The organism is Paenibacillus taiwanensis DSM 18679 (assembly GCF_000425125.1).
Classification (GTDB): domain Bacteria; phylum Bacillota; class Bacilli; order Paenibacillales; family Paenibacillaceae; genus Paenibacillus_B; species Paenibacillus_B taiwanensis.
Genome location: NZ_KE384306.1, coordinates 318,390 through 549,075, shown reverse-complemented (window position 1 = coordinate 549,075; position 230,686 = coordinate 318,390). Strand labels below are relative to the sequence as shown.

Here is a 230,686-nt window from a genome sequence, read left to right as displayed (position 1 = left end):
AGACCGGAAGGATGCCATTTAAACTAGTCATAATCGTTGCTTCACCTGCTCTAATACGGCTTTGATCGTGTCATCCAGCGGATCGGTCAGCGTGCAGCCTGCTGCTCTTACGTGCCCACCGCCGCCAAACGTTTGCGCAACCTCAGCTACGTTAACCTTTCCTGCTGAGCGCATGCTCACTTTGATACGGCCATTCGTATTCACTTTAAACAACAAACCTACTTCAACACCCTCTACATTTCGCGGGTAATTGACTAGCCCTTCAAGATCCTCATTCAGAGCGCCCGTCTCTACCATGTCTTCTGGTGTTATATATAACCAGGCAATCCGGTGATCATCTGAAAAAGCAAGTCGAGCCAAGCCTTTTTGAATGAGGCTCATTTGGGCAAAAGACATTTTCTCTAGCAAGCGATCGGCTATATCGTTGCCGTCGACCCCAATCGCGAGCAGGGCAGAAGCAATTGCCATTACATGAGGCGTAGTGTTGCTATAGCGGAACCCGCCTGTATCCGTCAACAATCCCGTGTACAGCATCGTAGAGACATCAAGGTCCAAATTGACCTTTCCTTGTGCAAACATATCAAACAAAATCTCAGCCGTTGCGGCAGCATTATCGCGAATACATGCAACACTACCATACCGATTGTTAGTTGGGTGATGATCAATGTTTAGCAGCGGAACGTCTGATGTAATCCATTCCTTGATGCTGCCAATTCGATCATAATCTGCACAATCTACACATATAACGGCTTTAAAAGCAGGCGCATTCGCCTGCTCCAGCGCTTCATGTATGATGACGTTGTCTGTATTAGCCATAAATTGCAAACGACCTGGTATTTGATTCTCGTTCACCATCGTAAACGATTTGCCCCATAAGGTCAGCAGCCAGCCGATAGCCAGCGTAGAACTTATAGCATCGCCATCAGGATTGACATGGGCCACAACCAGAAACTGATCATGCTCCTGAATAAACCGCAACGCACGATCAAGATCGTGCGCATATGTAGGGTGGAACAACCCATCTGCAGAAGATGATATACTCACTGCAGATGTTGTTATCCCCATATTTAGTTGATGGTTAGCATTAAACTCATTTGTCATGGGACTCGTTCCCATCACGAACATCGTTTAACAACCGTTCAATGCGGCTGCCGTACTCAATGGACGTATCCAACTTGAATACAAGCTCTGGCGTGTGACGAAAACGAATACGTTTGCCTAGCTCCGAACGAAGATATCCGTTCGCTTTATCCAGTGCTTTTAAAGAATTCTCACGAGCTTCTTCATCTCCCAGAACACTTAAATACACTTTAGCCAAAGACAGATCATTCGTTACATCTACACCTGTGACGGTGAGAAAGCCGATACGAGGGTCTTTAAGTTCTGTCTGGATAAGCAAACTTAACTCTTTCTTAATCTGCTCACCGACGCGACCTGTACGAATCTTAGCCATAAAAATCACCTCTTATTCTCTATAGCGACTACTTGCGTTCTACGGTTTCCATTGCGAACGCTTCGATGATGTCGCCTTCCTTCAGATCATTATATTTCTCAAGCATAATACCGCACTCATAGCCTTGGGCTACTTCTTTGGCATCATCTTTGAAACGTTTTAAGGAATCGATCTTGCCTTCGAAGACTACAATACCCTCGCGGATAACACGTGTCTCTGCGTTACGCACAATTTTACCGGATGTTACCATACAACCTGCGATTGTACCGACTTTACCGATCTTAAACGTGTTACGCACTTCAGCATGACCAAGTACTACTTCTTTGTATTCAGGATCAAGCATACCTTTCATCGCTTGTTCGATCTCTTCAACGATCTTGTAGATGACACGGTGCAAGCGAACGTCAACTTTCTCTTGATCTGCCGTCAACTTAGCTTGTGCATCAGGTCGAACGTTAAAGCCGATTACGATAGCATTGGATGCTGTTGCCAAAATAATATCAGACTCTGTAATCGCACCCGCGCCGGAAAGAATAATCTTCACACGCACGCCTTCTACTTCAATTTTCTGTAGTGAGCCTTTGAGGGCTTCAACAGAACCTTGAACGTCCGCTTTGATGATAACGTTCAGTTCTTTCATTTCGCCATCTTTAATGTGCTTGAACAGATCATCCAATGTAACGCGTGTATTGGCACCTAACTGGCTTTGACGAAGTGTCGTTGTACGCTTTTCGGAAATGGAACGTGCTTTACGCTCATCTTCGAATACGATAAACGGATCGCCTGCCAGTGGAACCTCAGTCAAACCGGTAATCTCAATTGGTGTAGACGGACCCGCTTCTTTTAAGCGGCGGCCGCGGTCATTTACCATTGCGCGCACACGTCCGAAGGATGTACCTGCGATCAATGGGTCACCGACTTTAAGCGTACCTTGTTGAACTAGAATACGTGCAACTGGTCCACGACCTTTGTCAAGCTCCGCCTCGATAACTGTACCACGAGCAAGCTTGTTAGGATTCGCTTTGAATTCATTCACCTCAGAAACGAGGAGAATCATTTCCAGCAGCTCTTCTAAGCCTGTGCGCTGCTTAGCAGACACATTTACAAAGATAGTGTCTCCGCCCCACTCTTCTGGAACGAGTTCATAATTTGTTAATTCTTGCTTAACACGGTCTGGATCAGCACTAGGCTTATCAATTTTGTTGACAGCTACGATAATAGGAACACCAGCTGCCTTAGCATGACTGATTGCTTCTACCGTTTGTGGCATAACACCATCATCCGCTGCTACAACGATAATAGTGATGTCTGTTACTTGTGCACCACGAGCACGCATCAATGTAAATGCTTCGTGACCTGGTGTATCCAAGAACGTGATTTTTTTATTGTTAATCTCGACTTGGTACGCACCGATATGTTGCGTAATGCCGCCTGCTTCCGCACTTGTTACGTTTGTTTTACGAATTGAGTCAAGTAGTGTTGTCTTCCCGTGGTCAACGTGACCCATGATTGTAACAACTGGAGGCCGTACAACTAAGTTATCTGCCTCTTCTACTTCTTCTTCTTCTTCAAACGGATCTTCTTGTACTGGCAGCTTCACTTCTACCTCGACCTTATAGTCGTCGGCAATCAGTTGAATCGTATCCAGATCGATCTCTTGGTTAATGGTAGCCATAAGTCCCATCATAAAGAGCTTTTTGATAACTTCGGAAGCGTCTTTATGAAGCAGTTTTGCCAAATCACCAACCGTCATATCTCCACGCACGATAATTTTCTTAGGTGTGTTATCCACCTTTTCGCGCACTTCGCCATGACGTTGATTTTTGCCTCTGCCTTTGCCTCTGCCACCACGCATATTACGGCTGTCGTCAAAACGTTTATTATCCGTTCTGCCGCCTTTGCCACCGCCTCTTACGCCTGGCTTGTTACGATCCCCTGCACCTTTGTCATCATACTTCGTAGGACGGGTACCTTGGTTCAAACGAGCCGGTTGAGGCTTCTCTCCAACTGGACGAGCTGCTGCTGGAGCAGCAGGTTTCTGGAAGGAGCCACGATTAGCACCAGGTGCGCCACCACTTTGTGGACGACGATCCTGACCGCCTCTGTTGTCACGGTTACCTTGTCCTTGCCCTTGGCCACCTTGCCCTTGCGGACGGCCTTGGCTGTTATATGGACGGGACGGACGATCTCCTTGCCCTTGGCCACCTTGTCCTTGTGGACGGCCTTGGCTGTTGTACGGACGGGACGGACGATCTCCTTGTCCTTGGCCACCTTGTCCTTGTGGACGGCCTTGGCTGTTATGTGGACGGGACGGACGATCTCCTTGTCCTTGCGGACGGCTTTGGCTGTTGTACGGACGGGACGGACGATCTCCTTGTCCTTGACGATTGCCATCACGACGCTGACCGTCACGATTGCCACCGGATTGACCATTCCGTTCACGACCGTCTTGAGATGGACGACTGTCTCGGTCTCCTGTGCGTTGTCCTTCTGCACGTTCTGTACGTGCAGGCTGATCCGAGCGCTTAGGCGCCTCGGCCGATGGATTTACTTGGCTGACTTGCGCTTCTTGCTTCGAAGGTGAACCTTCACGCTTCGCTTGCGCATTTGCTTTGACGTCTTTAAAAAACTGTTCTACTTTACCCACAGCATCATTCTCCATTACACTCATATGATTGTTTACAGGATAATCAAGTCGCTTTAGAATCGTAATAATTTCTTTACTGCTCATATTCAACTGCTTAGCATACTCATAAACTCTTAGTTTATCCTTATTTTCCTTCTCTTGTTTACTCAATATACTCCACCTCCGACAAAGTAATAAGCCCGTTCTTCATCATGCTCGCGAAGCCGCTGTCTGTTACACCCACAATTACTCGGTCCAGCTTCCCTAAGCTCTCCCCTAGCTCATCGCGTGTGAATCCAATGACAAGCGGTACGTTATAGGTCCGGCATTTGTCACGAAACTTCTTCTGAGTATTCTCTGAAGCATCGCTTGCCACAAACACTAAACGAGCTTGATTGCTGCGTATTGCTTTAAACACAATGTCGTCTCCGGTTACTAACTTCCCGGCGCGCTGTGCAAGTCCTAGCTGAGACAGCACTTTATTCCTCATCATCATGATCCCGCTCCTTGCTCGCGAGAAACTCATCTTCGACGCGAATAAAATCTTGCGCTAACTGTTCATATATATTGGCGTGCACTGAATGTTTCAGTGCACGGTCAAGAGCTTTAGATTTGTGAGCCAATTTGAAACACGATAACTTGCCGCACAGATAAGCACCTCTTCCTGACTTCTTGCCCGTCAAGTCGATCAGCACTTCATCCTCCGGAGTCTTCACCACACGGATAAGCTCCTTCTTTGGCATCATTTGTTGACACGCCACACATTTGCGCAGCGGAATTTTTCTTGGTTTCATGACGATCCCCCTCCTTACGATCCGATCTTTTCTTCAAGACTGAAGTTTCACCTCAGCCTCAGCTGAAAGCGACCGAGTCATACGGTATTGGTTCACCTTCAACAATTAATGCATCGATCTCATATCAAGCTCGTCGCTCCATGTGATGCCGCTAGAGTTCGACTCTGGCTGCTCAACCTGGGATTCGCTCTTAATATCGATCTTCCAACTCGTTAACTTGGCAGCAAGACGAGCATTTTGGCCCTTAATGCCAATCGCCAATGACAATTGATAGTCAGGTACGATAACTCGTGCCATCTTCTCTTCTTCATGCACATCAACTTCGACTACTTTGGATGGACTGAGTGCGTTGGCTACGTACTCTTCCACATCCTCAGACCAGCGAACAATGTCGATTTTCTCACCGCGCAGCTCATTTACAATCGTTTGGACACGCAAGCCCTTAGGCCCTACGCATGATCCAACAGGATCTACTTCCGGGTTGCGGGAATATACCGCAATCTTGGAACGTTGACCTGCTTCACGAGCAACGGATTTGATTTCTACGACACCCTCGAATATTTCAGGCACTTCCAGTTCAAACAAACGCTTCAACAAACCTGGATGTGTACGCGATAAAATAATTTGCGGGCCCTTAGTCGTATTCTCCACTTTCGTAATGTATGCCTTAACACGATCCCCGTGCTTAAACTTCTCATTTGGCATCATTTCGTTTAAAGGAAGCACAGCCTCGACTTTACCCAAATCAATGTAAACGTTGCGTGTATCTTGACGTTGCACGATGCCTGTAACGATATCGTCCGCCTTGTCGATAAAAGCGTTATAGATAAGGCCACGCTCCGCTTCACGAATACGCTGTGTTACGACTTGTTTTGCCGTTTGTGCGGCGATACGGCCAAATTCTCGTGGTGTAACTTCAATGTCACATACATCGTTAACCATGTAATTTGGATTGTACTCGCGTGATGCGTGAACGGATATTTCATGACGCGGATCCATCACTTCATCAACTACCGTCTTGCGGGCAAATACTTTAATAACACCTGTTGAACGGTTAATATCCACACGGACATTTTGTGCAGCATTAAAGTTACGTTTGTAACTGGAAATTAAGGCCGCTTCAATCGCCTCGATCAAAATTTCCTTGCTAATCCCTTTGTCTCTCTCTATCTCGGTTAGTGCCTCGATAAAATCAATACTCATGTGATTGGTTCCCCCTTTCAGCCAATAACTGGCTCATTCGCGTTCTTTAAATATGAATTAAAAATGTGGTGTGTACAGAGCACTAAAAATCATACCAATTAGAAAATTATCGCCAATCGAGCGCTCGCTACCTTATCATAAGGCAGCTCATGCTCTTTCTTGCCGACTCGAACGACTACTGTTGCTTCATCAAATGAAACCAGTGTTCCTTCGAATTCCTTATTGCCGTCAATAGGCTCATATGTAGTCACGTACACATGTTTACCGATAGACTTCATGAAATCTTTAGCTTTCTTGAGTGGACGCTCTGCTCCTGGAGAGGATACCTCCAAAAAATAAGCATCAGTAATTGGATCATTCTCATCCAGCTTCTGACTCAAATATTCACTGACGCGGCCGCAATCTTCGATATCGATTCCGCCATCCTTGTCCACATACACTCTTAAAAACCAACTGCTGCCTTCCTTGACGTACTCAACGTCCACCAATTCAAACTGATGTTCTTCCAAGTACGGATTGACCATGTCTTCAACGACCGATCTGATGTTCGGTATGCTCAAGCTGGGTACCTCCCAAATGACGAATAAGGTGTCACTCACTAATATGTTGAAACCCGCTGCGGTGCACCAAGCCCGAATAAGTCGGTATCAAATATGAAAGAGTGGGTTTCCCCACTCTTTACGCAACGGATGTATCCACATGATTACCAAAAAAATTATATCATAGCCAGTTGACAAATGGCAAGGGTATGACCTTAACAACCCCTTGGCCAGTCGCCTCCTGATTGATACGCAAACGAGTTTCATTTAAAACAAAGAAAGCTGATTACTCTCAGGCAAACCGCGGAAGCAGCCCATTTGTGTCAACAACTCCACAATCGTCTTTGTTGCTTTCGACCGCTGCTGGAAATCTTCAATCGACAAATATTCAGCCCCTTCGCGGGAAGCGGCAATATTTTTGGCCGCGTTCTCCCCTATTCCTTGCACAGCAGAGAATGGCGGCACTAACGAATTACCGTCAACCTGGAACTTGGACGCATCTGAGCGATATAAGTCAATCGGTTTAAATGAGAAGCCACGAGCGGTCATCTCAAGCGCCATTTCCAATATGGCGATCATACTTTTTTCTTTTGTTGTTGCCTGGAAACCTTTTGCCTCAATTTCATCTATTTTACGTCCGATCGCTTCATACCCTTGACAGCACAATTCGATATCAAAATCTTCCGCACGCACTGTAAAATAGGTAGCGTAAAACTCAATCGGATGATACAGCTTAAAATAGGCCGTTCGCACAGCTGAAATAACGTATGCAGCAGCATGGGCCTTCGGGAACATGTACTGGATTTTCAAACAGGAGTCAATGTACCACTGCGGCACGTTGCACTTTTTCATCTCGTCAATCCATTCCTGTGACAGCCCTTTGCCTTTACGGACATTTTCCGTAATCTTAAAGGCAAGACCTGCGTCCATCCCCGCCTTGTAAATCAAAAACAACATAATCTCATCACGACAACCGATAACGGTCTTAATCGTACATATACCGCTTTTGATTAACTCCTGCGCGTTGCCAAGCCATACTCCTGTACCATGCGACAGCCCTGATATTTGAAGTAAGTCTGCAAAAGTAGACGGCTGTGCTTCAACTAACATCTGACGCACAAACCGTGTCCCCATCTCAGGCACCCCATAAGTAGCGACTGGGGTACGAATCCGATCTGGTGTTACACCAAGCGCTTCGACAGAGTTAAACATACTCATGACCTTCGGATCATTCATCGGAATCGTTGTCGGATCTACTCCTGTCAAGTCTTGCAGCATCCGCATCATAGTCGGATCATCGTGACCGAGAATATCAAGCTTTAACAAGTTAGCATCAAAGGCGTGATAATCAAAATGTGTAGTCTTCCACTCCGCATTCGTATCATCAGCCGGATACTGAACAGGTGTAATATCTTCAACATCCATATAATCAGGTACGACGACAATACCGCCTGGATGCTGTCCTGTGCTTCGCTTAACACCTGTACACCCTGACGCAAGCCGGTTCAACTCCGCTCCACGCCATTTTTTATGGTAGCTTTCCTCATACTTCTTCGCGAATCCGAATGCGGTCTTCTCCGCTACCGTACCAATGGTACCCGCACGAAACACACATTTCTCACCAAACAAAACTTTTGTATAGTTGTGAGCAATGGGCTGATATTCACCGGAGAAGTTTAAGTCGATATCAGGAACCTTGTCCCCTTTAAAGCCAAGGAACGTTTCAAACGGAATGTCTTGTCCGTCACCTTTCATCGTCTTGCCACAGTTTGGGCACGCTTTATCCGGTAAATCGAATCCGCTAGGAATGCTGCCGTCTGTGAACCACTCACTGTGCTTGCAGCTTTCATTGCGGCATACATAGTGTGGCGGCAGCGGATTAACTTCGGAAATACCAAGGAACATCGCGACGACAGAAGAACCGACGGAGCCTCGGGAACCAACCAAATACCCGTCTTGATTCGACTTTTTCACCAACCGCTCCGAAATCAAATAGTTAGCTGAAAAACCGTACTTGATAATCGGCTCCAACTCTTTTTCCAGACGGGCGACTACAATTTCTGGTACAGCATCTCCGTATATACGTTTCGCCGTGTCGTAACATGTATTACGCATCTCTTCGTCAGCGCCATCAATAATAGGTGTAAACAATTTGTCAGGGAACAGGTTGATCGTTTCGAACCGATCTGCCAATTCATTTGTATTAGTAACAACGACTTGATATGCACGTTCTTTACCAAGAAATTCGAATTCTTGCAGCATCTCCGTTGTTGTACGGAAATGGGCATCCGGCTTCTTGATGTCTTTTAGCGGACTGAATCCGGTAATACCATGAATCGTAATGTCACGAAACAGCTTGTCTCGTGGATTTAAATAATGAGCATTCCCTGTCGCCACGACCGGCTTGCCCTGCTTCGCCCCGATATCACACACTTTGCGTAATGCGTCCTCTATTTGTGCAGGTGAGCCAACAAACCCTTTTTCCACTAGGTGCATGTACATCGTCACAGGTTGAATTTCAAGTATGTCATAAAATTCCGCAACAACTTCCGCTTCCTCCTGCGACTTGTTCAGCACAGTTTCAAAAAACTCGCCCTTCTCACAGCCGGACATCAGCAGCAAACCTTCTCGCATCTCAACAAGTTTGCTCTTCGGAATGCAAGCAACTCTATGGAAATATTGCGTATGTGACAAAGAAACGAGCTTATACAAATTCTTTTTGCCAACGTCGTTAAGCGCATAAATGTTACAGTGGAATGGACGGCTGTTAAATAAATTCTGACCTACATAGTCATTCAATCGATCCAGCATCTCAATCCCTTTAATCTGATACGCATCGTTTAACAACCCTTGAAGAATACCGCTTAGTGCAATGGTATCATCTATTGCACGGTGATGATTATCAAGGGAAACTTTATATTTATCCGCCAATGTGTTCAAACGGTGATTTTTAAGAGTAGGGAAAATTAAACGTGCCAGTTCCAACGTATCCAATACGGGATTTGTCATTTCAGGCAGACCTATTTTTTTGAGATTGTGTTGGATAAATCCCATATCAAAACGTGCGTTATGCGCTACTAAAATAGCGTCACCCGTAAACTCAACAAAACCTTTTAGCACTTCATCTACTTCCGGTGCACCCGCAACCATCTCATCTGTAATATTAGTCAGCTGTTGAATGTTGTATGGAATACGCTCATGTGGATCTACAAACGAACTGTAGCGCCCTAATTCTTTGCCATCCTGCACCTTTATAGCCGCTAGCTCGATAATCTTATTGTTTGATACAGACAGACCTGTTGTCTCTATATCATATACAACATAAACCGCTTCTTTAATGTTGCGCGGCTCTGCATTTAATACCACTTCTGTGCCGTCGTTAACTATATTGGCCTCAAGTCCGTAGATCACCTTAACGCCGTGTTTTTTGCCTGCCTTAGCAGCATCAGGATAACATTGAACGTTAGCATGATCCGTAATGGCGATTGCTTTGTGTCCCCACTTTGCAGCCTGTTTTACATAAGCATCAACAGAGGCTACAGCATCCATCGCACTCATCGTCGTATGAAGATGGAATTCGACCCGCTTCTCCTGGGCTGTGTCTTTACGTTCCGGTGGAGCCGTAACTTCATGAATATCGGATGCAATCATCACAAGCTCAGGTGTCATCATAAAGCGATCATATTCAACACGCCCGCGCACCTTCACCCATTTACCATTAGTAATAAGGTTCAGCTTTAATATATCTTCTTTGTTTTTGCCAAACATCTTTACTAACATGGAATCGGAGAAGTCCGTCACGTTAAACGTATAGAGTGTGCTGCCGTTCCGTAACTCCTTCACTTCTAAGCCAAATACTGTCCCCTGAAGTGTTACACGCTTTTCTTCATCCTGTACATCCATAATGGAAACCGGTGCATCTTTGATGTCATAGCCGTACTGCAACTTATCTGGGATTTCTCCAACCTCACTCGCTGCCTGATCCGCAGCTTCTCGTTCTGCATCTTCCATCAATTGTTGAATAGCCTTACGCTCTTCTTGCATCAGCTTCTCTTGGAACGCTTCCACTGCTTCTTGATCTTGATTGCCTACCTTCATCTGCACCCGCAGCGAACGGGAAAAATAAGTTTCAAAAAACGTTTTGATGTAGGTGTCGATTTGTTTTTTCTTTGCCATTTCCAACGTCATCGTATCGGTTAACAGCAGGTGTACCAGATCACCTTCTACTTCGAATTGCGCCCGATGCAACCAACCATTAACAGAGGCAACTTCACGTTTGACCCATTCGACAAATAAGTGCCAATACGCTGCTACCACTTCTTGATGCGGTACCATATCCTCATAATGAAAAATGATACGTATCTTTGCAATATGCGACATCTTATCCTGTACACTCAAACAGAACGTACGATAAGCGTCAGCAGGCAGGATGGATTGTTTGCCGATATGAATTGTCCACTCCCGATTGGAGCGGCTTGTCTCCACCTGTTGAATCCAGCTATCATGAAAATAGGTAGTCACCAGTTCAAAAGGCAAATCAACCTGCTTCATTAACAGTTCCAATCGTTGTCTTTTATCATCCATAGTTGCTTCATCCCCCCTGTGCAAAAAAACAGAAAAGGCCCCCTTCTGTCGAGTCATCGTCCGGTGTTCCGTTGGATGTTCCCGCATAGGAAGCCATTTCATCCATTCCAATACATCTATCTTGCTTAATAAGCGCGGGCAAATACTACCGTATGTTTTGATTCCTCTCCACAAACAAGACATTTTGTCTTCTTCTCTTGAGGCTCAAAAGGAATATTACGGCTAGTCGCGCCTGTCTCGTCTTTAACATGCTTCTCACAAGCAGTAGAACCGCACCAGCCAGCGATCGTAAAGCCGCGTTTTTCGTCCATAAGCAGCTTCATCTCGTCAATCGTTTCCACGGAATAGTAATGCTCATCACGGAACTCAAGTGCACGGTTAAACATTTCATCGTGAACGTCCGCCAGCATTTTCTTCACTTCAGCAGCCAAATTCGCCTGCTCTACGACCCGTTTCTCACCAGATACTCGAGATACGAGTACACATACGCCATTTTCCATATCACGTGGTCCTATTTCCAAACGGACAGGAACGCCACGCATTTCGTATTCGTTAAATTTCCAGCCTGGGCTCATATCTGCTCTGTCATCCATGCCAACACGAATGCCAGCGGATTTTAATTCTGCGAACAATTCATTTGCACGGCTAACGACTTGTTCACGCATCTTCGCAGGACCGATAGGAATCATGATCACTTGCGTTGGCGCCACCTTTGGAGGAAGTACCAAGCCACGATCATCTCCATGCACCATAATAAGTGAACCAATAAGACGTGTACTTACACCCCATGAAGTTGTATGCACGTATTCCTGCGTATTTTCACGGCCCAAAAACTGAATGTCAAAGGCAACCGCAAAGTTAGTTCCCAAATAGTGCGAAGTGCCCGCTTGGACTGCACGGCCGTCTTTCATCATCGCCTCGATGGAGTATGTGTCTACAGCTCCTGCAAACTTCTCAGAAGGAGTTTTCTGACCTACGATTACCGGAATTGCCAAGTAGTTCTCCACAAAATCACGGTAAATGTCGAGCATTTGCATCGTTTCTTGACGAGCCTCATCTTCTGTCTCATGAGCAGTGTGCCCTTCTTGCCACAAAAATTCACTCGTGCGCAGGAACGGAAGCGTTCGCTTCTCCCAACGAACGACGTTAGCCCATTGGTTAATGAGTACTGGCAGGTCTCGGTATGATTGAATCCATTTGGAGTACATGTGTCCAATCATCGTCTCCGAGGTTGGACGTATCGCCAATCGTTCTTCAAGCTTCTCCCCACCAGCTTCCGTTACCCAAGGAAGTTCTGGATTAAATCCTTCGACATGCTCCTTTTCCTTCTGGAAAAAGCTCTCTGGAATAAACATCGGGAAGTAAGCATTTCGATGCCCGGTTTCCTTAAAGCGACGGTCCAATTCTTCACGAATATGTTCCCAAATCTCAAAGCCGTCAGGACGGAATACGATACACCCGCGTACAGGTGAATAATCCATCAAATCAGCTTTCTTTATCACATCAATGTACCAGCGCGAGAAGTCCTCTTGCTGTGGTGTAATTTCAGTAACGAACTGCTTCTCCTTCGACATAACGGATATGATCCTCCCGTAATTAGGCACACCTCAGATCGCATGAAGCTAAATCCTACATGTGCCTTAAACATTATTAACCTTTAACTAATCGTAATATATCGTTGTAGGTAACCGCAAGCATAAGCAGCATCAGCATCGCAAAACCAATAAAATGCACCATACTTTCGCGGTTTGGATCTATTGGCTTGCCACGCACACTCTCGATACCTAAAAATACGAGCCTGCTTCCGTCCAATGCAGGTATCGGCAGCAGATTAAAGATACCCAAATATAGACTGAGAATTGCAGTCCACAACGTGAGCTGATCAATCCCTTGCTTAGCAAATTGCCCTGTTACTTCAAATGTACGCACTGGACCACCCAAGTCATCCAGCTTGAACTGACCAAAAATAAGTTGTCTGAAACCTTCGAAAATATTTTTGGTCATCGTTACCATAGCGTTGCCGGCATAATGAATCGTCTCACCAAAGGACGCCGTTCGTGTTGGCAAAATCGGCGCAATACCTACTTTGCCACCTTTCTGCCCCGCCATGCTAACCGGTGTCAGCGTAACGTTTAATGGATTACCATCACGTAAAATGCTCCAATTCATCGGTTTTCCCTCTGAATTTTCGATCATCTTAATTAATCGCTCTCGATCACCGCCAATGGCAATACCATTTACATTATTGATGACGTCACCTTTGACCAATCCAGCTTTCGCTGCTGGCATCTTGTCTGTAACTTCGCCAATCTTGACATAACTCGGGTTCTCTACTGGCATACCTGCCAGTTGTATGTACACCCCGAACAAAATAAACGCCAAAATAAAATTCATCAGCGGGCCCGCAAAAATCGCCATCGCACGCTTGCCAACGGACTTACTCCCAAATTGACGATTGTAAGGGGCAATCTGAATATCTTGCCCTTTAACGACCATCATCGCTTGTGGATGAATCGAGTATGTGGTCAGTTCCCCTTCCACATCAAGTGTAACACTTAACTCATGCTCGATATCAATGGACTCTACTTCCCCACGAATAACCTGCTTACGCAGATCAAGCTGATCGAGATACAACTTTGTCACTTGATTGTCTTTTAGCCGAACGGCTATCGTCTGGCCGGGCTGTATATCAACCACTTCCGGGTCTTCGCCTGCCATACGCACGAACCCGCCGACTGGCAGCAACCTTAAGGTATACCGTGTCTCTCCATGCGTATGAGAGAACACCTTCGGCCCAAACCCGATTGCAAATTCACGTACGAGAATACCTGCACGTTTCGCAAAGATGAAATGTCCCCATTCATGTATCGTGACGATTACGAAAAACACGAGTATAGATAAAAATACGACTTGAACCATTTGCACAGCGTTGCATCCTCCTTTACGTTTTCGGGTCGCCGTATGTCTTATAGATTAACATTATTCTCTGATCTCGCACAAGAGAATCCCCTTTTGTCCACTTATGGATGCAATGCGCCAATTTACCCCGTATTTTATTTATATGATAGCTTGATCTGCTTCCTGACGTGTCCTGCGATCTGTCTCCTCAATCACTTCCAACGTCGGTTCTGCAACCACGTGATGACGTTCCAATGCCAGCTCGACAATACGCTCAATATCCAAAAATGAAATTTCTCTACGCAGAAATCGTGCAACGGCTACTTCGTTGGCCGCATTAAATACGGTCGTAGCTGTACCACCTAATTTGCCACTTTCATAAGCATAACGAACCATCGGATATCTTTCCATGTCCAATTCACGGAAATGAAGAGTGCCTACCTGCGCCAGGTTCAGCCTTGGAGACGGATTGTCTAACCGCTCTGGATAAGTGAGCGCATACTGAATTGGCACCCGCATATCCGGTGTACCCAATTGAGCAATTACAGCGCCATCTACATACTCGACGTAAGAATGAATAATACTCTCCGGATGCAGCATTACATGAATGTCATCATAAGGCAGTCCAAATAGCCAATGCGCCTCAATTACTTCTAATCCTTTGTTCGCCATCGTTGCAGAGTCAATCGTAATCTTGGCTCCCATAGACCAGTTGGGATGCTGCAAAGCTTGCTCCACCGATACACCTTCAAGCTCCGCCCGTGAAACGTCACGGAAACTACCACCAGAAGCTGTCAGAGTAATACTTTGCACTGCTCGCCTTGGCTCCCCATTTAGACATTGAAAAATAGCGGAATGTTCACTGTCTATAGGCATAAGCTTGACGTTATTTCGTGCAGCCGCCGCAGTCACCAAGTGTCCTGCTGTGACAAGTGTCTCTTTATTTGCAAGGCCGATCCATTTCCCCATGTTTATTGCAGCTAAAGTTGACTTCAGCCCAACACTGCCCATTACAGCAGTTACAACTGTATCCGTAGTAGGATGAGCTGCAACTTCTATTAAACCTTCTTCTCCATAAACAAGCCTTGTCCCTTGAGGCAGTTCGGATCGTATTAGGTCAGCAGTAGCTTTATCCTGAACGGACACCAGTTTGGGACGAAATTGCTTAATTTGCTCTAAAAATAAGGCAGCATTTCTACCTGCTGCCATTGCTTCAATCTGAAAATGTTCGGGATGATTTGCAACAACATCTAAGGTCTGAGTACCTATAGATCCTGTCGAACCAAGTATGGATATCCGCTTCATCCTAACACCTCTTTATCTATAAGATTGTTGGCTATAGCGTAATTAAGCCAATCAGATGTATAAATGGGAATACAATAAGCCAGCTGTCACAACGATCAAGCACACCACCATGACCTGGCAGTAAAGTACCTGAATCCTTGACACCTCGAATACGTTTGTAGGCCGATTGAATCAAATCACCCATCTGTCCAACGATTGATGCAGCAATGCCAATTCCTAACGCTTGTGGCACGCCAAGCACATCAGGGCGTACGAAGAGTGCAAGCACACATACAACCATTGCGGATATAATACCGCCTATTGCTCCCTCAATTGTCTTATTGGGACTAATTGCAGGCCACAGTTTATGTCTGCCAATAGCACGTCCAGTAAAATACGCCCCGATATCAGAGGCCCAAATAGCCGCAAACATAAGGATCGTCCAGAACAAACCCTCATCTAACATAGTACGAGTAAGTATCATATATTTAAAGCCGATACCGATGTAAAATGCGCCAAGCCACAACTGGGACGCGGTCTGAATCGGCACCCTATTCTTGGTCACAACCGTTACACACAAAAAGGCAAACATAACGAGCCACATCGTTGATTCCATAGACCACTGGAAGCTAACTCCCCACTTGGCCCAAGGGACAGCCAGTATTAATACAAGCGCATAACCGACAATTGATGCCAGATCAAATGCCTTTTCATGATGCATACGAGCGAATTCGAAATAACCGATGAGTGCTAAAGCAATCAACAGCAATTCATAAGGGATGCTACCGATATACACGAACCCTGCAAATATCGCTCCTCCAATAACCCCCGTGATGATGCGCTGTTTCATAGCGATTAATCCTCCAACCTATTGTAATCCACCGTATCGACGGGAACGGCGTTGATACTCAGCCACAGCTTCCTTCAAATGCCGCTCATTAAATTCTGGCCAATACACATCTGTGAACCAAAGCTCACTGTATGCGATCTGCCATAACATAAAGTTGCTTAAACGCAATTCACCGCTCGTTCGAATCAACAAATCGGGATTGGGTAGTTCGCTGGACATCAAATGCTCTTGTACTACAGCCTCTTCGATATCCTCGATCTTTAGCTTACCGGCTTGAACATGTTGTGCAATCGAGCGTACACTTTCTACTATTTCCCGCTGCCCGCCATAGTTTAATGCGAAGTTTAAAATAAGTCCTGTATTATGCTTAGTCTTATCAATTGCTTCTTCAAGCGCTTGAATCGTATGACTTGGCAAGTCATCACGTAATCCCATCATCCGTACTTGAACATTATTAGCGATTAATTCATCTAATTCAATTGCCAGAAACTGCTGGGGCAGCTTCATCAAGAAATCGACTTCTTCCTTCGGGCGTTTCCAATTCTCTGTTGAAAAAGCATACATGGTAAGCACTTTGACGCCTAAGTCGTTGGCCGCGATCGTCACACGCTTAACCGCCTTCATCCCACTATGATGACCAGCAATTCGGGGCAGACCGCGTTTTTTAGCCCAACGCCCGTTGCCATCCATAATGATGGCGACATGCTTCGGGATATTGTCAGACGAAAGCTCCAGTGGCGCATGGTCTGTTCCCTTTTGCTTAAACCACGCTTGGATTCGCTTAATCATTCGGTCTCCTCCAACCACGGTAATGAGTTAACTTAACTTTAAAGCCATCTATTATCCGATGGCTGTAATCATAAGTTAGTTAACGGATAAGAAGATGTTCTCATGAAGTCTTCTAACAAAAAGACAACAAACCCCACCGTTCGGAGGGGCATAAATTGTGAAAGTTGTCTTTTCCTTATACTTCCATAATTTCTTTTTCTTTTGTAACCAACACTTTGTCGACTTCTGCAATAAACTTGTCTGTAGATTTCTGAATATCTTCTTGATGGCGACGAGATTCATCTTCTGAAATATCTGTCTTCTCCATCTTCTTGATATCATCATTCGCATCACGACGAATATTACGAATTGCAACTTTAGCTTCTTCTCCGTATTTCTTCGTTTGCTTCACCAGCTCTGCACGACGCTCTTCTGTCAACGCAGGAATCGTGATCCGGATCATCGAACCGTCATTTGCAGGTGTCAAGCCGAGATCCGATTTCATAATCGCTTTCTCTATGGCACCAATTGATGTTTTGTCCCACGGTTGAATCATCAATGTGCGCGGATCAGGTGTATTAATATTGGCTAACTGGTTTACAGGAGTCATTGCACCGTAGTATTCCACTTGCACGCGGTCAAGCAATGCTGGGGTAGCACGACCTGCGCGAAGTGTCGCTAATTCACGTCTAAGAGCTGCAATGGCTTTCTCCATACGATCTTCGGCATGCTTCTTCACGGTTTGTGGCATTAGTCTACACTCCCTTTTACAATTGTTCCGATCTTCTCACCGAGTACGACTCGTTTAATGTTACCTTGTTCGCTAATGGAGAATACAAGCAAATTAATGTTGTTATCCATGCAAAGTGAAGTTGCTGTCGAGTCCATAACACCAAGGTTGCGGTTTAACACTTCCAAGTACGTTAATTGATCGAACTTCTCAGCGGTGTCATCCTTAAACGGATCAGCGGAATATACACCATCCACTTTGTTTTTCGCCATCAAAATAACATCTGCTTCAATCTCAGCAGCACGCAGCGCTGCAGTCGTATCCGTCGAGAAGAACGGGTTACCTGTGCCCGCTGCAAAAATAACGACACGGCCCTTTTCTAAATGGCGAATGGCGCGACGTCTAATATATGGCTCAGCGATTTGCTGCATAGCAATCGAAGTTTGGACACGTGTCGGTACGCCGATTTGTTCCAGCGCATCTTGCAAGGCTAGCGAGTTCATCACCGTAGCAAGCATTCCCATGTAGTCAGCCGTTCCACGGTCAATTCCTTTTTCGCTGCCTGCAATGCCGCGCCAAATGTTGCCGCCGCCGCATACAATGGCGACTTCCACGCCAAGTTCAACGACTTCCTTCACTTGTTCCGCAATTGAATTGATCATATCAGATTCAATGCCGTATCCAGCTTGACCTGCTAACGACTCTCCGCTAACTTTTAATACGATGCGTTTATAAACCGGTTGTTCCAATGTATACCCTCCACTTTTTCCGAACGACTGCTAAAAAAGAAGGAACACAATGTGTTCCAACTTTTCCAGAGCGTTTGTTGATCGCCTATTGGCTTACCTGTAAAATGCAATCCAACTGGATTACATTTTCGCTTGTGCCATAACCTCTTCAACAAAGTTATCTTGTTTTTTCTCCAAGCCTTCACCAAGTTCATAACGAACGAAGCGACGGATTGAAATATTTTCACCAATTGCTGCGATCTTCTCATTCAGCAAGTTGTCTATTGTTTTGTCTGGGTCTTTAATGAAGGATTGCTCCATCAAGCAGAACTCTTCATAGTATTTACCGATGCGGCCTTCAACCATTTTTTCAACGATTTTCTCAGGCTTGCCTTCGTTAAGTGCTTGAGCTTTCAAAATTTCTTTTTCTTTCTCAAGATCTTCAGTAGGCACTTCGTCACGACGAACATACTTCGGTGCAGATGCCGCGATATGCATTGCGATGTCGCGAGCAAATTCTTGGAATTGGTCTGTTTTAGCTACGAAGTCTGTTTCGCAGTTGATCTCAACCAATACGCCGATACGTCCACCAGCATGGATGTAAGATTGAACCACACCTTCTGTTGCAATGCGGCCTGCTTTACTTGCTGCTGCTGCCAAGCCTTTTTCACGAAGAATCTCACCAGCTTTAGTGATATCGCCGTTAGCTTCTTCCAAAGCTTTTTTGCAATCCAACATACCTGCGCCTGTTTTCTCGCGAAGCTCTTTTACTGCACTAGCATTAACTGCCATGTCGTTTACCTCCAACCGTTTATTATGCCGCCATCTCCTTGATGGAAACTAAGCTGGCATTACTTTACGACTCAAAAAAAGGGTGGAGATAGGTGTATCACCTGCCTGCCACCCTTTTGTTCATCTCATTCGTATGAATTAAGCTGTTGTTTCTTCGCCTTGGTTACCTTCCATAATGGCTTCAGCCATTTTGGATGTCAACAACTTAACCGCGCGGATTGCATCGTCGTTACCAGGGATAACGTAGTCGATTTCGTCCGGATCACAGTTCGTGTCAACGATACCTACAATTGGGATACCCAATTTGCGAGCTTCTGCAACAGCAATACGCTCTTTACGAGGATCGATTACGAACAATGCACTTGGCAAGTCTCTCATGTTCTTGATACCACCCAAGAATTTCTCAAGACGATCTTTCTCCTTGCGGAGCAAGATAACTTCTTTCTTAGGCAATACTTCGAATGTTCCATCTTCTTCCATAGCTTCAAGACGTTTCAGACGGTCTACACGCTTTTGGATTGTTTGGAAGTTTGTTAATGTACCACCCAACCAACGTTGGTTGATGAAGTACATACCACAACGCTCAGCTTCTTCCTTAACGGAATCTTGAGCTTGTTTCTTAGTACCAACAAACAGCATAGTGCCGCCGTCAGCTGCAAGGGATTTTACGAAATTGTAAGCTTCCTCGACTTTTTTCACTGTCTTTTGCAAGTCAATGATGTAAATACCGTTACGTTCTGTGAAGATATATCTGTCCATCTTTGGGTTCCAGCGACGAGTCTGGTGACCAAAATGTACACCAGCTTCAAGAAGCTGTTTCATGGAGATAACTGCCATCTTCACTACACCTCCTACATATGGTTATTTTTCCGCCGCCGATATCATCTTTTGACAAGACTTGCCCCACGGTTACCCACGACAGCAAGCACCCTTGACAAAATTAATCAGCGTGTGTTCTTAACACCGTCAATTAATATACCATAATGAACTACTAGATGCAACCATTTTCAGAACTAGGCGTTCGGATGTGAAGTTAATATTGCTAGCGCCTGCTCATACGAGGTTGACACCTCAAATTTAAACGTTCCTGCACGGAGTTTGGTTTGCTTCTTTTGTTTCTTAATATATGCTTCGAATGACGCTGCATCGTCCACGATTTTAGCATCAGCAAGCTGCTTCGATACAGAGCTTGCGTTTGAATTTGGAATGATACGAATACTTTTTGATTGTTTTTCCTTAGGTTTGGAACTCGCCTTCTGTGAACTGTCTTTCTTCACATTAGCAGGGTGTGAAGCCCCTTCTTCTTTAACTGCTTGTTTAGCTGCTTGCTTAGTTGGTGTACTTGCCGGCTGATGCTTATTCGCACTGCTGTCAGCGGCCGCATTCACACTTGCCTTATCTACTTGAGTAGCTGGATCGAGAGCAGATGTGTGAACAGTGTCCTTGTTAGGATTTGCTTCCGTCGAAGATGAGCGCTCTGGCAGCACAGCGCTTCGTTTTTGCACCAGCTCAAATCCTTGACGCTCCGCCTCACGGATTAATTGCTGTTCTGTGAGTTGTGGCACAGATTTCTGCCCAATTAACATGATTTGGAGTAATAATACGCCTATAATAATACCTGTCCCTAATCCGATCAGAAAATAACGATTTCTAAACACGTTGATCCTCCTGCAGACTGAGTTGTAATATAAGCTGCACTTCACCTAATGGCATGTTTAAACGTGCGGCGATCTGTTCCGGCTTTAGCCCCTTCGTATGTAACGCAAACAAATCGGCGTAGCGATCTCGTATAGTTGGCGGAGAAGCTTCTACGACTTCTTCGATTTCTATGTTTTCTACAGCTTCAATTCCACTTTTTGAGTCTACTGCTGTCGTTCCTTCGAATGTGTGCTGCTCTGTCTCTTTCTTATTTGGCTCATTCTGAGCGATTTGTGGTCTATTCACTAACGAAGCCAAAGTCTCGATCTGAGATACTTGCTGACGCTGCTGCTCACCCGCATGCTGCACAGATGCCTCTAGCATGTCCATTCTGCGCCGCATCGCTTCATCACGAAGATCCGCTTCCTTCTTTAGCCGCTCAACTGCTAACAACAGCTTCTCATTTTCTTCACTAATTTCTTGTACATAATGCTCTAACGTTTCTTCAATGTTCTGCTTCAAGCTGGCTTGATTGTCCTGTGACGTTGGGCGGACCAGACCAACTACAGCAATTACGCCGCCAAGCAGCGCTAAATAAATCCACGGTTCGTTCATGTTGCGCCCCCTTTACCTCTGCTCTGACTCCGCTAATTTGCGGATACTCGTCGTAATATTTATCGATGTACGTTTCCCTATATCTCCTCCAACCATGCTAACCACACAAACGCCGTGTTCCAGTTTCCCGGAACAACGGCGTCTCTTTAGACTGAAAAGTCTATGTGTTTGCCTTTATAGGGATGTTCTGCCGGCACTGCGGCATTCTTCTTCTCCGGGTCATCTGGTTGTTTATCTGGCGTGGAAGAATCGTGGTGGGAAGCGTGCTCTTCATCGTCGCGGATTCGCCCTTCTGAAGACGCATCTACTTTCTCGTTACGTTGTCTTAGCGACTCTGTAAGTTTAGCTGCTTGTTCATTCAGCATCGATTGTTCTAACGTGGGGCGTTGTTGCATCTGCTGATGAATGGATGATACTTCTTGTGTACGAGGAATTGCAACTTGCAGTTCAACGGACTTCATATTCATCTCATCACCTCATTTATGAAAAAGTCTAGCTGAATGATGTCTTACAATGAACTCATATTCACTTCACCATCTATAAGCCGGAATGTAGCACGTTTACATACATCCTTGACGAAACGAGTATAACGCCCAATTACGATCTTCGTTCCTCCATAGATCGTTTGATTTACATCAACACGTGCAACAACGGTGTCCTCCAGCATTTTCTCGATATCAAAAATGCGCTCTCGCATGTCCGCCTGTTCAGCCAACACACTTTTTTTCGTTTTATTTAGCTTATGTCTCATTTCCATCTTATCCGCTGTCAATTGTCCAGTAGACGCAAATTGATCCAAAATACGGAGAGCCTTTTCGGTCTTCTCCAAATTGTCCATACTATTTTTGTATTGTACACGCAATTCTTGAAGCTCGTTTCTTGTCTCCGGCACAACACCAACCTCAATAACTGTGACAGTTGACATACCGTTACCCACTGTACGCGCTTCCACACGTTCTCCAGCTTGGATAGTGCCTCCCACAATTAGTCCCTTAGTCCCGTTACAAATCACTTGTCGGCCGGCGCGAACCTGAGAGTGCATAATACTTTGTGACACAATTACGTCTGTACCTGCTGTAATTCTAGCTTCCTGCACAAATGAACATTTTACTTGTTGCCTAGCATGTATGTATCCTTTATTACCGGCAATAATACCACCAATCACTTCGATAGAACCTAGTGCTTCAAGTTGCGCGCCTTCAACTCCACCGTAAATGCGTATGTCTCCGGAGGCTTTAATTTTGAAGCCTGTTAACACATTACCTCTAATTACTACTGTCCCTACAAAATCAATATTTCCGGTTCGATAATCAACATCGCCGTTAACCTCATAGACAGGGAATACATTAAGTCTATCCCCTTCTGTACGAACGACTAGACCGTCTATAGCGGCGTATAATGCCACTTCTGCATCGTCCGAAACGACATTTTTCCCAACTTTAAATCGTGCTTCCTTACCGTCTTTACCGGCAACGAGCTCACCAAGCACGTTCATACCAGGAACCCCATTGCTAGCAGGGAATCGTTCAGCGATACGTTGGCCTCGCTTCACATTGTTTAGTTGGTTAATTTCTTTAAGATCAACAGAACCATCCTCTTGCTCTTGTGGCCGAACCGCTTCATCTGCAGCCAGCAATACTTTGATGTAACCATCTTTGCCGTTTGTTGATCTTTTGCCACTGGCTATCATAGTAGGACCCTTCGTAAACAATTGCGGTTGATGGGCGATTTCCCGCAAAACCTCATGGTTGACACCAAATTTTATTTGGTTGCTGAGCAAGAACCCTTCTATTTCGTCCTTGCTACATTGAAACGTATCATCGAATTTCAAAAAATGCATGTAAGCTTCCATTTTGTCATCGGACAATGTTATATCCAAATAATCCTCCAACAAGATCGTTGTACTCATGGCCGCTCCCCCTTTCATCTAGTCTATCTACTTATTAAGTAACAGCGTTTACGCTTCCAGAAGCATCGATTTATTCTTCTCTAGTACGGAGCGCAAACGCATGATTGCTTTCGAATGTAATTGCGAGATACGTGAAGGGGATAAAGTCATCACTTCAGCAATCTCACTTAACGATAAATCTTCGTAGTAAAACAACGATACGACTGTTCGTTCTTTCTCCGTTAGCTTGTGTATTCCTTCAATCAAAGTTTGCTTCAAGTAATGCTCATTTACTTTATATTCTGGATTTTTGGCTTTTTCATCAACCATAACTGAAATGCGCATTTCCGATTCTTCTTCGCGAATCGGATCTTCCAATGAACATAACGACATTATCGCTACATCTTGAAGCATACCATGAAACTCTTGTTCACTGACATCCAAATATGCACTCATTTCTGCGTCAGTGACAGAACGCAAATAATGCTGCTCCAAGTGTTGGTATGCTTCTTCTATCTTCTTTGCCTTTTCTCTTGCTGAACGAGGCACCCAATCACCTGAACGCAGGCCATCAAGTATTGACCCGCGAACTCGCCATGATGCATACGTTTCAAATTGTAGCCCCCGCCGGTAATCAAACTTTTCAATCGCATCAATTAGCCCCATCACGCCATTGCTGGATAAATCATCCTTGGAAACACTGCGCGGCAATCCCGCAGCCATTCGGTTAGACACAAAGTCGACAATCGGTAAATAGAGTTCTATTAGCTGTTTCTTTGCTTCTAAGTTGTCATGTTCTTTCCATTGTACCCACAGCTCATAATTAGAACATTTGGTAGTCTTCTGCACGCTCATGAACTCTTAACCTCCTTACTTGTCTTTCATGTAACGAACGGCTTCTGCCAATTGTTCGTCCTTCAAAGGCGTTTTGCTAACTAATTTAGGTGGTGCCAACGGCTCAAAGCCCGTTTGACGATCTTTTTCCTCTGTCTTGCTTGCTTCATCCGATACAGGTGTTTCTTTTAACAAATTGTGCAGCGATTCAGTCTCGTCTGGCGTAGTTATATCCACGTTAGATCCCCGTTCGGATTCGATCCCTTCGAATCGAGCTTGCTCCCCGTTAGCATGGCGATTAGGTTGAGTTAGTTCCCCTGCTACCCAACGTATCACAAAAGCTAGTCCAAACCAGATTACAAATGCAATTGCACCTCTCACAACACTTGTCATCAGCAGATTAGAACTTAAAGAAGCCAAAAACGTAATAAAAAAGCCTAACACGCCAAGCCCAAAATTCCAACGTATTGATCCTCTCATCAGATATCCCTTATCCCCATTTGCACACTGCGAATATTTAAAAGACCGTCTTCACACCGCAGCTCGATCGTACGGCCGTAATTTCCCCCTGTATCCTCTGCCAAAAGAGGGATATTGTGAATTTGGAGCATCTGCTTGCAAGATTCTACATTACGAGGCCCGATTCGCATCATATCGTTTCCTGATGAAAATGCAAACATCTGGGCACCTCCTGCCATCTTGGCAATTAGCCTGGACAGCCGTGCTCCCTCCAGCTCCATACGCCGAATGAGCTCCGGAATCGCAGTATCGGCGTACTTCGCAATATTCAGCGTACCTTCTCTTGCGATGTCGGAGGAAGGAAGCATGACGTGGGCCATCCCTCCGATCTTGCTCATCGGATCAAACAAGGTTAGTCCGACACAAGAGCCAAGCCCAGTCGTACGGATTGATCCAACTTTTGTAATATTAAGGTCGGCCATGCCGACTTTTACAACTGTAGACTCTTCAATCATTCAGATGGCACTCCCAATGCTGCAAATATTTTAGAGAATGAGTCCGGGTCTGGAATGAGAAAGAACGTCCCTTGTATTTCTTCGCACCCTTCCAAGAACTTCGTGTCTATCAAAAGGGCACTATCACCCATTTCACCATATTGAATGAGCCCATAATTCAGAACAGCTCCCGCCATATCTATCGCAAGCTGTGGAACAGTTGGTGACATTGCTAGATGGGTAAAGTCAGCTAAAGAAGATAAGTACGACCCGGCCAATATATTTCCAATTTCGGACAAAGCTGATATTTCCATATCAGAGAATGAGTATTCTTCTTCCGTGCTCATTTTTAGCAAATAGGATAACAGTTTCTTAGCAGGCTCGATCTCAAAAATGAAGAACAAGTGCCCTGGTGCCTCACCCTCAACTCGAAAATAAATGGCGATAACAACCTGCTCTGCACCTCCAACTTCATCCGCTACACATTCAAACGGAAGCAGTCGTACTTTAGGTACTGCCATATCGATTGGACGGTTCAAGAGTCTGGAAAGTGCTGTTGCGGCGTTGCCAGCACCAATATTCCCGATCTCCTTCAGTACGTCAAGTTTAAATTCGCCTAAAATCTCATGAAGTTGCATGACGTTAAACCTCTAACTGTTCCAATTGAATAATCTCGCTACGATTGAGCACCTCAGCCAAATTTAACATGATGAGCAAACGACTATCTCCAATTTTGGCTACGCCGCGCAAGTATTTCGCTTTAATTCCGCCTACCATTTCAGGTGCTTCCTCAATGCTCTCTTCGTTCATGTCGATAACATCGCTAGCCGAATCAACGATAAATCCAACTTCCATCTCATGCGCATTTACAATAATGATACGTGTTTGGTCTGTCGTCTCTGTTTCCGGAAGTCCAAAGCGACCATTCAAATCCATCACGGGAACAACAATACCACGTAAATTAATAACACCTTTAATGAAGGAATACGTTTTGGGAACACGTGTAATCGGCATCATTCGTTCAATCGTCTGTACTTTATCTACTTCAATTCCGTATTCTTCATCTGCTAGCTTAAAGACAACAACTTTTAAATCCTCCGCCATGATAGTTCCTCCCCAATGATTACTTTAATAGTGCATTCGGATCAACAATCAGTGCGACCTGACCGTCTCCCAGAATGGTCGCTCCAGATACGCCAGGAACTGATTTTAAATAGTTACCTAACGGTTTTAGCACAATCTCATTTTGACCGATGAAGTCGTCTACAGCTAACGCTGCAATACGATCTCCTTTACGGATAATAATGATCTCAACCTCTTCCTCGTCAAAATCAGAGTAGCTAGGACATTCAAATAGAGCACTAAGTGATAGCAAAGGAATAACACTATCCCGATAATCTATCATTCGGATACCGCCATGAACACGACGAATGTTCTCTCGCTGTACCAAGCCCGTCTCTACGATCGAAGTTAAAGGAATCGCATATTTCTCATCTCCAAGACGGAACAGCATAGCAGAAAGGATCGACAATGTTAATGGAAGCTGCACAACAAATGTAGTCCCCTGTCCCAGTTTGGAATTAACGACTACATGTCCACCAAGTGCAGAAATCTTTGATTTAACAACGTCAAGACCTACACCACGTCCAGAAATATCCGAAACCACTTCAGCTGTACTAAAACCAGAAGCGAATAATAGCTGATAAACTTGCTCATCTGTCATCGTTGCAGCTTTTTCTGGTGTGACTACGTTATTTTTGATCGCTTTATTTAGGACGATATCACGGTTAATTCCTTTGCCGTCATCCTCAATTTCAATAAAGACATGATTTCCGCTTTGATAAGCTCGCAGTTGCACAGTACCTGTCTCAGGCTTGCCTGTAGCTCTGCGTTCTGCAATAGATTCTACACCGTGGTCAAGTGAATTCCGCAGCAAGTGCACCAACGGATCTCCGATTTCATCAATAACCGTTCGATCAAGCTCTGTATCAGCTCCTGAAATAACAAAGTCGACTTTTTTGTCCAATGTTTTAGCCAGGTCGCGAACCATCCTTGGGAATCGGTTAAACACAACATCGATTGGCACCATCCGCAATTTGAGCACGATACTTTGCAAATCACCGCTTACACGTACTAAATGCTCAACGGTTTCTGTCAGTTCTGATTTTTTGACTTCGGATGCAATCTCTTCCAGACGAACCCGGTCAATTAGCATTTCGCTTATCAGATTCATCAGGACATCCAATCGCTCAATATCAACACGAATCGTTCGGTTTTGAGACGGCTTGGCTTGAGCTGCAGCCCCTGCGTTTTTGGCGGCTTGTCCATCTGTAGCTTTTGCAGCCTGCTTCGCAGTTGCATCAGTTCCTTCGGCAGTTGCAGTTCCAGCCGTTGCAGCTGTAGCGGCAACCTCAGACTTGCCAGCTTGTACTTCTTCAATCCGAGCATTCCAATCCTTAAGCACTTCTAACGTTAGCACTTGCAGTTCCACTTGCTCTACTTCGGAGACGTTAGCAACCGCTTTACGAACTTGCTCTTCACTTTCTGTAGTTACATAGAAAATAGAGAAACCCTTGTCAAACTTCTCTTGCTCGATATCGTGTGCTGGTGGAGATGTTTTGACGACTTCACCCATTTCGCCGAGCGCTTGAAATACCATATAAGCTCGCGCAGCTTTGAGCACACAATCTTCGCGCAGTGTAATATTTATGTATGCAGCAGTCATTCCCGCTTCAACAGACTGCTCTATGATGCTGCGCTGGAATTCATCCAAACGTTCGTCAGTATTTTGCTCTGTCACAACCTCTGCCTCGATAGCTGCAACTTGCTCTTGCTTCTTGTGATCACCGCTAACAATAGATTGAAGTGACTTCACGATAGCGGAAACATCCGCCTTGCCATCTCCACCGTTTGCGATATCAGAAACCATACCTTCCAACGCATCCAAGCTCTTAAACAAAGTATCAAATATAAAACCGTCCATCGCTAACTGATTGTTGCGGACCAGATCAAGCACATTCTCCATCTCATGTGTAAGAGATGCAAGATCTTCGAAGCCCATCGTTGCAGACATCCCTTTTAACGTATGTGCAGAGCGGAAAATAACTTGAACGATACTTACGTCTTCCGGCTGATTCTCCAGCTCCATCATGTGCTCATTCAAAGCTTGTAGATGGTCGTTTGCTTCATCGAGAAACATGGACAAATACTGATTCAAATCCATGCTCGAACACCCCCTTAAACAGTATCCTCGTCGGCTGTAGCCGCTAGTTGATTGCTCTGACTATTTCTTGAGCCATATCTTGAATCGGTACGATACGTGAGACGCAGCCTAATTCAATAGCGGCTCTTGGCATTCCGAATACGACGCATGAATCTTCACTTTCGGCAAAGGTTGAACGAACCCCTTCCTCGTACAACTTGCTCATCGACCGTGCACCATCACTCCCCATTCCCGTCAGCAGTACGATATGTCGCTGCAACTGCTTAAAAGGAAGTAAGGACTCGAACATCATGTCTACCGATGGCCGATGGCCGCTGCGCGGCTCTTGGCGGTTCAGTGACACTGCATAACTGCCGTCTGCTTGCATAACGACAGTCATGTGCTGACCCCCAGGAGCAAGGTAGGCCACTCCCGCCTGAAGCACATCGCCGTGCTGTGCTTCTCTTACTTCAAGTTCACTATAAGAATGAAGCCGTTGAGACAAAGACTTCGTAAAATTCGGTGGCATATGCTGCACGATAAGTACAGGTGCCTTAAGTGTGCCTGGTAGCTGAGACAGCAGTTCCTTTAAAGCTCTTGGTCCTCCGGTTGACGTTCCTACAGCTACGATATGTTTGAATTGAGAGCTTTTCGCAGTCGAACTGCTAGAGACTTTCTTTCCTCCCGTATCCGTTGCCACAGTTTGCTTAACTTCCTTGCCAGTGGCAGGCTGCTCCGTCTTCCGTGCTGGCCGTTTCTCAAAAGAGTCCACTCCACCTAATTCACGTGGTGCTAACTTCTTTTCCTCACCAAGCTTTGTGCGCTCAACAGGTTCTTGCTGCTGCGTGGCTGCTTGGTTTGGCAAAGACTTACTTGCCATAGGTAAGACGGACTTAGGCAGCGTCTGCTGCTTTACGCTCGTCGAGCTGTCATTTGGCACATACTTGGGTACTCTGTTAACTGTATCTTTGGAAACGCGAGTTTCATGATGACTTGTCGACTGCTTCGTTTCCAGCGTCTTAGATTTGCTAACCTGATGACGTGCTTCGTTTTCACGGGCATACGACTTCGATAACTCTTCGCGCATTCTCTTTAGTAGTTGGCGCCGTTCGTGAGAAAGAATTGCAGCATGCAACTTCTCATGCAGCATCTCCCCAACTTTGTGGATATCCTGACTTCCGCTCGTAGGACTCGGCTTGCATACAAAGTCAAATGCACCCAGTTCAAGCGCAGATAACGTCTCTTGACGCCCTTCTTCCGTTAGACTGGACAGCATGATGACAGGTGTTGGGCATTCAGCCATAATTCCTTGCAACGCCTGCAATCCATTGCGTATTGGCATTTCCACATCCATCGTCACCGCATCTGGAGCAAGAAGCTTAACTTGCTCCAGTGCCTCTACCCCATTTCGAGCAGTTCCAACAATGTTAAAGCCGGTATCCAGCGCAATCAAATCTGAAATAATCGTGCGCATGAAAGGCGAGTCGTCCACGACAAGAATCTTCTTTGTTGTCATTATCTACCACACACTCCTTAGTGATGGAATACGTATGGATGAATCGTGGGATGGCTGCTTAGCTATATCTCCATCTTACATGTTACGAGCCATTTCGACTACAACAATCATGTCCAACGTTTTAACCACTTGCTAATAAAGTTCTTCATTCCGCCATCGTTCTTTGGCTGTGCTCCATTGCTCATATAAGCTCTGGCGAGCTGTCTCACCTGTTCCGTTACCCGAATATTCGGATACAGCAGGGAGAACGGCGTTTGTTTCTTAACGGCCTGCATCACATGCGGATCGTCAAACATGTAACCAAGTACCGGAATTTCGAGCTGTAAAAACCTTCTGGCGACGGACGTCACACGCTCAGCCGTTTGCTGCCCCTCTGCCCAATCCGATATTCGATTGACGACTAGACGAAAATTAGTGTCAGGGAACATCCCATACACAACTTTAATTAAGGCGTACGCATCTGCAATGGCTGTCGGTTCAGGCGTTGTAATAACGAACGTTTCATCGGCTGCCATCACAAATCGGATCGTTTCCTTGCTTAGTCCTGCACCTGTATCAAAAAGGATAACATCATAACGTTCAGCCCAATTCTCAAGCTCAGACAGAAAAGATTCCAGCGACTCTTCCGGCATGTTCAACAAATCTTGGAAACCGGAACCGCCTGGGACGTAGTGAATTCCTTTCGGTCCGATCTGAACGATATCTTCGAGACGCTTCATGCCGCTAAGCACATGATACAAATTGACAGAAGCAGGAGAACCAATTAACACGTCAATATTAGCCATGCCAATATCCGCATCAAATATTAAGGTCCTGTACCCCGCCTCCTGCAGCATCATGGCAAAGTTTAACGTAAAGTTAGACTTGCCTACTCCGCCTTTACCACTAGTTACGGTAATTACCCTCGTGCGATGCTGGCGTGTTGCTGGATCGCCACCGGATGAGGCGGATGAATTTGACCGTGCAACTAATCTGCGCAGTGCTTGCGCTTGGTCCATCATGTTGTCAATCCCCTAACAGCAAACGAATGATTTCCTTTGGCTCAAACGGTTTAATATCATCGGGCACATTTTGACCGCAAGTCACGTAGCTAAATGGAATATCCGTCTTCTCAGTCAAATTAACGATAGAACCACAAGTGTCGGTTTCATCCGCTTTCGTAAAAATAATGCGATCTATCGTATGCTTCGCAAACCGGTTAATAATCGCCATCATGTCTTCGGTCTTCGACGTCAAACTTAACACCAGAAACGTTTCGGAACCTTCAACAGGCTTCAACATCGAATTAATCTCGTTGACATGCATATCGTTGCGATAGTTCCGTCCAGCAGTGTCCATCAAAATGAGATCACACTCCTGCAAAGATACCAATGCACGCTGCAAATCATTAGGCGAAGTAACCACTTCAATTGGCGCATTTAGTATGGACGCATAGGTTCGTAGCTGTTCAACAGCTGCTATCCGGTACGTATCAGAAGTAATAAATCCGACCTTGCGTTGATGATGGAACATCTGATCCGCTGCCAACTTGGCAATCGTTGTAGTCTTGCCCACCCCTGTAGCACCGACAAAATAGACCACTTTTGTGCTGCGAGACAGTCCTGATTTGCATTGTCGCGACAGTGTTTCTTCCAACACGCTTTCAACACGACTGTGAAGCAGCGTTGGCGCCGGTTGTGCGGAACCTTCCGTACGACAGCTTGACATCGCACGATCAATAATGCTGTAGCTAAGCTCAGAAGTAATGCCCTGCTCCGACAATCGCGTTTCTAGTTGCTTCGCGTAAGCGGTCCAGTTCTCATGCTCTGATTTGCGCAGCATGGACTTGACCATCTCTTTTACTTCACGTATTTCATCCCGCCAAGGCTCCTGCTGTGTAACAGGAGCCTTAACGGAATTGGTTATAGTAGCTGGTGCTGTCTGTACGGGCGCAGCAGGCTTTGCTTCGCCACCGCCACGCAAATCTTGCAGCAAATCCTTAAACAGTGCTTCATCCAACGGATCAGCAGCAGGTGTGGCAGACTCATTCCGTTGTGTGACAGCTGGTGACTGCGGCTGCGGTGAATGAGGTGGCTTGCCAGCATAGGCATTACGAGCTATTGCGGCTGGAACTGCCGGTCTTGCTGCTGGCCTAGGCTGTGGAGCCTGCTTAGCCGGCGAATCATCGACGGCTGCTGTGACTTCAATCATCTTTTTAGCAAACATGCCTAGAATCCCGCCACTTTTAACCTCTTTAGTGCTGACAATGACGGCGTCCTTTCCTAACTCTTGACGAATTTGGCTCATAGCCTCCGGCATCGTCTCGACCAGGTATTTTTTCACCCTCATACATTCACCACTCCAACGCTTTGAATTTCAACATTTGGCTCTAATTCGTTATATGACAATACCGGAATATCCTGCATGGCACGTTCCATAAGCTGACGAAGATACATCCGTATCGTCGGAGATGCCAACACAATAGGCTGATAACCGGATTGAATAATCCGACCAATCTGCTCTTGAAACCGTTGGAACACTTGTTGTGTCGTGCCTGGGTCCATTGCCAAATAAGAACCATGCTCATTTTGCTGCACGCTGTCTGCGATCTTCTTCTCCAGCGTTGGCCCAACTGTGATGACACGAAGTGTTTCACCTGGTACAGCAAACTGCTGTGTAATTTGACGTGCTAACGCTTGTCTGACATACTCCGTTAATACGTCGGGATCTTTGGTGTAAGATCCATAATCCGCCAATGTTTCGAAAATAGATACGAGATCCCGAATTGATATTTTCTCTCGCAACAACTTGGCAAGTACTTTCTGTACATCACCGATAGACAAAATATTCGGTATCAACTCATCCACGATCGCAGGGTATTGCTCTTTAACTGTATCAACCAATGCCCTTGTTTCTTGACGGCCTATTAATTCATGCGCGTGCTTCTTAACCATTTCCGTCAAATGTGTAGCTACAACAGATGGCGGGTCAACGACCGTATAGCCAGACATTTCTGCTCGTTCCTTCATCGTTTCGTCTACCCATAATGCGGGCAACCCAAATGCAGGTTCTACGGTTTCAATGCCTGTAACCGTCTCATCATCATACCCTGGACTCATGGCCAAGTAGTGATTAAGCAGCAATTCCCCGCGAGCTACAACATTACCCTTAATTTTGATAACATACTCGTTAGGTTTAAGTTGAATGTTGTCACGGATACGAATAACTGGAACGACCAATCCGAGCTCAAGTGCACATTGGCGACGAATCATGATGATACGATCTAGCAAATCCCCGCCCTGCTGAACATCAGCAAGAGGTATCAGGCCATAGCCGAATTCGAATTCGATCGGGTCCACCTGCAATAAGTTAATGACGCTTTCAGGGCTGCGAACTTCTTCAATTTGCTGCTCTTCTTCAAGCTGCTCCTCAGATATCGTATTTCGATCCAGCGTCTGCTGCATTCGATAACCCGCATAACCAAGCAATCCTGCAAATGGTAACGTAGCAAGCGGTCCGATTGGTGTAAATAAGCCCAGCATAGCAATTGTAGCGGATACAATATACAACAATTTAGGATAAGCAAGTACTTGTGAGCTCAAATCCTCTGCCAGATTGCCTGTCGAAGCGGATCGTGTAACGATTAAGCCCGCAGCAGTGGAAATAAGTAGCGCTGGAATTTGGCTGACAAGTCCATCACCAATGGACAGAATCGAATAAGTCTGCGCTGCTGTGCCGAAGTCCATGCCATGCATGGCCATTCCTATAATAAATCCGCCCAACAGATTAATAATAAGAATGATAATACTTGCAATGGCATCACCTTTAACAAATTTACTGGCACCGTCCATCGCCCCGAAGAAGTCTGCTTCGCGTTCAATTTTTTGACGTCGTTCTTTCGCTTGCATCTCGTTAATTAGACCTGCGTTCAGATCCGCATCAATCGCCATCTGCTTACCTGGCATCGCATCCAAAGTAAAACGGGCAGCCACCTCTGCGACACGCTCAGATCCTTTCGTAATAACGATAAACTGAACGATAACTAGAATGAGAAAGACGACCATACCTACAGCAATGTTTCCTTGTGTAATCCACTCACCAAACGTGTGAACGACGTCTCCTGCTTCCCCTTCACTTAAAATCAGCTTCGTGGTCGAAATGTTCAGAGACAACCGGAATAACGTTGTGATCAACAGCAAAGCTGGGAAGATGGAAAATTGCAACGCTTCTCGCGTATTCATCGCAATAAGCAAAATCATAAGTGCTATTGAAATGTTAATGATTAGTAAAATATCCAATAATACTTTGGGTATCGGCAAAACCATCATTAACACGATGCCGATGACGCCTACCAAGACGAATATGTCTCTCGCTTTCGCTTTCACGGAATTGTCCTCCATCCCTGTCCGCTCATTTTGCTTTGCCTTTTAATTTGTATACATATGCCAGTACTTCTGCGACCGCTTGGAACAAATCGGCCGGAATGGAATCGCCGATTTCAGTTCGCTCGTATAACGCTCGCGCGAGTGGCCTATTCTCCATAGTCATGACGCCGTTCTCCTGTGCGATTGCTTTGATCTTCAGAGCGACATAATCTTGTCCTTTCGCAATCACTTTAGGAGCCTCCATCGAATTACCTTCATAACGCAAGGCAATGGCGAAGTGCGTCGGGTTCGTGATGACAACGTCCGCATTTGGAACTTCCTGCATCATTCTCATAAGAGCCATTCGACGCTGGCGTTCCTTGATTTTTCCTTTAATTAGCGGATCGCCTTCCATCTTCTTATATTCATCTTTAATATCTTGCTTTGACATCCTGATGCTCTTCTCGAATTCATACTTCTGATACATATAGTCGAATACGGCCAAAATCGTTAAGGCTGCTCCGGTCTTAATACCTAGTATGACGGTAAGTTCTGCGGTGTAAGATAATATGCCACCAAGCGGTACATGACTAAGCTCAATGATTCGATCACGTTCCCCCCATAGGGATATGTACGCAATCACTCCAATTACAGTCAGCTTAATAATCGATTTAAGAAATTCGACCACTGAACGCATGGAAAAAATGTTTTTAAACCCTTTGATCGGATCAATTTTGCTGAATTGCATTTTGAGCGGCTCGCCTGTAAATAGAAAACCAATCTGCATGTAATTCACTAACAATCCCATCACAACCGCAACAATAAAGATTGGAGCGAGCAAAATTAGAAATTGGACCAATAAGTGGCCAAAATAGTCCACAATATTGTTAACTGACAATTGCATGTTAAGCCGATGCTGTAAAGGATCACTGAACATCGATATTAGACGTTCCTTAAAAAAACCGCCTAACATAAACAGACTCATAAAGGAGATTAATAAAATGAACGACCCCGAAAGGTCCATACTTTTGGCAACTTGCCCCTTTTTCCGTGAATCATCGCGTTTCTTAGGTGTTGCCTTTTCTGTCTTCTCCTGTGAAAAGAGCTGCAAATCTAACGAGAGCCGATATTTAGGTTGTACATGTTCCATTAATTTAGGCCCCCGTTCCCGGCAGCACACGCAGAAGTTCGCCCATCGCTTTAAACAACGTTTCAAATATTTGCTGCATCACATATACAAATCCCGGTACAATTAGTAGCAACATAGCCAAACCAATAATAATCTTGAATGGAATCCCAATGACAAACACGTTAAACTGCGGAGCAGTTCGAGCCAGGAATCCAAGCGCTATATCCGCTAAAAACAATGCAACTATTAAAGGTGCAGCTACTTGAAACGCAATCATAAACGCTTGAGCAAACGACTTCAGTACAAACTGATGAACAGTGCCGTTGCTGATCTGCTGAAAAAAAGTATCGTTGCTAACGGGAAGCCAGTTAAAGCTCTGCATCACACCGTCAATAAAGTAGTGATGACCATTCATACCAAGAAAGAGCAACACTACGAATATATACTTAAAATTACCAATGACCGGTGCAGAAGCTCCAGTGAGCGGATCGATAACGTTGGCGATCCCGAAGCCAATTTGCATGTCGATAAAGGAACCCGCAATCTGCACAATCGTAAAAAACAACTGCGCAATAAATCCAATGAGCAACCCTATCAATATCTCACGGACAACAATAATTATGTACGTGCCATCCGTAGGGACACTATGCCCCAGGCCAAACAATAAATAGGCGATGATGCTGATAAAAAAAGCGAGTCCAATCTTAAACATATTCGGCACGCCTCGCGAAGAAAAGACAGGTGCTGCGACAAAGAACGCGCTAATTCGACACAACATAAGCAAAAAAACAGGGAACGCCTGAGTTACGATTTCCATGGTTCCACAGCCTAACCGATATATTGATGCAAATTGTTAAGAATATTAAACGCAAAATCTATCATTGTGGTTAATATCCACGGTCCAAAAATTAAAATAATAATAAACACGGCGACAATCTTTGGAACAAACGCAAGCGTCTGTTCTTGAATCTGGGTTGTCGCTTGAAATATACTAATTAACAAGCCGACTACCAAAGCTACAATGAGCATTGGAGCACTGATCTTTAATACAGCAAATACTGCTTGGCCGGCCAATCCGATAATAAACTCTGCACTCATCGACTGATCCCTTCCCTGCACTCACTAATGATATTCACGCGTGAATCACTGCCGAATTGTCAAGCAGCATCTTCAGGTATTAAAGCTCATCAAGAGCGACTTCACAACGAGATACCAGCCATCTACCATAACGAAGAGCAGTATTTTGAAAGGTAATGAAATCATAACCGGAGGCAGCATCATCATCCCCATCGACATCAAGGTACTTGCTACTACCATATCAACGACCAAAAACGGTATAAAGATCATAAACCCCATTTGGAAAGCCGTCTTTAGTTCACTGATCGCATATGCAGGAACTAATACGGTAATCGGGATATCTTCATATGACTTTGGCTTCTCTGTCTTCGTATATTTCATAAACAAAAGTAAATCTTTCTCTCTCGTATGAGAGAACATAAATTTCTTCATTGGCACTGCGGCTTTCTCTAAAGCAGCAGTCTGGGTAATTTCACCCTTCAAATAAGGCTGTAGCGCTACTTCGTTAACTTGACCTAATGTTGGGGACATCACAAACAATGTCATAAAGAGCGCCAAGCCGATTAACACCTGATTGGGCGGCATCTGCTGGGTACCTAAAGAAGTACGAACAAAGCCCAGAACAATCACAATTCGAGTGAACGAAGTCATGAGGATGAGAATAGCCGGAGCCAGACTCAATACCGTAATTAACAGCACTAATGACATTGACGTTACGCCCGACTGTGCTCCGCCATCTCCGATCTTAATATCGATCCCGGGAATGACAGGAGCTGCTCCCGCCCAATTGGCTGCAAAGCAAGAAAATAGGGTCATTGCAGTCAGAGCAACTAAGCATTTCTTCTTCATGAATCCATCTACCGATCTTCTTTGGTATTGTCATTCAACAATCGTTCCACGCGAGCGCTGCGATCAGGCTGTTTCTCCAGCTTCACATGAAGCATCTCGTGAAAGGATACAGATGATGAGTCCGTCTCTTCTTGATGAGGCGCAGCATTATCCGTGTGGGAGCGTCTCTTATTACGTAATTGGTTGATCCATGTCGAGACAGAGACAGGCAGAGCGCCTTGTGCCACCTGTACTCGTTCAAATGTAGATAAAAGATGTGCAACCTGCTCAGGATCGCTTACTTTGTCGATCAAGGTGATATCATCACCAACACCGAGCAAGTATACAACATCTCCTACTTCGACCACCTGCAGCGACTTGTTTTGTCCTAGTCCGGTTCCGCCTAACGTACGAATACTCTGGTTCATCTGCCACATTTTATTTTTCCGGCTTAACAACTTGATAAATAGCACGATGAGAATAATAATGACAGCCAGTGATAACAGTACGGTAATCAAGCTACCCATGTAATCGAAACCGGACGTTTGCTGTAGTTGTGTGTCTGGAACCATACCTTATCCTAACGTTTTCTTAATCGCTTCAATAACACGATCTGCCTGGAACGGTTTGACGATAAAGTCTTTTGCTCCTGCTTGAATCGCATCGATAACCATTGCTTGTTGTCCCATTGCAGAACACATAATTACTTTTGCGCTTGGGTCAGTCTTACGAATTTCCTTTAAAGCTGTAATGCCGTCCATCTCAGGCATTGTAATGTCCATTGTAATAAGGTCTGGTTTGTGCTCTTTATACTTTTCAATCGCTTGAGCACCATCCGCTGCTTCACCTACGACTTCGTAACCATTTTTAGTTAAAATGTCACGAATCATCATGCGCATGAATGCTGCATCATCTACGATTAAAATACGGTTTGCCATCGCTGAGAATCCTCCCTAAATCTTTTATTGTAGTTTTTGAATGCGATCCCACTGGTTAATGATATCTGTAACGCGTACACCGAAGTTCTCATCAATAACGACGACTTCACCCTTGGCAATCAGCTTGTTGTTGACCAGAATGTCCACAGGTTCGCCTGCCAGCTTGTCCAATTCAATGATAGAACCTTGTGATAGTTCCAAAATATCTTTAATCTGTTTGTGTGTCCTACCTAATTCTACTGTGACTCTTAGCGGGATGTCCAACAATAAATTTATATTTGAATCATCAGCTGGCACATATGTCGAAGTTTGTAAATTTGCGAATTGAACAGGCTGTACATTCACTGGACGTGAAGGTGCTGTTCCCATTGAAGCTGCCGCATAGTGTCCATGCATTGAACCTTGATGTGCATTCATGGAAGCATGCATATTCGCCTGTTGCTGCGGAGCATTCGGATACGATTCATGATTCACCGGATATCCTCCTCCAACATGTTCCTCGTAATGGTTTGGCATTGCAGTTGGCTGCGCCTGTGTATTCGGGACCTGTCCGGAAGAAACCGGTTGCTCAACAGCAACTGCTGTTGCCGCCTCTGTTTCCATCTTGGCCATAGCTTCCGCTGCACCCATCAAGCGGTTCACCATGTCTTTGGCAAACGGAATGGTCAATAACTGCATAATGGTAGAATCAATAAGATCACCAATCGTTAAGCGGAATGATATTTTGATCAGCACATCATCTTCCGGCAGCATCTCATTCCCTTCCCCTTTTTCAGCATTTAAAATGCCAATGCCTGGAGGGGAAATATTAACCAACTGATTGAAAATAGTTGACATCGAAGTAGCAGATGAACCCATCATTTGATTCATCGCTTCTTGTACCGCACTAATATGAATTTCATTTAATTCGCCAGCAACGTTACGTCCGTCTCCACCTAACATCAAGTCTGCAATAATCTGGGCATCTGATGTCTTAATGACAAGCGAATTTACCCCCTGGAATCCATCCACATAGTGAACATGAACAGCTACGTGCGGATGCGGGAATTCGCTTTCCAGATTTTTCTTGTCTAACAATTTGATGATTGGAGTTGTAATGTCAACTTTACGACCAAGCAAAGTAGATAACGCAGTAGCGGCGCTACCAAACGTAATGTTGCCAATTTCACCAAGCGCATCAATCTCTAAAGGTGTTAGAAACTGTTCAACTGAAGGAGTTGGCGTTGCTTCTACGGAATCTTCTCCTGACTTTCTCAACAATGCATCGATCTCTTCCTGAGACAAGTACTCTTTACTCGTCATGCTCTTCCACTCCTTCCTCTACCACTTGCTCGATTTGTACAGCTAACCGGTCTTTAACGTTCCCTGGCGTTCCAATATATTTGGCACGATCCCCGACACGGATCGTCAGTCCCTCTTCTACTTTTTTGCGTAGTGGGATGACGTCCCCAATTGAAAGCTGCATCAGCTCATGCACTGTAATTTGTGAATTACCTAATTCAGCAACTATAGGCAGCTCTGCTCGCGACACACGTTCGCGCAGCTTTTCAATTTCTATCGGTTCACTTGTTTTTTTCTCAGATACAAACCAGTGATGTACCGACAGCTTCGGCATGATAGGCTCGATGACGACATGAGGAATACATATATTAATCATGCCTGTCGTATCCCCGATTTTTGTGCTTAAAGATATAAGGGCAATCGTTTCATTGGGAGACACAATCTGCATAAATTGCGGATTCGTTTCCAGACTTTCAAGACGTGGACGAATATCCAACACTGTCTTCCACGCTTCTTGCAAGCTATCAAATGCTCTGCTAAAAATACGCTCCATAACTGTCGTTTCAATCTCGGTCAAACCTTGAATCTTGGAAGGTGCGAGCCCTGCGCCTCCAAGTAAACGATCAAGCATGGCTAGAGCTACGTTCGGATTAACTTCAAGCACCATGCGGCCCTTTAAAGGCTCTGCTTCAAAAATGTTCAAAATGGTCATCTTCGGTATAGAACGAATAAACTCATCATAAGGCAACTGTTCGACTTGAACGACATTAATTTGAACAAATGTGCGCAATTGCGCTGAGAAGTAGGTCGTTAAATATCTCGCGAAATTTTCATGGATGCGTGTTAATGTACGAATATGATCTTTCGAAAAACGAACGGCTCGCTTGAAATCGTAGGAACGGATTTTACGCTGTGTTTCTTCCTTTTTCAGTTCCTCCGCATCCATTTCCCCAGAAGACAGCGCTGCTAACAAAGCATCTATCTCGTTCTGCGACAAAACGTCAACCAATCGTTTCACCCCCTTACAGGTATCAGCTGCATCAACTACGTAAGATGCTAGATGCGAGTCATAATAAAATCAGTAATATCGACTTGAATCACTTTACCTTCAGGCAATGTCTTGTTAATCAGATCCAGCAGCTTCGCGCATAACTGATCCTGACCTTTAGTGCCTTGTAAATCTTCCGGCTTCATATCTGCCAACGTCTTTAGGATAACAGCCTTGACCTTTAGATCCTTGATTTTCTCAAATTGTTCCTTGGTCTTCTTGCTGTCCAACTGAAATGCAAATCCAGTCAGTACCACATAATCGTTAGTTGCCAGATTCGTTTTTACATCCGAAATCGTAGCTGTCATTTCTACAATTTCATCTGCGCTAAGCCGTTTGATCTGCATTTCCTGCGCGCTGTCCGTGCCCTTTGTCGGCGAACTGTTCGTCGAATTCATCAGCATAATAAAAACAAGCGCGATTAACGTGATGGCCAACAGCATGGTTACCAACCATGGCAGCATTCGTTTCATGATTGTCCCTCCGTTGATTGCAACTTGATGGTACCTCCAACCGCACCGACTTTTTGTATGTACTCAGTAATAAGGCGGATGATCTCAGGGGCCTTTTCTAAGACGATTAGTTTTTTGCCGTTAAAAAGTGTGATGTACGTGTCAGGCGTTTCCTCAACTGCCTCTACTAGCAGCGCGTTCACCCATACAGAAGAGCCGTTTAATCTCGTCACTTGAATCATGGTCCCTCTACCCCCTCATACCGCGCCATTTCCTAAGCCGCACTAGAGCGGCTTAGGATTATCAGGCATGGCGTTGCAATCTTAATGTTATCGTTTCAGATTAACAACTTCTTGCAGCACTTCATCAGACGTCGTAATAATACGTGAGTTCGCCTGGAATCCACGTTGTGCGACGATCATCTCAGTAAACTCGTTAGTCAAATCTACGTTGGACATTTCAAGTTGACCAGAAATGATAGCACCCGTTCCAAGAGTAGGATCGTTAGCAGCTACCACTTCGATTTCACCATCTGGGTTCGCATTTGGTGTCGTACGGTACAAGTTGCCCCCGAGTTTCTCCAAACCTTCTGGGTTAACTACTTTAACTACCCCAATTTGGAGATCCGTTGCTTCTGTTGTACCATCCGAACGTTTTGCAATGATTTGTCCTGTTTGGGAGATCGTAAATGCAGTAACGTCTTCATCCAATTGAATTGGACCACCGTCTGCACCACACACCAACAAACCGTCTGATGTGACTAATTGACGCGTTGCATCCAGATGAAAATCCCCTGCACGAGTCAAAAACGGTACCTCTTGATCACCGTTTAGCTTAACTGCAAAAAATCCATCTCCGTCAATACGCAAATCGAGAGGTTTGTTTGTTGTCATCGCACTACCGCCTGTGTGGACTGTGTCGATGGAACCTACTTGAACTCCAAGGCCTACTTGCATAGCATTTACACCGCCACGCTCGCCTTCCTCAGGTGCCGTAACGCCTGACATCGTCTGGCTCATAATATCCTTAAACATGACACGACCCGCTTTAAAGCCAGTCGTATTCACGTTAGCGATATTGTTACCGATTACGTCCAGCTTTGTTTGGAAACCGCGCATACCCGAAACACCTGAATACATCGAACGAATCATCCAATTGTTCCTCCTTTTATAAATCGATCACATTCTGCTCACTTCAATCGTTCCATGAGCACAGGCCTCCAGAATGGTCCAGCCTGCCTTGCTTTTGTTATTCAATACATACCGCACTGTCAATTGCCGTGAATACATGCCCTTGCTTAAAAGGGTCATCAAGCGCTGTAATAACAGTACGTGTTGGAACATTTACGATATAAGCTGCATTTTGAATGAGCAGCAGTGATTGCTTGGAGCCCTTGGCTGCGGCTTGCTCAATCGCATCAGACATTTTACCGACTAGCTCCGGTGTCATCTTTAAGCCACGCTCCTGAATACGTTGTGAAGCATGTTGGCTGAAATTCAGTTTGTCTGAACGAATTAATTCCTGATTCAGCAATTGCTTAAACGACACGTCTTGGCCGTTATGTAACGCTTGATTGTTGTCTTTGCGATAAGACTGCTGTATCGGTTGAACTGGTGCGTTAGTACCAATTCTACCTATCGGGAACTTTAAGTTCACTGCTTATCACCCGCCCCGACAGCGGCCCCTGCATCGGCATTAGCGCCATTGCCACCACTTCCAGCATGCGGCCCTTTAATCTCTGTAATATCTTTCAGCTCAATTTCAGCGGCCCCAACCTTTGCATATGGAACATTCGCTCGCACAACGATCGAATCCACGACGCCAGATGACACTACGGTCTCACCCGTACCGTCCCCTGTCGATTGGTCTTTAGCAATCCAGGAAATCTCTTTGCCAATCAAGTTAGATGACATTCCAAGCGATTGCTGTAAGAAATTCAATTGCGAAGAAATGTTCGTCAACTGTTCAACAGACGAAAATTGTGCCATTTGAGCAATAAAGTCTTTATCTTGCAGTGGTTGAGTTGGATCTTGATTTGACAGCTGTGTGATCAGGATTTTAAGGAAGTCATCCTTACCCAACTGCTTCATTTCACCTGTCGGTTTGAGCCGATCCAAGTTTTCTTTGCTGTAGTTCGGCCACAACAAGTTGTTAACCACACCTGCGTTCGCAGTCATAATGTGTACACCTCCTTATGACTCGATTAAATAAAACCTGTTACACACTCGCAGTGAAAGATGATCCTGTAAGGGACTGAACAGCGCGAGCCGTTTCCGCGTCCACTCCATTTATCAGCTCACCGTTGTTATCCTTATCCGTTCCATCTCCCGCAAAACGGCGTGAAGAACGCTGTTCTTGGTTCGCATTAGGTTGTCTGTCTCCTTGGAACATGGAGAAGGACATGGAAGCCTCCGAAGCAGCAGAAGTCTGCTGACTTACCTCAAGCTTCTCAACCTGAATGCCTTGTGACTGAAGTGCACCACGAAGCACGGACATTTGCTGATCCAGCATATCTTTAGCTGCAGCATGCTCTGTCATAAACTGAGCTACCAATTGTCCATTTTGCATCGTCAATCGCACATTTACTTGTCCCAGATTTTCTGGATACAACGTAATCTTCGCTTCAGACACACCATTACGTGATGTAATCAGCATTTGTTTTACCATAAAACCAGACATTTCTTGAGCAAAATGCTGGGCGCGAATAACAGGAACTTGCTTCGTCGCATTTAGGCCTTCAGCTTTCATGGCGAATTGGCCTGCTGTCATGACTTGATTGTTAAGATCCAACCCATCATCTGTAGCAGTTGTTGACTCCTGTCCTCCCATTAAGCTGGCGAAGGATTGACCTTGCCCCGCTGCTTGTGAATTGACACTTGTCCCTTTAGCTACAGCAGCTGTATGACCAACTTCCGTCTGTGCTTGGGCTGGTAGTGCAGCTTGCAATGATCCAGCGTCCGTCTGTACAGCAGGACGATTCAGAATGTGTCCTAATTGCTGTAGCAGCTTGCCTGCCTGCTCGTTTAACGCTGCATTTCCAGCAGCGCCTGCGTTTGTTTGTTTTAGCAACTGTTGAATTTGCTCCAGTTGATCTCGCACAACAAACGCAACCGTCTGAGGCTGCTTCGCGAGCAAATCGATGGATGCTTGTTGCTCTGGTGTTACAGCTGCTTGCAGCGGTGTAAGCAACGCTTGCGCTTGACCTATCCATTGCTGGAGGTATTCAAGCAGTGCTGGATCAGATTCAAGCTGTGCTTCGTTGTTTTGTAAAGCGGCCAGCAAGGATTGAATAAGCTCATCTAGCGAACCAAGCGCTTCATCCGTTAGCGATCCTGTTTCGGCAAAAGCAACCAGCGGCATAAGAGAAGCCATTGATTCCTGCCCAGTTGATCCCGTATTCATACATTGTGATAAAGTCGCGAAAAATACCCCGGCATCAGTTGCTCCTCCTTTTGTGGAGACGCCACTTGCTCCGGATACCGCATTAGCTGTTGGTACTGAAGAAACTGACATTGACATATATATCACCTCCTTTCAAACACAGCAGTCCGCTACTTTATTTGTTCGGGAACAACTTGGACACTAGCTTTGCAGTTGCTGTCTTGTCCGCTTCCGTCATCGCATCAATCAATTTGGAGCGAGTCGCGTCATCCACTGCATTTAATACTGCCAATACTTTCCCAGGATTAATTCTTGATGTTTCCAACAAGATGCTAGCACCACTCTTTGGTGACATACTCGAGAACGTCTTGCTAAGCTGCGCTTTGTCCAAACCTGTCGTTGCAGGTACTGTCGTTTCATTTTTCTTAAGACGAGCTTGCAAGGCAGCAATTTTCAGATTATCAGATGTCTGTACATCCTTTAATTGAATAGATGCTTCCGCAGCCGTTTTGGGATTCATTTTTTCTAGTATTTTGACGCGTTCTTCCTGCTTCATTGCGTGCAGTACAAGAACTATTTCTTCCTTCGTCAAATTTTCTAGTATAGGCGCAGCCTTGCTTGGCATCATTTTGGCGTACATGCCAGCGAGATCTTTCACCTGCTTATCATACTGCTCAGCATTCACACGCTGCTGTTCTTGCTTTTGCGCCGATTGATTAACTTGCTGCGATAATTTGTTGACTTCGTCTTCTAATGTTTTACGTTTCTCGGCCAACACACGAAGATCGTTATCTTTGGAAGCCAGAAGCTTTTTCAAGTCGGCAATCTGCTCCGCTTCGGTGGGAACTGCTTCCTTCGGTTTCTTGTCCTTGCTGTCTTTGTCTGCTTCCTTCTCATCTGGAGCGGGAAGAACTTTATTTATAACAGGAACATCCTGCGCCCAGTTCAAAATATTATTTCGCCAATCGACGTTAAATAACGTTAGCAGGACTACTAGCAGCACAATCGTAAACAAGATAGGTGTTGCAAAAAACAAAAATCGTTCAAAACCTGAATACTGACTTCCGTTATCTTCGAGAACTTCCTTAGCCACTGCCATCCCTCCTGCTTCAGCGGCGGTTAACCTTTTCCGTCACAATTCTATCGAGTTGCCATATGGAAACGTACGGTCGCCATTTCGTCCATTTCATTTTGTTCGATAAGTGCAAGTTGCTGTTTAAAGTGGTCTTCCGCCTTCTCACGTGCTTTCTTCCACAACTTCTCATCTGTCATGCAATCTTTCAGATTGTCTTGTCTGACTCTAACACGCCCTTCAGCGGCCAGCACCCTTTCATGGGCTGCAAATATCTGTGAATCCATATGGGCGATATAATGCTGCCAAAGCTGCAATTCATGAGCCGGGGCGCTGGAGTCAATCATACGCTGTAGAGTGTCGGCAGCTTCTTTACGTTCATTTTTCACTCGCAGCAATTGATCCTCTTCCGTCTGCAAATGTCCAATGGCCTCTGAAAGCATCCACTCAGATTGTTTTTTCGTGTTTGTCTTCAGATCCAATACTTTCTGAAAAGAGTATTGAAAAGCGCGCATCCGCTACTCATCTCCCTTGAAATTGCATGGTCAACCGTTCAATCGTTTCTTCATATGACATCGATTCATTGATACGCTGCTTAGTAAAACCATAAATATCATCAATCGCTTCTATCGCTTCGTCGATCGCTGCATTCGAGCCTCGTTGGTATGCGCCAATGTTAATGAGATCTTCTGATTCTCTGTACACGGCCAACAAACGTTTTAATTGCTCTGCTGCAAGCTGATGCTCTTCAGGTACAATATCTTTCATGACTCGACTTACACTCGCCAATATGTCAATCGCCGGAAAATGGCCTTTTTGCGCGATATTACGATTAAGTACAATATGACCATCTAATATCCCGCGCACCGCATCAGCAATCGGTTCGTTCATGTCATCCCCGTCAACAAGCACCGTGTAAAATGCGGTGATCGAGCCATTCGGTCCCGTACCACTGCGCTCTAGCAGCTTCGGTAAGCTTGCAAAAACGGAAGGCGTATAACCACGGGTTGCTGGTGGCTCTCCGATGGCAAGCCCTACTTCCCGCATGGCCATTGCATAACGTGTGACAGAATCCATCATCAGCATGACATTCATGCCACGATCACGAAAATATTCAGCAATCGTCGTTGCAATTACTGCACCCTTAATACGAACAAGTGCTGGTTGATCAGATGTTGCTACCACAACAACCGATCGTGCCAAGCCTTCTGGCCCTAGGTCCCGCTCGATAAACTCGAGCACCTCTCGCCCCCGCTCTCCTACAAGAGCGATGACGTTCACATCGGCAGCGGTATTTCGTGCAATCATGCCAAGCAGCGTACTTTTACCGACACCAGAACCTGCAAATATCCCAACACGCTGTCCATTTCCAATCGTTAGCAGTCCATCAATGGCTCGTACACCAACCCCAATGGGGTCTTGAACACGTGGTCTCTTCAGCGGATTCGATGGAATGTTCGACGTAGAACATTTGGCCATCCTTGTTGGCAGGAAGGAACCATCCAGGGGCTGACCTAGTCCGTTCAGCACTTTCCCCAGAAGTTCCGAGCCTACTTGCACGGTCAATGGTTTGCCTGTTCCAACAACATCACAGCCTGGTCCAATATCGTTAAGCTCACCTAACGGCATTAACAGCACTTTATTGTCGCGGAAGCCAACCACCTCAGCCATTAATGGGACGTTACCTTTATTCGGATGAATAAAACAAACCTCACCGATGCTGGCATCCGGCCCTTCTGATTCTACTGTCAATCCAATAACTTGAGTTACTTTCCCATTCACGCGAACAGGATCTACGTGTTTGAGAAACTCTGTATATTTATCTACATTCCAAACGTGCTCTGCATTAGATTTCATCGTTGACCTGCTCCCCGTGATGAACGGCTACTTGAATCAGCGCCTTCTTTAATTCTTCTAGCTGTGTATCCACTCTCGCATCAATGCTTCCCAATGACGAGCGAATAACACAACCATGATCCTGAACACTTGCATCTGGAATAATTTGAAGCTCTGCTTGTGAATCAATCGCAATGCTTAACTCTTCGCGCGCCGCATGGATAAACATAAATTGCGCAGGAGATACACAGAGCGTTATGATTCCACTTTCTCGCTTACGCGCTAGCTGCTTCTTCACCATTTCCAAAATAAGCTCAGGCTGAATGGTTAGTTGCTGATCAATAATCTTCTCTGCAATAGAGCAACTCAAGGCTACGACAAAAGGCTCGGCTTCCTGAATCAGCTGTTCTTTTGCCGTATACGCCTGCTTCAGCAATTCCCCTGCCTCACTGACTTTTAACTCATAAGCCTCTTTAATCGCTTGTTCGGCTTGTGATACGCCAGCCTCGTACCCTTCGGTCTGAGCTTGTTGTTGAATTTCACTGCGAAGCTCTTCATCCTGTGTTCTGCGTTCATCCCACCAGGCTTCAATCTCTGCACGTGCATCCTCCAACATTCGTTCCGATTGTTCTGAAGCCACTCGGACTTGGTCTTCTGCAAATGCTTGAGCATCTGCAAGAATATCTTGCCGCAAAGCAGCCAATTGCGTGTCTTTGGCCAGCAAAATATCACCCGTTAGTTCTTCCTCGTCCGCCTGCTCTTGTTGCTCTAACAGTCGTTCCTGGTGCCGTCGAACGGCCTCTAGCATTCTCATTTGTTCAACGGGAATGTAGTGGGAAGATTTAATCACGTTAGACAATGATATCGTCTCCTCCGCCACGCGCTATAATGATCTCGCCAGATTCCTCTAAGCGACGAATTGTAGCAACGATGCGCGTCTGCGCTTCCTCCACGTCACGCAACCGCACAGGTCCCATAAATTCCATTTCTTCTTTGAACGTATCCGCCATCCGTTTCGACATATTGCGGAAAATAACACCACGTACATCTTCGCTTGCCACTTTGAGCGCAAGCTGCAAGTCCGAGTTGTCGATGTCCCGAATAATACGCTGAATCGAACGATTGTCGATGTTGACAATATCCTCGAACACAAACATCCGCTTCTTGATTTCTTCGGCCAATTCAGGGTCTTGAATTTCAAGAGAATCCAAAATGGTACGTTCTGTACCGCGATCGACGCCATTTAAAATATTTACAATCGATTCGATTCCGCCTGCACTTGTATAATCTTGTGTCACTGTAGCAGACAACTTCTGCTCAAGCACACTTTCCACCTGACTGACTACCTCAGGAGAAGTGCTGTCCATCAACGCAATTCTGCGTGCAACGTCTGCTTGCTTCTCCGGGCTTAACGAGGACAAAATTTGAGATGACTGCTCGGTTTGCAAATAGGATAGAACGAGCGCAATGGTTTGTGCGCTCTCGTTCTGAATAAAGTTCAAAATTTGCAAAGCATCCGCCTTGCGAGCAAAGTCAAACGGACGAACTTGCAAAGTAGCTGTCAGACGGTTAATAATGTCCACCGCTTTAGAAGCACCAAGCGCTTTTTCCAATATTTCTTTGGCGTACGTAATACCACCTTGTGAAATATATTCTTGTGCCAAGCAAATTTGATGAAATTCGCTTAACACCGTTTCTTTATCAACAGAATCAACTTTTCTTACATTTGCGATCTCAAGCGTTAATTGCTCGATCTCTTCATCTCGCAAATGTTTAAATATTTGCGCCGATACTTCAGGTCCTAATGAAATGAGCAAGATCGCCGCTTTTTGTCTGCCTGTTAAACCTTGATTGTTTCTAGCCATCTATGCTCACCTCGATTCGTCAACTAGCCAAGTCCGCAGCAAATTGACGAATTCTTCTGGTTTCTTCTTCGCCAACGATTCCAATTGCTTGCGCACCTGATTCTCGTTTGTTGCATATTCCAAATCAATCGAAGGAAGTTCAACATGCGTTGGAATATAACCCATTCCATCTTCATCGATAAATTCTTCTTCACGCTTTTTACGCTTGCGAGCAACTGCAAATGCAATTCCTCCACCAATGAGCAATAGAGCAAGTGCTCCAGCCCCATACCATACCCAAGTCGGGATTGAAGTCGTACTTAGAACTCCGCCATTAGTCCCATTTTGTGAAATGACAGAAACTTTTCCTTCTAATTCAGCGTCAGTTATAGTAGAGCCTGATTCTTTTAGTTGAGCTGCTACGATAGAACGCAGCACTTTCTCAACGGATTTAAGCTTCTCATCCGTAAGATCAGAGGACCCAACTGCTGCATGAATCGTTAGATCTTTCACAGCATACGGGCTGGATTGAATCAAGTTTTTGATTCGGTTTACTTCATAGTTTACAGTCTTCTGAGACTTTTCTGATGAAGTATCGCCGTTTCCTGTCGCACCAGGGTAATTGGTAACATCTTCATTACCTGTACCTGCTACACCTTGCTGTGCACTTTTACCAGTGAATGTCTCCTGCATCTCTTGAACGCTGATTTCAATCCCTTTCATGTTCTCAGCATCAACAGGAGTTACCATGTTTTCTTCTTTGTTCACTTTATCAAAGTTAAGATTAGCAGATACTAAGACATTTGCGTTATCGGGACCGACAACACCCGCCAAGAAGCTGCGCACTTTGTCGCCCAAGTCGCGTTCATAGCGGCGTTGGATGACCAGTTGCTCTTCAACTTCGCTTGCAATTCCGGATTTACCTGAACCAGGTGAACCAGAAGCATACATAGGACCTTCATCGCTTGATAACGTAATGTTTTCAGCTGTAAGGTTAGGTACTGCCGATTTAACCAAGTTAAAGTATCCGTCTACAACTTCTTGTTTCGGGCTGTAGCCTGGTTTGAACTTTAATAATACAGATGCAGATGCTTGTTGTTCTTCATTGGTTGCAAAAACGCTTTCTTTAGGCAAATTAACTAGCACTTGTGCGTCATTAATTCCTTGCATGTTGCGGAGGAGACGTTCTATTTCGCCGTTCAAGGCATCCTTATATCGAACATCAAATACGTTATCCGTCATGCCGCCCATAAGACCGTCGGCACCAAATGAATCAAAACCAATAGAGCCGTTTTTCACGATCCCTTGCGCACCGATGTCTACTTTCACTTTAGAAGCAGACGCCTCGGGGACAGAGATTGAACTGCCGTCAGCACTTAACTCGTAAGGGATCTTATTGCTATTCAGGTATTCGATAATACCAGCTGCGTCATTCGAGTTCAGATCTCGGAATGCTAACGCATATTCTGTCTTAGAGAGCTGATAGGTTATTAAGCTAATCGCAACAACTAGCAGCACCAAGGTGGATATTAATATCCATTTCGTTCTTTTACCAAATTGACTCCAGTACTGAGAAGCTCGTTCCCTATACTGGCCTATTTTCTCTTTCAATTCTCGTCACCCCACCAAAACTGTGTAAGACAAGACGTCTTTACATTTGCATGCGCATGACTTCTTGATAAGCTTCGACTACTTTATTTCGTACTTGTGTCGTCAACTGTAAGCTTAGAAGCGCGCGTTCTGAGGCGATCATGAGCTGGTCTACGTTAACTTCACCGATCATAAATTGCTTGTTCATGCTTTGGACTTGATGCTCTTGTGCATCAACTTGCTGAAGTGAATCTGCTAGAAACTCCCCAAATGATTTGGTCATTTCTGCTGGTGTTGCTGGAGTTGATGATGGAATGTTACTAACTGTGGCATTCACTTGAGACGTTTGCATCGGCAACGTCATCGTGTTTGTGATCATCCTGTACCCTCATTTCCCATTAGTTCAATGCGCTGTTATGCTCTGCCAATTTCCAATGCCTTAGTTATCATGGACTTTGAAGCATTTAGCGCTGTGACATTCGCTTCATAAGATCGAGTAGCTGATATCATGTCAACCATTTCTCTAGCCATATCTACATTCGGCATAGATACATAACCGTTCGCATCCGCATCTGGATGAGTTGGTTGATACACAAGCTTAAAAGGCGAAGCATCATCTTGAATTCGACTCACTCTTACGCCACTTGTTGATTGGGTTCCTTGCATTGCGGAGTTCAATGTTTGTTGAAAGGATGGTTGCGTTTGCGACATCACAACTACTTTACGACGATAAGGCACGACTTGGCCGTTAACTACCTGCGCACGAGTTGTCTCTCCATTCGCAATATTTGAAGAGATCACATCCATCCGCAACCGTTGTGCCGTTAATCCTGAAGAACTGATCTGAAAGCTGTTACTAATGTTCATTCCTCATCTTACCTCCTGACATCCATACCGGTGCGCATCATGTTAATGTGATGATTGACTTGCTGTACGTATGTAAAATAACGCAATTGGTTCTCCGCCTGCAACGCCATTTCCCGATCCATATCAACGTTATTCGCATTGTTACCCATAACAGTTGATTCGTCCTTGACGGTTTTGAACTCTGGCACCCCTTGTGACGGTCCAATATAGAAATGCTTTTCATTTGTCCGCCGACCAGTTAACGACCCTCCACTCATTTGATCGCGAAGGATTGATTCGAACTGAACATCAGATCGCTTGTAATAGGGTGTATCTACATTGGCGATATTGTTGGCAGTTGCATTCTGCCTTGCGGCAGCTGCCTGAATGGCACCTTCAAGTTGTCTAAATTGTAAGCCATTCAATAAATCCACATGGTCTCCCCCGCTTTCTCCACAAATGAATCTTTATTTCATGATTCCACATTAAACTGCTTTTTCCTGCTTTCAATCGACAAAATTCGATTAAAAATTACAAATTACTACTAACAGGCGTGAGCATTCGTAAATCCATTACCATAACTTGCATAAAATGCGACTCGACACTTCAAAATTAAACATTTTGTCTGAAATTGCGCACTTTTATCATCTTAAACTTTACAAGAGAAAACAATATGAAAAAAGCCCTATCTTTCGCTTGAAAGACAGGGCAAATAGTGGAAAACATTTTAATTAACATATATATACTGCGTTAAAAGTCGGTCTTATATATGACTATATGTTCATGTTTTTATAAAATATACTGACTAAGATCACGGTTTTGTGAAATATCGACTAACTTTTCCCGTACATACTCTGGCGTAATAACAAACTGTCCTAAATTCAGTTCAGGCGCTTCAAAAGAGAGGTCCTCCAACAGCTTTTCCATAATGGTGTGCAAGCGTCTCGCCCCAATGTTTTCCATGTTTTGATTCACACTTTGAGCTATTCGTGCAATCTCTTCAATGGCATCATACGAAAACTCCAGCTCCAAATGTTCCGTTTTTAGCAACTCTACATACTGTTTCGTTAATGCATTTTCTGGCTCAGTCAAAATGGATACGAAATCCTCCATAGACAAACTCGTTAATTCTACACGGATCGGAAAACGACCTTGAAGCTCTGGAATCAAATCAGATGGCTTTGCAATATGGAACGCACCAGCTGCCATAAACAAAATATAATCGGTCTTCACAGCACCGTACTTTGTCATGATCGTAGAGCCCTCTACGATGGGCAAAATATCGCGCTGTACCCCTTCTCGAGATACGTCTGGACCTGATCCACGCGTAGCCGAAGCAATTTTATCGATTTCATCGATAAAAATAATACCCGACTGTTCTGCACGATGAATCGATTCCTGGATGACATCGTCCATATCAATTAACTTGCTTGCTTCTTCTTGTGTCAGCACTTTACGTGCTTCCTTAATGGACAGCTTGCGCTTCTTCGTCCGCTTAGGCATAAGGCTTCCGAGCATTTCCTGCATATTCATCCCCATCTGCTCATTACCTTGTCCCGCAAACATATCAAACATATTGGGAGTAGCTTCTTCCACGTCAATTTCGACAGTATCCTGCTCCAATTTGCCAGATAACAAGTCAAACTTCACTTTACGTCGCTTCTCTTGTAAGCCTGCATCCGGTTCCGGTTCAGATTTGGTCACCTGTTGATTGTTATTTTGTCCAAACAACATTTCAAATGGATTACGCTGATTTTTTTGAGGATCTGAAGAAGGAACAAGTAGCTCAACCAATCGATCATTCGCCATTTCCTCAGCCTTATCCTTCACTTTCTCCGTTCGCTCCAGCTTGACCATACGAATAGAAGTTTCAATAAGATCGCGCACCATAGACTCCACATCACGGCCCACATATCCCACTTCTGTAAATTTAGTCGCTTCTACTTTCACAAATGGAGCCTTAACCAGCTTCGCCAGCCGGCGAGCAATCTCTGTTTTGCCCACACCAGTTGGACCAATCATCAAAATATTTTTAGGTACAATTTCGTCTCGAATCGACTCATCCAATAAACTACGGCGATATCGATTGCGTAGTGCAATCGCAACGGATCGCTTCGCTTTTTTCTGACCTACGATGTATTTATCCAATTCGGCAACGATTTGCCGCGGTGTCCATGCATGCTCGCTCATTGTAATCCCTCCACTCTTTATGTTGCGTTTACAATTGTTCTACAACGATATTGTCATTTGTATATACACAAATTTCACTTGCAATCCGAAGCGATGCTTCTACCATTTCCTTCGCGGTCATGTCGGCCGCGTGCCGCTTCAACGCACGAGCTGCTGATAAGGCAAATGAACCACCTGAGCCAATCGCTAAGACATGGTCATCTGGTTCAATGATTTCACCATTACCGGATATAAGCAGCATATGTTGGGCATCCATCACAATCATTAAGGCTTCTAGCTTGCGCAGCACACGGTCCTGACGCCAATCCTTGGCCAGTTCCACTGCGGCACGCTGCAAATTGCCGTGGTGCTCTTCAAGCTTCCCTTCAAACTTTTCAAACAACGTTATGGCATCCGCAACGGAACCAGCAAAGCCAGCCAACACTTGACCGCGATACAATCGTCTAACTTTGCGGGCATGCTGCTTCATGACCATGTTTTGCCCAAAAGTAACCTGCCCGTCTCCGGCAATAGCGCCCTGGCCATTATGTCTGACCGCGCAGATCGTTGTTGCATGAAATTGCATCTCCATCTGTATCCACACCCTTCATTCAAAATGGAAAAGAAACAGCTAGTATTCTGGCTGCTTCTTTATACGTGCTTTACTGTTGTTTCGTTCCAATCTGCTCTTTAAAGCTGCGCAGCACATCCAATGCACGCTGTGCTAACGCATCGTTCTTATCCTTCTTATTGCGAATACGCGTCTCTAGCGCTGGGAACAACCCAAAGTTAGCATTCATGGGTTGAAAATGCTTCGCGTCTGCTGTAGTAATATAATTCGCCATGCTGCCAAGCGTCGTTTCATGCGGGAACGTAATACACGCTTCTTCAGCGGCACAGCGTGCTGCGTTAATTCCTGCAATTAAGCCTGATGCTGCCGATTCAACGTACCCTTCTACACCTGTCATTTGACCAGCAAAAAACAAATTTGGACGCTCTTTAAACTGATAGGTCGGCTCCAGAAGTTTGGGTGAATTAATAAATGTATTCCGATGCATAACACCGTAACGCACAAATTCCGCCTGCTCCAATCCCGGAATCATCTGGAACACGCGTTTTTGTTCGCCCCATTTTAAATGGGTTTGGAAACCAACAATATTATATAACGTACCTGCTGCATTGTCCTGACGAAGCTGAATAACTGCAAATGGCGTCTTCCCTGTACGTGGATCAGGAAGCCCTACTGGCTTCATCGGCCCAAATAATGCGGTTTGTCTGCCGCGTTTCATCATGACTTCAATAGGCATACAGCCTTCAAAATAAATCTCTTTTTCAAACTCTTTCAGTTCTGCCGTCTCTGCTGTTGTTAACGCCTCATAAAAGGCGTTAAACTCTTCTTCTGTCATCGGGCAGTTCAAGTAAGCTGCTTCACCCTTATCATAGCGCGAAGCCAAGTATACTTTCTCCATGTCGATAGAGTCTTTATCAACAATCGGAGCTGCCGCATCATAGAAGTAGAAGTACTCTTCACCCATTAATTGTTTGATCTGGGCTGACAAAGAAGGTGACGTTAACGGACCTGTCGCAATGACGGTAAGTCCATCCACAGGGATCGACTCCATTTCTTCATGACGAACTTCCACTAACGGGTGGTTCTTCAGTTGCTGCGTCACTTCTGCTGAGAATCCTTCACGGTCCACTGCAAGCGCACCGCCTGCTGGAACAGCGTGTTTGTCCGCAGCGTACATAATTAACGAATTCATCATTCGCATTTCTTCTTTAAGCACGCCAACTGCGTTTGTAAGACCGTTTGCCCGCAAACTGTTACTACATACCAATTCTGCAAATTGATCCGTGTGGTGGGCAGGTGTCTTGACTACAGGACGCATCTCATACAAGGTCACGGGTACTCCTTGCTGCGCAATCTGCCAAGCAGCCTCACTACCTGCGAGCCCCGCTCCAATTACTGTCACTTTCGACTTACTCATCTATATGCTCCCCCTCATTGCTGCTTAAACGAAATGGCCGCAGAACGCTCCAGCGGCCATTCCTCTAAATTCTATTCCTCGTCATCTGAATCTTGTACTTGCTCTGTATGTTCACACTGTGTACATTGCAGCTTTGTGCCTTGTTTGGATCGCTTCTCAATCATCAAGCTGCTGCATGAAGGACATGGCTTCGCAGATGGTTTATCCCACATCACATAATCACAAGTCGGATATTGGTCGCATCCATAGAAGATACGTCCTTTCTTGCTTCTTCTTTCCACTAACTTGCCGTCCTTACACTTAGGGCAGCCTACCCCTGTATCTTTAACAATAGGTCTAGTGTTACGACAGTCTGGGAAGCCCGAACATGCAAGAAACTTGCCAAACCGCCCCATTTTATATACAAAATGCTTTCCACATTTCTCACAAATCTCATCGGAAACTTCGTCTACGATTTCGATTTCCTTCATTTCTTCTTCTGCTACTTCTAATCGTTTCTCAAAGGACTCATAGAAGTTGGCAAGCACTTTATCCCAATCCTGTTGGCCTTCCTCGACATGGTCCAAATCTTCTTCCATATGCGCCGTAAATTCAGCATCCAGAATTTCCGGGAAAAACTGCTCCATCTGCTGAATGACAAGTTCTCCAAGCTCTGTCGGCATAAACTTCTTCTCTTCAATAGCTACGTAACCACGCTTCTGAATTGTCTCCAACGTTGGGGCATACGTACTTGGACGCCCTATTCCGAGCTCTTCTAGCGTCTTAACCAGACGGGCTTCGGTGTATCTTGGCGGAGGCTGTGTGAAGTGCTGCTTCGGCTCTAATGTTTGCTGCTTCAGCTTATCGCCTACAGACAACGGTGGCAGCAGCTTATCTGTCTCCACAGTGCCGTCATCATTTCCTTCTACATATACCTTCATGAAACCCGCGAATCGCACTTTAGAACCGTTAGCACGGAAACCTGCTTCACCTGACGTAATTTCAATGGTCATCGTATCCATAATAGCAGAAGTCATCTGGCTTGCGACGAATCGCTCCCACACAAGCTTGTAGAGACGGAACTGATCCCTACTCAAAAATGGCTTCATTGACTCTGGATCACGAAGCACAGAAGTGGGACGTATCGCTTCATGCGCATCTTGTGCATTAGCAGATTTCTTTACGTATTGCCGCGGTGTTTCTGGCCAATATTCTGCGCCGTACTTGTCAACGATGTATCCGTTGGCTTCTTCCTGTGCCGTTGGCGACACCCGTGTTGAATCCGTACGCATATATGTAATTAGACCGACGGTTCCTTCTTTGCCTAAATCTACACCTTCATACAACTGCTGTGCAACTGACATCGTCTTGGATGCACGGAAGTTCAGCTTGCGGGCTGCTTCCTGCTGCATGGAGCTTGTTGTAAATGGTGGAGATGGATTCCGCAGACGCTCTTTCTCCTTCACCTCTGCAACGGAAAAATTGCCATCCTCGATCGCTTGCAGCACTAACTGTACATCCTGCTCCGATCCAAGTTCCCGCTTTGCGCCATTCAAGCTATGAAACTTCGCTTCAACGACTGCTTTGCCCGTCTCTAGCATTGCGGTAATCGTCCAATATTCCTCTGGAATAAAAGCATCAATCTCATTCTCACGATCAATGATCAGCTTAACGGACACGGATTGAACACGTCCTGCCGATAAACCCTTTTTAACCTTTTTCCATAACAGCGGGCTAATCTTATAACCGACCAAACGGTCAAGGATACGTCGCGCTTGCTGGGCATGAACGAGGTCCATATTAATTTGACGCGGTGTTTTAAACGCATCCTTCACCGCTTGCTTCGTTATTTCATTAAATACAACTCGACATGCCTGACTTTCATCTATATCAAGCACGTGCGCCAAGTGCCACGCAATAGCTTCCCCTTCGCGATCCGGGTCAGCTGCGAGATATATTTTTTTGACTTTCTTACTTGCATCTTTTAGTTCTTTAAGAACGGAGCCCTTGCCACGAATCGTAATATACTTGGGATTAAAATTGTTTTCTACCTCTACCCCGATCTGACTCTTCGGCAAGTCCCGCACATGACCCATAGATGCTTTAACAATATATTTGCTGCCTAGATACTTGCCAATAGTCTTGGCTTTCGCAGGCGACTCTACAATTACTAGTGAATCCGCCATAGGCGCATCCTCCTCTCCAACGACCTTTCACGTCCATATCGAACCATATACAGCGCCTGGGCGCTCATGAATTCGCTTTTTCAACTGTAAGGATAACAAAATGTGATGCAGTTCCGCAAATGACAGTTCACTATCACGCAGCAATTCGTCCATAGTAGATGGTTTATCTTCAATTCTGTCCAGTATTGCCTGTTCTGACGCAGTCAATGCCACTTCATCGAAACAATTCATGACCGTTCCATTATTGTCTGTCTCAGGGAGTGTTGTCAACCGACATCGAAGATCCACTATAATATCGGTTGCCGAATCAATCGCTTTAGCACTTGAATCTTTCAGTAATTGCAAGGTTCCAGCGGACTTCGGTGACGTTATCGGTCCTGGGATCACATATACTTCACGTGATGATTCCATTGCCGAATAAGCCGTAATTAAGGCGCCGCTCCTTTTCGCAGCTTCAACAACAACTGTCCCCAATGTCAACCCTGCAATAATCCGATTACGTCTTGGAAAAAGGCCTGGATGAGGCGCTGTTCCTATCGGGTATTCTGAAATAACGACTCCCGCTAAACATATACGCCTCGCCAGATCTGAATGTTCAGGAGGATAGGTGACTTGACAGGGAGTCCCCAAGACAGCAATCGTCTCACCTTTTGTGAGAGCGCCTTCATGACTTGCGGCGTCGATCCCTCTGGCCAAGCCGCTAACTACAATTAACTTGCGCTCTGCTAGCTCAGCCGCTAGCTTGTGGGCAACTTTCTTGCCATATACAGTTGGCTGTCGTGTACCCACCATAGCAATTGCATGCCTGTTCAAAAGTGACATTTCTCCCCGGCCAAACAACACCCAAGGAGGTTCATGTATATGCTTGAGCAGTTCAGGATATGGCTCATCAATAAGCGTAATCCATTGCGTCCCTGATTTATACGTCAATTCTAATTGTTGATCTAAATTGGCCGCATTAAAACCGGCTGTTAAACGCTTGGCTACTGCTGGCTTCACGCCTAGCTCATGCCAATCCTTTTCACTACGACCCAGCCACGCCTCTAAACCGTTCAGACCAACAGTATGAGCGCATAACTGAATCGTATGCCAACCCACACCGGAAATACAATGTAACCCAAACAATAGCTGCTGCTCAGACCATGTCCCCATCGTTCTAACCCTCCACTCTTATAATGAAGGAAAGCGTTAGACCACTTTCCTTATTGTGCTTGAGTCCGTTCAATATTGCAAGTATGAATACGCTGTATTCACGGATGTTCATCTGTTCTTCCATGTCGGTCATAAAAAAACAACCTCCCAACGCAATGGCGTCGGAAGGTTGCTTACCTTCATCTTATTAAGCGTGCTGATGTGTCGTACACTTGTCAAGCAATCCTTGTTCTTCGAGCACTTTAACAAGTGTAGATCCCATTTCAGAAGGGGTAGGTGCTACTTGAACACCACATGCTTCAAGTACAGCGATCTTTTCAGCTGCTGTGCCCTTGCCACCCGAAATAATCGCGCCTGCATGGCCCATGCGCTTACCTGGAGGTGCTGTCGCACCACCAATAAAGCCTACAACTGGCTTCTTCATGTTAGCTTTGATCCACTCCGCAGCTTCTTCCTCCGCTGTGCCGCCAATCTCTCCGATCATAATGACAGCATAAGTGTTAGGATCATCATTAAAGCGACTTAATACATCAATAAATTCAAATCCTTTAACAGGGTCTCCACCAATACCTACAGCAGTAGACTGTCCGATTCCACGCGTCGTTAATTGATGAACTGCCTCGTAGGTCAAAGTTCCACTACGTGACACAACGCCTACATGACCAGGTGTATGGATGTAACCAGGCATAATTCCGATTTTGCACTCGCCAGGCGTGATGACACCTGGACAGTTTGGCCCAATCAACACGGTACGTTTGCCTTCCATAAAGCGGGACACCTTAACCATATCCAGAACCGGAATACCTTCCGTAATACAGATGACGATATCCAAGTCTGCGTCAACTGCTTCCATGATGGCGTCTGCAGCAAAAGCTGGAGCAACATAGATGACACTTGCGGTAGCGCCTGTCGCTTGCTTAGCTTCAACAACTGTATTATAAATCGGCAGTTGCACAAGCGTTCCATTATCCAGCGTAATGTCGGCAGTAAGGCCACCTTTACCTGGAGTTACGCCACCCACCATCTGTGTCCCATACTCCAAAGCACCTTTTGCATGGAACAAAGCAGTCTTGCCCGTAATGCCTTGTGTAATTACTTTTGTATCTTTATTAATTAAGATGCTCATCGACAATCCATCCTTTCGTCTGCAGATTATTAAACCAGTGCGACAATCTTTTGCGCGCCGTCAGCCATGGAATCCGCAGACACGATGTTCAATCCGGATTCTTCCAAAATACGTTTGCCAAGTTCTACATTAGTGCCTTCCAAGCGGACGACGAGCGGACGGTCAAGTCCAATTTGCTTCGCAGCTTCGACAACACCATTTGCAATCACGTCACACTGCATAATACCGCCAAATATATTAACGAAGATCCCTTTTACATTTTTGTCGGACAAAATAATTTTAAACGCTTCTGTCACTTTCTCTGTTGTGGCACCGCCCCCTACATCAAGGAAGTTAGCCGGTTCGCCACCATAATATTTAATAATGTCCATTGTCGCCATAGCCAAGCCTGCACCGTTCACCATACAACCGATGTTGCCGTCTAGGGCAATATAGCTTAGGTCATATTTGGATGCTTCGATTTCTTTCTCATCTTCTTCATCCAGATCCCGCAGTTCCAATATATCTTTGTGGCGGAACAACGCATTCGAGTCAAAGTTCAACTTCGCATCGAGTGCCATAACTTGTCCGTCGCCAGTCACTACGAGCGGGTTAATTTCTGCGATTGAACAATCTTTGTCAACGAAAGCCTGATATAAAGACAGCATAAACTGTGCTGCTTTATTCACTAACTCCGCTGGGATATGAATAGCGTACGCCAAACGACGCGCCTGGAATGTTTGCAAACCGATCGCCGGGTCTACAATCTCCTTAATGATCTTCTCAGGAGAATGTGCAGCCACTTCCTCAATCTCCATGCCGCCTTCTTCAGATGCCATCATTACGACACGGCCTGTTGAACGATCAACAACTACACCTACATAATACTCTTTCTTAATGTCGCAGCCTTGCTCGATAAGCAGCCGCTTCACTTCTTTGCCTTCTGGGCCAGTCTGATGTGTTACAAGTACCTTGCCGATCAGTTCCTGCGCATATTCACGCACTTCATCCAAACTTTTCGCAATCTTGACGCCACCTGCTTTACCACGTCCACCTGCGTGAATTTGAGCCTTTACGACAACTACCGGTGTACCCAACTCCTGAGCTGCTGCGACTGCTTCATCTGCTGTGAAAGCAACCTTGCCATTTGGTACGGCAACGCCGTATTGTTTCAATACCTGCTTGCCTTGATATTCATGGATATTCATTGTAATCCCCCTATCCGATCGTTTGCCTGTAAAGTAAATACTGACGCGAGCTAGTGAAATGCTGATACTACGCATAGGTAGAATCTTGTAAAACGACCCCGTCAACGCGTGCATAACATCTCCCGCCGCTCTGACAAGAACGCGAAAAAAGTAAACGCTTCCGTCTGCTTCGACACGGTCGGCATCGACGGTAATATAAACCAATCCGAACACATTGTATCATGATTCAATTGCCGTGACTGCCCCTAAATTGTCAAGAATGTACATTTATTTGATATCAATTCAATCGCATTTTGATATAGATGGTAAATTGTTAACAGGTTATCTCGTTTCTATTCCTAATCTCCCATTGACCAGCACATGAAAACGCTTCTATAATGATTGTAAAGATAAGCGTAAAGGTAGAGGAAGCACCTTTCTTTGCGCATTTCGCAGTATGGCAAACATACCCGAAATGTAAAAGGAGAGGTGTTTTTGATGTATGGAAAAGGATGGAGCGCATCCGTTTACGGCGTAGAAGGCAAGCTGATTGAAATTGAAATCGACATCGCACATGGTCTGCCCCAGGTCCACGTTGTCGGACTTCCAGATGCCGCGGTGCGCGAATCTATCGATCGCGTCCGAAGTGCCATTCGAAACTGTGGCTGGCGCTTCCCGCTAGAGCGAATAACGATTAATTTAGCCCCGGCCGACTTGCGCAAAGAAGGGACTGCATTTGACTTGGCGGTTGCCATCGCCCTGTTATTTTCGAGCGGACAAATTAATGAGGCACCATTTGATTCGATGCTAATTATTGGCGAACTAGCACTTGATGGCACTACACGTGTCATCCCAGGGGTGCTGACGTTAGTAGACGAAGCTAAGCGCAAAGGCATATCTAGCGTCTTACTGCCAGAGGGAAATGCAACAGAAGCCGCGCTAGTTGAAGGGATACGTGTATACGGTCTGCGCAGCTTATCCCAGCTTCGTGAGTGCACTTCAACTGAAGGCGTTATTCAGCTTGCTCCGCTGCAATGGCTGGCACATAACGGGTCTCCCTCTATTCACGATAGGCCCCCTCTATATAATGATAATATAGAAGACTATGCAGACGTACGAGGACAAGCAACTGCCAAACGAGCCTTAACTATTACTGCCGCAGGCATGCACAACGTCTTGCTTAGTGGTCCCCCAGGCACTGGAAAGACGATGCTGATCCGTCGTCTACCCTCCATTTTGCCCGACTTGTCTGATGCAGAAGCATTGGAAGTATCAAAGCTATACAGCGTATCTGGCAAGTGGGACCGCACTTCACATGGACTTATCCGCAGCAGACCTTTTCGTGCACCTCACCATTCCATTTCAGCGGCCGGGCTCATCGGCGGAGGCTCCATTCCGAAGCCAGGGGAAGTTAGCCTTGCACATCGCGGTGTGCTCTTTCTGGACGAACTTCCCGAGTTTCCAAGACAAGCGCTAGAGGTTCTACGCCAACCGCTAGAGGATAAACACGTCACCATCAGCAGAGCTCGCGCAGTGTTCCGTTTTCCGGCTCACTTTATGCTCGCTTCTTCGATGAACCCGTGTCCTTGCGGGTTTAAATCAGGTTCTGCTTCGAACACTTGCACCTGTTCTCCTGCTCGGTTGGGACAATACCGCTCCAGACTTTCCGGTCCATTGCTTGATCGTATCGACATCCAGCTTGAGGTACCGCGTGCACCGCTTGCAGAATGGACGGGCCCCGTCATCTCCTCAGCCGACATGAAGTTACAAGTGATAGCAGCTCAGGAACGGCAGGCTTCGCGCTACAAGCAGCTTCCACTGCAATTTAACAGCGAGCTGCGCGGCAGCCTGTTGCAGCGTTTCTGCCCGCTCTCTTCTTCTGCCGCTCTGATGCTGCGGGATGTATATGAGCAGTTGGGGCTGAGTATAAGGGCACATGATCGAATATTAAAGGTCGCACGCACGATCGCAGATGTTGATGATTGTGATCAAATAGATGTAGCTCATGTCGCAGAGGCCGTGCTCTATCGAAATATGGATAAGTTAAAATAAGCCATCAGGAGCTAGCGAACAGTTTAAGTTACGCTTGTACACATCTGTCATTTACAATTGATTGTTGCAAGGCTTTGACGTTGCTGCTGTTATTATTCATGCAGCTTGTTGAGGCGAGGCAGTCGGGGCGTCTGGAAACATCATACAGCTATATCCTGTTAAGTCATTTGATACAGTCTTGTGCGAAGGCGCTCCAGCGGTGTTATTACGATTTAAATCATTGAGATTATACATTTCAGCGTCACGTTGTTGGACAACCATAAACATGCCAAGCCTCTCTTTCTTCTAATCAGTCGGACTGTATCAACTACGCGCTAGAACTTCCATATATCTAATCAATTATATGCATTTATCCTATTTTAGATCCCGTTTAATAACGGTTATATTTTCATTTTTAGCTAAAACGGTTACTCGTGGTGATGAGAGGATTTTATTTTTATTATTTTTCAAATACTCAGCTGTTAGGAACTCAATCCGTTCAATAACAACTATCCACTTATCACCCTTTTTAATGACAGGAAATGCATACGCAGGTGCTTCCCCGACATCTTTAAACGTTTGGCTAACTACTGCGTGGTATTCCGTTTGACTAATGGGGGTATACTTCTGAAGTGGCTTTCCCTTGATTACTATTTTCCGGTGAACAAGCAGCCAGAAATACTACCAACATTAAACACGACATGATGAGGCGTGAGCCTACTAGAACTCTTCTCTGCATTCTTTACCTCCTTCGTTATGCCTTCCCTAGGCATGTAGTTTTCCTCATGCTCCACCAGTGTAGTAGTCGGTTTATGCGATTAACGTATTTGGATACAGCTAGTTTCTTGCATCGTGTTGGAAATGTAAATGCGGAAGGATAATATTGCCCTATCATTAAAACAGGGGAGGTCGTGGATTTCTTTTGTTACTTGGCTAGCCATCTGAATCAATATAATTAAATAACTGCGGCTATGTAAACAACAGACATATTTTGTATTTATATGTGTGACAATAGTTCTACTTCAGCATTTAGAAAGCGGATTGAATATGCTCCAATATCGGTTCCTGTCCATCGTCACGATAGGTTATCACCACCGCGTCACAGCGCATCTTGTTGCCTTCCAGCTGTTTGCGAGCTATGTATATTTCAGCAATTGATCTAACCTTCATTTGTTTCCGTACATCAAGCGCTTCTCTTGCCGTGCCAAAAGACGCAGCTGCCATGTTGCGGCTCCGCACCTCAATAAATACGATGCAATCTCCATCTCTCGCAATGAGATCTAGTTCACCTGATCGACATCGCCAGTTACGGGCTTCAATCAGCCAGCCCAATGATTCAATATACGCAGCTGCAAGCTGCTCTGCTTGAGCCCCGCGTGCTCGGCGGTCATCTCTATAATTCGAAGAACTTGCGTTACTATTTATATGATTGAAAGAGGACGAATCACGTTTCATGATTCATCCTCCCTTTTGCAGCGCGTTGATCCGAGCGGTAAATAAACGTTAGTACCTCAGCTACCAACTGATACAACTCCGCTGGAATTTGTTGATCGATGTCCAGCTTGGAGAGCACCTCTACAAGTGAAGCATCCTCTTGAATGGGCACTCCGTTTTCCTTCGCTTTGGACAAAATCTGCTCAGCAATTAGCCCTTGTCCTTTTGCGACGACGACAGGGGCCTCACTTTGACCTGGCTGATATGTCAGGGCAACTGCCTTTGCTCGTTTATTGGCGGGCTGCTTGCTCGCGTTTTGCTTCTTATGAACAGACTCCGAGCTCATATACGAAGATCCACTCCTTTGTAATTTTTGGGGGCGTAATCCTCAAATGTTCGCTCCGGCGTCTGTAATTCTGCCTCCCGTTCAGGCAGCGGCAAGGTTCTAAATGCTGACAATTGATAGCCTATTTTAGATATGGCCGCATCGATTTCAGGTCGTAACGGTTGCAACATTTCCTGTACTTGTTCGTCATTATGATGAACATTAAGTGCGACTAGCTTATCAACGACATTAACGTCCACCAATGTACGGCCCATCGCTTTCAGGTTCAAATCAAACCAAAGACGGCAGTTTGATGCGTCAAGCTCCCCTTTCCCGCCTTGGCGCGATTGGATATGAACAGCAGCAGTTTGTGTCCCATCTGGCGTAACGAGCGGGACAAACAACGTCACATGTGAAAACGGCAAAGAGCGATCACTTGTCAGCAGCAACTGCTGCCCTGTAATGTGCTGCACAATTTGTTGGGCCGCCTCCCTCATCTGAGGCGGCAAGCCATCGCTTTGCAGGAGCTGAAGCAATGTGCTCTTCAGCGACTCAGATGCAGCAGCTGTGCCTGCTGCATGTTGTTGCGGCATAGCAGCAGGCAAAGCCGCGTCTATGCCCGTGCGCGTCAGTGCCGCATGCGTGGCACGCGACGCATCCTGGGTGGCGTCCGGCGTCGTGGACGCCAGAGCCGCTTGTGCATTCGGCGCCGAGTTTGGCACCGGGGCCGCAGCTTGCGTAGATGCGGTCGCATTTGACGAAGCAGAAAGTTGCGGCAGCATAGCCCGCTGCACTTCACGTTCATGAGATACGCCTAGCAGCGACAACATGCGGCCTATCACATTGGCTGCCCCTTCAGGTGAGGCATTTCCGGCACCAGCAGCCACCTGATTTGTTCCTGCCTGCTGCCCTGTTAGGGCTCCTGTTGTTGATGAAACCACACTTCCCGATGGCGCAGCTGCTTGTGGTGATGCAGCGTTGTTCGCTTGTGCTGCAGTTGCATTTATGCCTCCTGGTCCTTGGGGCTGTCCTGATCCAACGGCATTAGCGGATGAACTGGCAGCAGAGGCCCCCGCAGCATTACTCGTCGCAGCTTGCATATTGGTTGCACTAGCGGCTGTTCCTTGGGTGTTTCCAGCTCCCGTCGCTGCGCCATTCGCCACCATGCCCGTCCCGTTCGCAGCCATTGTTCCCGCTGTGCCAGAGTGAGATGGTTGAGCAAAGCTACCCACTTGGTTAGCCCCTGTACTATTCCCTGTATTTCCCGATCCACTCCCCTGTTGGAGCGTTCCTCCCGCTGACGCACCAAGCGTTGACGTCGGCGCAGCTGACAGACTGCCTGATTGAGAAAGCTGCCCTTGCGTTTGCGGCATCCCAGCTACTAAAGCACGCACAAGCGCTTGTGCTTCCTTCAGTGGTGCAGCCCAAGCTGCTTGTCCTGAACCAATGTTCGCTTGCATATCCCCTGCGCGCGTAAAGGATGCAAGCAGATCATGCAACGGCTTGCCAAACATAGCCTGCTGCAAGCCGCGTAAACTATCCGCAGTCAATGGAAGTTGACGTTTCATCGCGACTGCCGCCGCCTGCATCCATTGTTCTGTTGAAACACCTGACGGCTTCATCACCATCGCTTGCGCCAACTTATCTACAAGTTCCTTTGTAAGTGGCATACCGCTTTTTTGCAACTCACTCAGCAATTGTCTTGCCCAAGGCTCATTTGGCAATCCAGACTGCTTCAAAGCCTCAGCAATGGATGGCAATGGCTTGGAGTTAGGCCCTTCAGACGGCTTCAAAATAACCATGCCATCCTCTTGCTGACCCTGAACTTGCAGCCATGTCGCCTGACCAGGCTGCATGGGTGTGTCCAATACAGCACGTACAGACACACCATTGATCTGCACAACTGCTTCACGCCCATTTTCAGACGTACTCATAATGACGCCTCTGACCTGTTGACCTGTCTTTAATTCTAACGCGCGTGTTTCGCCAGGCTTTGCATCGCCCATCATACCGCGCACCATATTTGTTATATTCAATGCGATCCCCCGCCTATTACAACTTCCTTTGATATACTTTTTATCGGCACTTTATCCAATATATTTAATCGACATTTTAATGGTGGACTTTACGGAAAGTGTTAAACCATTGTCTGCGTGTTACTACCAGCGCTTCAAGTCTGAAATCTGAAGAAGGAAAGCATAGCTGTAAAACCACTTGTTATACTAAAATAAGTTACATGATATGAATTTTGCATCAACTCAAGCAACCATACGTTAACATAGGGAATATTCCATGATAGATGTGGTAAAATGACAATCAACAAACAAGGAAGACTGACCCCTAGCAGCAACATCTTCTGTACCGGTTTTCTTCTTTTTACTCCACCTAATAATGCCAAATATGAACCTGACCAAAATGCAACCACCACTTTTGCCATCACTCTATACGTATCTACATCTTCCTTCCTAGACCACATACTTCCATAGTCTAGCACCTTATTATTCAGCCATACTAGCGCAATTGCACCAATCAGCCAAATTAGCTTAGACATCATATTTGGCATAAAGCGCTCCCCCTCAAATGAGATCCGAACAAATGTGATAATTTCAACCTTGATGTTAACATATCACATTTATCCACCCTTTGCGGCAGTTAAATTCATGTTTGACTTCATAATAGACCTTACGCACCAATTCCTTTTCCGCTGCACTTTCTCAGGATGAGGTCATAACAAAGACGCCGCTCAATTAGCGGCGCCATAACTTCAAAACAACGGGTTTTATCCCTGCACAGGAACACGCTTCTCCTGATGCCGCAGATGCTCTTTCTGCTTGCTTTTGTTTTTCACATAATGCACAATTTGAGCGATCGCTCCATCTCCTGTCACATTTGCCGCCGTGCCAAAGCTATCCTGCGCCACATACAACGCTATAGCTAAGCTGATCATAGCTGCATCAAATCCTAACATGGACTGGAACAAGCCAAGCGCTGCCATTACACCGCCGCCAGGAACGCTCGGTGCAGCAATCATAGTGACACCTAGCATCAAAATAAATGGGAACATTTGCTCCAGCGTTATCATATGACCGTTCAACATTAAAATAGCTGCCGCTACTGATGTAATCGTAATTGTTGAGCCTGTAATATGAATCGTTGCACACAAGGGAACAACAAAATCAGCTACTTCCTCATCCGTTCCCAGTTTCTTAGTCTGCTGTAGCGTAACAGGGATTGTAACAGCAGAGGACTGTGTACCAAGTGCAGTTAAGTATGCAGGCAGCATCGTGCGCAGCATTTTTAATGGATTACGCTTGTTTAAAGCACCTGCGATAGTGTATTGCAGCAGCAAACTGATAATATGCAGCCCTAATATTACAGCAAAAACTTTAATAAACACCTGAAGTATCGTCGCAACCGTCCCTGCTTGAGTCATATTCATAAAGATGCCTGCAATATGAAACGGAAGCAATGGAACAATCATAGTGGAGATCACTTTGCTTATGATACCTTTTAACTCAACAGAGGCGCTCATTAACGTTTTGGCTTGTACAGTCGTTATCCCGATTCCGAGCATAAACGCTAAAATAAGGGCTGTCATAATATCAAACAATGGCGGCATCTCTAATAAAAAGTAACCTTTCAAAAGCTTCTCGGCCGGATTGCCCGAGTTTACAAGAGAAGCACCTGACAACAACGAATCAAACGTTAATTGGGCTGTACCGTAAGCTAGCATGCCAGCTCCTATCGTCGACACATATACGATAATAGCAGTTAGCCCAACCATTTTGCCGGCCCCCCGCCCAAGCTCGCCAATACCAGGCACGATAAAACCGACAATAATTAACGGAATGCAGAAGCTCAAGAAACTTTCAAATACCCCATTAAATGTAGCAAATATTCGAATAAACCAATCCGGCGTTATCATCCCCAGACCGATTCCTAATACGATCGCAATGATAATGCGGCTTAGCAGGCCCACTTTTTTCATATGATGTTCCCCTCTCTAGCTGTTTTACGGACAAAGCCTATGTATTGTCCCCTATCAGTGGACATATGTACACTTCAAAAGCACGAATATCATAACATATCATTTCGTTTGGATATACCGGCAATATTATGCAGCTCAGGCAAACAAAAAAGACACTCCCGCGGGAATGCCTTCATCTAACCTATTATGTGTTCACTAAAAGAGCGTCAGTTGTTCATCCAATATTTTTGTTAAAAAGGATTTACGATGCATAGGTGTAGGTCCCAGTTCCAGCAGCTTCTCGCGATGGAGTTTCGTGCCATATCCTTTATGTACACCAATTCCGTATGCAGGGTACATTTGATCCCATTCACCTGCGCACAAGCGATCACGTGTTACTTTGGCAACAATAGATGCTGCTGCTATGGATTGACTGGACGCGTCCCCTTTAATGATTGCTTCTTGTGGTAAATTACAATCTATCCGTTCCGCATCTATTAATAAAACATCAGGACGTATTTGTAGTTGAGTAACTGCCTCTTTCATCGCCAAACGTGTAGCTTGTTTGATATTTACTTCGTCGATCATCGCTGCATCCATTGTGGCTACTGCCCAAGCAGCAGCTTGACTCACAATTTGATCGTACAACAACTCTCTTTTCTTCTCTGTTAGTTTCTTCGAGTCATTAATGCCCTCAATGGTAATTCCTTTAGGTAAAATTACAGCAGCGGCTACTACGTCTCCGAACAGACAGCCGCGTCCTACTTCATCGATGCCCGCGATCCATTCAAACCCCTGCTCCCAGTATCGATTCTCCCATAATAGGAGATCCACATCTGAAGGCTCTTGTTTTGTATGCGCCATTCCGATCCCCCTCTCCGCTTCATCCGTATATTGTATATCTAGTTGTCTAGTAACGGCAATACAACTAGAAACATTTACATCTACTATGTTCATGTTCATCCAGTTATCAGTTAATAGAGCAGCCTCAGTCAACCACCTTAACAACGCTTAAAAGCCGTCAGCACACTATGTGTTGACGGCTTACTTTATGATGACTGTTGTGGCTCGTACGTTAGCTACGTCTGCGAGCATCCGGCACTTCGAAAGTTAGCCTTCCCATCTTGCCTGCACGCAGCTCACGTAAAATGATGCCTGACGCCTTCTCCAAATCAACACGTCCACCGCTAACGAGACAACCGCGCTTACGCCCAATTTGTTCCATAATCGCAACAATCTCATTCGGATCATCATTGTCAAGATCAGGCAACACTTCTAATTCGAAGCGCTCTTGCAATCGCTCACTGTAATGCGTAGCTAAATATTTTATCGCATAAAATGCAACATCTTCCACATTTAGGATCTGATCCTTAATTGCACCCGTTGCAGCAAGACGGTAACCAACCATCTGATCCTCGAACTTCGGCCACAAAATCCCCGGTGTATCGAGCAACTCCATTTCATTGCCAACCCGAATCCACTGCTGCCCTTTCGTGACGCCAGGGCGATCGCCAGTGGCTGCTACTTGCCGACCTGCCAGCTTATTAATTAAGGTTGACTTGCCGACGTTCGGAATTCCGACGATTAAAGCTCTTACAGGTCGTGGCTTCATTCCTTTTGCCACTTGGCGCGCAAATTTCTCTTCCAGCAACTTACGAGCCTCTACCTGAATGATCTGTATATTCGTTCCAGTTGAAGCATCCACCGTAATAGCAGTGTGGCCTTCTTTACGAAACACGTCTACCCATCGAGCTGTTAATTCAGGATCCGCCAAATCCGACTTGTTAAGCAGAATCAGTCTTGGCTTATCCCCGAGTATCTCGTGAATCATCGGGTTGCGGCTAGACAGCGGCAACCGTGCATCAAGCAATTCTATAACCACATCGATCAGTTTAAGCTTTTCTTGTATTTGTCTCCGTGCCCTTGTCATATGTCCTGGGAACCATTGAATCGACATCGCTATCCACCCCCTATCTGTTCTCTTGATGTTTTGTGTTAGTGATGTTTAATCATTTGGATATCCTTCAAAGGCCAGAAGATGACGTCTGCTCTACCTATAACATCCTTTAATGGTATAAAACCAAGCATGCGGCTATCTGTACTATTATTACGATGGTCGCCCATCACAAAAATGTACCCTTCCGGCACTTTATTATCTTTTAGCATCTCATTCGGGAAATCCCGGTTGTTATAAAGTCCGCCATCTTGATGCGCTTTATCCAGCGCTTCTTGTATGTAAGGCTCTTCTACTTTTTTGCCATTGATGAATAAATCGTCACCCTTGTACTCAATTGTATCCCCGGCTACGCCGATCACACGCTTAATGAGATCTCGTCCCTCAGCAGGAACTTTAAAGACAACTACTTCTCCCGGCTTTGGATCACGGAAATCATACAATACTTTGTTAACGATAAGCCGCTCTCCCGTCCAAAAATTAGGCTCCATCGATGGACCATCCACTATAAACGGGGCGAATAATAACCATCTGACTACAACAACCAACACGACAGCAACTGCGATCGCTTTAATCCATTCAACAAGTTCATTTTTGCTTCGTGCTTGCACACCGGATGATTGATCCACTGTATTCGTTTCGTTTAATTGCTTTTCTTGCTCCACAAGCTTGCCCCGCTTTCTTCTTAGGATGCGTATAGATTGTCTATATCATGCTATAAGCGTAAACCATTTCGCAATAGATAGCAAAAGGGGCTTGCGCTATGTGCAAGCCCCCGGTTGTTCCAATTAACGAATTTCTTTAATTCTCGCTGCTTTACCGCGAAGATTACGAAGATAGTACAGCTTCGCACGACGCACTTTACCACGGCGAGCCACTTCGATTTTATCGATTTTTGGCGAGTGAATTGGGAATGTACGCTCAACACCTACACCGTAGGAAATTTTGCGAACAGTGAATGTTTCACTGATTCCACCACCACGACGCTTAATTACAACACCTTCGAACAGCTGAACGCGCTCACGAGTTCCCTCGATAACTTTAACAAATACTTTCAAAGTATCACCAGGGCGGAAGCTTGGTACATCTTTACGAAGTTGTTCTTGTGTAATTGCTTGTACGATATTCATCTATGACTCCCTCCTTCCACACAGACGTTCTTACATCTCAGAGCAGCATCAGTGGCTTACTCGTCACAGTACGTAGAGGACCGCCGTATTCAACACAACAGATGTATTATAGCATAGCCAAAAACAGAATACAACAACTATATGAAGAGGCAAACTTCAGGTTGCGGATCAGTACGCTACGATTGTCCAATGACGTAACAACAACCGATAAACACACCTACTAGCAACCCCCCTACCCATAAGTATTCCTTCTCAGATCGTGTTTCTTCCTGCATTTTCTAGATTCCTCCACTTTAAGAAAATAGTCTTTTGTACCTATTTTAGTGAAGGAAACTGAACAATTCATGAAAAGCAAGAACGTTATCCAAAAAATAATACCTATTACATTAGCTCTTCATAATCAGGTTGGTTGTTACCATTTGAACCGTTGCCATTCGGCTTTTCTTCTGGTACTGTCGGTTGATCAGCAGAATCATAGCCATTCACTTCAAATGTAATGATTTTATCGTAGAACACATAGTCTTTACGATTTTTGAATGGACCTTTATTATTGTTGTGCTTGTCAATTGCAAACATAACAGATCCTTTCCCAGCTGCACGGCCTTCGTACCAGGCAATAAAAGCATTTACTTCTTTCATAGACAAATCAAATTCTTTTTCAATGCCGTTGTTTAAAATGAGACGCAGCAATGCGCGGTTACCAGACTGACCATCATCTGTTATCGGGGGGATAACAACATCCCCACCTTTTGGTGTCGCTGATGCTTCATTTGAGTTTCCGCTCTCACTAATCGCATCAACAGCTGTGACTACATAATAGTATGTTGTGCCATTAATAACTGTAGTGTCTGTGTAGCTATATGTGTTTCCAGTAACAGTAGTAACGGTAGCATACGGACCACCTGCTTTTGTGCTACGCTTTACGTTATATGCAGTTGCATTGTTAACCTTACTCCAGTTCAAAACAACTGATTTATCTCCAGCTGTAGCAGTCAGGTTTAGCGGTGCTGGTACAGGTTGATGTTCATTTTTACCGAACACGTTCCATTCGTGACCATACGCATATCCAGGTATCTGTGCCTTCAAAGCTACAAGTGACACATTTTTTAATGGAGTTGGCAATGTTTCAACTTCATCATTTTTTGTTGGTTTAAAAGAAAGTAACAAATTGTTGTCATTATCATAGAATTCGATAACAACTGCGCCATTACTTTTAGCAATAACAGAAGATATTTCTTTTGTGCTGTTAAAAGAGTACCATGCAAAACTATTCACATCTATATATGTTCTTGTCGCACCATTATTGTCTGTCAAATCTTTAACAGTACCAGTAGGACTTGTAATTTTTGACCCTATAGAGATCGGCAAACTATCTAGCAATCCCCCTGTATACTTTGTTGCTTCTGGCTTTATATTTTTTTCTGGTGATGGTGCGCTTTCGCCTGCCTCATTCACAGCTGTAATGACATAATAATAAGTTGTTCCATTCACAACTTTAAGATCAGTATACTCTCTACCTGTAATATTAGTAGCAATTGTAGAGTACGGTCCACCCGATGAAGTTGAACGCTTTACATTATAAGATTTAGCTCCAGTAATGTTCCATTCAAGTTTTACAACCTTGTCGCCACCATATATCCAGCTAATTGAGGTAGCAAGTGGTGGTGTTGATGGTGTACTAAAAGCATTCCACTCATGGATATAAGCGTAACCTGATGAAGCCGGCTTAAGAATTACTGCCGTAACTTTGCTTACAACGTTTGGCAATGTTTGAATACCATCATTTTGTAAGGGCTTATATTCTAGCAGCAAATTATGTTGATCATCGTAAAACTCCATTTTAGTTTCGCCGTTTGTCTTTGCAACAATGGAATTTATAGTTTGTGGAGTAGTAAATGTATACCACACGAATTTATTAGCATCAATGTACACTCGAGTTGCAACATTGTTATCAGTTGCCTCTTTCACTTTTTCCATTGGGCTACTAATATTAGCCCCTAAATTAATGAGCACTCCATCCAAAAGTCCACCTGTATACTGAGTGGCTTCAGGTTTTATTCCACGTTCAGGTGAATTGGCACTCTCTCCTGCTTCATTCACAGACGAAATAACATAATAATAAATAATTCCATTATTTACAGTTTTATCAGTAAAGGTTGTTGTAGTTACATTTGAAGCAATCACAACATAAGGGCCACCTGATGAGGTTGATCGTTTCACGTTATATGATTTGGCCGCAGAGGATTTCCAATCAAGTGACACTGTCTTATCCCCAGCTTGAATCCAACTGATTGTTGTAGCAGTAGGTGGAGTTGAAGGTGTTTCAAAGACGTTCCATTCATGAATATATGAATAGGTAGTAGGCTTAAGAACAACTGTGGAAACGTTAGATACTGCTGTAGGTAGGGTTTGAACGCCATCTATAACTAGAGGGTTGTACTGAAGCAGCAAATTATTTTTGTTGTCATAGAACTCAATTTTTGTTTCTCCATTACTTTTTAATACAATGGAAGTAATGTCTTTCGGAGAAGAAAATGTAAACCAAGCTAATTTATTATTTTCTATAATTACTCTATTGTTTGCATTACCATCTGTCATCTCAGATACAGTAGTACCTTGCCCAATTGCTGAACCTACTTGTATTGGCACCCCATCTAATAATCCTCCCGTATATTGACTGGATGCTGCGAATACTGGACTAACAGTTAGCAGTAATACAAATGAAAATAAAATAGATAATGAAACTCTGAGTCTTTTCAACTCGAACGCCCCCATATTTTTATAGTTTTTTATGTTTATCCAACTGTATTAAAACTAAAACCTTATGAGTTTTATAGAAATTGTAAACTTTTAAACGACAGGTCGGATAAACAATTACTTTAATATATTATCATATGTTCATATTTTTGTCTAATTATATTATTAAGTTCATGTAAATTTATAATCCCTACTATTATAATAAATCAAAAAAAGATCCTTCATGTAAAATTGGGCACTTACAGAATAGTGTACTTGCCCATATATTTAAAGAAGAACCTCTCTAGGTTAAATTTAATTGTGTATTTGTGTACAACCTGTAGTCGACCTTACAAACCCCATTTTTGAGCGCCTACATATGATTCGAACTACCCTTTTACTCATACAAGGCATCTCTTAACTTACTTGACATCTTATTTTTTTGTTGTGCCACTAATTGTTTAAGTAATTGTTCATTTTGCTTTTCCAACAAACGAATTTCATTAATCATTTCACTCATGACCGTTCTAATTTCTTCGTTAGAGGGGTCTAGTGTGTTCACAATCTTTTCTGCTTTAATAACGAGTCTGTTTGCATCTGAATGGTTCATATTTCGCCCCTGTACATTAAATTTATGTAGATAATGACGAATAGTATAAAGTATATCATTACGTTTTGCAATTGCACTGGACTCTTTGAAATAATAATGTTATACTAAAAACGTTGCATGTGAGATCCATCCTCACATTATGTTCCTCAAGTAAGAATAGCTAACTCCTCATATGAAAGTCTAATTCCCAACTAACCCTAAAGAATTGACGATTCAATTGGTAATACTGATTCACACTGGCGCGGTCAAGGAACCGCAAGGACGGAAGAGAGGTAGGGCTTTTGTCGTTTTAGCTAAACCAAATATGATCACCGCAGTATTCTCAAGTAGGAACTAAGGCGGCCGTTTCATGGAGCACCCACTAACCTCTGAAGCGGCCTTTTTTATATGTGTTAAGCTGCAAATGTATTGGATAAGCATACTAAGAAGTCATCCATTTCCGTGGAATGACTTCTTTACTAATAGCCTTTGCATCGTTCTTACTCTGTAGCTTGCCCTTTCAGTTCCTGTAGCCACTTTCGTTCCTTCTCGCTCAACTCCACCTTATCCAACAAATCGGGTCTGCGCTCCCATGTTCGTCGAAGTGATTGCTCACGACGCCACTTGTCCACATTGGCATGATGTCCCGATATAAGCACATCCGGTACTTGCCAGCCTCTGTATTCGACTGGGCGCGTGTAATGGGGATACTCAAGCAATCCCGTGCTGAATGAATCCGTGACCGCAGACGATTCGTTGCCGAGCACACCTGGCAGCAGACGTACTACCGCGTCAGCAATAACCATTGCAGGCAGCTCGCCACCAGTTAATACATAATCACCAATCGACAATTCATCCGTGACAAGATGCTCACGAATGCGCTCATCATACCCTTCATAATGGCCACAAATAAATATGAGGTGCTCTTCCTGAGCTAGTTCTTCCGCTTTGGCTTGCGTGAACGTTTCACCTTGAGGACACATCAAAATGATTCTGGGCGAGGCAGTCTTGTTTGAAGTGGAATGTCCCTGATCTCCATACAAAGCATCGTCACTCTTTGCTTCTTGTGATTGTTTATCTTCATCCCTGAATGTTTCTTGCTCAGGTTGTTTGGTAGTTGCAATGGCTTGTACATCTGATAATAGCGTACTTTCCTGTTCAGACTGCATCGTTGTTAATGCCATCAGATGTTCCACCGCAGCAAAGATTGGCTCTGGCTTTAATACCATACCACCTCCACCACCATACGGATAATCATCTACGGTCGAGTGCTTATTTGTCGAGAATTGACGGAAGTTTGTTGCTTGGAGCTGTACCAATCCTTTATCCCGCGCCCTCCCCATAATGCTGGTGCTGAACACACCTTCACACATCTCCGGGAACAGCGTCAGCACGTCAATTCGCATTACATTAATCCCTCCAGCACATGGACGGTGATCAGCTTGTCCTCAACATTAACGTTTAGCACGACATCATCAATAACGGGGAGTAACAATTCCTTGCCTTTAGGCTGCTTAACTACCCATACATGGTTGGCACCTGGGGCTAATATTTCGCTAATTGTACCTAGCTCAATGCCTTCGTCTGACACTACTTTACAACCAATAATGTCACTGTAGTAATATTCGTCTTCTTCCAGCTCGGAACGATGCTCGTCTGATACTTTTAACAGCCAGCCTTTATATTTTTCAACTTCATTAATGTTCGAATATTCCTTCAGCTTCATAATAAATAAGTTCTTATGTAAGCGCGAGGTCTCAACTGTGACATCTACTGTTTGCCGAGACTCTTCGTTAAATAATACAAGATTACTTTTAGGCGCGAATCGTTCCTCTGGAAAATCGGTATGGGAGACAACTTTGATCTCACCTCGGATGCCATGTGTATTAACAACCTTGCCCACCGTAAATAATTGTTCAGCCATCTTTATCCTCCTGCATCGGGATTATCTACCTAGTTGCTTTATTATTGCCTAGATGAAGCCTATCAGTACATGTGTGGAAAGTCAACTTCTGTGCCTGCCAAACACCAAGCTACACTGCAATTATGACGCTCTATTCATACGAAAAAGAGTTAGGATTTCTCCTAACCCTCATCGACCTATTAAGAAATAATGTCCACAGCAACCCGTTTAGGAACCTTAACGGCTGCCGATGTGACGACCGTGCGAAGCGCCTTGGCAATGCGGCCTTGCTTTCCAATCACTTTTCCAACATCGTCGGGGTGAACGTAAAGCTCATATATGACAACATGCTCCTTCTCGACTACCTCAACACGGACCTCATCCGGATGATCGACCAAAGCCCGTGCAATTACAGACACTAACTCTATCATTCGCGACCCTCCGAACGATTTATTTATTTCTGCAATTTAGATTCATGAAACTTCTTCATCACGCCAGCTTGACTAAGCAAGTTGCGAACCGTGTCAGAAGCCTGAGCACCTGTTTGCAGCCATTTCAACGCTTTTTCTTCGTCGATGTTGACTACTGCAGGTTGTGCTACCGGATTGTAGTAACCGATTTCCTCGATAAAACGACCGTCACGCGGGGAACGGGAATCAGAAACAACTACACGGTAGAAAGGCGCTTTATGAGCACCGATGCGTTTCAAACGAATACGTACTGCCACGAAATTCACCTCCTTAACGGAATTATCTAACTATTGGCATTAACGGAACGGGAATTTCATCCCTTTACCGGCTTTGCTTTTGAGATTCTTCATCATTTTCGGGCCTTTAGGTCCCATCATATCTGAAAACTGCTTCATCACACGGCGCATCTCATCAAACTGCTTAATGAGTCGATTCACATCGGCCAGCGTCGTTCCGCTGCCCGTCGCAATACGCTTGCGGCGACTGTGGTTAATCAGATCAGGGTCTTGACGTTCTGCATGTGTCATTGAACGTACAATTGCCTCGATGCGTCCCATCTGACGCTCATCAACCTTCAAATTCTGTGTCTGCTTCACCTTATTCATGCCAGGTATCATATCCAGAATCTGATCGATCGGACCAAGCTGCTTCACTTGCTGCATCTGCTCCAGGAAATCGTCGAAGGTAAATGATGCGTTACGCATCTTCATCTCCATTTCCTTCGCTTTATCTGCATCAATGCCTGCCTGCGCCTTCTCAATGAGCGACAGCATGTCCCCCATGCCGAGAATACGAGAAGCCATACGTTCCGGATGGAACGGCTCTAATGCGTCAATCTTCTCTCCGAGCGCTGCAAACTTGATCGGACAACCCGTTACAGCTTTAACGGAAAGTGCTGCACCACCACGTGTATCTCCATCAAGCTTCGTTAACACAACACCTGTCAACGAAAGCTGCTGGTTAAAGCTTTCTGCAACGTTAACGGCATCTTGACCTGTCATGGCATCAACCACGAGCAGCACTTCAGACGGGTTCACTGTAGCATGAATTTGCTTTAGTTCATCCATTAATGCCTCATCGATATGCAGTCGACCCGCCGTATCGATAATGACATAATCCAGATGATTCTCACGTGCATGATCAAGCGCCTGCTTCGCGATATCCACCGGATTTGCTTGATCTCCCAAAGCAAACACCGGCACATTAATCTGGCTACCCAACACTTGGAGCTGCTTAATTGCAGCCGGACGATACACGTCCGCAGCCACGAGAAGTGGCTTGTGGTTCTGCTTCTGAAGCAGCTTAGCCAACTTACCAGAAGTTGTTGTCTTACCCGCCCCTTGTAAACCGGCCATCATAATGACGGTAGGAGGCTTGGTTGCTTTCTCCAACTTGGCAGCTGTACCACCCATTAGCTCCGTTAATTCCTTATTAACGATGTCAATAATAACCATCCCAGGCGTGAAGCTCTTCATCACTTCTTGGCCTATGGCTTTTTCTTTAACTTTAGCAATAAAATCTTTAACGACTTTGAAGTTAACGTCCGCCTCAAGAAGTGCAAGCCGCACTTCGCGCATTGCTTCGTTTACATCTTCCTCGTTAACTTTGCCTTTGCCGCGCAACTTGCTAAATACGTTCTGCAATCGGCTTGATAATCCTTCAAATGCCATAACCTTCACCCCGTTCCCTTATTCCAACGCCTGCAGTTCACGGACAATCATCTGCAGTTCCGCGCGCTGCGGGTCGGGTATGTACCTTATATCCGAAAGGGCGTTCTGCAGTTGGACATGCAGCTTCGTGCGAGCCTCAAACTTCACAAGCAATTGAAGCTTGCTCTCGTAAGTCTCCAACGTCTGTTCCGCCCGCTTAATATGCTCATACACGGCCTGCCTGCTAATACCAAACTCTGCAGCAATTTCGCCTAAGGAGAAATCATCTTGAAAGTAACACTTCAGAAAAGTCTGTTGCTTCTCGGTTAGCAATTGATCGTAAAAGTCGAACAGCATATTAATGCGATTCGTCTTGGCTAACAACTGTTCATCGTTCATACGGGCCACTCCTTTCGTCAAGGAAAAACACTTTACAGCCCATCGACGTTCCTTATCATATCGAATTCCAAAGCAGATGTCAAGGGGTTTACCTTAACATAAAACCAACTTCCAAAAAAATAGTTCCCGAAGCTATTTGCCCCGGGAACTGGTTTAAGTAAAATTACTTAAATATTCACTTTTAGAAAGGCTGCATACCGAGTGTATTCAGCTTCTCTCCTTGCACATTTACACCTGATCGTCCTGTAATATCAAGATAGTGGCCAATTCGGCGGCCGACTCGGACATCGCTTTCGTCTTTGTTGCCTTCGAACGCGCCGTTGATAACCATGATGGTCGCTCCAAACCCCGGGACGAGCCCCTTCGCAATCTGAGCCGCTGTTGGTACATAGTTGCCAACCATAATGTCATGGCTCGATGGTTTTGGATCTTGTGGTGTCATCCAGAACAGCATTGCTGTCATAAAGCCGAGCTTGCCGTCTTGTGTTATCTTCTCAGGATTTTGAAGCAGAACATTTTTGTCCCCGAATATAATCGAGCCGATGAGTCCATAATTATAATTCCAGCTTAATTGAATTGGGCCACGACCATGGTATGATTTTCCAGCAACTGCCGGATAGTCACTATTGGATTGCACATATCCAACGCCCTGTGAATTAATGTAAGATACTTCTTCATTAAAGAACAAGCCCCAGCGTAATGTGCCACCTGGCGCAGTTGCCCATCCACCGCCTGTTTCGTGGGCGATATTTGCCAGGAACGCAGCAAGCTCACGTTTCTTGTTCGTTTCTGTGCCCTCTTTAAGGAAGGTGCCAAAGTCGACAATTCGTGATGTTGTCGGTTTATTTAGATTCCATTCCGCATTAAACTCTGGCTCTTGGTATAACAACGTTTCCGTTTTGGCCGTTTTGTCCAAGCGCCAAATTTGCTTCGTCCACGTGCTGCCGCCACGGTATACTTCTTTGTACTTAATATTTGCAGCATCACGTACAGCAGCAATCAAGTTGTCATATGAATAATAATCAACTTGACCTGGTTTATAATATGGCTTGCCTACCGCAACCGTGTGCCATTCAGCAGATCCAATACGAAGTGGAAATAAAGCTTCATAATCCGCTTGAGGAAGCGCTGCCGTCACAGATGCTGCTGCTTGAGAAGGTGCATACTGGGGATCAATGCCTCCCCATGTCGCTTGTATTTGTACATCTGTTATCACGCGGCTTTGCCCAACTTGTAGGAATGGTCCACCCGTACCGTTGTCAACTGCTGTTTTAATGGATAACGCTGTACTTACTGTTGAAGCGTTTCCAGCAGCGTCCAATGCGATGACCGTATAGTTATAAGTTGTGTTTGCTTGTAAGCCGTTATCAGTGAATGAAGTCGCCGCGGAGAAGCCCACCTTCACATTGTTGCGATAAATATCATACTGTGTCACACCTACATTGTCAGTAGCTGCGCTCCAAGCAAGCGTTATCGAAGTGGAAGTCTGTGCTGTAGAAGAAAGTCCCAGTGGAGTGCTTGGAGGTGTTGTATCTGTTCCTCCGCCTGTGTCAGATCCAATATGGCTCCAAGGCGAATCTGAACTGCTAAGTGCTGCATTTGGATTATCACCTTGTGTCCACCACTTGGCTTTAAAGAGCTTGCCTTCATGAGATACGATATCTCCACCAACGTAAACTTTGGCAGCCTGCCATGCAGGTGCAGTCGATTGGATTGTAGCCTCCTGCACGCTCGGTGCTGGCTCTCCTGCCGCCATCGCGATCGGATTGCTGGACAATAATAACGTCACCCCAAGCACTGCACTTAAACTGCGAAGTATAAAGGCGCGCGAAAATGGATATTTTGAGTACATAATAAGCCTCCTAAATTAGTATGATTCAGGGCGAAATGCTCCCTGTCGTATGAATGCTGGTACGATTAAGTCAACTTGTACGAATGTACGAATATACCCCCTTCAAAAATTAGAACGGCTGCATGCCGAGCGTATTCAATTTCTCGCCTTCAATGTTAGCACCACTTCGTGTAGTTAGATCACGATAATGACCTACACGGCGCTTAATACGGACATCCGACTCGTCCAAGTTGCCTTCTTGACCACCATTGATTACCATGATGGTAGCACCAAACCCTGGGACAAGTCCTTTCGCCAATTGCTCAGCCGTAGGCACATAATTTCCTACCATAATGTCATGGTTGGATGGCTTCGGATCTTGCGGAATCATCCAGAATAAGAGAGCTGTCATAAACCCGAGCTTGCCGTCTTGCGCAACAGCGTCAGGGTTCTGAAGCAGCACGTTCTGATCTCCATAAATGATGGCGCCAATCAAGCCGTAGTTATAGTTCCAGCTTAATTGAATAGGACCGCGACCGTGGTATGACTTGCCTGGAACAGGCGGATAGTCAGGATGGTCCGCGTCTACGTAGCCAATTCCCCCCGTGCCATTCACGTAGTTTAATTCTTCGTTAAAGAACAGGGCCCATCGCAGTTCGCCACCTGGTGCAGTCGCCCAGCCACCGCCAGTCTCATGCGCAATATTAGCGAGGAAAGCAGCCAATTCACGCTTGCGGTTGTTCTCTGTCCCTTCTTTTACAAACGTACCAAAATCGACGATCCGATTAATTAGCGGCTTGTTCACATTTTTGGGATCATTAAAGTCAGCAGATTGATAAACTAGCGTCTCTTTCTTGGATGCTTTATCTAGGCGATAAATTTGCTTGGCAAAGACATCACCTTCACGATATACATCTTTGTACTTGACATTAGCTACCTCTCGGACAGCAGCAATCAAATTATCGTAGGAATAATAATCTGTAAGTCCTTCTTTGTAGTAGTACTTTCCTTTGGCAATTGCGTGCCACTCTGGTGTCCCTGCGCGCAATGGGAATAAGTCTTCGTACTGCGCTTTAGGAAGCGCGGCATTAATGGCTGCCTCTGCTTTGTCGGGACTATATTGTGAATCAATCCCGTTCCATAAAGAAATAATTTGAGAATCTGTTAGTAGACGACTTTCGCCTACCGATAGTTCCGGTGCTCCTGCAATCGTTTTCACAGATATGGATGAGCTATTTGTCTGGTTGCCTGCCGCATCAAGGGCTTTGACCACATATTGATAAGTAGTGTCTGGTTGTAATTCATAATCGGTGAAAAGCTTGGAGACCGTAAATCCCACTTTGATGTCATTACGGTAGATGTCGTATCCGATAACACCTACGTTGTCAGTAGAAGCAATCCAAGATAACGTGATCGATGAGGCCGTTTGTGAGGTCGAAACAAGGTTGGTAGGAGCTGTTGGCGGCGTTGTGTCCACGCTGCTCAGCAGTTCCCAGGAAGAATCGGCATTCAGATCAGGTCTGCTGTTAAAAGACCACCACTTTGCCTTATAGAGCTTTCCACTATAAGACACAATGTCACCGGCAACATATGCCGTGTTCGCCTGCCATGCTTTAACGGCTGCTTGTGAGACTACACCCGTTGGTGTCGCTTGAGCGTTGGCCGTTAACGTAAGGGTACCGGATGCTAGCATCGTAACCCCGAGCAAAGCGCTTAAACTTCGCAACATAAAGCTGCGTGAGTACGGAAATTTCAAATTCATCAATTCGCCTCCCGTTGGATTATATTGGCACTTCCAAATCTATTATAATATCAAAATGATAGCGTTGTCACTATGAGATTCACAAGCAAATCATATTATTATCATTCATACCTAGAAACAAGGAAGAGACAGTAACCGATTGATGAAATAATACTTGACTCTCTCGTTACGTCATCCTTTATGCTAGTATCACGAAAGGAGATGACTCATGGCCTACACCGTTCAAGAGGTATCGGAACTATCTGGCGTAAGTATTCGTACACTTCGTTATTATGATCAGATCGGCTTGCTAAACCCCGCTTACTACGGAGATAACGGCTATCGCTATTATGAGCAAGCCCAGCTCGTTCAGCTTCAACACATCCTTTTTTTTCGCGAACTAGACATGCCATTGTCAACAATTCAAGAACTGATCTTTCAAGATTCATTCGACCAGCTAGAAGCATTAAGCCATCATCGTGAACTGCTATTAAAGAAAGCAGAACGTCTCCAGACCCTTATCCAAACCGTCGATCGTACTATTGCACACTTGAACGGGGATTACGTGCTTGAACAGCATCAGTTATTTAACGGATTTGACACTAGAAAACAAAGTCATTATGTGAAAGAACTGAGACAGTATTATGGAAATAACAACGGATGGTCTAGTAATAACGAACAACCTACAGGCTAATCGCCCGCTACAATACCCCTTTCATGGATAAGATGAGACCAGGGGTATTTGGGTGTTACTTCATGTGAATACATACTTCCACATACACACATAATGGCAAGCTGCGCCAATAACAATTAGAACGTGCCAGATCGCATGATGATAGACCAACGCCCTCCATAGAAAGAAGATGATACCAATTGTATAGGCTATTCCGCCACTCAGGAGCCACCTAACTCCCTCAATGGACAAGGCAACTGCTAAATGATCCCAAATAAATACAACAGACCATCCCATGACGAGATAAATAAGCGTAGATAATAATATAAATCTGCCGGTATAATATCTTTTCCACACCACACCTGCAATGGTAACGATCCATATCGCTATTAACAGTGCAGCACTTGCAAAAGTACCTATTTTTAATAGCAGAAATGGTGTATACGTGCCAGCGATACATATGTAGATAGCCATATGATCATACATAATGTATCGTTCCTTCTTTGTCCCCTCTGGCAATCGATGCATAAGGCATGAAGTTGTAAACATTAACATTAATGAAAATGTGTAAGCAAATGCACCTACTAACTGCCCTGCGGTACCACTCGATCCGACCTTTATAAACAGTGCTATGCTAGCAACGATACTAAGGACGAGTCCCCATCCATGTGTCCAAGTATTTGCCCATTCTTCCCGCTGTGCTCGATTACTTGTCATTACATCTTCCCCTCCGCACCTGACTATTCCCTTTTGGATTAACAATATATGCAGCTGCACTGCAATTGGATAATTGCAGCGCAGCTCCGTATAGACAGATGATGGAAAACGATGATACACTTATAAAACATTTTTGTTTACTAAGTGATAAGGGATCGTGAACATGATGAATCGATTGTTCTACATGCTTTGGACAAGCCGATCACTGTCCAGTCTAGCAAGCTCTATTTGGTTAATGACATGGATAGCAATTATATACGGAACAACAAAGTCCGCTTTACTGGCTGGGACCGTTACTTTTGTACGCTCCCTAGCTGTGTTATTAAGTGGTTTATCGTTACCTTTTTGGTATCAAAAGTACCCCTTGCACATAGTCGCCCACCGTTTTCAACTGTTACAGTTCATGCTTGGTATGTTGTTTGCCTTTGCTCTGCTGCCCTTTCAGAACAACTTCTCGAATAACCTTCTTATGGTGACGGCTCTTGTCTGCGCAGCATGTATCGGATATTCGGAAGGTGCTGCATCTGCCGCTTCATCTGCTATATTTCCACGAGTTGTACGGCAAGATCAGTGGGTGAAATCCAACAGCCTAGTCTCAACCGGCATGCAAATGATATCCTTATTTGGCTGGACCGTTGGAGGTATCATTATACATACATTTGGAGAAATTCCCGTGCTCCAGCTAAGTGCTCTTCTATTAGGACTAAGCAGCTTAATTTTGTTCTGTGTACGTCTGCAGGAAAGTCACGGATCGACAACTTCTAAGACTTCTTTATGGTCTGGTTGGAGCATTCTCTTTACGCTGCCCCATGTCAGGATGATCACCATTATGGATATCATCGAAGGCATAGCCAGCGGCATATGGATTGGTGCGGTTACACTTGTGTTTGTCCAACAAATTCTTGGCCAGACAGAGGCTTGGTGGGGGTATATTAATGCAGCCTATTATGCAGGGACTCTACTTGGGGGATTATTAATTGTCAAGTTAGCAAATAAGGTGGAGCATCACCTGGTACGATCTATCATCATCGGTTCGTTCAGCTTCAGTTTGCTAGTATTGTGCTATGCTTGGAATAGCACTCCCTACGTTGCCCTGTTGTTGGTTCTTATTATGGGTCCATGCTATCAGCTGCGTGATGTGGCTCAGCGCACCTATATTCAGCGCATCATTCCGTTGGAGGAACAGCCGATACTTTTTGCGGCCCAACAATCGTTATCCACTATCCTGTTTGGTTTATCGATCGTGTTCTGCGGTTTGATTGCCGACACTTTTGGAGCGAGAGCTGTATATTTGACAGGTGGTCTAATGTTCTTTGTCTCCTCCATAATTGGTATTTGGTTACGTCGTCATACAAAATCTGCTTGTGTGGACCATTCACTGTTTACATAGAGTAATAAAGTGTCTCTGCATTCCGCACAGTAGACGGGTTGGAGTATAGCGCATCATCATTGACTTCATCAGAATTCATCCTATGAAGGGTCGTCTCTTTAGTCATGCAAAAGAACTAAACTAAAGGACGCCCCTTGCGTATCCCCGTGTTTTAAATAAACTGAGTCCCCTATCTACTGAACACTACAAATAAAAAGGGACCGTCCAACCGTAGGTTAGACAGTCCTGTTCTATGCAGCCTATTGTGCTTCAGACTGTTCTTTCTGTTCCTGCTCTTGAATCAAGCCTGCAAATAAGGCATGCACAAATTGTTCCGAATCAAACTGCTGCAAATCATCCATCTTCTCGCCTAGACCAACAAACTTCACGGGCAAGTTGAGTTCCTGACGAATCGCAATAACAATACCACCTTTAGCTGTCCCATCAAGCTTAGTTAATACTAATCCTGTAACTCCGCTTTTTTCTCCGAACAACTTCGCTTGTGATAGCGCATTTTGTCCGGTCGTAGCGTCCAGTACCATTAATACCTCATGCGGCGCGTCAGGAACTTCGCGCTGAATAACTCGGAATATTTTGTTCAGCTCTTCCATCAGATTAGACTTGTTTTGCAAACGACCAGCTGTATCACAGAGCAGTACATCAACATTTCGCTGCTTGGCAGCCTGAACCGCATCATACATGACCGCTGCTGGATCTGAGCCAGACTGGTGCTTCACAACATCGACACCAACTCGTTGTCCCCACACTTCCAATTGCTCGATCGCCCCTGCACGGAACGTATCTCCAGCTGCCAAAAGTACACTTTTGCCTTGTTGTTTAAAGCGGTGTGCTAGCTTGCCGATTGTTGTTGTCTTCCCTACTCCGTTCACACCTACAAATAGAATGACCGTTAATCCGTCAGATTTCATGTGCAAATCGTTGGCCTCATCACCACGCAGCAGTTCAATCAGCTTCTCCGAAAGAATCGGTTGCAAGTCCTTCGCTTCCTCAATTTTGCGCTTCTTCACTTCAGCACGCAAATCATCGATTAAATTCATTACTGTCGTAACGCCAACATCCGCACCAATTAAAATTTCTTCTAATTCTTCATAAAATTCTTCATCAATTTTTTTGCGACGTGTGATCAGATCTGTCACTTTTTCCACAAACCCTTTACGGGTTTTTTCCAGACCATCTTTAAAGATAGATGTTACAGCTTCCGTTTTTGCCGCTATACTGTCTTTTAGCTTCTTAAAAAAGCTCATTGTCTTCCTCCGCTCTATGCAATGATTGCTTCTTCATCTTCCAGTCTAACCGATACAAGCTTCGATACGCCGCCTTCTTCCATCGTGACACCGTATAAGACGTCCGCTTCTTCCATCGTACCTTTGCGGTGAGTTACCACAATAAACTGGGTTTGTTCCGAAAACTCACGTAAATATTGCGCAAATCGTGTCACGTTTGCCTCATCCAATGCTGCTTCTACTTCGTCCAATACACAGAACGGAACCGGCTTCACATGTAAAATGGCAAACAATAGTGCCATAGCCGTCAACGCACGTTCTCCACCAGAAAGCAGTTGCAAATTTTGCAGCTTTTTGCCCGGAGGCTGGGCTACAATGTCAATGCCTGTATCCAATATACGATCCGGCTCAATTAGGACAAGATCAGCACGTCCTCCACCAAACAACTTCGAAAATACGACGACAAATTGCTTGCGAATCGCGTCAAAAGTATGTTTGAATCTTTTGGACATTTCGTCATCCATCTCTTTAATAACTTGATAAAGTGTTGTTTTGGCTTCGATTAGATCGTTTTTCTGTTCACTCAAAAATTGGTAGCGTTCATGAACACGCTCATATTCTTCAATTGCGCCAAGATTCACTTCGCCAAGTTGGGAAATTTGCCGTTTTAAATCTTTAACCTCTAGCTGTGCCGCTTGTATATCCTCAGGCATCGGATAACGATGCTTCGCCAGTTCATAGCTTATCTCATATTCTTCACTTAGCTTACGCAGCAAGTTGTCCAGCTCGACGTCCAGACGATTCGCCTGAATCTCCGTATGCCGCATCGCTTCTTCTACTTGCTTTAATTCCGTACGCTGTTCACGTGTATCACTTTCAGCCAGATCCAGCTTTTGAACGGATACTGCCCGATCTGCACGCTTAAATTCGATGCTCGTCATCGCTTCTTGCTTTTTCACACCAAAATGATTTAAGTCTTCCGTCTGCTTCATCGTCTCGCGTTCAACTGTCTCCAAATCAATCTGAACCTGAATTAACGTCTGCGTCTGATGCGAATATTCCCGCTCATACGTCTTAGATTCCTGTTCAGCTCGCCCTGCTTGCTCACTTAATGAGAATATCTCCTGATCCAATTTACCTTGACGGACCTTTAAATCAGTCAGTTGTGATTGCAATTCTTCCTTCTCGGATTCACTGGCCCGTCTTGCCGATTCTGCTGTTTGAATCATCACATGCATGCGGTCCTCGTCCACTTTCAGTTCAGCGAGACGCTGTTCTGCCGTAAGACGTCCCGCCTCTAGCGTTCTCATCTCGTCGCTTGCAAGAGCAAGCTCCTGTTGCTCCGCTTCTACTTGTGTATGCAGCTGTCGTTCTTCTTTTTCAATTTGTTGAAGCTCGCTTGCCAGATGCTGTTCGCTAATTCGTTTGGCTTCTCCTTGCTCACGTAAGTCATCCAAACGCTTCACACCAGTAGTTGTACGCTGCTTCAGCTCGGCTATGGAATCTGTCAGCTTCTTGAGCTGAGCTAACGTTTCCGTAATCTCCTTGCCAAGCTGTTCGAGCTGCCGTTGACGGCCAAGCAGATTTGCAGATTTCTTATTCAGACTTCCCCCCGTCATGGAGCCGCCAGCATTAACGACGTCACCTTCCAAGGTAACTACACGATAACGATAATTAAGCTTTGCCGCAATCCGGTTTGCATCTTCAAGTGTGTTCGCAATTACGACATTACCAAGCAAGCTGCCGACCACTTGTGTATAAGCGCTTTGTGTCTGTACGAGATCGGCGGCAATGCCGACAAAGCCCTCCATACCGTCAACAACACGACGATCCGAATCATGCATGGAGCGTGCTCGAATAACGTCTAATGGAAGAAACGTTGCTCGACCAAGTTGACGTTGCTTTAAAAATGAAATCGCTTGTCGGGACACAGATTCATTTTCCATTACAACATGCTGTAGTGCCGCTCCCAAGGCTGTCTCCATAGCCGTTTCTAATTGCTCCGGAACTCTTATAAGCTCTGCTACTGCCCCATGAACACCCGCTAGACCATTAGGGCGTCGGGCAGCTTTCAGCACTTCGCGCACACCAAGCATAAAGCCGTCGAGATCATCCTGAAGCTCCTGCATCGTATCACGACGCGACACAATTGAATCATACTTCTGCTGCCACTTGCGCACCGCCTGCTGTCCTTCTTCGAGCAGTTGTTCATCCTGCTTTAACTGCTCGCTCTCCTGCATGTAACGATTCCGTATATAAACCAGATCATTAGCCATTGATTCCATACGGCGTCTGGTATCATTCATTTTCTTTTGCAGTTCTTTCTGTTCAGCTTCACGCTTATTACGGCCCGCAGACATCTTATCAAGTCGCTTCTGAAGCGCTTCTTTTTGCTGATCATAATACCGAATGTCATTGCGCTGCTGGGCCATCTGATTCATAATTTCTAGCAATTGCCCTTTAAGCGACTCCTCAGCATCAGAGCTAGCTCCACCAGCAACACCAACTAGCCGTTCTTGCTCTGCTTGTATGAGGTGATTCACTTCTTGAATCTCAATCTCAACATCGCGGAGCTTGTCTCGCACAGTTTGTAGCTCAATCTGCTTAGCCTGCATCCGTTCGGAGGTCAATGCGATAGACTGCTGTAGCTGCTGCTCATTCGCAACTAGATTGCGCTTACGCTCACGCAGCACCTCTCCTTGCCCTTCACATTTCTCAAATTCTTCGCTGTAATGAAGCAGCGTAGCTTGGTATTTCTCCAGCTCTTCTTCCAACTTACGAAGTTCGATCCGATGAACCTCCAGCTTGGCATCATGCTCGCTTACAACGGTAGAAAGCGATAGTTCTCTCTCTTTCAAACGGGCCAGCTTGTCATTTGCTTCCTGCCAATTGTGGTGAAGCTGCTCAATCTGGTGTACGTATACCGCAATTTCTTTTGTTTTCAGCCATTCTCGAAGCTGCTTGAAGTGGCGTGCCTTCTCCGACTGTTCTCGTAGTGGTCCAATTTGATCTTCCAACTCAGTCACGAGGTCATGGATTCGCAGTAAATTCTGTTCCGTCTCATCGAGCTTTCTCGTTGCATCTTTTTTTCTCGACTTGTACTTCACAATACCTGACGCCTCTTCAAATATGCCACGCCGATCTTCCGATCGTGTGCTCAAAATTTCCTCTATACGGCCTTGCCCAATTATCGAATAGGCTTCTTTCCCGATGCCGGTATCCATAAATAGCTCGGTAATATCACGCAGCCGACACGACTGCTTGTTAATAAAGTACTCACTGTCTCCACTGCGATGAACGCGTCGTGTGACGGTCACTTCGTTATAATCAAGCGGCAGCGCCTCGTCGCTGTTATCCAGCGTCAAGGACACTTCCCCATAGTTCACTGCTTTACGAGCATCACTGCCCGCAAAAATAATATCTTCCATCTTGCCCCCACGCAGTGACTTTGCGCTCTGCTCGCCAAGCACCCAGCGGATGGAGTCCGAAATGTTACTTTTACCGCTGCCGTTCGGACCTACGACACCCGTAATCCCTTGCACAAACTCCAACTCGGTTCGATCTGCGAACGACTTGAAGCCTGCCAGTTCCAACCGCTTTAAGAACATCCTTCTTTATTCACCTCAACGTCTCTCTTATACTCGAATCGCTTATCCGACTGCGGTTATGCGCCCATATACTAAGCTCAGTTGTCCCATTCGGAAAAGAAAGAGCAAAAACCAGCCACTAACGGTATGGCTTCTGCCCCGTCTCGCACGCTGTTCTTTGCTCTTTCTGCGAAACGAGCCGGCGGCAATCGCGCCGGCCCTCAGTACGTTATGATTTCGGTATGACTACATGTTCAAGAGCTTGTGCTGCTGCTTGCTGCTCCGCTTCCTTCTTGGAGCGGCCTGCTCCGCGACCCAAACATTGTTCTCCCATATACACCTCGGATACGAACTCGCGCTCATGCGCCGGTCCACGCTCCTCGACAATGCGATATTCCAGCACGCCTAAATTGTGATGCTGCGTTAGCTCCTGGAGCTGCGTCTTGTAATCATTCGTCTGCAACTTACCATCGAGCGAAATGTGTGGAAAGACGAAGCGCCGCAAGAAATCACGGACAGGATCCAGTCCTTGATCCAAATACAGCGCGCCAATAAACGACTCAAACACATCAGCCAACAAAGCAGGCCGTGTACGGCCCCCTGTCAGCTCTTCGCCTTTGCCTAGCAAGACGTACTGTCCAAATTCGAGATGATTCGCAAATTTGACGAGAGAAGGTTCACATACGATTGATGCACGCATCTTCGTTAGCTCACCTTCCGGCCGTGTCGGACATTGGTCAAACAAAAATTCAGAGACCGTTAACTCCAACACGGCATCACCAAGGAATTCCAAACGCTCATTATCTTGGTGGTGTCCGAAGCGGTGTTCGTTCACGTAGGATGCATGAGTGAATGCCATTTTCAACAGCTGCCGATTCCGAAATGAAATGTTCAGTTTCTGTTGTAATTGCTTCATATCTGCACTCAACTGCCTGACCCCTTATGCTTCGTATTTCTTTAATACTAGCGTTGCATTGTGTCCGCCAAAGCCAAACGAGTTAGACATCGCTACGTTGACATCAACATGACGCGCAACATTTGGTACATAATCCAGATCACATAGTGGGTCTGGATTCTCGAGGTTAATCGTAGGAGGTATACAACCCTTCTCCAATACAAGACCACATATAACTGCTTCCACACCACCGGCTGCACCAAGCAGATGCCCTGTCATGGACTTTGTGGAACTGATCGCTACGTTGTAAGCATAATCACCAAACGTATGCTTGATCGCAGTTGTTTCTGACTTGTCCCCTACCGGAGTCGATGTACCGTGAGCATTGATATAATCAATGTCCTCTGGATTCAAACCTGCATCCTTCAGCGCACGTCTCATGCAATGAGCAGGTCCTGTCGGATCTGGCTCTGTCATGTGATGTGCATCGGCACTCATACCGTAGCCAATGATCTCGGCATAAATATGGGCTCCACGTGCTACCGCATGTTCGAGCGACTCAATAACCAGTACGCCGGAACCTTCGCCCATAATAAAGCCGTCTCGTTCGGTGTCGAACGGGCGGCTAGCACGTGCTGGCTCCTCGATGCGTGTCGACATCGCACGCATCGAGCAGAAACCCGCCATACCAAGTGGGCGAATCGTTGCTTCGGCACCGCCGCATATCATCACGTCAGCATCACCACGTTGAATGATCTTAAATGCATCACCAATGGAATGCGTGCCTGTGGCGCAAGCCGATACTGCCGCCGTGTTAGGCCCCTTAGCTCCAACGGTCATGGACACTTGTCCCGAAGCCATGTTGGCAATCATCATTGGAATAAAGAATGGACTCACACGCTTAGGGCCTTTCTCCATCAGGGCCGTATGCTGATCTTCCCATGTCCCTAAACCACCGATGCCCGAACCGACGATAACGCCGACACGTTCTGGGTCTGTCTGCTCTCTTACGTTCAACTTTGCATCTTCCAGTGCCATAACACTAGCTGCAACAGCGAACTGAACGAAGCGGTCCATACGACGCGCTTCCTTCTTATCCATGTATGCTTCCGGATTAAAGTCCTTGACGGACGCTGCAATCTTGGTCGGATAATCCGACACATCAAATGCCTCGATTAAGGATATTCCCGACTTGCCTTCTACTAGATTATTCCAAAACGTGGCAAGGTCCGAACCGAGGGCAGTTACAACACCCATACCGGTCACTACAACCCTGTTTTGCTTCAATCGAAATCACCTCAGCCTATTTCAGTTCCCGAATATATTTCAACGCATGGTATCATTTGTAGCGTAATACCATGACTACTTATTCCATTCCATTAATGAGGAGAAGTCCCGTTACGTTACGTACGAACGGGACTCATTTTCAACAATCTTACGTATGAGATTGTATGTAGTTGACTACTTCACCAACTGATGTAATCTTCTCTGCATCTTCATCAGAGATTTCCATATCAAACTCATCTTCTAATTCCATTACCAATTCCACCACATCGAGGGAATCAGCGCCAAGATCATCCTTAAAAGATGCTTCGAGAGTAACTTCAGCTTCGTCAACGCCAAGACGCTCAATGACGATACGCTTTACACGCTCAAATACTTCAGCAGACATCCGGTTCACCTCCTCTTTGGTATTATACGAGAAAACTTTTTAAATTGCCATACAACATAGCTAACAAAAAATGCTCAAAGTCTATGAAACATAGACTGGTAAGCCTTACATATACATACCGCCATCAACATGAAGTGTCTGGCCAGTCATGTACTGTGCATCTTCGGATGCAAGGAACAACACGGCTTTGGCGATGTCCTCAGGTTGGCCGAGTCTAGCTAGTGGAATACCCGCCAACAGTTGTGCCTTCATGTCATCTGACAACACATCGGTCATTTCCGTTTCAATGAAGCCTGGGGCTACACAGTTCACAGTAATGCCTCGCGAAGCCAGTTCACGTGCCGAAGCCTTCGTTAAGCCGATGACTCCTGCTTTGGCTGCTACATAGTTGGCTTGCCCTGCATTTCCGAGCACTCCGACTACGGAAGAAATATTAATAATGCGGCCCGAGCGTTGCTTCATCATCGGTCTTGTAACAGCCTTCAGGCAATTAAATACGCCTTTCAGATTCGTTTCAATGACTTGATCGAATTCTTCCTCTTTCATCCGCATAATTAAATTATCTCTTGTAATGCCGGCATTATTCACAAGAATGTCAACGCGTCCAAATTGCTCCAACGTCGTCTTCACCAGTTGCTCTGCCTCTTCAGCCTTCCCAACATTCGCTTGCACCGCAATGGCGCGGCGTCCCATCGCTTCAATAGACGCGACAGTTTCGGATGCAGCGGCAGTGCTGCCAGCATAGTTCACCACAACATCGGCTCCGGCAGCCGCCAACGATATGGCGATTGCGCGTCCGATTCCACGGGATGCGCCGGTGACAAGTGCCACTTTACCTTCCACATTGGACATCCTTTACCCTCCTTGACCCATTTACGGGCATACTCCGCAGCGGGGTATGCCCGCATAGTTTAGTTGTCATGCAGCTATTAAATTACGTCGTAATCGCTTCATGATCAAAAGCTTGCCAGCCTATTTCTGAAAGATTACTCTGTCACCCTTCAAAAGCTTGAATAGCTTCCAAGCTATTAATCGACACAACTTTAACAGAACGATCAATTTTCTTGATCAGCCCTGCAAGCACCGTACCTGACCCAATTTCAATAAAAGTGTCTACGCCTTGCTCAATCATATACTGCACGCTATCCTCCCATAATACCGGAGAACATACCTGCTCTATAAGTAATTCGCGAATACGTTCAGCTGACTGCTCAGGGCGTGCGGATACGTTCGAGACTACCTGTATGTCGGTGTCACGAAGGTCTAGTTCACTCAAAGCAGCTTCCAAACGCTCAGCTGCCGGCTTCATCAAGGTTGAATGAAATGGGCCGCTTACTTCAAGTGGAATAACACGCTTTGCGCCGATTTCCTTGCCGCGTTCCACGACTGCTTGTACACCTGCCGTAGACCCAGAGATGACAATTTGCCCTGGGCAATTTACATTTGCCATTTCAACAGGTGCTGTATATGCCGTAATGTCATCACACAATGCACCCAAATTAACACGGTCAGCACCAAGCACAGCCGCCATCGCGCCTTCTCCATTTGGAACTGCCTCTTCCATGAATTGTCCACGCTTGCGTACAACTGCTACCGCCTCTTCGAATTTCATGACTCCCGCCACTACAAGCGCACTGTACTCCCCAAGGCTATGACCTGCAACAAAATCCGGTCGAATGCCCTTTTCTTCAAAGGCTTTATACAGTGCATAACTTGTCGTAAGCAGCGCAGGCTGCGTATTGGCCGTTTGCTTGAGCAGATTTTCCGGACCATTAAAGATCAGATCGGATAGCGAGTATTCAAGCACCCGGTTAGCGATGTCAAACACTTCCCGCGACGCCGCAACATTTTCATAAACGTCATGTCCCATCCCTACAGCCTGTGCGCCTTGACCGGGAAACACAAATGCTACTTTACCCAACATGTCCACTCCTTCTACCTTGACGATATCTTAATGATGAGGTGCTGAAAATACGGCCCTCGTTAATGCAAGCTACCACGTAATAACAGAAGCGCCCCACGTTAGCCCGCCACCAAAGCCGACTAATACGACAGTATCACCTTCCGATAGTCGTCCTTCCTCAGCAGCCTCCGCCAAAGCAATCGGAATCGATGCAGCGGAAGTGTTCGCATAGCGCGGTAAATTGATCACACACTTCTCCACTGGTACATGCAATCGTTCAATAGCCGATTGAATGATACGCATATTGGCTTGATGCGGAATGAACAAATCGATATCTTCTTTGGTCTTACCTGCCTTAGCCAGTGCTTCCTCAGCAGCACTGCCCATTATACGTACCGCAAACTTAAATACTTCCCGTCCATTCATATAAATATAATGGCGCTTGTCTTCCAACGTCTCAACGGAAGCCGGAAGTCGTGATCCGCCACCTTCGATTTTTAACAGTTCTTGTCCCGTACCGTCCGCGCCAAGCTCAAAGGATTGGAAGCCTCGTCCATCTGCTACAGGACCAAGCACCGCTGCACCTGCACCGTCTCCAAACAATACACACGTATTGCGATCCGTGTAATCGGTAATTCGGGACAAACACTCTGCACCGATTACCAATGTATAATTATAAATGCCCGTTTTGACAAAATTAGAGGCAGTTGCCAACCCGTATATAAATCCTGCGCAAGCAGCCGATAGATCAAATGCAGCAGCTTTCTTAGCACCAAGCTTCTCTTGGACCAGGCACGCCGTTGACGGGAACGCCATATCAGGCGTAACCGTACATACAACGATCAAGTCTAACTGTTCAGCCGTTATGCCAGACGATTCAAGAGCCCGCACGGCAGCCTTGTAAGCCAAATCTGATGTTGCCTCATGCTCTGCCGCAATACGTCTCTCCTTCATCCCTGTACGGCTGACGATCCACTCATCGTTTGTATCTACTAATTGCGCCAGATCTTCGTTTGTTAAGATACGCTCAGGCACATACTTCCCTGTTCCAATGATCCCCACTGATCGCATGTTCACTGTCTATCACTCACTTCCCGCTAGTATTCCCGTTAATCTCAGCAGAGATTGTACCAATCAAATCATGCTGCAAGGCTGTACGGGCTTGTCTAATTGCATTCAGCATCGCCCTGCTGTCTGATGAGCCATGCGCCTTGATTACAAGTCCGTTCAATCCTAATAACGGCGCACCGCCATGTTCTTTGTAATCCATCGTCTTCTTTAGTCGTTTCAAGGCAGGCATCAGCACCGCTGCTGCGAGCTTGGTCATCCAATTACGTGTAAACTCACGCTTTAATACCCCAAACAAGGAACCAGCCGTTCCTTCCAACGATTTCAACATAATATTACCAACAAATCCATCACACACCAGCACATCACAATTGCTTTCTAACACATCTCTTGCTTCTACATTTCCAACAAAATGTATAGATGCCTTTTCCAGCATCGGATACACTTCTTTGGTCAAATCATTCCCTTTTCTTGCTTCTGTGCCAACGTTAAGCAGCCCGATTCGAGGTCTCTCAATACCATGCACCTTTGCGCGATAAATACTGCCCATCAGCGCGTATTGCAACAAATGCTCCGGCTTTGCATCCATATTGGCCCCTAGATCAAGTGCCAGGACGCCTCTGCCATCCATCGTTGGAATCATTGGCGCCAACGCAGGGCGCTCCACTCCATCCATCCGGCCTACAACGAGCAACCCTGTTGTCATGAGTGCCCCCGTATTACCGGCTGATATCATGCAATCGGCTTCGCCCTCTTTTACCATCCGGCCTGCCATAACCATAGATGCGCCTTTCTTACGGCGCACCGCCTTAACCGGCTCATCATCCGGCTCAATCCGTTCTTCTGTATGCACAACCGTTATGTTAGCTGGCGCTTGCTGCATAAACGGTTTCATTTGCGCCTCATCACCGACAAGCACAATCTCAATATCTTTCCAGTTGCGCGCAGCTTCACACGCGCCCTCCACATTACTTTGCGGGGCGTTGTCTCCACCCATTGCATCAATGACGATCTTCATGACTGTATCCTCCTTCGACGCTAACTATCTCTGTTGTCGAGCGAAAAATGATAAAGTGCCCCTGGAAAACAAGTTCTTCCCCCACATAACTAAACACTTCCACTTTAGCCTTGCTGCGCTCGCCCGAGATGGAGCGAACATATGCCTTCGCAATACATTTCTCTCCCAGCTTAACTGAGCGCACAAATCGTATGTCAGCTGACGCAGTCAGAGCAATCTCATCATTAATAACCGCCACAGCCAAGGAATTTGCTTGTGCAAACAAATGGTGTCCCCTTGCAATTTGCGTACGGGAAAACACATGTTCTTCACTTATTTCAAAGATGGAAATACCGCTCTTATCCAGCTGTAAGTCGATAATATCACCAATCACCTCATGCAGAGGCAAGGATCGTACTTGATCGTAAGTACGCTCTGCCATCAACTTGAGACGTTCCCTCAACTCAGGAATACCAAGCTCCATGCGATCCAGTCGAATCGTTTGTATGCTGACTCGAAGCATGCGGGTCAATTCCTGATCTGTAATAAATGGATTATCCTCAATGATATGAACAAGCTGCTGCTGCCGTTGTCGTTTCGGTAACCGTTCGATGTCCCGCACCACCTTTACCTCGCTCCAAGGCTCTATATTGGTTAAGTTATACTTTATTATCGTATGCTATGTAACGTAAGCCCTTAAAGCTGTTATTTCTCACAGCGTTAAAGGTACATCTTAGAACCTGGTACTAAACCAGTATATATAAAAATCAGCCCGATGAAAAGCGCCAGTTTTTGTTCTATATCAAAACTTAACTAATTCCCCCTACAAATGGAGCATAACTCCTTCTAGCAGCTAGGACCTTCCCTGTATTTTTTGGACCTTTTGGAAGTATCCTCTGTACATATACAGACGTCCTAACACAAAAAAAGTAGTACCTCATCCAAAGTGAGATACTACTTTCCCCGTTCTGGAGGTATGCAACTTTACAGCAGCTAACTCCATAAGTATGAGATTATTGTTTGATAATCTCTCTTGCTTTGTATGTTCCGCAAACTTTACATACGTGATGCGCCAACTTCAACTCACCACATTGTTCGCACTTGACCATACCTGGAACCTCTAATTTAAAATGAGTACGACGCTTGTCGCGGCGTGTTTTGGACGTTCTTCTTTGAGGTACTGCCATGTTCCCACCTCCTTACCAAAATTACGTACTACAACTTTGTTGGTTGTTATTTCTTAAAGAAATCTTTCAACCCTGCAAGTCTCGGATCAATTCGTTCATTCGAGCAACCGCAAGGATTGTCGTTGCGGTTCGAACCGCAAGTCGGGCACAAGCCCTGACAGTCCTCTCTGCATAGAGGCGCGTACGGCAAATGAACGAACACCGCTTCCTCCACATATGGTGTCAGATCAACGCGATCATCCGTCAATGTAATGACGTCATCCTCGTCATCTGTTGGAAGATCAGTAGAATCCGTCAGCTTAAATTGCTCGTGAAACGGAATGACAACCGTCTCGGTATGCGGTGTCAAGCAACGTGAGCATATAATACCCAAATCCGCTTTCAACTGGCCGCTAACACCAATTCTGTCGTCGCTTTCCGATACAGCAGTTAAGTCGACGTCAACCGGTTCAATATGGCGAATATCGCTACGTCCCTTGATGACTTCATCAGCACGGAATGTGTCGTGGATATGCACTTTATGACCTTTAATGGTATCCCGAAAAGAAAAGTTCATGTTATCACTCCAAACAAACAAAATTAATTATAGCGATTATTCTCATGCTTTGTCAACCAAATTCGTTTGACAGTTTGTAAGGACCATAGCAGCCGCCTATTTGTGCGGACGCGATTGCTTCATGATATGATAGTTTCATCAAAAAAACAATAGCCTCCTTATGTCTGACGATGTGGAATAAGAAGGAATTTGTTCATTAAATAGGAGGTCAGCATGCGTACAGTCGGCGTCATTGTCGAATATAATCCGATGCACAACGGTCATGTATATCATCTCCAACAATCAAAGATCGTAGCCGGAGCAGATGCGTCGGTTGCTGTCATGAGCGGCCATTTTCTACAGCGTGGCGAGCCTGCTCTGGTTGACAAGTGGGCGCGCACAGATATGGCGCTGGCGCAAGGCGTGGATCTTGTGCTGGAATTGCCTGTTGCTTATGCCGTTCAGCCTGCTGAATGGTTTGCTTTTGGTGCAGTTGCCACTCTGCATGCAACAGGCGTCGTCGATGCGCTCTGCTTCGGCAGCGAAATCGGCAATATTACTACCATAAGCGATGCCGCACGTCAATTGACTAGCGAGACAACCGCATTCTCACAGCGGCTGCAAGCCGCTCTAAAGAAAGGATTCAGTTATCCTTCTGCTTATGCGTTTGCTGCACAGGACAGCCAGCAGGCAGCTGTCATCCCTTCTGAGCAGCAGGAGCATGAGTCCAGCTTACCACCACTTCCACACGCTGTTCATGAGGGTGATTCCACCTTGGCTGCTTCGGCAGAAAGTTGGTTGGATAAGCCTAACAATTCGTTAGGCTTGCATTATATGATGGCGCTGCATCGATTAGACAGCAGGATCAAAGCTTATACGATTACGAGACAAGAAGCAGGCTATCATGACGTGGAGGTGAACAACAGTCCCATTGCAAGCGCGACGGCTATTCGACGTCTCTTGTTTGGCCATAATGAGGATGCTTGGACTGGAGTCACGAAGCAGAGCATGCCTATCTCACGATACGTCCCCGCCTCCACTGTACGTATTTTGCAACAGGAGGAGTCACATGAGAGACTGCCCGTGAATTGGGAGTCATTCGCACGTTTGTTATTTTACAAGCTGTCCGTCGATTCACGCGAGCAATTAACGAATATATTGGAGGTAACGGAGGGACTTGAATATCGTTTAATACAAAAATTGTCCACCCTGGAGGCTCCATCTGTACATTTGCTTCTTCAAGCACTCAAAACAAAACGGTACACCAGAACGAAACTACAGCGTATGCTGACCCATATTATGCTTGGACATACGAAAGACGCTTTTGGCCCGCAAGCCTTGGCAGCAGGGCCTGCATATATTCGAGTGCTCGGCTTCACCCCAAAGGGGCAAGCACTATTAAAGCGCATGAAGAAGACCGCTACCCTCCCTGTCATCCATCAGATGACTAGAGAGAACAGCGGTCTTGGCGGCCCCTGCGGACTCACCGCCGATGCCCAGGCTACGGCGGTATATGCGGCCGCACACCCGCACTGGAGCGGGCGCGCAGCGCGGCGTGACTATTATGAGCCGCCGCACCGCACCCTTTAACAAGGCGCTGATGGGCAAGCCGTCGGCTTATTTGCCCGCAGCGTCAAGCTCGTCTAGCGCACGCAATGCATCATCTAGCGTGCGCACAGACACCAGCTTCATCTTGGTGTCCATCGTATCCACCTTCGCCTTCGCTTCAGCATAGTTGCCCTCAGGTGCAAGGAACATAACAGCACCTTCACGGTCCGCAGCAACTACTTTGTGCTGAATGCCTCCGATAATGCCTACCTGACCATCAGGCGTAATCTCACCTGTACCTGCTATTTTATAGCCATGTGTCAAATCTCCTGGTGTTAGACGATTAATCAGTTCCAACGTAAACATCAGCCCTGCGGAAGGTCCACCGATGTCACTGTCTTTAAATGATATTTTTTTACCACTGTCATCAGGAACAATTTCTTTTTTCTCCCCGTACTGAATACCAAATCCTATCCTCTTTTTGTCAGGACTTTGAGAAGATACAAATTCGGCCAGCGTTGCTTTTACATCGATCAATTTACCTTCTCGCTCCACCTTCACCGTCAAGGTTTCTCCTGCTTTACGATTGAGCAGCGCATTTTGTATATCCTCATAGCCATTTGTTTTAATGCCTTCAATTGTATCAATACGGTCGTTGGTCACAAACTCATTGTGTGCAATTTTCGGATCGTTGTATATGACAAAAATGCCATGCTTAACAATCTCATAAGGCACGCCTACTTTGTTATAAGCAGCAAGAACCGCATTACTTTGTGAACCGCTCATCATAAAGGTAAGCGCTGTTGAGTATTCTGCCTCCGAACGCCCCTGAAGCGCATCCTCCTTCTTTGCGATCTGGGTGTTCTTATCCAGTGAACTCCAAGCTAGTAGCGCCATGTTGGCATACGTACGCCTAACAGTAGTCAACATAAAAGTACCCTTCTCCACATCGTCCCCCGCTGCTACCTCGACCATCGGTTTAACGGCTTCTGCACTGCCTGGCTCATATATGACATAGGGTGTAGGCATAAACACCAAAAAATAAATAAGTAGTAATCCGGCAACAAACCATTTCCAAGCAGACCAAGAACTTTTTACAGGATTGTTAGATGGCAAGTGCTCATCCGTCATAAAGTTGTACCTCCTCTAGCAGTTACAGGTCTAAAGACCTTTTTTGATACGTAAACATAAGGTAGATGTGTTTATTCATTAATCGGACAAGCCCCCACTCTATAAAGAGGTGAATTTGATGCAATTATCCCGCTTTCTTCGTTCTAATCGATCGCAGCATCCTTTATATACAGCTATTGCGGGTTCCATCGCCCTTATTCTAGTTATTTGTATTGTGTCTTACCCTGATGCCGCTTTTAAAGCATCTTTGCAAGGGCTAAAAGTATGGTGGAACATTATTTTCCCTGCCCTTTTACCCTTTCTGATCTTATCTGAAATGCTTGTGGCATATGGGTGGGTACACGGCCTTGGCGTGCTCCTCAATCCCGTGATGCGCTGGCTGCTGCAACTTCCTGGGGTAGGAGGATGGGCGTGGGCAGTTGGTTGGACAGCCGGGTATCCTGCTGGTGCAGAGGCAGTCGTTAAGCTGCGTCGTCAACAACTACTCAACAGGCAAGAGGGCGAGAGATTGCTTGGATTGTCTCATGCCAGCAATCCTGTATTTATCATTGCTGTTGTAGGCGTTGGATTTATGCAGCAAGCCGACACAGGGCTAATTATCGCTATTGTGCACTGGGTTGCTGCACTCTTATCCATGCTGCTTCTCAGGCTGTTTGACCTTGTAAAATATAACTTTATTTCTAATAGCACGAGCACATCTCATTCCACAAGCTTCCAAACATCAACTCAACCATTCACGTCAGACACGATCTCTTCGGACAGGTCTCCTACCGAAGCAAAGACGTCCACTGCCGCACTCAGCACCGGCCTGATGACGGCTATGGAGACAGCACACCGTCTCGATAGTCGTCCATTAGGCAAGCTCCTTGGAGATTCTGTCACAAGCGCTGTACAAACATTGATGATGATCGGCGGATACATGATGATCTTTTCTGTCATTGTGCAGGTGTTAAAAATTGCAATCCCCCAGCAATTCGGCAGCTTTATGCTCAACGGGCTGCTTGAAATTAATTTAGGGACGTTTGCGGTCGGCACCGCTGCATTTGACTCCCCTGTATTTCAAGCTGCACTAATGGGTGCCGTCATCGGCTGGAGCGGAGCCAGCGCCCATTTGCAAGTTCACAGCTTAATAAAAGGAACCGATTTGCGTTATTCACGCTTTCTTCGGTTCCGTTTGCTTCATGCCGCTGTAGCATTTGGCCTCACTTATGTAATTTGGGGTCCCATGCAAATCTGGCTGCGAGGTTCAGCGCAAGCCGCACCTGTGTTTGAAACAAACCCAGCTATTTACGGGAACAGTCCAATCCAATGGGGGGCAGACTCCCACAGCCTGATGCATCTTATTCCTTATATTACGCAATTGGATGGTTGGCAGCAGCCACTCGTATTACTTATGGCTTGCACCCTTTTTATAAGTGTGCTTCTCTGTATAAGTATGATTTGTTATTTCGCTTTCCGCTCGTCACGCTGAGAAGTAATAGCCTAGCAGCTCTATTCTGTCATTTCAGAATATTTGCTGCGCATGGCTGCATCTACCTCTGGCGTAACCAGATCCACGACAGAGCCCCTAAAGCGAGCAATCTCTTTTACCATGCTGGAGCTTAGGTAGGAGTATTTCGGATTGGTCATCATAAAAATCGTCTCAATACGCGGATTCAGCTTCTGATTTGTGCTGGCCATCTGCAATTCATACTCAAAATCCGTAACGGTACGAATACCACGCACGATAACATGGGCTTGTTTCTGATCCATATAGTTCACAAGCAAATCGCGGAAACTGTCTATTTCTACGTTAGGCAAATGAGCCGTCGTTTCCTTCATTAATTCCTTACGTTCCTCTACCGTAAATAATGGCTTTTTGCTCAAATTATTTAACACGGCAACAATAACACGATCAAATTGCTTGGCCGCACGCTCTATAATATCAAGATGTCCTAATGTTACCGGGTCAAAGCTGCCCGGATAGACGGCAATGCGCGGTTGATGCGTGAGTGGTGCTGTCATTCCTTTTCGACTCCTTTACGTATCGGAATCAGCATGTTCCGTCATTGGGCGCTGCTGATACATCGTTAATGTCGTTTCTCCATAATTGGCCTTTTTCCATATTACAAAAGGACCGATCTGTTCCGGATACTCATGACCTGCATCATGTTCCATAACAATTGTTGCATCCTTAGCAAGGATGTCACTTTCCATCATATCAGTTAGTAACGCATCAGCATCTGTTAACCGATAAGGAGGATCCATAAACACTAGATCAAAAGTTGTACCTCGCTTTGCCAATGCTTTAAGCGCACGTCTAGCATCATTGCGATATATTTCAGTGCGCATACCTACGCCAGCAGCTTGTACGTTATGCCGGATTATTTCTATAGCCTTCGGGTCCATATCAATGAAGATCGCTTTGTCCATGCCTCGACTGAGCGCCTCAATTCCAAGACCTCCTGTACCTGCAAACAAATCCAGCACTAGCCCGCCCTCGAAATACGGCCCGATCATGCTAAACATCGCTTCTTTTACTTTATCTGTCGTTGGGCGTGTCCCTTTGCCAGGCACCGCTTTAAGTTGACGGCCCTTGGCTGTTCCCGATATCACTCGCACGATAGCTCACCACATTTCATTCTTCGTTGTTCAATTGACACGTCAATTTCGTTTCGTTGTTTCGACGTATATCGTAACACATTTTATATCGATTGTTGAGTCAATCCTGTCATAAGGCCACCACACAGGCAAGAAATTGCTCATATGAATACATAGACGTTTTACTAATTAAATATGTCCAAACTTCAGTGCTTATCTCATTAAATAAAGCTCCTTCCTATAGTTATAGAAAGGAGCTTTACCACCAAGTTGCATTAAGATTCTAGTTTACGAAGCGTTGTTTTCACCTCATCTAACATTTTTTTACGTTCTGCATCATCAACGGTTGTGACGGAAGTAAAATAACGATGCTCCAATACTTCGATCCCTACAAAATCAAAAATCCCCTTATCCACTGTATTGGCCAGTGAATCAAACATCCCGGTTTCCTCATAATGCGTTTCTGTATTTCCCATCGTGGTAAACAAAATTGCCTTCTTCCCAACAAGCAGTTTATTAAGCCCATTGTTATCCATTGAATACGCGAACCCATAGGAGAACACACGATCAATGTAACCTTTCAGCATTGCTGGAAGCGAAGCCCACCATAGTGGATAAATGACAACCAGAACGTCCGCCCAACGAATTAAATCCTGCTCCGCCTTAATATCGTCAGGAAGTTGACCCGATTTCGATCCTGCAAAGTCCTCCACTGACAATATGGGGTTAAAGTTCAGCGTGTACAAGTCGCGCAGCTGTACTTCATGTCCCGCTTCCTGTAGCGCCGATACCGCAGTCTCTTGTATCGCGTAGTTAAAGCTTTCGTTGTTTGGATGTGTGTTAATAACGACATATTTCATTACAAAGCATCCTCCTCCAAAATGGTAATGGCGACCCACTTGTTCACCGTCAAAGTCATCCTCCATAACATGCGTCTTTCCATGAGCTGCAATACCTTGTCGCTCGTTTGTATGACCTTCCATTTCATGCTTGCGTAATTTTTTTATAGGGAGCAGGTATATTTCACCCCGTACGGGCAATCCTTTAATTATCGACATCATCGAATGTCGTAGACAACCGCGGAGAAGACTTACGTTTCCCCATAAGCTCTTCGTCCGGTTTCTCCTCTCCCATGAGAGCGCCCTAGCAATAGGGCGCTCAATTAATGTTTGATAAAGCCATATGTATCAAGGGTTTGATGATATATCATTATTTTTATACATTCATATTTTTTGAATATTGGGTACCATTGGTGACGTGTTATTATTTCAAAACTTTCCTATGCTGATGCTTATTATTAATGTACAACTAAAACTAAGTCCATCTCTTTTCCACTACGCACTAATTTCCTACCGAGCCACCAATCAAGATATAAAGCCTTTTAGATTCACAACACGCAACAAAAAAAGCCGCAGTTAAACGACTTTTAAGCATATATATTCTTGTTAAACGACATCTGCCGCTGGGTTGGCCAACTGTGAAGTAACCTTCTACAAAGGCTTCCACCCACGAAGTTTGACTGCTGGCAGTACAAAGAGGATAACGGATATAACTAGCGCTTCACAACCTCTTGCGATTACTCTCCACGCTGTCATTATCCTGTATATTTAATTTTAACAACAGTGCCTACTGTCCCTATGACGGTCCAACCCGCAGGTATTGGAAAACCTGGAAGCACATCAACGATCATTCCAACGCTGGCGCCGTTCAGATTTTTAATCCACACGGTACTGTCGGTTTTGTTAATGACCGCCCAACCAGATGGAAGTGGAGAGATCGGCAAGATCGTAGTAGTCTCTCCGAAGCTTGCTCCTATAACGTACTTAATGGTCATCGTAGATCCGATTGTATTGACAATCACCCAGCCACTTGGTAATGGCGTGCCAATCAAAACGGTGACCTGAGCCCCATTGGGTGCTCCATTAAGGTTTTTGATCCACACCGTACTGTCCGTTCTGTTTATCATTGCCCAACCAGCAGGCAGCGGCGAGATCGGGACGACCGTGTAAGTTTCACCATAACTGGCTCCGTTTGCATTTTTAAGGGTAACATACGTGCTTGTTTGATTGATGACCACCCATCCGCTCGGTATCGCAGAACCAAGCATAGCAACGGCCGTCACACCTGTCGCACCACCGAGTAAGCACTTGGCAGTAAACGTGTCGCCGTTTTTCAGCGAAATGATCCAGCCAGCAGGCAGCGTTGTGCCGATCGGCACAATGGTGGTCACACCATAACTGGTGCAGTTAAACGTCGCACTACTTGAGGCAGCTTCTGCGTTAGAAGAAAATACTCCTGCGTTTGTCCCTAACGAAAAGCTAAACAGTAACAAAAGTATAATCACCCTTGATATGCCTTTCTTGATCATCACGCACCATTCCCTTCTTTTATTTGTCAAGGCGATTGAATACCATTAATGTATTACAATGATTTCCACCCGTCAATCAAACAGTAAAAAAGGAGGGCTGCTTATTTCTTTCATCCCTTATACAAATTCACCAAAATCATTAGTGTCATCCTCATGCCATAGTAGTCCTTCTAATTTAGGCGTGATGTAGTGAAGACGCCTCCAAGCAATTTTACATTCATTGGTCAGTGTCCCAAGCCTAACATCTCCATACTGGATTCGAAGCTTGTATTCACCGCTTCTGTATGTTTTGTTCGATTTAATTTCCATTAAGGCTTGTGAGAATGTGAACTTTTCTTGGTTTCCTTGAGTCCGTAATTTTTTTAATACCTTATAGTATTGTTCTATTTGAGTATCTGAGATACCACATGTTGATTCATAACTCCACCGAAAATTAAGATGTGGACCTTTTATATTATATTTGTCTAACAGTTCAATGAAGCGATCTGTCACAAAGGGTCTTGATGTAACCGTTTCAGGGATTTTAAAAATATATTCATCCGCCTTAATTCTATCTTTAACAAAATAGACATTATCAAAATATTCCATACTCCCACAAGGCAACACTCTTATTGCTGTTTTTTCATAGTCTAAAGCGTCAATTACATTCACTATATTCATAACATACATCTCTTCTTCGGGATGTCTCAACGGTAAAAACTCTACTACTTCTTTCAAATGTGGTTCCAAACATTCAAATGTCTTCTTACTTACTACAGGTAGACCACCAAAATAGTTAATAAAGTCCCTATGTTTCCCTTCTTGGTAGGTATACACATCGAAAGGAACCCAGTTATCTCGTATCCTTACCCCTTTGTACATTTCAGAATGTTCATACGGTGAACTATTATCATCTGATGTGGTAATACAATCATTATTGGGGTCAAAAGCCGTCTCCCAAATGTTCATTTCTATCACTCCCAAAATTAAAAAAGTACCCTTCACTATTCGTATTTTACAGACTCTATTACATTTATTACAGGTAGCAGAATACCATTATGCTGAGTTCCCCTCAATCTTTATTGATTCGGTTTTATATCTATACCATTCACAAGTTATTCAATTTATATGGAGGGATTCAACAAAGCAGCTGATATTTTCGATATCGATATTCCCCCCTGTCAAGTAAACAAAAGAGACGCCTGTATGCTGCGGCCGTTTCCCGATACTCTACTGGGGAACGGTCGTTTAATTTCTTCTGTAAGCATTCAAGGTTGTAGACGGCAGCCTATTGCTGAATATCAAGCTCTAAGTCAGATGTCATTCACCAAGCTACTTATACTTACTGCAAAGTTAATTTATGTTTATCTTGACCTCCGGTTTATTTTAGTCCGAATAACAAATGAACCAATCCACATATAAACAACGGTCAATCTTGATATACCAAAACACACATAGATGTGCTTAGTATTCACTCTTTATAGATCCGCTCTCTTACAAAATATTAAAAAAACATTAAAAAGTACAGGAAAACTATTGAAATCCAATATGATCTTTAATAAGATGTCAATATACATTTTTGTCCAAATTATTAACCTATTAAGAATTTTTGTTGAACGTTAATGGTGCGAAAATGTAATCACGATTCAAAAGGAGTGATGATGTTATTTGGTTAACCGCGATTACGGCAGTATACCCATTTCATAGAGGAGGAATTAATGAAAAATGAAAAACAAAAGAATACTTTCCCTTGTTCTATCGCTTGCTATGGCGCTCAGCCTGATGCCCTCAGCAGTCGGGGCATACGAGAAATCTGAGATGAGCGGATCTTCTGAGAGACTACTCCATCTGAGGACAGGCAGTGTCAATCTGCAAGAGGGAACATGGAACGACGATCTTCTGCAGGAAGATGGCAACACGGAGCGTAAATTGTACGTTGTTCAATTTAAAGACGTCATAACGGAGGCATCCAAGCAGTTGCTGCTTCAGACTGGAGCGGAGATTGGAGACTATCTTCCCGACTACGCTTATCTCGTACGTATGAATCCACAACAAGCCGGCATCCTCGCCGCAAACGAGCTCATTTACAACGTCACTCCATTTCAAGCCCAGTGGAAGGACGGCACCACCCTATCTTCAGCGCACAGCCAATCTAACCATTACGTCATCTCCATATTTAAAGGCAGCGAATCTCAAGTAGCCGTTTCGTTGCAGCAACAAGCAATAACAATTACCGATGTGCAGCAAGGCTTCATCGAAGCCAAACTTCGCGACGAACAAATTCCTCTAGTCCTTCAACATCCAGATGTAACCTTCGTTGAACAAAAGCCACAATACGGAATATCCAATGACTTTATTACGAATCAAATAAACGCCTCTACACCAACGGGTGTGTGGAGCAAAGGCTGGACAGGCAACGGCCAAGTGGTTAGCGTGGCTGACAGCGGTCTGGATTCAGGAAGTTTAAGCACACTGCACAAGGATTTCGAGGGACAGCTTCATGCCACACCAGCTCCGAATCCATCAACCGGAACCTGGTCGGACACGAACGGTCACGGTACCCACGTAGCAGGCACGGTACTTGGCAACGGAGCCATGTCTAACGGTAAGTACAAAGGTGTCGCTCCTGGCGCCAAGCTGTTGTTTCAAGCGATTGGCTGCGGCGGAGATTCCATCTGCCCTGGCGATGTGCGCGATTTGTTCGGCACTGCGAAGCAGCAAGGAGCAGCCATCCATACTAACTCCTGGGGAGCCCGTTTGAATTACTCGTATAACGCCAATTCTTCACGGGTTGATGAGTTTACGTTTAACAACAAGGACTTCACGGTTCTGTTCGCAGCTGGAAATGACGGCAGCGCAAATAACACCATCTCAACTCCTGGCAATGCTAAAAACACGATCACGGTTGGTAATTTACAAAAGTCCAACCCAAATCTAATCGCTTCAACTTCCAGCAGAGGTTATGCTGTGGATGGAAGAATTAAGCCAGATCTTGTTGTAACCGGTTCCAACATTATATCCGCACGCTCTTCCGCTTCAACCCGCACGCCTAACCCTAACAATTATTACACCAGCTTATCTGGCACTTCTATGGCCACTCCAGCCGTTGCTGGTTCGGCTGCTATCGTACGGCAATTTTATATTCAAAATAAGCAAGTAATACCATCATCAGCACTTATTAAAGCTACACTCATTAACGGAGCAGAAGATGTAGGTTATGGCTGGATGAGCAGAGAGACTGGCTGGGGCCGTGTAAATTTAGTGAACTCGCTTACCCCGACCGATGGAAGACAAAATGGCTTTATTGACAGCCAAGCCGGATTAAATACAAACGGCTCCGTATCCTACCGTGTGAAATCTACAGCAGGCAAACCCTTAAAAATCTCTCTCGTTTGGAGCGATTACCAAGGGGCTGTCCAAGCAAGCAAGCAATTAGTAAACGACCTCGATCTCGAAGTAAAAGCTCCAAATCAAGAAATACTAAAAGGCAACTGCTTCGTGCAGAACACAGCAAGTTCTACGTGTGCCAGTGCCGACCATATTAACAACGTTGAAAACGTTTATGTGAACACACCATCAACTGGCGATTACATTGTGACCGTTAAAGGGTACAACGTACCGCAAGGCGGCACGCAACCATTCGCATTAGTGGTGTCAGGCCTTAATGCCGAAATCGTCCCAGGCGGTATAGAGCCTGTCGTATTGAAAGCACCTGAGCAACTAACAGTGACTGGTGTCACATACGATACAGCCAGTCTAACATGGATGGATCCAAACGGTGCTGCGGCTAGTCTACAGTACGAATTATTTAATCAAGGGAACCTTATCGCCACTATTCCAGCCACCAATTACACGGTAACCGGACTCACACCAGGTCAAACCTATACGTTTACAGTCAGGGCTAAAGATGCGCAGGGGAACGTGTCCCCGCACAGCTCACCAGTGTCGACAAAACTGCCTGACAAAGATACTGGAACTAATCCGTGGCGGGCAGGCACTGCTTACAAAGCAGGTGATCTTGTATCCTATGGGGGATTCGTATACAAATGTATACAGCCACATACTGCTTTGACAGGTTGGGAGCCGTCCATCGTACCTGCCCTATGGTCACGCGTGCAATGATCATGAGTACGGTATAACGATAATAGGAGCACAGCAGGCAAATTAAATCTACGCAAGGCACTTCCTGCAGCAATTCAATAGGACACAGCAAAGCGGCTCAAGTTCTATGGACTTCGAGCCGCTTTGCTGTGCTAATGACTGCTTTTTTCTGCATCCGCGCCTTTCTGATCCTCTTCATCCGTATTCATATATTGTGTATGCGATCTTCCCCAAGCACACATGCTGTCTAGTACAGCTCGAAAAGTCTGGCCATGTTCGGACACGCTATATTCCACTCGTGGGGGTATTTCCTGATAAACTACGCGTTCGATTAGTTGATCCTGTTCCAATTCACGCAACTGCTTGGCTAACGTTCCTTGTGAAACCCCTGGGATCATCCGTGTCAGCTCGCCAAACCGTTTAGTACCCTCCACCAACAGTATAAATAAAATAAGCGGCTTCCATTTTCCACCGACGATATCAAGTGTTGTAAGGACGCCTGATAGTCGTGGCTCCTGATCGTTTCTATTCATCAGATCACCTCATCTCTACGTCCATCATACAAAATGATTTTTTATGTTGCACGACTAATGTGTGTTCTCCTAGTAATTAGCAGCACACAGGATACCCATAGTACGAATATTCGTAGTAAGTACGAATAAAGTGCGTACTTTGCAGCAGCCCCGCTGTGCTCAATAATAAGAAAAGCACGCCGTCAGCAGTTCTATATCTGACGGTGTATCATGATGGAGAGGGAGCGCATATACATGCCCGTCATTTCATTAAAAAATCAACGTGTAGTCATCATTGGAGGCAGTTCAGGCATCGGTCTGGCTACTGCCCAGCAAGCTGTCGAACAAGGAGCACATGTTATTATTGCAGGACGTTCACAAGCGAAGCTGAATACCGCTGCCCGATATTTAAACAGCGATGCAGTAGAAGCCTTCCCTTTAGACAATCAAAACGAAGTAGAGCTACAACATTTTTTTGAGCAGATTGGCAAATTTGATCACTTATTTACTCCTGGCGCCTCCTATGTAAGAGGTCCAATTTCCTCTCATGCGGAGGTAGCACACAGTTGTTTTGACGCTAAATTTTGGCCCCAGTACAATGCGGCAAAATATGCAGCGTCTAATCTGAACCCAGACGGTTCAATTGTGCTGATGTCGGGGGCTTTTGGTCAACGACCGCTTGCTGATGGCGCCTCCTATGCTGCCTGTAACGGAGCCATCGAAAGCTTGGGTAAAGCGTTAGCCGTTGAACTTGCACCGGTGCGGGTAAATGTAATTTCCCCAGGCACGATTTATACAGCGTTTAATTGGGAAGGGGCTGCACAGGAAGTAAGAGACCAAGCTTACGATGCCTATACTAGCATGAATCTGCTAGGAAGAGTCGGGCAAGCTGCTGAGGCTGCACATACCGTCATTTATTTGATGACAAATGGTTACACAACAGGAAGCACCCTGTTCCCAGACGGAGGGTACATTCTACGCTAATGAGCTATGAGTTAACGGCATCATTTACATTAAGCACCGTTGCCTCTACTAGCACTTACGCGATTTCCTTCATGTACAAAGCAAGTTTGGTCACTTGATGTATTGATGCATCAAGCAAAACGCAAAAAAATAACCAAAAGGACAGAACTGTCCTTTTGGTTTTACGATTACTAATGACATACAAACTTGATCTACCATTTGTTACAGTCGGATCAAACCCATTGCGGTAACGATATAAATGTATTGTTATACGGGAATATAACGATTCACAAAGGTTTTTACTTTTTCCACATATCCCTCGTAATCCTCAAGTATCGAGGCACCGTGAGCGGCTTTAGGCACGATCCACAATTCTTTTTCGCTATTGCATCGCTCATGCAGCGGATATACCATCTGCGTCGGAACAAACGTATCCTCTTCTCCATGTATAAACAAGATCGGCGTCTTGGCACGCTCTACTTGCTTCAGCGCAGTTGCTTCCTTAAAAGAATAGCCTGCACGCAATCTGCACACCAGACTGGTTGTAGATAAAAGCGGAAAGCTCGGCAACCTAAACATCTGTTTGAGCTGGTAGGTCAATTGGTCATACACAGACGTATAAGCACAATCAGCCACGATCACTTTGACTTGTTCCGGCAGTTCTTCACCGCTGGTCATGAGTACGGTCGCCCCTCCCATAGATACCCCGTGCAAAACGAGTTCCACCTCGTTACCAAAACGAGCGATGACATAATCAATCCATTTTAAATAATCTTTGCGATCGTGCCAGCCAAATCCAATGTAATGGCCTTCGCTCAGACCATGTCCCCGATTGTCCGGCATAAGCACGTTATACCCTAATGAATCATAATAAATACTTGCATAAGATACCATGTCGCGCCCTTGTCCGGAATAGCCATGTACTAGGATGGCTACTTTATTGGTCGGCTGCTGCGCCGCCATATAGTAACCGTGCAGCTTCAATCCGTCATACGATTGAATTTCTACATCTTCATAGCTTTGACGGCTTAACCACTCCTGATTCGCTTCTGCGTGCCGTTTCCATTTTTTCGCCATTTCTGTATCCGGGTCACCAGACAAAAACGATTTGCTTGATCGATTAACCGCCAACTTGTAAAAATATAAGCTTGCAGCTACTATGCCGAGCCCCATCACAAAGGCAATTATTAATACTCCCTCTACCATATTCATTTCTGCCTGTTCACCTCGGAATCCAATCTATTTTATATGTCATATTATACACACTCTTATAAAACAATTCATCTCTACTCTCGTATTGCTGCACCGAGAACCTATCCTTGGGCTAACGCATACGATACATTATTCCTATTTACAACATCGGAGGTTATCCTTATGTCATCCAATGCTAACGAGGCTGTACTGGTGTATCAAGCCACACCAAACACCGTTACCAATCTGAAAGGCGTGCGCGAGCGAGCTCAGCAAGCTATTAGCCCTTATGTTAACTCTCACGTCAAAATTACAACGATTGACGGCAAAACATATGAAGGTGTCATCGTTAATCTCCATGGCAGCATCCTTCATTTAAGTATTGCAGGCCAGCCACAGCCCCAACAACCTATGCCTTATACACTCGATATGGCATACATGTATCAGACGCCTGCACAATCCATGCCTGTCCAGCCTTGCGGGTGTCACCCCTACGGTCATGCTAGTCCCTATGATTTTTACCGTGCCTACAATCCGTATTACAACAACGTTATTTTACCTTTAGTGTTGTTTGAACTTCTTGTCATTGCACTGATGTAACAAAGAAGCCTACTTTCATCTTCGTATCGCGATGGGGCTCCAATTGGAGAAGCAGCTTCCTTCATACGCAGCTGCTTCTTAATTAGATCCGCTTATAATTTCCAATCTGATCGCTTTGGCCGTACCTGGATAAACGCTGCCATCACGTTCGGATATCCATAATTTAACGTTGTCGCCTGAACTAAATGATTGTGGAATAGAACGAATATCCACCCAAAGCGCATTCGGCTTGACGATCTCGACAACTTGCTCGACCGATTTATGTTCCAACTCCTGTGTGCGGATTTTCCCCCAAACAAACAGCACCCGCTCCTCTTTTACTTGATGTGTCACAATATATCCGTTAAATTGGCTTGGTTTATGATCAACGGATACAGCCTGTGAGTCAGGCCACAAACAGCCTGATGTACTTATTGTTAGTAAACTTAGTAACAAGCTAGTTCGAAGCGTGCACTTTAATCCGAATCTCATCGCATAGCCCCCTTACTTTCTATGTTCAACCTCTCTTTATTTCGACGGTCTGAACATCAGAAATGGGAATAAGTTCAACGTCTAACTCAGTTTGCCCGCAATTCACACTACAGATTCGTCATTGATCATTTGGGTACGTTTACCGTTGTTCCATTCCGCTTAAAGCTTTTGCAAGCGAGTAATCAAGTAGTCGAGACGTGACACAGCATTCATAAATAAAAAAGACCTGTTAACTCCAACGGAGCAACAAGTCATAAGTGTTCACATCTGCAATGCAATGATGGAATTATGAAGCGGAGCTAGCGGCTTCCAGTTTATATGCGGACAACCGATTAGCCTGAAATATACTATACAGCACGATCGCAATGGATACTGCCCCAAAGATTAGCACCATATATTTTAATCCGATCGTATCCAAGAAAAATCCAGATGACAGCAAAACAACCTGGAATAACAACCGCTCTAACATGCCGCGCAGCGAGAAAAATCTACCATGATACTCCTTTGGGATTCCCGTTTGAAAATAAGTGGCAACGAGTGGAAAAAAACAACCTAGAGCAAATCCGAGCAGACCAAACGACACGATTGAGATGACAGGAATGTCTGCAAAAAATAACAAAAATTGCGAAATTGCAATTACGACCGATAATCCAAACAGCTTTTTTAATGTACTACCTTTCCCCATTATACGTTTGACAAACAACGCGGCAATAAAGAAGCAAATGCCCTCAGCTGCGTACAATAACCCTTTAATTTGAACACTATTTTGTAGTTCACTAATATTAATGACCATCAAATTAAACGAACCAAGAAACAAGATCGGCAGCAATGAAATACCTAACATCATCATCGCGACCGGCATTGTTTTTAATACAGGAATCATCTCTTTAAATGCGCCTTTGCTATTGTTCTTGCTTGATTTGTCAGTTGATATCTCCTCGTCCACCTTCAAGAAGCACGTGGAGAGAAGCAGCAACGCATAGGCAATAAAGGAACATAAGTACAACGTGTACAAGCTCATAACAAGCAGCAGTGCCCCTGCAAGCGCCGTTCCCAATATACGTGCAATCGTCGAGGCATTCATAAACACACCATTCAGTGTCATTAAATCCTTCTCTGATACGATTTGCGGGATAAGCGCCTGCAACGCTGGGAACATAAAAGCCATCGACAATTGCAGCGCGATTCCGAACACGACCATCCATGCCACGGAGTCAAAGGCCAGCGCCAAAAACATAAAGCACACACTAATTAGCCGGCCGATTCCGGCTATAATCAACACTTTCTTTTTACGATTCGAATCAACGACTCTACCAGCTAGAGGTCCGACAATAATTCCCGCTAACAAGCCTGTAAATAAAATAAGTGACTTCATAAAGTCAGATGGAACATGCTGCTGCATAAATTCAAGATTCGCAATAATAGAGGTCCACATGCCTAACCCTGCAATAAATTCACCCGCTAATACAATCCATACGTTTCGGTTTCTCCACATCTACGATTCTCCGTCTCTGATTAAGAAATGTGTACTTCAAATGTACATATTATCATATCAGTTGGTAGTAACAATTACCAACCCTTCTTATCAAAGACAGCACATAAGAAGCAGGGTTAAGCGTCATTATAGCGAGTTCGCTTCATCAGCATAAAGTCTGTACGGCTACCTCCTATGCACCTATCCACTCTGCCATTTTTCACTTATGCGGTAACATTGTCCCCCTGTTCTTCCAATCGGGATGCTGCCCAAAGCTGGAATGCAGCTGCATGGTCCGCAAGTACGCCTATCATAAGACTGGCATACATATCCGCAATAGCTCTGCCTGCTTCAGGGAAAGGTTCCAGCCCATCGATCGTTAATACGCCATGCACGCCTAACGAAAGACAGAGCAGCGATTGATATGGGCTTTTCGAGTCTGGATTACGCTCCCAGTCCTCATCCTTTTTGACGTCAGCACAATGAACAGCCGTTTGTTTACGGAAAGAGCGACCTGCTACAGAACGGTCCACATGCAGCTGCCGCTCGCCAACATATTTTTTGGGGAAGCCGGCAGACGCAAAACGAAGCGTTAACGTCTGATCTGCGTACAACCATATCCCGCAGCGATGGTGACCGCCTGGCTTCATCTTCATATCGATTGCAAGCATGTCCAGCATCCGCTGCAACAAAAAGGCCGACTCTGTCAGCGCCATGTAAGGGTCCAATAGCATGCGCAGGTCACTGCACGTATCTGTGAATGTCTTCAAGTTGCGCAACGCGGAAAGACATTGCTGCGCAGCGTGCTCACTATCCATTTGTGCTGTACGAAACGTATCCAACTTTTCCTGATACGTCTGCATGCGCTCGTCTCTTGTCATCACATCCGATACCATGTCACTTAATTTTTTATTAATATACATCGTCTTAAAAAAATAAAATAAAATGCCCGCTGAAATGATCACAGTAAACAAATGATAACCCCAAGGGGGCAGCTTCTCCAACATGGCCTTGATGATCGCTTCCATTCTAACGCCTCCATCCGCATCATAATGCCTGTATACTACAAACATATGCGCATACATGGGCGAACATGCATTCTGAATGGAACCGATTGTTTTATATTTCCATAACCAATCCTATTTCTACTATGCACGTGTGTTCACAAAAAAAGAGCTGCCTTTGGTCACACACACCAAAAACAGCTCCTGCCATTCTATCGTTTTATGAGCACCTTTACACCCGGCTTAATAAGCTGAATTAGACTGCTCACCCTTCACTAGTGCAATACCAGAGCTTGTTCCAATCCGGCTCGCGCCCGCTTGTACCATTGCTGCAAAATCTTCTGCACTTCGTACACCACCTGAAGCTTTAACACCTACGTCAGGCCCAACAGTCTTGCGCATTAACGCGATATCAGCCGCTGTTGCGCCACCTGTCGAGAAACCAGTTGACGTCTTCACAAAGTCAGCGCCTGCACGTACAGACAGCTCACAAGCCCGAACTTTCTCCTCATCTGTCAACAGGCACGTTTCGATAATCACTTTAACAAGCGCCTTACCTTTTGCTGCTTCTACTACTGCACGAATGTCACGCTCTACTAGCTCATCCAGCTTGTCTTTTAACGCGCCGACATTAATAACAGTGTCTACCTCTGTAGCTCCATTAGCTATCGCATCCTGGGTCTCGAATGCCTTCGCCTCAGGTGTTGAAGCCCCAAGCGGGAAACCGATTACTGTACACACCTTGACGTCAGGCGTATCTTTTAATACTTCATAAGCGGTCTTTACATTAGCAGGGTTTACACATACCGATGCAAAATGATGCTGCTTTGCTTCCTCCGCTAGGCGGACAATCGCATCACGTGTAGCATCGGGCTTTAATAAAGTATGATCGATCAAACGTGCAATTTGTTCCGTATTCATGTAAGGTTCCTCCACTCAATTGGATTATATTTTACTTGCTGCTTTCTTATGCGGCAGCTTACTTGGAATGAATTTCAGCATGAACTAACGTTGGACGCCCCACTTTGCTGCCTGTAATCGTATAAGCTTCATAAATACGCTCAATCACATCTTCTACTGCCTCGCGGTTGCTGTGGATCGTAACAATCGTATCCCCTTGCTTCACTTCATCGCCAATTTTCTTCTCCAGCATAAGTCCGACAGCAAGGTCGATCTCGGACTCTTTAGTCGCACGGCCAGCACCTAATATCATAGCTGCCGTACCGATACTATCAGCTACGATCGCTGATACGTAACCATCCTGCTTCGCCTTCACCGCAATCTGGTAGCTTGCTGCCGGAAGCTTCGCAGGCTCATCCACGATAGATGCATCGCCGCCCTGCGCTTCTATAAATGCTTTAAACGTTTCCAGCGCTTTGCCGCTCTGAATAGCCTCTTCCAACTGACGGCGCGCTTCTTCAACACTGTTGGCATGTTCAGCCAAATATACCATATGGCTTCCAAGTGTTAAGCACAGCTCGTGAAGATCGTCAGGACCTTCGCCACGCAGCGTGTCAATTGCTTCTTTCACTTCAAGTGCGTTACCAATTGCATACCCGAGCGGCTGATTCATATCGGAAATGACCGCCATCGTGTTGCGGCCAACGTTGCTGCCGATCTCAACCATCGCTTCTGCTAGCGCTTTGGCACCCTCCAGGTCTTTCATAAACGCACCGGCGCCAACCTTCACATCAAGCACAATCGCATCCGATCCGGAAGCGATCTTCTTGCTCATAATCGAGCTTGCCATTAACGGTATCGAGTTTACCGTGCCAGTCACATCACGTAATCCGTAAATTTTCTTATCGGCAGGAGTCAAGTTACCTGTAGGACCTGTAACCGCAACTTTAACTTCATTGACCTGCTTAATAAATTGTTCATTGTCAATTTCCGCATGGAAGCCAGGGATCGCCTCAAACTTGTCAACCGTGCCTCCAGTATGGCCAAGACCACGTCCAGACAGCTTCGCCACGGGTACTCCTACTGCTGCGACTAATGGAGCCAACACTATCGTTGTTGTATCACCAACACCGCCGGTGCTGTGCTTGTCTACTTTTATGCCTTTAATAGCGGATAAATCAATTGTATCACCTGAATCCACCATTGCCATTGTCATATCGGCCGTTTCTTGAGGTGTCATCCCCTTAAAAAATACGGACATTAAAAAGGAGGACATTTGATAATCTGGAATCGTACCTTTTGTGTAACCTTCAATAATAAAGTCGATTTCTTGCTTTGTCAGTTGTCCGCCATCCCGCTTTTTCGTAATCAAGTCAACCATTCTCATAATAAGCCATCCTCTCCAACGATGCGTTTATAATGATCCGGCGCTGCCGGTGAAACCGTAATTACAAGAACAATCCGATTAATGTTGACGATAAAATGGAAGCCAGCGTAGAGCCAAACAGCAGCTTTAAGCCAAATTGCGCCACTTCGTCTCCGCGTTTATCATGTAGTGCTTTAACAGCACCCGTAATGATTCCGATGGAACTAAAGTTAGCAAAGCTTACCAAAAATACAGATACGATACCCACCGTGCGGTCGGACATGCCACTCGCGATATCCTTAAAGTTAAGCATGGCCACAAATTCATTGGTGACAAGCTTTGTAGCCATAATACCGCCTGCGGATACAGCTTCGGACCAAGGAACTCCCATTAAGAAAGCGACAGGTGCGAATATATAACCGAGTACGTTTTGGAACGATAGTTGGAAAATGGCTTCAAATACCCAGTTGATCATATTCATCAATGCGATAAAACCAATCAACATCGCACCAACGATAATGGCAACTTTAAAGCCATCCATAATACTCTCACTAATCATTTGGAAAAACGATTCCTTCTTGCCTTCCTCTTGTACAACCGCAACATCTTCCTCTGGCGGCACTTTATAAGGATTGATCAGGCTCGCGATAATAAGAGCCGAGAAAATGTTTAATATAATCGCAACTACGACATATTTAGGTTCGAGCATCGTCATGTACGCTCCAACAATCGCCACGCTTACTGCGCTCATTGCTGATGTACACAACGTGTAAAGTCGCTGCTTGGACACTTGTCCTAATTGTTTTTTTGTTGTCAGGAACACTTCAGATTGGCCAAGCACGGCTGCGGACACCGCAACGTAGTTTTCCAGCTTGCCCATGCCGTTTATCTTGCTTAAAGCTAATCCGACGTATTTGATAATAAAGGGCAGTACTTTAATGAAGTTTAATATTCCGATCAGTACCGAAATAAAGACGATTGGCAGCAATACGTTTAAGAAGAATGTAGAAGCTCCTTCATTTTGTAAACCACCAAATACAAACTCCACGCCGCCTATACCAAACTGCATCAGCTTGTCAAAGAGACCCGATACAAATTTAATGAGCACAATCCCGATTTCCGTATTTAATACGATAAATCCGAGCACCAATTGCGTAACAATCATTGCAAGTATCGGTTTATAACGAATACCTTTGCGGTTGTTGCTGACCGCATACGCCAGTCCAAAGACAAGCAGCAGTCCTAACAGGGCATACACAAATTTCATTCTATAGCCTCCAGCTCTTTAATGTTTTGCTTTATTTTTGCTTTATAATAGCGCTTACTTTCTAACGTGTAACACGCTAATCAGTACCCTGATTCGCACGCCCGCAATTTTGTGCGCCTTACGAATGTAATATACTAAGCATTTGAACTTTTGTAAATACTATTTTGAACAAATGTTAAGATCGTTCGATTTCATGTTCTTAAATTATTCAATATTGCTTTGTTTCCAACGTTTCCACAACGTATTCATTCCCAATTCAACTTTTTTATCCTTTTTTCCTTACGCCTTCTCTCCTCACATCCCCTTGTTGAACATTTGTAAAATCATAACAACTCAAAATGTAAATATTTATTTATGTACACAAACACAAAAAGAGATACTGCCTTCAAACAGTATCTCTTGTATGATCTATTTTTATGAAAGAGTTGGGCAGCTAATTCAGACTATCCCGATTTAACAGCAGCTTTGCCGTAAACTGATCTGTAATTAGCACATTGGCATACTTCGCCTGTAAAGCTCCGCGAATCCCATCAACCTTCTGGGCCCCGCCCGCAATTAATACTGATTTTTCCTTCTGCTTGAGCTCTTCCAATTCAATTCCAATCGTCCTTGCGTTTAACTGCTCGTTGCAAATTCGTCCCTCTTTGTCGATAAACCGTGATCCGATATCACCAACAGCATGCTGGGACAATAATTGAATATCTTCTTCTGTAAAATAACCTAGGTGGAACAATAACGAGTCACTTGCATCCGGCACACCTACTGTAAACAGCGCTATATTCGCCTGCCGGCCCAAATCCAGCAGCCTCCGGATATGGCGGTCTGCCTCAATTGCTTGCTTTACGACTACATGGTCCACAATAGCTGGCAGCGGCAGATGATACGGCATTGCGTTATAGGCTTGCCCGAACAAATGTAAAATCTCAGATGCATATGTTTTCTGTTCGGAATGGCTGACGCCCCCTTTGAGCTGTACGATCTGCACATCTTTTAATGCTTTGTACTCCAAATGCGCAGCAACCTGATATAACGTCGTTCCCCAAGTCGTGCCAATGATGTCTCCATCCTTGACGATGCTGTTCACGTATTCCGCTGCAAGCATCCCAATGTACTGTTTAATGATTGGCTCATCAAATGCGGGTATCGTGGCAACCAACGCTTGCTGCAACCCAAACGCCTGCTCCAGCTCCTCCTGAAGCTGCTGTCTGTCTTCCCTCGGGTCCATAATACGTATTTCTACGATACCTTCTTCCTTGGCCTGCTGTAGAAGGCGTGATACCGTTGGACGAGAGACGCCGAGTCGACTTGCAATATCTTGTTGGCTATAGTCGTGCAAATAATACAGCTTCGCTGCTTCGATGCTTTTTCTAATTTTCTCGTATTCCATAGCTCCCCCGTTAATTACGTCCGACATACATCCTGAGTTACCCCCATTGTGGCATAATCAGATGTACAGCGCAAGGCAAAAAGAACCGTTCGATCCTCCCCCATAAGGCAGCAATCGAACGGTTCCTTATTAAATATCTATTATCCATGTTGATGCCGAACTGCCGGAACTTGTGGTACTTTGGAAGTTACCTTTACCGGACGACGTGCCGTACCTGCTTGAACGGTCCACGTGATTACTTTACCAGCTACACTTACCGCCAAAATCGTATACAACGTATCCATAAGCGGCAGGTAGAACATGGACACAAGTAATACCGCGACATCAATCAATATAAATACAGTACCTACGCTCAACTTCGTCATACGGCTTATAAACAGCGCTGCAATATCATCGCCACCTGTTGCGCCGCCGAAGCGAAGCACTATTCCTGCGCCTAATCCAGTTAATACCCCGGATACAATCGCCGCAAGCAATAAATTCGAACCAAAATCAAACACAAACGGCGAAAACCGTTCGCACAGCTCATAAGTAAGCGAGAATACGCCTGTAGCAATCGCTGTGTTCATAATAAAGGTTCGGCCTTTGAAGAACCACGCCGCAATAAATACCGGAATGTCGAGCAGCAATACGGTGAGAGCAGGCGACCAGTCAAATGTATATTTGCCGATAAGCGCCAAACCTACGAACCCGCCTTCTGCTAGATGGTTCTGAAAATTAATGTGATAATAACTACATGCAAGTAAAATTGATCCTAACAACATCCAACCTATGTTACGTAATTGTTCGTTTTTCCTCATCTTTGTTCCCTCTCGTCTGTCGCATAGTGTGCCTATGACTGACTGCGGGATCACAAATAGAGGACTTCATCCTTCGATTCATCTTCGTCACGCTTCCTTCGCAGTCAGTCTCATTCGTCAAGTGACTTCACTTTTCTGCGAGAGGAGCTAGATGTAGGAAAGATCATAACGTTTCCAGATTGTCCTTTGGGGCATCATCCTTCGGGGACGCATTGGTATCCTGATCCTTTCTGTAATTGTTTTTGGGTTAACCTTAACTAAAGCTATTATACCACAATCTATATGCCCTCCAAACCGCATCCATTCTTCAAATATCGCTGCCGTCTGGATTTAGCCGCATTTAACGGGAACGAGCTTGAACCAGCCCCATCTATGGTCTGCTTCCTGCTGTATTTGCTCTGCCATGCTCTTGAATTTGACGTCTTTACACTTTTCCAACATTTTCTGTTCTTACTCCGGTGCTGACACGCTACCAAGGTCAATAACGATAACAGCTGTGACAGTTGTTCAAGAAGCGATCACATTTGATGTGCGTTTAATCACACTGTGACGTTTGTCACACCCGTAAAATGACAACTGTAGGCAGCTCGCAAGGTTCAACATTTCGTTATGCAGTCCGCCCTACAGTATATGTTAGACCTCTACCATAGAGGTTGTCCGGGCGGCCGAATCCATTTTAACATTTTCATGTGGCTCAAGCTTGTTGTTCCCTGTTGACCATCTAGGTAATACCGAGCGTTCAAACGATTCATTTTTATCGACAAATAAGGAGGATGTCCTCATGTTAAACCCACGTACTATTGAATTAGTTAAAGCTACCGTTCCGGTATTAGCGGAGCACGGTCCTGCAATTACAACACGATTTTACGAATTGATGTTTACGAATCACCCTGAACTATTAAACGTGTTTAACCATGCGAATCAGCGTCAGGGCCGCCAGCCAATGGCACTCGCGAACGCTGTGTATGCAGCCGCAGCCAACATTGATCAGTTGGAAACGATTATCCCCGTCGTCAAGCAGATCGCGCAGAAGCATCGCGCGCTGAACATTAAGCCTGAGCATTATCCTATTGTTGGCAAGCATTTGCTGCTTGCGATTAAGGATGTACTTGGCGAGGCGGCTACAGACGATATTATAAATGCTTGGGCAGAGGCATACGGCGTCATCGCAGACGTCTTTATTCAAGTCGAGCAGGACATGTATAAGGAAGCCGAGACGCAAAGCGGCGGTTGGAAGGACGTACGGCGCTTTGTAGTCACACGCAAAGTACAAGAGAGCGATGTTATCTCGTCCTTTTATTTGAAGCCGGAGGATGGCCAAGCGATCGCCTCTTTTGAACCAGGTCAATATTTGACGATTCGTGTGCAGCCTGAGGGCCACCAAAATACACATTATCGCCACTACAGCCTGTCAAACGCACCAGGTTCGGACACTTATCGTATCAGCGTAAAGCGGGAGGATGGTAATAATAACTCGCCTGCCGGCGTAGTGTCGAGCTACCTTCACCTTGCTGTACATGAAGGTGATATCCTTGAGGCGACTGCACCTGCCGGTGATTTTACGCTGAAGCGCGGCACTTCCGCGCCAGTTCTACTGCTCAGCGGCGGCGTAGGCTTAACGCCGATGACCAGCATGCTGCATACACTTGCGTCCGAAGAGCCGGAACGCGAAGTGTATTACATTCACGCGGCGCAAAACCGCGCCATGCACGCGTTGAGCGACGAGATCGCGGCGCTTGCTGAAGCGCATGAGCGTGTCCATTCGTTTGTGTGCTACGAGCAAGCCAGCACCAATGACACTTGTGACCATGTCGGCTATATAGATGCAGCTTGGCTCGCTTCCGTTGTTCCTGCCGCGATCTTGGCAGAGGCTGATGTATACTTTTGCGGACCTGTCCCTTTTATGAAGGCGATCTATCAGGCGCTAGACACCCTGCAGGTGGACCGCTCTCGTGTGCATTATGAATTTTTTGGGCCTGCTGGCTCCTTGGAACAGTAAGGGAACTGCCCTAAGTCAGGGCTAGCGCGCTGGCCGCCTGACTTAGCTGTAACGTAGTAGTATATTACACATCAGAGTATATTGGATTGTTCAAGCTGCAAATTGCCGTCAATTCCGCCAACAGGCGTGGACTGGCGGCAATTTATCGTTAATAGCAGTATAATTGGCATCCATACGATTTGATATCGACATCTGGCTATAATCCGCTATAATTAAGACCATTGTAATTTTTAATGAAAGGGCGTCTCATCATGTCTCAACAACTAGAATCAATTACCTCCCAGCTTGAACCGAAAAAGTGCAAAGAATCCAGAGTATTTCGGACTGGCCGTGTATTTCCGAATGATGTAAACAATCATAAGACGTTGTTTGGCGGCAAATTAATGAGCCTGATTGATGAAGTAGCCTCTATTAGCGCGATGCGGCACAGCCGCTGCAACGTTGTAACGGCTTCCACAGATTCCGTTGACTTCCTGCGGCCAATTCACCAGACGGACTCCGTTTGCTTGGAGTCGTTTGTCACCCACACGGGCAGAACAAGTATCGAAGTGTTCGTTAAGATTGTCGCCGAAAATTTATATACAGGCGAGCGTGTTATCGCAGCCACTTCGTTCCTTACCTTTGTCTCACGAGATGAGGCAGGAAAGCCTTGTCCTGTAGCCCCAGTCATTCCCGAGACAGAAGAAGAATGTTTGCTGCACGAATCGGCAGCAGAACGCTCAGAGCTGCGCAAGATTCGCCGCCAATCAAGCAAGCGGCTTGCCGAGCGTCTGACGACGGGCAAGTATTGGGAGCAATAATAGGCACCCGTCGGTTGTACGATTCGACCTGACCCATTACTTTGAAGCTTAAATTACAACGCTTTGCCAAATCAGTCAGCCGTCGAAAATGAATCGGCGGCTGGTTCCCCTTACGCTAATTACCTAATTCCACTTCACTCAAGTCTACTTGTTCATCATAGCGATTTTTGGAAACATAATTTCTGTCATAAAATCTCCTCTTAGGGCCGTTAGGTGACCACTAGAAATACACACATTTTAATTACAACTCGCAAACTCATTACTACTTGTGCATAAAAAATACATACTCCTTTTCGCAGGCAATTAAAGAGGAATCCTCATGAGTAAAATGCTCATTTTTCTTTATCCCCATTATTTAGGAGGTTAAGCAGTTATGAAGTACAGTCGCCTATTCGTATATTTATGTGGATTTCTAGGCATTGTCATAAGTGTTCGTGGCACGATGCTGTCAATTTCTATTGGAAAATCATACGTGATAGATGTTATTAGTCTAGTCTTGTGGATATTATACCTTTACTCTTTTCGTTCTATTTTCAAACAGCAAATAGAACGAAAAAAAGATAGTGGTAACCCCTAGATTTCATTTCTATGTGACATACTCAGAAAAGCCTGAAGCTGTATGGCATTACGATAGACTTTATTCCTTCATCCTATCCACGATCTCTCGTATTGCAATGGCGAGCGGCTCGTGAATCAAGCCCAAATTAATAACCTGCTATACGCAGCATACTTGCGGATTTTGCCTCTGAGGTAGTACACCTTCTATTTCTATGAATATGCTGTGTTGTGTTTATTAATTATCTATCTATTAAGGAGTGATATTAATGTCACAGGCAAACCTGCCTAATATTACCCCTAGCATTACGATTACAAGAGATGACGCCTTAAACTTACTCTTGTCGTCTATTGCAATCGAAGAGCTCGGACTTGGGCACGTGATTAACGCTGAGGCAGAAAAGATTCAATATGCAGTTGGTACTTTACCTGGATTATCCATCCCTGCAACTATAAGCGATCTTCTTGCTGTCGACGCAAGTGTAAAGAGTACTTTACAAGAAACGATCAAGAAAGAAATGCTGCTTTCAACTAAATTGGAAACTATTTTAAATGCACCTTCCCTTACGGGACCTACTGGTATAACAGGGCCAACAGGTCCGTCAGGCGGACCCGTAGGGCCTACTGGTAGTACGGGAGCTACAGGAGCCTCTGGTGCTACGGGTGCTACTGGACCAGCGGGTGCTACGGGAGCTACAGGTGCTAATGGACTAGCAGGCGCCACGGGTGCTACGGGCGATCCTGGACCAGCAGGTGCTACGGGTGCCACAGGGCCGACTGGCGCCGACGGTGCAGCCGGCGCTACGGGGGCTACCGGGGCTACGGGCGTTGGAGCTACTGGCCCAACAGGCGCTACGGGTGTTGGAATTACTGGAGCTACAGGCCCATCGTTCACAACCAGTTACTTCCAGGCTTCTGAAACGGGGCAAGCGATTGCAGATGCTCCTGAAGCCATAACATGGACGATCCCTATCCATCAAAGCTCTGGTGATATTACTGCTGCAATTCCTACCACAGATATTTTATTAGCCCCCAACTCCACGTTCTGGGTTACCTATGACGCATCTCTCCAGTACACATCTGCTGGCTCCTCCTTTACAACACGATTAGAACTTAATGGTACACCGGTTCCCGGTTCATCAAATGTTTCTGTTGGCGGTGGCGTAGGAGCAAGGGAGAACTTTGCAAATTCAGCCATTATTGTTACAGGTGCAGGACCGAACGTTCTCCGACTCGTGTACGACGGAAATACCGTGGGCTCAACAGCAACAACGGACAATGGTATAGCTATATTTAGAATGGCCTAATATGTCATTTTATTTTCAGAAGCGGGAATCGTACATTCCCTTCGCTTTCGTGAAGCTGTTGAAATTTCAAAAATGACCAAGTAACCAAAAACGTATAGTAGATGAAGGGCTGTTTTCAAATTGTGCGCGGGACAGCCTAACATCTCAATAAACACACAAAAGGACCTCAACATCCACTTCAGTGGGAGTGAGGTCCCTTCTTTTCCCAGGTACTCGCTTCTAATGCAGGGCTCAAAAAATCAAACGTTGATTTTTGAGACATCCTTTTACGCAATGAGCAAGTCATGACTTTAAATATGTGAAATAAAGTTCATATTTTAAAATACGGCAGGAAAAAGCAACGTTGACAAGGAATTATATTTTTGTAGATAACATAGAAAAGGGGAAAACTAGATGAGTATGACGATGAATGCGCGTCCATATGCGCAGGATCAAGTGGGTGGGGATTCTTATTTTGACGGAGGATTGCTACAGTACATCGGGTTAACAATTTTAGGATTTATGGTGACGGTGTTTACGCTTGGCATTTGTTTGCCGTGGAGCTTTACTATGCTGTATCGCTGGAAAGTGGAGCATACGGTCATTGAGGGGCGACGGTTAGCGTTTACGGGAACCGCAGTTGGTTTATTTGGCAATTGGATCAAGTGGTGGCTATTATGTATTATCACATTCGGAATCTACAGTTTTTGGTTGTTTATTGCGTTAGAAAAATGGAAAGTAAAACATACCCAGTTTAGATAGTATCCATACGTACAGCTAGTCCATTCATGCACAAGAGACCGTCCTATAAGGATAAGGAACGGTCTTTTTGGCTTGCTTTATTTAGGAACCTCATTTTACACTTCTGCATTACTCGATGCTTATCAGCACGTAGACATCATATGAATTGAAATAAGGCATTCTGCACTCACGCTCTTATCATTTCGATCTATACGCCTTGCCGAATAAGCCGATTTACCGTCTCACGACGAACACCTATAAATTGACCGATCTCTTCTTGCGTGAGCAGATCCGTTACACGTTCTTCTTTGGCATAGCTGTTCATCCACCTCTTCAGCAGTTCCAGTCGTTCCGCTGGTGATCCAATCGTTAGATGATCGATACGCTGCTGCATAAACCGGAGCTTCTCTTGCAACAGCTTGGCGGCATCTAATGCTTTGTCTGTGCTTATAGCCAATTCCGCATACCAATCCTTCGCCGAAATACGCTCTACTTCTCCATTGGTCAAAGCGGTTGCTGTGCCATGAAAGTCTTTTGGTGAAATCAATGAATGATGCGGCACTACCTCACCTGGATATAAAATATTAAACAACACAATATTTCCATTTTCATGCAAACGTGTCACTTTATACAACCCACTTACGATCCGGTATAAATAAGTGCCCGGGTCCCCTTGATGAAACAGCACTTCCCCTTTGTGCAACGTCATTTTCATTATATCCCCCTCCATCTGACCATACTCATACACCGCACTGCTGTACGGCCCCCTCTCCCCAAGCAGCACACCCTCCAAATGCCTAGTTGGCTTTGTTCACGCCTGTGGATCAGTGGCACAGTGTCTAAGCATCTTGATGTTCTATGTAAACGCCCTGCTCCAAGTAATGCTTGTATATTCGGAAAAAGACCCGCATCCCGAGCCAATACTGCTGATCGCTCTGAATGGGTGTCAGCCAGTAGATAGCCTGACTCATTGCCTCGTCATGCCCCTCAGCTTCCATGTTCCGGTATCGCTCCAGATCGATATCAAACATACCCTGCACGATCTCATCGGCGCTTGCTCCTTCCGCACGAAATTCATAGGTAGCCTTGCTGCCTTCCTCTGCAATCCGCTCAAATTGTACATGGTTCATCACTCACGCCCTCCATTTTTCACAATATCTCGTCTATCCCTAATTATAATTCCCTATTTCATACGTACATAGGGCCATGTGACTTGCCAACCCTTATTGCGTACCCGTGCTTCATAATATACACGATCCTTAAATTTGGGGCTCTGGCGAATGTGCATCGCCATTAAGTCTTGCAGAGCCTGCTCTCCCCACGGGCATATGAAGGTCAGCGCCCCATCAGGCTCCATTCGTACACCTACAGCCGTCATCAGCTCTGGCCAATGCATCATAGCGTCTGCCGTAGACACGAATGGCTCGTTCCCATTCAGCATATGCATACGCGCTTGATTTTTAAACGACCACTTTCGATACGGCAGCTTTGCTTGTAGCGCTTGCTCATATAACTTCTCCATCGATTCCTGTGTACATAACGGATCGTAATAAACAACATCAACATCATTCAAAGGTGTAGGCTCTGCATAACGATGTAATTTGTCCCATACCAGATTACGCACATATCCAGCTCCAATACACCAATCCGGCAGGTTCAGCTCCCGCACAGCCTGTAATTCTGACATCCTTATTTCATCTTCAGCAATCCAGGTCAATATACGCTGCTCTGCCTCATGGAAACTCCATTTACCGACTTGATGTGCACAAGTGATCAATCAATACCACACCCCTTGATCTGTGCAGCCCGCCAATCGACACATGTGATCTGACTGCTGCACCGTGTTGCGTGATTCCGAGGGCTCCAACCATACTCTATATGAAAAAATGCCACTCCACTCGTCTCCATGCCTTGTGCAGCGCTCCCTCCTGACCACAATCGAACAAGCTGCTCCGCATCTGTATCCGTATGCGAAGCAGCTATAGCTGCGCTTATTCTACATTATCGTAATTGAATACTATTGAACAGGATATAAAATATTCCTGTTTCTACTGGTGTTATCTCACTGCACGTTTGTGCATCGCATACAATTCATCCTCAACAGCCGCAAAACGATCATTTAGCATCTTACGCGCATCTTCCAATGCTTGATTGTAAACGTGCGGACCGATTGTCTTCAGCATAAATTCCAATATGTCCGTTGCTGCAAGCTCGCCCATTGTTTCTGATCGTTCAACCTCATAATAATACTGAATTTCACTCACTAGCGCTTCTCGTTGCTCCTTCGTTAATTTCATCATTTGCTGCCCACGCTCCTTTGTTCTAACCCATTGATACACTTCGACAATATCCTGCTCATTCCTTCCCTTTGGCACTCACTTCCGCTTGATAATCGAATATTTGTTCGTTATATTGAATATAATAAGAACATAAGTTCGTATTATATTCATTATAACGATATAAAGGAGGCGTCACATGAGCTCCCGTCCAACCTCCCCACAAGGGACGCTACCCCATCACACTGACGACGCACTGCTCGTCAAACAGTATGTGTTACAAGCGCTAGTCCTCGATGTTCTGGAGCGTGATATCGCCGGACTAGCCTCTTCCTCGCTGAAGATGGCCTACATTTACATAGAAAGTCTGCGCCAAGCTCAAGACGAGGCGACCGCAGAACTCTATCGCATTCGTAAGCAATTCAGACAGAGAGGAATCAAAGTATATGATGAAGAACGACAAACTCATGGTATACGTGTACACTACATGTGCAGAGGCTACGAGCATTCTTTCTACATGCTGCGTGGTCTGCTGCGCACTGAAGTCACTAGCCTAGTGAAGCGTTACTTGCACATTCATTCTGCGGAACAACCGAATACAATCGCTCCGTAATTAAATTAGGACAAGGTCAAGTCTGGAGCGCGTATGGCAGAGCCTCTGTAACAAGTAGTCGATCTCATGGGATCGACTACTTGTTTTGGATTTACGGGTTGTATAACATGCCTTAATAGCTGCAGTGGCCTGCCGTCTTAATTAGTAAACCACTGCGTGATGCAATAGCTTAGTTTCTTATTTAGGGGTTACTTAATTTGGCTATAAGGCTGTCTGTGTATTGAGCTAACCTCTTGCTTATTTCTGCCTTCATATATTCTTTTGTTATAATTAAACGATCTTCATAATCACGATAGGAATAATGCAGCTCCATTACATCTTCATGCTTTTCGTCATGTAAAATGTGAATTTCTTTTTCCATCATTTCTTGTTTCACCTTGCACAAGTTTTTGTGGATATGAACGGCGAGAATTTGAGCTGCTTTGGCATACAGCGATTTTAGCGTCTCCGAAGAATTTTTCATTTCGGACATTTTTTTAGTTACTAGCGTGTGCATGATCGGAAGCAAAATATAATCACGTATCAATGCCATATCTTCCTGTTTAGGACGGCTAGTCGTAAGACGCGGTACTACACGATCCCTATTTAACAACGCTTCTCGATGCTGAGGCAACATCATACGACTGGACTCCCAAAGACCGTTCTGCTCCAGCTTTTTACTCATTTAAAATGTCCCCCAATCTTTATGGATCTTTCTAACGCTTGACCTGCACGAGTAAGGGAGGAAGCTCTTACAATTGCTGCGCTGCCGTATCGCGTTTTTATGTTATCGGTAACTTTATCCAACGCTCGAGTTTTCTCCTGATCCTCAAAAAGGGTCAATTGATAGTGCTGATCATCCACCAACGTGCTTAACATAACGCCCGCGCGGCGCACAGGCATATGGTCCCAATATTGATAAAAAATTGTTTTTACCATCTCAAATACTTTATTCGTATTGTTTGACGGATCTGGCATTTTCATTTGGCGAGAAAAGCCTGTCGGCTCCTCATATGGACTGCACATACAGCTCACGGTTACAACCCATCCCATGTAACCTTTCAGCCGACAATCGCGGCATACTTCCTCCGTCAGTTCTAGCAAAATCGTATCGATCTCTGCGGAAGCTGCATAATCTCGGGGTAAGGTCATCATATGGCCGATAGATTTGGGCGGCGTATGAAATGTCCTCGGGGTAACCGGGCTATCATCTAGCCCGTTCGCCGTCCGCCACATCACCTCGGCTTGAATATCCGACTGCTTGCCAAAGCGAGCTCGAAATTTATCTTTAAGCCGCGGCAGTGGAGTGGTTGCAACATCGCCAATCGTCACCATTCCTAATTTGGCAAAATGCTTGCTCATCCGCGACCCGACACCGAACATTTTGTGAGCAGGTTCCGGCCATAGCATTTTAGGTACATCAGATGGTAGTAAAGTAAAAATGCCGCTTTTGTTTTTCTTCGCCCAAATATCGGTCGCAATTTTAGCCAAAATTTTGTTGGTGCTGATTCCGATACGAATCCTGACACCTGTTTGCATCATTACCCGTTGTTGAATCTCCTTAGCAATGGTGAGCGGATCTCCAAAGATCGACAGGCTTGCCGTAACATCTAAAAATTGTTCATCAATACTAAACACTTCAACTAAATCCGTAAAATCCTCATATATTTGAGTAATCATTAAAGAAACATCGATATAATGCTGCATGCGAGGGCGCATAATAATAAGATCAGGACACTTGTTGAGTGCTTCTCCTAACCGTTCGGCTGTCGTCACACCATAACTTTTCGCAATGGGGCACGCGGCTAAAATAATACCTGACCTTCGTGTAGGGTCACCAGCTACTGCTACTGGTTTATTTTTGTATTCTGGATGTTCCGCTTTCTCTACGCTCGCATAAAAACTTTCGCAGTCGGCTAGAAAAATAACCTTTTCACGTTTATGACTCACATTAAGCCCTCCAATTATTCAACAACCTTGTATCACGCTTTACTGTTTTAGGACTTGACTACCTTTTTATACAATTAACAAAAATGAGAACGTACATTCTTTTTTATATTATATACAGAACACTTGTTCGTTATGCAAGTGAATATTATGGAATTATCCCCTCAGAGGCGTGCTTCATTATATGACTGTTGGAGATGGGCAAGCAGGTCTTGCTTTATATGAAAATGACTGAACATGATCAAGACCTATAAACAATAATTTAATAACAAAAAAAATTAAAAAAAATTCCACATAGTATGCAACTACTATGTGGAACCCTCTTTGATTACATTTCCCTTTAATTTTCAATTTTCAACTTGTTACAGAACTTGAACGCTACCCTATTATCGTTAAACATAAGTAACTATTCAAAAAGATGTATTCCAAAATCAAATTACGAAAGCTCAAAAGGAAAGATATACTGCAAGATATGAAGATAAATAAACAAAGTTCCCTTTAAGCAAAGCGGCTAGCTTGATAGCTTGATATACGCACACTATTATTCACAATACTGAGAGGCCAGCCAGTTTCCCGTTTGACCTCTCATTACAATCTTGCAGCACACATCTATTTATAGCCTAAAAAGCATAGAACTACGATCAAATCAGCTGTATATCGTCAAAACGCTCAATCGGAACTTGTCCGAATGTAGACTCCTTCAGATCTAGCCGGTCGTATAGACGCAAATTTCCAAAATCCAGCCCCGTCAACGCCTCAAGCAAGGAAACTTTAACCTGAAATGTTTTGTAGGCGCCTAGCACAGGTTCTTCTTCCTTCGCCGTTCCTAAATATTTAATCAAGCTCCACTGGGATGTGAGGTATGCCGTTACCGATAGCCGGTCGTTATGATCGACCATAACAGCAATTTTCCAATATTCAGAAGGAATTTGAACATTTCGATACCAGATATCATCCTTACGGAATACAGGACCCGTAAATACAGAGGCTTTGCGCTTCGTATTACTCATATGATTTAAAATATAATCCTCCAGCCCAAGCCATATCTGCTGATTAAATTTCTCATGCTGCGGTGAACAGTTCGTAAAATGAAAAGAATCGATGTTTGCTTGCGCTCCCGCTCTCCCCCACACCGGGTCCCTTCTCCTTACTAAATGTCCTCGATCCAGAGGGTTGTCCTTGTACAATTCATTACCACATTGATACATCCGATCAATACGCGGATCATAGCGCCAATCTACCCTGTCATAATCAGTTAATTGGCTGCCATCAATGTCAACTACCGTGTAATAGGCGAGTCGCCGAGATTTGCTCATCACAATGGAGAAATGCGTATAATGAAGAATGGTGCCGCCTTGTTTTAGCCTTGCCAGGTCTGGTTCGAGATCCGTACGAAACGAAGGATGATGAACTTCATGAGCGTCACCTAGAAACTTGCTATCGTGGCCGGTTAACCCCTCATACCATACCAGGCCTAATTCCTCTCCTACTGCAAGCTTCTCTCCTTCTGGGCTAGTCCCTTCAGCAGATAATGTTAGACGATCCACATACTGCTGCTGTTGAGCGGTTAGATTCGACTTCTGTTCTTCAATATACTTGAGGATACTGCTTATACGGACACCTTCATTCGCAATAAACTCCGCCGGATTTTTCGGATCAGGGACACCCGCATGATGGAGCGCAACTACCATCCATTCATCATTAAATACAGCAGAACCTGATGAGCCTGGCAAAGTATCAGCAGAATAGTGAATAAAGTTATCTAGCATATCTGTTATTTTGTTCTCTCTTACGACTACTGCTTTGGGTGCACCAGACGGATGCTGAATAATGGACACATATTCTCCAATCAGCACCTTGCCTGTTTGTTTAACCAAAGACAAGTAACCGAATTCGGCTAATGGGGTTCCATCAGAAGCTTGCTCTTCAACTGCTACCAACGTAAAATCCAATTCCTCATTCGTCATATAAAACCGGTCTGGCATCAATCGAAAGCTATGCATGACTCGTTCTTTCCCGTTCAGATCGATTTCATAATTAAACTGCGCCATACTGGATAACGTCGTATCCGAATTAGGCAGGACATGATTATTGGTCAGCAGCAGATTGGGAGTTACGAGAAAGCCTGTCCCAAATCCTTCGACTCTTCCCGTTCGATCACGGATCTCCACCCTACAGATGGCCTTACTGACTTGCAGCCCCTTTTCAAAAAAGCTGATTGGAAATAAGTCGCTTTTTCCTAAAATACGTTCTAGTGCCATTCCGTCTCTAGGATCAATAAATTGTTGGCGTTGTGCAGCCCTTTCAGGGCTATCCACTTCAAAAGGATTTTTGCACTGTAACGCTGACAAATTTTTGCCCCGCTCATTGGACCGTTGTTGATATCGCTGTGTAGTCAGATCATTTTGCTTTGCTTGTAAGGATATCCCGATAAATTCGGATGAAGCCTTGTTGATCGGATGGATAAACATAAAGCTCAACCTCCCTAATCTATTATAAGCTTCCTATCGTTAACGTTCTGGCCTACGATCAATCATTGAAATATAAAAATGAAACATCATCATCACAACTCAATCAGCGCAGTGCTCGTTGCACTGATATTCTATAATATGCTGCAAAGCTATGAAATATGACAACATTCTGTCAAACATCTGGTAGATTTCAGCAGTTGAAAATATAGCGGTCCATTTGTAAACGCATATCGATCGATCTTTATCGTCAATGTGTGCATGACATGACACTAAATGTGCCTAGAGCTAGTGAACTGCGTCACTTCCCCCTATTGCATTAGTCGAGTCGATTCACGATATGCTACAATGCAGACATATGGACATGTGGGCCTAAGACTGCATCCCCGTTGTACCCGTTGTAAAGCAAAGGAGGTGTTACATAAATGTGTGGACGTTACACTCTAACCATCACGTGGGAAGAACTTCTCATGTATTACGAGTTGGAGGAAGGTCCGTCTGTTGCCTGCCATCAACCGCGCTACAATATAGCGCCCGGGCAAACAGCGCCGGCTATTATTCATGATGGGGAAAAACGGAAGGCAGGACCTCTGCGATGGGGATTAATACCTTCTTGGGCGAAAGATGACAAGATGGGATGGCGTACCCTAAATGCCCGTGCTGAGACGCTGCTAGAGAAGCCGGCGTTTCGCCAACCGTTCCAACGCAAACGCTGCCTCATTCCAGCGGACAGCTTTTACGAATGGAAGCTTGCAAGCGATGGCAAGAAACAACCGCTGCGTATCGTCCCCGCTGACGGAGGTTTATTCAGCATGGCAGGTCTATATGACACTTGGAGAAATGAACATGGAGAGAAAATGAGCACTTTTACCATCGTCACAACAACTCCGAATCGGACAATGGAGCAAGTACATGATCGAATGCCAGTCATACTAGGCCCTGAAGAGGCGTCCACATGGCTGGACAGAAGTGTTGTAGAAGTGGACAAGCTGCAACGGTTATTAAAGCCCTGTCCTTCTGAGTGGCTGGAGATGTATCCTGTAGATCCTAAAGTAGGTAATGTTAAACACGATTCGCCTGAATGTATAACAGCTATTAGTGATCCCCCCTTGTTATTTTAAATGAAAAAATGAAAACCACGGATGATCTATATACAAAAGGCTGTGAGTCGCCTACCTCCATCGTAGTGACTGACAGCCTGCTGTTGATTAAACTTTCTGTTCTTGCTGAATCATATCCATCAAGACATCTGCCTGATGATTAACCGCATCCGAGGCTTCCCGAATCTCCTCTAGCATCGAGCCAAGAAACTCAACGTCGGTTAGCACTTCCTGGCTTTGCTGCTGATGATGTTGAATCTGCTCGTAAATATGCGAGAAGAATTCAAACGCTTTTCCCGTCTCCCCATTGCCCGTCTGAATACGGTTGTCCACCTCCTGCATCACTTCATTAATCACAGCAATCTTCTCATGTGTTTTGCCGATCAAATGCTGAATAACAGTTGACGATTCATTCGTCCGCTCCGCCATACGACGGACCTCACGCGCCACAACAGCAAAGCCTTTTCCATGTTCTTCAGCATGTGCGGCTTCAATTGTTGCATTCAAGGCAAGAAGCTGCGTCTGCTGTGATATCCCTTGTACGATGTCCATAATTTGATGAATCTCTTCAGATATGGACATCAGCTCCGTCATACGGCCCGTTACCTGATTCATCGCGCTTACGATATTTTCCATACGTGCTTGCTGCTCGCCTAACATCAAGCTGCCATCGTGCGAAAGCACAGCTACTGAGTCAGAGGTTTGATTGCTAGAACGTACTTTCTCAAACATTCCCTGAGAACGTTGAACCATTTCATTTAGAGCTTGCTGCGTCTCGGCCGTGCTATGTGATAGGGCTTCACTTGCCTCAGACACCATGCGACGAACTTTCACCTTCTCCACTTCTGCCTCTGCACGCAGCCGACTGTGCTCCTGTTCATACGCTTCTAGCACAAGCTGCTGCTCCAGATTAAGCATACGTGTAATCGCCTGCTCTAGTGCTTTATATTCATCCAAGGATATTCCTAATTTGTAAGCGGTTTCTAAAATGGATTGCTGGAGCGTATGAAAAGAGGCGATATACCATTTGGTTGGTAAATGAATGCGGACATGAACATGTGCTACAATGCGGCGTCTCTCTATGTATACTTCATCGATCTTTCCTTCGAACAACTGCATCAGATGCGGCCGTAGTGTAAGCTTGAGGCGATCTGTGTGGCTATGCTTGCGGATGATGTCACTTAACTGTTTTTCTTTATTCACCGTGTCATAAAATGAGTCAATTGTCTTGTCGATGCTGTCCTCTACATGCGGCCTTAGCTGCTTTAGCATAGCGAGGTCACGTGTAGTCAACCCAATCATTCGCAATTGATTTAACATCGCTTGTGGCACATCAATACGACACGATCCACTATCAAGGCTATCGAACATCGAACTTTTCTTCTTACGTAACATGGATATCATGAATCGAATTCCCCCTATGCAGTTGACTCCTGCTAGTCTCTATAAATCGATCATACCACAACTCCCTTAATATGGATATATTTACACAGTAAATAATCAAAGAAGGCATGCTGCTTTTTCGTATGATCAATCTTTAGCGACGGTTAGCGACAGGTTCAACCGTTACAAACGAATAAAAAGAAGAACCAGATGATTTCCCACCCGGTTCTCCTGCAAATACTAACGAAACATTCCCCATAGTTTAAGCAAATGAAACGTATTGTTCGGGTCTATCTTAAGTGAAATAACAAAGTTGACCAGTTGATCCTCCTGCACAATCGTCAACGGCTCGTTAAGAGATTTGGCCACCTGACGAATAAGCGAGCGTACTTTGGTACGATCCTGCAAATCATACTTCGACACGCCATCCAAATGACGCTTTACTCGATCTTTTAGAGCAGGATTACGCAGCTTGGTTTTGATCCGTTCAACCAATTGCGGGCTAATCCCATATTTGACATAACTCATCGTAGGGCACACCTCCGGTGCATCTTGCAGCTATGACAACGTTACATAGACTGCTTTACTTGTTCAGCGCATCCTGCTGAAGCAATCACTGCACTGCACATAATCTGTACCATTGTATGCCCGACAGCTTGTCAACTGACCGTCCAAAAATAAAGGTTGTTAGTCCATTAATTCACCTTGGAACAACTGATCTTTTTGCATTTCCTCGCGCAGCAGCGCATACATCGGTGAAGTCCAATACTCTTCTGCACGAATTAGTTCCGCTGCATCATCACGCGCCTGCTCCAAGACAGCAAAGTCGCTCGCCATATCCGCAAGCTTAAACTCCGGCATACCACTCTGTTTGGTTCCAAAGAAATCGCCTGGACCACGCAGCTCCAGATCACGCTGAGACAACTCAAAACCATCCTCTGTCTCGGTCATAATGTGCATACGCTCCTGTCCGATCTCTGATTTCGGATCGGCAATCAGCACACAATACGACTGATGCTGCCCCCGTCCCACACGTCCGCGCAACTGGTGCAGCTGCGACAAACCAAAACGCTCCGCGTCCATAATAACCATTAGCGTAGAGTTTGGTACATCCACCCCAACCTCGATGACCGTCGTGGAGACGAGCACGTGAGTTTCACCGTCACCAAAAGAACGCATCACAGCGTCCTTCTCCACAGCGCTTAATCTGCCGTGCAGCAAGCCTACCTGTAAATCAGGAAATGCCTGCTGCATCTGGACGTGAACATCAATAACGTTCTGGACGTCCAGCTTGTCCGACTCCTCAATAAGGGGACATATGATATAGGCTTGCCTGCCGTCTGCAATCTCGCGCCTAATAAAGTTCAAAATTCGATCCAGCAGCTCATGCTTCACCCAATAAGTCTTAATAGGTTTCCGGCCTGCTGGTCGCTCCTTAATAGAGGAGACGTCCATATCACCAAAAGCGGTAATCGCCAACGTACGCGGAATAGGTGTTGCCGTCATCAACAGTACATCTGGATTAAGCCCCTTACGGCGCAGCACGCTGCGCTGGTTCACCCCAAACCGATGCTGCTCGTCAGTTACTACAAGTCCTAGCTTGCGAAAATATACATCGTCTTGAATCAGCGCATGCGTGCCAACCAAAATGTCGACCATTCCCATCTGCAAAGCGCCCAGTAAATCACGCCGCTTGCGTACCGACACACTGCCTGTTAATAACGCAACCTGTATCCCATGTGGTTCAAACAACTTCGTCAGCGAACGCATATGCTGCTCAGCTAATATTTCTGTTGGCACCATTAGTGCACCCTGATAACCGGAACGAACAGCTGCGAATAACGCAACGGCCGCTACTACAGTCTTGCCTGAACCAACGTCGCCTTGCAACAGACGATTCATACAAAACGGAGACCGCATATCTTGTAAAATGTCCGTCACAGACTTCTTTTGCCCCTCGGTAAGCTCAAAGGGCAGCGAATGTACAAATTCACGCACAGTGGAGTTGGAAACCTCATGTACCACTCCATCTGCTCGCTTACGCGTCAGCGCACGAAACATATGAAGCTTGAGCTGAAACAAGAACAGCTCCTCATAAACCATTCTGCGCCGTGCATGTTTGCCTTCTTCCGCATCCTGTGGCTGATGCAGCGTACGAATCGCCTGCTTCCGTGGAACGAGTTGATAACGTCGCACAAGCTCCTGCGGCAAAATTTCCGGGATCGTTTCCCCAAACTGCGTTAATGCCTGAGCGATGGTCTTACGCATCCATTGCTGCGTAATCTTCCCGCCAACAGAATAGACCGGCTGTAGCGTGTCTTTGCGGAATGCTCCGCGATCCGGAAATTCAGAGGTAGAGACCGTCAGTTGTAATCTGCGCTGATCCCACTTGCCAGTAACCAAAATGTCCCTACCTTGGAATAATTGTTCACGCAGATAAGGCCGGTTAAACCAAGTCGCGGTCACCAGCCAGCTCTCGATCATGATGCGGCACGACAAGCGTGATTTCTTGCCAAACCGCTGTAGAACAGGCTCACTTACGATGCGACCTTCCACCGTAATTTTCTCGCCGTCTTTTACTTCACTTAATTGCCGTACTCGAAAGTCTTCATAGCGAAATGGGAAATAAAGCAGCATATCCTGAACGGTAGAGATGCCAAAGGCGTGAAGCTCTTGTTGTTTCAAAGTGCTCACGCCTTTAATCATCGTCACTGGAATTAGAGAATAATCAATCATAAGTCAGCGTTCACTCCGACTACAACTTGTCTGCGGACACTTCCGCAGGCCATGCAAACATGGCGACGACTCCGGGTCCGACGTGTGTTCCAACAACTGCGCCGATGCGCGTATATTGTACAGAACGAATATCAAATTGTGACTGAAGGGCTGCTACCACTTCGTCAGCCGATTCCTTTACTTGGCCATAACCAATTGCAAGATGAATCGGCTTCTCTGCAAAATCGCTGCTTAATAGTTCCATAATTCGCTGAAGAGCTTTCTTATAGCCACGTACCTTCTCCATCGCGTATACTTCGCCTGCCGGATCAATGGACAGAATGGGCTTAATGTTAAGCAAGGTGCCAAACATTGCAGCCGCTTTCCCGATACGGCCGCCCTTCTGCAAAAATTCAAGAGAATCAACAAGGAAAAACAACTTACGCTCCTGCTGCATCCGTGTAATCATCTCTAAAATTTCATCCTTCGATCGTCCCTCTTGAGCCATCTTGGCCGCTTCAACAACAAACAGACCGAAGCCATATGAAGCAGAACGAGAATCTACTACCGTAATATCAGCTTCTTCTTCCATCATGTTGCTAGCAAGCATGGCCGACTGATACGTACCACTTAAAGCTGATGATAGATGGATGGAAATGATAGACGTTTCCGGTTCCTCATTCAGACGTTTAAACACATCTACAAATTCTACAGGCGAAGGTTGAGATGTAGTTGGCAACTTAGAAGACTGGACTAATTTATCGTAAAATTGATCCGGTTCAATCGTAATGGCATCCTTGTACATCTCTTGCTCGAAATGAACTTTGAGCGGCACCATCTCGATGCCATAACGTTCTCGTAATTCGAGTGGAATGTCAGCGGTACTGTCGGTCACGATTCGAACTTGAGCCATATCGTTGCCTCCCCTTCAACTTGCTAAATTGATATTCTTATTCAACAGAGATAATGTAAGAATAGATAGGTTGTCCACCTTCGTGAACTTCAACCTCTGCGTCTGCATGATGCTGAGACAACCACTCGAGCAATGATTCCGTTTCCTCTTCCTTCGCATCCTCGCCCGTTAAAATCGTAATAATCTCGCCGCCATCTTCTAACATCTTGTCAAGGAGCCGCTCACAAGTTCCTGTCAACTCTTCAGTCGTGGCTACAATCTTGCCACCGGAAATCCCGATGAAATGGCCCGCCTTAATCTCCAAATCGTCCATGCTGGTGTCACGTACTGCATACGTCACTTGACCAGACTTCACATGAGCGATTGCACTTTGCATCAGCTCCGTGTTCGTTTCCACGGACTCTTCCTCTTGGAAGGCAAACGCAGCAGAGATCCCTTGTGGAATCGTCTTCGTCTCCAGTACAGTTACGTCACGCTCAACAATTTCTGCTGCCTGCTTCGCAGCCATAATAATGTTAGAATTGTTAGGCAAAATAAACAAATGCTGTGCCGTGATAGACTCAATCGCATCGATAAAGTCTTGTGTGCTAGGGTTCATTGTTTGTCCTCCGGACAACACGACGTCAATACCCAAGCTCTTGTAAATATCCGTGATGCCTTGCCCCATCGCTACAGCAATAAAGCCGTACGGAGCCATCTCATCTGCTGGAGGCTCTACCGCAACAGGCTCCGAAATAGAGCTTGTTACAGGCATATCTGCGAATACGTCAGCCATCGCAGATTCACCGTGTTCACCATGCAGCAATTCACGATGCTGCTCACGCATATTTAGGATATGAATCCGAATCAATTCTCCGTACTGCATAGCCAGATCCAACACTTCGCCAGGAAGGCGGGAATGTACATGAACCTTAACAATATCATCATCCGCAATCAGGATAATAGAATCGCCGTTCTTTGCTAGCGCTTTCTCGAACTCCTCTTCCTTGTAAGGACGCTTCGCTCCACGCGAAAGATCGATAAAAAATTCCATATCGTATAAAAATTCGATATCTTCCGTATGCAGCTTCGCTTGAGCCGATGTGTTCTGCTCGCGCTTAACCGTCTCTTTAACGACTGGAGCTGCGGGTGCCGCAGGTGATGTCATAGAGGGCACTTCGCTAGTATCCGCGACAAACTCCGTTGCCCCTCCTTCTAGGGAGCGGAGGAAGCCTTCGTAGATGTATACGAGACCTTGTCCACCTGAATCTACTACGCCTACCTGCTTTAACACCGGAAGCAAATCAGGGGTCTTGGCAAGTGCATCCTTTGCTCTTGCAACGACTTCGGCTACAAGCTCCCGAACGTCAGGTGTCCGACGTGCGATATGTACCGCGTGCTTGGCCGCTTCTTTGGCAACAGTAAGAATTGTCCCTTCGACAGGCTTTACAACGGCTTTGTAAGCCGTATCGACACCGCTTTGCAGCGCATTAGCGAATTGAACGGCATTCACCTCATCAAGTCCAGCTACACCGCGACTGAAACCGCGGAACAACTGGGACAAGATCACACCCGAGTTGCCACGAGCGCCCATAAGCAGTCCCTTGGACAACACCTCTGCCGTCTTGGCGATCGAGGCGGACATCTTAGCCTTCATCTCCGCCACTCCGGCCGTCATCGTTAAGTTCATATTAGTGCCTGTGTCTCCATCTGGTACCGGAAACACGTTAAGAGCATTAACGTACTCGGCATGGCGGTTAAGAGAGTCCGCACCGCTTAGCACCATATTGGCAAATTGGGTCCCATTTAAAGAACGCATGTTCAACGAAAATTCCCCTTCCTAGCTTAATACACGTACGTCCTGTACAAAAATATTTACCTGATCTACAGTAAGACCAATAACTTCGTTCAACACGTATTTCACTTTTACTTGGATGTTATGCGCTACCTCTGAAATCTTCGTTCCGTAACTAACGACAATATACAAATCTATATGCAGCGCATCCTGAACACGGCGAACTTCAACGCCACGTGTCAGGTTCTCGCGACCGAGCAATTCAGCTATACCATCTTTTAATTGCTTGCGCGAAGCCATGCCCACTAGACCGTAACATTCCATTGCGGCTGAACCTGCGATCACAGCGACGACTTCTTCGGAGATGCTTACTTTACCTAGTTCCATTCCAAGTTCAATGGCCATGGTTCGTTCACTCCTTTTTTGAGTATTATGGACTATTCACCATTGTACTATAAGAGAAAACAGAAATAAACAACAGAAATAAACAAAGTTATCGTTTCAGTTGACGAGGCAAATTAGCCTATGGTATGATATTTGAGTATTTGATTGTACGCTTGGTCGCTATGGGATAAGGAGGTGTTAGGCATGGCTCGCAAATGTTATATCACAGGTAAGAAACCTGGATCGGGTAACTTTAGATCACACGCGAACAACAAGACTCGTCGCTCTTGGGGCGTTAATGTTCAGAAAGTTCGCATCTTGGTCGATGGTAAACCGAAACGCGTATACGTGAGCACGCGCGCATTGAAGGCAGGTAAAGTGACTCGCGTCTAATCCCTAGCTTCAATATACAAAAAGCACCTGAACTCAAATCAGGTGCTTTTTTACGTGCGCGTGCCGAAACCCGTGTACATACACTTAACGTACGTGCCGCCTTTTAGTCATTTATACCGCTCTCGCGGAATAATCGTGTCGGATGGAAGGTGACGGATTCAGCAAAAGGGCCGCCTGCAACATCAGCTCTTGTTGAATGTGTTTAAGATCGCCTTCACAAATCCTCCCAGGAACTTAGGCAGCTTAAACGTATAAAATTTCATCTTCCACCCTCCTCGTTGTTCTCAATTATGCTTAAGAGCGAATATTGCCTTCCTTCTCAGTCCTCTTATCGCTCATTTCCGCCTATGCTGGAACTTCACGTTAACGAGGCCTATCGGAGGATGAGCACCTAGAAGATACGAAGCTACTCCGCTTCGAAAGCACAGATTTGGCTTATTCCCCTTTAGGAACGCAGTTCTCGCAACACATCCAAAGCTTCAGCGAACTTATACTTTCCTATCCGGACAAAAAAAGGTTACATGAGTCCATTGCTCATGTAACCATCATATGCCGAGTACGGGCATGGTATGCGTGTCACCACATCAATTCCCTAACTCCTCTGTCGCTGTCAACACTCAGGGCTTATCAACCCCCGTGCTCCAACAGTCTGACAGCCTTACAGCTAGCGAGACACCGCTAACATCAATTTACGAAGGCATCGGCATTTGTGATACCGTAATATATAACGACATAAAAATAAGAAACAACACCATGTAAAAGATAGAAAGCACAATAAAAGCAATTCTCATCTTTCGGGATTCAAATTTCCGGAAGAACCACACACCTGTAATAAGTGCTCCTACAGAGCTAAGCAAATTAAACGGCATCGGCAGAAATGCGTACCAGCCTACTAGTGTGCCGCACAGAAAGCTAAAAAAACCGGTTGTTAACGCTGTTCTCCATGTCATACGGTATCTCCCCTTTTCCGTACTCCTAGATGTGTGTGCCTGCTTGACGTATCGCTTGAATGGCTGTAGCACGATCCTTGCTGCCGTATACCGCGCTACCCGCAACAAGCACGTCTGCACCCGCCTCAACAACGGAACGGGCCGTTTCGGCTGTAATACCGCCATCCACTTCAATATGAAGGCCTTTATGCCCGCGTTGGTCGCTTAATTGTCTGAGGCGGCGAATCTTGTCTACACAATTGCTAATAAAACGTTGCCCGCCAAAACCTGGGTTAACCGTCATTACCAATGCCAAATCGATATCTGTAATCACTTCTTCAATTGCAGATAACGGCGTATGTGGATTTAACGCAACACCAGCCTGCACACCGTGTTCTTTAATCTGATAAATGACACGATGTAGATGCGAGCAAGCCTCTGCGTGGACTGTAATAATATCGGCTCCCGCTTTAGCAAAGTCAGCTACATATTTCTCAGGCTCCACTATCATTAAGTGCACGTCAAGCGGCAAATGAGTATGCGGCTTCACAGCCTGTACAGCCAACGGCCCAAACGTCAAGTTAGGCACAAATCGACCGTCCATCGCGTCAATATGTATCCAATCCGCTCCGCCTTGAGTGACATCGGCCACTTCCTCTCCAAGGCGTGAAAAATCTGCTGCTAATATCGATGGAGCAATCTTTAACATATTAATACCTCCGCTTTTTGTCTTTCATCTCTTCCAAGAAGAGGGTGTAATGATGATAACGCGAAGCTGCAATTTCACCTGTTTCCAACGCCTCTTTTACTTTACAGCCTGGCTCATGAGTATGCGTACAGCCACGGAACTTGCAGTCATCGGCATACTGCTGGAACTCCCGGAAACACGTCCCCAACTGCTCGACACCAAGCTCCAGAAAATCAAGTTGGCTAAAGCCCGGAGTATCCGCGATATAGCCTCCGCCTGGCAGTGCAATCAGCTCCACATGACGAGTGGTGTGCTTGCCTCTCCCCAAACGATGACTGATCTGATTCGTCTCAAGTGTAATGCCAGGAATCATAGCATTTAACAAAGACGATTTGCCTACGCCAGACTGGCCCGCAAACACACTGATATCGTGAGACAACTTCTGCTCCAGTTCTTGATAACCAAAGCCGTGTTTCGAACTAGTTACGATGACGTTATAGCCGATCTTACGATACGTCTTGATCTGCTGCTCCACTTCTTCACGCTGCCGCTCACCAATTGCAGCGGGAAGACGTTCTAGCAAGTCCCATTTGGTCAGCACAATGACCGCATCTAGTCCTGCATGTTCAATATGTACAAGAAACTTGTCCAGCAGCTGTGTATTAAAATCCGGCTCCAATACCGAAAATGCAAGCAGCGCAAGACCAACGTTAGCGATTGGCGGACGTATAAGTTCCGTGGAACGCGATCTAATCTCGTCAACCGTGCCTTCACCATTTTCAGTCAATGAGAAGACGACATGGTCCCCGACAAGCGGGGACACACCTCTCTTCTTAAATATACCTCTTGCTCGACACTGAACCGTTGCTTGCATCGATTCTCCGTCCGGTCGAACGTAATAATAGCCGCTCAGCGCCTTTACGATTAAACCTTCCGGCATACTTCATCCTCCAATGTCTGATGCTTCTTTATATTTAACCACCATTTGCTCCGGTGCCGACTCCAGTGTCCGTTCCAGCATTGCTGCCAGATTCGCCCCCTTGACCCGCTTCGCCCTCTGCATGTTGTCCATGACCTTCTTCCGCTTGGCCTGCCCCGCCATCTGGCTTGCCATCGACAGGATGCACTTCTGGAATAGGTACTGTACCTTGCTTCGCGTCCAAATAGGAGATTGGATACGTGTCAACGAATTTGCCATCACGATGTACTGAAACAACACCATCTTTATTAGGCGCTAGCACAAGCGGGATGGAGAAAACTTGAGTTGTATTAATCTTCTTTGAGCCCCACTCCGTGTTCTCGCCGCGCGCATCTGTATACACAATACGAATCGTGCTTGTCTTGCCTTCCTCCGCAGGAGCTACTGGCAAATTAAATGTATAGTTGATCGCTTCTGGAGGGTAGCCAGAGCTAACATAAATCTTTACTTCAGCACCTTTTATAACCGGATCATTCGGTTCATAAGGATATTGCTTAATTACAGAGCCCTGTGCAGCAAAGCTCGGTTCTTCTATAATACCATCTTTCGCCAATTTGAGTTGGCTTGCCTCGATCTGTGCTATCGCTGCATCTTTAGTTAATCCTACAAGGTTCGGCATAGCAAACGATTCCTTCCCCTTGCTGACATCAAGCTTTACGCTTCCTGTTTTAGGATCAATTTTCGCCCCTGCTTCCGGCATCATCCCTACAACAACACCAGTCTCCGCATGTTCATCGTACACGGCTTTATCCGAAATGTGAGAAATGTCAAAGCCCATTTCTAGCAGTTTTTTCACGGCATCGTTATACGTCAAACCTTTGAGGTCTGGCAATGGCTTCGTCGGCTCGCCGTCACTAACATACAATTTAATCGAGGACCCTTCCTTGACCATTGTCCCCTGCGCTTTGCTCTGATTGAACACAATTCCTTTCGCAAAACCTTCTTTAGGTTCTCGAATAATCGGGTCCTCCGCATGAATGCCAATTTTAGCAAGCTCTTGCAGCGCTGCTTCCTCTGTCATCTTGACTAGGTTTGGCAGTTTAACCTCATCAACCACAAGTAGACTTTTGACATAAAACACAACGCTGATCAAAATACCTAAAAATACAAGCGTAGAGCCAATCCAAATTGTTGGCTTCACCCATTTCTTAACGGGAGGCTTGTTAGAGCCATTCTTGTTTGTGCTGCTCTCCTCCCGCCCACTAGCACGCGCGGACAGACTACCAGGCGCTGCTGTTCTTGATTGGTCATAAGACGGTGCATAGCGCTCCTTGTCCGTACTTTGATAGTCTGCCGCCCCAGTAGCGACATCAGCACGAATAGCTGGCATTACACGCGTTTCCTGCTCATCGTCGAATACAGCACCACCGTTCGCAAATGTAACTTTAGGCTCATACATCCGCTCTGGTTGGAGACAAGTGTCAAGGTCGTTTAGCATTTCTTTGGCCGATTGATAACGTTCTATCGGATTTTTCCGCATCGATTTTAAAATAACATTTTCCACACTTTGCGGAATTAGTGGATTCACAAGCCTCGGCTCTTCAAAGGGCTCTTGCAAATGTTTTAAGGCTACACTAATCGGGCTTTCTCCAAGGAATGGAAGCTTGCCTGTTAACATTTGATACAGCACGATGCCAAGCGAATACAAATCAGACTTCTCGCCAGTCAGTACACCTTTGGCATGCTCTGGTGAAAAATAATGGACAGACCCTACCACAGAACCCGTCTGTGTGATCGTAGAAGAAGTAACTGCTCTTGCAATACCAAAATCTGTTACTTTTACACGGCCATTATTACCAATTAATATATTATGCGGCTTAATGTCGCGATGAATAATATGATTATGGTGTGCATGATCAAGCGCATCGCAAATTTGCATGGCAATACGCACAGCTTCGTCAGATTGCAGCGGTGCCCGCTCTTTAATAATTTCATTTAGATTATAGCCTTCCACGTACTCCATAACGATAAAATGAATATCTTCTTCTTGTCCCACGTCATAAACACTGACAACGTTAGGATGAGACAGCGAAGCCGCAGATTGCGCCTCACGGCGAAAACGCCGAATAAACTCCTCATCGTGTACAAACTGCTGTCGCAACACTTTAACTGCCACATAACGATTCAGCAGCACGTCAAGCGACTTGTACACCAATGCCATGCCCCCGCCACCAACGCGAGCAATAATCTCATATCTTCCAGCCAACGTAGTGCCAATCATGCGTTCCACCCCTCTTTCTCGGTGCCCGCACCTGATCCTTGCAAGAGCACTACCGTAACGTTGTCCTCTCCACCCGCTTCGATAGCCTGCTCTATCAAACGATCAGCTCTCACTTCTAGCGGTAAGGACGGGTCAATGACAGTAGACCAAATATCAGCTACACTCACCATATTGGTCAACCCATCGCTGCATAAGAGCAGTGACTCCCCTTCGGTTAACTGTAAAGCATTTAGATCTACTTGCACCTGGTTATCGGTGCCAAGCGCACGAGTCAGCACATTACGTCGTGGGTGCCGCTCTGCTTCTTCGGCCGATATTTGACCAGACTTCATTAATTCATAAACCAAGGAATGATCTTCCGTTAATTGCTGTATCCGGTTCCGATTAATTAGGTAAGCACGGCTGTCGCCAATATGGCCAATCACACCCGATTTCCCTTTCAAAAAAGCCGCCACAATGGTCGTGCCCATATGGTTGTATTTTTCATCCTGAGAAGCAATCTGATAGACCGTATCGTTAGCACGTAAAATAGCATGTTTTAGCGCCTGCCCGCGTTCATTCTCTTCTAAATGCTCTGGTAATGAGGATAGCTCCCTTACAACAGTATCTACCGCCAAGGTGCTTGCGATATCTCCTGCTTGATGTCCGCCCATACCGTCTGCTACTATTGCGAGCGTATAACCATTCGTAAGTATGCCTGTGTAGGCACGATCTTCATTTACTGCTCGGACCAGCCCAACATCGGATCGATCTACAGCTTTCATTTTGATCACCTCGCATTAGATTCCATATGCTTCGCACGCAACTGGCCACAAGCCGCTGCAATATCGTGTCCCTGCTCACGTCGAATCGTTGCATTAATTCCTTTATCCACCAGTTTATTGTAAAATTTAAATATTTCGTTACGAGGCGTACGCACATAGTCGCGCTCTGGGACGTAGTTAACCGGAATTAAGTTCACATGCGCCATCATGTCCATCCGCTTCAGCACGTCAGCTAGTTCTTCAGCATGCTCCACCTGATCATTAACACCGCCAATAAGCGCATACTCAAACGTAATCCGACGGCCAGTCTTGTCCTGATAATATTTGAGCGCATTCATAACGTCTTCAAATGGGAAACGACGGTTAACAGGCATTAGCTTCGAACGCAGCTTGTCGTTAGGAGCATGAATCGAAATCGCCAAATTAATTTGTGTATTTTCATCTGCAAACTTATAAATACTAGGCACGATTCCGCTTGTGGACACCGTAATATGACGCTGACCGATATGAAGACCTTTTTCCGAAATCATGATTCGTAAAAAGTCCATCGTTGCTTCGTAATTCTCAAATGGTTCGCCCGTGCCCATAATAACGATACTGCTCACACGCTCATTTGTTTCATCCAATATTTTCTGAGCTGCTACGACTTGGGCTACAATCTCTCCTGCTGTAAGATTACGCTTGAGCCCTCCTAAAGTAGAAGCACAAAACGTACAACCTACCCGACACCCTACTTGTGTCGTTACACAAACACTGTTGCCGTAGTTATGCTTCATCACGACGGTTTCGATTGCATGATCGTCATGCAGTCCAAATAAGAACTTTATCGTTCCATCCTGTGATTTCATATGGGTTATTTCTTTAAGTGTTACAAACTGGAATTGCTCGTTCAACTTGGTGCGCAGCGACTTCGACAGGTTGGACATCTGCTCAAAATCGGTCACTCGCTTCACATAAATCCAGTCAAAAATTTGTCCGGCACGAAATGCCGGCTCATCGTTCTCCTTCAGCCACTCCTGCAGCTTGTCAAACGACAGATCGTATATAAATGGTTTCATTAATTATCACACTACCTATTCTGTTATAGCTTACAACGATTATATGAAGAATCTAACTCTGCTATCATAACGTTGCAGTCGATTTATTTTACCACAAATGGCAAGTTTGCAAAAACAACTCTACCCAACTAACAAAACCCGCACCATACAGGGTCCTTGCAGTCCCTTACAGCGCGGGTTCTCGTTATCATCATCTATGAAGCTGTTGCTGTGTATCCTGTTACTCGCGCTGTAAACACGCGATAAAGAACCCATCGGAGTCGGCATCATGCGGCAGCACTTGCAGCATTCCTGCCGAGCTGCGCGCCAGCGCAGCCGCAAGCTTGTCCGCTGGCAAATGAAGCTTCCACGAATCATCAAGGCTCCATTTCGTATGCTGCTGAAGAAATTGACTAACCACCTCATCATTTTCCTCATGCTCGATCGTACAAGTGGAATAGACAAGTCTGCCTCCTGGACGAACTAGCTTAGCGGCCTCCTGAATCAAGCGGCTCTGTAGGGTTGCGATCGAAGCAACGTCTTGCGCATCCTTGCGCCACTTCAAATCCGGCTTGCGGCGAATAACACCAAAACCGGTACAAGGCGCGTCAAGCAGAACCACGTCAAAGCTCGCTTCAGGCAGTCGTTGGCTTAATGTCGCCGCATCCACATTGATCGTTTGTACAGCAGACAAGCCAAGGCGAGACGCCTGCTCTGCAATAAGAGCTATTTTGTGCGCATGCACATCGTTAGCGACAATTTCACCTTGATTGCCCATGCGCTCTGCGATATGCATCGTCTTACCGCCAGGGGCTGCACAGCAATCCAGTATACGCATGCCCGCGGTTGGACGCACAGCCTCAACCACTAGCATGGAACTTTCATCCTGTACGGATAGCTTACCCTCCTGATACCAGGAGGTCTGCGCCAAGTTCCCAACGCCGTACCCGATTATACCGTCAGGGCTAAGTGCAGACGGCATAACCTCCAATCCAAGCTCGCTCATCTCCTCAAGCAGCAGCTCGCGAGTGCCGTACAGACGATTCACTCGACCACTCGCATGTGGCGCTTCATTGTTAGCAGCACATAGGCGAGCTGTCTCCTTCTCGCCGTAAGTCCTAACCCAGCGTGCAACAAGCCATTGCGGATGCGAATGATTCCATGCGATAAGCTCAACCGCATTGGCATTTTGGGGTGCATCCCATACTTGCAGATCACGCATAACCCCACGCAGCACACCGTTCACAAATCCAGCCATCGCTTGTTGCCCACGCCGCTTCGCAATAGCTACCGCTTCATTAACTGCCGCATGAGCAGGAATACGATCCAAATACTGCAATTGGTACAAGCTCATGCGAAGTAGGTTACGCATCCAAGGCTTTAGCTTGCCCGTCCCTTTGGCCACTTTGCGCGCAAGCACACCATCTATTGTGTTAAGCCGCTGAATTGTGCCATATACAAGCTCAGTAGCGAGCCCCGCATCGACACGTTCCAGCTTTGCTTCGTTTAGCGCCTCGTTGAGCTGCAAATTGCTATAAGACTGTTCTTTGTCGACCATAATCAGCACATCCAGTGCTACCTCACGTGCTGTCTTTCGTCTAGGGCGTGCTTCTGTTCCTTTGTGGCTCACAACAGCACCGTCCCTGGTGTCATTTTGCCTCCACGAACAAAGTCTCGAACTGACATCGCCTTTTTGCCCGCAGGCTGCACTTCAGTTAACCAAATAGAAGCGTCACCCGTCTTCACTTCGATCCCGTCTTCACTTACCGTCAGCACGGTGCCAGGTACTGCATCAAGCTTAGCAGTAATGCTAGTGTCAGCATCTGAAGTTACAGGGACTGCCGTCGCCCATACCTTAAACACTTCTTCGTTCCAAGTTGTAAACGCACCTGAGAAAGGAACAAGCCCCCTCACCTGATTAAACAGCTCACGTGTAGAACGTGTCCAATCCAATCTTTCATCTTCTCGCTTCAGATTCGGTGCATAAGTCGCAAGCGTCTCATCCTGAGCTTCTGCTTGTACAGAACCGGCCAGCAGCTCTGGCAAGGTGCGACGCAGCAGTTCGGCTCCTTCCGTGCTAAGCTTATCAAACAAAGTCCCTGCGTTGTCGGCATCCGTAATCGGCACTTCTACACGGCTGATCATATCACCAGTGTCCATTCCTTCTGCCATGTACATAATGGTGACGCCGGTTTTAGGCTCGCCATTCATGATGGAACGCTGAATTGGCGCACCACCACGGTAGCCCGGCAGTAAGGAGCCATGTACATTAATACAGCCTTGACGTGGAATGTCGAGCAGCGCTTTAGGCAAAATTTGACCATACGCTGCCGTTACGATCAGATCAGGAGCCAATTCACGAATATGCTCAATAGTTTCTGAGGTACGGAGCTTCTCTGGCTGCCATACCGTAGTGATCCCGTTATCCAATGCCGCTTGCTTGACTGGAGTAGGCGTCAGCACGCGTTTGCGGCCCACTGGGCGGTCCGGTTGTGTAACAACCGCCGCCACTGTGTAACCTTCAGTCAGCAGCATTTGCAGGGAAGGCACCGCAAATTGCGGTGTGCCCATAAATACGATTTTTGTCATGCGACTACTCCTTGCCTTGACGCTGAATTTCATATACGCTGTCCGCAATCGACGTAAACAGAATACCGTTCAGATGGTCAATTTCATGTTGGAATGCGCGTGCTAGGAAGTCTTCTGCAATCATTTCGAATACTTCACCATTACGATCCATGCCCTTTACTTTAATTTTCTGATGACGTCGCACATCACCATTTAGACCTGGAATGCTGAGACAGCCTTCAGGACCGAGTTGTTCCCCTTCCATCTCTACCAGTTCTGGATTTACCATTTCAATAAGTCCGTTGTCGTCTCCGACATCTACAACGATTACACGCTTTAGTACTCCGATTTGTGGTGCAGCCAGCCCCACACCTTCCGCATCGTACATCGTATCTGCCATATCGTCGAGAAGCTTGTGCAGATTTGCGTTAAATTTGGTTACTTCTTTCGCTACTTCATGGAGAACCGGGTCCGGCTCGTGTACAATAATACGAATTGCCATGTTAAAGCACCGTCCTTTTTAGTATCTATTTACGTTATACCCTTATCTATATGGGCATAAATGAGCAGTTATCATTGTGTAAGCGCAGTCGCTCCGATTACATGACTTTGCTCATAACAAGTGATCAACCGGAAAAGTTTATCTCTGCCTTTAGATTAGATTTAATTCAGATTCTGATCAGTTTAACATCAAATTTAAATCACACTTAAGTCAAATATAGCATACATGAACATCTTCACGCTTATCACATCATCATCTGCGGATCTATGTCTACACTAAACAATACTCCCTGTTCACGTGACATCGGTTCAAGCGTTGCAAGCACCTCGGCCATTAGTGCCGACAAATCAATATCTCCCTTGCATTTAACAGTGCATTGGAACCTGTATTTGTTCTTAATGCGTGGTATCGGAGACGCGACTGGCCCAAATACGTCAACCGCGTTTACAGCAGTGTGTAGTGGCATCAGCCACCCTTGACGTTCCGCAAGCTCCTTGATTCGTATGGCCGCGTTCTCTGCAGCTCTGACTAACAGCGGAAGCTGTTCATGTGTCATGGTAAGCAGCGCGAGCCGGCAAAAAGGTGGCACAAGTTGTGTCCGACGATGACGCAGCTCATCAGAGGCAAAGCCGCTGTAATCATGCTGTGACGCATGATTGATCGAGTAATGTTCAGGTGCATATGTTTGCACAACCACCTCACCTGGAAGATGATGTCTGCCTGCACGACCTGCAACTTGAGTGAGCAGTTGGAACGTCTTCTCAGCCGCCCTAAAATCCGGCATGTGCAATGCAGAATCAGCAGCAATGACGCCTACGAGCGTGACGTAAGGGAAATCTAATCCTTTTGCAACCATTTGCGTGCCAAGCAGTACATCAGCTCGCCGTTCACGAAACTGCTGCAACATTCGCTCATGCGATCCCTTCTCCGTTGTCGTATCTACGTCCATTCGGATGACTCGAATACCTGGAAAACGGCGAGCCAGTTGTTCTTCGACCCGCTGTGTGCCTGTTCCAAAAAAGCGAATATGCTCACTCTCGCAAGAGGGGCACACGGAAGGCGCACGTTCTGTATACCCACAGTAATGGCAGCGCATGTGCTCTGTCTTCATATGATAGGTCAACGAGATGTCACATTCTGGACATTGGGCCACGTATCCGCACGTTCGGCACATCACAAATGTAGAATAGCCCCTCCGATTTAAGAGCAGCACAGTTTGCTCGCCTCGTTCTAATCTAGCTTCCAACGCCGCTTCTAGCTGTTGGCTGAACATAGAGCGATTGCCTACTTTAAGCTGCTCACGCATATCAACGATGGTGACGGGAGGCAGTTCCCGACCCTCTACACGAGTAGGCATCGCAAGTGGAGCCAGCTTCCATCTCGGTCGTTCCAAACCTTGCGGAATGTCATCATAACGATCCATCTTCGCAGCATAATAAGATTCCATAGAAGGTGTTGCGGAACCGAGCACTACCACCGCGTCATGCAGTCTAGCACGCTCAATGGCTACATCACGAGCATGATACTTTGGTGTTTCTTCCTGCTTATAGGAGGTTTCATGTTCCTCATCAATAATAATAAGACCTATATGCCGAAAAGGTGCAAATACGGCTGATCGTGCACCAATCGCCACCTGTACACGACCTTCTCTAATCTTGCGCCATTCATCATACCGCTCTCCTTGGGAAAGGCGACTGTGCATCACGGCGACCCTTGAGCCGAATCTGCCCTTAAACCGTTCTACCATCTGAGGAGTCAACGATATTTCAGGTACGAGCACAATCGCCTCTTTACCAGCTTTCAGACTCCGTTCAATCGCTTGTAAGTAAACTTCTGTCTTCCCACTCCCAGTAACCCCGTGCAGCAAGAAGGAACGGGCCTTGCCTTCCTCTAACGCTAAAGCCAACTGATTAAACACGGATTGTTGCTCTTCCATCAATGGTAAAGGATCTGACGGCTTAAATCTTCGATCTGCGTAAGGGTCTCGCAGCACTTCAACTTCATCGATGATAACTATGCCTTTGTCAGCAAGTGCTTTAACGGCCGTTGCATTTAAATCTTTAAGCGGCATTTCTCCATCCATCAACAACAGCATTTCCAGCGTCTCTCGCTGGCGCTTTGCTTTCAGTGACGCCATAAATGATTCCACTTCAGCAGACGGCAGATGCAAGGATACTCGTTTTAGTTTCTTGACTCCGATACGATCTCTAATTCGTTCTGTCTCCACTAACCATCCCGCCAGCAACGAAGCCTTAATCGCTCTTGCCGCATAGGGATAGGCCTGCAATAGCTTATCAGTAACTACAGGCTCATGTTCCTTGACATAATAAAGAAGCCTTCTGACAGTCGGCTCGTCAAGCATCGACTGCGACAACCATCCGATTAGTGTCTGGTCTCCCACATCCCGATGGTCCCCGCCATCTCTTGTTTCTGCTTCTGCTTCGCTGATGCCGCATGGCTGAGGCCCTTCTTCTTCCCAATCTGTCAATCGAGATTGGGTTGATGTTAAATAAGCCCTTGCTTCTTCCCCAAGCCGAAGCGCTTTCTCACTCTTCCCTTTTAAAGCACTGGGAATCATAACTTGGAGCGCTGCCGTATGTGTACACACATATTGATGACTCATCCATTCCGCCAGCATCACCAAATCCGCAGGTAATGGCGGAATGAGATCGAGCACTTGTTGGACAGCCTTTAAGCGTGCAGAAGGAATGTCTGTGCCTACTGTCAGCCCGATTACAAAGCCCTGCACAGTTCTTGGCCCAAATGGCACTCCTACACGGCTGCCCACTTCAATCCAAGGACGCATCGATTCAGGCACGCTATAATCAAAAGGACGATTCGTCTGCTTACTCGGTATATCCACAATGACACGAGCAATCCATGTTCCTTCACCCGTCTCCACTTTCGCTCCCGCAGCTTGATCAAAGCTCTGCTTGAACAAGAGTTCATCATTCAACCGCCTGCACCTCTTGTACGATGCGTTCTATAGCCAGCTCCATAATACGATGGGCAATTGCTGACTTTGAAGTCAACGCGATAGATTCTACCAGACCATTACGATCATATATTTGCACTTCATTATTGTCTGTTCTAAAGCCAGCATCATCACGAGATACGTCATTGGCGACGATAAGATCGCAGTTTTTGCGTCGCAGCTTGTCCATTGCATATCGCTCAACATCATTCGTCTCAGCAGCAAAACCGATTAATACTTGCTGCTGCTTCTGTTTACCTAACGTTGCCAAAATATCAGGATTACGCTCTAATTCGAGCATCAACCTGTCCGCTGTCTTCTTCATTTTCTGCTCTGCACGTATGACAGGTTTATAATCCGCCACTGCGGCAGCCTTTACAACCACATCAGCAGTCGGGAACAGCTCCAATACAGCATCATACATGTCTTGAGTAGATTCTACTCGAACCAAATGTACACCTTCAGGAGGCTCAACCTGTGTCTGTCCCGCAATCAAGGTGACTGTAGCTCCCATATCACGAGCAGCTGCTGCCACCGCGAAGCCCATTTTACCAGAAGAATCGTTCGTAATATAACGTACTGGATCGATTCGTTCAACAGTACCACCCGCCGTAACGATAACCGCGCGGCCCGTTAATGGCTTTTGCTGTTCTTGCAGTGCACCCACAACATTTGATAGCCTATCGCCACGAGAGCCATCAGCAAAAAAACGTTCAACCTGTTCAACAATGTATTCTGGCTCAGCCAGACGTCCCTTGCCAACATATCCGCAAGCAAGCAGTCCTTCACCAGGCTCCACCATAAATACGCCTCGTTCACGCAGCGTATTCATATTTTGCTGAACAGCCGGATGGGCATACATATGAACATTCATTGCCGGAGCGACCATAATCGGCGCAGTTGTCGCCAGTAAAGATGTAGACAGCATATCGTCAGCTAACCCATAGGCCATCTTTGCGATAATGTTGGCGGTCGCTGGGGCAATAAGAAACAAATCTGCACTGTCGGCCAAATGGATGTGTGATACAACAGAGGGATCACGTTCATCAAAGGTGTCCGTGTACACTGGCTGCCGCGACAACGTCTGTAGCGTCAGCTCCGAGATGAACTGAGTAGCGCCCTTCGTCATGATCACATGAACTGTAGCCCCCGCCTGGGTCAACTTGCTGCAAAGCGCTGCCGCTTTATAAGCAGCAATCCCTCCAGTTATGCCTAGCACAATCGTCTTCCCGTGCAACATAAGCTCCCGCCTTTCGTGATCTAAATCTATTCAAGCTGTACACCAAGACTCGATTCATGACCATTAGTTGTATATAAATACTAGCTATATTAATCACGGTCTCCATATGCAATAGTAATTGTTTTGTAGAGCTCTGTATAACCTAACCTCGGTTAAAGAACCGTCGTCCAAATGAAAAAAATAACAACCTTGCGGTTGTTTGATGTTCTTCATCATAAGTGCCGTAGGGCGGCACATGTATTTCAATGCATCCTGCACTGCGATGCAATGCAGCGGCCAACCAAAAATGGTCACCTGACGTGAATTAAACCGTCGTTTCTGGGCAACAAGGCTGTCCTGTTGTGTCACACTATTATACATGCGAGAGCATCGCCTACTGAATCTCCCGCAGGTGATTCAATACGCGATGCTCCTGCAGCCTTATTGCTGTTGAGGATCCTGCTCGATACGAATAAATTCATCGTAAATTTCTTCGAGCGCCATACCTACATATTTGTGAGATTTCGGCTGCAACAGTTCCGAACGCTCTCCTTCACGAAGCTGACGTGCACGACGAGAAGCAGCAACAACCAAAGAATACTTACTGTCGGCTTTTCTCACCAATTCATCGATAGATGGATATAACATAGTTCCGCACCCCTTTAGCAAATTCAAACCGTGAGAAGGCACACTTGAAAAGTGCGCCTTCCTAAAGTCTACGCGGTAGACTTAAATTTTACAATGTTCGGCAATAATAATACTTTCTATACGCTTGCAAGCCATATCGATCTCATCATTAACGACAGCATAATCATAATGCTCCATTAACGCAATCTCTTCAATCGCAACATTCATACGATGGTCAATAACTGTTTCATTTTCCGTGCCACGACCAATAATTCGATCCTTAAGCTCGTCCAGCGACGGCGGCAAGAGGAAAATAAAAATGCCATCTGGAAACTTCTCCTTGACCTTCAATGCACCCTGCACTTCAATCTCAAGAATAATATCCTTCCCTTGTTCCAACGTCTTGTCGACGAATTCACGTGGTGTGCCATAGTAGTTACCTACGTATTCTGCGTACTCAAGCAGCGCATCCTCTTCAATCATACGAAGGAAATGGTCACGTGACTTAAAAAAGTAATTCACGCCATCTACTTCGCCAAGTCGAGGCTGACGCGTAGTAGCCGACACCGAATACGTCAGATTCGATGTCTTCTTCAGCAATGCTTTACATACCGTCCCTTTGCCAACACCGGATGGACCGGACAGTACAATCAATAAACCCTTCTTCATGTTCGTCTCCATTTTATTCGTCGTTGTCGTCATCCTTCGTTGATAAGCGATGCGCTACCGTCTCCGGTTGAACCGCCGATAAAATGACATGGTCGCTGTCCGTAATGATAACTGCGCGCGTACGGCGTCCGTAAGTCGCGTCGATCAGCATATGTCGGTCACGTGCTTCTTGGATAATACGCTTGATCGGAGCCGATTCCGGACTCACAATCGAAATAATACGGTTGGCAGATACGATGTTACCAAAACCGATATTAATCAGCTTAATCGCCATTCCTGGTCCTCCTCTAGTTCGACGCTCCATGTTACTCCATGTTCGCTACTTGCTCGCGAATCTTCTCTAACTCTGCCTTCATCTCGACTACCCGATTAACCAGTTCCAGATGGTTCGCCTTAGAACCTATCGTGTTCGTCTCGCGATTCATCTCCTGTATCAGGAAATCAAGCTTCCGGCCAATCGGTTCGTTGCTTGAGAGCAGTTGGTTGAATTGCTGTAAATGACTCTTCAGCCTCGTTAGTTCTTCATCGACGTTGGAGCGCTCCGCAAAAAGCGCGACCTCCATACCGTACTTCGCATCATCAAACGTAAGATGCTGATCAGCCAGTTGCTCGAGTCGCTGCTTCAGCTTCGCTCGATAATCCGTTACAACTACGGGCGCCCATTCCACTAACTCGGCATGAATGGCTTCAAGTCGGGCCAGTCTTTCCTTCGTATCCTGCTCCAAGTGACTGCCTTCCATTGCACGCATCCGGCATAAACCTTCCAATGCTTCGCTTAATCCGTCCTCCAAGCAAGCTTGCAACTGTTCATCAGACAAAGTCGTCACTTCACGAACCGTCATCACATCTGGCAAACGCAGCAGTTCATTCACATCTACATGACCAGACATGCCGTACTTCTGACGAAGCTGCTCAGCTGCTTGCATGTATGCATCAACAACTTGCATGTTGATTTCAACCGAACTTGTGGATTCGCCTGCACGCTCTTTGTTAATAAAGACGTCTACACGACCGCGAACGATTCGCTGCTGCACCATACGACGCAACCGATCTTCGTAACAAGTCCATTCCCGCGGCATTCGAACCACGATCTCGCTGTATCGATGATTTACGGATTTCATTTCCATACTAATCTTATATCCACCGATTTCTTGGGCGGATTGACCATATCCGGTCATACTGAAAACCATCGGAACCACATCCATTATTCTATTCTAATTCATTATGTTAGTCGAAACAAGGGGTCGGCCGGGCGTTCCGCTTTTTCCCATACATAGGATGTTAATTCAACAGTCATCTCATAGAACATAAACGGAGTAATTAAATAGATACCATTAAAATGCTTCATAGCTTCCTCTAGCAGCTCCTTGGCAATCTCAACTCCGACTTTTCGCCCAGCCGCCCCCTCTAGTCCAGCCATACGGGCACGAACCTCATTCGATAACGTAATGCCTGGTACCTCGTTATGGAGATATTCAGCATTTCTTCCACTTGCAAGCGGCATAATTCCAATAAAAATCGGAATATTTAAGTGACGCGTAAGCTCACCAATACGAGCGATCAGTTCTACATCATACACAGGCTGGGTCATTATATAATCGGCCCCTGCTTCAATTTTGCGTTCGAGGCGATCAACTGCTTTTTCTAAATACTTCACGTTAGGGTTAAATGCTGCGCCAACAACAAAATTAGCGCGCTGCTTGAGCGGTTTGCCTGAGAACGCTACTCCTGCATTCAGTTGTTTAATCATTCTTATGATCTCAAATGAAGTTAAGTCGTACACAGAACTGGAATCGGGCAAATCTCCGAACCGCGCAGGGTCTCCTGTGACAGCAAGCACATGATCAATATCAAGCGCATCCAACCCCATCATATGGGATTGTGTGCCGATTAAGTTGCGGTCACGACACGCAATATGAATTAAGGGCCGAATTTGCGCTTCTTTTTGAACCAAATGACCAAGCGCCAAATTGCTCATACGAGTCACAGCAAGCGAATTGTCAGCTAACGTAACAGCATCCGCGCCCGCAAGCTTAAGCGCATGAGCGCCTTTCATAAACTTGGCGATATCCAGATCACGTGGCGGGTCAAGCTCCACAATAACGGTATGACGCTTCGCGACCAGATCAACGATACTGTCTTCGCGCTTTACGCCATCATGGCGATTTCGATCTTGAGTAGATACCGCACCGCCAACTTCAAGCGGTGAACCACTGCTTGTTACCGCCTCGTCCTCTACCAATAAACTGATGTCAGGCAGCTCTTCTGCCTTTACTTGACTTAATGCATCCGCAATAGCTCGAATATGACTAGGTGTCGTTCCGCAGCAGCCGCCAATAATACGAGCACCTTGCTTAGCGAACTCCACCGCACTTTGTGCCATGTATTCTGCAGAGGCAACAAAGTTATAGCGACCGTCTACATAATCCGGTAAACCTGCGTTCGGGAAAGAAGACATTGGCAGACCAACACGCCCAGTCACCGATTCGAACGCACGTAATATACCGTTAGGTCCCATGCGACAGTTCAAACCAACAATGTCCGCTCCATCTTCGCGCAAAACACGGAATGCTTCTGCAAGCGTAAATCCATCCTTTGTTCGATAGGATTCTTCTACTGCAAATTGACAGACTGTCGGAACCTGTGCATCCAAACGACGTGTAATTTGTAATGCCAGCCTCATTTCTTCCAGGTCATAGAAGGTCTCAAACATAATACCGTCCACGCCTTCTTCTAGCATGGCGGAGATTTGCTCTTCGTAATCTCGCGCGACTAGTGAGGTATGAATATTTTCTCGCTTCCCTGCACGAATGGAGCCAAGAGCACCAACCACATAAGCTTTACCTTGTGCAGCTTCACGCGCCAGGCGAACGCCCGCTCTATTAATCTCTTTGACTTTAGATTCCAGTCCATGCTTATACAATTTCTCACGGTTTGCTGTAAAGGTATTAGTCTCTAGCAACTGCGCCCCTGCTTCTACATACTCGCGATGTATGTTACGGATAACGTCCGCTTCCGTAATGTTAAGTGCCTCATAAGATATCCCTACTGGGTAACCAAAATGATATAAATACGTTCCCATTGCACCATCACCAACGATAATCCCCTGCTGCACAGCTTGCCTTAAATCCTTCAGTTTCCCTGTCATATGAGCCACCCCACTCCACACTATTGGACACCTATATATTTATGAACAAAAGACGCCCCGAGCGGGGCGTCACGCTTCACATACATCATCGGGCAACTAGAGCTGGAATGGATTACCCAACCTACTGCCCGTTCGACTTCTTTCCATTATACCGCTTTATTCCCAATAATGCGTTAAAAAAATAGCTTGGCATGGATCTATTTTTAACGATTTGCTTTGACCCATTGGCCTGTAAATACAAATTCAGCAGGTCCTGTCATGTAAACATGATGATCCTCTTCGTTCCATTCGATAAACAAATCCCCACCAGCAAGCGATATCGTAGCCTTACGCTCGGTGTTGTCGTTTAGCACGCTTGCTACAAGTGTTGCACAAGCGCCTGTTCCACAAGCAAGCGTAGGCCCTGCGCCACGTTCCCACACCCGCATATCTACAAAATCACGACGCTGAACAGTTGCAAATTCAACGTTGATCTTGCGCGGGAATAGTGGATGCTGTTCCAATAGAGGGCCCCACCGCTGTACATCAAAAGTAGTTGCGTCCTCGACGTAAATTACACAATGGGGATTGCCCATCGATACCGCTGTAAAATGAAACGTATGGCCCGCAACTTCAACAGGCACATTCACTACTGACTTCGCATCAATTGTAGTGGGAATGTGGAGTCCATCGAGAATTGGCGTCCCCATATCTACGCGGACCGACTGCACAATGTTGTTGTCCCTATTAAGCTGAACCTGCTGCACACCTGCGCCAATCGTCTCAATCGTCAGCTCGTCTGCTGTAATATAGCCATTATCTGCTACGTATTTGGCTACACAACGGATCGCATTACCGCACTGTTCTGCTTCAGTACCGTCAGAATTAATAATTCTCATTTTAAAATCGGCACGCTCAGATGGCAAAATATATACAAGACCGTCAGCACCGATACCAAAGTATCGATTACAAGTCTCTATTGCAAGCTGTGATACTTGATCAGGCAACGCTTGTTCACCATATACCACGATAAAGTCATTTCCAAGACCGTTCATCTTCGTAAATTGCATCGACGTTCACTCCCTCTACTCCGCCGCATATCGTCAATGTGTCTAGCCCTTATTTAAAGCCAAAGAGATTAATCTCCTCTATTCACATCAGATAACTAGATATGCAACTTATAAAGTAAGGATAACGTAAAAGGACAAAAATGTATATTGATGAACTGAAAAAATGTTTGCACTTTATCACGTAAAATAAGCAGGCCAACGAATATTTAAGCCGCGCGACGGTGCGATGGATAAGTCGCCTTTCTCCGCCTATTGATCGACTTCTTGCCAGACCATACGGACCCGATGCCAAGCAAGAAAGTAGGAATTCCGGCCATTACAAATGTGATGGCCCAATCACGTAACCCTAGCGGAACCGTTTTGAATATAGGCTGAAGCTGCTCAATATACAAGACTCCAAGCAGGAGCAGCACGGATGATAGCACCGCCAGCACCAAATATTTATTTTGGAACAAATTACGATGGAATATAGAACGCGAGCTGCGGCAATCAAACACATGAATAAGCTGCGCCATAACGAGTGTTGCAAAAGCAACCGTCTGCGCCTTCATCAATTGCTCAGCGCTGTTCGGATTGGCGTTAAGCGTCAACCAGAAGGCAGCTAACGTACAAATGCCGATCAGCAAGCCGCGGCTAATAATTTTCCAGCCAAGCCGTCTTGCAAATATGTTTTCCTTTGCTGAACGCGGCCGATGCTCCATCAAATCTTTCTCTGCTTGATCTACACCAAGCGCCATTGCCGGCAAACCATCTGTCACCAAGTTCACCCACAATATTTGAATTGGGATAAGCGGCAGCGGCAGTCCTAACATCATCGCAAAAAACATCACTAATATTTCGCCGACGTTAGACGCAAGCAAATAACGGATAAACTTGCGAATATTTTCGTATATGCCCCTGCCTTCTTCAATTGCAGAGACAATCGTTGCAAAGTTATCATCACTTAAAATTAGGGCGGAAGCTTCCTTGGTCACGTCTGTGCCCGTTATACCCATCGCAATGCCGATATCTGCCGCTTTAATGGCAGGCGCGTCGTTAACACCGTCCCCCGTCATCGCTACGACGTGCCCTTGTCGTTGAAGTGACTTCACAATACGCAATTTATGTTCCGGTGATACTCGTGCATACACATAAATTTGATCAACTACTTTATCCAAGTCTTCATCCGTCATGTGGGCTAACTGTGCGCCATTTACAGCAATACCGCCTTTTGGCACGATACCTAATTGACCTGCGATAGCCTCGGCTGTTAATTGATGGTCGCCCGTAATCATCACCGTTTTAATGCCTGCTCTGCGGCATTGGCTGATCGCATCACGCACCTCACGCCGCGGCGGATCAATCATGCCAGCCAACCCTACAAATATGAGCTGCGACTCAACAGCATTCTCGTTGTCCACCTGCTCACTCGGCTTTAGCTCACGGTAAGCTGTGCCAAGCACACGCAACGCTTGCTTTGCCATCTGCTCATTAGCAGCCTGCGCCCTTTGTTTGAGGCTGCCTGTAAAGGGAACTACTTTGCCATCCCACAATACATACGCGCAGCGATCCATTAGTACATCTGGCGCGCCTTTAGTAAACAAAATACTGCCACCCTGATGCTTAACAACGACCGACATCCGTTTTCGTTCCGAATCAAATGGCAGCTCCTGCACACGTTGATAGGCGCTGCCAATTGAAGATGCCGTCACACCCAGTTTGGCTGCCATAACAAGCAAAGCCCCTTCTGTTGGGTCCCCCTTTATACCCCACACAGGCTGAACTTCTTCACGTCCCTTTCGCTTAGCACCTTTACCCGACTTCGTCAACTCTGCTTCCTCTGGATAAACTTCATCCAGTATCGCATTGTTACATAACGCACTAATTTGTAACAGACGACGAAGCTGCTGATCATTTTTCAAATCCAACGGTTGACCTTGTTCTGTAATATGACCTATCGGCTCATATCCCTCGCCGCTCACTTCAAGTGTTCGACCGCCCAGCCACAAGTTGGTAACAGTCATCTTGTTTTGTGTCAGCGTACCTGTTTTGTCTGAACAAATGACAGAGGCACATCCCAAAGTTTCAACAGACGGCAATTTGCGCACAATCGCTTTACGTTTGATCATCCGCTGCACCCCCAGTGCCAGCGCAATGGTCACTATCGCTGGCAACCCCTCGGGAATAGCCGCCACCGCCAAACTTACGCCCGCCAAAAACATACCTAGCGCTGGCTGACCATGCATAATACCTGCCACAACGACCATAACGGTTAGTGCCAAAGCAACGATAATCAAAATTTTCCCCAACTGCTCCAAACGATGCTGCAATGGAGTCTCCATCGACTCTGTGCTGTCGATCAAATGAGCAATCTTGCCCATCTCGGTGTCCATGCCTGTCCGCACAACGATACCTCTGGCTGTGCCACGGGACATCATCGTACCCATAAACCCGATATTTTTCATATCCCCCAATGGAATATCATCCCGATTGATAGCCTCAAAATGTTTATTAACGGGCACTGATTCACCTGTTAATGCCGATTCCTCTACATAACAACTGTTTGTTTCCAACCAACGAATATCAGCGGGCACACGGTCTCCACTCTCCAATACCACTATATCCCCAGGCACAAGCTCTCTTGCTGGCAGATGATGAAGTTGACCAGAGCGAATCACTTTGGCGATCGGAGCTGATAACTGCTTCAGTGCACGAAGCGAGCGCTCCGCCCGGAATTCTTGAACGAAGCCAAGCACCCCATTTAAAATGATAATGGCAATAATCGTAACTGCATCTAAATATTCGCCAAGTATACCAGATACAAGCGTCGCCCCCGCCAGTACAAGCACCATAAAATCTTTAAACTGATTCAAAAATAATGCCAAGGGGGATATTCGTTTACCTTCCGACAGCTCGTTAGCTCCATAGCGTTGTTGACGTTGTACGGCTTCTTCATCTGAAATTCCTTGGTCTGCGTGGACGCCCAGCGTATCCAGCAGTTGTGTACACGTCAGCCGGTGCCACTTGATTTGTTCCATGTTCCGTTCCCCTTTCTACCCCATTGTGCTGCACCGATGATTTGGTTTGAATCTCCTATTCCTAAACAGCGTAGTTACCGTGAGGAACTATTCAAGTGCTCATACGGACAGCCTTTAGATTAAAGTTATTCGGACGAGACTAAAAATATCCCAATCTAAAAACGGACTCTTAAGTTTTGCTTGAAAGTATGGCATCATAGGAAGATAAGAATGCAACAGGAATAGGAGAACCTACCATATGTCATTAGACGGCATTGTTACCCGTGCGCTTGCACACGAGCTTGAGCAGACGGTGAGCGCCCGCATCCATAAAATTCACCAACCATCACCACACGACGTTATTTTCCATATGCGATTTGGAGGAGCTAACCACAAGCTGCTTATATCCGCCAATCCTACCTATCCGCGTGTTCATTTTACAGAGCAGTCGTTCTCCAACCCCTCAGAACCACCGATGTTCTGTATGTTGGTGCGCAAACACTGTGAAGGGGGATTCGTTGAACGAGTGGAGCAAGTCGGCATGGAGCGAATTATTCATCTGTATATCAGACAACGGGATGAGCTAGGGGATGAGTCTGTCAAGAAACTGATTATTGAACTTACTGGACGCCACAGCAACATCATTCTAGTTGATCCTGCGACCAATCAAATTATTGACGGCATCCATCATGTCACACCTTCTATTAGCAGTTACCGGATTGTGATGCCTGGGTTTAGTTATGTGGAGCCGCCTGAACAGCAAAAAGCAAATCCGTTAGAGGTTGATTTCAAAACATTTGAGCACTTGTGGCAACAAACGGAACAAGAGGCAGACGGCGAGACTGACCCTTCGACAGATGCAGCAGACGGACCTCATCAGCCTGCCAAATGGCTTGTACAGCACATGTCTGGCATTAGTCCACGCATCGCAAACGAGTGGCAGTACCGCGCGGAGCACGATATGACAGCGTCAAAGTCACGCTTGGCTCGTGCTTGGGATGCCTTCCACACGTTAATGGAATCCGTGCGATCTCACCAATACGTGCCTACTATATTGGAAGATGAAGCAGAGAAAGTATACTTTTCAGCGCTTCCAATTACGCATATACAAGGGAAATCCACCCAGTATGAAGTGATGAGCACATGTATGGAAGCCTTTTATGGCGAGAAGGCTATCCGAGATATGGTCAAGCAGCGTGTAGGTGACTTAACCCGCTTCCTACAGCAAGAACGAATCAAAAATGAGAAAAAGTTAAAGAAGCTGCAAGAAACACTTGATGAAGCGCAAGACGCGGATAAATATAGAATTATGGGAGAGCTGCTGTTTGCTTCTCTTCATCAGCTCAAACGAGGCGACCGCACAGTTGAACTGGTCAATTATTATGACGAGGACGGAAAGACGATCCATATTCCTCTTGACCCGCTGCTGCATCCATCTGATAATGCGCAACGTTATTTCAAGAAATACAATAAAGCGAAAAATAGTATGCAGGTCGTAGAAGAACAGATCGCCGCAGCACAAAAAGAAAACGACTATTACGATATTTTGCTCCAACAGTTGTCTGAAGCGAACGTACAGGATGCACAAGAGATTAGAGAAGAACTGATCGAACAGGGTCTCGTGCGTGATCGAGATCGCAAGTCAAAACGCAAGAAAAAAGATGCGCGACCAACTATATATTGTTACACTTCTTCGGAGGGCATCCCGCTTTACGTAGGCAAAAACAATAAGCAGAACGAATATGTGACAAACAAGCTGGCCAACGCCAACGATACTTGGCTGCACACCAAGGATATTCCTGGTTCGCATGTCGTTATCCGCAGCGAGCAGTTCGGGGATTCTACCTTGGAAGAAGCTGCGCAGCTTGCAGCTTACTTTAGCCAGGCGAAACATTCAAGCCAAGTTCCTGTTGACTACACGCTTGTGCGCCATGTGCGCAAGCCAAACGGGGCTAAACCTGGATTTGTCATCTACGAACGTCAAAAAACGCTCTACATTACACCTGATGCACAAAGAATCGCGAACATGCCCTTCCAAATGAAGCAAAGCGGCAACGCTTAATTACACACCAAAGGCCGGTATCCTGCCCTCACAGCAGATTACCGGCCTTCTTATCCACCAACATCCATTCCCTTGCGGTAACTTTAGGTCAAGCGACGGCGTTCTGCAATATGACGCAGCTCGTTTACTGTATCCATACTCACGCGTCGACTCCCTAATTGACCATGAAACACTTTTCCTTGGCGAGCACCATGAAAATCAGAACCAGCTGTCATGATGCAGTTAAATCGCTGCGCCAGCGCAGCATAACGCTCAACATCCTGCTCGTCATGATCTGAATGCCACACCTCAATGCCATCAGGCTTCATCTCAGTAACGATTCGTTCTACAAGCTCATCACTGCCGTATAACACCGGGTGGGCAAGCACAACAGCTCCGCCTGCATCACGAATCCATTCCGCCGCTTCATACGGCCTAATCCGTGGCGGGTTTACATAGGCGGTACCATTTGCACCTAAATATTTATCAAATGCTTCTCGCATATCTTGGACGACACCTCTGCGGACCAGCGCATCTGCAATATGAGGCCGGCCGACACTTTCCCCATCAGCAAGCGGCCGACCAAGCTCAGCCACCACTTCCTCCATCGTGATCGGGATGCCCTGCTCCGTCAACTTGTCTGTTATCATCACATTACGATAATCACGTGTCTTGCGCAGCCTGCTCAAACGTTCCAATAACACAGGATCACACTCATTAACGTAGTAGCCCAGAATATGAATATCGACACCTGACTCCACAGTGCTAATCTCAACACCTGGAATGACGTGAATATCTAGTTTATGTCCCTCTGCGACAGCCTCCGCAATACCTGCGACCGTATCATGATCCGTTACCGCCAACGCTTCTAATCCCGCACGATGAGCCAAACGAACTTGATCACGCGGCGCTTCCATTCCGTCGGACGCCGTCGTATGAGAATGCAAATCAGCGCCACCATGTGGGATCGGAATGCCTATTTCCGCTATTTCCGAAAATATTTCTGTCGTCATCTATTCCCTCTCCTTCTCTCGGTGCTGCCGCAAAAAATTTAAGAATGCTGCGGCTGGCCAAGCCAACACACCTTCCTTACGGTGAACAACGTAGAACTGCCGCCTAAGTGATAACCCGTTTACCCGTAACGCTTTCACTAATCCTAGCTGACGTTCGTGTCGGACCGCAGATGGAGACAGCATCGTCACACCAAGACCTGCCTCTACGGCGGATTTCACTGCGCCAGTACTACCCAACTCCATTACGACCTGAAGACTTCTGAGATCCACTCCTTGCTGCTGCAACGCATCTTCCATTACTTTTCTCGTGCCTGAGCCCTCCTCACGCAGTACATAGGAACAAGCTAATGCGTCCTGCAACGAAACTTGTTCCTTTCCTGCCAAATGATGGCCTGCGGGGACGATCAGCATCATTTCATCCTCCATGACCGCTTCAACAACCATGTCGCCATCTATGACTGGCGCTTCCACCAAGCCCAAATCAAGACGGTGTGCACGTATACCTTCCATAATTTGTGTTGTGTTCATAACTCTCATACTAAGGGATGTCTGGGGATGTTCGACCCCAAATTTCCCTAACAAATGAGGAAGTACATATTCACCAATGGTCAGACTTGCTCCGAGTTGTAACTTGCCATGCAGTTCTTTCGTAAACGAAACCATCGCCTGCTCCGTCTCCTGTACCAGATCTAAACTGCGTCGCGCATAAGGCAGCAGCGTTCGTCCGGCATCAGACAACTGTAGTTTCTTTGTTGAGCGGTGAAACAGCTTCGAACCGAAGTAATCCTCCAAAGATTGAATTTGCATTGTAACAGCGGGTTGAGTCATATGTAACACTTGAGCCGCAGCCGAAAAACTGCCCCGTGACGCTACCGTGTAAAAAATATGCAGCTGATGAAAACTAACCCCCATTACTCCCGCATCCCCTCATTTATATATAGAGTTATTATAACATAGCCCCTCTTATACAGGTCACCTATCCCGCTATACAAAAAGCCGCACCCCAACAATCGGGATGCGGCATCACTTCATACGTATAACTGGGGGCGGTTTACTACTTGCGCTTTCGTGAATTCTTTACTAAGGTCATCCGTCTGGAGTGACGCAGCCACGAGTAATAAGTCTTCAAATCACGCAGCTCCATCGTTTCTGACATACGTCCTAAAAAAGTGACTACAACCATCTTCATCATCGGGCAGCCCGTAATGTCAAAATCACGATCCGACTCTACTAACTCAGCCACCATAACGATATCTTCATCAATTAAATAAACATCTTCCTCATGACGATAATACGAAGTCATACTCTGGTTCTTCAAATACTCCCACATTAATGTTGCAATACTCTCCACATCGGTATCCGATTTCGCAATCCGATCGTTCCAGCGTGTCTTAGCATGGTTCGTAATAACGATATCCGCGATCTTCTTGTCACCAAGCCAGACATAAAATGGCTCATATGTGCTCCAACGCTCCATTACCTTGTCTCTCACCGGTACCACTCTCCACCAGATAGGTCTTTTTCTCTATGTATATTTACCCATAATATTACATGATGCGTAACTGATTCTCAAGTTCATACGGGCCATAACTAGCTGTTTTTAGGAAATCTTTAACAAGATGTCGAGGTAATGACAAAAAAGACAACGGTAGTGGAACCACCATCGTGGTTTCACCTGCCGTTGCCCTGTGTTTTCACTGTAACTCACGCACTGTAATGTAACGTTGTACATTTACATCCCGTAAAATCTCGTCTTTTCTTCAAACTCACCGCTATACTCGGTTTTAATTTCATTCCGATAGGAGCGTTCAATCTTCTTGACGTAATTTAGACGTTTAATATTTTTCATCGTCTCTTCCGCACGTTCAGCGTTAACATAAAGGACGGCATACTGCATCTTACGTGACACATAGTGCAGCGAGCCGTATTTCTCTAAATTACGAGCGGCCTTTACGTCGCTTACCCAAATGATAAAACCTGTACGATCTGGAAACATGCTGCTTTCCCTCGCTTTCCGATTACATTACGCTTCGCAAGAGAGCGAATATCGCTAGACTGCATCGCATTCATTAACAACTTCCGCAACTTCCGCTGCATCCACTACCACAGCCACCGGTAGACTTAAGTGAGTTGCTAGGTACCTTGATCGTGTCTGATACCGCGGCAGCTATCGTCTTGGACAGTTCGTATAACATCTCGTCCAATTGCTCCTCCGCTTGTTTATATTGACGCACTTCCTCATATTCGTGCAGTTGGCGTTCAACCGCCTTCACAGCAGCCTTCGCCTCATGATAGTCCGGATGATAGTGGCCGAAGCGTTCCGTCTCGGAAAATGTCTCTTTCTTGCGAGCAAATTCAAGAACTAGTTGCTGCACATCTTGTTGTGTTGCCATGCGCTCTTTCCAATATAAATAAGAAGCCATCTCGGCTGAATCCTTAATCATGTCTCCTAATTCGTACGCTTGGATAAGCAGAGCGGCCATGTCAACAGGTTCATGTTCTTGTGGCATTCGTTATCACGCTCAACTCTCTATTTGCGGTCTATTCATTCCCGCGTACTCGTTCAAGCCACGCTGGCAATAGGATTCGAACACCTTTCCACTGATCCGGCTGCACCTGCGTCTGATTCGTAGTTCCATCCCGTGAGATTGAAGCTTCCAGCAGCCAGGCTGACTCTGGCAGCTCTTGTACCCGAAATGGAACGATGACTTCCCTTTCGCTACCTGCGTTACCAGACTCCACTTCGAGCGGCAGCATCTGTTCAATCGCGGTCTGAACTAATTCTTTCATCGTAGATGCATGGTACGAGCGGACAGCATTCGTCCACATGACTGGCAGGCCATAGAACGGCGATAATACAGCATCATGGTGCAAAATATCCGTATCCATTTCATAATACTGCAATGAACTTGGACTGTAAACCATCCCTTTTGCATCATACCCTCCAAGAGCTGTCGCAGTTCCCTCCATCAGCCCCTCTTCACTAGTGCTTAGACTGATCATTTCCATATGTACTTCCTGTTCACGTGCCCCCACATGCCTGTCCATCGTTGCTAGTTTTGAATCATAAACCTCATCCTGCCCCCAACGTTGCATTGGAGCCATGCCAACCTGCTCCAATCTGCGGCGAATCCGGTCCACCTCTTGGCGATCAATTACAAAATCTTTCGAGCCAATTGGAGTAAGCACTGCTTGTTCTCCAGTTGTCTCCCAAGCCAATCGTATGGCCGCAGCAGTCTCCTCGTCGGCGCAGCGCAGCAGTACAACTTCAGCAAACTGCACGCGCCCATATTGAGCATTCCAACGCTCACAAGCATCCCTAATATTGTGAGGAACCCCTGTACATGCTTGCCGTTCCATAAAAGAAACAACACAATCTAATGTATAGCCTCGCTCTACAGCCGCAGTGTATGAATCTTTTGTGAGACGAAACGTATGCATGGCATCAGAACTTACATGCTCGGCTATCATCTCCAATTCCCAGCGCACAGACAAAGGGCAGTCAGGTGGCGCAATAATCTCAAAGTCAGGCTGAATAAACAAGCCGGAAAACGATTGCGATTCGTTCTGATGTTGTACTGTTGACACAGCATATGTGCGACTGAAATCATTTTCCTTCCACCTGTACCACCAGTTACCTTCCGCATCTGCACCAAGATCACAAAACCCTAGCGAATGTGCCATCAGCAGCCAACTGCGATATTGTGGCAATTCCTCTGCATGCAACCACTTGTCGTAGGCGACAACAAGCAAGCTGGCGTCCACTAATCGCCAGTCTGAGCTGCCTCCCATCATGGCAAGTGCTGCAATTGCATGTTTTAAGCTGCTTTGTGCAGGCACAAAATGCTCAAACGCAATCTCAAAAATGGCCGCGCGCCACTTATGGAGCGGCTGTTGCAGCCAATATTGAAGCACATCCGCACGAACACTGTACTGCTGTGCTTCTTTTCGCAGCATGCCAAACCGAAGGGCAATATCTAAGGTTACCGCTACTGATGCCGCTAAAATCGAAGAGTTGGGATACTCACATCCACTTGTCGCAATAGCTTCATCTGACATCTGTATGATGTTGGACAGCCGCTGCATCGTCTTCTTATGCAGCATGCCTTTAGCAGTTAGAGGCAGCCCTTCCTTGACGGCATACACAAGCAGGCGAAATACATCTCCTGCCGCTCCTTCCCCCACTTCAACTCGGTCGCAGCCAGGAAGAGTTTCCAGTTGTAACGGCGCAGGCACGGTTAATTCCAATTCATTACGCCCCTCATAACGAGAGTCACCTGTCTTGCTCCAATACAAGCCAATCATTACGAAATAAACATCACGCGGCACAAAATAAATCCGTTCTCCCCATGATTTCCGCAATGCGGCTATTAGACCGAACTGCTGCAAATACGGCAGTGCTGCAAGCACATAGGCGCCTGCTGCCTCAGCGCTATGCCACTGTGCAATCTTGCCCTCGTTAAAAGGCAGCGCACCTGCGCGTTTGACAATAACTTCGAATTGGCGGAACAGATCAGGCGGCATCTGAAGTAAGGTCTGCCTAATTTCTTCGACTGAAGCCGCATATCTCCGCCAGTACGATTGTGCAGGATGCCCGCCAATTTCAACTGTCCGCGCAAGCAGCTGTGCCGTATTCATGGAGTTGCTCCTCCTTCACAATGTCATATTGATACCCTTGCTCGATCAGAAAGAGCTGACGCTTCATCGCATATTCCTGCTCCTTGGAATGCTCCGATACAAGGGTGTAGAAATAAGCTTGCCTTCCGTCTGACTTCGGTCTAAGCAACCGACCTAATCTTTGTGCTTCCTCTTGTCTGGAACCGTAGCTTCCTGACACTTGAATTGCAACCGTAGCGTCAGGGAGATCAACAGCAAAGTTGGCCACCTTAGATACAACTAATACATCAATTTCTTTGTTTCTGAACTGCTCATACAGGCGCTGACGTTCTTCCTGAGGGGTACTTCCAGTTAAGAGCGGCGCTTGTATGCCAGCAGCAATAAGTCGGAGTTGGTCCAAATATTGCCCGATAATGAGTGTGGGCTGTTTCTCATGACGTGCAAGCAGTTCTTTGATTACGCGCAACTTATCTATGTTTTCCCCTGCAAGACGCGCTTTTTCTCTTGATTCCGCGCGTATATATCGTTCATTTAATGGAGCAGACATCGGAACCAGCAGCTCTGCACAACTAACTTTTGCAATAAACCCCGTCTCTTCCAGTTGTCGCCATGGCAGCTCATATCGTTTCGGCCCGATTAATGAAAATACGTCCTGTTCGCATCCATCTTCTCTGACCAACGTAGCCGTCAGACCGAGACGTCTCGTCGCTTGCAAATCGGCTGTCGTCCGAAATACAGGCGCAGGCAGCAGATGGACCTCATCATAAATAATCAGCCCCCAATTCCGCTCATGGAACAGCCGCATATGGATAAATTCCTCATTTTCCGCATGGCGATAAGTCATCATTTGATAAGTAGCAATTGTGATCGGCCTGACCTCTTTGGATTGACCGGTGTACTCTCCAATCTTATTGTCCGTGAGGGTAGTCTTCTCTAAAATTTCACGTTTCCATTGTTTGACCGAGGTTGTATTTGAAGTCAGAATTAGCGTCTCGCTTTGCAACTGCGCCATCGTCCCAATGCCTACAATCGTCTTGCCAGCCCCACAAGGAAGCACGATGACACCGTCGCCACCCAACTTATGAGTGCCTCCTGTGAACGCTGTCACCGCCTCCTGCTGATAGTCCCGCAGCTGAAATGCAGCGTCGTCTGCCTCTGCTGTTGCCAGTGCAAATACAAGCGACTCCCCGTCCTGATAGCCGACCTGGTCTATGACCGGATAGCCAATTCGAGCAAACTCCTTTTTGAGTCGTCCTCTGAATTTGGCGGGTACACTGACAGCATCGGCTCCTAACGTCCCGCTAAATAACGTACCAATTTCGCTGTTATGTATGAAGCGGGCTAACAGGTTTTGATCCCTGCACACCAGTCGGAGCGCCTCTGCGTCGTCTTCTCCAGCAAGAATAAATAGTCCATATCGGCCCATCCATAACGCAATGTCTTGCTTCGCACGTGTTGGAATCGGCCAACTGGCATACTGTTCCAACGTATTCGTAATATCTTCTGCGCACATACCCGCAGCAGCGGCGTTCCACAACGTAAGCGGCGTCATCTTAAAAGTATGTATACCTGCCGGATGTTTAATCAGCGTCGCAAAGCGCTGCAACTGTGGTCGCATGTCCTTATAACGCGGACTACTATCGTGCACTAGTATAGTCAAGTCTTGTTGAACGACCATTTCAAAAATGGACAAACGTGTCACCGCCTCATTACAAACGTATAATGTTGCATTGCTGCCATCAAGATTGCCTTTTTGCTTCTTGTTTTTGCTGCGTTATTCATTTTACTTTCTTTTGACTTACGTGTGTCCGGTGTCCATCACCGCAGTATTCATTCCCACATCGATGTTAACCAGCACCTTTTCATCCCTGTATGTACACTGCAAAAAAGTTCATCCCCACTCTCCCGCCAGCAGCGCTTTAGACGCACAAACTGGTGGGAGATAGAAAGATGAACTCCAAAATAAAATCTGTTTAATGCGTATACGGTGATTCAGAAATTTCACTGAGCGCTTGACCGGCTTCATCAGCTAGAGGACGACGTACAGCCAAGTCACCCAAAGATACTACGCCTACCAGTTGACCGTCATCAATAACTGGGAGTCGGCGTACCTGATGCTCTGCCATCACCTCTGCCGCTTCGTCCACTGACATATTGGAGCGCACCGAAATAATATGCTCTGTCATGACATCACGTATATGCGCAGAGTTCGGATGCTTCTCTGCCACACCACGTATAACGATATCACGATCTGTTACCACTCCGACAACACGCCCTTGATCTACAATCGGCACAAAACCGATGTCCTGCTGTTTCATCAAGACAGCAGCCTCGTATACATTATCCAGCAGCGTCAAGGTCGAGCATGAATCAGTCATTACTTCTTTAACGTTAGACATGGATATCCCTCCTGTTCAGGCATATACTTCCCACCCTAACGTTATTTCATACTTCAAATTGTACGGCATTCCGTTCATTCCGTTCCGAGTCGCTTGCCCGCGACTCTTTTAGCGCATCAACAGCCATCGCCAGCAGCAATTGCCCTGCTTGCAGCATTGCACGTTCCTCAAAGTCAAACATCGGGTGATGATGCGGGTAGCGGCAATTCTGCTCATTGCCTGCGCCAACAAAAATAAAACAGCCTGGTACAACTTTATTATAGTAAGCAAAATCTTCCGCCGGCATCATCATGTCTGCTGTATGTACTGCCGCCTCACCAAAGCATGATGCCGCGACACGGAAAACCCGTTCTGCTTCCGCCTTATCATTCACGAGTGCTGGATAACCGATTCTATACTCCAGTTCATATTGTGCATCATACATAGCACACGTATGTTCAATGATCGATTCCACACGATTCCTTAACAACGATCGAATTAAAGGATCAAAGGAACGCACAGTTCCCTTCAAAATAGCACAATCTGCTATGACATTTTGTGTAGTGCCTGCCTGAAGCGACCCTACAGAAACGACTGCCGATTCCAGCGGAGATACGTTGCGACTAACGATCGTTTGCAACTGCTGGACCAAAGCTGCGCCTATGACTACAGCATCAACGCATGCATGCGGCATACCCGCATGGCCTCCCTTTCCATGTATCGTCACAAAAAAATCATCAACAGCGGCCATCATCGGACCTGAACGCGTGGCGATCTCTCCCGCAGGTAGTGGTGTCCACAAGTGAACGCCATATATGGATTGCACGCCTTGAAGCGCCCCGTCCTTGATCATAGCTTGCGCACCACCAGGGCTCACCTCTTCAGCTGGCTGGAAGAGCAGCCTTACTTCTCCCCGCCACTTGTCGCGATGCTCCTGCAACAGCCGCGCTACGGCAAGCAGCGTGGCCGTATGACCGTCGTGGCCGCAGGCGTGCATCACACCTGGTATTGTGGACCGGTATTCGCACCGCTTGCCGTCTTGTATTGGAAGTGCATCCATATCGGCCCGAAGTGCGATCACATTGCCCTCACCTTGACTTGATTTAATGATGCCCACTATTCCATGTCCGCCTATGTTACGCTTAATCGAGATACCAAAGGACGTTAACTTCTCCGCAATATAATTGGACGTATTCGTTTCTTCATAAGATAACTCTGGATGCATATGTAAGTATCTGCGCCATTCCACCATCTCATCAAAACGCCATTCCGCTTCCTCTACCGACCATTCATTATACATATAACTTCACGTCCTCTCCCCAAGCCGTGATATACGATGCCTATTGTTGTACCATATTGTAACATACCTCTGCCGTCCTACGCTTGTCACAATTTGGCCACACAACATTCACTTCTGTTTGCTCATGCAGAACACTGCCGCTCTCTTGCAGAAGAACTGGAAACATACTATCATGGAAAAGAGATTTGAACTTGGCGTTTTATAGAATAAGGAGGAACTGGCACATGATTATTGAAAATTCAGGCCTGAACGGGCTTGTCTCTGAACTGGCACATCTCGATGAAGTGTCCGAATCGCTCGGATTTGTTCGCTGGCAGTGGGAATATTATCGAGCTACATACGATCTGAAATTGGAAGACACAGAGAGTGGCGCGGAATATTTCGTACGTGTAAACACACGGGTTACGGAAGGCAAACTGGAAAAGCCCGATGCGCTGCTCGCTATCGAAGCCGTATATATGGGAAAAGCGACGTTCCCCCACGGACTCGATTATGAATCACCTGTCCCGCAAGCGATCGTAAATACGGCAACACAGAAGCTTGAGCAATTCAAGCAAGCTCTGATTGCTTAGAGGGTTCATCATTGAATCGAACAACCTATAAACCCATGAAACGAAATACCCCGCCCCCGTTAAGTAAAGGTACACCTGACTTCCAATTGCTTGTGTTTACTTTGCTTCTTGTGGGATTCGGTGTTGTCATGGTATTCAGTGCGAGTTCCAGTCTTGCTGCCGTTTCAGAAAAATACAACCATGATGCTCTATACTTCGTAAAACGCCAGTTGATGTGGGCCGTCATTGGATTTGTTGCGATGCTTGTCGCAATGAACATCCCTTATTCCTTTTATAAGAAATGGTTTGTACCTTTTTTTATCGTTACCTTAATTATGCTTGCTTTAGTTCCTTATATCGGCAAAGATTTGAATGGTGCCAAAAGTTGGTTCGGCGTCGGGAGTATCGGAATACAGCCCTCCGAATTAGCAAAGATCGCCACTGTTCTGTACTTGGCCGCGCTTATTACCAAGAAGGGTGAGGTATTCCGAGATTTTAAGCGCGGCTTGTTCCCTGTTATGATCATCGTAGGGGTTGTCGTTGGACTGATCATGTTACAACCAGACTTTGGCTCCGCCATGATCTTGGCGATGACAGCAGGCATTATAGTCATTGCTGGCGGTGCCAACATGAAGCATATATTTAATTGTGCGTTTGTTGGCCTGCTTGGTGTTGGAGCAGTGCTCGGGATGAGTTATGTCATCTCGCCCGATAAGCTTACATCCGGCTATAAATTCGGCCGGATTCAGTCTTGGCTTGATCCGTTGCATGACATTCAGGCATCAAGCTATAACTTGGTCGAGTCACTCAAAGCCATTTCGCATGGCGGCTGGACAGGGGCAGGCTTTGGACAAGGCATACAAAAGCTTCTCTATTTGCCTTATCCTTACAACGACTTTATATTTGCGGTTATTGCTGAAGAGTTAGGTTTTATCGGCACTACTCTGTTCCTAATTGTATATGCCTACTTAATATGGCGCGGCTTGCTTATTGCTCTGCGTTGTCCCGACATATACGGGACACTGGTAGGCGTCGGCATAATCGGTAATATCGCCGTACAAGCCTTTATTAATATTGGGGGCGTTACGCGTACGATTCCCATAACAGGGGTTACGCTTCCGTTTATTAGTTACGGCGGGACATCACTACTTATAACGATGGGAAGTATCGGAATACTGCTTAGCATATCACGAGAGTACACACGTGCGGCACAATCCAAGACATCCAATCGTAAATCAGGCACTTCACAGAAAAAAGACTACCGGCCATTGCGGCCTGTGTAGTCTTTTTTTCTTTACTGCTTATCATTTGACACGTTGCAAATCTTCCAGTTCTTCGTCTTTAAACGCTACACCTTCCACTTTCACATTCACTTCAACGACGTCCAGTCCTGTCATATTCTGAACCGACTCACGAACATTAAGTTGCAATTGACGGCATACTTCTTGGATCGGCATTCCATACATCACGATGACACGCAGATCAATAGCAGTTTCCACTTGACCAACCTCAACCGTCACTCCAGTCTGTACATTTTTGCCGCTAAGGCGCTTCGCCCAGCCTTCGGACAGACCTCCAGACATTGCAGCAATACCAGGGGTTTCTAGTGCTGCCAGACCCGCAACGGTGGCGACGACATCATTAGAAATCCTTATGTTACCTTCCTTGTTTAACAATTGTTCTTCCGTCATCGTCGTCAATCCTCCTAAGCATTATTCACAGCAATACTTCACTGCAAAAGCATGATTATCTTTGATACTATTGTAACTATCCATGTTCATGAAATCAAACCCCTGCAATTATGAAAGATACATGTTTGGAGTAAAGAGATAAGGCTGCGGTTATTTGCTTCATCAATACGAGGTCAAGGCAGTATGAGGCATGTAGCTGCCATCAAGTATGTAATCTCGAGTTCCATGCACGAAAAAAGCTTGGACGACAAATGTCATCCAAGCTCTATTTATGCATTAAGCATTGCGGACCGACTTCTCCAATGCTTCATACAATGAAGCAAGATTCCGTTCCAGCTTGCTTACAATCTGTTTGCCAAGACCTTCTTCCACAAGTCCAGCCTTAACGGCAAAATCAACCTGACGTGAGAAACCGTACATCTGAGTGTCCAGCACTTCCTCATAGAGAGGGCAATAACGTGTCGCCAAGTTCTCCATCTGAACTTGTATCAGCTTCTCTATTTGAAGCGCCTCTTCTTCTAGCAACGCGAGCGCTTTATCGTTTAATTGTTGCAACACATCCGACGAAGTCATGCCTATATTCCCCCCTATGACCTGTAGTCACGAATCTTCTATTATCATATTAGACGAATCTGACTATGAACACAAGATGCACGTACAGAAAAAGCCGAGAACGAGAATCGTCACCCGGCTTTAACCCTCTTAATTAGTATTATTCACCTATAATGGTTACATTTAACCCGTATTTCTCAAATACGGCTGCCATTGCTTCTTTTGCTTCCTCTGCATCTGGCCCGTGAACATGAAGCTCATAGGCATGATTGCCAAGCAACGTTGTGAACAAACCTAATATGCTTTTGACGTCGATGTATTTATTCTCTGCTTGCAACACGATTGAGGAACGGAATGTGTTCGCTCTTTGCGAAATTTCTACAACTGCCGCGTTATTATCCGCCATGATAACCCCTCCAAATATAAATGCTGGAATTGATGTTCAATTTCTAATACCATCATACCTTGAACCAAATCACAGACGCAAGGATATTTCGGTTGAAAATAGTGCTAAAGGCAATATTTCCATTACTCACTAATTACTTCAAATTTTCTGGATTTAACTGCTCCAGCTCAGGCAGAACAAACAGGCCATCTTTACGTACCAATACGTCATCAAAATACATCTCGCCGCCGCCATACTCAGGACGTTGAATCAGCACCAGATCCCAGTGAATAGAGGAACGGTTTCCATTGTCCGCCTCCTCGTATGCCTGTCCAGGCGTAAAGTGAATGCTGCCCGCAATCTTCTCATCAAACAGGATATCCTTCATTGGATGTAAAATATACGGGTTTACGCCAATTGCAAATTCGCCAATATAACGTGCACCTTCATCTGCATCCAAAATTTCATTTAGGCGCTTCGTATCGTTGCTTGTCGCTTCTACAATTTTACCGTTTTCAAAGCGGAAAGACACATTTTCAAACGTAGTGCCACTATACAGCGTTGGTGTGTTATATGTAATAGTACCATTGACAGAATTCCGAACTGGCGCCGTGTATACTTCCCCGTCTGGAATGTTGCGCTGACCCGAGCATTTGACTGCCGCAATATTTTGGATGGAAAATGTCAAATCGGTTCCAGGACTGACCAGTCTAACTTTGTCTGTTTTCTCCATAAGGGCTTTAAGTGCATCCATTGCGCGATCCATCTTAGAATAGTCTAAATTACATACATTAAAATAGAAATCTTCAAATGCCTCAGTTGACGTATTCGCAAGCTGAGCCATTGAAGCATTTGGATAACGAAGTACAACCCATTTCGTACGTTTCACACGTTCTTCCATGTGTACAGGATGAGAATAAATAGAATCAAACAGCTTCTGTTTGTCACTAGGAACATCGGACAGTTCGTTTACGTTCTCGCCAGCACGGATACCGATGTACCCTTGCATACGCTCCATACGGAGCAAGTCAAATTCTTTCCACGTCTCCATTTGTTCCTTCGAGCCGTTCATTAGCAGCGATCGCAGTACAGTACGATCCGTCAATTGTACAAAAGGATGACCTCCTTTCTTGCCAATCTCGTCAACGATACATTTCACAAGATCACGCTCAGAACCGATCATTTCAACAAGAATATTTTCACCTGGCTGAACTTCAATCGAATAATTGACCAAATTTTGAGCTAATTGTTGTATTCTTGGATCTTTCATAAAATGCTCCTCCTCCAACTCAATCCTAACTAGTGCACATCTTATTTTATGGATGTCCCCCATGGCTATTGTTACCATGACAACGATATTGTATCACGTCTGATGAGGGAAGTCAGCGATACTCACTGAACTCGGCCACCGTCCGAATCGTCTCTGCCGCCCATTTGCCACCGTCTTCATAATGCGCCTGCATCACCCCTTCAAGCCGAAGGGGAAGTTGTGACCGACGGTCAATCCATATAATATATGCTGCACTCACCTGAGAGCTGTTAAGCATACTTAATAGCTGCTTGCGGTAATGCTGCGCAGCTCCGTTCAACTTTCCTTCAAGCGCCTTTATTTGAGTTGGAGTTAGCTTCGAGCTCACCTGATTTACTTTTTGACGAGGAATAATGAGGCTATCATACTCATCCATAATTCGTTGCTTGAACATCCGTTTGGCGTCCGCTTGTTCTAGCTGCACCAAGTAAGGTAATGTTTTGTCTGTTGGAAAAGTCGGTTTTTGCTCTCCTTTAGCTGCATTATCGTCCCATTCCACAGAAGTGGAAAGAAGAGAGGGCTTTCCCTCTTCCCATCGACTGACTTGCTTGCGGGCGAGACGAATTTCTTCTAGCATTCGCAGCGGGTTCCATCGTTGTGGTGTCGTAGGCACTTCATTTAGAACCCTGCTCATACGCATAGAAACACCTTTATGTTGGCGCACTTCACCATTAAAGCGCAGCTGCTTCGTCAACACTTGCCGTTGACCAGTACGGATTTCAGCAATTCCTCGAAACAGAAATTGATCCTTACCCGACAATCCACTAATAGATCGGGTAAGCACTTCCTCTGGGTCTTGAGTCATTGGTACGGCACAACCTTGAACGCTCAGCAGCATTATACAGATGGACAACCACCAGGCCTTACGAGGCAATCGTCTGCTCATCACTTCCACATCCTGTCCTGTACTACCCCTTTAAAAAAACAAAAAAAACGAGATAGGCAACGATCACCTATCTCGCATTAGCGTAACTCAACCTTTACTTCGTTATACATCTAAACTTAGAACGGCTACGACGACGCGCTAATCCGAATCTGATTACGTCCGCAATTTTTAGCGTCATAGAGTGCCATGTCTGCACGATAAAACAACGATTCCACACTAATTTTCTCATCCTGCCAGTTCCATTCCGCAATGCCACAGGATACCGTTACTTGTGGAGACGTTTCATTGGCCACTCGTGCTCGAATTCGTTCCGCCACACGCACAGTTTGATTGACGTTTAACTGCGGCAAGTAAACAGCAAGCTCCTCACCACCCCACCGAGCGGCAATATCTGCTTCACGAATCGAAGAACGTATGATCTCACTGACCTGATTTAATATTTTGTCCCCAATCTGGTGTCCGTGTGTATCATTAATTTGTTTGAAATAATCAATGTCCACGACAATTAATGAACCGCAAAAGTCATTTTTTTGTTGGCGATTGATTTGCTTGTCCAAATAATGACGAGCGTACAGCCCCGTTAATTGATCCTTGTTCGCTAAATGCTTCACACGTGCATGCAGCGTAGCATTGGCAATCGCAAGGCCAATATGGCCAGCAAGCATCTGAAGAAGCTTAAAGTTGTCATACGTAAAGAAATGTGGCCGCTTGTCCGCCACTACAACAATGCCCACCATCTCCCCTCCGCCAAACAGAGGTGAGGCAATAACGGAACGTAAATTCAATTGCTCAAAAAATTGCATGCGATCTTGAATTTGCTCTTGACTGTCAGATACGATGACAGGTTCTCGAAGAGAGAACATATAACCGAACAAACCCGATTCTGACGGCAGCGTCGCACCATTGTACTCCACCATATTGGAAGAAACGACCTCGAACCTGCTCTTGTCCTCGCTTAACTGCAACAGCATGCAGAAGTCTGCTCGGAACACTCGCAGCAGCTCGTGTGTCGCATCGTGGAACACATCTCTTAATCTCAGACTTTGATTAATTCGCTTAGTCAAATCATTAATAAATCGCAGTTCCTGAATTACCGCATTGGCCTGTTCATGCAACCGAGCATTTTCAAACGCAGTCCCCGCGGTCTCAATAATAAGCTGAATAAGTTGAATGTCAGAAGGATCGGGCCGTTCATCATAAAAGATCATCTTCAGTACACCATACGAACCTTGCTTGCCTGTCAGAGCAACAGCTACCTCAAGACCGCTGTCGGGCGTTTCTGCGTAGCAAGCTTCCCCATTCATAAAGGCCTGCATCACGAGTGGATCACTCCATGATTTGAATATGAGCGCCTTCACATTCGGATTCTCACTCCTATGATCCTGCGACAAATACACTTCCAGCTTGGCTTCTGGAACAAGCTTCTCTATACCTTCTATAATCTGTGAAATAACAGAATCTACATCTATATGATCATGAATGTGACGAACCACATCGTAAAGAATGTCTCTTCGCTTGGATTCGCGTTCTGCCAGTCGCTGAGAATAATAAATCTCATTAATAAACATATGCTCGAATTCTCTGTAGAAGGAGCTGTGGAGTTGAGTCATCCACCCTTCAACGGCCAGTTGACCTTGGTCACTTACCGCAAGCTTTGTATGAAATACGATGACAGCGGCTACCAACTTGCTGTGTCTGGACACAATCGGAACCCCAATATATCCTGACTCGTCATCGATAATATGACGTTGTGTACGCCGTTCTGACAGCACGCTGTTGACTAATGACGAAAGAAGTGATGGCTCCTTGCTGCCAGTCGGAGGCAAATCACTTTCCAAACACTCGCCCCTGTAATCAAACAATGCGGTCTCGCCCAGTTGGGATTGTACGTGAGCTGGAATATCGGAAAGCCATTGAACATACGCCGTCCGCACAAGTAATTGTATGTATGGCAAATCGTGCACCGTAATATCACGCTGCAACAGCCAATTATCCGGACTTCTGTCTAAGGACTTATGTTCAATTCCGGGCTGTCCGCCAATAACGAACAGTGGCAATGTTCTCTGAAGTGAGTGCTGGCTATCCGTCATCCTTTTCTCCTTCAAAACTAAGGTTTATCTATTTGTATCATACAATAAATTCAACTCAAAAGGTACTACTTCGGAACGTTATCAACCATATTTTTTAGGACAATAGAACTATGTCGAACGTTGCGGTATAGTTCTGTCGTATTATGTCGATCTGCTTTTAATTTTTGTTAAATTACTTCTATATAGTTTTATTTTGTAACTTAAATGTATTTTATAACCATGTACAATTCACTCATTTGAAGCGTAGTCGTAATAAAGAATGAATTTACAACTTGACATTACTATATCCAATCTTATAAAATTACTTGATGTATATGGGCGAAACTGTTGTGTCACCCCTCACGACTTCCATCGCAGGCACGACTGCGGCTGAAACATTTCGTGCCTGAGCCAAGGATGAGCTGGATAAGAAATCTATTTCTTAATTGGCTATAGTATGAGAATCGGCGCAAAGAGACCCACATTCAAACCATATCATGAATGAGAAGGAGTCAACTTTAATATGGCACGTTACACAGGTCCTAAATTTAAATTAAGCCGTCGTCTTGGCGTATCCTTGAGCGGCACTGGAAAAGAATTGAAACGCGCGTACCCACCAGGACAACACGGTCCTAACCAACGTAAGAAACTGAGCGGTTACGGTGTTCAATTGCAAGAGAAACAAAAATTGCGTCACATGTACGGCTTGAACGAGAAGCAATTCCGCAACTTGTTCGATCGTGCAGCTAAGTTGCCAGGTATCGCTGGTGAGAACTTCATGTTCTTGCTCGAGAGCCGTCTGGACAACCTTGTATACCGTCTTGGATTCTCCAACTCCCGTGCAGGCGCACGTCAATTGGTATCCCACGGTCACGTGACTGTAAATGGCAAGAAAGTCGACATCGCTTCCTACTTGGTAAGCACTGGCGACGTTATCGGCTTGCGTGAAAGAAGCCGTGGCTTGAAAGTGATCAAAGAGGCTATCGAAGGCCGTCATCACTTGCCAGGCTACTTGGAGTTCAACGAAGCAGCTGTGGAAGGTAAGTTCATTCGTCTTCCAGACCGCGGTGAGTTGTCCCAAGATATCGACGAGAAACAAATCGTCGAGTTCTACAGCCGTTAATATTAACGAACATCAAAAACGTTGGAGCCTCTGGCTCCAACGTTTTTTTATGACCAAATGCACACAATAATGCCTCCCCCTCAAACCTCATTTCCTCGTGTTGTTTAAGAGTTGTTTTTAGTTGTCAATAGCTGTATACGTAACGACAATGACCGCCAACAAATTGTACGAACTATGGAACTTTTTGCAAGGATATTCGTCTATAGGTAGAGCTATCAAAACGTATTATGTGGTATAATGGAAAGCGCTGCAATTATTAAGGAGGATATTATGCATGGTTGAGGAGAAATTGACGAAACAAGAAACTCCCAAGCCTAAGCCGAAGCGCTCCTTCGGTCGTCGCTTTTGGGGTGTAGCCAAGTGGATGCTATTCTTTGGTCTACTCTGTGGCTTTCTTGCAGGAGGAGTTGTCCTCGGATATGTAACTTCTCTCGTCAAAGATGAACCTATACGTTCCAAGGAACTGATACAGGAGAAGATAGCAGAGAACGCGATTACTGGATACGTGTTCTTCAAGGACGGCACCCCCATCGGACAGCTGAGAACCGATGAAGACCGTACCTTAACCACATTTGACAAGATTCCTCAGTCTGTTATTGATGCGCTTGTCGCAACAGAGGATAACCGTTTTTTTGATCACCCGGGCATCGACCTTCGTGGCTTATCACGCGCTGTCGCCCAGAAAGTCATGAATCAACCGGTTCAGACCGGCGGAAGTACACTCACGCAACAACTTGCGAGACGTGTTTTCCTCAGCTTGGATAAGACTGATGCAAGGAAAGCAAAGGAAATATTTTTATCGCTCCGTATTGAACGCATGCTGAGCAAAGAAGAGATTATTACAGCCTATTTAAATAAGATGCCGTTCGGTAACGGATCAAATGGCTACAATGTGTATGGGATCAAAGCAGCCGCAAAGGGCATCTTTAATGTAGAAGACCTTAGTAAGCTTACAATAGCACAATCCGCTTATTTGGCAGGATTGCCGCAGCTTCCATCTGTTTACACGGCTTTTACTGGTAAAGGGGAATACAATGAGAAAGGTATTGCCCGGGCAATTGAACGCCAAAAGCTCGTCCTAAAACGTATGTTGGAAGAAAATAAAATTACGCAGCAGCAATACAATGACGCTCTCGCTTACGACATTCGGGCCAAGCTTGCCAAGCCAAAAGAGAAAGCTTATTCTACATACCCTTATCTCATGCTTGAAGCTGAACGGGTGGCAGCAGAGACACTTTTGCTCCAACGCAATCCGAAACTAACAAAGGCAGATCTTCGCAAGCGCGAGAACAATCAATTGGTAGAAGATGCACGCCAAGAGCTGTTACGCGGCGGCTACCGTATCTATACGACAATTGACAAACAGGTATATGATGCAATGAAGCGTGTCTCACAGGATGCAGACAACTTTACGAAGACGGATAAGACTAGAGGAATTGAACAGGTCGCAGGTGTTATGATCAATCACCGAACCGGAGCTATTTTGGGAATGATTGAAGGCCGCGATTTCTATGAAGAACAGATGAATTTGGCGTCACAGATGATGCGTCAGCCAGGATCAACGATGAAGCCGTTAGCTGCTTATTTGCCCGCTATCGATCTTGGCTTAGTACAGCCTGCTTCGATTTTGGATGATGCGCCTATCGTTCTAAAGGATGGCTCAAAGGGGTTCCATATCCCGGGTAATGCGAACAATCGTTATCAAGGGCTTGTAACTGCTCGTGATGCATTAAACCAATCTTTGAACTTGCCAGCTCTAAAAATATTTTTAGACAAAGTCACCATCAAAAAGTCTTGGGATTTCGTGCAAAAGTTAGGCATTACAACGATTCAACCCGAAGACTATCAAGCGCAGACTGGTGTTATAGGCGGTTTAAAATACGGGGTTACCGTAGAAGAGATTACAAATGCTTTTGGCGCCATCGCAAATGGTGGACAATATAACGAACCTTATTTTATTGGTAAAATATACGGACCTACTGGAGCCGAAGTGTATAAGCACAAATCAGAGCCTAATCAAGTCGTATCCAAACAAAGTGCCTATTTAATGACCGATATGATGAAGACGGTCATCAGCGATTCACGCGGAACAGGCAGAAAGGTTAGGTCATTATTTAACGGTTACGGCGAATATGATGTAGCAGCCAAAACAGGTTCTACACAGAACTATGCAGATTCTTGGTTTATCGGATATACACCAGATGTCACGATGGGAATTTGGATCGGATATGAAAAACAAATTCACGTCCTTAACAAAAGCGCATACTCACGCTCAACGGAAATATGGTCCAAGGTGATGAATGAGGTCATGAAAGCGAAGCCTGACTTGCTGCACACCAAGAACTTTGAACGTCCAGATGGAATTGTGAGGATGACTGTATCCGGCTTTAGTGGCAAGCTGCCTAACGCACTAACGAGAGCAGCCAATCGTCTAGTAACAGACATCTTTAACCGCAAGTATATTCCTACTAAAGAAGAAGATGCGCTGGTCATGATGAAATATATTACTTATAACGGGGTTAATTACATCCCTAATCCAGCTACTCCTGACGACTTTACACATGAACAAGTTGTCGTGAAGCGGGAAAAGCCTATTCAAGAGTTGATTGAAGAGCTTCGCAGAGGTTTGGATCGCTTGTCATCAAGCAGCAGAAGACGTTCATTAGATAATTATTTGCCAGCAGATGCCAAGTTAGATGCTCCATCCCAAAAAGACCCACGCAAAGATGATGGAGCGGCACCTAGCGCCCCAACGTCAGTTCGGTCAGAAGCAATCAATAGTACATCCGTGCGTATATCATTTAGTAAAAGCCCACAAGGAGACGTCGTTGGTTATCGATTGTATCGCTCCTTAAATGGTGGAGCTTATCAGAAGATGGATGCAACTGTATTATCAGGAGATGACACTCGCTTCACCAATTATGTCTCAGCTGGCAACAACTACAGCTTCTATGTAACTGCAGTTGACGTTGTGGGCAAAGAGTCCGCTCCATCAGCTATTGTCACCTTGGGTGGGGGCAGCGAAGTCAAACCACCTACGAATGGTGCCGGCGGTACACCAGGCTCAGGGGGTCAAACGACTCCGCCAACCGGTGGTGAGACTACAGAGCCTGGCAATCAGACTCCACCTGAAACTGGTGGCAATGGCACTACACAACAGCCAGGTGAGTCGACTGGGCCTGTTGTTGAGTTGCCAGATGCTCCTGCTCAACTAAGAGCTAAATTAACAGATCTTGGTGTTAGTCTGACGTGGAAAGCTTCCAATAATAGTCCGACGGAATATTACGTGTATTATAGTGTTACTCGTGATGGCAAGTACGAACGAATCGGCTCTGTGCCCATTCCGGAATTCGAAATGATTACGATGAATCCATCAGGATGGTACTATGTAACCGCAGCGAACAGTAAGGGTGAGTCCAAGGGCTCCCGCCAAGTTAACGTTGAAAAATAATCACAGCACATGCAGCACCGCTAATCATGGTTGAGCCGCCCCTATTTAGGCGCTCAGCCACTTTTTTTTGCGCGAGCCATCTCCAGCTCAGAAAAAAGACACACATTATATAGCCGTCTAAACCACAGACAAAGCTAATAATGTATGCCTCATAATTTAATCTTCAATTGTAGACAGATCACCTGTCGGTAAGTTAAGCTCCCATGCTTTTAGTACACGACGCATAATCTTCCCTGAACGTGTCTTCGGCAGCTTGTCTTTGAACTCGATCTCACGAGGTGAAGCATGAGCCGATAAACCTTCCTTCACAAACTTCGAAATATCTGCCTTTAATTCGTCTGACGGTACATATCCTTCACGCAACGATATAAAAGCCTTAATAATTTCACCACGCATCGGATCAGGCTTGCCAATAACACCGGCCTCTGCCACCGCAGGGTGTTCTACAAGCTTACTTTCGACCTCAAATGGCCCTACTCGTTCGCCAGAAGTATTAATTACGTCGTCGATCCGCCCCTGAAACCAGAAGTATCCATCTTCATCACGATAAGCCGAGTCGCCCGATACGTACCACCCTTGCAAGCGGAAATACTCTTCGTACTTAGCTGGATTGTTCCATACTTTACGCATCATAGATGGCCAAGGCGTACGAATCGCCAAGTTACCCATCCGATAAGGCGGCAGCTCATTGCCTTGATCATCGATAATGGAAGCCTGTACGCCAGGTATAGGACGCCCCATCGAACCCGGCTTAATATCCATGCTTGGATAATTACAAATTAACTGTGCGCCAGTCTCTGTCATCCACCACGTATCGTGAATGCGCTGGTTGTATACTTTTAACCCCCAGCGAACAACTTCGGGGTTAAGCGGTTCACCAACAGATAATACGTGACGTATCGAGGATAAGTCAAATCCTGACAATAGGTCATCCCCTGCACCCATCAACATACGAAACGCTGTAGGTGCACTGTACCAAATCGTAACTTTATATCGTTGTAAAGTACCATACCAATCCTGAGGACTGAATCGGCCACCACGGACTACGTTAGATACCCCGTTTAACCACGGCGCAAAAATTCCGTATGACGTACCTGTAACCCATCCTGGATCGGCTGTACACCAATAGACGTCGTCTTCTTTAAGGTCAAGCACTATTTTCCCCGTATAATAATGTTGAACCATAGCATTCTGAACATGATAAACACCTTTTGGTTTACCTGTTGAACCAGACGTATAGTGAATAATGAGTCCATCTTCGCGTCCGAGCCATTCTAACTCTGCTTCCTCAGATGCAGCGTCCATTTCCGAGTAGAAATCAATAATGCCTTCTTCGGCCTGCACACCTTCGCCAACAACAATAATGTGTTTCAGTGCAGGCAGCTCTGAACGTTGGATACGGTGCAGCAGTGCTGGTGTTGTCACGATTGCAATCGCGCCGCTGTCTTCCAGACGGTCTTTCACCGCTGTCTCCATAAACGCTTCAAACAAAGGGCCTACAACCGCTCCAACTTTTAAAGTACCAAGCAAACTAAAATACAGCTCAGGCGTACGCGGCATAAAAATAAATACACGCTCTCCCTTGCCGATTCCGAATTTACGCAGCACGTTGGCAAATTGATTCGACTTTCTGCTTAGCTCACCGTACGTATAAGACTCGTCGCGTTGCGCATCGCTGTAATATAAAGCGATCTTATCAGCACGCCCTTCGACTACGTGACGATCTATCGCCTCATACGCCATATTGACTTTTCCAGATTCATGCCATGTAAAGTGCTTTTCAATTTCCTCCCAGTTAAAACTGTCTGCTGATACCTCATAATTCGGCAAATTCGGACTTGTTGCTGTGGCAGCAATGATTTCTCCTTGCACATTACCCATTCCGTGTCATCCTCCTGTTTCAATCTTCTTTAGACGCTTCTGTCTGCATGGCGATTATTTAACCGCTTTCATGAAACTATCAATAAAGGGACGATGGTGTATTCGCTTGATGTCAAGGGGAAATATTATGAACTTTTTGGCACAATCATTATAGCATATGAATTAATTTTCGCCTATTCTTTTCCTGTAATATTTTAGTTTTGAACGTTTATTTTTCGTTGTTAGCGATAAAACCGTATCACTTGCAAGCTTCGTTTCTTCCCACGTACTAATGAGGCCAACTTCGATACGATGCACAATTTGAAAATGAACGACACCATCTGCAAAACTCTCCTTTTCAAATCTTGTAATATTTGCTATAAACGAAGATGAACCCTAAAAGGAGTGTCGCTCATGGAACATCGTAAATGCTATCGTGCGCATATCGTCCCTTATGGCGATCGTGTTGTTATTGTAGAAGGACCCGTGAAGCCAGAAGTATTACAAGTGCTAGACATGCATTCTGACCTGAACGCCTTTCGAAGGCCTAAAGAACAACATCAAGCACTGATTGAAATTGCTGCGCTTCCCGAAGGTCGAATGATTATTGCACGTGATGAGAACAACATTGTGGGATATGTTACCTTTCATTATCCGGATGAGTTAGAACGCTGGTCTGAGGGTAACATGGAAGATCTGATCGAGCTTGGTGCAATTGAAGTAGCCGCTGATTATCGTTCACTTGGACTCGGGCGCCGTATGATTGAAACCGCATTTGAGGAAGGTCAACTAGAGAATTACATTGTGTTTACAACCGAATATTATTGGCACTGGGATTTAGACGGAACTGGCCTTAATGTCTGGGACTACCGCAAAATGATGGAGAAACTGATGGAGTCTGTTGACATGATTTGGTATGCTACGGATGATCCTGAGATTTGCTCTCATCCTGCCAACTGCTTGATGGTACGTATAGGCAAGGATGTGCCTCTCTCTTCAAAAGAACAATTTGACCGTGTCCGCTTTCGACAGCGTTTCATGTATTGAATACTGGAGGATTTACCGCATGAGTAGCAAATCGAACGCTTTATTTATCCAACATGTCGACACATTTAATTATCATTTTTACGCAGAGCATCCTTTTGACCAAACACGTTTGCATATGACGCAGGATTTGCTATCACGAGTTGGCGCGTTGCAGCCAGCACAAATGATTTCACCAGCTTCCGCCTCATTGGAAGCGCTTCAGCTCGTACATAGACCTGACTATGTGAACGCAGTTCGCCAATTAAGCGAACCATTGCCTGACCCAGACTGGATTCTTAAAGCAGCTGCCTACGGTTTAGACACAGACGACACCCCCTACTTTCCTGGTATGCATCAGGCAGCGTCAGCTATAGTAGGAGGCTCTGTCGCTGCCTGTGATGCCGTTATGTCAGGCCGTACGCAGCATGCCATCCATCTGGGAGGTGGCCTTCACCACGCCTTCCCTGGTAAGGGGGCGGGCTTCTGCGTCTATAATGATGCTTCTGTCGCGATCGCCTTGCTTCGGGAACAGTATGATGCACGAGTTCTGTACATTGATACAGATGTCCATCATGGAGATGGCGTTCAATGGTCCTATTACACCGATCCTAACGTAATGACCTATTCTATTCATGAGACAGGCAAGTTCCTGTTTCCTGGCACTGGGTTTGTATATGAACGTGGAGCAGGTGAAGGATTCGGTTCGTGTGTAAATGTTCCTTTGGAGCCTTATACAGAAGATGAATCGTGGCTGGAATGCTTTCAGGACACGATAGAGCAAGTCACCCATTCGTTTAAGCCAGATATTATTATTAGCCAGCATGGATGTGATGCGCATGCGCTGGACCCCCTTTCACATATGCATTGCAGCATGCGGATCTATAAGGAAATGCCACGTATTATTCATCAGCTCGCCCATACCTATTGTGAAGGACGATGGGTAGCGCTCGGAGGCGGTGGTTATGAAATATGGCGTGTCGTACCTCGTGCCTGGAGCCTGCTTTGGCTAGAGATGACAGATCATCCGCTTATTAAACAATTAAACGAAGCACCGCTAAAGCCAATCCCAACCGCATGGATGGAGCATTGGCAGCACCGTTCACCAGTGGATTTGCCGCAAACTTGGCTTGATAATGTGAACTTGTGGGAGCCTATGCCACGTCGTGGAATTATTCAAGAACATAATACGAAAGTGAAAAATATTGCTTTGGAGTATGTTCGTTAGGACATACGCGCCAAAATATAGCTAGATTCTTGAACTAATCTGAGCATAGATCCCATACATTGTCCTGCTTCTGGTATACAGCAATAAAAGGGTTGAGCACATGTAAGCATGCTCAACCCTTTTCTACTACACTCAAGTACAAATTGTGATATAACCACGTACGTAACGAAATGTCCTTAAAATGTGCTCTATTTTGCAGCTTGCAACTCGCGCAGAATGCTTTCGATAATTTTAAAAGAGTGCTCGGAAGCTGTCACCGTAAACTCTGCAAAATTCACATGTGCAGAGCCATCCGCTTTATCAGACATCGAGCGTATAATAACAAACGGCACATCGTTTAGCATACAAGCCTGCGCCACGGCAGCGCCTTCCATCTCCGTACATGCGCCCTCAAAGTCCTCATACAAGGCACGCACCTTATCACGGCTTGCAATAAATTGATCGCCGGACAATACGATACCCGTCATATAACGTCCTTCAAAATGAATTGCGCAAGCACGTTCGGCCAGTTCAATTAATTGAGCGTCTGCTGCAAACGTCGAACAAGCTTGATACGGAATTTCGCCTAGCTTAAATCCAAGCGCCGTCACATCCATATCATGCTGAATGCACGCGTTTGAGATGACAATATCGCCAATATTTAAGTTCGGATTCACCGCTCCCGCTACACCTGTAAATAATAGTTGAGTTACTTGATAGCGGTCAATTAATACTTGCGTCGTAATGGCTGCATTAACCTTGCCGACACCCGACTTACAAATTACGACACGATGGCCGTGCAGCAATCCTTTATAATATCGGTTGCCCACCTGCACCTCTTCTTCCATGTCCGATACAGCTTTAAGCAATAAAGCGATTTCCTCATCCATTGCACCAATAATTCCGATTGTCATCTTATTCCCTCCCACGCGTATCCATTCATCTTACCTGGTAATACACCCAGACGTGTCCGTACATGCAAAAAGCCCCGTTAATCGGGGCCTAGCACCGTCTCGTGCGCTTATTCGTTCACGGAGCTTACTGACAAACGAAGAATAGTCTCATGCGGCAAAATAACTTGCGAGTGCTCCACATTCTCTTTCTTCATAAGCTTAGTTAACAACCGCATAGCTACCGCTCCGATGTCATACATCGGCTGTGCAACCGTCGTCAATTGTGGGCGCACCATAGAAGCCATACGAATGTTGTCTACACTGATGACTGAAAAATCGTCAGGCACTTTAAGACCTGCATCTTGAATACAATGGATGGCACCGATCGCCATCTCATCGGTTGCAGAGAAGATTGCCGTTGGCTTCTTCTTTAAGCCGAGGAAATATTTCATCGCCTCAACACCTGATTCGTAACGATAGTTCCCAATTCGAACCAGATCTTCCTTGTATTCAATACCAGCGCGCTCAAGCGCCTTCTTGTACCCTTGGAATCGAGCAAAGCCATTCGCAGGATCTTGCAGCGTGCCGCTAATCATCGCAATGTCACGGTGGCCGTGACGAATTAGCGTGTTCACTGCATCAAATGCCGCCCCTTCATGGTCAATGTCTACTGAAGGGATAACCCCGTTCTCATCCGTTGTTGCACACAATACGATAGGTACAGAAGCTGTACGGAAAGCTTGTACATGATCTTCCGTAACTACCCCACCCATAAATAGCAAGCCGTCCACTTGTTTCTCTAGCAACGTGTTAATAACACGAATTTCCTTCTCCTTCTTCTTGTCCGCATTGCACAAGATGATATTGTAATGATACATATTAGCTATATCTTCAATACCACGCGCAATCTCAGCAAAAATGGAATTGGAAATGTCAGGGATAACAACACCAACAGTTGTTGTCTTCTTGCTCGCAAGTCCGCGGGCAACCGCATTGGGGCGATAACCTAAACGCTCAATCGCTTCGTACACTTTCTTACGCGTTTGAGGCTTTACGTTCGGGTTGTTATTTACAACCCTGGAGACAGTCGCCATCGAGACGCCTGCTTCTCTCGCTACATCATAAATAGTTACCGTCACGATCCTTCTCTCCAATTACCTAGTTATTTAATACGTACTCACATATTAAAGTCCATAATACGATATTTTCTGAAAATTCGCAATGACACGTCAACTCATATACATAAATTGTCGTATTTTAGCTAAATTGAGAAAGGATTGGCTCCAACTTGTCATATCGAATCCCATAATGGGAATCGTGCCAAATGACTTTACCATCTTGCAGCACTAACACTTGCGGTGATTCATGTTTGATACCAAGCTCATTTGCTGCCAGAAGCGACACCTCTCGATGCTCGACCACATAAATTAACCCGAATTGGATCGAACCTTGCGCAAAATCCTTTACGACAAGCGACATCTCTTCATTCGCATTCGTACTAATCGGGCAGCGTGTGCTGTGCTTGAACAACACCACCGGCTGTTCATGGGACTTGTTGATCAGTTCATGCAGCTTGGAATCCGTATCCACATTGTACATCAATACCTTCCTCCTCAAACGCTGATATATTACATTATTGCTAACTTAACTAATTTTAACCTGATAAGGAGTAGCACTAAATGTTGTTAGTTGTGTTAGCCGCCGTTGAATGTCGATCATCCACTCCACATCCCCCCAGGTTTTGGCCAGTAAATAGATGTCAAGCAGATGATTCACCCGCTCTTCTACCCTATTGTTAAATAAATCCACCAAATGATCGCCGCCCATATCCAGACATTCTTTCAATACACTGGCTACTTCATGCTCATCATCAAAATAAATGCGCTTTCTTTTTGTTGCTTCGTCATTTGTTAACAGCTTCATCAACTTAATTACATCCTGCTTTAGCTCAGGGAACAGCTCTGAGTGATCACAGCAAGTACAGGTGTATACTGGAACGTGATGAATCTCAATGGTTCGTGCATGTACTACAGTACGTAATGTCATATCCATCTCTTGACCGCATGTGCAACGTTTGTTCATACCGGATCACCCCTAGATTACATATACATTCGTCTCTCGTATTTGCATTTGTGCATGTTAACCCCAACTACTACTCTGCGCATGTATGGATTAACGTATATTTCGACTTTATTAACCGTTCTCCTGCTCCAATAACCATGTATTTATTTACACATTTAGAAAAAGAGAATTCGTTTGATGTATAATAAACAATGATGTTACTCACAATTATAAGCCTTTACCCTCGCTTTTGTATGTTCATTTAAAGGCAATTGTGGTTAAATACGTGCTACTGTGCCAGTATTTGCACGTTGTTTAACAGTTGGACACATAGACTATAAACCTTAAAGGAGTCGATTACTCGATGCGTTTACTTGGAAAAAAAATCGTTGCGCTAGTTGATGAAGAGTTCGAAGATCTGGAACTGTGGTACCCCGTTTATCGTGCCCGTGAAGAGGGCGCCGAGGTTCACCTGGTTGGTGCGGAGGCTGGACATACTTACATGGGGAAATATGGTGTTCCCGCTACGTCGAATTATGCCTTTAAAACGATAAATACCGCTGACTATGATGCCCTGCTCGTACCGGGTGGATGGGCGCCAGACAAGCTGCGCCGTTATGAAGATGTGCTGCGGATTACACGTGAGATGAACGAGGCCAATAAACCAATCGGGCAAATATGTCATGCAGGCTGGGTGTTAATTTCCGCCAAAATATTGAACGGCAGAACAGTAACATCTACACCAGGAATTCGTGATGATATGGAAAATGCAGGAGCTATATGGCTGGACAAGGACGTTGTAATTGACGGAAACATCGTTTCCTCACGTCGTCCACCAGACTTGCCTGCTTATGGCAAAGCGTTCTGCGACGTACTCGCTAGCATATGATAATTATAGCCTATATTTAGGCATGTGCGAAGTGTGGTGCGGAGGTCTCCTGCCACACTTCATGCCTGTCAACATCGTTATTACTCATGTACCTCAAAAATTGATCGTCTTTTCCCCCGTCTGTTCTGGAGCTGAGCTTGGGAATTGATCCAGATGAAGCACTTGTTCCAATTCAGCCTTGTTTCGACTCAAAAATGCTTGTTTTGTCACTTCAAGACATGTCACATGGGCTGTCCGCCGGATAGCCGCCTTCACTCTCGGAATAGATCTCGAAGACATGCTCAGCTCGTCAACCCCTAATGCAACCCAAAGCGGAACCGCACGCGGATCGCCAGCCATCTCCCCGCATACCCCGACCGTTATACCACTTTTTTTCGCGGACTCAACCGTGTGACGTATAAGTCGAAGCACAGCGGGATGATAAGGATCATACATATGTGCAATTTGTTCATTCATCCGATCCACAGCCAATGTATACTGTACCAGATCGTTTGTGCCAATGCTAAAGAAATCCACTTCCTCCGCTAAAAGATCCGCAATGGCAGCTGCTGCGGGCACCTCAATCATAATACCAATTGGCAACTGTTCGTCAAAAGCTGTATCTTCTTGGCGAAGCTCATCCTTAGCAGCCTCCAGCAGTCTTTTAGCGGCCGCTACTTCCTCAAAGGAGCTAATCATCGGAAACATGACTTTCACCTTGCCAAAGGCACTTGCACGCAATATAGCACGAAGCTGTGTCTTAAAGACGTCCGTTCGATCCAAGCAGATCCGAATCGCCCGATAACCTAAAAATGGATTATCCTCTTCAGGAAGCTGTAAATAATCCATCGGCTTATCTCCGCCGATGTCAAGTGTCCGAATAATAACGGGCCGATCTTGAAACGTTTGAGCGACTTCCTTATACACAGTAAATTGCTCCAGCTCATTAGGTGGGTATGTACGGTCCATATACATAAATTCCGTTCGGAACAAACCAATACTTTCCGCCCCATTGTGCTCTGCAATATCAAGCTCTCTAGTGGAACTAATATTTGCCGCAAGATGTATCCTATGTTGATCGCTTGTCTCCGCAGGAAGATCCTTCATTTTAGCCAGCTCATCGGCTTCCTTCAAAAACAGATGACGGCGTTCTTCATACCATACCATCACTTCATCGGTTGGTTCGACGTACACATAACCATGCTCACCATCCACAATGACCATGTCGCCCGTCTGAATCGGCTTCTCCAACTTTCCATCCAGCCCCAAAACAAGTGGAATACCGAGTGCCCGTGCCATAATTGCGGAATGCGAGGTCTTTCCTCCCATAAGCATTACGATACCGAGCACATTTTTTGGATTCAGATGGACAAGTTGTGAAGGGGATAGTTCTTTAGCCACCAGAATGTAAGGCTGCGTATCCGTAGGTAATGTGATTTCTGGCGCGCCTAATAAATGCTTGAGCAGCCGGTTGCCCACATCCTTAATATCAAGCGCACGTTCTTTCATGTACTCATCGTCAAGCAGATCAAACATCGTGACAAAATGATCAATTGCTTCTTTTACTGCAACTTCTGCTGCTTTATATTGTCGTTGAATAATACCCTGTATTTCATTCATAAATACGGGATCTTCTAATATGGCGAGATGGGCATCAAAAATTGTTGATTCTTCCGTGCCCACCATATCGCGGATTTCATTTTTAATATATTCAATCTCATCCTTGGAAGAGCGAACACCCTCATATAAGCGTTCGAACTCTCTCGCCAGATCGGAGGGATCCATCTTCTCTTCGGGAACATCCCACTCCCATGTAGGGAGTACAAATGCTTTACCAAGCGCAATCCCGCTTGATGCTCCTATGCCTCTAACCTTTTGAGTCAACGCTTCTCACCCCCATTACTGTCTTCGCGCAGGACTACGGACAACACAGATGTCTGTCCCTTCTTCACTTGGGCATAAGGTGCGAAGCTCCATGATGCAACCTTATCTGAATTGGTGATAACCATTGGTGTGGCCATTGATCGGCTCCTCTTCTTGATGTAGGCAATATCGAATTTGACAAGCAGTTGACCCGGCTTTACTTCTTCGCCCTCTTCAACAACAGCCTGGAAGCCCGCTCCATTCAACGTTGATGTTTCGATTCCGATATGAAGTAATACTTCCAAGCCTTCCGGCGTCTCTATTCCAACCGCGTGCATCGTTGGATACACGTGTCTAATGAAGCCGGCAACAGGAGACACAAGCTCTCCTTTGTCAGGGTAGAAGGCAACACCATTCCCGACCAGCTTCTTGGCAAAAATCGTATCCGGCACTTCGTCAATCGGGATCATCCGCCCTTGTACCGGTGCAACAAACCACACTTGTTGCATGTTGCGCTGTATTCGTTTTAACATTTCATCCCGTAAAATTTCCGAGTATGTACCAAAAACAACTTGCACATGTCCGCCGCCCAGCCGGAGCACACCTGCTGCGCCCAAGGAACGGAGCGTACGTCGATCAATCAGCTTGTCATTATGTACGCGCAGACGGAGGCGAGTAATACAGGCTTGAATGTCAACAAGATTATCTTTGCCGCCAAGCGCCTGAATAATCAAAGGTACGCGGTGAATAAGGTCACCCGCCATATCATCCAGCAGCGATCCTTCTACCCGCCCAGGCGTAGGAATCTGAAATCGATGGATTGCAAAACGAAACAGCACATAATATATAACGGCAAACCCAACTCCGATTGGGATTAACCAAATCGCATTGGTCGAAAGATGAAAGTTCACAATATAATCTAAAGCCCCAGCCGAAAAAGAAAACCCGTGGTGAATCCCTAATTCAGCAGTAAGCCACATCGCGGCCCCTGTCAGCAGCGCATGCACAACAAACAAGTAAGGAGCAGCAAACAAAAATGCAAACTCTATAGGTTCCGTAATGCCTGTAAACATCGATAAAAACGCAGCGCTTAAAAAAGTTTTGTACACTTTCGGACGTAAATCCTCACGTGATTCATGAATGATCGCCATCGCCACCGCAGGCAGTGCAAACATCATTATTGGAAACAAACCAGCCATATATGTACCCGCTGTTGGATCACCCGCAAAAAATCGCGGCAAATCACCAGTAAAAGACATACCAGATGTATCGTTGTAAGACCCTACTTGAAACCAAACGATATTGTTTAGCAGATGATGCAAACCAAAAGCGACCAGCACCCGATGAAGCACTCCATACAGAAATACACCAAAGCTGCCCATTGCTAATATTTCATCGCCTACAAACGTAACCCCTTGCTCTAGGAATGGCATAATGGACACAAGCACAAAGGATAACCCTACAGAACATAAAGACATTACAATCATCACAAAGCGCGGACCGCCAAAAAACTGTAAATATTCAGGTAATTGAAAATGATGAAAACGATCGTGGGCCAAGCTTGCCACCACTCCAAACAACACACCGATAAGTATGGTTGGTTGAACGATTGTTATCCCCGCTGGCGTTGTGTATTCGAGCAATTGATGGAAAATAAACATGCCCACTAAAGCGGCGAAGCCGGCATTCCCTTCATTGTTGGACAAGCCAAGCGCAACGCCTACGGCAAATAAATAGGGCATCATATTCAGCATCGTCTTGCCGGCCCAATCCATCCAAACCGAAGCGTCAGCGAATCCTAAGCTGCTTAGCAGTTGAGCGATGGCAAGCAAGATCGCAACCGCCGGCAAAGCCATAAGCGGCTGCATTAAAGCACGAGAAAGTTGCTGCAACGATCCTAATTGATTCAAGAGCACCTCTCTCCTTCCAGTGCGAGTCACAAATATATTGTATAATCTAGCATATGTAAGTCAAAATAAACGATGTCTCAGCGTTTGGAAGACGCTGTTGTATAAGGACTGCATATATAGACCAATAACTAACTTTACGTTTAACCCAAGTCCAAAGCCATGACTATTATACGCTACCTCCAACGTAAACAACAATAAATAATTAGTCAAGGCTCCTTTTCGTTGACTGATGATCATTTAGGAGTTTACTTTAATGCGGTTTCTCTGGCCTCTCTATGAGCAACACTATAACCAAACGAAAATAAGAGCCGTTAAGGAAAGGAATAACTTCTCCTGCACGGCTCTTACGAGTTTGTTCTATATTTATTTGTGTTGTTTTCCTTCAGGCAGCAGTATCGCGTCTACAACTTTAATGCAAGCATCCATGACAAAATCCATACCATGCGCACTAGCATAAGCTGCCGCCTCCTCGTTCACGATACCTTGTTGCAGCCATACCGCGCCTGCGTTCACTGCTGCTGCTTCCTTGGTGACGTCGAGGCAGAACTCGCTGCGACGAAACACATTAACGATATCAATCGGTTCTGGAACAGCCGCCAATGTGGCATAACAAGTCTCACCCAAAATCTGTTCAGCTTTCGGGTTAACCGGAATAATTCGATAACCTTTGTTCTGCATCGCTGCCGCAACCATGTGCGACGTGCGTGTCGGATCTTCTGACAACCCAACAACAGCAATTGTCTTGCTGGATGATAGCAACTGTTTTAGTGCATCTTGCGAAGGATGTTCATAGGCCATCGGAAATTCCTCCATTCTCATATACGCTTTAGTACCTCATGTAAGCTATGCGGTTATCCAAGCTACTGAGCTAAAATAAATTTATGCTTCGATCCATTCCACTTGTGCACCGAGCGCTAGCAGATGGTCAAAATATTGCGGGTAGGACTTGGCAACGTGATGCGCATCCTTGATGCGAATAGGCTGCTTCGCACGCAGCCCCACAACGGTCAGCGCCATGATCACTCGATGATCATAATGTGCGTTAATTTCTACTCCACCTTCTACACCTTCTGGGCGTCCGTGGACAATAATCTCCGCCTGACGCTCTTCTACATGAGCCCCTGCCTTACGAAGTTCATTTACGTAGTCAGTAATTCGATCGCATTCCTTGTATCTAAGATTCTCTACGTTATAGAAACGCGAAGTTCCCTCTGCAAATACCGCTGCCGCTACCATCGCTAACACCGCATCTGTTGCAACATCCCCATCAAACTCGAGCGCGGTTAACTTACCTGCGCTTTGCACACGTACGACATTGTCTTCGTGTGTCAAGGGTACGTTCATCATCCGCAGCACATCCACAATGGCACGCTCCCCCTGCTTACTGTCCACGGTTAATCCACGCAGCGTAACATCAGAATGCGTTACGGCAGCAGCCGCTAACACAGCGGCCGAACCTGGATAGTCACCTTGCACGTAATAAGTGCGAGCGGTGTATTGCTGCCCTCCTGGAATACGGTAGTGCATCAAATCTTCACTCGCCTCAATCGTGATGCCGGCTTCACGGATGACTTCAAGTGTTTGCCCCACTACTACTTTTGACTTCAAATCATCCGTTACTTCGACAACACTGTCTTCTTTCAGTAGCGGCAGCAAAAATAACAAGGAGCTCAAATACTGTGAACTAATGTTGCCGGATACTTTAATATGTCCGCCTTTTAATTGCCCCCCACGAATGGCAATCGGCAATCGACCTTCCCGATGCTCAATATCAGCCCCTAGCTGCTGAAGCGCCACAATTAGATCATCGTGTGGTCGCTTGCCGAGGGATTCGGGATATGTATTTACAAAATGTACTTCTGGCAACAACGAAGCTATGCCCATCAAAAAGCGCAGCACGGCACCCGCATTTCCAACGTTCAGCTCCTTAGACGCAGGCTGTAGCCGTGGGGTGCTCCCAAAGCCCGTTAATTCGATCTTAGCATCATCTTCTACCAGTATTGCACCGAGATCCTGCAAGCAGCGGCGCATGGCATCACTGTCTTCACTATGTGCCGGATAATAGATCGTGCTTGTTCCTTCCGCCAATGCGGCAACGAGCAAATAACGAGTCGTGTAGTTCTTGGAAGATAAAGCTTGAATATCACCCTTCAATTCCGTTGTCGGTTTGACCAGCATGTCCATTACAACCACTCCTTTTTATCGATTTATTATTTTAAATTTTGTACTCCATGACAAATGATCATTTGCTCTACTCTACCGCTCACTGCCCACTCGATCCGGTTGATGTGAATTGACAAAAGATAACGCGCTTATTATGATCATTTTGACAACTTGTGATATATATCATATCTTATTTGCAAGAAATATGATCATTAGATTTAAGGGAGGCCCTATGAATACTATACCGGAAATTGATGTTTCAGAAATAAAGTTACGCCTTGAACGTGGTGAAGCGTTAAACCTCATAGACGTGCGCGAGCATGAGGAAGTCGCTCAAGGCATCATTCCTGGCGCCAAACATATTCCTATGAACGAAATACCGGATCGAATCCAAGAGGTTGAGCGTACCTCGGAAATCATTTTTATATGCCGCAGCGGTTATCGCAGCGAGCGTGTCTGCGAATACTTGCAGCACATCGGCATTGAAGGTGCTGTTAACATGGAGGGTGGCATGCTGGCTTGGGCTGCCATCGAGGGTCCAATCCAGTTCTAGTCCTCCTGCTTACTGTAATGAATGCTTAGCGTAGCCACTTAGGATCGCTTCTATAATCGGTTCTACTGATAAGGAATCTGTCTCCACTGTGCAATGAGCGAAGTCGTATCGACCTAGGCGGGCTTTCATTAACGTATGCACACGTTCTGTGACGTCCCCTTGCAATAACGGACGATTCGTATCCCCTTGCACTCGTGTGACAATCGTATCCAGCTGTGCTGTTAATGCTACAACAAAACCGTAACGCAGCATCGCTTCGCAATTGTGATTATCCAGAACAGCCCCCCCGCCTGTAGCAATGATAAGCCGTGTCTTACGCTGAAGCAAGTCAGTTAAGATACGGTTCTCTTGCTGTCGAAAGTACGCCTCCCCATGTTGGGCGAACAACTCGGGAATCGTTTTGCCTTGCTGCCTTACAATCTCTTCATCCAAATCAACAAATTCATACTGAAGATGCTGTGCCAACTGCTGACCAACTGTTGACTTTCCCGTCCCCATAAACCCGATCAATACTATACTTGTTTCACGGTCATTCATCACCATCATTGTTCTCTCCTACCGATAAACTGCCCATATGATACCATAGCTAACTTCTATTCGACAATCCGGATGTATAAAATGAAAGGAATGAACGTAAAGATGGTAGTACATGCCATTATATAGGAGTGAATGATGATGTCTTCGCTGCCCCCAACTGATCGCAATAAAACACAACGAACAATTGCTGCCCGCATGGAACGAATAATGGATAAGCAGCACCCGTTATGCAAGGAAGATATTGTCTGGGTGCTAAATATGGTCAAGAGCAAGCTGTCTTGTAATGACGAGGCATTATCAACACTTGATGCAGACCGGATCAAACGGAATTTCTGTTACTTCGCGGAGGTGTCCGTTATGCTGCTACAGCATAACAAGTTTGATCAAGAAAGTGATCGGCTGCGCTTCTACCTTGCTGAAGCAGCCTATGGCCTATGGTCACCTGCGTTGCAAGATGATTAGAAGCTGCACACTCCGCTGTCACATCAGCTATGCTTATGACAAACGCCGAGCTTGTGTCAGCTCGGCGTTTGTTTGTATGTGAAATGCTGTTCGTTACATTAATTGGACAACCAGTTGTAATGGAACGTACCTTCTTTATCTACACGTTTAAATGTGTGTGCACCAAAATAATCACGTTGTGCCTGCAGCAAGTTTGCCGGCAGACGCTCTGTACGATAGCTATCAAAGTAAGCAAGCGCAGAAGAGAATCCAGGAACAGGAACTCCACTTGTAACTGCAACGCTGATGACTTCACGCCAAGCATCTTGGTAAGCTTCCACGATCTCCTTGAAGTAAGGATCAAGCAGCAAGTTCTTCAGATCCGCATCACGATCGTAAGCTTCCTTAATGTTATTCAAGAACTGGGAACGGATAATGCAGCCGCCACGGAAGATCTTGGCGATATTACCAAGCGGCAAGTTCCAGTTGTATTCATCAGACGCAACACGCATTTGCGAGAATCCTTGTGCATAAGATACGATTTTACTTGCAAATAACGCTTTGCGAACTTTTTCGATAAACTCAGCTTTGTCACCTGTAAATGCCGCAGCTTTAGGACCCGACAACACTTTGCTTGCAGCAACGCGCTCATCTTTTAAAGCAGACAAGAAGCGCGAGAATACGGACTCCGTAATCATAGACAACGGGATACCGAGATCCAGTGCATTTTGGCTTGTCCATTTGCCTGTACCCTTTTGACCAGCTGAATCCAAAATAACTTCTACCATCGGTTTGCCTGTCTCTTCATCATATTTGGAGAAGATGTCAGCCGTAATTTCGATCAAATAGCTGTCAAGCTCGCCTTTGTTCCAATCCGTAAAGATCTCGTGAAGTTCTTTAGCATCTACTCCCAACACATTGGATAATAAATGATAAGCTTCACAAATAAGCTGCATGTCGCCGTATTCAATGCCGTTGTGCACCATCTTCACGTAATGTCCTGCCCCGTCAGCGCCGATGTAAGTACAGCAAGGCTCACCGTTTACTTTAGCGGAAATTGCCGTCAAGATCGGCTCTACAAGCTGATAAGCGCTCTCTTGACCACCAGGCATAATCGCGGGACCTGTCAATGCACCCTCTTCGCCGCCAGATACGCCAGTTCCGATAAAACGGAAACCTTTGTCCTCTAAGTACTTGCTGCGACGTTGTGTATCAGGGAAGTAGGCGTTACCGCCGTCAATAATAATATCGCCTTGATCCAAATGAGGTATCAATTGATCAATTGTTGCATCAGTAGCTTGTCCTGCCTGAACCATAATCAAGATTCTGCGAGGCGTTTCCAACGATTGAACAAACTCTTCAATCGTATATGTAGGCGTTAAGTTCTTGTCAGGCGCCTCGTTAATGAGTACGTCTGTCTTCTCACGGGAACGGTTGTATACCGATACCGAATAGCCTCTGCTCTCAATATTGAGGGCCAAGTTCTTACCCATGACCGCAAGTCCAATCACGCCAATTTGTGTTTTAGCCATATGGATTTTCCACCCTTTATCTAATAGTGTATGGTTTGCATTATTGCTATTGTACCCTTTTTGCATAGAGAAGTGAACCCCTGCTTAGGGTTATCCGTGTGCGATTTCTCACGTACCGTTGCTGACATCCAATATGTGCTGGCTTGAGAAATAGAACCTAACTTTTTCTCTCGTCCCCCGCCTGCACAGAAAAACACCCTGCAGCCATCTTGCTAGAGCGCCAATGTGCCCCGCAAATGTGAGGGTGAGCAGCCTGTTACCATTCAAGTTGAATCATTTCTGTGCGAAGTGCACTTAATTTTTCTTTACAGTGTATTACCGAGTCGTTGTCCTCATGTAACAGTGCTTTATACAATACCGCCAACTCCTGATCGATCTCACTACGGAGCGCATCAATACGCTCCTCCGCCCTTGTAGATTGGAAAGCACGGATCATCTCCTCGGTTGTAATTACTGGACGCTTCTGAAATAGAACCTTTTGCTCCATTCCACATATTTCAACCAAGCGGATCCGTTCCCCAAACATAATGTTTTCGACAAATATATGTCTATCCTTGAACCTCTTCACTACCGCGTGTCCACGTGATTCCCCTATCATCTTTTCCATAAATTCGGCCAGTCGCTCATCACGAATCGTGTAGTCCCCCACAATTTTATAACGGTGATGGACCCGTTGAAAGCGCAGTTTGATCAGCTTCCGTCCGGTTCGTATGGAAACGATAAACAACGATTCATTCTCGCTCCAATACAACGAGTATCCTTCTTGTATGAGATCACGAATGAGGTTCTGGATTTGCCGGCGGTCAAAACGTAACTCCAGGTTGCAATATTCAACTTCATCGCTACGATTCACGGCAACTCCCCCTTACCTAATCTTCGTCTGCATACTTCATCATATGATCGTGCAACTTGGATTATTGACTCCAATTTCATCTTAATCTCCGCATCATATAATCAAATAACATGGCTATCGTATTCGATGTGGTATAATATGCGAATATCGGAGTGTACATGTGCGTGAAATATGCTCGCTCACCCCGCTTGAATCATGGACGAGGAGAGGATCAACGATGACTTTAACAGCAACGTTTACCGGATTTAACACTTCGGATTTTGATACCTTCCGAATTGAAGGTCTTGAAGCCCGAATGGAGGCGATCCGTGATCGTATACAGCCTAAATTCCGTATCATTGGTGAACATCTAACAGGAGAAGCAGCGCTGCTTGCAGGACAGGAAATGTATCTGCACATTGCAAAGCATGCTCGGCGCACCGTTAACCCACCCAAAGACACTTGGCTTGCGGTTGGCCCTAACAAGCGCGGCTACAAGTCGCTGCCTCATTTCCAGGTCGGATTATTTGATGACCATCTGTTTATTTGGCTCGCTTTTATTTATGAAGCAACAAATAAAGCACAGATTGCGCAATCATTCCTTCATCAGTTAGATTACGTTAAGAAGCTCGTACCTGATCATTATGTGCTATCGATGGATCATATGAATAAACAAGCAAATCGCGTAGGAGATTTGTCTGAGGAAGAGTTCATTCAGTCGCTGAATCGATTCCGCGATGTAAAGTCGGCAGAATGGCTAATTGGCCGGCATATCGAGGCATCTGACCCGATTCTTGCCGACGGACAGGCGTTCATGCAGCTTGTGAACGAGACGGTTCGTACGCTAATGCCACTGTACAAGCTTGCAGGTGAATCGGTTACAGCCCGCTAATCCTATTTGTAGCTAAGTTTCACAGCTACTTTAGCCAGCCTAAAGTGCCTTCTTTCCAGCGCGGAGGAAGGCACTTTTCTTATGCAGTCATTATGCACGCTAATAAGCAGGCGCACGAAAAAACCGAGCTTCTGCCACGCTGTGCGATAGACAGCGCTGGCAAAAGTTCGGTTCTCGTGCTTGTTGTATACGTACAAGCTGTTATAGGCGTGGCTGGATAACAGAACTCTGATCCAGCTTCACAAATTGGGCAAGCAGCGCCAGTGCAGCAATGGACAGCACAGCACCGATCATAAACGGTAAATTCACGTTTAAATTAAACACAGCAGTCGCGAGCAGCGGACCTGCAATACGCCCAAAGCTGTCCATCGATGAGTTAAGGCCAGATGCAACCCCTTGGCTTACCGTTGTCTTCTGCGTAATTAAAGACGTCACGCATGGGCGAATTAAGGCGTTGCCGATCCCAAACACACATAAGTATAGTGTGGCGTCCAGCACAGTAGACGAGAACAGCAGCAGCACAAAACCGACAGCTGAAATAATTAAGCCGGCAGCAATCCCTTTCTTCTCGCCGCCCTTCTTTATATAACGCCGTACGATTCCTCCTTGGACAAGCGCACCAGCCAAGCCGCAGAAGAAAAACATCCATCCGATATCCTCTGTTGAAATATGAGGTATACGCACAGCCTCATAATAAAAGAGCGTTGCTTCTAAACCTGCCAATGTAAATGTGACAAAGAACGACAATAAATACAAATATTTCATACGTCCTGTAAAAGCAGACCAGCGTGAAGGAGATGCCGTACCTTTACCTGTCCGCTTGTCTGGAGACAAAGATTCTTTCAGTTGGATAAAACCAAGTATAGATGTAAATAACGTTAATGCAGCAGCAGCAAAAAACGGCGTATTGTGACCGTATTTGCTTAATAGTCCACCAAATGCAGGGCCGAATGTAAAACCAAGTCCGATCGCCATACCAACAAGCGCCATCCCTTTGGTTCTAGTTTCCTCGCTTGTAATATCCGCTACATAGGCAACAATTACAGCGGTGACGGCGCCAGCAAATAACCCGCCAAGCGAGCGAGACGCATACATCAGCCACAGCTGACCGTCGGCCAAGCCAAACAATAGATAGCTCAAGCTAAACCCTAATATACCTACTAAAATGATGGGTCTGCGTCCCACCCGCTCCGATAATGCTCCCCACAATGGGGACACAATAAACGAAATGAGTGAATACAGCGCTAACATCAGACCGAGATGGAATTGATTAGCTCCTGCATCGGTAATCATAAGCGGGAGCACGGGAATGACTATCCCGAAGCCGATAAAGACCATCATAAGCATTAATACAACGACAGTTAATTGTTTGTTCATGTTTACGTTCCCTCCGTATTTCTCATCCTACCACAATTTAACGGTCAGCAAAATGCATGAAATTTGAAGCTTTTATCAAATCCGAACATTCGACACGAATTGGTTGGAAAATGTACTTGCATTCCGGGGGGTTTTTGTTAAACTAATCCTTGTTTGTTTGTAAGAACCAACACCTGTACATACAGGATGATTCTGAATATGAAAGGTTGTGAGCCCGCGATGGATCATCATCGAACTCCCTTGTACACTACACTAACGAATCATGCTGCCCGTAATCCGGTGCAGTTTCATATTCCCGGGCATAAGAAAGGTGCAGGAAGCGATAAGGAATTCCGAGAATTTATCGGTGATCATGCTTTTGCTATAGATCTTATTAATATTGCACCGCTCGATGATTTGCATCAACCAACGGGAGTGATAGCGGAAGCGCAGCAGTTGGCAGCAGACGCATTTGGTGCAGATTATACCTATTTCAGCGTACAGGGCACTAGCGGTGCGATCATGACCATGATAATGTCGGTCTGTTCGCCTGGTGACAAAATTATCGTCCCGCGTAATGTCCATAAATCGATTATGGCAGCTATAATTTTTGCGGGTGCGCGACCTGTGTTTGTTTCCCCAGCTCGTGATTCGAATTTGGGGATCGACCACGGTATCACAACACGTTCCGTTCGTCGAGCACTAGAGAAGCATCCTGATACGAAAGCTGTACTCGTTATCAATCCGACCTACTTTGGCATCTGTGCTAACTTAAAAGAGATTGTAGATCTTGCGCACTCGTATGAAGTGCCTGTCCTAGTGGACGAAGCACACGGCGTTCTGATCCACTTTAACGAGAAGCTTCCGATGTCAGCGATGGAGGCTGGCGCGGATATGGCTGCTACTAGCGTTCACAAATTAGGCGGTTCCATGACGCAAAGCTCTGTACTGAACGTGAATACGAAGAATGGTCTAGTTAATCCTCATCGGATTCAAACCATTTTCAGCATGCTTACAACAACATCTACTTCCTATGTGCTGCTTGCTTCTTTGGACACCTCGCGCCGGAATTTGGCGTTGAACGGGCATGACATAGCGGAACGTGCAATTAAGCTCGCTCACAATGCAAGAAATGCAATTAACCAAATTCCTGGGTTATACTGCTTCGGGGAGGAAATTCTCGGCGGTGAAGCAACGTTTAGTTATGATCCGACCAAAGTGACCATTCATGTTCGGCATCTTGGCATAACAGGTTATGAGACGGAGAACTGGCTTCGAGATCATTATAATCTTGAAGTTGAGCTGAGTGATATGTACAACATTTTATGTCTTGTCACACCTGGTGATACAGATGAAACGATTAGCATTTTGATTGATGCTTTACGTGAGTTGTCTGCCGCTCATATTAATCGGAATGAGGTCCAAGAGCTCGTTGTGAAAATACCAGAAATTCCACAGTTGTCCCTAATTCCGCGAGATGCATTTTATGGGGATACAGAAATTGTGCCTTTCAAAGAGTCAGCAGGACGTATCATTGCAGAGTTTATTTATGTGTATCCGCCTGGTATTCCGATATTACTTCCTGGTGAAGTCATTTCACAACAAAACATTGACTATATACGTGATCACGTGGATATCGGTCTGCCTGTCAAAGGACCAGAGGATCGTTCCATACAATTTGTAAAGGTCATTAAGGAAGAGACCGCTATATTTGAATAGATACTCAACAAAGAGGCTTCCCAATGGGAGGCCTCACCTTATGTCAGCTAGGTCTACGGAGGAATGCGTTCGTTAGTACTGTTAGTACTGGTCCCTCACTTGCAAGGCGGGAATTCGGGTGCTTAAAATTTGGACAGCTTCTTTGGCACAGGTCATATCTTCGAGTTGAAAAGATACTTGAATCTGTTCTGGCGTCAAGTCCTCTTCGCTTAGCAGCGTAGATCTGCCGGTCTGCATGCATACGACCAGCGTCTTCCCGATGAAATGATTGGAGTAGATGAGTGCGAAATCGTAACGTCCCTGCTCAGCAGCCCATCCTATGAAACTGATATTTGCTTGCTCCGTCACTTCATACAAATGCTCATACATAACATCTCCTCCTCACTTTTTCAACTTGCCTTACCATAACTATTCATTCTAACTCACACAGATACAAGTTCACTATATCACAATTTTCCATTTTTTATCAACCAGAACCAAGCTGTTAAAGGAAAGTAAAAATGAAAGCATGAAAATATTGCCACTTTTACTAAGGGGTGTTATGATAGGATTTGGATTACGGTATATTTAGGAGGGAGTACAGTGAGTCAACGAGCCATAATTGCTTTTAAGGATGGATCAGTGGTACCTTCCGCAACATTGGAGGATTTGAAGCAGCAGTTGCTTCAATATCAAGAGCAAGCCCGATTAACAGGCACCCAGCTAGGTTGGGATTATGCTGAAGCTGCCTTTCCTTACACATTTGAGACCAAGCAGGGCCAGGAACAGGTTGGCTTTCTGCTGCGTGGCAATCATCCGCTATACCGATATATCCTGTTTGGGGTTGGAACACATGATAATGAGGGCACCCTTCGTCATTATGTGGAAGTTGTCCTTCCTGACACTTCCACGCAGGGAGATTCGAATAAAGGCAATGAGCTATGCAAGTATTTAGCACGCACTTGGAAGGCAGAGTTGACGTTGTTTAACGGGCGAAAGATGTATTTTAATCCCCGTAAGTAATCGTGTATATAACATTACATATAACAAAAAGCCCCAAGTTGTCTTAGGGCTTCTCCTTATTACCTTATTAAGAGAAGGGAATTAACCTTCTTGGGAGGATACAAGCTCATCATAGGCTTGTTGTACACGTTCCCACTCTTCATCTTCTTCAATAGCGTTAAGGACCATGTCCTCACCGTCTTCGTCTACACGTACAATGATACCATCAGCTTCAGGGTTATTTCTCTCAAGAAGCAGAGCGTACAATTGTTCTTCAACGTTAAACGTTTCAACCAATGCCATTTCTATTTCGTTACCTTCGTCGTCCACAAGTGTGACGATAAACTCTTCGTGATTATGCTCATGGTCGTGGTCATGGCCACAGCCGCAGTCATGATTATGGTTATGTTCGCTCATTACATAGTTCTCCTTTATTGTGCAAATAGTATGTTGCATCCTTCGTATCGTACCACGATATGTGAGGAAGGTCAACGAAATGACACCCTTGAAGGCTAGTATATGTAACGTTCAAAAATAACACTCATCAAAGAGCAAAACCATGATTACACCGCTTCTATCGTCTTTTTAGACAATAAAGTGAACTCGCCGTTTTTTTGTCTCAAGTAGCAATTTACCGTATATTCACCTTTTGCTTTAAAATCGTATTTAAAGTCCGAGGATCGGAACCAGAAATTGTCCTGCTTCGTATCAATATCTGATTGTTGAATTTCTGAAGATTTCCCGTTCGGGTCTATAATCGTCAGCTTAATAGCGTCAACTTGCGTCTTCAGCGAATCCACTTGTACCAGTACGGAGAAAGCTGTTTTTCCAGTCTTAACTTTACCGAAAGTAGCCTTGTCCTGGAACATCAGCATATGAATGTTAGGCTTCTGGATCGATATTTTCTTATTGGCGGCATCCCAGTATACGAATGCTTGCAATGCTTCTTGCAGATCACGTACAGACACATAAGCTCGCCCGTCTACCATTACCCCCCCATCTGATATCGCTTGGCCATTTAATTCAACATGCACCTTGTCTGTGCTGCTTTCCGCAGCAACTGTCGGTATTGTAGAGGCAAGTGATCCACCTACAATAGAACCGAGTAAGACAAGCGCGGCAATTCTCCTGCATTTCATGAGTGCTAACCTCCAACAGCTTAGTTGTATAGTTATACTCCTAATATGCAAGAGAGTTGCGGCCACATTTGCAATTTGCTCTCTTTACAACAAGGCCTGCTCCAGTGCAGTAACCCGCTGCTCCAGACGCTTTAATTGAAGATCGGCGTCATACAACTTTTTTATCATATTGTCAATGTTCTCGTCAGAAGGGGGCGTATACGCTAATTCTTCATACAATCTGCCCCACGGGAAATTGTGACCTGGACAATCTGCTTTGTGTATAGGATCAATCTGATGATGCCCGATTACATAATCAGATGTGAGCGGCAGATAATACCCCCATTTATCCTGAATGATGCGCTGAATATAACGATGCAATTGTACACACGCTTGAAACTGCTCAGCGGTTAGTTCGCCATCCATTCCCTCATGAACAATGGAGACACTGTATAGATTCGGATTGTGCTGCTTGCTTCTTACGAACAAAGAGGGAGCTGCTTGAATGCTGCTAGGAGGAATTCCGTTGGCCAAGGCTGCACGTTCTAACGATACATATTGATGGATAACACCCTTCTTGGAAATGCCATAATGAGCTGACGATATTTTATTATTTTGGTTTGTATACCAGTCATCCAAAGCCGACATACGAGCAGATGCAATATGATTCACAATAATCTGGGGAACTTGTCCCTTGCGAGCGCATGAATTGGTATACGCATTACCTTTCCACACGATATTCATCCTATGCCACCTCATCCCTCCGACATCACATCAAGTGTTCTTTAAGTAGGTGATTGACGCACATGGATGCGCGTGAGAACTCAGGGAAAGGAAAGCAGCTGCCGAATATGCTTGAGCTTGGATCATTTGTCTATCCGTTCCCTGAGCAGTTTAATGACGTCGTGTCCATCCCATAGCTGTTATTAATTACTGAGCTTTGTCCGTGTTAATATACAAGGCACACCGTTGCCGACCGCTCCTGGCTCGTTCATGCGCGAGACGTACTTTAACCCTCTCGCACAAGGCGTCGGGCATACGATGCAGCGGTCAGAAGTTACAACCCTCATCGTATACTGGGCACGCCCCCCAGATAGCTCTTTTTTCTTATTTTTGGCGCCTTTGCCTTTAGCCATAATCGCTCACCCGCTTCTCCCACGTCTCACACTGCAAAGCAAATCGCTTCTTCCCCATACTATGTGAGACAAGAGCCGTTCGCTTGTGCATTTACCTAGCCCGTGATACAGTGGGTGTAAAATAATAGAGCTTGGAGGATCTGGGAGAGAGATGACTATTCAACTGCAAATGCTAGGCACAGGGAGTGCTTTTGCCAAAACATATTTTAACAACAATGCTATACTGCACACTACCCAACAGGCGCTCTTAATTGACTGTGGAATTACAGCCCCTATCGCTGTTCACCAGCTAGGCAAGTCCTTCAATGAGTTCGATGGTGTCATCGTCACTCATCTGCATGCAGATCATGTCGGCGGCTTGGAAGAATATGCATTCCAGATGAAGTTCAGATACAAGCGAAAGCCTAAATTATATATCGCGACATCTCTCGTAGATATGTTATGGGAGAACACCCTTAAAGGTGGAATGAGTCAGGACGGGATTAGCAAATTAGACGATGTATTTGAAGTCATGCCAATGGAACCAGAGCATAACCATACCCTTGCCACTGACCTTCAAGTCAAATGGATCAAAACCGATCATATGCCTGGCAAAAATAGTTACTCCCTGCTCATTAATGATTGTTTTTTTTACACAGCAGATATGCGCTTTAACTTTGAACTGCTCCAATCCCTCGTTGACAATGGTGTTAAACATATATGGCATGATTGCCAACTGATCGGAACAGGCGAAGTGCATTCCACCATACATGAACTACTGACCTTGCCGATATCCTTGCAGCAGCGTATTTCTTTAATGCACTACGGGGATGAGCGTCCGCAATGGGAAGGTCGCACCGGACCTATGCCCTTTATTAACCAGCATCAAATTTATACGTTAATGTAGCATGGTGTTATCAAAAAGAGCACTTTAGCCGTATAATACGGTCAAAGTGCTCTTTTTCTGTCATAAGCCCATTTCATTAGTGAAAAGTAGGCAAGTTGTCTAAATTGTTGGAAGGATCGCCATCTGCATCTCCGCGGATATAAGTGCCTCCATTTTTTCCTTTAAACGTGTTTACTCCAGCAATTTCTCCATTATGAACAGCCTGCACAGCCTCAGTGTAGTTTAAAACTCTTCCTGAGCTTGTCTGAAAAGATGTCAGATCGCCATCCCCGTTACGTTGTACCGCTACAAATGTCTCACGTTCTGTCAATGCTATCCCATCCTTCGCGTTTCTATTTAAGATCGGTCATAGTATAACGTCTCACCTGAGACTGAACCGCTGCACCAGATGCGTTGAATCGTTACCATTTCTAGCATTCCCAAACGACTGACATCTTATGAAAACCTACTCAGGCACACCTCAATAAACATAAAATGTGTATTACGACAATTTCTTCTCCATACGCACATGCAAAATATCTGCATCATAGAAAGGCTCTTCTGATACGGTCTCGTAGCCCAAAGACTTATAAAACCCTTCTGCTTGGCACTGTCCGTCCAACACACATTTCTCAACGCCATGCGCCCTAGCGATTTGTTCTAAACCAATCATTAAGGTCCGACCTATCCCTAAGCCACGAAATGGCTTTCTGACTGCAATCCGTTGCATTTTTGCCGTGAACTCATCAATAAGCTTTACTCGTCCTGTAGCACCATATTTGCCATCAATCATGAGCAGCACATGGAAGGCAGGGGCATCTAATGAATCGTATTCATCACATTCTACTTCATCAGGCACATTTTGCTCCTGCACAAACACTTCTTTACGGATCGCAATGCACTCATCCAATTGTTCTTGGGTCTTTACCTCTATGATCTCAGCTGCCATTAGCCTCACCTCCGTCATTTATAAGCAATTATTTTACCACATGAACAAATTTATATTATACAAAAAAATGAAATTCATGTATAGTAAGGCTATCGAATACGCTTTCAAAAATAGGAGGTACTTGATGGACCCTGTTACCGCAACAATTGTGGCCGTAGTGGTCATGATTATTGGTATGGTCTTCCTGCTGCTTATCGTTACTAAGAAGGCATACACTCATAAGTGGGATACAGAGGAGCGATCCGATTCGTCTACGTCAGCGATAGATGCTCGTGATCGTGATCCTGACCATGTGTAATGCACATCAAAATACGAACAGGTCCTATATTAGCAACATAGCATTGCCATAGAGCCTGTTCGTATCTGATGAATCCCTTAATATTTCTGTTTTCAAGGCTGATAGACATCGCGCGGCACTATTTTACCATAGACATCCTCATAGATCGGAACTGTACCTTCTTGAGGCTCCAGATCCTTGTACGGGTCGGAGGCCGCTATCATCATGCCTGAACAACCTACAAGCAGTACAATAACGATACTTGCAACAACTATTGGTTTGAAATAAGGCCTCGATCTTGGCATCATACATCCCTCCAATTCACCTATCAACGATGTATATCACCATTTTCACCGCAAACAGATCATCTTAAACACCATCTGCAAACGACCTTATTCCACCTGTACCTGTCGCCTTTCTAGGCTCAAACGGTTCGATCCTCGCTAATGCTCCTTACCAGAGCCATCATTTATTTTGCGCAGCCATACATACCGCTCATCGTGATTGGTGCTGTCATGAACTAACAGTCGAGATAGCAACCAGCATAACACGGCTACGATTCCGAATACACCTGATAGCCAAACGAATAACTGAGCTCCTAGCATCATATCCCTCCGCTTGTCCTTTCTCATATGGAGAAGGTAGTCATCTTCCTACTCCAATGTATGAGCACGCCACAAACTTTAGTCGTCTCAAACACCAATTGCTTGCTACTTTGTATGTGCTGATTGTCAGGGCAAGACAGCTGATTACGGCTGAAAGCATTTCAATTGTAAACTGATGTAGGTGTCATGGCTCGCTTATTCGAATCACAGAGCGCAAAAACAGCCCCACAGCAACAAAAAAACCCTTGATCATAATCAAGGGTTGTGTGTTCATGTATGGTGATCTGTAGTGGGCTCGAACCACTGACCCCCACCCTGTCAAGATGGTGCTCTCCCAGCTGAGCTAACAGATCACATTATATACAATAAATCAATAATGAGTGAATATATCAACTAATATATCATCGGCCGCAGTCATTGTCAACGTTTACTGTTCATGTATTCATGCACAACTTAACATAGCTTGGAATTCACTTCTCCATGTCTAATCAAGAAAAGAAAGACTGCATTGTGCAAGCAGTTTGTGCCACTAAACCTGCTACAAGCAGTCCACTAATCGTGATATGTGATACTATGACTCAAGCGGAGGCAGTTGCCACACGATCGGCTCTTCTCCGAGTGCTTGCAAATGATCATTTATCTTAGAGAACGGTCGGCTGCCAAAAAAACCACGATGAGCAGACAACGGACTTGGATGAGGTGCCTGTACGATGAAATGACGGGATTGATCGATCATTTTAGCTTTCGCTTGTGCATGACTCCCCCACAATACAAATACGACAGGACGCTCTCGTTTGTTTAGCAGTTGTATAACCTGATCGGTAAATATTTCCCAACCTTTTCCTTTATGGGAATTGGGTTGAGATTCTCTTACGGTCAGCACCGTATTTAACATAAATACACCTTGATCTGCCCACGTTTTCAAATATCCGTGACTCGGCATCGTTGTACCCACATCAGTCGCGCTCTCTTTGAGCATGTTAAGAAGTGACGGCGGAATTCGCACGCCTGGCAGAACCGAGAAGCTGAGGCCGTGAGCTTGGCCTGGGCCGTGATAGGGATCTTGTCCCACGATCATCACTTTTGTGTCCGCATAGGAAGTTAACTGAAAGGCCGTAAATAATTGGTCAAATGGAGGGTAAATTACTTGATCCTTATATTCTTCTCTTAACCATGCCCACAATGCTTTGAAGTATGGCTTCCGTACTTCATCGTGCAAAAGTTGAGACCAGTCATTATCCACTTTCCAGGTCATCCCACTCGCCCTCTCTATTTTAAGTTCAAATAAAAAACTCCTTTCGCTAGTCTCAGCGAAAGGAGTTATATCGTCCATATTACCTTATTATTATAAAGTGCTAGAAGTTATAAATGGTGCCGAGAACCGGGGTCGAACCGGTACGGTAGTCACCTACCGCAGGATTTTAAGTCCTGTGCGTCTGCCAATTCCGCCATCCCGGCATGTAAAAGTGCACATTTATTATATATAATAAGTATATGGTGGGCCCTGAGGGACTCGAACCCCCGACCAATCGGTTATGAGCCGACCGCTCTAACCAACTGAGCTAAGGGCCCGTATGTATGAAATACGTTGAGCGTTATGTTGGTTGCGGGGGCAGGATTTGAACCTACGACCTTCGGGTTATGAGCCCGACGAGCTACCGAACTGCTCCACCCCGCGTCATTTGTGTTCGTCGTGTTTCATCAGCGACAAGTAATACTATACCGCACTTACCTAACCTTCGTCAAGCACTTTTTCAAAAAAATATTCCCCCCTTATTTCTCCGCTTATTGAGCATACATTTCCCCTTCTTTTTAGAAGATTTACAACAAAAATCGAACCCCATACTTTCCTCTTTTTGATCGAAAAACTTCGATTTCTTGCGGCGACTCGTACCCATATATCCAGGCGTCATTCTCCAAACGTTGCTGGAGTGTTTGCGCCTGAAATTTAGAATTGTACAGTTTACCCCAATAGATCCAATTTAACACCTTATAAGCCCCCTAGAAGCTAAGATTAGTGGTGAGACAGATCAGCACTATATAAACTTACGTTTTCCCTTACTGTGCCCATTTGGAGCTACTTCAAACGTTCATCCTTATCAGAAAGCAAAAAAGAAAAAAGGGGCTCTAGTTGCGAGCCACCCTTTTAGAATCAAATTATATTAACCACCGTAAATTCTGCCTGGGACAGTCTCACTGCCGCCATTCGGGTTGTTTTTAATTTGTTGCAGCATTTCATTCCCTTTTGTTTCCCACTCAGCCAGCGCTTGTTTAGTAGTCTTCTTCCCGTTAATTACTTCTTGGAACAAGGTACGTCCAATATCATTAACTTGCCATAGAGCAGGCTTCTCGCTCATTAAGTCTTCCGCGTCTTGGTTCGTAGGTATTACTGGCTTCACGTTAAAGAATGCATCAATATTATAGCTGGAACCATCTTTAGGTTTAATAAACTGTTTACGTGATACCATTTCATAGCTGCTGCGTGAACGAATTTTGGCCCATTCCTCGCTGTTAATAAATTTAACAAAATCCCATGCGTCATCTGGATTCGGTGCTTTGTTGTTAATAGCAAAAATGTTGTTCATATTTACAGAACCGGATATTCCTGGCGCTTCAGGATGAGAAGGCGCTGTTACGATATCCCAGTCAAATTTGTTAAAGCCTTTAATTTTGCTTGCATTACGCATAGCATTTGCCAAATCGTTGTTTAAATAACCAAAGTCCGATAACACCATAGCCACTTTGCCTGACAAGAAGCTGTCATGGTCAAACGGGCCTGGTTTCGTATTGTTTTCCATCATACCATCGTTTTGTGTTGGCATAATTTTGTCGGTGGACAATTTAGTAATGCTGTTCCACACCTTTTCCCAAGGACCTGTGTTAACAGTCATCTTCTCGCCTTTGTTGTCAAACATACGTAATTGTAATGGTGCAATGTAGCTATAAGTCATGGACCAGAATGGATCTCCACCTGCGTAACGGTCAAAAGAGAAACCATATTTGCGGTCCGCACCTTCGCCCTTCGTTACAAGACGTGCTTTGTTAAACACTTCATCCCATGTCATACCATCTGTAGGAGGCTCCACCCCTGCATCTGCAAACAATTTCTTATTGTAAAGCAGTGCAGACGAATAGAAGGTAGGCGCTAAGCCAAACATATTACCGTCGCCCATACTTTTGATGCCATCGAGCACAGCTGGAACAAAGTCTGTTGTATCGAATTTATCCTGCTGCATTAATGGGTCTAGCTGCTTTAACATCCCGTCACGAGCCAAAATACGGAATTGAGCCGGGTCCGTTACGATAATGTCTACAGGGTTGGAACCATCCATAATTTTTTTGACTGCTTCAAGACGGTTAGGCTCTTTCCGGTCTTTTTCTTCGCCTTGATTATATTGCTGATCACTCTGATCGATTGCAGGTACGATTTCAATTTTAACGTTCGGATGAGTATATTCATACACATCTGTAAATTGCTGACGGAAGTAAGAATCGTCGTAGCCGCCATACAGAACCCCAATTCTTAAAGTACGCTCCTGTCCTGTCTTCGTATCCTTGCTGCTGCTGCATGCTGCAAGCATTGGAAATACCATCGTTAATACTACAGATGTCATAACTAGTTTTCTAACCCATTGATTCCGTTTCATTTTGTTTCACCCTCCAACTTGTTCGGTGTTCGAATAACAATCTTATCTCCATCAAATTCCATTGAAGCTTTATCACCGATGTCAAGCGCCTCCAGAAACTCCTTTGGTACTTGTAATCGTCCCACACGGTCCACTACCACGTAAGCCTCATGTACATTCTGCTGACCACCGCCAAAACCTGCAAGCCCATCGCCATCCAAATTCGGATTACGCTTAATAAACTCCGTACTCGTCAAGCCGTCTCGTATGGCCACAACGCGGTCAACTTTACCAGCTAAGGTGATATCATGTGTAACGATCACTATCGTGACCCCAATCTCCTTGTTCATACGCCGGAAGATGCCCATAATCATATCGGACGTCTGCGTATCTACAGAGCCTGTAGGCTCATCAGCAAGCAGCAGCTTTGGCTTGTTAGCCAAAGATATCGCAATTGCTACGCGCTGCTGCTCACCGCCTGACAACTGAGCAAGCTTATTGTTGAGTCGATGTCCAAGACCGACCCACTCCAGCAATTGCTTGGCATATGCACGGTCCAGCTTCCCAGCAAGCATCATCGGAACTTCAACATTTTGCAGTGCAGTCAAGTAAGGAAGCAAGTTTCTGGCGTTGTTTTGCCATATAAAGCCTACCGTATCCCGTTTGTACTTGACAAGCTGCTCGTCGGTGATTTTTAACAGATCCCAATCACCAACTTTGATTGTTCCGGCGGAAGGACGGTCCAGTCCGCCCAGAATGTTCAAAAAAGTTGATTTACCGCTGCCGCTATTGCCAATAATTGCCATCAACTCACCCTGCTGCACAGACAAATTAAGGCCTTGTAAAGCGACAACCTCTAAATCTTCTGTTTTAAATATTTTAACAAGTCCTTCACAATGGATCATTGCTTAACGCTCCTCTCCCATCTTCACGGCTTGATGCACACGCAAGCGTCGAATGTGAATAAAGAGCATAGATGCTCCCATCAACATCATGACACCTACGACCATGTAGAGCTGCATCGTATCCTTCGCTTCAAAGACGATCCGGAAAGGAGGCACCTGCATCTGCGCATTTTCTGTTGCTTGCAGGAACGGCAGGAACAAGCGGCTTGCTACTTTACCAATGATAACGCCTAGTCCGATAGACAGACCAGCTGTAAATAGCTGCTCTAGCAGCAGCATGCCCGTCAATTGTTTACGCGAAAGACCCATTGCTCGTAATATACCAAATTGTACAACACGGCCTGACAGGTTAAAGAACCAGAACAACAAGTACCCAATTAACGAGACAATAATCGAAACGAGGAAGCCCATACTCAAAATACCAAATACGCCACCTCTTGTAGGATGTTTGCTCTGCGTAACTAATTCGGCTCTCACGTCTTTGAATGAAGCAATATCGATGTTCGCTTTTTGCAACGATTCAATAACAGGGCCTAGCTTAGCCCCCTCCTTCATCTTTAGCCAAACTTCGTAAGGCATCATCGGGACTTGATCATAAATATAATCAAGGTTCGCAATAAAGAAAGGTGTCTGATCTGGGTATTGACTTGGCCAGTAAGGTAAAATGGCTACAACAACAAACTCTATCATCTGTTCTTGAATGCCAATGGATACAAGATCCCCCGGCTTCAGTTGATATTTCTCTGCTACGTTCGTTGGAATAATGACACCTTGTTCATAATACTTGCCCAACGCGTCGAGATAACGGAATGGATGCGAAGGGAACATATCGTTGCGGAACCAGGCTACTTTGGCAAAATCCACGTTATCGATGCCCATTAACTTGCCCTGTCCGATCGATCTCCCTGACACGATTACATTCCCTTTCGTTTGAAGGACACGAGCCGCCGCCTCTACACCAGGCTGTTCCTTGAACAACTGGAATGGAGGCTCGTTATAAATGGTCTTTGATGGCTTCGGCTGTTGTCCACCAGGCTTGCCGCCTGAACCCCCGCCTTTTCCAGGATTCGGGTCCGCCTCCGGCGTTCCTTCCCACACCGTCGTAATGACAACATCTGTACCCACATTATAAAGTGTACGTTCCTTCGAGTTCAGATCAATTGTACGAGCTGCTGAAGAGTTGTATACCCCTAATCCAAGCGTTAAAATAAGCAAAATCATAAGCGGGTAGTATGCTTTAGCAGATCGCGACAATTGGGTTAGCGTCAAATACAACGGAAGTGGGAGCATTTTCCCGCCGATCCATTGCAGCAAACGTAAAATCCAGGGAAATAACCTTAAGAAAAACAGCCCTGTTGCAAATATAGCCAACGCAGGAACAAAAAACAGAAACGGCTGCACCTGCAACTGATCTGAGGTCATTCCTGTCTGGAACGACAACATCTGCTGCTGGTTGGATAAATAATAACCGTACCCAGCCAATCCAAGAAGTACAATGTCCAAGTACCATCTTTGCCAAACAGGACGTTTGTTGCGGGCCATCTTTTGACGTAAGTTTACGATAGAAGACCGCGCAAATATTACAGCCGGTATGACACTGGCAAGTATGGCGATCACAACTGCAATGAGTCCAAAAATAATGGCATCTGACGAAAAGCCGATAGGAATTGATTTACGGTTCACAAACTCTAGGAAGCCGTTTGCCGCGCCAATCGATTTTGCCATAAACCAACCGAAGAATGGAGCCACAGCTAACGCCATGCCACCCAATATAACACCTTCGATCAAATACATCACGATGATCTGTCTTGTACTCGCCCCCCGACTTCGGAGCACCGATATATCACTCTGCTGCTTCTCCAATGCTTGGTTTGCATTCATCGCAATAAAATAAAACACCATTGCAATCATCGGTGCTGCAAGTGTAAACAGCATCATTTGTAATTGAAGACTTTGGCTGCGGAACTCGCCAAGCAGCTTCGCAAATGAAAGTTCCAAGTTGGTTCCTTTCATCTTCTGGCTAACTTCAATCTGCATACGCGTAAGCGTACTGTCTAAGGCCGAAATTTGACTCGTCTGAATGTTACGCAAGTCAAATGCATAATACCAGTTCGAAATATGGAGCGGTATTTTTTTCTCTTTTAACAGTGTGTCGTCCATCGTCTTTGACGTTACAAACAGCGTATTCATCATACTTTCCAAGCCTTGCTGCCAATAAGCATCCGTCTCTTGCAACGGCTTAAACGTACCTACAATCTTGACACGAATGTTAATGTTCTGTCCGCCATATATCGGATAATCCAACTCATCACCAACGTGAAGGTCGTTCCGGTACATCGCATCTTCCAGCATAACCGCTTCTACGATACCGTCTTTCTCGCCATCTTTGAACACCCTGCCAATCGTCCAGTCAATCTTGCTTTCGATGTCCGACATGCTAGTTAGGGTCATGTTGCGTACACGGCTAGCGTCTACCTTCGTTGAATCAACCGGAATAACTTCCGTTCCCTTTATCGACTTGCTGTTGACGTAGACTTGGCTAGGAAAGCCAATCTCGCTCTTGACGTCATTCTTAATATAGCTGTCAACGTTAGCCAATGCATTAAGATCCGTCTTAGAACCGCCTGCTCCCTGATACCGCAAGAGCAAGGACCCTGCTGGCATCCCGCCGCTATTTTCTTGCAGCGACTTCGTAACTACTCGCTTTAAGGCGCCGTCAGCATACATCGGAATACTAACGGTAAAGGATACCGCTACAATAAGTCCAACTAGCGTACTTATGGTGAGCCAGCGGGTATTCCACATCTTGCGAAATAAAAATCGTAACAGCGGAATTCCCATTAGCGACCCACTACTTTCTGACCAGGCTGAAGCCCCTGTAATACCTCAATTTCCGTTGATGTCTGCTGACCAATCTCAATATCCACCTCACGCTTGCCTTTCTCGTCCACGACTTGAACGTACGTCCGTGAACCAATGGTCCGCAATGCAGATACTGGAATAACGATGGCGTCTTTCTTCCTCTGGGTAACAATACTTACACTTAACATTTGTCCCCGATTCAGCCCTTTTGGCAGCTTATCAACACCAATGATTACATAATTTTCTAATTTATCGGTCGGCGTCTGACCTGGTAACGGATTTCCATTATTGTTGCCGTCTGGTGAAGAGACTGGCAGTGCCTTAACTTTGCCTTTGACCACACCATCAACGTTGTTAATGCTGACATTCGCTTCCATGCCAATAGATATTCGCTTCTGGTCATCCTTTGACATTTGAACAGCAATCGTCAACCGTGAAGTATCTGCTACAATTGCAATCGGATCATATGCTTTGGAGTTAGCACCCTTAACGGCTGAGACGGAAACAACTGTACCGTCAAATGGAGCAACGAGTGTTCCTTTGGCAATTTCTTTTTCCGCATCCGCGATGCTCTGCAATTTCTCCTGATAGGCGACCTGTGTTTGCTCAAAATCAATCGGGTCCATTTCATCCTTCTTCCGCAACGTTTCTTTCATCTTGGCTTCTTCAAGCCGCAGTTGCAAACGTTGGTTGCGAAGTTCCTTCTGTAGCTTCTCTACATCCAGCGAGGCAATTACTTGACCCGCCTTGACGTTATCGCCATTTTTCACTTTGACTTCCTTAATACGCAGGCCATCAACTGTAAAAGAAAGCGTTTCTTCCTGCTCAGACATTAATTTGCCAGTGGAAGATACTTTCGTTTCCAATGTATTGCGGGTCACCTCATATTCCGGTTTCTTTGATACCGTTGGAGGCGTAATAGTAGGCAATACTTCTTCCTCTTCTTCTTTAGGGAGCAAAGAGCAGGCAGAAGTAAATAACAAGGTGCTTGAAAGGAGCACCAGCATGGCTTTGCGCCAATTGCGCTTCTTTGAATCGTGTGATTTAGGAGACGAATTTACCGTCAACCATTTCGTAGACATGGTCTGCAACCTCCAAAATAGTAGGATCGTGGGTTGTCATACAGATAGAAATGTTTTCAGAGCGAATAATTTGCTGAAATACACCCATGACCTGTGCAACCATATGCGTATCCAAATCAGCCGTCGGCTCATCCGCTAGCAGCAACAGCGGCTTATGGGCGATTGCCTTCGCAATCGCTACGCGCTGCTGCTCGCCGCCTGACATCTCGAACGGACGATGATTCATCCGTTTGCCAAGGCCGACAAGCTCCAGACATTGGCGAACGCGAGCTTTCCACAAATGACGCGGAATATTGGCCATACGAAGAGACAGCTCTACATTCTCATAGGCAGACAACAGCGGCATAAGCGCAAAAGCCTGGAATATAAAGCCGATATCATTACGGCGAGTGATCGTTCTTTTGTCGTCGCTCCATGAGGAAAAGGGCTCTCCCCGGAACCTAATTTCCCCTTTAGTAGGCAGATCAAGACCACCTAACATATTCAGAAGTGTAGTCTTGCCCGAGCCTGAACGTCCTCTAAGAATAACGAGTTGGGCTGGGCGGACTTCCATTTGAATTCCTTTCAGAACATGCAATTTCTGACCACCAACGTTAAAGGTGCGCTCAACGTCTTTAACGAGCAGCAGCGGTTCGTGCGGATTGACATTAGTGCGGAACGGCCATTTATCTTGTTTGTTAGGTTGTTCTATGTATGCCGCTTCTTCTACTGCTTCCGTTGCTTGTTCTGTTTCTCCTTCTGCGATGTTGGCTTGCTGCGTCTCATCTGCCGGATGAACTGGGGTCAAGTCCGCTTCTTTGCCCTGTTTCTTTAAGCGAAGCTTCTTTAACAATGATGTTGCCCCCTTCTCGGACAGGTTCTTAAAATTTCTTCTCAAGTATAAACGAAATGAATGTATGAAAAGTTACAATGATTGTAACGGTTTGACGTACTTTCCATAAAAAAAGTTAGAAAAAAAGGGAGAAATCTGACAACAACAGCCATTACATCACTTGTATTTGGTCCTCTCGATGGTGTGATTGAACTTATTCACAATATAAAGTCGTCTGTTCTTACTGTCAGAATAAATCAAAGTATTAGACTGGAAAAACGATGTAAATTTGTATATTGTGAATTGTCCAACTGGTGCGTATATTCTAAAATTTCTAGTGGAAATCAAATAAGCAGCCAGGTGCAAATGCCTTTGGCTGCTTAACGGATTGTAATATGAAGTGTGACAACTAAAAGCACATAAGACCATTTGAGTTACGTGACCACACAACCATTCATACAGGAGAACTAGGAGAACTAACATGAGCTACTCCCATATTCATATAATTAAACATAGTAGATGTATTTAATTTCTCTATTAATTGACCTTATAACTTGTCTTCCGTATGTTAGTTCGTCTTAATAAAAACGCCGTGATCAATAACTTGCTTTGTATTCTCTTTGATATCATCACTGCTGTAAACCGTCTCATCATCGCCAATTGAAGAATCTTGCTCACTGACACGTTCAAAATCACCAAACTTAGTAACAATACGACTTGTAATCGACTTGCTATACTCTTTTTCCTCCGGTGTTATTTTCATCGGTGCGTAAAAGTATGGATTATTCGGATCATTCTGGGGAACTTTTTCGTTCAGAGGTTTATAAATTGCGTTGTTGTTTCCAAAAACATAGGTAGGAATTTTGGGACCTGCGTAACTTTGGATTACTAATGTAGTCATCACGACAAATGCACCCGCAACCACACTGATTAATAATTTCTTTTTCATCATTGCTCACCTCAAAAAGCGAATTCCCCCCTACTGGAAGCAGAGGGATTTTTTTGTAGCCTACATTTGATCAGTTGTAGTTGTAGTAGGCGTTGGCGAAGCCATTTCCAGCCAATTCATGGTTTCCAACATTGCTAATCACAATTTGATAGTCTCCCGGAAGGACTTGCGTCCAACCAATGGTAGTGTTTTGGCTAGTGTTTTGGCTAGTGTTTTGGCTAGTGTTTTGGCTAGTGTTTTGGCTAGTGTTTTCGCCTGATACTTTAACTGCCGAAGTTCTATTCCCTGTTTCTTTGTTTCGTAGGGAATATTCAACAGCAGGATGATAGCTTGATGATGGGGACCATTGCGTAAGCGTGATATAAATGTCGGTCTTCTTGGTTGTTTTTACGGACTGCTTAGACCAGATATCATTACCTGATCCTAATCCTGTAAATTGATAGTAAATGTCGCTAAGAACAACGAAGTCATCATTTTAAGAAACTTTACTACGATCAACGTTTGTGACAGGGTTGCCAGGCGCTATGTGCACAACTTTCCCCGGAACGATTGGTGTAGGTGCGTAGAAATCATCTGATTGGAATTTAGATACTTGTTGAGCAGAAGCGGGGGAAGATGAAACAGTCAGAAATGGTAATACGCTGAGTGTGGTTGCTAGTGCAACGGCTGCGACAGTTTTTACGAATCTCATGATAAATAAGCTCTTCCTTTAGTTGAATTTTTTTGGAAAACTCGTGTCCATCCTTGATGTGAGTGCTCTAGCTCAAACTTTAGCTGACTGGTTTATCATGTGAGTCAAATATAGCATCACCTAAAAAAGTTGAAAAGGGACTTCATGCCTAATAAACCCTTTTTTTGTTATCCATATGGTTTCATCATTTTCTTCTTTTGTTTATTAGACGATCTCACACGAGAAATGTTACAAAGTTTACTAAACATCTTATAAAGAAAATAAATAAAGTTACATATTGCAAAAAAAGGATACGCAGGCTGATCATTTAAGAATCGTTTATGCTTGAACGTTAATAAGAAATAACTATTTGTTATAAATCGTTACGAGAGTGATGGAGCAAAGAATTACTATAAACTAAAAACTAAGCCCCGTCGGTTTCTCTGAGTTTGTTCTTCTAAAAGAGATACCGTGCACTGCGGGCATACCCATCAATTATTCTGATTATAGGATCCGCATAAGACTATACAAGCTGGTTACACCGCTCCATAGCAAACAAGCTGACAGGACGAAATCCCTGTCAGCTTGTTTGGTGTTTTCATTTGTTTAGCACCGCAACCTACTATGTGCCTCTTTATACGCCCCAAGTCGTCGGATCTTCACGCCATGCTTGCAGCGCACTCAGATCAGACTGTTTAATGACGTTATGATCAAGCGCTGCTTGGATAAGCGCAGAATAATTCGATAGTGTGCGCAGCGTAATTCCCGCCTCTGCAAATGCTTGAACCGCTTTGTCCAACTGATAGCTGAAAATAGCGTATACAGCAAGTGGTTCTGCACCCGCTTCACGGATCGCCTGCGCTGCCTTAATAGAGCTGCCGCCAGTTGAGATCAAATCTTCGATAACGACCACTTTTTGACCAGGACGAATAAGTCCTTCGATTTGGTTTTGTTTTCCGTGTCCTTTTGCTTTATCCCGAATGTAAGCCATAGGCAAACCAAGCTTGTCAGCCACCCATGCTGCATGTGGAATACCTGCTGTTGCCGTGCCAGCAATAACTTCCGCATCAGGAGCAAATTCCTTAATTAACTGCACAAAACCTTCAGCAATGGCGTTCCGAATTTCCGGGTAGGACATCGTTAAGCGATTATCACAGTAAATCGGTGATTTGATGCCAGAAGTCCATGTAAACGGCTCGTTTGGTCGTAGTGCTACCGCTTGAATATCTAGTAAATGCTTCGCAATTGTCAGTTCCAGTTCGTTTGTTGTCATGTTAGACCAGCTCCTTCAAAATAGTTTCCAGCGATTCGCGGGGATTAGCAGCAGCTGTAATCGGGCGACCAATTACAACGTAGTCAGTTCCTTCCGCAAATGCCGCTTTAGGTGTCATAACCCGCGATTGGTCACCAGAATCGCTTCCAGCGGGACGAATTCCAGGCGTTATCGTCTGAAATGATGCGCCGCAAGCTTTTTTAATCAGGGTCACTTCCTGAGGCGAAGCCACTACACCATTCAGTCCTGCTTCTAAACTGGAGCGTGCATAACGAACTACTGCTTCCGATACAAAGCCAGCTATACCGATCTCGTCATTCATCACCTGCTGATTTGTACTGGTCAATTGGGTAACTGCGATAACCGTAGGTTTTATCAATGAAGCATCAGCTGCAATTGCTGCGTCTACACCGTCAATTGCAGCCCGCATCATCTGTACGCCACCCGCAGCATGGACATTAAACATGTCCACGCCCAGTTTTGTCACACTGTTCGCTCCACCTTTTACCGTATTCGGTATGTCGTGCATCTTTACATCAAGGAACACTTTATAGCCCCGTGCTTTAAGCTCACGTACAAAGTCAGGACCCGTTGCATAAAAGAGCTGCATGCCTACTTTCATATAACATGGAATGCCTTCTAGCTGTCTAATTAATTGCTTCGCTGCTTCGGCATTCGGATAATCCAACGCTACCATGATACGACCTGCCATTTGCTCCGTCGCTGCATTTATCAAAATAACAACCCCTTCCACACGATTCTATAATTCCGAATACAAGACCCCGCTCATAGTCCGAGGAGGCCTGATTGGCCTCCTCGCAGCTTTAAACA

220 protein-coding genes and 4 tRNA genes (1 of these 224 running past the window's edge) are annotated in these 230,686 nt (G+C 45.6%); 30 read left to right on the top strand and 194 right to left on the bottom strand.

Annotation, left to right across the window (positions count from 1 at the left end):
* The 62 genes from truB to sucC all read right to left on the bottom strand — a co-directional run.
* Positions 1-31, bottom strand: partial view of a tRNA pseudouridine(55) synthase TruB gene (gene truB / locus H509_RS0111380; RefSeq protein WP_028545201.1) — the 5' end (the start) only. 893 nt of this gene lie to the left of the window's left edge; only the first 31 of its 924 coding nucleotides appear in the window; its start codon is at positions 29-31; its stop codon lies off the left edge, out of view.
* Positions 28-1,065 (bottom strand): DHH family phosphoesterase, encoded by a 1,038-nt coding sequence (locus H509_RS0111375; protein WP_051287116.1) that lies wholly within the window; start codon positions 1,063-1,065, stop codon positions 28-30. Before H509_RS0111375 ends, truB begins: the two co-directional genes overlap by 4 nt.
* A gap of 25 nt (positions 1,066-1,090) precedes the next feature.
* Positions 1,091-1,453: a 30S ribosome-binding factor RbfA gene (gene rbfA, locus H509_RS0111370; protein WP_028545199.1), complete on the bottom strand. Its 363-nt coding sequence runs from the start codon at positions 1,451-1,453 to the stop codon at positions 1,091-1,093.
* A 28-nt stretch (positions 1,454-1,481) separates the two neighbouring features.
* Complete coding sequence (infB, locus tag H509_RS0111365) at positions 1,482-4,250, bottom strand: translation initiation factor IF-2 (protein ID WP_028545198.1); 2,769 nt, start codon at positions 4,248-4,250, stop codon at positions 1,482-1,484.
* The gene (locus H509_RS0111360; protein ID WP_157277703.1) at positions 4,243-4,572 is read right to left on the bottom strand and encodes a L7Ae/L30e/S12e/Gadd45 family ribosomal protein; all 330 of its coding nucleotides are present in this window, start codon (positions 4,570-4,572) and stop codon (positions 4,243-4,245) included. Before H509_RS0111360 ends, infB begins: the two co-directional genes overlap by 8 nt.
* Positions 4,559-4,873: an RNase P modulator RnpM gene (gene rnpM / locus H509_RS0111355; RefSeq protein ID WP_028545196.1), complete on the bottom strand. Its 315-nt coding sequence runs from the start codon at positions 4,871-4,873 to the stop codon at positions 4,559-4,561. The genes H509_RS0111360 and rnpM overlap by 14 nt, the downstream gene beginning before the upstream one ends.
* 105 nt (positions 4,874-4,978) lie before the next feature.
* Positions 4,979-6,076 (bottom strand): transcription termination factor NusA, encoded by a 1,098-nt coding sequence (gene nusA, locus H509_RS0111350; protein WP_028545195.1) that lies wholly within the window; start codon positions 6,074-6,076, stop codon positions 4,979-4,981.
* Positions 6,077-6,174: 98 nt separating this feature from the next.
* The gene (rimP, locus tag H509_RS0111345; protein WP_028545194.1) at positions 6,175-6,636 is read right to left on the bottom strand and encodes a ribosome maturation factor RimP; all 462 of its coding nucleotides are present in this window, start codon (positions 6,634-6,636) and stop codon (positions 6,175-6,177) included.
* A gap of 246 nt (positions 6,637-6,882) precedes the next feature.
* Positions 6,883-11,199, bottom strand: coding sequence for a PolC-type DNA polymerase III (locus H509_RS0111340; protein WP_028545193.1), 4,317 nt, complete (start codon positions 11,197-11,199; stop codon positions 6,883-6,885).
* A gap of 125 nt (positions 11,200-11,324) precedes the next feature.
* Positions 11,325-12,773, bottom strand: a complete 1,449-nt coding sequence (proS, locus tag H509_RS0111335) for a proline--tRNA ligase (RefSeq protein ID WP_028545192.1) — start codon at positions 12,771-12,773, stop codon at positions 11,325-11,327.
* A 76-nt stretch (positions 12,774-12,849) separates the two neighbouring features.
* Positions 12,850-14,124, bottom strand: a complete 1,275-nt coding sequence (gene rseP / locus H509_RS0111330; protein WP_028545191.1) for an RIP metalloprotease RseP — start codon at positions 14,122-14,124, stop codon at positions 12,850-12,852.
* Between the two features lie 132 nt (positions 14,125-14,256).
* Positions 14,257-15,402, bottom strand: a complete 1,146-nt coding sequence (locus H509_RS0111325; protein ID WP_028545190.1) for a 1-deoxy-D-xylulose-5-phosphate reductoisomerase — start codon at positions 15,400-15,402, stop codon at positions 14,257-14,259.
* A gap of 31 nt (positions 15,403-15,433) precedes the next feature.
* On the bottom strand, positions 15,434-16,231 hold the full coding sequence (locus H509_RS0111320) for a phosphatidate cytidylyltransferase (protein WP_028545189.1): 798 nt from the start codon (positions 16,229-16,231) through the stop codon (positions 15,434-15,436).
* Positions 16,232-16,249: 18 nt separating this feature from the next.
* Positions 16,250-17,020 (bottom strand): undecaprenyl pyrophosphate synthase, encoded by a 771-nt coding sequence (locus H509_RS0111315; RefSeq protein ID WP_028545188.1) that lies wholly within the window; start codon positions 17,018-17,020, stop codon positions 16,250-16,252.
* A 175-nt stretch (positions 17,021-17,195) separates the two neighbouring features.
* Positions 17,196-17,750, bottom strand: a complete 555-nt coding sequence (gene frr, locus H509_RS0111310; protein ID WP_028545187.1) for a ribosome recycling factor — start codon at positions 17,748-17,750, stop codon at positions 17,196-17,198.
* On the bottom strand, positions 17,750-18,478 hold the full coding sequence (gene pyrH / locus H509_RS0111305) for a UMP kinase (protein ID WP_028545186.1): 729 nt from the start codon (positions 18,476-18,478) through the stop codon (positions 17,750-17,752). The genes frr and pyrH overlap by 1 nt, the downstream gene beginning before the upstream one ends.
* Before the next feature lie 120 nt (positions 18,479-18,598).
* Positions 18,599-19,249: a translation elongation factor Ts gene (tsf, locus tag H509_RS0111300; RefSeq protein ID WP_028545185.1), complete on the bottom strand. Its 651-nt coding sequence runs from the start codon at positions 19,247-19,249 to the stop codon at positions 18,599-18,601.
* A gap of 138 nt (positions 19,250-19,387) precedes the next feature.
* Complete coding sequence (rpsB, locus tag H509_RS0111295) at positions 19,388-20,086, bottom strand: 30S ribosomal protein S2 (protein WP_028545184.1); 699 nt, start codon at positions 20,084-20,086, stop codon at positions 19,388-19,390.
* Between the two features lie 176 nt (positions 20,087-20,262).
* Entirely contained in the window at positions 20,263-20,907 is a 645-nt protein-coding gene (locus tag H509_RS24970) for an endolytic transglycosylase MltG (protein ID WP_036696940.1), read from the bottom strand.
* Complete coding sequence (locus H509_RS0111285) at positions 20,900-21,502, bottom strand: hypothetical protein (protein WP_028545183.1); 603 nt, start codon at positions 21,500-21,502, stop codon at positions 20,900-20,902. Before H509_RS0111285 ends, H509_RS24970 begins: the two co-directional genes overlap by 8 nt.
* A 146-nt stretch (positions 21,503-21,648) precedes the next feature.
* A complete protein-coding gene (locus H509_RS0111280; RefSeq protein WP_028545182.1) occupies positions 21,649-21,969 on the bottom strand; it encodes a hypothetical protein in 321 nt (106 codons plus the stop codon).
* Between the two features lie 41 nt (positions 21,970-22,010).
* Positions 22,011-23,411, bottom strand: a complete 1,401-nt coding sequence (locus tag H509_RS0111275; protein WP_028545181.1) for a flagellar assembly protein A — start codon at positions 23,409-23,411, stop codon at positions 22,011-22,013.
* A 48-nt stretch (positions 23,412-23,459) separates the two neighbouring features.
* Positions 23,460-24,245, bottom strand: a complete 786-nt coding sequence (locus tag H509_RS0111270; RefSeq protein WP_028545180.1) for a FliA/WhiG family RNA polymerase sigma factor — start codon at positions 24,243-24,245, stop codon at positions 23,460-23,462.
* A 15-nt stretch (positions 24,246-24,260) separates the two neighbouring features.
* Positions 24,261-24,704 (bottom strand): hypothetical protein, encoded by a 444-nt coding sequence (locus H509_RS0111265; RefSeq protein WP_245596027.1) that lies wholly within the window; start codon positions 24,702-24,704, stop codon positions 24,261-24,263.
* A complete protein-coding gene (locus tag H509_RS0111260; RefSeq protein WP_028545178.1) occupies positions 24,704-25,198 on the bottom strand; it encodes a chemotaxis protein CheD in 495 nt (164 codons plus the stop codon). Before H509_RS0111260 ends, H509_RS0111265 begins: the two co-directional genes overlap by 1 nt.
* Positions 25,195-25,815 carry a chemotaxis protein CheC gene (locus H509_RS0111255; protein WP_028545177.1) on the bottom strand — a complete coding sequence of 207 codons (621 nt, stop codon included), beginning with the start codon at positions 25,813-25,815 and terminating at the stop codon, positions 25,195-25,197. Before H509_RS0111255 ends, H509_RS0111260 begins: the two co-directional genes overlap by 4 nt.
* 4 nt (positions 25,816-25,819) lie before the next feature.
* Entirely contained in the window at positions 25,820-26,281 is a 462-nt protein-coding gene (locus H509_RS0111250; protein ID WP_028545176.1) for a chemotaxis protein CheW, read from the bottom strand.
* Positions 26,282-26,300: 19 nt separating this feature from the next.
* Entirely contained in the window at positions 26,301-28,400 is a 2,100-nt protein-coding gene (locus H509_RS0111245) for a chemotaxis protein CheA (protein ID WP_028545175.1), read from the bottom strand.
* 43 nt (positions 28,401-28,443) lie between these two features.
* On the bottom strand, positions 28,444-29,895 hold the full coding sequence (locus tag H509_RS0111240; RefSeq protein ID WP_028545174.1) for a protein-glutamate methylesterase/protein-glutamine glutaminase: 1,452 nt from the start codon (positions 29,893-29,895) through the stop codon (positions 28,444-28,446).
* Positions 29,896-30,002: 107 nt separating this feature from the next.
* Positions 30,003-30,896, bottom strand: coding sequence for a MinD/ParA family protein (locus H509_RS0111235; protein WP_028545173.1), 894 nt, complete (start codon positions 30,894-30,896; stop codon positions 30,003-30,005).
* A 4-nt stretch (positions 30,897-30,900) separates the two neighbouring features.
* Positions 30,901-32,223 carry a flagellar biosynthesis GTPase FlhF gene (gene flhF / locus H509_RS0111230; RefSeq protein WP_028545172.1) on the bottom strand — a complete coding sequence of 441 codons (1,323 nt, stop codon included), beginning with the start codon at positions 32,221-32,223 and terminating at the stop codon, positions 30,901-30,903.
* The gene (gene flhA / locus H509_RS0111225; protein WP_245596026.1) at positions 32,220-34,259 is read right to left on the bottom strand and encodes a flagellar biosynthesis protein FlhA; all 2,040 of its coding nucleotides are present in this window, start codon (positions 34,257-34,259) and stop codon (positions 32,220-32,222) included. Before flhA ends, flhF begins: the two co-directional genes overlap by 4 nt.
* 25 nt (positions 34,260-34,284) lie before the next feature.
* On the bottom strand, positions 34,285-35,388 hold the full coding sequence (gene flhB / locus H509_RS0111220; RefSeq protein WP_028545170.1) for a flagellar biosynthesis protein FlhB: 1,104 nt from the start codon (positions 35,386-35,388) through the stop codon (positions 34,285-34,287).
* 4 nt (positions 35,389-35,392) lie between these two features.
* A complete protein-coding gene (gene fliR, locus H509_RS0111215) occupies positions 35,393-36,184 on the bottom strand; it encodes a flagellar biosynthetic protein FliR (protein ID WP_028545169.1) in 792 nt (263 codons plus the stop codon).
* 11 nt (positions 36,185-36,195) lie between these two features.
* Positions 36,196-36,465: a flagellar biosynthesis protein FliQ gene (gene fliQ / locus H509_RS0111210; RefSeq protein ID WP_028545168.1), complete on the bottom strand. Its 270-nt coding sequence runs from the start codon at positions 36,463-36,465 to the stop codon at positions 36,196-36,198.
* 72 nt (positions 36,466-36,537) lie between these two features.
* Positions 36,538-37,293 (bottom strand): flagellar type III secretion system pore protein FliP, encoded by a 756-nt coding sequence (gene fliP, locus H509_RS0111205; RefSeq protein ID WP_028545167.1) that lies wholly within the window; start codon positions 37,291-37,293, stop codon positions 36,538-36,540.
* Positions 37,294-37,301: 8 nt separating this feature from the next.
* Positions 37,302-37,844: a flagellar biosynthetic protein FliO gene (locus tag H509_RS0111200; protein WP_028545166.1), complete on the bottom strand. Its 543-nt coding sequence runs from the start codon at positions 37,842-37,844 to the stop codon at positions 37,302-37,304.
* Between the two features lie 3 nt (positions 37,845-37,847).
* On the bottom strand, positions 37,848-38,210 hold the full coding sequence (locus tag H509_RS0111195; protein ID WP_028545165.1) for a response regulator: 363 nt from the start codon (positions 38,208-38,210) through the stop codon (positions 37,848-37,850).
* A gap of 24 nt (positions 38,211-38,234) precedes the next feature.
* Positions 38,235-39,512, bottom strand: coding sequence for a flagellar motor switch phosphatase FliY (gene fliY, locus H509_RS0111190; protein WP_028545164.1), 1,278 nt, complete (start codon positions 39,510-39,512; stop codon positions 38,235-38,237).
* Entirely contained in the window at positions 39,502-40,500 is a 999-nt protein-coding gene (gene fliM / locus H509_RS0111185; RefSeq protein ID WP_028545163.1) for a flagellar motor switch protein FliM, read from the bottom strand. The genes fliY and fliM overlap by 11 nt, the downstream gene beginning before the upstream one ends.
* A 47-nt stretch (positions 40,501-40,547) precedes the next feature.
* On the bottom strand, positions 40,548-41,012 hold the full coding sequence (locus H509_RS0111180; RefSeq protein ID WP_028545162.1) for a flagellar basal body-associated FliL family protein: 465 nt from the start codon (positions 41,010-41,012) through the stop codon (positions 40,548-40,550).
* A complete protein-coding gene (locus H509_RS0111175) occupies positions 41,009-41,233 on the bottom strand; it encodes a flagellar FlbD family protein (protein ID WP_028545161.1) in 225 nt (74 codons plus the stop codon). The genes H509_RS0111180 and H509_RS0111175 overlap by 4 nt, the downstream gene beginning before the upstream one ends.
* 87 nt (positions 41,234-41,320) lie before the next feature.
* Entirely contained in the window at positions 41,321-42,142 is an 822-nt protein-coding gene (flgG, locus tag H509_RS0111170; RefSeq protein WP_028545160.1) for a flagellar basal body rod protein FlgG, read from the bottom strand.
* Positions 42,143-42,239: 97 nt separating this feature from the next.
* Positions 42,240-42,647, bottom strand: coding sequence for a TIGR02530 family flagellar biosynthesis protein (locus H509_RS0111165; RefSeq protein WP_028545159.1), 408 nt, complete (start codon positions 42,645-42,647; stop codon positions 42,240-42,242).
* Complete coding sequence (locus tag H509_RS0111160) at positions 42,644-43,168, bottom strand: flagellar hook capping FlgD N-terminal domain-containing protein (RefSeq protein ID WP_157277619.1); 525 nt, start codon at positions 43,166-43,168, stop codon at positions 42,644-42,646. Before H509_RS0111160 ends, H509_RS0111165 begins: the two co-directional genes overlap by 4 nt.
* Before the next feature lie 40 nt (positions 43,169-43,208).
* Positions 43,209-44,510, bottom strand: a complete 1,302-nt coding sequence (locus H509_RS0111155) for a flagellar hook-length control protein FliK (RefSeq protein ID WP_028545157.1) — start codon at positions 44,508-44,510, stop codon at positions 43,209-43,211.
* Positions 44,511-44,547: 37 nt separating this feature from the next.
* The gene (locus tag H509_RS0111150) at positions 44,548-45,471 is read right to left on the bottom strand and encodes a MotE family protein (RefSeq protein ID WP_028545156.1); all 924 of its coding nucleotides are present in this window, start codon (positions 45,469-45,471) and stop codon (positions 44,548-44,550) included.
* 41 nt (positions 45,472-45,512) lie between these two features.
* Positions 45,513-45,959: a flagellar export protein FliJ gene (gene fliJ, locus H509_RS0111145; protein WP_028545155.1), complete on the bottom strand. Its 447-nt coding sequence runs from the start codon at positions 45,957-45,959 to the stop codon at positions 45,513-45,515.
* Positions 45,960-45,966: 7 nt separating this feature from the next.
* On the bottom strand, positions 45,967-47,301 hold the full coding sequence (fliI, locus tag H509_RS0111140; RefSeq protein WP_028545154.1) for a flagellar protein export ATPase FliI: 1,335 nt from the start codon (positions 47,299-47,301) through the stop codon (positions 45,967-45,969).
* Positions 47,291-48,130, bottom strand: coding sequence for a FliH/SctL family protein (locus H509_RS0111135; protein ID WP_342663651.1), 840 nt, complete (start codon positions 48,128-48,130; stop codon positions 47,291-47,293). Before H509_RS0111135 ends, fliI begins: the two co-directional genes overlap by 11 nt.
* Position 48,131: 1 nt before the next feature.
* On the bottom strand, positions 48,132-49,145 hold the full coding sequence (gene fliG / locus H509_RS0111130) for a flagellar motor switch protein FliG (RefSeq protein WP_028545152.1): 1,014 nt from the start codon (positions 49,143-49,145) through the stop codon (positions 48,132-48,134).
* A gap of 6 nt (positions 49,146-49,151) precedes the next feature.
* A complete protein-coding gene (fliF, locus tag H509_RS0111125; protein WP_028545151.1) occupies positions 49,152-50,735 on the bottom strand; it encodes a flagellar basal-body MS-ring/collar protein FliF in 1,584 nt (527 codons plus the stop codon).
* A gap of 40 nt (positions 50,736-50,775) precedes the next feature.
* Positions 50,776-51,093, bottom strand: coding sequence for a flagellar hook-basal body complex protein FliE (gene fliE / locus H509_RS0111120; protein ID WP_028545150.1), 318 nt, complete (start codon positions 51,091-51,093; stop codon positions 50,776-50,778).
* A gap of 35 nt (positions 51,094-51,128) precedes the next feature.
* Positions 51,129-51,581 carry a flagellar basal body rod protein FlgC gene (gene flgC, locus H509_RS0111115; RefSeq protein ID WP_028545149.1) on the bottom strand — a complete coding sequence of 151 codons (453 nt, stop codon included), beginning with the start codon at positions 51,579-51,581 and terminating at the stop codon, positions 51,129-51,131.
* An 8-nt stretch (positions 51,582-51,589) separates the two neighbouring features.
* On the bottom strand, positions 51,590-51,994 hold the full coding sequence (gene flgB, locus H509_RS0111110) for a flagellar basal body rod protein FlgB (RefSeq protein ID WP_028545148.1): 405 nt from the start codon (positions 51,992-51,994) through the stop codon (positions 51,590-51,592).
* A gap of 355 nt (positions 51,995-52,349) precedes the next feature.
* Positions 52,350-53,750, bottom strand: coding sequence for an ATP-dependent protease ATPase subunit HslU (hslU, locus tag H509_RS0111105; protein WP_028545147.1), 1,401 nt, complete (start codon positions 53,748-53,750; stop codon positions 52,350-52,352).
* Between the two features lie 28 nt (positions 53,751-53,778).
* The gene (gene hslV, locus H509_RS0111100; RefSeq protein WP_028545146.1) at positions 53,779-54,321 is read right to left on the bottom strand and encodes an ATP-dependent protease subunit HslV; all 543 of its coding nucleotides are present in this window, start codon (positions 54,319-54,321) and stop codon (positions 53,779-53,781) included.
* A 70-nt stretch (positions 54,322-54,391) separates the two neighbouring features.
* A complete protein-coding gene (gene trmFO, locus H509_RS0111095; protein WP_028545145.1) occupies positions 54,392-55,717 on the bottom strand; it encodes an FADH(2)-oxidizing methylenetetrahydrofolate--tRNA-(uracil(54)-C(5))-methyltransferase TrmFO in 1,326 nt (441 codons plus the stop codon).
* A gap of 71 nt (positions 55,718-55,788) precedes the next feature.
* Positions 55,789-57,882 (bottom strand): type I DNA topoisomerase, encoded by a 2,094-nt coding sequence (gene topA, locus H509_RS0111090; RefSeq protein ID WP_028545144.1) that lies wholly within the window; start codon positions 57,880-57,882, stop codon positions 55,789-55,791.
* Between the two features lie 27 nt (positions 57,883-57,909).
* Positions 57,910-59,034: a DNA-processing protein DprA gene (gene dprA / locus H509_RS0111085; RefSeq protein ID WP_028545143.1), complete on the bottom strand. Its 1,125-nt coding sequence runs from the start codon at positions 59,032-59,034 to the stop codon at positions 57,910-57,912.
* A gap of 187 nt (positions 59,035-59,221) precedes the next feature.
* Positions 59,222-60,160: a succinate--CoA ligase subunit alpha gene (gene sucD / locus H509_RS0111075; RefSeq protein ID WP_028545142.1), complete on the bottom strand. Its 939-nt coding sequence runs from the start codon at positions 60,158-60,160 to the stop codon at positions 59,222-59,224.
* Positions 60,161-60,189: 29 nt separating this feature from the next.
* Positions 60,190-61,347, bottom strand: a complete 1,158-nt coding sequence (sucC, locus tag H509_RS0111070) for an ADP-forming succinate--CoA ligase subunit beta (RefSeq protein WP_028545141.1) — start codon at positions 61,345-61,347, stop codon at positions 60,190-60,192.
* Positions 61,348-61,824: 477 nt separating this feature from the next.
* On the opposite strand from sucC, the gene H509_RS0111065 reads away from it, so the two are divergent.
* On the top strand, positions 61,825-63,378 hold the full coding sequence (locus H509_RS0111065) for a YifB family Mg chelatase-like AAA ATPase (protein WP_028545140.1): 1,554 nt from the start codon (positions 61,825-61,827) through the stop codon (positions 63,376-63,378).
* A 1,008-nt stretch (positions 63,379-64,386) separates the two neighbouring features.
* Here the strand turns inward: H509_RS0111065 and H509_RS0111055 are convergent.
* The 19 genes from H509_RS0111055 to H509_RS0110960 all read right to left on the bottom strand — a co-directional run bounded on the left by H509_RS0111055 (position 64,387) and on the right by H509_RS0110960 (position 83,506).
* Positions 64,387-64,812, bottom strand: coding sequence for a YraN family protein (locus tag H509_RS0111055; protein ID WP_051286956.1), 426 nt, complete (start codon positions 64,810-64,812; stop codon positions 64,387-64,389).
* Positions 64,802-65,137, bottom strand: a complete 336-nt coding sequence (locus H509_RS0111050; RefSeq protein WP_028545138.1) for an EscU/YscU/HrcU family type III secretion system export apparatus switch protein — start codon at positions 65,135-65,137, stop codon at positions 64,802-64,804. Before H509_RS0111050 ends, H509_RS0111055 begins: the two co-directional genes overlap by 11 nt.
* Entirely contained in the window at positions 65,134-67,152 is a 2,019-nt protein-coding gene (locus H509_RS0111045) for a hypothetical protein (protein WP_028545137.1), read from the bottom strand. Before H509_RS0111045 ends, H509_RS0111050 begins: the two co-directional genes overlap by 4 nt.
* Before the next feature lie 134 nt (positions 67,153-67,286).
* Positions 67,287-67,679 (bottom strand): hypothetical protein, encoded by a 393-nt coding sequence (locus H509_RS0111040; protein ID WP_028545136.1) that lies wholly within the window; start codon positions 67,677-67,679, stop codon positions 67,287-67,289.
* Between the two features lie 216 nt (positions 67,680-67,895).
* Complete coding sequence (locus H509_RS24965; protein ID WP_036696935.1) at positions 67,896-69,104, bottom strand: dicarboxylate/amino acid:cation symporter; 1,209 nt, start codon at positions 69,102-69,104, stop codon at positions 67,896-67,898.
* Between the two features lie 195 nt (positions 69,105-69,299).
* Positions 69,300-69,947, bottom strand: coding sequence for a ribonuclease HII (locus H509_RS24960; protein WP_051286954.1), 648 nt, complete (start codon positions 69,945-69,947; stop codon positions 69,300-69,302).
* A 211-nt stretch (positions 69,948-70,158) separates the two neighbouring features.
* Positions 70,159-71,040, bottom strand: a complete 882-nt coding sequence (ylqF, locus tag H509_RS0111025; RefSeq protein WP_028545135.1) for a ribosome biogenesis GTPase YlqF — start codon at positions 71,038-71,040, stop codon at positions 70,159-70,161.
* A 38-nt stretch (positions 71,041-71,078) separates the two neighbouring features.
* Positions 71,079-71,702 carry a signal peptidase I gene (lepB, locus tag H509_RS0111020; RefSeq protein WP_028545134.1) on the bottom strand — a complete coding sequence of 208 codons (624 nt, stop codon included), beginning with the start codon at positions 71,700-71,702 and terminating at the stop codon, positions 71,079-71,081.
* A 123-nt stretch (positions 71,703-71,825) separates the two neighbouring features.
* Complete coding sequence (gene rplS, locus H509_RS0111015; protein WP_028545133.1) at positions 71,826-72,167, bottom strand: 50S ribosomal protein L19; 342 nt, start codon at positions 72,165-72,167, stop codon at positions 71,826-71,828.
* A gap of 381 nt (positions 72,168-72,548) precedes the next feature.
* Positions 72,549-74,927: a fibronectin type III domain-containing protein gene (locus H509_RS24955; RefSeq protein WP_211234325.1), complete on the bottom strand. Its 2,379-nt coding sequence runs from the start codon at positions 74,925-74,927 to the stop codon at positions 72,549-72,551.
* A 373-nt stretch (positions 74,928-75,300) separates the two neighbouring features.
* A complete protein-coding gene (locus H509_RS0111000; protein WP_028545132.1) occupies positions 75,301-75,513 on the bottom strand; it encodes a hypothetical protein in 213 nt (70 codons plus the stop codon).
* A 479-nt stretch (positions 75,514-75,992) separates the two neighbouring features.
* Positions 75,993-76,898, bottom strand: a complete 906-nt coding sequence (gene trmD / locus H509_RS0110995; protein WP_028545131.1) for a tRNA (guanosine(37)-N1)-methyltransferase TrmD — start codon at positions 76,896-76,898, stop codon at positions 75,993-75,995.
* Positions 76,898-77,416: a ribosome maturation factor RimM gene (gene rimM, locus H509_RS0110990; RefSeq protein ID WP_028545130.1), complete on the bottom strand. Its 519-nt coding sequence runs from the start codon at positions 77,414-77,416 to the stop codon at positions 76,898-76,900. The genes trmD and rimM overlap by 1 nt, the downstream gene beginning before the upstream one ends.
* Before the next feature lie 179 nt (positions 77,417-77,595).
* Entirely contained in the window at positions 77,596-77,826 is a 231-nt protein-coding gene (locus H509_RS0110985; protein ID WP_028545129.1) for a KH domain-containing protein, read from the bottom strand.
* A gap of 23 nt (positions 77,827-77,849) precedes the next feature.
* A complete protein-coding gene (gene rpsP / locus H509_RS0110980) occupies positions 77,850-78,122 on the bottom strand; it encodes a 30S ribosomal protein S16 (RefSeq protein WP_028545128.1) in 273 nt (90 codons plus the stop codon).
* A 39-nt stretch (positions 78,123-78,161) separates the two neighbouring features.
* Positions 78,162-79,535 carry a signal recognition particle protein gene (gene ffh, locus H509_RS0110975; RefSeq protein ID WP_028545127.1) on the bottom strand — a complete coding sequence of 458 codons (1,374 nt, stop codon included), beginning with the start codon at positions 79,533-79,535 and terminating at the stop codon, positions 78,162-78,164.
* Between the two features lie 18 nt (positions 79,536-79,553).
* A complete protein-coding gene (locus H509_RS0110970; RefSeq protein ID WP_028545126.1) occupies positions 79,554-79,913 on the bottom strand; it encodes a putative DNA-binding protein in 360 nt (119 codons plus the stop codon).
* Between the two features lie 181 nt (positions 79,914-80,094).
* On the bottom strand, positions 80,095-81,765 hold the full coding sequence (locus H509_RS28570; RefSeq protein WP_036696932.1) for a glycoside hydrolase family 19 protein: 1,671 nt from the start codon (positions 81,763-81,765) through the stop codon (positions 80,095-80,097).
* Between the two features lie 109 nt (positions 81,766-81,874).
* The gene (locus H509_RS0110960; RefSeq protein ID WP_036696927.1) at positions 81,875-83,506 is read right to left on the bottom strand and encodes a glycoside hydrolase family 19 protein; all 1,632 of its coding nucleotides are present in this window, start codon (positions 83,504-83,506) and stop codon (positions 81,875-81,877) included.
* A 208-nt stretch (positions 83,507-83,714) separates the two neighbouring features.
* On the opposite strand from H509_RS0110960, the gene H509_RS24950 reads away from it, so the two are divergent.
* Complete coding sequence (locus H509_RS24950; RefSeq protein ID WP_051286952.1) at positions 83,715-84,179, top strand: MerR family transcriptional regulator; 465 nt, start codon at positions 83,715-83,717, stop codon at positions 84,177-84,179.
* Between the two features lie 60 nt (positions 84,180-84,239).
* Here the strand turns inward: H509_RS24950 and trhA are convergent, their stop codons facing one another.
* Positions 84,240-84,875 carry a PAQR family membrane homeostasis protein TrhA gene (gene trhA, locus H509_RS0110950; RefSeq protein ID WP_028545123.1) on the bottom strand — a complete coding sequence of 212 codons (636 nt, stop codon included), beginning with the start codon at positions 84,873-84,875 and terminating at the stop codon, positions 84,240-84,242.
* Positions 84,876-85,038: 163 nt separating this feature from the next.
* On the opposite strand from trhA, the gene H509_RS0110945 reads away from it, so the two are divergent.
* Entirely contained in the window at positions 85,039-86,265 is a 1,227-nt protein-coding gene (locus H509_RS0110945; RefSeq protein WP_245596024.1) for an MFS transporter, read from the top strand.
* Between the two features lie 239 nt (positions 86,266-86,504).
* On the opposite strand, the gene ftsY is transcribed toward H509_RS0110945, so the two are convergent.
* The 12 genes from ftsY to H509_RS0110885 all read right to left on the bottom strand — a co-directional run bounded on the left by ftsY (position 86,505) and on the right by H509_RS0110885 (position 99,353).
* Positions 86,505-87,509, bottom strand: coding sequence for a signal recognition particle-docking protein FtsY (ftsY, locus tag H509_RS0110940; protein WP_028545121.1), 1,005 nt, complete (start codon positions 87,507-87,509; stop codon positions 86,505-86,507).
* 14 nt (positions 87,510-87,523) lie between these two features.
* Positions 87,524-91,096, bottom strand: a complete 3,573-nt coding sequence (smc, locus tag H509_RS0110935; RefSeq protein WP_028545120.1) for a chromosome segregation protein SMC — start codon at positions 91,094-91,096, stop codon at positions 87,524-87,526.
* Positions 91,097-91,304: 208 nt separating this feature from the next.
* Positions 91,305-92,003: a ribonuclease III gene (rnc, locus tag H509_RS0110930; RefSeq protein WP_028545119.1), complete on the bottom strand. Its 699-nt coding sequence runs from the start codon at positions 92,001-92,003 to the stop codon at positions 91,305-91,307.
* Positions 92,004-92,015: 12 nt separating this feature from the next.
* Positions 92,016-93,257, bottom strand: a complete 1,242-nt coding sequence (gene fabF / locus H509_RS0110925) for a beta-ketoacyl-ACP synthase II (RefSeq protein WP_028545118.1) — start codon at positions 93,255-93,257, stop codon at positions 92,016-92,018.
* Positions 93,258-93,405: 148 nt separating this feature from the next.
* The gene (acpP, locus tag H509_RS0110920) at positions 93,406-93,642 is read right to left on the bottom strand and encodes an acyl carrier protein (RefSeq protein ID WP_028545117.1); all 237 of its coding nucleotides are present in this window, start codon (positions 93,640-93,642) and stop codon (positions 93,406-93,408) included.
* Positions 93,643-93,747: 105 nt separating this feature from the next.
* Positions 93,748-94,494 carry a 3-oxoacyl-[acyl-carrier-protein] reductase gene (fabG, locus tag H509_RS0110915; protein ID WP_028545116.1) on the bottom strand — a complete coding sequence of 249 codons (747 nt, stop codon included), beginning with the start codon at positions 94,492-94,494 and terminating at the stop codon, positions 93,748-93,750.
* A 142-nt stretch (positions 94,495-94,636) separates the two neighbouring features.
* Positions 94,637-95,563 (bottom strand): ACP S-malonyltransferase, encoded by a 927-nt coding sequence (gene fabD / locus H509_RS0110910; protein ID WP_028545115.1) that lies wholly within the window; start codon positions 95,561-95,563, stop codon positions 94,637-94,639.
* A 72-nt stretch (positions 95,564-95,635) separates the two neighbouring features.
* Entirely contained in the window at positions 95,636-96,616 is a 981-nt protein-coding gene (locus H509_RS0110905; RefSeq protein WP_036697216.1) for a beta-ketoacyl-ACP synthase III, read from the bottom strand.
* A 16-nt stretch (positions 96,617-96,632) separates the two neighbouring features.
* Positions 96,633-97,631, bottom strand: a complete 999-nt coding sequence (gene plsX / locus H509_RS0110900) for a phosphate acyltransferase PlsX (RefSeq protein ID WP_028545113.1) — start codon at positions 97,629-97,631, stop codon at positions 96,633-96,635.
* The gene (fapR, locus tag H509_RS0110895) at positions 97,615-98,235 is read right to left on the bottom strand and encodes a transcription factor FapR (RefSeq protein ID WP_028545112.1); all 621 of its coding nucleotides are present in this window, start codon (positions 98,233-98,235) and stop codon (positions 97,615-97,617) included. The genes plsX and fapR overlap by 17 nt, the downstream gene beginning before the upstream one ends.
* A gap of 388 nt (positions 98,236-98,623) precedes the next feature.
* Positions 98,624-98,797, bottom strand: a complete 174-nt coding sequence (gene rpmF / locus H509_RS0110890) for a 50S ribosomal protein L32 (RefSeq protein ID WP_028545111.1) — start codon at positions 98,795-98,797, stop codon at positions 98,624-98,626.
* Between the two features lie 46 nt (positions 98,798-98,843).
* The gene (locus H509_RS0110885; RefSeq protein ID WP_028545110.1) at positions 98,844-99,353 is read right to left on the bottom strand and encodes a YceD family protein; all 510 of its coding nucleotides are present in this window, start codon (positions 99,351-99,353) and stop codon (positions 98,844-98,846) included.
* A gap of 213 nt (positions 99,354-99,566) precedes the next feature.
* On the opposite strand from H509_RS0110885, the gene H509_RS0110875 reads away from it, so the two are divergent.
* A complete protein-coding gene (locus H509_RS0110875) occupies positions 99,567-100,922 on the top strand; it encodes a nucleotidyltransferase (RefSeq protein ID WP_028545109.1) in 1,356 nt (451 codons plus the stop codon).
* A 27-nt stretch (positions 100,923-100,949) separates the two neighbouring features.
* On the opposite strand, the gene H509_RS0110870 is transcribed toward H509_RS0110875, so the two are convergent.
* Entirely contained in the window at positions 100,950-102,011 is a 1,062-nt protein-coding gene (locus H509_RS0110870; protein ID WP_028545108.1) for a YlbL family protein, read from the bottom strand.
* A gap of 118 nt (positions 102,012-102,129) precedes the next feature.
* Here H509_RS0110870 and H509_RS28180 point away from each other — a divergent pair, with 118 nt between their 5' ends.
* Positions 102,130-103,482, top strand: coding sequence for a nucleoside recognition domain-containing protein (locus H509_RS28180; RefSeq protein WP_028545107.1), 1,353 nt, complete (start codon positions 102,130-102,132; stop codon positions 103,480-103,482).
* Positions 103,483-103,502: 20 nt separating this feature from the next.
* On the opposite strand, the gene coaD is transcribed toward H509_RS28180, so the two are convergent.
* The 5 genes from coaD to H509_RS0110840 all read right to left on the bottom strand — a co-directional run bounded on the left by coaD (position 103,503) and on the right by H509_RS0110840 (position 107,907).
* Positions 103,503-104,015 carry a pantetheine-phosphate adenylyltransferase gene (coaD, locus tag H509_RS0110860; protein WP_028545106.1) on the bottom strand — a complete coding sequence of 171 codons (513 nt, stop codon included), beginning with the start codon at positions 104,013-104,015 and terminating at the stop codon, positions 103,503-103,505.
* Between the two features lie 15 nt (positions 104,016-104,030).
* The gene (gene rsmD, locus H509_RS24945) at positions 104,031-104,612 is read right to left on the bottom strand and encodes a 16S rRNA (guanine(966)-N(2))-methyltransferase RsmD (RefSeq protein WP_051286950.1); all 582 of its coding nucleotides are present in this window, start codon (positions 104,610-104,612) and stop codon (positions 104,031-104,033) included.
* Between the two features lie 254 nt (positions 104,613-104,866).
* Positions 104,867-105,451, bottom strand: a complete 585-nt coding sequence (locus tag H509_RS0110850; RefSeq protein ID WP_028545105.1) for an NAD(P)H-dependent oxidoreductase — start codon at positions 105,449-105,451, stop codon at positions 104,867-104,869.
* Positions 105,452-106,185: 734 nt separating this feature from the next.
* Positions 106,186-106,962 (bottom strand): hypothetical protein, encoded by a 777-nt coding sequence (locus H509_RS0110845; RefSeq protein ID WP_028545104.1) that lies wholly within the window; start codon positions 106,960-106,962, stop codon positions 106,186-106,188.
* 114 nt (positions 106,963-107,076) lie between these two features.
* Entirely contained in the window at positions 107,077-107,907 is an 831-nt protein-coding gene (locus H509_RS0110840; RefSeq protein ID WP_028545103.1) for an imm11 family protein, read from the bottom strand.
* Between the two features lie 756 nt (positions 107,908-108,663).
* Between H509_RS0110840 and H509_RS0110835 the strand changes: the two genes are divergently transcribed.
* Complete coding sequence (locus H509_RS0110835; RefSeq protein WP_028545102.1) at positions 108,664-111,060, top strand: S8 family serine peptidase; 2,397 nt, start codon at positions 108,664-108,666, stop codon at positions 111,058-111,060.
* Positions 111,061-111,191: 131 nt separating this feature from the next.
* Here H509_RS0110835 and H509_RS24940 read toward each other — a convergent pair whose 3' ends face one another.
* Positions 111,192-111,572, bottom strand: a complete 381-nt coding sequence (locus tag H509_RS24940; RefSeq protein ID WP_051286948.1) for a winged helix-turn-helix transcriptional regulator — start codon at positions 111,570-111,572, stop codon at positions 111,192-111,194.
* Between the two features lie 234 nt (positions 111,573-111,806).
* Between H509_RS24940 and H509_RS0110825 the strand changes: the two genes are divergently transcribed.
* Positions 111,807-112,535 (top strand): SDR family oxidoreductase, encoded by a 729-nt coding sequence (locus H509_RS0110825; RefSeq protein ID WP_028545101.1) that lies wholly within the window; start codon positions 111,807-111,809, stop codon positions 112,533-112,535.
* A 246-nt stretch (positions 112,536-112,781) separates the two neighbouring features.
* Here H509_RS0110825 and H509_RS0110820 read toward each other — a convergent pair whose 3' ends face one another.
* A complete protein-coding gene (locus H509_RS0110820) occupies positions 112,782-113,726 on the bottom strand; it encodes an alpha/beta hydrolase (protein ID WP_028545100.1) in 945 nt (314 codons plus the stop codon).
* A gap of 162 nt (positions 113,727-113,888) precedes the next feature.
* Between H509_RS0110820 and H509_RS0110815 the strand changes: the two genes are divergently transcribed.
* Positions 113,889-114,305: a hypothetical protein gene (locus H509_RS0110815; protein ID WP_028545099.1), complete on the top strand. Its 417-nt coding sequence runs from the start codon at positions 113,889-113,891 to the stop codon at positions 114,303-114,305.
* 78 nt (positions 114,306-114,383) lie between these two features.
* On the opposite strand, the gene H509_RS0110810 is transcribed toward H509_RS0110815, so the two are convergent.
* From H509_RS0110810 to H509_RS24935, 8 genes are all read right to left on the bottom strand, one after another.
* A complete protein-coding gene (locus H509_RS0110810) occupies positions 114,384-114,776 on the bottom strand; it encodes a DUF3221 domain-containing protein (protein ID WP_028545098.1) in 393 nt (130 codons plus the stop codon).
* A 286-nt stretch (positions 114,777-115,062) separates the two neighbouring features.
* Positions 115,063-116,271, bottom strand: coding sequence for an MFS transporter (locus tag H509_RS0110805; RefSeq protein WP_028545097.1), 1,209 nt, complete (start codon positions 116,269-116,271; stop codon positions 115,063-115,065).
* Between the two features lie 203 nt (positions 116,272-116,474).
* Positions 116,475-117,278: a GAF domain-containing protein gene (locus H509_RS0110800; protein ID WP_028545096.1), complete on the bottom strand. Its 804-nt coding sequence runs from the start codon at positions 117,276-117,278 to the stop codon at positions 116,475-116,477.
* 219 nt (positions 117,279-117,497) lie between these two features.
* Positions 117,498-118,175, bottom strand: coding sequence for a deoxyribose-phosphate aldolase (deoC, locus tag H509_RS0110795; protein ID WP_028545095.1), 678 nt, complete (start codon positions 118,173-118,175; stop codon positions 117,498-117,500).
* A 58-nt stretch (positions 118,176-118,233) separates the two neighbouring features.
* The gene (locus tag H509_RS0110790; protein WP_028545094.1) at positions 118,234-119,541 is read right to left on the bottom strand and encodes a pyrimidine-nucleoside phosphorylase; all 1,308 of its coding nucleotides are present in this window, start codon (positions 119,539-119,541) and stop codon (positions 118,234-118,236) included.
* A gap of 61 nt (positions 119,542-119,602) precedes the next feature.
* Positions 119,603-120,787, bottom strand: a complete 1,185-nt coding sequence (locus H509_RS0110785) for a NupC/NupG family nucleoside CNT transporter (RefSeq protein ID WP_028545093.1) — start codon at positions 120,785-120,787, stop codon at positions 119,603-119,605.
* A 433-nt stretch (positions 120,788-121,220) separates the two neighbouring features.
* Positions 121,221-122,174: a DNA-binding transcriptional repressor DeoR gene (locus H509_RS0110780; protein ID WP_028545092.1), complete on the bottom strand. Its 954-nt coding sequence runs from the start codon at positions 122,172-122,174 to the stop codon at positions 121,221-121,223.
* 140 nt (positions 122,175-122,314) lie between these two features.
* Positions 122,315-122,974 (bottom strand): YitT family protein, encoded by a 660-nt coding sequence (locus H509_RS24935; RefSeq protein ID WP_036696923.1) that lies wholly within the window; start codon positions 122,972-122,974, stop codon positions 122,315-122,317.
* A 781-nt stretch (positions 122,975-123,755) separates the two neighbouring features.
* Here H509_RS24935 and hmpA point away from each other — a divergent pair.
* The 4 genes from hmpA (at position 123,756) to H509_RS0110745 (ending at position 128,376) form a co-directional block, all read left to right on the top strand.
* Entirely contained in the window at positions 123,756-124,973 is a 1,218-nt protein-coding gene (hmpA, locus tag H509_RS0110765; protein ID WP_028545091.1) for an NO-inducible flavohemoprotein, read from the top strand.
* A 251-nt stretch (positions 124,974-125,224) separates the two neighbouring features.
* Positions 125,225-125,773 carry an acyl-CoA thioesterase gene (locus H509_RS0110760; RefSeq protein WP_036696920.1) on the top strand — a complete coding sequence of 183 codons (549 nt, stop codon included), beginning with the start codon at positions 125,225-125,227 and terminating at the stop codon, positions 125,771-125,773.
* An 824-nt stretch (positions 125,774-126,597) separates the two neighbouring features.
* Positions 126,598-127,635 (top strand): collagen-like triple helix repeat-containing protein, encoded by a 1,038-nt coding sequence (locus H509_RS27630; RefSeq protein WP_028545088.1) that lies wholly within the window; start codon positions 126,598-126,600, stop codon positions 127,633-127,635.
* Positions 127,636-128,028: 393 nt separating this feature from the next.
* A complete protein-coding gene (locus H509_RS0110745) occupies positions 128,029-128,376 on the top strand; it encodes a YjgN family protein (protein WP_425414233.1) in 348 nt (115 codons plus the stop codon).
* A 187-nt stretch (positions 128,377-128,563) separates the two neighbouring features.
* Here H509_RS0110745 and H509_RS0110740 read toward each other — a convergent pair whose 3' ends face one another.
* The 4 genes from H509_RS0110740 to H509_RS0110725 all read right to left on the bottom strand — a co-directional run bounded on the left by H509_RS0110740 (position 128,564) and on the right by H509_RS0110725 (position 130,730).
* On the bottom strand, positions 128,564-129,070 hold the full coding sequence (locus H509_RS0110740; protein WP_036696919.1) for a Crp/Fnr family transcriptional regulator: 507 nt from the start codon (positions 129,068-129,070) through the stop codon (positions 128,564-128,566).
* Positions 129,071-129,194: 124 nt separating this feature from the next.
* Positions 129,195-129,485, bottom strand: coding sequence for a hypothetical protein (locus tag H509_RS0110735; protein ID WP_036696918.1), 291 nt, complete (start codon positions 129,483-129,485; stop codon positions 129,195-129,197).
* A 53-nt stretch (positions 129,486-129,538) separates the two neighbouring features.
* Positions 129,539-130,132 carry a nucleotidyltransferase family protein gene (locus tag H509_RS0110730; RefSeq protein ID WP_157277616.1) on the bottom strand — a complete coding sequence of 198 codons (594 nt, stop codon included), beginning with the start codon at positions 130,130-130,132 and terminating at the stop codon, positions 129,539-129,541.
* A 280-nt stretch (positions 130,133-130,412) separates the two neighbouring features.
* On the bottom strand, positions 130,413-130,730 hold the full coding sequence (locus H509_RS0110725) for a DUF2164 domain-containing protein (protein WP_245596023.1): 318 nt from the start codon (positions 130,728-130,730) through the stop codon (positions 130,413-130,415).
* Positions 130,731-130,830: 100 nt separating this feature from the next.
* On the opposite strand from H509_RS0110725, the gene H509_RS0110715 reads away from it, so the two are divergent.
* Positions 130,831-131,244 carry a YhjD family protein gene (locus H509_RS0110715; protein ID WP_028545082.1) on the top strand — a complete coding sequence of 138 codons (414 nt, stop codon included), beginning with the start codon at positions 130,831-130,833 and terminating at the stop codon, positions 131,242-131,244.
* Positions 131,245-131,425: 181 nt separating this feature from the next.
* Here the strand turns inward: H509_RS0110715 and H509_RS0110710 are convergent, their stop codons facing one another.
* The 3 genes from H509_RS0110710 to H509_RS0110700 form a co-directional block, all read right to left on the bottom strand.
* Positions 131,426-131,908, bottom strand: a complete 483-nt coding sequence (locus tag H509_RS0110710) for a YhjD family protein (protein WP_028545081.1) — start codon at positions 131,906-131,908, stop codon at positions 131,426-131,428.
* The gene (locus tag H509_RS0110705) at positions 131,905-133,173 is read right to left on the bottom strand and encodes a DNA polymerase IV (RefSeq protein WP_028545080.1); all 1,269 of its coding nucleotides are present in this window, start codon (positions 133,171-133,173) and stop codon (positions 131,905-131,907) included. The genes H509_RS0110710 and H509_RS0110705 overlap by 4 nt, the downstream gene beginning before the upstream one ends.
* 638 nt (positions 133,174-133,811) lie before the next feature.
* Positions 133,812-135,641 carry a DNA/RNA non-specific endonuclease gene (locus tag H509_RS0110700; RefSeq protein WP_036696914.1) on the bottom strand — a complete coding sequence of 610 codons (1,830 nt, stop codon included), beginning with the start codon at positions 135,639-135,641 and terminating at the stop codon, positions 133,812-133,814.
* Between the two features lie 422 nt (positions 135,642-136,063).
* Here H509_RS0110700 and H509_RS0110695 point away from each other — a divergent pair, with 422 nt between their 5' ends.
* The gene (locus H509_RS0110695) at positions 136,064-136,759 is read left to right on the top strand and encodes an SOS response-associated peptidase (protein ID WP_028545078.1); all 696 of its coding nucleotides are present in this window, start codon (positions 136,064-136,066) and stop codon (positions 136,757-136,759) included.
* Positions 136,760-136,846: 87 nt separating this feature from the next.
* On the opposite strand, the gene H509_RS0110690 is transcribed toward H509_RS0110695, so the two are convergent.
* The 6 genes from H509_RS0110690 to H509_RS0110665 all read right to left on the bottom strand — a co-directional run bounded on the left by H509_RS0110690 (position 136,847) and on the right by H509_RS0110665 (position 143,928).
* Positions 136,847-138,142, bottom strand: a complete 1,296-nt coding sequence (locus tag H509_RS0110690) for a globin-coupled sensor protein (RefSeq protein ID WP_028545077.1) — start codon at positions 138,140-138,142, stop codon at positions 136,847-136,849.
* 219 nt (positions 138,143-138,361) lie between these two features.
* Positions 138,362-138,649: a stage VI sporulation protein F gene (locus H509_RS0110685; protein ID WP_028545076.1), complete on the bottom strand. Its 288-nt coding sequence runs from the start codon at positions 138,647-138,649 to the stop codon at positions 138,362-138,364.
* A gap of 159 nt (positions 138,650-138,808) precedes the next feature.
* The gene (recG, locus tag H509_RS0110680) at positions 138,809-140,857 is read right to left on the bottom strand and encodes an ATP-dependent DNA helicase RecG (RefSeq protein ID WP_028545075.1); all 2,049 of its coding nucleotides are present in this window, start codon (positions 140,855-140,857) and stop codon (positions 138,809-138,811) included.
* 19 nt (positions 140,858-140,876) lie between these two features.
* The gene (locus tag H509_RS0110675) at positions 140,877-141,749 is read right to left on the bottom strand and encodes a DegV family protein (protein WP_028545074.1); all 873 of its coding nucleotides are present in this window, start codon (positions 141,747-141,749) and stop codon (positions 140,877-140,879) included.
* Between the two features lie 37 nt (positions 141,750-141,786).
* Entirely contained in the window at positions 141,787-143,514 is a 1,728-nt protein-coding gene (locus H509_RS0110670; protein WP_051287110.1) for a DAK2 domain-containing protein, read from the bottom strand.
* A gap of 54 nt (positions 143,515-143,568) precedes the next feature.
* On the bottom strand, positions 143,569-143,928 hold the full coding sequence (locus H509_RS0110665) for an Asp23/Gls24 family envelope stress response protein (RefSeq protein WP_028545072.1): 360 nt from the start codon (positions 143,926-143,928) through the stop codon (positions 143,569-143,571).
* A 183-nt stretch (positions 143,929-144,111) separates the two neighbouring features.
* On the opposite strand from H509_RS0110665, the gene rpmB reads away from it, so the two are divergent.
* Positions 144,112-144,300, top strand: a complete 189-nt coding sequence (rpmB, locus tag H509_RS0110660) for a 50S ribosomal protein L28 (protein WP_028545071.1) — start codon at positions 144,112-144,114, stop codon at positions 144,298-144,300.
* 182 nt (positions 144,301-144,482) lie between these two features.
* Here rpmB and spoVM read toward each other — a convergent pair whose 3' ends face one another.
* The 19 genes from spoVM to H509_RS0110565 form a co-directional block, all read right to left on the bottom strand.
* Positions 144,483-144,563, bottom strand: coding sequence for a stage V sporulation protein SpoVM (spoVM, locus tag H509_RS24925; protein ID WP_036696910.1), 81 nt, complete (start codon positions 144,561-144,563; stop codon positions 144,483-144,485).
* Positions 144,564-144,989: 426 nt separating this feature from the next.
* On the bottom strand, positions 144,990-145,250 hold the full coding sequence (locus H509_RS0110650; protein ID WP_028545070.1) for a hypothetical protein: 261 nt from the start codon (positions 145,248-145,250) through the stop codon (positions 144,990-144,992).
* Between the two features lie 25 nt (positions 145,251-145,275).
* Entirely contained in the window at positions 145,276-145,938 is a 663-nt protein-coding gene (rpe, locus tag H509_RS0110645; protein ID WP_028545069.1) for a ribulose-phosphate 3-epimerase, read from the bottom strand.
* 1 nt (position 145,939) lies between these two features.
* A complete protein-coding gene (gene rsgA, locus H509_RS0110640) occupies positions 145,940-146,857 on the bottom strand; it encodes a ribosome small subunit-dependent GTPase A (protein WP_028545068.1) in 918 nt (305 codons plus the stop codon).
* A 34-nt stretch (positions 146,858-146,891) separates the two neighbouring features.
* Positions 146,892-149,117 (bottom strand): Stk1 family PASTA domain-containing Ser/Thr kinase, encoded by a 2,226-nt coding sequence (gene pknB, locus H509_RS24920; protein WP_036696909.1) that lies wholly within the window; start codon positions 149,115-149,117, stop codon positions 146,892-146,894.
* On the bottom strand, positions 149,114-149,881 hold the full coding sequence (locus tag H509_RS0110630; protein ID WP_028545067.1) for a Stp1/IreP family PP2C-type Ser/Thr phosphatase: 768 nt from the start codon (positions 149,879-149,881) through the stop codon (positions 149,114-149,116). The genes pknB and H509_RS0110630 overlap by 4 nt, the downstream gene beginning before the upstream one ends.
* Before the next feature lie 5 nt (positions 149,882-149,886).
* A complete protein-coding gene (gene rlmN, locus H509_RS0110625) occupies positions 149,887-150,939 on the bottom strand; it encodes a dual-specificity RNA methyltransferase RlmN (protein WP_028545066.1) in 1,053 nt (350 codons plus the stop codon).
* Positions 150,940-151,159: 220 nt separating this feature from the next.
* Positions 151,160-152,548, bottom strand: a complete 1,389-nt coding sequence (gene rsmB, locus H509_RS0110620; RefSeq protein ID WP_028545065.1) for a 16S rRNA (cytosine(967)-C(5))-methyltransferase RsmB — start codon at positions 152,546-152,548, stop codon at positions 151,160-151,162.
* A complete protein-coding gene (fmt, locus tag H509_RS0110615) occupies positions 152,545-153,507 on the bottom strand; it encodes a methionyl-tRNA formyltransferase (RefSeq protein WP_028545064.1) in 963 nt (320 codons plus the stop codon). The genes rsmB and fmt overlap by 4 nt, the downstream gene beginning before the upstream one ends.
* 4 nt (positions 153,508-153,511) lie before the next feature.
* A complete protein-coding gene (gene def, locus H509_RS0110610) occupies positions 153,512-153,988 on the bottom strand; it encodes a peptide deformylase (RefSeq protein ID WP_028545063.1) in 477 nt (158 codons plus the stop codon).
* A gap of 244 nt (positions 153,989-154,232) precedes the next feature.
* Complete coding sequence (gene priA / locus H509_RS0110605) at positions 154,233-156,890, bottom strand: primosomal protein N' (RefSeq protein ID WP_028545062.1); 2,658 nt, start codon at positions 156,888-156,890, stop codon at positions 154,233-154,235.
* Positions 156,891-156,936: 46 nt separating this feature from the next.
* The gene (gene coaBC, locus H509_RS0110600) at positions 156,937-158,202 is read right to left on the bottom strand and encodes a bifunctional phosphopantothenoylcysteine decarboxylase/phosphopantothenate--cysteine ligase CoaBC (RefSeq protein WP_028545061.1); all 1,266 of its coding nucleotides are present in this window, start codon (positions 158,200-158,202) and stop codon (positions 156,937-156,939) included.
* 420 nt (positions 158,203-158,622) lie between these two features.
* Positions 158,623-158,829 carry a DNA-directed RNA polymerase subunit omega gene (gene rpoZ, locus H509_RS0110595; RefSeq protein ID WP_028545060.1) on the bottom strand — a complete coding sequence of 69 codons (207 nt, stop codon included), beginning with the start codon at positions 158,827-158,829 and terminating at the stop codon, positions 158,623-158,625.
* Between the two features lie 81 nt (positions 158,830-158,910).
* On the bottom strand, positions 158,911-159,477 hold the full coding sequence (gene gmk / locus H509_RS0110590; RefSeq protein WP_028545059.1) for a guanylate kinase: 567 nt from the start codon (positions 159,475-159,477) through the stop codon (positions 158,911-158,913).
* Positions 159,478-159,490: 13 nt separating this feature from the next.
* Complete coding sequence (gene remA / locus H509_RS0110585) at positions 159,491-159,751, bottom strand: extracellular matrix/biofilm regulator RemA (RefSeq protein ID WP_005548256.1); 261 nt, start codon at positions 159,749-159,751, stop codon at positions 159,491-159,493.
* A 31-nt stretch (positions 159,752-159,782) separates the two neighbouring features.
* A complete protein-coding gene (locus tag H509_RS0110580) occupies positions 159,783-160,667 on the bottom strand; it encodes a YicC/YloC family endoribonuclease (RefSeq protein ID WP_028545058.1) in 885 nt (294 codons plus the stop codon).
* Between the two features lie 32 nt (positions 160,668-160,699).
* Complete coding sequence (locus H509_RS0110575) at positions 160,700-162,625, bottom strand: bifunctional homocysteine S-methyltransferase/methylenetetrahydrofolate reductase (RefSeq protein ID WP_036696907.1); 1,926 nt, start codon at positions 162,623-162,625, stop codon at positions 160,700-160,702.
* Between the two features lie 203 nt (positions 162,626-162,828).
* The gene (gene dapF / locus H509_RS0110570) at positions 162,829-163,674 is read right to left on the bottom strand and encodes a diaminopimelate epimerase (protein ID WP_028545056.1); all 846 of its coding nucleotides are present in this window, start codon (positions 163,672-163,674) and stop codon (positions 162,829-162,831) included.
* Positions 163,675-163,880: 206 nt separating this feature from the next.
* Positions 163,881-166,691, bottom strand: coding sequence for a calcium-translocating P-type ATPase, SERCA-type (locus H509_RS0110565; RefSeq protein ID WP_028545055.1), 2,811 nt, complete (start codon positions 166,689-166,691; stop codon positions 163,881-163,883).
* Positions 166,692-166,929: 238 nt separating this feature from the next.
* Between H509_RS0110565 and H509_RS0110560 the strand changes: the two genes are divergently transcribed.
* Complete coding sequence (locus H509_RS0110560) at positions 166,930-168,732, top strand: Rqc2 family fibronectin-binding protein (protein ID WP_028545054.1); 1,803 nt, start codon at positions 166,930-166,932, stop codon at positions 168,730-168,732.
* A gap of 83 nt (positions 168,733-168,815) precedes the next feature.
* Here the strand turns inward: H509_RS0110560 and H509_RS0110555 are convergent, their stop codons facing one another.
* From H509_RS0110555 to H509_RS24915, 9 genes are all read right to left on the bottom strand, one after another.
* On the bottom strand, positions 168,816-169,724 hold the full coding sequence (locus H509_RS0110555) for a PHP domain-containing protein (protein ID WP_084159153.1): 909 nt from the start codon (positions 169,722-169,724) through the stop codon (positions 168,816-168,818).
* A complete protein-coding gene (locus H509_RS0110550) occupies positions 169,725-170,636 on the bottom strand; it encodes a selenium metabolism-associated LysR family transcriptional regulator (protein WP_028545052.1) in 912 nt (303 codons plus the stop codon).
* 142 nt (positions 170,637-170,778) lie between these two features.
* Entirely contained in the window at positions 170,779-171,216 is a 438-nt protein-coding gene (locus H509_RS0110545; RefSeq protein ID WP_028545051.1) for a hypothetical protein, read from the bottom strand.
* Positions 171,217-171,456: 240 nt separating this feature from the next.
* Positions 171,457-171,720 carry a YlbG family protein gene (locus H509_RS0110540; protein WP_028545050.1) on the bottom strand — a complete coding sequence of 88 codons (264 nt, stop codon included), beginning with the start codon at positions 171,718-171,720 and terminating at the stop codon, positions 171,457-171,459.
* A 73-nt stretch (positions 171,721-171,793) separates the two neighbouring features.
* Positions 171,794-172,234: a YlbF/YmcA family competence regulator gene (locus H509_RS0110535; RefSeq protein WP_028545049.1), complete on the bottom strand. Its 441-nt coding sequence runs from the start codon at positions 172,232-172,234 to the stop codon at positions 171,794-171,796.
* Between the two features lie 31 nt (positions 172,235-172,265).
* Positions 172,266-174,362 (bottom strand): helicase-associated domain-containing protein, encoded by a 2,097-nt coding sequence (locus H509_RS0110530; RefSeq protein WP_028545048.1) that lies wholly within the window; start codon positions 174,360-174,362, stop codon positions 172,266-172,268.
* Entirely contained in the window at positions 174,328-176,019 is a 1,692-nt protein-coding gene (locus tag H509_RS0110525) for a DNA repair helicase XPB (protein WP_028545047.1), read from the bottom strand. The genes H509_RS0110530 and H509_RS0110525 overlap by 35 nt, the downstream gene beginning before the upstream one ends.
* A gap of 295 nt (positions 176,020-176,314) precedes the next feature.
* Positions 176,315-176,740 carry a CBS domain-containing protein gene (locus tag H509_RS0110520; RefSeq protein ID WP_028545046.1) on the bottom strand — a complete coding sequence of 142 codons (426 nt, stop codon included), beginning with the start codon at positions 176,738-176,740 and terminating at the stop codon, positions 176,315-176,317.
* Between the two features lie 46 nt (positions 176,741-176,786).
* On the bottom strand, positions 176,787-178,019 hold the full coding sequence (locus H509_RS24915) for an amidohydrolase (protein WP_036696904.1): 1,233 nt from the start codon (positions 178,017-178,019) through the stop codon (positions 176,787-176,789).
* A 224-nt stretch (positions 178,020-178,243) separates the two neighbouring features.
* Between H509_RS24915 and H509_RS0110510 the strand changes: the two genes are divergently transcribed.
* Both H509_RS0110510 and ftsW read left to right on the top strand, forming a co-directional pair.
* Positions 178,244-178,591: a YugN family protein gene (locus tag H509_RS0110510; protein ID WP_028545045.1), complete on the top strand. Its 348-nt coding sequence runs from the start codon at positions 178,244-178,246 to the stop codon at positions 178,589-178,591.
* Positions 178,592-178,626: 35 nt separating this feature from the next.
* Positions 178,627-179,853, top strand: a complete 1,227-nt coding sequence (gene ftsW, locus H509_RS0110505) for a putative lipid II flippase FtsW (RefSeq protein ID WP_036697197.1) — start codon at positions 178,627-178,629, stop codon at positions 179,851-179,853.
* 21 nt (positions 179,854-179,874) lie between these two features.
* Here the strand turns inward: ftsW and H509_RS0110500 are convergent, their stop codons facing one another.
* The 6 genes from H509_RS0110500 to H509_RS0110475 form a co-directional block, all read right to left on the bottom strand.
* Positions 179,875-180,261 carry an Asp23/Gls24 family envelope stress response protein gene (locus tag H509_RS0110500; RefSeq protein ID WP_028545043.1) on the bottom strand — a complete coding sequence of 129 codons (387 nt, stop codon included), beginning with the start codon at positions 180,259-180,261 and terminating at the stop codon, positions 179,875-179,877.
* Between the two features lie 276 nt (positions 180,262-180,537).
* Positions 180,538-180,834: a DUF1507 family protein gene (locus tag H509_RS0110495; RefSeq protein WP_028545042.1), complete on the bottom strand. Its 297-nt coding sequence runs from the start codon at positions 180,832-180,834 to the stop codon at positions 180,538-180,540.
* A gap of 139 nt (positions 180,835-180,973) precedes the next feature.
* The gene (locus H509_RS0110490; protein ID WP_028545041.1) at positions 180,974-181,219 is read right to left on the bottom strand and encodes an HPr family phosphocarrier protein; all 246 of its coding nucleotides are present in this window, start codon (positions 181,217-181,219) and stop codon (positions 180,974-180,976) included.
* 133 nt (positions 181,220-181,352) lie between these two features.
* Positions 181,353-182,468 carry an aminopeptidase gene (locus tag H509_RS0110485; RefSeq protein ID WP_028545040.1) on the bottom strand — a complete coding sequence of 372 codons (1,116 nt, stop codon included), beginning with the start codon at positions 182,466-182,468 and terminating at the stop codon, positions 181,353-181,355.
* A gap of 112 nt (positions 182,469-182,580) precedes the next feature.
* Entirely contained in the window at positions 182,581-183,393 is an 813-nt protein-coding gene (locus H509_RS0110480) for a hypothetical protein (protein ID WP_028545039.1), read from the bottom strand.
* Between the two features lie 125 nt (positions 183,394-183,518).
* On the bottom strand, positions 183,519-185,483 hold the full coding sequence (locus H509_RS0110475) for a sensor domain-containing diguanylate cyclase (RefSeq protein ID WP_028545038.1): 1,965 nt from the start codon (positions 185,481-185,483) through the stop codon (positions 183,519-183,521).
* A gap of 502 nt (positions 185,484-185,985) precedes the next feature.
* Between H509_RS0110475 and rpsD the strand changes: the two genes are divergently transcribed.
* Positions 185,986-186,585: a 30S ribosomal protein S4 gene (gene rpsD / locus H509_RS0110470; protein WP_028545037.1), complete on the top strand. Its 600-nt coding sequence runs from the start codon at positions 185,986-185,988 to the stop codon at positions 186,583-186,585.
* 274 nt (positions 186,586-186,859) lie between these two features.
* A complete protein-coding gene (locus tag H509_RS0110465) occupies positions 186,860-190,036 on the top strand; it encodes a penicillin-binding protein 1A (protein WP_028545036.1) in 3,177 nt (1,058 codons plus the stop codon).
* 156 nt (positions 190,037-190,192) lie between these two features.
* Here H509_RS0110465 and acsA read toward each other — a convergent pair whose 3' ends face one another.
* Positions 190,193-191,917: an acetate--CoA ligase gene (gene acsA, locus H509_RS0110460; RefSeq protein ID WP_028545035.1), complete on the bottom strand. Its 1,725-nt coding sequence runs from the start codon at positions 191,915-191,917 to the stop codon at positions 190,193-190,195.
* A 393-nt stretch (positions 191,918-192,310) separates the two neighbouring features.
* Between acsA and H509_RS0110455 the strand changes: the two genes are divergently transcribed.
* Together H509_RS0110455 and H509_RS0110450 are read left to right on the top strand one after the other, a co-directional pair.
* Entirely contained in the window at positions 192,311-192,943 is a 633-nt protein-coding gene (locus H509_RS0110455; RefSeq protein ID WP_028545034.1) for a GNAT family N-acetyltransferase, read from the top strand.
* Between the two features lie 19 nt (positions 192,944-192,962).
* A complete protein-coding gene (locus H509_RS0110450) occupies positions 192,963-194,147 on the top strand; it encodes an acetoin utilization protein AcuC (protein WP_028545033.1) in 1,185 nt (394 codons plus the stop codon).
* A gap of 188 nt (positions 194,148-194,335) precedes the next feature.
* On the opposite strand, the gene H509_RS0110445 is transcribed toward H509_RS0110450, so the two are convergent.
* From H509_RS0110445 to H509_RS0110430, 4 genes are all read right to left on the bottom strand, one after another.
* Positions 194,336-195,040 (bottom strand): 5'-methylthioadenosine/adenosylhomocysteine nucleosidase, encoded by a 705-nt coding sequence (locus H509_RS0110445; RefSeq protein ID WP_028545032.1) that lies wholly within the window; start codon positions 195,038-195,040, stop codon positions 194,336-194,338.
* Positions 195,041-195,147: 107 nt separating this feature from the next.
* Complete coding sequence (gene ccpA, locus H509_RS0110440; RefSeq protein ID WP_028545031.1) at positions 195,148-196,158, bottom strand: catabolite control protein A; 1,011 nt, start codon at positions 196,156-196,158, stop codon at positions 195,148-195,150.
* Between the two features lie 118 nt (positions 196,159-196,276).
* On the bottom strand, positions 196,277-196,618 hold the full coding sequence (gene ytxJ / locus H509_RS24910; RefSeq protein ID WP_036696903.1) for a bacillithiol system redox-active protein YtxJ: 342 nt from the start codon (positions 196,616-196,618) through the stop codon (positions 196,277-196,279).
* Between the two features lie 45 nt (positions 196,619-196,663).
* Positions 196,664-197,101, bottom strand: coding sequence for a hypothetical protein (locus H509_RS0110430; protein ID WP_028545030.1), 438 nt, complete (start codon positions 197,099-197,101; stop codon positions 196,664-196,666).
* 343 nt (positions 197,102-197,444) lie between these two features.
* Between H509_RS0110430 and H509_RS0110425 the strand changes: the two genes are divergently transcribed.
* A complete protein-coding gene (locus H509_RS0110425; RefSeq protein ID WP_028545029.1) occupies positions 197,445-197,969 on the top strand; it encodes a type 1 glutamine amidotransferase domain-containing protein in 525 nt (174 codons plus the stop codon).
* A gap of 93 nt (positions 197,970-198,062) precedes the next feature.
* Here the strand turns inward: H509_RS0110425 and ptsP are convergent, their stop codons facing one another.
* The 4 genes from ptsP to aroA all read right to left on the bottom strand — a co-directional run bounded on the left by ptsP (position 198,063) and on the right by aroA (position 203,905).
* Entirely contained in the window at positions 198,063-199,832 is a 1,770-nt protein-coding gene (ptsP, locus tag H509_RS24905; RefSeq protein WP_036696897.1) for a phosphoenolpyruvate--protein phosphotransferase, read from the bottom strand.
* Positions 199,829-201,721, bottom strand: coding sequence for a glucose PTS transporter subunit IIA (locus tag H509_RS0110415; RefSeq protein WP_028545028.1), 1,893 nt, complete (start codon positions 201,719-201,721; stop codon positions 199,829-199,831). Before H509_RS0110415 ends, ptsP begins: the two co-directional genes overlap by 4 nt.
* A gap of 363 nt (positions 201,722-202,084) precedes the next feature.
* Positions 202,085-202,519 (bottom strand): CoA-binding protein, encoded by a 435-nt coding sequence (locus tag H509_RS0110410; protein WP_028545027.1) that lies wholly within the window; start codon positions 202,517-202,519, stop codon positions 202,085-202,087.
* 81 nt (positions 202,520-202,600) lie between these two features.
* A complete protein-coding gene (gene aroA, locus H509_RS0110405) occupies positions 202,601-203,905 on the bottom strand; it encodes a 3-phosphoshikimate 1-carboxyvinyltransferase (protein ID WP_028545026.1) in 1,305 nt (434 codons plus the stop codon).
* A 211-nt stretch (positions 203,906-204,116) separates the two neighbouring features.
* On the opposite strand from aroA, the gene H509_RS0110400 reads away from it, so the two are divergent.
* Positions 204,117-204,437: a rhodanese-like domain-containing protein gene (locus H509_RS0110400; protein ID WP_028545025.1), complete on the top strand. Its 321-nt coding sequence runs from the start codon at positions 204,117-204,119 to the stop codon at positions 204,435-204,437.
* A 9-nt stretch (positions 204,438-204,446) separates the two neighbouring features.
* Here the strand turns inward: H509_RS0110400 and H509_RS0110395 are convergent, their stop codons facing one another.
* A complete protein-coding gene (locus H509_RS0110395) occupies positions 204,447-204,980 on the bottom strand; it encodes a shikimate kinase (protein ID WP_342663641.1) in 534 nt (177 codons plus the stop codon).
* 132 nt (positions 204,981-205,112) lie between these two features.
* Between H509_RS0110395 and H509_RS0110390 the strand changes: the two genes are divergently transcribed.
* A complete protein-coding gene (locus H509_RS0110390) occupies positions 205,113-205,436 on the top strand; it encodes a hypothetical protein (RefSeq protein ID WP_028545023.1) in 324 nt (107 codons plus the stop codon).
* 98 nt (positions 205,437-205,534) lie between these two features.
* Here H509_RS0110390 and gndA read toward each other — a convergent pair whose 3' ends face one another.
* Together gndA and H509_RS0110380 are read right to left on the bottom strand one after the other, a co-directional pair.
* Positions 205,535-206,947, bottom strand: coding sequence for an NADP-dependent phosphogluconate dehydrogenase (gene gndA / locus H509_RS0110385; protein WP_028545022.1), 1,413 nt, complete (start codon positions 206,945-206,947; stop codon positions 205,535-205,537).
* Between the two features lie 256 nt (positions 206,948-207,203).
* The gene (locus H509_RS0110380; RefSeq protein WP_028545021.1) at positions 207,204-207,800 is read right to left on the bottom strand and encodes a hypothetical protein; all 597 of its coding nucleotides are present in this window, start codon (positions 207,798-207,800) and stop codon (positions 207,204-207,206) included.
* Between the two features lie 217 nt (positions 207,801-208,017).
* On the opposite strand from H509_RS0110380, the gene H509_RS0110375 reads away from it, so the two are divergent.
* A complete protein-coding gene (locus H509_RS0110375) occupies positions 208,018-208,671 on the top strand; it encodes a DUF1054 domain-containing protein (protein ID WP_028545020.1) in 654 nt (217 codons plus the stop codon).
* A 201-nt stretch (positions 208,672-208,872) separates the two neighbouring features.
* On the opposite strand, the gene H509_RS0110370 is transcribed toward H509_RS0110375, so the two are convergent.
* The gene (locus H509_RS0110370) at positions 208,873-210,048 is read right to left on the bottom strand and encodes a tetracycline resistance MFS efflux pump (RefSeq protein ID WP_028545019.1); all 1,176 of its coding nucleotides are present in this window, start codon (positions 210,046-210,048) and stop codon (positions 208,873-208,875) included.
* Between the two features lie 219 nt (positions 210,049-210,267).
* Between H509_RS0110370 and H509_RS0110365 the strand changes: the two genes are divergently transcribed.
* Entirely contained in the window at positions 210,268-211,746 is a 1,479-nt protein-coding gene (locus tag H509_RS0110365) for an aminotransferase class I/II-fold pyridoxal phosphate-dependent enzyme (protein ID WP_028545018.1), read from the top strand.
* Between the two features lie 81 nt (positions 211,747-211,827).
* Here the strand turns inward: H509_RS0110365 and H509_RS0110360 are convergent, their stop codons facing one another.
* Entirely contained in the window at positions 211,828-212,115 is a 288-nt protein-coding gene (locus H509_RS0110360) for an SAV0927 family protein (protein ID WP_028545017.1), read from the bottom strand.
* A gap of 213 nt (positions 212,116-212,328) precedes the next feature.
* Between H509_RS0110360 and H509_RS0110355 the strand changes: the two genes are divergently transcribed.
* Positions 212,329-212,748 (top strand): DUF1885 family protein, encoded by a 420-nt coding sequence (locus H509_RS0110355; protein ID WP_028545016.1) that lies wholly within the window; start codon positions 212,329-212,331, stop codon positions 212,746-212,748.
* Positions 212,749-212,829: 81 nt separating this feature from the next.
* On the opposite strand, the gene H509_RS0110350 is transcribed toward H509_RS0110355, so the two are convergent.
* The 4 genes from H509_RS0110350 to H509_RS27195 form a co-directional block, all read right to left on the bottom strand.
* A complete protein-coding gene (locus H509_RS0110350) occupies positions 212,830-213,144 on the bottom strand; it encodes a DUF1292 domain-containing protein (RefSeq protein ID WP_028545015.1) in 315 nt (104 codons plus the stop codon).
* A gap of 146 nt (positions 213,145-213,290) precedes the next feature.
* Positions 213,291-213,866: a stalk domain-containing protein gene (locus H509_RS0110345; protein WP_028545014.1), complete on the bottom strand. Its 576-nt coding sequence runs from the start codon at positions 213,864-213,866 to the stop codon at positions 213,291-213,293.
* 84 nt (positions 213,867-213,950) lie between these two features.
* The gene (locus tag H509_RS24900; protein ID WP_051286946.1) at positions 213,951-214,589 is read right to left on the bottom strand and encodes an N-acetylmuramoyl-L-alanine amidase; all 639 of its coding nucleotides are present in this window, start codon (positions 214,587-214,589) and stop codon (positions 213,951-213,953) included.
* Positions 214,590-214,771: 182 nt separating this feature from the next.
* Entirely contained in the window at positions 214,772-214,981 is a 210-nt protein-coding gene (locus H509_RS27195) for a hypothetical protein (RefSeq protein ID WP_084159151.1), read from the bottom strand.
* A gap of 151 nt (positions 214,982-215,132) precedes the next feature.
* Between H509_RS27195 and H509_RS0110330 the strand changes: the two genes are divergently transcribed.
* On the top strand, positions 215,133-215,867 hold the full coding sequence (locus H509_RS0110330; protein ID WP_028545013.1) for an MBL fold metallo-hydrolase: 735 nt from the start codon (positions 215,133-215,135) through the stop codon (positions 215,865-215,867).
* A gap of 76 nt (positions 215,868-215,943) precedes the next feature.
* On the opposite strand, the gene H509_RS0110325 is transcribed toward H509_RS0110330, so the two are convergent.
* Together H509_RS0110325 and H509_RS0110320 are read right to left on the bottom strand one after the other, a co-directional pair.
* Positions 215,944-216,177: a DUF3892 domain-containing protein gene (locus H509_RS0110325; protein WP_425414231.1), complete on the bottom strand. Its 234-nt coding sequence runs from the start codon at positions 216,175-216,177 to the stop codon at positions 215,944-215,946.
* Between the two features lie 171 nt (positions 216,178-216,348).
* Positions 216,349-216,795, bottom strand: coding sequence for a GNAT family N-acetyltransferase (locus H509_RS0110320; RefSeq protein WP_028545011.1), 447 nt, complete (start codon positions 216,793-216,795; stop codon positions 216,349-216,351).
* A 124-nt stretch (positions 216,796-216,919) separates the two neighbouring features.
* Here H509_RS0110320 and H509_RS27980 point away from each other — a divergent pair, with 124 nt between their 5' ends.
* Positions 216,920-217,093 carry a hypothetical protein gene (locus H509_RS27980; protein WP_169450895.1) on the top strand — a complete coding sequence of 58 codons (174 nt, stop codon included), beginning with the start codon at positions 216,920-216,922 and terminating at the stop codon, positions 217,091-217,093.
* Between the two features lie 92 nt (positions 217,094-217,185).
* Here the strand turns inward: H509_RS27980 and H509_RS0110310 are convergent, their stop codons facing one another.
* From H509_RS0110310 to pyrF, 17 genes are all read right to left on the bottom strand, one after another.
* Positions 217,186-217,377, bottom strand: coding sequence for a hypothetical protein (locus H509_RS0110310; RefSeq protein ID WP_028545010.1), 192 nt, complete (start codon positions 217,375-217,377; stop codon positions 217,186-217,188).
* A 138-nt stretch (positions 217,378-217,515) separates the two neighbouring features.
* Positions 217,516-217,704: a hypothetical protein gene (locus H509_RS27625; RefSeq protein ID WP_211234324.1), complete on the bottom strand. Its 189-nt coding sequence runs from the start codon at positions 217,702-217,704 to the stop codon at positions 217,516-217,518.
* A 250-nt stretch (positions 217,705-217,954) separates the two neighbouring features.
* A tRNA-Val gene (locus H509_RS0110300) sits at positions 217,955-218,030 on the bottom strand.
* Between the two features lie 218 nt (positions 218,031-218,248).
* Positions 218,249-218,932, bottom strand: coding sequence for a uracil-DNA glycosylase (locus tag H509_RS0110295; RefSeq protein ID WP_028545009.1), 684 nt, complete (start codon positions 218,930-218,932; stop codon positions 218,249-218,251).
* A gap of 114 nt (positions 218,933-219,046) precedes the next feature.
* A tRNA-Leu gene (locus tag H509_RS0110290) sits at positions 219,047-219,135 on the bottom strand.
* Positions 219,136-219,172: 37 nt separating this feature from the next.
* Positions 219,173-219,249, bottom strand: a tRNA-Ile gene (locus H509_RS0110285).
* A 29-nt stretch (positions 219,250-219,278) separates the two neighbouring features.
* Positions 219,279-219,355: transfer RNA gene (locus H509_RS0110280), tRNA-Met, on the bottom strand.
* A 143-nt stretch (positions 219,356-219,498) separates the two neighbouring features.
* Complete coding sequence (locus tag H509_RS27975; RefSeq protein WP_169450890.1) at positions 219,499-219,666, bottom strand: hypothetical protein; 168 nt, start codon at positions 219,664-219,666, stop codon at positions 219,499-219,501.
* Between the two features lie 173 nt (positions 219,667-219,839).
* The gene (locus H509_RS0110270; protein ID WP_028545008.1) at positions 219,840-221,324 is read right to left on the bottom strand and encodes an ABC transporter substrate-binding protein; all 1,485 of its coding nucleotides are present in this window, start codon (positions 221,322-221,324) and stop codon (positions 219,840-219,842) included.
* Positions 221,321-222,208, bottom strand: coding sequence for an ABC transporter ATP-binding protein (locus tag H509_RS0110265; RefSeq protein WP_028545007.1), 888 nt, complete (start codon positions 222,206-222,208; stop codon positions 221,321-221,323). The genes H509_RS0110270 and H509_RS0110265 overlap by 4 nt, the downstream gene beginning before the upstream one ends.
* Before the next feature lie 3 nt (positions 222,209-222,211).
* Positions 222,212-225,049 (bottom strand): ABC transporter permease, encoded by a 2,838-nt coding sequence (locus H509_RS0110260; protein ID WP_028545006.1) that lies wholly within the window; start codon positions 225,047-225,049, stop codon positions 222,212-222,214.
* Entirely contained in the window at positions 225,049-226,152 is a 1,104-nt protein-coding gene (locus H509_RS0110255; protein ID WP_028545005.1) for an efflux RND transporter periplasmic adaptor subunit, read from the bottom strand. Before H509_RS0110255 ends, H509_RS0110260 begins: the two co-directional genes overlap by 1 nt.
* Entirely contained in the window at positions 226,115-226,843 is a 729-nt protein-coding gene (locus H509_RS0110250) for an ABC transporter ATP-binding protein (RefSeq protein ID WP_245596054.1), read from the bottom strand. The genes H509_RS0110255 and H509_RS0110250 overlap by 38 nt, the downstream gene beginning before the upstream one ends.
* Before the next feature lie 688 nt (positions 226,844-227,531).
* Positions 227,532-227,912 carry a hypothetical protein gene (locus H509_RS0110245; protein WP_028545003.1) on the bottom strand — a complete coding sequence of 127 codons (381 nt, stop codon included), beginning with the start codon at positions 227,910-227,912 and terminating at the stop codon, positions 227,532-227,534.
* 475 nt (positions 227,913-228,387) lie between these two features.
* Positions 228,388-228,603 carry a hypothetical protein gene (locus H509_RS27620; protein ID WP_157277610.1) on the bottom strand — a complete coding sequence of 72 codons (216 nt, stop codon included), beginning with the start codon at positions 228,601-228,603 and terminating at the stop codon, positions 228,388-228,390.
* Between the two features lie 613 nt (positions 228,604-229,216).
* Positions 229,217-229,855, bottom strand: a complete 639-nt coding sequence (gene pyrE / locus H509_RS0110240) for an orotate phosphoribosyltransferase (RefSeq protein ID WP_028545002.1) — start codon at positions 229,853-229,855, stop codon at positions 229,217-229,219.
* A gap of 1 nt (position 229,856) precedes the next feature.
* Positions 229,857-230,567, bottom strand: a complete 711-nt coding sequence (gene pyrF / locus H509_RS0110235) for an orotidine-5'-phosphate decarboxylase (protein ID WP_157277699.1) — start codon at positions 230,565-230,567, stop codon at positions 229,857-229,859.
* Between the last annotated feature and the right edge of the window lie 119 nt (positions 230,568-230,686).

Coding starts and splice junctions, on each gene's coding strand:
- H509_RS0111375 (WP_051287116.1), bottom strand. CDS start 1,065: ATGGGGATAACAACATCTGCAGTGAGTATATCATCTTCTGCAGATGGG.
- rbfA (WP_028545199.1), bottom strand. CDS start 1,453: ATGGCTAAGATTCGTACAGGTCGCGTCGGTGAGCAGATTAAGAAAGAG.
- H509_RS0111360 (WP_157277703.1), bottom strand. CDS start 4,572: ATGATGAGGAATAAAGTGCTGTCTCAGCTAGGACTTGCACAGCGCGCC.
- rnpM (WP_028545196.1), bottom strand. CDS start 4,873: ATGAAACCAAGAAAAATTCCGCTGCGCAAATGTGTGGCGTGTCAACAA.
- nusA (WP_028545195.1), bottom strand. CDS start 6,076: ATGAGTATTGATTTTATCGAGGCACTAACCGAGATAGAGAGAGACAAA.
- H509_RS0111340 (WP_028545193.1), bottom strand. CDS start 11,199: ATGGATGATAAAAGACAACGATTGGAACTGTTAATGAAGCAGGTTGAT.
- proS (WP_028545192.1), bottom strand. CDS start 12,773: ATGTCGAAGGAGAAGCAGTTCGTTACTGAAATTACACCACAGCAAGAG.
- H509_RS0111325 (WP_028545190.1), bottom strand. CDS start 15,402: ATGAAGCGGATATCCATACTTGGTTCGACAGGATCTATAGGTACTCAG.
- H509_RS0111320 (WP_028545189.1), bottom strand. CDS start 16,231: ATGAAACAGCGCATCATCACGGGGGTTATTGGAGGAGCGATATTTGCA.
- H509_RS0111315 (WP_028545188.1), bottom strand. CDS start 17,020: ATGATTAAGCGAATCCAAGCGTGGTTTAAGCAAAAGGGAACAGACCAT.
- frr (WP_028545187.1), bottom strand. CDS start 17,750: ATGCCACAAACCGTGAAGAAGCATGCCGAAGATCGTATGGAGAAAGCC.
- tsf (WP_028545185.1), bottom strand. CDS start 19,249: ATGGCAGTTAATGCTAGTGCAGTAAAAGAGCTTCGCGAGAAAACAGGC.
- rpsB (WP_028545184.1), bottom strand. CDS start 20,086: ATGGCAGTTATCTCCATGAAACAGCTTCTTGAAGCTGGTGTACATTTT.
- H509_RS0111285 (WP_028545183.1), bottom strand. CDS start 21,502: ATGAACGAACCGTGGATTTATTTAGCGCTGCTTGGCGGCGTAATTGCT.
- H509_RS0111280 (WP_028545182.1), bottom strand. CDS start 21,969: ATGAATATGAAGTCCGTTGAACTGCAAGTTGCAATTCCTCGTACACAA.
- H509_RS0111275 (WP_028545181.1), bottom strand. CDS start 23,411: ATGAGTACAACGATCTTGTTGGAGGATTATTTGGATATAACATTGTCC.
- H509_RS0111270 (WP_028545180.1), bottom strand. CDS start 24,245: ATGAGCGTGCAGAAGACTACCAAATGTTCTAATTATGAGCTGTGGGTA.
- H509_RS0111265 (WP_245596027.1), bottom strand. CDS start 24,704: ATGAGAGGATCAATACGTTGGAATTTTGGGCTTGGCGTGTTAGGCTTT.
- H509_RS0111260 (WP_028545178.1), bottom strand. CDS start 25,198: ATGATTGAAGAGTCTACAGTTGTAAAAGTCGGCATGGCCGACCTTAAT.
- H509_RS0111255 (WP_028545177.1), bottom strand. CDS start 25,815: ATGCAACTTCATGAGATTTTAGGCGAATTTAAACTTGACGTACTGAAG.
- H509_RS0111250 (WP_028545176.1), bottom strand. CDS start 26,281: ATGGCGGAGGATTTAAAAGTTGTTGTCTTTAAGCTAGCAGATGAAGAA.
- H509_RS0111245 (WP_028545175.1), bottom strand. CDS start 28,400: ATGGATTTGAATCAGTATTTGTCCATGTTTCTCGATGAAGCAAACGAC.
- H509_RS0111240 (WP_028545174.1), bottom strand. CDS start 29,895: ATGACAACAAAGAAGATTCTTGTCGTGGACGACTCGCCTTTCATGCGC.
- H509_RS0111235 (WP_028545173.1), bottom strand. CDS start 30,896: ATGATGGACCAAGCGCAAGCACTGCGCAGATTAGTTGCACGGTCAAAT.
- flhF (WP_028545172.1), bottom strand. CDS start 32,223: ATGAGGGTGAAAAAATACCTGGTCGAGACGATGCCGGAGGCTATGAGC.
- flhB (WP_028545170.1), bottom strand. CDS start 35,388: ATGGAACATGTACAACCTAAATATCGGCTCTCGTTAGATTTGCAGCTC.
- fliR (WP_028545169.1), bottom strand. CDS start 36,184: ATGGAAATCGTAACTCAGGCGTTCCCTGTTTTTTTGCTTATGTTGTGT.
- fliQ (WP_028545168.1), bottom strand. CDS start 36,465: ATGAGTGCAGAGTTTATTATCGGATTGGCCGGCCAAGCAGTATTTGCT.
- fliP (WP_028545167.1), bottom strand. CDS start 37,293: ATGAAGAAGAAATGCTTAGTTGCTCTGACTGCAATGACCCTATTTTCT.
- H509_RS0111200 (WP_028545166.1), bottom strand. CDS start 37,844: ATGGTTCCAGACACACAACTACAGCAAACGTCCGGTTTCGATTACATG.
- H509_RS0111195 (WP_028545165.1), bottom strand. CDS start 38,210: ATGGCAAACCGTATTTTAATCGTAGATGATGCAGCATTCATGCGCATG.
- fliY (WP_028545164.1), bottom strand. CDS start 39,512: ATGACGAGTAAAGAGTACTTGTCTCAGGAAGAGATCGATGCATTGTTG.
- H509_RS0111180 (WP_028545162.1), bottom strand. CDS start 41,012: ATGAAACGAATGCTGCCATGGTTGGTAACCATGCTGTTGGCCATCACG.
- H509_RS0111175 (WP_028545161.1), bottom strand. CDS start 41,233: ATGATTCAAGTGACGAGATTAAACGGCTCTTCTGTATGGGTGAACGCG.
- flgG (WP_028545160.1), bottom strand. CDS start 42,142: ATGATTCGTTCGATGTATTCAGGTGTTTCGGGTATGCGCGGTTTCCAA.
- H509_RS0111160 (WP_157277619.1), bottom strand. CDS start 43,168: ATGACTGCGAACGCAGGTGTGGTTAACAACTTGTTGTGGCCGAACTAC.
- H509_RS0111155 (WP_028545157.1), bottom strand. CDS start 44,510: ATGTCAATGTCAGTTTCTTCAGTACCAACAGCTAATGCGGTATCCGGA.
- H509_RS0111150 (WP_028545156.1), bottom strand. CDS start 45,471: ATGGCAGTGGCTAAGGAAGTTCTCGAAGATAACGGAAGTCAGTATTCA.
- fliJ (WP_028545155.1), bottom strand. CDS start 45,959: ATGCGCGCTTTTCAATACTCTTTTCAGAAAGTATTGGATCTGAAGACA.
- fliI (WP_028545154.1), bottom strand. CDS start 47,301: ATGAAATCTAATGCAGAGCACGTTTGGAATGTAGATAAATATACAGAG.
- fliG (WP_028545152.1), bottom strand. CDS start 49,145: ATGGCTAGAAACAATCAAGGTTTAACAGGCAGACAAAAAGCGGCGATC.
- fliE (WP_028545150.1), bottom strand. CDS start 51,093: ATGATCACAAACACGATGACGTTGCCGATGCAAACGTCTCAAGTGAAT.
- flgC (WP_028545149.1), bottom strand. CDS start 51,581: ATGAACATTAGTAACAGCTTTCAGATCAGTTCTTCAGGATTAACGGCA.
- hslU (WP_028545147.1), bottom strand. CDS start 53,750: ATGAGCGAGCATGCATGGACACCGCGGCAAATCGTTGCCGAATTGGAT.
- hslV (WP_028545146.1), bottom strand. CDS start 54,321: ATGGAGATGCAATTTCATGCAACAACGATCTGCGCGGTCAGACATAAT.
- trmFO (WP_028545145.1), bottom strand. CDS start 55,717: ATGAGTAAGTCGAAAGTGACAGTAATTGGAGCGGGGCTCGCAGGTAGT.
- topA (WP_028545144.1), bottom strand. CDS start 57,882: ATGGCGGATTCACTAGTAATTGTAGAGTCGCCTGCGAAAGCCAAGACT.
- dprA (WP_028545143.1), bottom strand. CDS start 59,034: ATGGGGACATGGTCTGAGCAGCAGCTATTGTTTGGGTTACATTGTATT.
- sucD (WP_028545142.1), bottom strand. CDS start 60,160: ATGAGCATCTTAATTAATAAAGATACAAAAGTAATTACACAAGGCATT.
- sucC (WP_028545141.1), bottom strand. CDS start 61,347: ATGAATATCCATGAATATCAAGGCAAGCAGGTATTGAAACAATACGGC.
- H509_RS0111065 (WP_028545140.1), top strand. CDS start 61,825: ATGTATGGAAAAGGATGGAGCGCATCCGTTTACGGCGTAGAAGGCAAG.
- H509_RS0111055 (WP_051286956.1), bottom strand. CDS start 64,812: ATGAAACGTGATTCGTCCTCTTTCAATCATATAAATAGTAACGCAAGT.
- H509_RS0111050 (WP_028545138.1), bottom strand. CDS start 65,137: ATGAGCTCGGAGTCTGTTCATAAGAAGCAAAACGCGAGCAAGCAGCCC.
- H509_RS0111040 (WP_028545136.1), bottom strand. CDS start 67,679: ATGCCAAATATGATGTCTAAGCTAATTTGGCTGATTGGTGCAATTGCG.
- H509_RS24965 (WP_036696935.1), bottom strand. CDS start 69,104: ATGAAAAAAGTGGGCCTGCTAAGCCGCATTATCATTGCGATCGTATTA.
- H509_RS24960 (WP_051286954.1), bottom strand. CDS start 69,947: ATGGCGCATACAAAACAAGAGCCTTCAGATGTGGATCTCCTATTATGG.
- ylqF (WP_028545135.1), bottom strand. CDS start 71,040: ATGTCGATTCAATGGTTCCCAGGACATATGACAAGGGCACGGAGACAA.
- rplS (WP_028545133.1), bottom strand. CDS start 72,167: ATGAATATCGTACAAGCAATTACACAAGAACAACTTCGTAAAGATGTA.
- H509_RS0111000 (WP_028545132.1), bottom strand. CDS start 75,513: ATGAACCATTCAGATGCAAACAGACTCGTTATTAAAGCAGAAAAGATT.
- trmD (WP_028545131.1), bottom strand. CDS start 76,898: ATGCGAATTGACGTGCTGACGCTGTTCCCGGAGATGTGTGAAGGTGTG.
- rimM (WP_028545130.1), bottom strand. CDS start 77,416: ATGGCTGAACAATTATTTACGGTGGGCAAGGTTGTTAATACACATGGC.
- H509_RS0110985 (WP_028545129.1), bottom strand. CDS start 77,826: ATGATAGAGTTAGTGTCTGTAATTGCACGGGCTTTGGTCGATCATCCG.
- ffh (WP_028545127.1), bottom strand. CDS start 79,535: ATGGCATTTGAAGGATTATCAAGCCGATTGCAGAACGTATTTAGCAAG.
- H509_RS0110970 (WP_028545126.1), bottom strand. CDS start 79,913: ATGAACGATGAACAGTTGTTAGCCAAGACGAATCGCATTAATATGCTG.
- H509_RS28570 (WP_036696932.1), bottom strand. CDS start 81,765: ATGTACTCAAAATATCCATTTTCGCGCGCCTTTATACTTCGCAGTTTA.
- H509_RS0110960 (WP_036696927.1), bottom strand. CDS start 83,506: ATGAATTTGAAATTTCCGTACTCACGCAGCTTTATGTTGCGAAGTTTA.
- H509_RS24950 (WP_051286952.1), top strand. CDS start 83,715: ATGGCCTACACCGTTCAAGAGGTATCGGAACTATCTGGCGTAAGTATT.
- trhA (WP_028545123.1), bottom strand. CDS start 84,875: ATGACAAGTAATCGAGCACAGCGGGAAGAATGGGCAAATACTTGGACA.
- H509_RS0110945 (WP_245596024.1), top strand. CDS start 85,039: ATGATGAATCGATTGTTCTACATGCTTTGGACAAGCCGATCACTGTCC.
- ftsY (WP_028545121.1), bottom strand. CDS start 87,509: ATGAGCTTTTTTAAGAAGCTAAAAGACAGTATAGCGGCAAAAACGGAA.
- smc (WP_028545120.1), bottom strand. CDS start 91,096: ATGTTCTTAAAGCGGTTGGAACTGGCAGGCTTCAAGTCGTTCGCAGAT.
- acpP (WP_028545117.1), bottom strand. CDS start 93,642: ATGTCTGCTGAAGTATTTGAGCGTGTAAAGCGTATCGTCATTGAGCGT.
- fabG (WP_028545116.1), bottom strand. CDS start 94,494: ATGTCCAATGTGGAAGGTAAAGTGGCACTTGTCACCGGCGCATCCCGT.
- H509_RS0110905 (WP_036697216.1), bottom strand. CDS start 96,616: ATGCGATCAGTGGGGATCATTGGAACAGGGAAGTATGTGCCTGAGCGT.
- plsX (WP_028545113.1), bottom strand. CDS start 97,631: ATGAAGATCGTCATTGATGCAATGGGTGGAGACAACGCCCCGCAAAGT.
- rpmF (WP_028545111.1), bottom strand. CDS start 98,797: ATGGCAGTACCTCAAAGAAGAACGTCCAAAACACGCCGCGACAAGCGT.
- H509_RS0110885 (WP_028545110.1), bottom strand. CDS start 99,353: ATGAACTTTTCTTTTCGGGATACCATTAAAGGTCATAAAGTGCATATC.
- H509_RS0110875 (WP_028545109.1), top strand. CDS start 99,567: ATGCGTACAGTCGGCGTCATTGTCGAATATAATCCGATGCACAACGGT.
- H509_RS0110870 (WP_028545108.1), bottom strand. CDS start 102,011: ATGACGGATGAGCACTTGCCATCTAACAATCCTGTAAAAAGTTCTTGG.
- H509_RS28180 (WP_028545107.1), top strand. CDS start 102,130: ATGCAATTATCCCGCTTTCTTCGTTCTAATCGATCGCAGCATCCTTTA.
- coaD (WP_028545106.1), bottom strand. CDS start 104,015: ATGACAGCACCACTCACGCATCAACCGCGCATTGCCGTCTATCCGGGC.
- H509_RS0110850 (WP_028545105.1), bottom strand. CDS start 105,451: ATGAAATATGTCGTTATTAACACACATCCAAACAACGAAAGCTTTAAC.
- H509_RS0110840 (WP_028545103.1), bottom strand. CDS start 107,907: ATGAACATTTGGGAGACGGCTTTTGACCCCAATAATGATTGTATTACC.
- H509_RS0110835 (WP_028545102.1), top strand. CDS start 108,664: ATGAAAAACAAAAGAATACTTTCCCTTGTTCTATCGCTTGCTATGGCG.
- H509_RS24940 (WP_051286948.1), bottom strand. CDS start 111,572: ATGAATAGAAACGATCAGGAGCCACGACTATCAGGCGTCCTTACAACA.
- H509_RS0110825 (WP_028545101.1), top strand. CDS start 111,807: ATGCCCGTCATTTCATTAAAAAATCAACGTGTAGTCATCATTGGAGGC.
- H509_RS0110820 (WP_028545100.1), bottom strand. CDS start 113,726: ATGAATATGGTAGAGGGAGTATTAATAATTGCCTTTGTGATGGGGCTC.
- H509_RS0110815 (WP_028545099.1), top strand. CDS start 113,889: ATGTCATCCAATGCTAACGAGGCTGTACTGGTGTATCAAGCCACACCA.
- H509_RS0110810 (WP_028545098.1), bottom strand. CDS start 114,776: ATGAGATTCGGATTAAAGTGCACGCTTCGAACTAGCTTGTTACTAAGT.
- H509_RS0110805 (WP_028545097.1), bottom strand. CDS start 116,271: ATGTGGAGAAACCGAAACGTATGGATTGTATTAGCGGGTGAATTTATT.
- H509_RS0110800 (WP_028545096.1), bottom strand. CDS start 117,278: ATGGAAGCGATCATCAAGGCCATGTTGGAGAAGCTGCCCCCTTGGGGT.
- deoC (WP_028545095.1), bottom strand. CDS start 118,175: ATGAATACGGAACAAATTGCACGTTTGATCGATCATACTTTATTAAAG.
- H509_RS0110790 (WP_028545094.1), bottom strand. CDS start 119,541: ATGAGAATGGTTGACTTGATTACGAAAAAGCGGGATGGCGGACAACTG.
- H509_RS0110785 (WP_028545093.1), bottom strand. CDS start 120,787: ATGAAATTTGTGTATGCCCTGTTAGGACTGCTGCTTGTCTTTGGACTG.
- H509_RS0110780 (WP_028545092.1), bottom strand. CDS start 122,174: ATGGAATACGAGAAAATTAGAAAAAGCATCGAAGCAGCGAAGCTGTAT.
- H509_RS24935 (WP_036696923.1), bottom strand. CDS start 122,974: ATGAGGAAAAACGAACAATTACGTAACATAGGTTGGATGTTGTTAGGA.
- hmpA (WP_028545091.1), top strand. CDS start 123,756: ATGTTAAACCCACGTACTATTGAATTAGTTAAAGCTACCGTTCCGGTA.
- H509_RS0110760 (WP_036696920.1), top strand. CDS start 125,225: ATGTCTCAACAACTAGAATCAATTACCTCCCAGCTTGAACCGAAAAAG.
- H509_RS27630 (WP_028545088.1), top strand. CDS start 126,598: ATGTCACAGGCAAACCTGCCTAATATTACCCCTAGCATTACGATTACA.
- H509_RS0110745 (WP_425414233.1), top strand. CDS start 128,029: ATGAGTATGACGATGAATGCGCGTCCATATGCGCAGGATCAAGTGGGT.
- H509_RS0110740 (WP_036696919.1), bottom strand. CDS start 129,070: ATGAAAATGACGTTGCACAAAGGGGAAGTGCTGTTTCATCAAGGGGAC.
- H509_RS0110735 (WP_036696918.1), bottom strand. CDS start 129,485: ATGAACCATGTACAATTTGAGCGGATTGCAGAGGAAGGCAGCAAGGCT.
- H509_RS0110715 (WP_028545082.1), top strand. CDS start 130,831: ATGAGCTCCCGTCCAACCTCCCCACAAGGGACGCTACCCCATCACACT.
- H509_RS0110710 (WP_028545081.1), bottom strand. CDS start 131,908: ATGAGTAAAAAGCTGGAGCAGAACGGTCTTTGGGAGTCCAGTCGTATG.
- H509_RS0110700 (WP_036696914.1), bottom strand. CDS start 135,641: ATGTTTATCCATCCGATCAACAAGGCTTCATCCGAATTTATCGGGATA.
- H509_RS0110695 (WP_028545078.1), top strand. CDS start 136,064: ATGTGTGGACGTTACACTCTAACCATCACGTGGGAAGAACTTCTCATG.
- H509_RS0110690 (WP_028545077.1), bottom strand. CDS start 138,142: ATGATATCCATGTTACGTAAGAAGAAAAGTTCGATGTTCGATAGCCTT.
- H509_RS0110685 (WP_028545076.1), bottom strand. CDS start 138,649: ATGAGTTATGTCAAATATGGGATTAGCCCGCAATTGGTTGAACGGATC.
- recG (WP_028545075.1), bottom strand. CDS start 140,857: ATGATTGATTATTCTCTAATTCCAGTGACGATGATTAAAGGCGTGAGC.
- H509_RS0110675 (WP_028545074.1), bottom strand. CDS start 141,749: ATGGCTCAAGTTCGAATCGTGACCGACAGTACCGCTGACATTCCACTC.
- H509_RS0110670 (WP_051287110.1), bottom strand. CDS start 143,514: ATGGTGCTAAGCGGTGCGGACTCTCTTAACCGCCATGCCGAGTACGTT.
- H509_RS0110665 (WP_028545072.1), bottom strand. CDS start 143,928: ATGGCCATTGAACTTGGAATGGAACTAGGTAAAGTAAGCATCTCCGAA.
- rpmB (WP_028545071.1), top strand. CDS start 144,112: ATGGCTCGCAAATGTTATATCACAGGTAAGAAACCTGGATCGGGTAAC.
- spoVM (WP_036696910.1), bottom strand. CDS start 144,563: ATGAAATTTTATACGTTTAAGCTGCCTAAGTTCCTGGGAGGATTTGTG.
- H509_RS0110650 (WP_028545070.1), bottom strand. CDS start 145,250: ATGACATGGAGAACAGCGTTAACAACCGGTTTTTTTAGCTTTCTGTGC.
- rpe (WP_028545069.1), bottom strand. CDS start 145,938: ATGTTAAAGATTGCTCCATCGATATTAGCAGCAGATTTTTCACGCCTT.
- rsgA (WP_028545068.1), bottom strand. CDS start 146,857: ATGCCGGAAGGTTTAATCGTAAAGGCGCTGAGCGGCTATTATTACGTT.
- pknB (WP_036696909.1), bottom strand. CDS start 149,117: ATGATTGGCACTACGTTGGCTGGAAGATATGAGATTATTGCTCGCGTT.
- H509_RS0110630 (WP_028545067.1), bottom strand. CDS start 149,881: ATGAAAGCTGTAGATCGATCCGATGTTGGGCTGGTCCGAGCAGTAAAT.
- rlmN (WP_028545066.1), bottom strand. CDS start 150,939: ATGAAACCATTTATATACGATCTGTCGTTTGACAAGCTGCAGGAGTGG.
- fmt (WP_028545064.1), bottom strand. CDS start 153,507: ATGACAAAAATCGTATTTATGGGCACACCGCAATTTGCGGTGCCTTCC.
- def (WP_028545063.1), bottom strand. CDS start 153,988: ATGGCAATTCGTATTATTGTACACGAGCCGGACCCGGTTCTCCATGAA.
- coaBC (WP_028545061.1), bottom strand. CDS start 158,202: ATGTTGCACGGGAAGACGATTGTGCTAGGCATAACTGGAGGGATTGCT.
- rpoZ (WP_028545060.1), bottom strand. CDS start 158,829: ATGTTATATCCATCTATCGATGAATTGGTGAGAAAAGCCGACAGTAAG.
- gmk (WP_028545059.1), bottom strand. CDS start 159,477: ATGAAGAAGGGTTTATTGATTGTACTGTCCGGTCCATCCGGTGTTGGC.
- remA (WP_005548256.1), bottom strand. CDS start 159,751: ATGGCGATTAAGCTGATTAATATCGGTTTTGGTAACATCGTATCTGCC.
- H509_RS0110580 (WP_028545058.1), bottom strand. CDS start 160,667: ATGGTTTTCAGTATGACCGGATATGGTCAATCCGCCCAAGAAATCGGT.
- H509_RS0110575 (WP_036696907.1), bottom strand. CDS start 162,625: ATGACAGGGAAACTGAAGGATTTAAGGCAAGCTGTGCAGCAGGGGATT.
- dapF (WP_028545056.1), bottom strand. CDS start 163,674: ATGCAATTTACGAAGATGAACGGTCTTGGAAATGACTTTATCGTGGTA.
- H509_RS0110565 (WP_028545055.1), bottom strand. CDS start 166,691: ATGGAACAAATCAAGTGGCACCGGCTGACGTGTACACAACTGCTGGAT.
- H509_RS0110560 (WP_028545054.1), top strand. CDS start 166,930: ATGTCATTAGACGGCATTGTTACCCGTGCGCTTGCACACGAGCTTGAG.
- H509_RS0110555 (WP_084159153.1), bottom strand. CDS start 169,724: ATGACGACAGAAATATTTTCGGAAATAGCGGAAATAGGCATTCCGATC.
- H509_RS0110550 (WP_028545052.1), bottom strand. CDS start 170,636: ATGGGGGTTAGTTTTCATCAGCTGCATATTTTTTACACGGTAGCGTCA.
- H509_RS0110540 (WP_028545050.1), bottom strand. CDS start 171,720: ATGTTTCCAGATCGTACAGGTTTTATCATTTGGGTAAGCGACGTAAAG.
- H509_RS0110535 (WP_028545049.1), bottom strand. CDS start 172,234: ATGCCACAAGAACATGAACCTGTTGACATGGCCGCTCTGCTTATCCAA.
- H509_RS0110530 (WP_028545048.1), bottom strand. CDS start 174,362: ATGAATACGGCACAGCTGCTTGCGCGGACAGTTGAAATTGGCGGGCAT.
- H509_RS0110525 (WP_028545047.1), bottom strand. CDS start 176,019: ATGGTCGTTCAACAAGACTTGACTATACTAGTGCACGATAGTAGTCCG.
- H509_RS0110520 (WP_028545046.1), bottom strand. CDS start 176,740: ATGTCTAACGTTAAAGAAGTAATGACTGATTCATGCTCGACCTTGACG.
- H509_RS24915 (WP_036696904.1), bottom strand. CDS start 178,019: ATGTATAATGAATGGTCGGTAGAGGAAGCGGAATGGCGTTTTGATGAG.
- H509_RS0110510 (WP_028545045.1), top strand. CDS start 178,244: ATGATTATTGAAAATTCAGGCCTGAACGGGCTTGTCTCTGAACTGGCA.
- ftsW (WP_036697197.1), top strand. CDS start 178,627: ATGAAACGAAATACCCCGCCCCCGTTAAGTAAAGGTACACCTGACTTC.
- H509_RS0110500 (WP_028545043.1), bottom strand. CDS start 180,261: ATGACGGAAGAACAATTGTTAAACAAGGAAGGTAACATAAGGATTTCT.
- H509_RS0110495 (WP_028545042.1), bottom strand. CDS start 180,834: ATGACTTCGTCGGATGTGTTGCAACAATTAAACGATAAAGCGCTCGCG.
- H509_RS0110490 (WP_028545041.1), bottom strand. CDS start 181,219: ATGGCGGATAATAACGCGGCAGTTGTAGAAATTTCGCAAAGAGCGAAC.
- H509_RS0110485 (WP_028545040.1), bottom strand. CDS start 182,468: ATGAAAGATCCAAGAATACAACAATTAGCTCAAAATTTGGTCAATTAT.
- H509_RS0110480 (WP_028545039.1), bottom strand. CDS start 183,393: ATGAGCAGACGATTGCCTCGTAAGGCCTGGTGGTTGTCCATCTGTATA.
- H509_RS0110475 (WP_028545038.1), bottom strand. CDS start 185,483: ATGACGGATAGCCAGCACTCACTTCAGAGAACATTGCCACTGTTCGTT.
- rpsD (WP_028545037.1), top strand. CDS start 185,986: ATGGCACGTTACACAGGTCCTAAATTTAAATTAAGCCGTCGTCTTGGC.
- H509_RS0110465 (WP_028545036.1), top strand. CDS start 186,860: ATGGTTGAGGAGAAATTGACGAAACAAGAAACTCCCAAGCCTAAGCCG.
- acsA (WP_028545035.1), bottom strand. CDS start 191,917: ATGGGTAATGTGCAAGGAGAAATCATTGCTGCCACAGCAACAAGTCCG.
- H509_RS0110455 (WP_028545034.1), top strand. CDS start 192,311: ATGGAACATCGTAAATGCTATCGTGCGCATATCGTCCCTTATGGCGAT.
- H509_RS0110450 (WP_028545033.1), top strand. CDS start 192,963: ATGAGTAGCAAATCGAACGCTTTATTTATCCAACATGTCGACACATTT.
- H509_RS0110445 (WP_028545032.1), bottom strand. CDS start 195,040: ATGACAATCGGAATTATTGGTGCAATGGATGAGGAAATCGCTTTATTG.
- ytxJ (WP_036696903.1), bottom strand. CDS start 196,618: ATGTACAATGTGGATACGGATTCCAAGCTGCATGAACTGATCAACAAG.
- H509_RS0110430 (WP_028545030.1), bottom strand. CDS start 197,101: ATGAACAAACGTTGCACATGCGGTCAAGAGATGGATATGACATTACGT.
- H509_RS0110425 (WP_028545029.1), top strand. CDS start 197,445: ATGCGTTTACTTGGAAAAAAAATCGTTGCGCTAGTTGATGAAGAGTTC.
- H509_RS0110410 (WP_028545027.1), bottom strand. CDS start 202,519: ATGGCCTATGAACATCCTTCGCAAGATGCACTAAAACAGTTGCTATCA.
- aroA (WP_028545026.1), bottom strand. CDS start 203,905: ATGGACATGCTGGTCAAACCGACAACGGAATTGAAGGGTGATATTCAA.
- H509_RS0110400 (WP_028545025.1), top strand. CDS start 204,117: ATGAATACTATACCGGAAATTGATGTTTCAGAAATAAAGTTACGCCTT.
- H509_RS0110395 (WP_342663641.1), bottom strand. CDS start 204,980: ATGGTGATGAATGACCGTGAAACAAGTATAGTATTGATCGGGTTTATG.
- H509_RS0110390 (WP_028545023.1), top strand. CDS start 205,113: ATGTCTTCGCTGCCCCCAACTGATCGCAATAAAACACAACGAACAATT.
- gndA (WP_028545022.1), bottom strand. CDS start 206,947: ATGGCTAAAACACAAATTGGCGTGATTGGACTTGCGGTCATGGGTAAG.
- H509_RS0110375 (WP_028545020.1), top strand. CDS start 208,018: ATGACTTTAACAGCAACGTTTACCGGATTTAACACTTCGGATTTTGAT.
- H509_RS0110370 (WP_028545019.1), bottom strand. CDS start 210,048: ATGAACAAACAATTAACTGTCGTTGTATTAATGCTTATGATGGTCTTT.
- H509_RS0110365 (WP_028545018.1), top strand. CDS start 210,268: ATGGATCATCATCGAACTCCCTTGTACACTACACTAACGAATCATGCT.
- H509_RS0110360 (WP_028545017.1), bottom strand. CDS start 212,115: ATGTATGAGCATTTGTATGAAGTGACGGAGCAAGCAAATATCAGTTTC.
- H509_RS0110350 (WP_028545015.1), bottom strand. CDS start 213,144: ATGAGCGAACATAACCATAATCATGACTGCGGCTGTGGCCATGACCAC.
- H509_RS0110345 (WP_028545014.1), bottom strand. CDS start 213,866: ATGAAATGCAGGAGAATTGCCGCGCTTGTCTTACTCGGTTCTATTGTA.
- H509_RS24900 (WP_051286946.1), bottom strand. CDS start 214,589: ATGAATATCGTGTGGAAAGGTAATGCGTATACCAATTCATGCGCTCGC.
- H509_RS27195 (WP_084159151.1), bottom strand. CDS start 214,981: ATGGCTAAAGGCAAAGGCGCCAAAAATAAGAAAAAAGAGCTATCTGGG.
- H509_RS0110330 (WP_028545013.1), top strand. CDS start 215,133: ATGACTATTCAACTGCAAATGCTAGGCACAGGGAGTGCTTTTGCCAAA.
- H509_RS0110320 (WP_028545011.1), bottom strand. CDS start 216,795: ATGGCAGCTGAGATCATAGAGGTAAAGACCCAAGAACAATTGGATGAG.
- H509_RS27980 (WP_169450895.1), top strand. CDS start 216,920: ATGGACCCTGTTACCGCAACAATTGTGGCCGTAGTGGTCATGATTATT.
- H509_RS0110310 (WP_028545010.1), bottom strand. CDS start 217,377: ATGCCAAGATCGAGGCCTTATTTCAAACCAATAGTTGTTGCAAGTATC.
- H509_RS27625 (WP_211234324.1), bottom strand. CDS start 217,704: ATGAGAAAGGACAAGCGGAGGGATATGATGCTAGGAGCTCAGTTATTC.
- H509_RS0110295 (WP_028545009.1), bottom strand. CDS start 218,932: ATGACCTGGAAAGTGGATAATGACTGGTCTCAACTTTTGCACGATGAA.
- H509_RS0110270 (WP_028545008.1), bottom strand. CDS start 221,324: ATGAAACGGAATCAATGGGTTAGAAAACTAGTTATGACATCTGTAGTA.
- H509_RS0110265 (WP_028545007.1), bottom strand. CDS start 222,208: ATGATCCATTGTGAAGGACTTGTTAAAATATTTAAAACAGAAGATTTA.
- H509_RS0110260 (WP_028545006.1), bottom strand. CDS start 225,049: ATGGGAATTCCGCTGTTACGATTTTTATTTCGCAAGATGTGGAATACC.
- H509_RS0110255 (WP_028545005.1), bottom strand. CDS start 226,152: ATGTCTACGAAATGGTTGACGGTAAATTCGTCTCCTAAATCACACGAT.
- H509_RS0110245 (WP_028545003.1), bottom strand. CDS start 227,912: ATGAAAAAGAAATTATTAATCAGTGTGGTTGCGGGTGCATTTGTCGTG.
- H509_RS27620 (WP_157277610.1), bottom strand. CDS start 228,603: ATGAGATTCGTAAAAACTGTCGCAGCCGTTGCACTAGCAACCACACTC.
- pyrE (WP_028545002.1), bottom strand. CDS start 229,855: ATGACAACAAACGAACTGGAACTGACAATTGCGAAGCATTTACTAGAT.
- pyrF (WP_157277699.1), bottom strand. CDS start 230,567: ATGGCAGGTCGTATCATGGTAGCGTTGGATTATCCGAATGCCGAAGCA.